At 63.7% G+C, this 169,770-nt stretch carries 170 protein-coding genes, 2 tRNA genes and 1 pseudogene (1 of these 173 cut by a window edge); 87 read left to right on the top strand and 86 right to left on the bottom strand.

The window, feature by feature from the left end; translation table 11 throughout:
• A partial coding sequence (locus AB2N08_RS08220; protein WP_367610142.1) for a DUF4372 domain-containing protein occupies positions 1-317 on the bottom strand: 317 nt, incomplete at its 3' end.
• Positions 318-625: 308 nt separating this feature from the next.
• Here AB2N08_RS08220 and AB2N08_RS08215 point away from each other — a divergent pair.
• Complete coding sequence (locus AB2N08_RS08215; protein ID WP_367610141.1) at positions 626-1,132, top strand: REP-associated tyrosine transposase; 507 nt, start codon at positions 626-628, stop codon at positions 1,130-1,132.
• A gap of 73 nt (positions 1,133-1,205) precedes the next feature.
• On the opposite strand, the gene AB2N08_RS08210 is transcribed toward AB2N08_RS08215, so the two are convergent.
• The 8 genes from AB2N08_RS08210 to AB2N08_RS08175 all read right to left on the bottom strand — a co-directional run bounded on the left by AB2N08_RS08210 (position 1,206) and on the right by AB2N08_RS08175 (position 7,123).
• Positions 1,206-1,778, bottom strand: coding sequence for a porin family protein (locus tag AB2N08_RS08210; RefSeq protein WP_367610140.1), 573 nt, complete (start codon positions 1,776-1,778; stop codon positions 1,206-1,208).
• Between the two features lie 178 nt (positions 1,779-1,956).
• On the bottom strand, positions 1,957-2,553 hold the full coding sequence (locus AB2N08_RS08205; RefSeq protein WP_367610139.1) for an alpha-ketoglutarate-dependent dioxygenase AlkB family protein: 597 nt from the start codon (positions 2,551-2,553) through the stop codon (positions 1,957-1,959).
• A gap of 68 nt (positions 2,554-2,621) precedes the next feature.
• On the bottom strand, positions 2,622-2,984 hold the full coding sequence (locus AB2N08_RS08200; RefSeq protein WP_367610138.1) for a hypothetical protein: 363 nt from the start codon (positions 2,982-2,984) through the stop codon (positions 2,622-2,624).
• Positions 2,985-3,107: 123 nt separating this feature from the next.
• A complete protein-coding gene (locus AB2N08_RS08195) occupies positions 3,108-3,485 on the bottom strand; it encodes an MAPEG family protein (RefSeq protein WP_367610137.1) in 378 nt (125 codons plus the stop codon).
• Positions 3,486-3,527: 42 nt separating this feature from the next.
• A complete protein-coding gene (locus AB2N08_RS08190) occupies positions 3,528-4,367 on the bottom strand; it encodes a Rossmann-like and DUF2520 domain-containing protein (protein WP_367610136.1) in 840 nt (279 codons plus the stop codon).
• A 16-nt stretch (positions 4,368-4,383) separates the two neighbouring features.
• Entirely contained in the window at positions 4,384-4,962 is a 579-nt protein-coding gene (locus tag AB2N08_RS08185) for a DUF924 family protein (RefSeq protein ID WP_367610135.1), read from the bottom strand.
• Positions 4,963-5,013: 51 nt separating this feature from the next.
• Positions 5,014-5,280, bottom strand: coding sequence for a hypothetical protein (locus tag AB2N08_RS08180; protein WP_367610134.1), 267 nt, complete (start codon positions 5,278-5,280; stop codon positions 5,014-5,016).
• Position 5,281: 1 nt separating this feature from the next.
• On the bottom strand, positions 5,282-7,123 hold the full coding sequence (locus AB2N08_RS08175) for an aminopeptidase P family protein (RefSeq protein ID WP_367610133.1): 1,842 nt from the start codon (positions 7,121-7,123) through the stop codon (positions 5,282-5,284).
• A gap of 145 nt (positions 7,124-7,268) precedes the next feature.
• On the opposite strand from AB2N08_RS08175, the gene AB2N08_RS08170 reads away from it, so the two are divergent.
• Positions 7,269-7,868, top strand: coding sequence for a hypoxanthine-guanine phosphoribosyltransferase (locus AB2N08_RS08170; protein ID WP_367610132.1), 600 nt, complete (start codon positions 7,269-7,271; stop codon positions 7,866-7,868).
• Positions 7,869-7,875: 7 nt separating this feature from the next.
• On the opposite strand, the gene AB2N08_RS08165 is transcribed toward AB2N08_RS08170, so the two are convergent.
• On the bottom strand, positions 7,876-8,829 hold the full coding sequence (locus AB2N08_RS08165; protein WP_367610131.1) for an NAD(P)H-dependent flavin oxidoreductase: 954 nt from the start codon (positions 8,827-8,829) through the stop codon (positions 7,876-7,878).
• A 78-nt stretch (positions 8,830-8,907) separates the two neighbouring features.
• Positions 8,908-9,102, bottom strand: a complete 195-nt coding sequence (locus AB2N08_RS08160) for a DUF1289 domain-containing protein (protein WP_367610130.1) — start codon at positions 9,100-9,102, stop codon at positions 8,908-8,910.
• Positions 9,103-9,225: 123 nt separating this feature from the next.
• Here AB2N08_RS08160 and AB2N08_RS08155 point away from each other — a divergent pair, with 123 nt between their 5' ends.
• Together AB2N08_RS08155 and AB2N08_RS08150 are read left to right on the top strand one after the other, a co-directional pair.
• Positions 9,226-9,705, top strand: coding sequence for a hypothetical protein (locus tag AB2N08_RS08155; RefSeq protein ID WP_367610129.1), 480 nt, complete (start codon positions 9,226-9,228; stop codon positions 9,703-9,705).
• Between the two features lie 144 nt (positions 9,706-9,849).
• Complete coding sequence (locus tag AB2N08_RS08150) at positions 9,850-10,950, top strand: extracellular catalytic domain type 1 short-chain-length polyhydroxyalkanoate depolymerase (protein WP_367610128.1); 1,101 nt, start codon at positions 9,850-9,852, stop codon at positions 10,948-10,950.
• 4 nt (positions 10,951-10,954) lie between these two features.
• Here the strand turns inward: AB2N08_RS08150 and AB2N08_RS08145 are convergent, their stop codons facing one another.
• Positions 10,955-11,146: a cysteine-rich CWC family protein gene (locus AB2N08_RS08145; protein WP_367610127.1), complete on the bottom strand. Its 192-nt coding sequence runs from the start codon at positions 11,144-11,146 to the stop codon at positions 10,955-10,957.
• Between the two features lie 170 nt (positions 11,147-11,316).
• On the opposite strand from AB2N08_RS08145, the gene argB reads away from it, so the two are divergent.
• From argB to pabB, 5 genes are all read left to right on the top strand, one after another.
• Positions 11,317-12,246, top strand: a complete 930-nt coding sequence (argB, locus tag AB2N08_RS08140) for an acetylglutamate kinase (protein WP_183554827.1) — start codon at positions 11,317-11,319, stop codon at positions 12,244-12,246.
• A gap of 40 nt (positions 12,247-12,286) precedes the next feature.
• A tRNA-Thr gene (locus tag AB2N08_RS08135) sits at positions 12,287-12,361 on the top strand.
• Between the two features lie 27 nt (positions 12,362-12,388).
• On the top strand, positions 12,389-13,147 hold the full coding sequence (locus AB2N08_RS08130) for a pyrimidine 5'-nucleotidase (protein ID WP_367610126.1): 759 nt from the start codon (positions 12,389-12,391) through the stop codon (positions 13,145-13,147).
• Between the two features lie 7 nt (positions 13,148-13,154).
• Positions 13,155-13,733, top strand: a complete 579-nt coding sequence (slmA, locus tag AB2N08_RS08125) for a nucleoid occlusion factor SlmA (RefSeq protein WP_367610125.1) — start codon at positions 13,155-13,157, stop codon at positions 13,731-13,733.
• A gap of 9 nt (positions 13,734-13,742) precedes the next feature.
• Positions 13,743-15,578 (top strand): aminodeoxychorismate synthase component I, encoded by a 1,836-nt coding sequence (gene pabB, locus AB2N08_RS08120; RefSeq protein WP_367610124.1) that lies wholly within the window; start codon positions 13,743-13,745, stop codon positions 15,576-15,578.
• Here the strand turns inward: pabB and AB2N08_RS08115 are convergent.
• From AB2N08_RS08115 to AB2N08_RS07995, 25 genes are all read right to left on the bottom strand, one after another.
• Positions 15,566-16,168, bottom strand: a complete 603-nt coding sequence (locus tag AB2N08_RS08115; RefSeq protein ID WP_370662404.1) for an OmpW/AlkL family protein — start codon at positions 16,166-16,168, stop codon at positions 15,566-15,568. The two genes, pabB and AB2N08_RS08115, sit on opposite strands and share 13 nt — an antisense overlap.
• Positions 16,169-16,280: 112 nt before the next feature.
• The gene (locus tag AB2N08_RS08110) at positions 16,281-16,865 is read right to left on the bottom strand and encodes a glutathione peroxidase (RefSeq protein ID WP_367610122.1); all 585 of its coding nucleotides are present in this window, start codon (positions 16,863-16,865) and stop codon (positions 16,281-16,283) included.
• Positions 16,866-16,932: 67 nt separating this feature from the next.
• Positions 16,933-17,358, bottom strand: coding sequence for a CoA-binding protein (locus AB2N08_RS08105; RefSeq protein ID WP_367610121.1), 426 nt, complete (start codon positions 17,356-17,358; stop codon positions 16,933-16,935).
• A 43-nt stretch (positions 17,359-17,401) separates the two neighbouring features.
• Positions 17,402-18,526: a serine hydrolase domain-containing protein gene (locus tag AB2N08_RS08100; RefSeq protein WP_367610120.1), complete on the bottom strand. Its 1,125-nt coding sequence runs from the start codon at positions 18,524-18,526 to the stop codon at positions 17,402-17,404.
• An 87-nt stretch (positions 18,527-18,613) separates the two neighbouring features.
• The gene (locus tag AB2N08_RS08095; protein ID WP_367610119.1) at positions 18,614-19,030 is read right to left on the bottom strand and encodes a DUF6916 family protein; all 417 of its coding nucleotides are present in this window, start codon (positions 19,028-19,030) and stop codon (positions 18,614-18,616) included.
• Positions 19,027-19,518, bottom strand: coding sequence for a GNAT family N-acetyltransferase (locus AB2N08_RS08090; RefSeq protein WP_367610118.1), 492 nt, complete (start codon positions 19,516-19,518; stop codon positions 19,027-19,029). The genes AB2N08_RS08095 and AB2N08_RS08090 overlap by 4 nt, the downstream gene beginning before the upstream one ends.
• An 11-nt stretch (positions 19,519-19,529) precedes the next feature.
• A complete protein-coding gene (locus AB2N08_RS08085; RefSeq protein ID WP_367610117.1) occupies positions 19,530-20,045 on the bottom strand; it encodes a phage tail protein in 516 nt (171 codons plus the stop codon).
• Positions 20,046-20,057: 12 nt separating this feature from the next.
• Complete coding sequence (locus AB2N08_RS08080; protein ID WP_367610116.1) at positions 20,058-20,579, bottom strand: phage tail protein; 522 nt, start codon at positions 20,577-20,579, stop codon at positions 20,058-20,060.
• A gap of 15 nt (positions 20,580-20,594) precedes the next feature.
• Positions 20,595-21,104, bottom strand: a complete 510-nt coding sequence (locus AB2N08_RS08075; RefSeq protein ID WP_367610115.1) for a phage tail protein — start codon at positions 21,102-21,104, stop codon at positions 20,595-20,597.
• A gap of 45 nt (positions 21,105-21,149) precedes the next feature.
• Complete coding sequence (locus AB2N08_RS08070) at positions 21,150-21,440, bottom strand: DUF6916 family protein (RefSeq protein WP_367610114.1); 291 nt, start codon at positions 21,438-21,440, stop codon at positions 21,150-21,152.
• Between the two features lie 154 nt (positions 21,441-21,594).
• Positions 21,595-22,017, bottom strand: a complete 423-nt coding sequence (locus AB2N08_RS08065) for a F0F1 ATP synthase subunit epsilon (RefSeq protein WP_367610113.1) — start codon at positions 22,015-22,017, stop codon at positions 21,595-21,597.
• A gap of 27 nt (positions 22,018-22,044) precedes the next feature.
• Positions 22,045-23,451 carry a F0F1 ATP synthase subunit beta gene (gene atpD, locus AB2N08_RS08060; protein ID WP_367610112.1) on the bottom strand — a complete coding sequence of 469 codons (1,407 nt, stop codon included), beginning with the start codon at positions 23,449-23,451 and terminating at the stop codon, positions 22,045-22,047.
• A gap of 134 nt (positions 23,452-23,585) precedes the next feature.
• Entirely contained in the window at positions 23,586-24,461 is an 876-nt protein-coding gene (gene atpG, locus AB2N08_RS08055; protein WP_367610111.1) for a F0F1 ATP synthase subunit gamma, read from the bottom strand.
• Between the two features lie 55 nt (positions 24,462-24,516).
• Positions 24,517-26,058, bottom strand: coding sequence for a F0F1 ATP synthase subunit alpha (gene atpA / locus AB2N08_RS08050; RefSeq protein ID WP_367610110.1), 1,542 nt, complete (start codon positions 26,056-26,058; stop codon positions 24,517-24,519).
• Positions 26,059-26,126: 68 nt separating this feature from the next.
• Entirely contained in the window at positions 26,127-26,660 is a 534-nt protein-coding gene (locus AB2N08_RS08045; protein WP_367610109.1) for a F0F1 ATP synthase subunit delta, read from the bottom strand.
• Between the two features lie 2 nt (positions 26,661-26,662).
• Complete coding sequence (locus tag AB2N08_RS08040) at positions 26,663-27,133, bottom strand: F0F1 ATP synthase subunit B (RefSeq protein WP_367610108.1); 471 nt, start codon at positions 27,131-27,133, stop codon at positions 26,663-26,665.
• A gap of 76 nt (positions 27,134-27,209) precedes the next feature.
• Positions 27,210-27,455, bottom strand: a complete 246-nt coding sequence (atpE, locus tag AB2N08_RS08035) for a F0F1 ATP synthase subunit C (protein WP_183554857.1) — start codon at positions 27,453-27,455, stop codon at positions 27,210-27,212.
• A gap of 87 nt (positions 27,456-27,542) precedes the next feature.
• Complete coding sequence (atpB, locus tag AB2N08_RS08030) at positions 27,543-28,379, bottom strand: F0F1 ATP synthase subunit A (protein ID WP_367610107.1); 837 nt, start codon at positions 28,377-28,379, stop codon at positions 27,543-27,545.
• Position 28,380: 1 nt separating this feature from the next.
• Positions 28,381-28,716, bottom strand: coding sequence for an ATP synthase subunit I (locus tag AB2N08_RS08025; RefSeq protein ID WP_367610106.1), 336 nt, complete (start codon positions 28,714-28,716; stop codon positions 28,381-28,383).
• 294 nt (positions 28,717-29,010) lie between these two features.
• Positions 29,011-29,889 (bottom strand): ParB/RepB/Spo0J family partition protein, encoded by an 879-nt coding sequence (locus AB2N08_RS08020; protein WP_367610105.1) that lies wholly within the window; start codon positions 29,887-29,889, stop codon positions 29,011-29,013.
• Between the two features lie 37 nt (positions 29,890-29,926).
• A complete protein-coding gene (locus AB2N08_RS08015; protein ID WP_367610104.1) occupies positions 29,927-30,697 on the bottom strand; it encodes a ParA family protein in 771 nt (256 codons plus the stop codon).
• 138 nt (positions 30,698-30,835) lie between these two features.
• Positions 30,836-31,486 carry a 16S rRNA (guanine(527)-N(7))-methyltransferase RsmG gene (gene rsmG, locus AB2N08_RS08010; RefSeq protein ID WP_367610103.1) on the bottom strand — a complete coding sequence of 217 codons (651 nt, stop codon included), beginning with the start codon at positions 31,484-31,486 and terminating at the stop codon, positions 30,836-30,838.
• Positions 31,483-33,414 (bottom strand): tRNA uridine-5-carboxymethylaminomethyl(34) synthesis enzyme MnmG, encoded by a 1,932-nt coding sequence (gene mnmG, locus AB2N08_RS08005; protein WP_367610102.1) that lies wholly within the window; start codon positions 33,412-33,414, stop codon positions 31,483-31,485. The genes rsmG and mnmG overlap by 4 nt, the downstream gene beginning before the upstream one ends.
• 201 nt (positions 33,415-33,615) lie before the next feature.
• Positions 33,616-34,386: a sulfite exporter TauE/SafE family protein gene (locus tag AB2N08_RS08000; RefSeq protein ID WP_367610101.1), complete on the bottom strand. Its 771-nt coding sequence runs from the start codon at positions 34,384-34,386 to the stop codon at positions 33,616-33,618.
• 65 nt (positions 34,387-34,451) lie between these two features.
• A complete protein-coding gene (locus AB2N08_RS07995; protein ID WP_367610100.1) occupies positions 34,452-35,279 on the bottom strand; it encodes an alpha/beta fold hydrolase in 828 nt (275 codons plus the stop codon).
• A gap of 1,110 nt (positions 35,280-36,389) precedes the next feature.
• Here AB2N08_RS07995 and AB2N08_RS07990 point away from each other — a divergent pair.
• Entirely contained in the window at positions 36,390-37,157 is a 768-nt protein-coding gene (locus AB2N08_RS07990; RefSeq protein ID WP_367610099.1) for a 5'-methylthioadenosine/adenosylhomocysteine nucleosidase, read from the top strand.
• Here the strand turns inward: AB2N08_RS07990 and ald are convergent.
• Both ald and putA read right to left on the bottom strand, forming a co-directional pair.
• Positions 37,154-38,269, bottom strand: a complete 1,116-nt coding sequence (gene ald, locus AB2N08_RS07985; protein WP_367610098.1) for an alanine dehydrogenase — start codon at positions 38,267-38,269, stop codon at positions 37,154-37,156. The two genes, AB2N08_RS07990 and ald, sit on opposite strands and share 4 nt — an antisense overlap.
• A 104-nt stretch (positions 38,270-38,373) precedes the next feature.
• Complete coding sequence (gene putA, locus AB2N08_RS07980; RefSeq protein WP_367610097.1) at positions 38,374-42,021, bottom strand: trifunctional transcriptional regulator/proline dehydrogenase/L-glutamate gamma-semialdehyde dehydrogenase; 3,648 nt, start codon at positions 42,019-42,021, stop codon at positions 38,374-38,376.
• A gap of 212 nt (positions 42,022-42,233) precedes the next feature.
• Between putA and AB2N08_RS07975 the strand changes: the two genes are divergently transcribed.
• Positions 42,234-42,689, top strand: a complete 456-nt coding sequence (locus tag AB2N08_RS07975; RefSeq protein WP_367610096.1) for an Lrp/AsnC ligand binding domain-containing protein — start codon at positions 42,234-42,236, stop codon at positions 42,687-42,689.
• 32 nt (positions 42,690-42,721) lie between these two features.
• Here AB2N08_RS07975 and AB2N08_RS07970 read toward each other — a convergent pair whose 3' ends face one another.
• Positions 42,722-43,675, bottom strand: coding sequence for a LysR family transcriptional regulator (locus AB2N08_RS07970; RefSeq protein WP_183554886.1), 954 nt, complete (start codon positions 43,673-43,675; stop codon positions 42,722-42,724).
• Positions 43,676-43,814: 139 nt separating this feature from the next.
• Between AB2N08_RS07970 and AB2N08_RS07965 the strand changes: the two genes are divergently transcribed.
• The gene (locus AB2N08_RS07965) at positions 43,815-44,084 is read left to right on the top strand and encodes a hypothetical protein (protein WP_367610095.1); all 270 of its coding nucleotides are present in this window, start codon (positions 43,815-43,817) and stop codon (positions 44,082-44,084) included.
• A gap of 524 nt (positions 44,085-44,608) precedes the next feature.
• Here the strand turns inward: AB2N08_RS07965 and AB2N08_RS07960 are convergent.
• The 4 genes from AB2N08_RS07960 to AB2N08_RS07945 form a co-directional block, all read right to left on the bottom strand.
• Positions 44,609-44,869 carry a YfhL family 4Fe-4S dicluster ferredoxin gene (locus tag AB2N08_RS07960; protein WP_183554890.1) on the bottom strand — a complete coding sequence of 87 codons (261 nt, stop codon included), beginning with the start codon at positions 44,867-44,869 and terminating at the stop codon, positions 44,609-44,611.
• Positions 44,870-44,885: 16 nt separating this feature from the next.
• Positions 44,886-45,386: a pantetheine-phosphate adenylyltransferase gene (gene coaD, locus AB2N08_RS07955; RefSeq protein WP_367610094.1), complete on the bottom strand. Its 501-nt coding sequence runs from the start codon at positions 45,384-45,386 to the stop codon at positions 44,886-44,888.
• Positions 45,387-45,509: 123 nt separating this feature from the next.
• The gene (gene rsmD / locus AB2N08_RS07950) at positions 45,510-46,166 is read right to left on the bottom strand and encodes a 16S rRNA (guanine(966)-N(2))-methyltransferase RsmD (protein WP_370662403.1); all 657 of its coding nucleotides are present in this window, start codon (positions 46,164-46,166) and stop codon (positions 45,510-45,512) included.
• 88 nt (positions 46,167-46,254) lie between these two features.
• On the bottom strand, positions 46,255-47,148 hold the full coding sequence (locus tag AB2N08_RS07945; RefSeq protein ID WP_367610093.1) for a DUF6279 family lipoprotein: 894 nt from the start codon (positions 47,146-47,148) through the stop codon (positions 46,255-46,257).
• Positions 47,149-47,173: 25 nt separating this feature from the next.
• Here AB2N08_RS07945 and glmU point away from each other — a divergent pair, with 25 nt between their 5' ends.
• Positions 47,174-48,550 carry a bifunctional UDP-N-acetylglucosamine diphosphorylase/glucosamine-1-phosphate N-acetyltransferase GlmU gene (glmU, locus tag AB2N08_RS07940; RefSeq protein ID WP_367610092.1) on the top strand — a complete coding sequence of 459 codons (1,377 nt, stop codon included), beginning with the start codon at positions 47,174-47,176 and terminating at the stop codon, positions 48,548-48,550.
• 157 nt (positions 48,551-48,707) lie between these two features.
• Here the strand turns inward: glmU and AB2N08_RS07935 are convergent, their stop codons facing one another.
• A complete protein-coding gene (locus tag AB2N08_RS07935) occupies positions 48,708-49,184 on the bottom strand; it encodes an Lrp/AsnC family transcriptional regulator (RefSeq protein ID WP_367610091.1) in 477 nt (158 codons plus the stop codon).
• 155 nt (positions 49,185-49,339) lie between these two features.
• Here AB2N08_RS07935 and glmS point away from each other — a divergent pair, with 155 nt between their 5' ends.
• The gene (gene glmS, locus AB2N08_RS07930) at positions 49,340-51,169 is read left to right on the top strand and encodes a glutamine--fructose-6-phosphate transaminase (isomerizing) (RefSeq protein WP_367610090.1); all 1,830 of its coding nucleotides are present in this window, start codon (positions 49,340-49,342) and stop codon (positions 51,167-51,169) included.
• A 71-nt stretch (positions 51,170-51,240) separates the two neighbouring features.
• Here the strand turns inward: glmS and AB2N08_RS07925 are convergent, their stop codons facing one another.
• Positions 51,241-51,429: a hypothetical protein gene (locus tag AB2N08_RS07925; RefSeq protein WP_370662402.1), complete on the bottom strand. Its 189-nt coding sequence runs from the start codon at positions 51,427-51,429 to the stop codon at positions 51,241-51,243.
• A 240-nt stretch (positions 51,430-51,669) separates the two neighbouring features.
• Here AB2N08_RS07925 and AB2N08_RS07920 point away from each other — a divergent pair, with 240 nt between their 5' ends.
• Both AB2N08_RS07920 and mqo read left to right on the top strand, forming a co-directional pair.
• Positions 51,670-54,150: a sensor domain-containing protein gene (locus AB2N08_RS07920; RefSeq protein WP_367610089.1), complete on the top strand. Its 2,481-nt coding sequence runs from the start codon at positions 51,670-51,672 to the stop codon at positions 54,148-54,150.
• A 433-nt stretch (positions 54,151-54,583) separates the two neighbouring features.
• A complete protein-coding gene (gene mqo / locus AB2N08_RS07915) occupies positions 54,584-56,173 on the top strand; it encodes a malate dehydrogenase (quinone) (RefSeq protein ID WP_367610088.1) in 1,590 nt (529 codons plus the stop codon).
• Positions 56,174-56,349: 176 nt separating this feature from the next.
• Here mqo and tssK read toward each other — a convergent pair whose 3' ends face one another.
• Positions 56,350-57,702: a type VI secretion system baseplate subunit TssK gene (gene tssK, locus AB2N08_RS07910; protein WP_367610087.1), complete on the bottom strand. Its 1,353-nt coding sequence runs from the start codon at positions 57,700-57,702 to the stop codon at positions 56,350-56,352.
• 180 nt (positions 57,703-57,882) lie between these two features.
• Between tssK and tssE the strand changes: the two genes are divergently transcribed.
• The 4 genes from tssE to AB2N08_RS07890 all read left to right on the top strand — a co-directional run bounded on the left by tssE (position 57,883) and on the right by AB2N08_RS07890 (position 61,857).
• Positions 57,883-58,398, top strand: a complete 516-nt coding sequence (tssE, locus tag AB2N08_RS07905) for a type VI secretion system baseplate subunit TssE (RefSeq protein WP_367610086.1) — start codon at positions 57,883-57,885, stop codon at positions 58,396-58,398.
• Between the two features lies 1 nt (position 58,399).
• The gene (gene tssF / locus AB2N08_RS07900) at positions 58,400-60,241 is read left to right on the top strand and encodes a type VI secretion system baseplate subunit TssF (RefSeq protein WP_367610085.1); all 1,842 of its coding nucleotides are present in this window, start codon (positions 58,400-58,402) and stop codon (positions 60,239-60,241) included.
• A complete protein-coding gene (gene tssG / locus AB2N08_RS07895) occupies positions 60,205-61,374 on the top strand; it encodes a type VI secretion system baseplate subunit TssG (RefSeq protein ID WP_367610084.1) in 1,170 nt (389 codons plus the stop codon). The genes tssF and tssG overlap by 37 nt, the downstream gene beginning before the upstream one ends.
• 75 nt (positions 61,375-61,449) lie before the next feature.
• A complete protein-coding gene (locus tag AB2N08_RS07890) occupies positions 61,450-61,857 on the top strand; it encodes a DUF2750 domain-containing protein (protein ID WP_367610083.1) in 408 nt (135 codons plus the stop codon).
• 9 nt (positions 61,858-61,866) lie between these two features.
• Here the strand turns inward: AB2N08_RS07890 and AB2N08_RS07885 are convergent, their stop codons facing one another.
• Positions 61,867-63,852 carry a PAS domain-containing hybrid sensor histidine kinase/response regulator gene (locus AB2N08_RS07885; RefSeq protein WP_367610082.1) on the bottom strand — a complete coding sequence of 662 codons (1,986 nt, stop codon included), beginning with the start codon at positions 63,850-63,852 and terminating at the stop codon, positions 61,867-61,869.
• 265 nt (positions 63,853-64,117) lie between these two features.
• On the opposite strand from AB2N08_RS07885, the gene AB2N08_RS07880 reads away from it, so the two are divergent.
• Positions 64,118-66,382 carry a PhoX family protein gene (locus tag AB2N08_RS07880; protein ID WP_367610081.1) on the top strand — a complete coding sequence of 755 codons (2,265 nt, stop codon included), beginning with the start codon at positions 64,118-64,120 and terminating at the stop codon, positions 66,380-66,382.
• A gap of 212 nt (positions 66,383-66,594) precedes the next feature.
• Here AB2N08_RS07880 and AB2N08_RS07875 read toward each other — a convergent pair whose 3' ends face one another.
• Positions 66,595-67,488, bottom strand: a complete 894-nt coding sequence (locus AB2N08_RS07875; RefSeq protein WP_367610080.1) for a LysR family transcriptional regulator ArgP — start codon at positions 67,486-67,488, stop codon at positions 66,595-66,597.
• A 94-nt stretch (positions 67,489-67,582) separates the two neighbouring features.
• Between AB2N08_RS07875 and AB2N08_RS07870 the strand changes: the two genes are divergently transcribed.
• The 4 genes from AB2N08_RS07870 (at position 67,583) to nfsB (ending at position 71,774) form a co-directional block, all read left to right on the top strand.
• Complete coding sequence (locus AB2N08_RS07870; protein ID WP_367610079.1) at positions 67,583-68,200, top strand: LysE/ArgO family amino acid transporter; 618 nt, start codon at positions 67,583-67,585, stop codon at positions 68,198-68,200.
• Positions 68,201-68,280: 80 nt separating this feature from the next.
• On the top strand, positions 68,281-69,600 hold the full coding sequence (locus AB2N08_RS07865) for a Xaa-Pro dipeptidase (RefSeq protein ID WP_367610078.1): 1,320 nt from the start codon (positions 68,281-68,283) through the stop codon (positions 69,598-69,600).
• A gap of 461 nt (positions 69,601-70,061) precedes the next feature.
• Positions 70,062-71,069: a zinc-binding alcohol dehydrogenase family protein gene (locus AB2N08_RS07860; protein ID WP_367610077.1), complete on the top strand. Its 1,008-nt coding sequence runs from the start codon at positions 70,062-70,064 to the stop codon at positions 71,067-71,069.
• 51 nt (positions 71,070-71,120) lie between these two features.
• Positions 71,121-71,774, top strand: coding sequence for an oxygen-insensitive NAD(P)H nitroreductase (gene nfsB, locus AB2N08_RS07855; protein ID WP_367610076.1), 654 nt, complete (start codon positions 71,121-71,123; stop codon positions 71,772-71,774).
• On the opposite strand, the gene AB2N08_RS07850 is transcribed toward nfsB, so the two are convergent.
• Positions 71,767-72,267, bottom strand: a complete 501-nt coding sequence (locus AB2N08_RS07850; RefSeq protein WP_367610075.1) for a GNAT family N-acetyltransferase — start codon at positions 72,265-72,267, stop codon at positions 71,767-71,769. The genes nfsB and AB2N08_RS07850 overlap by 8 nt on opposite strands.
• 147 nt (positions 72,268-72,414) lie before the next feature.
• Here AB2N08_RS07850 and AB2N08_RS07845 point away from each other — a divergent pair, with 147 nt between their 5' ends.
• Positions 72,415-73,200 (top strand): glutaminyl-peptide cyclotransferase, encoded by a 786-nt coding sequence (locus AB2N08_RS07845; protein ID WP_367610074.1) that lies wholly within the window; start codon positions 72,415-72,417, stop codon positions 73,198-73,200.
• Here AB2N08_RS07845 and AB2N08_RS07840 read toward each other — a convergent pair whose 3' ends face one another.
• Together AB2N08_RS07840 and AB2N08_RS07835 are read right to left on the bottom strand one after the other, a co-directional pair.
• Positions 73,201-74,226 (bottom strand): zinc-dependent alcohol dehydrogenase family protein, encoded by a 1,026-nt coding sequence (locus AB2N08_RS07840; protein ID WP_367610073.1) that lies wholly within the window; start codon positions 74,224-74,226, stop codon positions 73,201-73,203.
• 26 nt (positions 74,227-74,252) lie between these two features.
• Positions 74,253-75,539 (bottom strand): SDR family oxidoreductase, encoded by a 1,287-nt coding sequence (locus AB2N08_RS07835; protein WP_367610072.1) that lies wholly within the window; start codon positions 75,537-75,539, stop codon positions 74,253-74,255.
• Positions 75,540-75,575: 36 nt separating this feature from the next.
• On the opposite strand from AB2N08_RS07835, the gene AB2N08_RS07830 reads away from it, so the two are divergent.
• Positions 75,576-76,049 carry a hypothetical protein gene (locus AB2N08_RS07830; protein WP_367610071.1) on the top strand — a complete coding sequence of 158 codons (474 nt, stop codon included), beginning with the start codon at positions 75,576-75,578 and terminating at the stop codon, positions 76,047-76,049.
• A 6-nt stretch (positions 76,050-76,055) separates the two neighbouring features.
• On the opposite strand, the gene AB2N08_RS07825 is transcribed toward AB2N08_RS07830, so the two are convergent.
• Positions 76,056-76,913, bottom strand: a complete 858-nt coding sequence (locus AB2N08_RS07825; protein WP_367610070.1) for an oxygenase MpaB family protein — start codon at positions 76,911-76,913, stop codon at positions 76,056-76,058.
• A gap of 1 nt (position 76,914) precedes the next feature.
• The gene (locus AB2N08_RS07820) at positions 76,915-77,847 is read right to left on the bottom strand and encodes a DUF808 domain-containing protein (protein ID WP_367610069.1); all 933 of its coding nucleotides are present in this window, start codon (positions 77,845-77,847) and stop codon (positions 76,915-76,917) included.
• A gap of 205 nt (positions 77,848-78,052) precedes the next feature.
• On the opposite strand from AB2N08_RS07820, the gene AB2N08_RS07815 reads away from it, so the two are divergent.
• The 9 genes from AB2N08_RS07815 (at position 78,053) to AB2N08_RS07775 (ending at position 86,349) form a co-directional block, all read left to right on the top strand.
• Positions 78,053-78,262 carry a BrnA antitoxin family protein gene (locus AB2N08_RS07815; protein WP_367610068.1) on the top strand — a complete coding sequence of 70 codons (210 nt, stop codon included), beginning with the start codon at positions 78,053-78,055 and terminating at the stop codon, positions 78,260-78,262.
• 89 nt (positions 78,263-78,351) lie between these two features.
• Positions 78,352-78,639, top strand: a complete 288-nt coding sequence (locus tag AB2N08_RS07810; protein ID WP_183554962.1) for an HU family DNA-binding protein — start codon at positions 78,352-78,354, stop codon at positions 78,637-78,639.
• Positions 78,640-78,762: 123 nt separating this feature from the next.
• Complete coding sequence (locus AB2N08_RS07805) at positions 78,763-79,401, top strand: LysE family transporter (RefSeq protein WP_367610067.1); 639 nt, start codon at positions 78,763-78,765, stop codon at positions 79,399-79,401.
• A gap of 115 nt (positions 79,402-79,516) precedes the next feature.
• Positions 79,517-81,424: a DUF6600 domain-containing protein gene (locus tag AB2N08_RS07800; RefSeq protein WP_367610066.1), complete on the top strand. Its 1,908-nt coding sequence runs from the start codon at positions 79,517-79,519 to the stop codon at positions 81,422-81,424.
• Positions 81,425-81,506: 82 nt separating this feature from the next.
• Complete coding sequence (locus AB2N08_RS07795; protein ID WP_367610065.1) at positions 81,507-81,773, top strand: DUF493 family protein; 267 nt, start codon at positions 81,507-81,509, stop codon at positions 81,771-81,773.
• Positions 81,774-81,788: 15 nt separating this feature from the next.
• Positions 81,789-82,478, top strand: a complete 690-nt coding sequence (lipB, locus tag AB2N08_RS07790) for a lipoyl(octanoyl) transferase LipB (RefSeq protein WP_367610064.1) — start codon at positions 81,789-81,791, stop codon at positions 82,476-82,478.
• Between the two features lie 13 nt (positions 82,479-82,491).
• Entirely contained in the window at positions 82,492-83,484 is a 993-nt protein-coding gene (gene lipA, locus AB2N08_RS07785; protein ID WP_367610063.1) for a lipoyl synthase, read from the top strand.
• Positions 83,485-83,718: 234 nt separating this feature from the next.
• Positions 83,719-85,716: a helicase-related protein gene (locus tag AB2N08_RS07780; RefSeq protein WP_367610062.1), complete on the top strand. Its 1,998-nt coding sequence runs from the start codon at positions 83,719-83,721 to the stop codon at positions 85,714-85,716.
• 210 nt (positions 85,717-85,926) lie between these two features.
• Positions 85,927-86,349 carry a PaaI family thioesterase gene (locus AB2N08_RS07775; RefSeq protein WP_367610061.1) on the top strand — a complete coding sequence of 141 codons (423 nt, stop codon included), beginning with the start codon at positions 85,927-85,929 and terminating at the stop codon, positions 86,347-86,349.
• 5 nt (positions 86,350-86,354) lie between these two features.
• Here AB2N08_RS07775 and AB2N08_RS07770 read toward each other — a convergent pair whose 3' ends face one another.
• From AB2N08_RS07770 to AB2N08_RS07750, 5 genes are all read right to left on the bottom strand, one after another.
• Positions 86,355-86,873, bottom strand: a complete 519-nt coding sequence (locus tag AB2N08_RS07770) for a TlpA disulfide reductase family protein (RefSeq protein WP_367610060.1) — start codon at positions 86,871-86,873, stop codon at positions 86,355-86,357.
• A gap of 80 nt (positions 86,874-86,953) precedes the next feature.
• Positions 86,954-87,601 carry a BON domain-containing protein gene (locus AB2N08_RS07765; RefSeq protein WP_367610059.1) on the bottom strand — a complete coding sequence of 216 codons (648 nt, stop codon included), beginning with the start codon at positions 87,599-87,601 and terminating at the stop codon, positions 86,954-86,956.
• Positions 87,594-88,190, bottom strand: a complete 597-nt coding sequence (locus AB2N08_RS07760; protein ID WP_183555000.1) for a phosphoheptose isomerase — start codon at positions 88,188-88,190, stop codon at positions 87,594-87,596. Before AB2N08_RS07760 ends, AB2N08_RS07765 begins: the two co-directional genes overlap by 8 nt.
• A 56-nt stretch (positions 88,191-88,246) precedes the next feature.
• On the bottom strand, positions 88,247-88,606 hold the full coding sequence (locus tag AB2N08_RS07755; RefSeq protein WP_367610058.1) for a YraN family protein: 360 nt from the start codon (positions 88,604-88,606) through the stop codon (positions 88,247-88,249).
• Position 88,607: 1 nt separating this feature from the next.
• Positions 88,608-89,915, bottom strand: a complete 1,308-nt coding sequence (locus tag AB2N08_RS07750) for a penicillin-binding protein activator (RefSeq protein ID WP_367610057.1) — start codon at positions 89,913-89,915, stop codon at positions 88,608-88,610.
• Between the two features lie 11 nt (positions 89,916-89,926).
• Here AB2N08_RS07750 and rsmI point away from each other — a divergent pair, with 11 nt between their 5' ends.
• A complete protein-coding gene (gene rsmI / locus AB2N08_RS07745) occupies positions 89,927-90,832 on the top strand; it encodes a 16S rRNA (cytidine(1402)-2'-O)-methyltransferase (protein ID WP_367610056.1) in 906 nt (301 codons plus the stop codon).
• Here the strand turns inward: rsmI and AB2N08_RS07740 are convergent, their stop codons facing one another.
• A complete protein-coding gene (locus tag AB2N08_RS07740) occupies positions 90,833-91,423 on the bottom strand; it encodes a hypothetical protein (RefSeq protein ID WP_367610055.1) in 591 nt (196 codons plus the stop codon).
• Positions 91,424-91,521: 98 nt separating this feature from the next.
• On the opposite strand from AB2N08_RS07740, the gene AB2N08_RS07735 reads away from it, so the two are divergent.
• Positions 91,522-91,598 (top strand) — tRNA-Pro (locus AB2N08_RS07735).
• Positions 91,599-91,660: 62 nt separating this feature from the next.
• Here the strand turns inward: AB2N08_RS07735 and AB2N08_RS07730 are convergent.
• The 10 genes from AB2N08_RS07730 to AB2N08_RS07685 all read right to left on the bottom strand — a co-directional run bounded on the left by AB2N08_RS07730 (position 91,661) and on the right by AB2N08_RS07685 (position 103,037).
• A complete protein-coding gene (locus AB2N08_RS07730) occupies positions 91,661-92,572 on the bottom strand; it encodes a hydroxymethylglutaryl-CoA lyase (protein WP_367610054.1) in 912 nt (303 codons plus the stop codon).
• A 3-nt stretch (positions 92,573-92,575) separates the two neighbouring features.
• Complete coding sequence (locus tag AB2N08_RS07725; RefSeq protein WP_367610053.1) at positions 92,576-93,505, bottom strand: 2-hydroxyacid dehydrogenase; 930 nt, start codon at positions 93,503-93,505, stop codon at positions 92,576-92,578.
• A gap of 41 nt (positions 93,506-93,546) precedes the next feature.
• Positions 93,547-95,574 (bottom strand): acetyl/propionyl/methylcrotonyl-CoA carboxylase subunit alpha, encoded by a 2,028-nt coding sequence (locus tag AB2N08_RS07720; RefSeq protein ID WP_367610052.1) that lies wholly within the window; start codon positions 95,572-95,574, stop codon positions 93,547-93,549.
• A 118-nt stretch (positions 95,575-95,692) separates the two neighbouring features.
• Positions 95,693-96,718 carry a biotin synthase BioB gene (gene bioB, locus AB2N08_RS07715; RefSeq protein WP_367610146.1) on the bottom strand — a complete coding sequence of 342 codons (1,026 nt, stop codon included), beginning with the start codon at positions 96,716-96,718 and terminating at the stop codon, positions 95,693-95,695.
• A gap of 26 nt (positions 96,719-96,744) precedes the next feature.
• Positions 96,745-97,572, bottom strand: a complete 828-nt coding sequence (gene bioD / locus AB2N08_RS07710) for a dethiobiotin synthase (RefSeq protein WP_367610051.1) — start codon at positions 97,570-97,572, stop codon at positions 96,745-96,747.
• On the bottom strand, positions 97,569-98,756 hold the full coding sequence (gene bioF, locus AB2N08_RS07705; protein WP_367610050.1) for an 8-amino-7-oxononanoate synthase: 1,188 nt from the start codon (positions 98,754-98,756) through the stop codon (positions 97,569-97,571). The genes bioD and bioF overlap by 4 nt, the downstream gene beginning before the upstream one ends.
• 4 nt (positions 98,757-98,760) lie before the next feature.
• A complete protein-coding gene (gene bioA, locus AB2N08_RS07700; RefSeq protein WP_367610049.1) occupies positions 98,761-100,104 on the bottom strand; it encodes an adenosylmethionine--8-amino-7-oxononanoate transaminase in 1,344 nt (447 codons plus the stop codon).
• 15 nt (positions 100,105-100,119) lie between these two features.
• Entirely contained in the window at positions 100,120-100,905 is a 786-nt protein-coding gene (locus AB2N08_RS07695) for an enoyl-CoA hydratase/isomerase family protein (RefSeq protein ID WP_367610048.1), read from the bottom strand.
• A 10-nt stretch (positions 100,906-100,915) separates the two neighbouring features.
• On the bottom strand, positions 100,916-102,523 hold the full coding sequence (locus AB2N08_RS07690; RefSeq protein WP_367610047.1) for a carboxyl transferase domain-containing protein: 1,608 nt from the start codon (positions 102,521-102,523) through the stop codon (positions 100,916-100,918).
• 43 nt (positions 102,524-102,566) lie between these two features.
• Complete coding sequence (locus tag AB2N08_RS07685) at positions 102,567-103,037, bottom strand: YchJ family protein (protein ID WP_367610046.1); 471 nt, start codon at positions 103,035-103,037, stop codon at positions 102,567-102,569.
• A 129-nt stretch (positions 103,038-103,166) separates the two neighbouring features.
• Here AB2N08_RS07685 and AB2N08_RS07680 point away from each other — a divergent pair, with 129 nt between their 5' ends.
• A complete protein-coding gene (locus AB2N08_RS07680) occupies positions 103,167-103,466 on the top strand; it encodes a HigA family addiction module antitoxin (protein ID WP_367610045.1) in 300 nt (99 codons plus the stop codon).
• A gap of 13 nt (positions 103,467-103,479) precedes the next feature.
• On the opposite strand, the gene AB2N08_RS07675 is transcribed toward AB2N08_RS07680, so the two are convergent.
• Both AB2N08_RS07675 and AB2N08_RS07670 read right to left on the bottom strand, forming a co-directional pair.
• Positions 103,480-104,766, bottom strand: coding sequence for a D-amino acid dehydrogenase (locus tag AB2N08_RS07675; protein WP_367610044.1), 1,287 nt, complete (start codon positions 104,764-104,766; stop codon positions 103,480-103,482).
• 65 nt (positions 104,767-104,831) lie between these two features.
• Positions 104,832-106,154 carry a serine hydrolase domain-containing protein gene (locus tag AB2N08_RS07670; protein ID WP_367610043.1) on the bottom strand — a complete coding sequence of 441 codons (1,323 nt, stop codon included), beginning with the start codon at positions 106,152-106,154 and terminating at the stop codon, positions 104,832-104,834.
• 156 nt (positions 106,155-106,310) lie between these two features.
• Here AB2N08_RS07670 and AB2N08_RS07665 point away from each other — a divergent pair, with 156 nt between their 5' ends.
• The 8 genes and pseudogenes from AB2N08_RS07665 to AB2N08_RS07630 all read left to right on the top strand — a co-directional run bounded on the left by AB2N08_RS07665 (position 106,311) and on the right by AB2N08_RS07630 (position 114,587).
• Positions 106,311-107,054: a GntR family transcriptional regulator gene (locus tag AB2N08_RS07665; RefSeq protein WP_367610042.1), complete on the top strand. Its 744-nt coding sequence runs from the start codon at positions 106,311-106,313 to the stop codon at positions 107,052-107,054.
• An 88-nt stretch (positions 107,055-107,142) separates the two neighbouring features.
• The gene (locus AB2N08_RS07660) at positions 107,143-108,027 is read left to right on the top strand and encodes an N-acetylmuramic acid 6-phosphate etherase (RefSeq protein ID WP_367610041.1); all 885 of its coding nucleotides are present in this window, start codon (positions 107,143-107,145) and stop codon (positions 108,025-108,027) included.
• 50 nt (positions 108,028-108,077) lie between these two features.
• Positions 108,078-109,343, top strand: a complete 1,266-nt coding sequence (locus AB2N08_RS07655; protein WP_367610040.1) for an MFS transporter — start codon at positions 108,078-108,080, stop codon at positions 109,341-109,343.
• A 90-nt stretch (positions 109,344-109,433) separates the two neighbouring features.
• Positions 109,434-111,035: a glycoside hydrolase family 10 protein gene (locus AB2N08_RS07650; RefSeq protein WP_367610039.1), complete on the top strand. Its 1,602-nt coding sequence runs from the start codon at positions 109,434-109,436 to the stop codon at positions 111,033-111,035.
• A gap of 57 nt (positions 111,036-111,092) precedes the next feature.
• Positions 111,093-112,040, top strand: coding sequence for an N-acetylglucosamine kinase (locus tag AB2N08_RS07645; RefSeq protein WP_367610038.1), 948 nt, complete (start codon positions 111,093-111,095; stop codon positions 112,038-112,040).
• Positions 112,037-112,816 (top strand): annotated as a pseudogene (locus AB2N08_RS07640) (N-acetylmuramoyl-L-alanine amidase); the annotation flags it as partial. The gene AB2N08_RS07645 and the pseudogene AB2N08_RS07640, both read left to right, overlap by 4 nt.
• A gap of 248 nt (positions 112,817-113,064) precedes the next feature.
• Entirely contained in the window at positions 113,065-113,964 is a 900-nt protein-coding gene (locus AB2N08_RS07635; protein ID WP_367610036.1) for a LysR family transcriptional regulator, read from the top strand.
• An 11-nt stretch (positions 113,965-113,975) separates the two neighbouring features.
• Positions 113,976-114,587 carry a M15 family metallopeptidase gene (locus tag AB2N08_RS07630; protein ID WP_367610035.1) on the top strand — a complete coding sequence of 204 codons (612 nt, stop codon included), beginning with the start codon at positions 113,976-113,978 and terminating at the stop codon, positions 114,585-114,587.
• Positions 114,588-114,590: 3 nt separating this feature from the next.
• Here AB2N08_RS07630 and AB2N08_RS07625 read toward each other — a convergent pair whose 3' ends face one another.
• Positions 114,591-115,730 (bottom strand): GGDEF domain-containing protein, encoded by a 1,140-nt coding sequence (locus AB2N08_RS07625; protein ID WP_367610034.1) that lies wholly within the window; start codon positions 115,728-115,730, stop codon positions 114,591-114,593.
• A 355-nt stretch (positions 115,731-116,085) separates the two neighbouring features.
• Here AB2N08_RS07625 and AB2N08_RS07620 point away from each other — a divergent pair, with 355 nt between their 5' ends.
• Positions 116,086-116,691: a PEP-CTERM sorting domain-containing protein gene (locus tag AB2N08_RS07620; protein ID WP_367610033.1), complete on the top strand. Its 606-nt coding sequence runs from the start codon at positions 116,086-116,088 to the stop codon at positions 116,689-116,691.
• A 24-nt stretch (positions 116,692-116,715) separates the two neighbouring features.
• Here the strand turns inward: AB2N08_RS07620 and dacB are convergent, their stop codons facing one another.
• Together dacB and AB2N08_RS07610 are read right to left on the bottom strand one after the other, a co-directional pair.
• Positions 116,716-118,185: a D-alanyl-D-alanine carboxypeptidase/D-alanyl-D-alanine endopeptidase gene (gene dacB / locus AB2N08_RS07615; RefSeq protein WP_367610032.1), complete on the bottom strand. Its 1,470-nt coding sequence runs from the start codon at positions 118,183-118,185 to the stop codon at positions 116,716-116,718.
• 10 nt (positions 118,186-118,195) lie between these two features.
• Positions 118,196-119,434 (bottom strand): nucleoside recognition domain-containing protein, encoded by a 1,239-nt coding sequence (locus AB2N08_RS07610; protein WP_367610031.1) that lies wholly within the window; start codon positions 119,432-119,434, stop codon positions 118,196-118,198.
• 210 nt (positions 119,435-119,644) lie between these two features.
• Between AB2N08_RS07610 and AB2N08_RS07605 the strand changes: the two genes are divergently transcribed.
• From AB2N08_RS07605 to AB2N08_RS07595, 3 genes are all read left to right on the top strand, one after another.
• The gene (locus tag AB2N08_RS07605; protein ID WP_367610030.1) at positions 119,645-121,423 is read left to right on the top strand and encodes an ABC transporter substrate-binding protein; all 1,779 of its coding nucleotides are present in this window, start codon (positions 119,645-119,647) and stop codon (positions 121,421-121,423) included.
• 207 nt (positions 121,424-121,630) lie between these two features.
• On the top strand, positions 121,631-124,474 hold the full coding sequence (locus tag AB2N08_RS07600; RefSeq protein WP_367610029.1) for a TonB-dependent receptor domain-containing protein: 2,844 nt from the start codon (positions 121,631-121,633) through the stop codon (positions 124,472-124,474).
• 300 nt (positions 124,475-124,774) lie between these two features.
• Entirely contained in the window at positions 124,775-125,725 is a 951-nt protein-coding gene (locus AB2N08_RS07595) for a S66 peptidase family protein (RefSeq protein WP_367610028.1), read from the top strand.
• A 4-nt stretch (positions 125,726-125,729) separates the two neighbouring features.
• Here AB2N08_RS07595 and AB2N08_RS07590 read toward each other — a convergent pair whose 3' ends face one another.
• The 6 genes from AB2N08_RS07590 to AB2N08_RS07565 all read right to left on the bottom strand — a co-directional run bounded on the left by AB2N08_RS07590 (position 125,730) and on the right by AB2N08_RS07565 (position 131,260).
• Entirely contained in the window at positions 125,730-126,278 is a 549-nt protein-coding gene (locus tag AB2N08_RS07590; RefSeq protein ID WP_367610027.1) for a GNAT family N-acetyltransferase, read from the bottom strand.
• Entirely contained in the window at positions 126,275-127,402 is a 1,128-nt protein-coding gene (locus AB2N08_RS07585) for an acyl-CoA dehydrogenase family protein (RefSeq protein WP_367610026.1), read from the bottom strand. The genes AB2N08_RS07590 and AB2N08_RS07585 overlap by 4 nt, the downstream gene beginning before the upstream one ends.
• A 19-nt stretch (positions 127,403-127,421) precedes the next feature.
• Positions 127,422-128,090 (bottom strand): SDR family oxidoreductase, encoded by a 669-nt coding sequence (locus AB2N08_RS07580; protein ID WP_367610025.1) that lies wholly within the window; start codon positions 128,088-128,090, stop codon positions 127,422-127,424.
• Between the two features lie 96 nt (positions 128,091-128,186).
• Positions 128,187-129,386 carry an acetyl-CoA C-acyltransferase gene (locus AB2N08_RS07575; RefSeq protein WP_367610024.1) on the bottom strand — a complete coding sequence of 400 codons (1,200 nt, stop codon included), beginning with the start codon at positions 129,384-129,386 and terminating at the stop codon, positions 128,187-128,189.
• Between the two features lie 118 nt (positions 129,387-129,504).
• Positions 129,505-130,689 (bottom strand): isovaleryl-CoA dehydrogenase, encoded by a 1,185-nt coding sequence (locus AB2N08_RS07570; RefSeq protein ID WP_367610023.1) that lies wholly within the window; start codon positions 130,687-130,689, stop codon positions 129,505-129,507.
• A 148-nt stretch (positions 130,690-130,837) separates the two neighbouring features.
• A complete protein-coding gene (locus tag AB2N08_RS07565; protein ID WP_367610022.1) occupies positions 130,838-131,260 on the bottom strand; it encodes a MerR family transcriptional regulator in 423 nt (140 codons plus the stop codon).
• A 133-nt stretch (positions 131,261-131,393) separates the two neighbouring features.
• Here AB2N08_RS07565 and AB2N08_RS07560 point away from each other — a divergent pair, with 133 nt between their 5' ends.
• The 3 genes from AB2N08_RS07560 (at position 131,394) to AB2N08_RS07550 (ending at position 133,450) form a co-directional block, all read left to right on the top strand.
• Positions 131,394-132,458, top strand: a complete 1,065-nt coding sequence (locus AB2N08_RS07560; RefSeq protein WP_367610021.1) for an MBL fold metallo-hydrolase — start codon at positions 131,394-131,396, stop codon at positions 132,456-132,458.
• Positions 132,459-132,723: 265 nt separating this feature from the next.
• The gene (locus AB2N08_RS07555; RefSeq protein ID WP_367610020.1) at positions 132,724-133,137 is read left to right on the top strand and encodes a hypothetical protein; all 414 of its coding nucleotides are present in this window, start codon (positions 132,724-132,726) and stop codon (positions 133,135-133,137) included.
• A gap of 139 nt (positions 133,138-133,276) precedes the next feature.
• Positions 133,277-133,450, top strand: a complete 174-nt coding sequence (locus tag AB2N08_RS07550; protein WP_367610019.1) for a hypothetical protein — start codon at positions 133,277-133,279, stop codon at positions 133,448-133,450.
• Positions 133,451-133,483: 33 nt separating this feature from the next.
• Here AB2N08_RS07550 and AB2N08_RS07545 read toward each other — a convergent pair whose 3' ends face one another.
• Positions 133,484-134,086: a UbiX family flavin prenyltransferase gene (locus AB2N08_RS07545; protein WP_367610018.1), complete on the bottom strand. Its 603-nt coding sequence runs from the start codon at positions 134,084-134,086 to the stop codon at positions 133,484-133,486.
• Positions 134,087-134,090: 4 nt separating this feature from the next.
• Positions 134,091-134,405, bottom strand: a complete 315-nt coding sequence (grxD, locus tag AB2N08_RS07540) for a Grx4 family monothiol glutaredoxin (RefSeq protein ID WP_367610017.1) — start codon at positions 134,403-134,405, stop codon at positions 134,091-134,093.
• 182 nt (positions 134,406-134,587) lie between these two features.
• On the opposite strand from grxD, the gene AB2N08_RS07535 reads away from it, so the two are divergent.
• Together AB2N08_RS07535 and AB2N08_RS07530 are read left to right on the top strand one after the other, a co-directional pair.
• Entirely contained in the window at positions 134,588-134,893 is a 306-nt protein-coding gene (locus tag AB2N08_RS07535; RefSeq protein WP_367610016.1) for a hypothetical protein, read from the top strand.
• A gap of 81 nt (positions 134,894-134,974) precedes the next feature.
• Positions 134,975-135,259, top strand: a complete 285-nt coding sequence (locus AB2N08_RS07530) for a hypothetical protein (RefSeq protein WP_367610015.1) — start codon at positions 134,975-134,977, stop codon at positions 135,257-135,259.
• Positions 135,260-135,271: 12 nt separating this feature from the next.
• Here the strand turns inward: AB2N08_RS07530 and AB2N08_RS07525 are convergent, their stop codons facing one another.
• A complete protein-coding gene (locus AB2N08_RS07525) occupies positions 135,272-137,623 on the bottom strand; it encodes a Tex family protein (RefSeq protein WP_367610014.1) in 2,352 nt (783 codons plus the stop codon).
• Between the two features lie 234 nt (positions 137,624-137,857).
• On the opposite strand from AB2N08_RS07525, the gene AB2N08_RS07520 reads away from it, so the two are divergent.
• Positions 137,858-140,971 (top strand): DEAD/DEAH box helicase, encoded by a 3,114-nt coding sequence (locus AB2N08_RS07520; protein ID WP_367610013.1) that lies wholly within the window; start codon positions 137,858-137,860, stop codon positions 140,969-140,971.
• An 88-nt stretch (positions 140,972-141,059) separates the two neighbouring features.
• Here the strand turns inward: AB2N08_RS07520 and AB2N08_RS07515 are convergent, their stop codons facing one another.
• Positions 141,060-141,308: a DUF3297 family protein gene (locus AB2N08_RS07515; protein WP_183555080.1), complete on the bottom strand. Its 249-nt coding sequence runs from the start codon at positions 141,306-141,308 to the stop codon at positions 141,060-141,062.
• 204 nt (positions 141,309-141,512) lie between these two features.
• Between AB2N08_RS07515 and AB2N08_RS07510 the strand changes: the two genes are divergently transcribed.
• The 29 genes from AB2N08_RS07510 to tatC all read left to right on the top strand — a co-directional run bounded on the left by AB2N08_RS07510 (position 141,513) and on the right by tatC (position 168,402).
• The gene (locus tag AB2N08_RS07510; RefSeq protein ID WP_367610012.1) at positions 141,513-142,610 is read left to right on the top strand and encodes a sensor histidine kinase; all 1,098 of its coding nucleotides are present in this window, start codon (positions 141,513-141,515) and stop codon (positions 142,608-142,610) included.
• 124 nt (positions 142,611-142,734) lie between these two features.
• On the top strand, positions 142,735-143,415 hold the full coding sequence (locus AB2N08_RS07505) for a response regulator transcription factor (RefSeq protein WP_343025885.1): 681 nt from the start codon (positions 142,735-142,737) through the stop codon (positions 143,413-143,415).
• A 275-nt stretch (positions 143,416-143,690) separates the two neighbouring features.
• Complete coding sequence (locus AB2N08_RS07500) at positions 143,691-144,401, top strand: transposase (RefSeq protein ID WP_367610011.1); 711 nt, start codon at positions 143,691-143,693, stop codon at positions 144,399-144,401.
• A 251-nt stretch (positions 144,402-144,652) separates the two neighbouring features.
• Positions 144,653-149,374: a glutamate synthase-related protein gene (locus AB2N08_RS07495; protein ID WP_367610010.1), complete on the top strand. Its 4,722-nt coding sequence runs from the start codon at positions 144,653-144,655 to the stop codon at positions 149,372-149,374.
• A gap of 156 nt (positions 149,375-149,530) precedes the next feature.
• Complete coding sequence (locus tag AB2N08_RS07490; RefSeq protein ID WP_367610009.1) at positions 149,531-150,994, top strand: glutamate synthase subunit beta; 1,464 nt, start codon at positions 149,531-149,533, stop codon at positions 150,992-150,994.
• Between the two features lie 413 nt (positions 150,995-151,407).
• Positions 151,408-152,211 carry an ABC transporter ATP-binding protein gene (locus AB2N08_RS07485; protein ID WP_367610008.1) on the top strand — a complete coding sequence of 268 codons (804 nt, stop codon included), beginning with the start codon at positions 151,408-151,410 and terminating at the stop codon, positions 152,209-152,211.
• On the top strand, positions 152,208-152,990 hold the full coding sequence (gene mlaE, locus AB2N08_RS07480; RefSeq protein WP_367610007.1) for a lipid asymmetry maintenance ABC transporter permease subunit MlaE: 783 nt from the start codon (positions 152,208-152,210) through the stop codon (positions 152,988-152,990). Before AB2N08_RS07485 ends, mlaE begins: the two co-directional genes overlap by 4 nt.
• Before the next feature lie 24 nt (positions 152,991-153,014).
• Positions 153,015-153,488 (top strand): outer membrane lipid asymmetry maintenance protein MlaD, encoded by a 474-nt coding sequence (mlaD, locus tag AB2N08_RS07475; protein WP_367610006.1) that lies wholly within the window; start codon positions 153,015-153,017, stop codon positions 153,486-153,488.
• Entirely contained in the window at positions 153,485-154,234 is a 750-nt protein-coding gene (locus AB2N08_RS07470; RefSeq protein ID WP_367610005.1) for an MlaA family lipoprotein, read from the top strand. Before mlaD ends, AB2N08_RS07470 begins: the two co-directional genes overlap by 4 nt.
• A 15-nt stretch (positions 154,235-154,249) precedes the next feature.
• The gene (locus tag AB2N08_RS07465) at positions 154,250-154,900 is read left to right on the top strand and encodes an MlaC/ttg2D family ABC transporter substrate-binding protein (RefSeq protein ID WP_367610004.1); all 651 of its coding nucleotides are present in this window, start codon (positions 154,250-154,252) and stop codon (positions 154,898-154,900) included.
• 17 nt (positions 154,901-154,917) lie between these two features.
• Positions 154,918-155,175, top strand: coding sequence for an STAS domain-containing protein (locus tag AB2N08_RS07460; protein ID WP_367610003.1), 258 nt, complete (start codon positions 154,918-154,920; stop codon positions 155,173-155,175).
• 190 nt (positions 155,176-155,365) lie between these two features.
• The gene (locus AB2N08_RS07455) at positions 155,366-156,280 is read left to right on the top strand and encodes an ABC transporter ATP-binding protein (RefSeq protein ID WP_367610002.1); all 915 of its coding nucleotides are present in this window, start codon (positions 155,366-155,368) and stop codon (positions 156,278-156,280) included.
• Positions 156,277-157,044, top strand: a complete 768-nt coding sequence (locus tag AB2N08_RS07450) for an ABC transporter permease (protein WP_367610001.1) — start codon at positions 156,277-156,279, stop codon at positions 157,042-157,044. Before AB2N08_RS07455 ends, AB2N08_RS07450 begins: the two co-directional genes overlap by 4 nt.
• A gap of 17 nt (positions 157,045-157,061) precedes the next feature.
• Positions 157,062-157,298 (top strand): BolA family protein, encoded by a 237-nt coding sequence (locus AB2N08_RS07445; protein WP_367610000.1) that lies wholly within the window; start codon positions 157,062-157,064, stop codon positions 157,296-157,298.
• A gap of 2 nt (positions 157,299-157,300) precedes the next feature.
• Positions 157,301-158,551, top strand: a complete 1,251-nt coding sequence (gene murA, locus AB2N08_RS07440; protein WP_367609999.1) for a UDP-N-acetylglucosamine 1-carboxyvinyltransferase — start codon at positions 157,301-157,303, stop codon at positions 158,549-158,551.
• 12 nt (positions 158,552-158,563) lie between these two features.
• Complete coding sequence (hisG, locus tag AB2N08_RS07435; protein ID WP_367609998.1) at positions 158,564-159,238, top strand: ATP phosphoribosyltransferase; 675 nt, start codon at positions 158,564-158,566, stop codon at positions 159,236-159,238.
• Between the two features lie 6 nt (positions 159,239-159,244).
• Positions 159,245-160,582, top strand: a complete 1,338-nt coding sequence (hisD, locus tag AB2N08_RS07430) for a histidinol dehydrogenase (RefSeq protein ID WP_367609997.1) — start codon at positions 159,245-159,247, stop codon at positions 160,580-160,582.
• Positions 160,579-161,409, top strand: a complete 831-nt coding sequence (locus tag AB2N08_RS07425) for a DNA-methyltransferase (RefSeq protein ID WP_367609996.1) — start codon at positions 160,579-160,581, stop codon at positions 161,407-161,409. The genes hisD and AB2N08_RS07425 overlap by 4 nt, the downstream gene beginning before the upstream one ends.
• Positions 161,406-162,506: a histidinol-phosphate transaminase gene (gene hisC, locus AB2N08_RS07420; protein WP_367609995.1), complete on the top strand. Its 1,101-nt coding sequence runs from the start codon at positions 161,406-161,408 to the stop codon at positions 162,504-162,506. Before AB2N08_RS07425 ends, hisC begins: the two co-directional genes overlap by 4 nt.
• A gap of 40 nt (positions 162,507-162,546) precedes the next feature.
• Positions 162,547-163,137 (top strand): imidazoleglycerol-phosphate dehydratase HisB, encoded by a 591-nt coding sequence (hisB, locus tag AB2N08_RS07415; protein WP_343025900.1) that lies wholly within the window; start codon positions 162,547-162,549, stop codon positions 163,135-163,137.
• A 13-nt stretch (positions 163,138-163,150) separates the two neighbouring features.
• Positions 163,151-163,792, top strand: coding sequence for an imidazole glycerol phosphate synthase subunit HisH (hisH, locus tag AB2N08_RS07410; RefSeq protein ID WP_367609994.1), 642 nt, complete (start codon positions 163,151-163,153; stop codon positions 163,790-163,792).
• Positions 163,793-163,837: 45 nt separating this feature from the next.
• The gene (hisA, locus tag AB2N08_RS07405) at positions 163,838-164,614 is read left to right on the top strand and encodes a 1-(5-phosphoribosyl)-5-[(5-phosphoribosylamino)methylideneamino]imidazole-4-carboxamide isomerase (protein ID WP_367609993.1); all 777 of its coding nucleotides are present in this window, start codon (positions 163,838-163,840) and stop codon (positions 164,612-164,614) included.
• Between the two features lie 137 nt (positions 164,615-164,751).
• Entirely contained in the window at positions 164,752-165,513 is a 762-nt protein-coding gene (gene hisF / locus AB2N08_RS07400) for an imidazole glycerol phosphate synthase subunit HisF (RefSeq protein ID WP_367609992.1), read from the top strand.
• Positions 165,514-165,516: 3 nt separating this feature from the next.
• A complete protein-coding gene (gene hisI / locus AB2N08_RS07395; RefSeq protein ID WP_367609991.1) occupies positions 165,517-165,927 on the top strand; it encodes a phosphoribosyl-AMP cyclohydrolase in 411 nt (136 codons plus the stop codon).
• Complete coding sequence (locus AB2N08_RS07390) at positions 165,924-166,265, top strand: phosphoribosyl-ATP diphosphatase (RefSeq protein WP_367609990.1); 342 nt, start codon at positions 165,924-165,926, stop codon at positions 166,263-166,265. Before hisI ends, AB2N08_RS07390 begins: the two co-directional genes overlap by 4 nt.
• Positions 166,266-166,356: 91 nt before the next feature.
• On the top strand, positions 166,357-166,731 hold the full coding sequence (locus AB2N08_RS07385) for a histidine triad nucleotide-binding protein (RefSeq protein WP_367609989.1): 375 nt from the start codon (positions 166,357-166,359) through the stop codon (positions 166,729-166,731).
• 128 nt (positions 166,732-166,859) lie between these two features.
• Positions 166,860-167,102, top strand: coding sequence for a Sec-independent protein translocase subunit TatA (gene tatA / locus AB2N08_RS07380; protein WP_367609988.1), 243 nt, complete (start codon positions 166,860-166,862; stop codon positions 167,100-167,102).
• A gap of 12 nt (positions 167,103-167,114) precedes the next feature.
• Positions 167,115-167,636, top strand: a complete 522-nt coding sequence (gene tatB / locus AB2N08_RS07375) for a Sec-independent protein translocase protein TatB (protein WP_367609987.1) — start codon at positions 167,115-167,117, stop codon at positions 167,634-167,636.
• 10 nt (positions 167,637-167,646) lie between these two features.
• The gene (tatC, locus tag AB2N08_RS07370) at positions 167,647-168,402 is read left to right on the top strand and encodes a twin-arginine translocase subunit TatC (protein ID WP_367609986.1); all 756 of its coding nucleotides are present in this window, start codon (positions 167,647-167,649) and stop codon (positions 168,400-168,402) included.
• Between the two features lie 80 nt (positions 168,403-168,482).
• Here tatC and AB2N08_RS07365 read toward each other — a convergent pair whose 3' ends face one another.
• Entirely contained in the window at positions 168,483-169,046 is a 564-nt protein-coding gene (locus AB2N08_RS07365; protein WP_367609985.1) for a TetR/AcrR family transcriptional regulator, read from the bottom strand.
• Between the two features lie 86 nt (positions 169,047-169,132).
• Here AB2N08_RS07365 and AB2N08_RS07360 point away from each other — a divergent pair, with 86 nt between their 5' ends.
• Positions 169,133-169,770, top strand: the 5' portion of a protein-coding gene (locus AB2N08_RS07360; RefSeq protein WP_367609984.1) for an SDR family NAD(P)-dependent oxidoreductase. 106 nt of this gene lie beyond the right edge of the window; 638 of the gene's 744 nt are visible here — the first part of the coding sequence; it begins with the start codon at positions 169,133-169,135; its stop codon lies beyond the right edge, outside the window.

Below are 169,770 nucleotides of genomic sequence, written 5' to 3'. Positions count from 1 at the left end.
GATGCCTGTGTCATCAACCATTTGGCAATATCGCTGAAAACAGCATCGGAGCGAATTTCGTTGGCGTCAGCCAGCGTCGATCGTTTGAGTAACGCTGTACCCAGATGGTAATGGTGTGATGCATGAGCGTTAAAGCTCGTTTCCAAAGCGCGCAAGCTTGGCGTTGCACTGAGCTGCGCGTAGATCATGGTGATCAGGTGATGCCAGCTCTTGAAGTGCTTGCGGTATTTGTCAGCGCCATGCTGTTTGACGGCTTTGTCGAAGGCGGAGCGTGGAAGCCCCTTCATTAATTGCTGGAATGTCGCTATGCTGTACATGTTGCAGGTTTGGTTTTTAAGTCGGCAAACCGAGGTTAACCCTCGTAAACCAATGCCTGCAACCCCTACTTCCTAAGTCAAGCAAATTATTCCGGACAGCAGTGCGCCTTCGCGGGGATGACGGCTTTTGAGCTAGCGAAAGAAGAATTGCGCTTAACTGAACGGCATTAGCCGCTCGGCGGGCTTTTTATTTGCGGAAACGGAACGCGGTGCACGCACGATGATGTGTAAGCTCGGCGGGAACGATCACCACCAACGCGTCGTCAGCCGCAGTCCACGGTCGCGCTTGCCGGCACTATGTCCGTACCATGTCCATCTACCGCGCTAACCGCGTCCCGGGCGGGACCTTTTTTTTCACGGTACGCCTGCTCGATCGCGGCAGCACCCTGCTGACCGACCACATCGCCGCATTCGGCAGCGCCATGCGGCTGGCGCGTTCGCGCCGTCCTTTCCACGTCGATGCCTGGGCCGTGCTGCCCGACCACGCGCATGCAATCTGGACCTTGCCACCGAACGACCACGATTTCGCCAGCCGCTGGCGCGCCGTGAAGATCGCGTTTTCCAAGGCCTTGCGCAAGACCGGCAGGCCGGCGGCGACGGCCTGCGCCATCTGGGAGCGCCACTACCGGCACTACCGCGTGGGTGACGATGCAGACTATGCGTTGCTGATCGACTACCTCCACAACGACGCCATGCGTCACGGCCATTGCATGCAAGCGCATGAATGGCCGTGGTCGTCCCTGCACCGGTTTATCTCAGCCGGGCATGCAGCGCCGGCGCCCGGATTGATCGTGCCGCCGTGGTTGGCGAGATAGAGCCTGCGCCCGTGATGCCTACGCCCATGAAAAAAGGCCCCGAAGGGCCTTTTTCAGTGCATACCGCGTTCGATCAGAACGAGTATTTCGCGCCGATGGTCAGTGCGTTTGGACGCACGCCGAAGTCACGGGTGCCGCCGAAACGCTCGTATTCGGCGATCACGGCCACGTCCTGGTTGATGTTGTACTGCACACCCAAGGCGCCGTAGGCGTTGTTGTCGCTGTCGCGACGGCTCAGCGACGCATTGATTGCCGACAGTTCGTTCACGTCATGCGACACGCCCAGCTTGGCGTAACCGACCAGTTTCTCGGTCAGCGGCGAGCTGAACTTGGCTGCGACGTAGGTCGAACGGCCATCGACCTGGCCGCTGGCGTCCACTGCGCCCAGGCTGTAATAGATGTCGGCGCTGCGGTAGTCGGTGTGACCGACTTCAACTGCCCAGTTCGGGGTGAACTCGTAGCCGCCGAACAGTTTAGCCGATGCCTTGATGGTGTCGATATCGGCGCGGCTTGCGCCTGGTACGCGCGATTCATAATCGGTAGCAACAGCACCGGCGCCAACGTAGGCACGCGGGGTGAATTCTTGGGCCTGGACAGCCGACACGGCGGCGGTGGTGGCGAGCAGGGCAACGATCAGCTTTTTCATCTCTAAATTCCTCTTCTTGTTCATCTGGTTCGTGATTCACAACGAATCGCGATAGGGTCAAGATAGCACTGTCGAAAGATCAAGTCCGTCGCGATTCCGTAAGAACTGTAAGCAGTTGTAACTTACTGACCCGTCAGTAAGTAATATTTATGGGTGGATAGAGGATATTGACTAGTGATTAAGCGATGTTCCTGAAAGTTAGATTGATACGCGCATGTAACGATTTTGTCATCTTATTGATGCCATGCAACCAGTATTCCTGGGTGTCACCTGCCATCAAGAGAAGACTGCCGTCGGTCAGTTCCACCCGAACAGTCTGTCTGTTGTGTTTATGCTTCAGGATAAAGGTGCGGGGGGCGCCGAAACTGAGCGATGCAATTGCCGGGCGCGGGCCCAGTTCAGGCTCGTCATCGCTGTGCATGCCCATGCTGTCGCGTTCGTTGCGGTAATAATTCAGCAGGACGCTGTTGTAAGTGTGCCCGGTCGCCATTTGTACCGCGTCGCGCAGGGTGTCGAGAAGCGGTGTGAACGGCGCCGGCTGCAGGCGCAGGCCGGAATAGGTATAGCCCTTGTCGCCGTACCAGGCGCTCAGCCGGGGTTGGAGATGGCGTTTGCCGTATACCACCACGGTTTCTTCGCGCCAGTCGGTCTGGGCCAAAAGGCGCGCCATGACTTCGGCATTGGTCCAGGGCAGTGGCAGCTGGGCCATCCAGGCCAGTTCGCCGTCCTGAAACGGCAGCGGGAGCAGACCCGTTTGCGGTGCAAATAAATCCATCGAAAACACGTACGCCGAAAGTGGTAAAGGCTACCCTGGCGCGGATTCTCGCATGCTGGGGCGCATGCTCATGCGTAGGCTTCCGCCAGACTCATGATGCGTGGTTCGATCTTGATGCCAACATTGCCGAACAAGGCGTCGACCGCTGCCAGGTTGGTGCTGCATTCGTCCGATTTCCAGCCCTTGAACAAGTCGGTGCCATCCTTCTGGAAGTGCAGGTCCAGCACCTTGCCCTTGTCGCGGTGGGTATAGTTTTGCTGCTGGACGTTCTGGAAGCCCAGCTCGGCCAGGCCGGCCAGCACGGTGTGCGGCGGATTGTCCGGATCGGTGGCCAGGAACACCCCGAAGGTCTTGCCCGGTGGCTTGGCCGCGACGTCCACTTCGTAAATCCCAGGCGCCTTGGTGACGTTTGTACTCTTCAAAAACAGCATCGCGGTTCTCCTGGAACGCTTGGTGACCCGCGAGCCAGCTCGCGGATCGTTTTTCAGTTAATCAGCCTGCAAGCATATTTCCATATGGGAACTTTGTCGACCGGAGTCTGCATTTTGTTCGGTTTATCGCATGACCAGACCGAAAACTGTGGCGGCAATCAACGCGGCGCACGCGAGCATGCCCACGATAAAGCCGATTTCGCGCCTGGCCGGATCGCGATAGTAACCGAGCGCATACAGGATCCGGCCCATGCACCACAGCAGGCCACCGGCAGCGGCCCACACGTCACCGAGGAACATGGCGCACAGCCACAGGGGCACGAGCACCAGCGGCAGCATTTCCAGTGTGTTCATCTGCACCCGGTGGGCGCGCAGGAAGCCTTCGGGCCCATCCATCGACGGGGCAGGCACCTTGAACTGGATACGGGCGCGCGCCGCATTGCCCCAGGTCCAGAAATAGACCCCAAGGACGGCCAGCGTGGTCCAGGCGGTGAAGAACATGGTGATCCTTTGTGATTGGATTGCGTGACAGGCGGTCGCGGCTCAGGCGCCGCCGTGCTTGCGCCGCGCCAGGTCGGCCGTCAATGGCACCAGCGCGCCGTACAGGCGGCCCGTGGCGTCGTCCCAGTCCAGCAAGGCCTGCTCTTGCCGCGCCACGGTGGCAACGTCGCCGCGCGCGACCGGGCCGCTGAGCGCCGCGGCCGGGCCCAGACGAAACACATTGGCCAGCGTTTCGCTGGCCAGCGGCTGCGCCAGTTCGCGCGCCACCGCTTCGGGAATGCCGGCAGCCTGATAGGCGCGCAGCGCGGCATCGAGCAACGTGGTCAGGTAGTTCGACGCGAACACGGCGGCCGCGTGATAGACCGTCTTGGCCGCGCCGTCGATCGGCACAAGGCGCGCACCGATCGCCTCGAACGCAGAATTCAAGACCGCCAGCGCCGCCGCATCGCCCTCGACGCCGCAGAAGGTGCCGGCGAACTCACGCGCGACGCGCTCGGGATCGGCGAAGCTGCGGATCGGATGCACGCTGGCGACCAGCGCGCCGCCTGCACGCACGGCCTGCAAGGCAGCCGACGCTTTCGCGCCGCTGCAGTGAAACACCACCGCGCCAGTCAGGTCGTGCGTCTGCGCCAGCAATGCGCTGACGCTCTCGATCTGGTCGTCGCTCACCGCCAGCAGCCAGACTGGCGCGGGGCGCATCAACGCGACATCCGTGCAGGCGTGGCCAGCGCCGATGACATCGACCGCCGCCTGCGCGCTGGCTTGCGAGCGCGTGAGCACGTCCTGCAGCGCGAAGGCGCCGCTCGATGCAAACAGGCGCCCCAGCACGCGGCCGACGTGGCCCGCGCCCACCAGATTCAGGGTGAGCGTTCGCGTGGACATTAGCGTGGGCGACACGTCAGAATCCGGCGCCCGGTTGGCTCAGATATTCGAGCTCTTCGGGGGTCGAAGCGCGGCCCAGGATTGGATTGCGGTGCGGGAAGCGGCCGAAGCGCGCTATTACGCCACGGTGGCGGTGCGCGTAGTCGAGCGTTTCGCCGAAGCCCGGATGGTCGGCGGCCAGCGCCGTGAACTGGTCGACCGCGAGCTGCTGCATGCCCGCGTCTTCGGCGTGCTCGAACGGCATGTAGATGAACTGGCGTTCGATCGGCGCGAGTGCCATGTGTTCGCCGGCGTCGACCATCTGGCGCGCCGCGCTCAGTGCCAGCACGTCGCCGGCGAACGATTCCGGCGTGCCGCGATGGACGTTGCGTGTGAACTGGTCAAGCACCAGGATGCGCGCCAGCACGCCGCGCGCGCCCTGCTCGTCCCACTCGCGCAGGCCGCCCGCAATCGCCTGCGCGATCGTGGCGCCGAAGCGTTCGCGGATGGCGGCGTCAAAGGCCGGGTCCTTGCGGTACCACTCGGCGCGTGCCTTGCCATGGTCAGGATGGGAAGCTGGCAGGAACCAGAAATCGAGAACTTCTTGTGCGTCCATGAATAAATCTCGTTGATATTTTGTGAAGGTATGACCGACGGCACGCCGCGCTCAGGCCGGCGGCTTCTTGCGCACCAGCTGCTTTTCAAACGCAATGTCGTTCTTGCTCACGCGTGGCTGCTCCTGCGGCCCAAGGCCCTTGACGAACGTGACAAAATCGTCGAGCTCCATCGGTGCGCACAGCGGCGGGCTGCCGGGCGCTTCGGACAAATAAAAATGGCCGTCACCTGTGCGCGCCATCGAGTACAGCGGGTTGCCGGTGCGCTGCTTGAGACGGTCGACTGCGCTGCTGGCGCGCGTGGAGCGGGAGCTGGCCATTTTAGATTGCCTCAGTGCGCAGCATGAGCCACTCGAACGCGGCGCCTTCGACGTGTGGCGTCAGGCGCGCGCGCACGGTGGCGTGGTAGTCGTTGAGCCAGGCGATTTCATCTGGCCGCAGCAGGGAAAGATCAAGGCAACGGGTGTCGATCGGGCACAGGGTCAGCGTCTCGAAAGCCAGGTACTCGCCGAATTCAGTTTTGTCAGCAGCGACGTTGAGCACCAGGTTCTCGATGCGGATGCCCCAGCGGCCAGGGCGATAGATGCCCGGCTCGATCGATGTGATCATGCCCGGCTCCATCGCGGTGTGCGGCTCCGGCGGCACGGCCGGCGAAATCGTCTGCGGGCCTTCGTGCACGTTCAGGAAGTAACCGACGCCGTGCCCGGTGCCGTGGCCGTAGTCGATGCCGGCGGCCCAGATCGGGGCGCGCGCGATCGCGTCGAGCATCGGCGCGCGGGTGCCGCGCGGGAAGTGGACGCTCGACAGGGCCATCAAGCCTTTGAGTACCAGCGTGTAGTCGCGCATCTGGTCCGCGCTCGGCGTACCGACCGGGATCACGCGCGTGATGTCGGTGGTACCGCCCAGGTACTGGCCGCCCGAGTCGATCAGCAGCAAGCCATCGCCTTCGATGGTCGCGCAGCTGGCGCCTTCAGCACGATAGTGCATGATCGCGCCATTGCTGTTGAAACCGGCGATGGTCGAGAAACTCGCGCTCACAAAATTCGGCCGGCGCGCACGTGCAGCGGTGATGCGCGTGTCGATATCGACTTCGTTGAGAGGGGCACGATTCGCGTCCGCCAGCAGCGGTTCGAGCGCGGCGAAGAATTCGCACAGCGCCGCGCCATCCTGCTCCATCGCGGCGCGCACATTGACCGCTTCGCTGTCCAACTTGCGCGACTTGGCGAAGGTGGTCGGATTGATCGCCTCGACCACGTTCACGCCGGCGGCCACGCTCGCGCGCATGCCGGCCGTGACACGGCGCGGATCGAGCAGCAGCGTCGCGCCTTCCGGCAACGCTTCAAGCGCATGCACGGCGTTGGCGTACGGCGCCAGGTGCACGTCGTCGGCTTCCAGGCGCGCCCGGACCTCAGGCGGCACCTTGCCTTCGCCGACGAACAGCGTGGCGTCGCCGCGGCCGATCAGCGCGTGGGCCAGGAACACGGGATTGAAACTGACGTCCGCGCCGCGCAGGTTGAACAGGTAGGCGATATCGTCGAGCGTCGACAAAAAGTGGAAACCGGCGCCGTGCGCTTCCATCGCGGCGCGCGTGGCGTGCAGCTTGTCGGCGCGGGTGGCGGTGGCAAATGGCGGCAGGTGCTCGAACACGGCGTCGGTCGGCAGCGCCGGGCGCCCGGTCCACACATCGTCGAGCAGGTCGATATCGGTGCGCAGCACAACACCCTTGGCGCCGAGAGCATCAGCCAACAGGCGCGCCCCGGCCAGGCCCAGGACGCGCGCATCGACGGCAGCGCTCTGGCCGGCGGCCAGGTTGGCGGCCAGCCAGTCCACGTGCAGCTGGCTGGCCGCGCCCGGGATCTTCATCAGGGCGATCCCGGTGCCGGCCAGTTCGGTTTCAGCCTGCGTGAAGTAGCGGCCATCGGTCCAGACGCCGGCGAAGTTCGCGGTGGCGATGAACGTGCCGACCGAGCCGGTGAAGCCGGACAGCCATTCGCGGCCCTTCCAGTGCCCGGGCAGGTATTCCGACAGGTGCGGGTCGCTCGACGGCACGATGACGGCGTCGATGCCGTGGCGCGCCATGGCAGCGCGCAGTTGCGCGAGCCGGCCGGCGCGGATGGTGTGGGAGTCGTTGATGGAGCGGGCTTGTTCGGTGGCTGCGGACATGGGCGAATGCGTCGGTTTGTTTTCCAAGCTGCGTATGATACGCCCCATTTCCACCGGTGGCATATGCGGCGGCGACGCCAACCGGAACGCCCCCCTGCCCCGGGATCACGCATAATGTTCCGGCATCCACCAGACATAGAAAACCATGCTCGATTTCCATCATGAGCGCGCCCGCGCGCTGCTGGCGAACGCCACACAGATCGTCAACCCGCTCGAAGTGCAGGCCGCAGTCACCAGCGTCGCCGACCAGCTCAATGCGCGCTTTGCGGCGCCGGGCGCCACCGAATTTCCGCTCGTGCTGGGCGTGATGGGCGGCGCGGTCGTGTTCACCGGCACCCTGCTGCCGCAGCTGGCCTTCCCGCTCGACTTCGACTACATCCACGTGAGCCGCTACGGCGACGACGACCGTGGCGGCGAGATTGTCTGGAAGGTGATCCCGCGCCAGAACGTGGCCGGGCGCACGATCCTGCTGGTCGACGATATCCTCGACGAAGGCGAGACGCTGGCCCATGTGAAGCAACGCCTGCTCGACATGGGCGCGGCCGAAGTGATGGTGGTGGTGTTCGCCGACAAGGACCTGGGCCGCGCCAAGCCGATCACGGCCGACCTGGTCGGATTGAGCTTGCCGAACAAGTTTGTCGTCGGCTTCGGCATGGACGTATATGGCTACTGGCGCAACCTGCCGGGCCTGTGGACCATCCGGCCAGAAGACTTGAAGCAGCAGCCCGAGGCGGCGACGCCCTGAGCGCTGATTAGAGCGCCAGCCGCGCCCGCGCCGCCATGTACTCTTGCGTGAGGCGCTCGACCAGCTCGGCCACCGTCGGCACGTCGTCCATCAGGCCGACGCCCTGCCCTGCGCCCCAGATATCGCGCCAGGCCTTGGCGCTGCCCGAACCAAAGCTCATCTTGCTCTTGTCCGACTCGGGCAGGTTGTCCGGGTCGAGGCCCGCCGCGACGATCGATTTTTTCAGGTAGTTGCCGTGCACGCCCGTAAACAGGTTCGTGTAGACCACGTCGGCCGCCGTCGATTCGACGATCGCGTCGCGGTAGGCGTCGCTGACGTTCGATTCTTTGGTCGCCAGCCAGCGCGAGCCGATGTAGGCGAAGTCGGCGCCCATCGCCTGCGCCGCCAGGATCGCGTCGCCGGTGGCGATCGAACCCGATAGCGCGATCGGCCCCTTGAACATCTTGCGGATTTCGCCCACCAGCGCGAACGGCGAGAGTGCGCCCGCATGGCCGCCAGCGCCAGCGGCCACCAGGATCAGGCCATCGACGCCCGCTTCAAGCGCTTTTTCGGCATGGCGGATCGAGACGATATCGTGCAGCACGATGCCGCCATACGAATGCACGGCGTCCATCATCTCGCGCGGCGGCGCGCGCAGCGACGAAATGATGATCGGCACCTGATGCCTGACGCAGACTTCGACGTCATGCGCCAGCCGGTCATTGGATTGGTGAACGATCTGGTTGACGGCGATCGGGCCGACCTTCTTGCCCGGGTTGGCGGCGGCGTAATCGGCCAGTTCGCGCTGCAGGTCGGTCAGCCAGGTGTCGAGCAATTCGGCCGGGCGGGCATTCAGGGCCGGGAACGAGCCGACGATGCCGGCCTTGCACTGGGCCGCCACCAGCGCGGGGCCGCTGGCGATGAACATCGGCGAAGCGATGACGGGAAGGGACAGGTTTTGCAGCGCGGCGGGCATCGTCATGGGAACTCTCGGTGATGGATAGGCTGCGGGCATTATGCCCCTAAAAAAGTACGACCGTGCTAGATTCAGGCCTCTAAATTACTTCCACGCGATCTCACCCTCGCGGCGCCGGATCTCGGCCCAGATCGCGCGTTTGTCGTCGTCCGAGGCCGTGCCCCAGGCGCAGATTTCATCGATCGTGCGCAGGCAGCCCTGGCACAGGCCTGTTTCCGGGACCATCTGGCAAATATTGATACAGGGCGACGGTATGGGGGTCAGCAGTTCGGGATCCATTGTTCGGCAGTGGTGAGAAAATTAGTGAGCAGTAAAGCGGCATTATCGCGCGGCCGGCAGTCCAGCGCCGCTTCTTGCCCGTCTTTACTATACTGGGCCAATGCAACTATGGACGAGGTGCCCATGAATCTGCGATTTATTCTCCTGGCCGGCTTGTTCGGCCTGTCCACCACGGCATCGAGCCAGATGCTCTCGCCCGACGGCTACGGCAAGATCCAGTTTGGCCAGCGGCTCGATGCCGTCGAACGCCAGCTGGGTCAGCGCGCCACGCCGCGTCCGGCCGACCCGGCCTGCTCGATGGTGGCCTTCAAACGGTATCCGCAGGTACGCTTCATGGTCGAGAACGGCGTGATCACCCGCGCGGACGCTAAAACGATCGTGCGCAACAGCGCCGGGATCACGGCACGCATGTCGGTCAAGGACGCGCTGCGCCACCGCCCGGCGCTGCAAGCCGGGCCGCACAAGTACGACAAGAACGGGCAGTACCTGACGCTGGCCAAGGGCAACGACAAGGCGCTGATCTTCGAAGCCAGCAAGGGCAAGCTGCAGCGCATGCGCGCGGGCGTGAAACCGGCGGTGGAGTATGTTGAAACTTGCGGTTAAGCGTTTGTTACAGATCAATATGATCACAAACATCAATGTTCCGTATCTAACGCTGCGAGACAGATAAGGGCCGTTCGGCAACGCGTGCAAGGTTCGTGTAAGCTCATGGGCTGAAATTGGTGCGGTGCACAAAAAAGGAAAGCCATGAAACTCAACCGACTCATGCTCGCGCAGATGCGCAGCGCTACACGAACGCTCTGGCGCTCGGGTCCGGTTACCCCTGGCGCAGCAGTACGGCAAGCCATGAGCAACGCCAACGCGTTGCACCGGGTTGCCCGACAACAGATGCGTGACTTTACGAAAACCATGGCGATGCCGGCACCGGCGCCCGCAGCCGTCGTCACCGGGGCAGGCACCGGGGCAGGCACTGAGGCAGTCACCGCCACCGCCACAACCGCCGCCGCGTCGCTGACCGGCACCTTCATCACGGGCAGCCACACGAACGGCGCCGGCACGCGCGACTATAAATTGTATGTACCAGGCAGCTACACGGGCGGCCCCGCGCCGCTGGTGGTGATGCTGCACGGCTGCGCCCAGGATCCGGACGATTTTGCCACCGGCACCGGCATGAACTTGCTGGCCGAAGAGGTCGGCTGCCTGGTCCTGTATCCGGCCCAAAGCGCGAGCGCCAATCCGTCGCGCTGCTGGAACTGGTTCAACGCCGTCGACCAGCGCCGCGACGAGGGCGAGCCGTCGCTCATCGCCGGCATGACGCAGGCGGTCATGGCCACCTACGCCGTCGATGCGAGCCAGGTGTACGTGGCCGGCCTGTCCGCCGGCGGCGCGATGGCCACCATCATGGGTACGCTGTATCCCGACCTGTATGCGGCCGTGGGCGTGCACTCCGGCCTGCCGTTTGCTTCGGCCAACGACCTGTCGTCGGCCCTGGCGGCGATGAAAGGCGATTTTCGCCGCAGCCAGCTTGAAAACAGGCCGCTGCCGATCATCGTGTTCCATGGCGACCGCGATACCACGGTGCACCCGGCCAATGGCGAAGAAGTGGTCGCGCAAGGGGCGCGCCACCTGCCGCAGCCGGGCACGACCGAACCGGGCAGCGTGCCGGACGGCTACGATTACACGCGCACGCTGTATCCGGCCACCGATGGCACGGTGCAGGCCGAACACTGGCTGGTGCATGGCGCCGGCCATGCCTGGTCGGGCGGCAATGCGCGCGGCAGCTATACCGATGGCAAGGGGCCCGACGCCAGCCGCGAAATGATGCGCTTTTTCCGTACCCGGCGCTGATTGTTCAGGGCGGCGGCGCCGGTGCCGGCTGGCCGTGCGCGGCAATGTATGCGCGCAGGCAGGCCGGACACCAGCAGCCGACGGCTTCCTGCGGCACCTCGACCGCCGGCGGCAGCGCCGTACACCAGCACGGTGCGCTGTCGCCATCGGCCATGGCGCATGTGAATCGGGCGCCGCAGCGCGTGCAGATGCTCATGGTTTCAATGGCAGGTACGATGGTTGGCGAACGGCGGGAATGGCATGGCAGGAGTAGAGTGGTGAGTGCTGCTATAAAATACAACAGAACGCCGCCCAATCCCCACAAGGTTTACGCTGTTTTTACGGCATTTGGCTGTAAAATCTCGCGACAATTATTTCGGACTCTCCATGAACGCTCAAGTGACCAGCCTGACTACCGACGACCAACCAAACGACCTCGCGGGCGTCTCCCCGGCGATCAAGGCGCAGATCCTGGCCGAAGCGCTTCCGTACATCCGTAATTTCCACGGCAAGACCATCGTCATCAAATACGGTGGCAACGCCATGACCGACGAGCGCCTCAAACACGGCTTCGCGCGCGACGTCATCCTGCTCAAGCTGGTGGGCATGAACCCGGTCGTGGTGCACGGCGGCGGGCCGCAGATCGACAATGCCCTGAAAAAAATCGGCAAGCAAGGCACGTTCGTGCAGGGCATGCGCATCACCGACGAAGAAACCATGGAAGTGGTCGAGTGGGTGCTGGGCGGCGAAGTCCAGCAAGACATCGTCATGCTGATCAACCACTACGGTGGCCAGGCCGTGGGCCTGACCGGCAAAGATGGCGGCCTGATCCGCGCACGCCGCATGGCCATGCCTGACAAGGAAAAACCAGGCGAGTTCCTCGACATCGGCTTCGTCGGCGAGATCGACGCCATCAACCCGGCCGTCGTCAAGGCCCTGCAAGACGATGCGTTCATCCCGATCATCTCGCCGATCGGCTTCGGCCAGGACGGCCAGGCCTACAACATCAACGCCGACGTCGTGGCCGGCAAGATCGCGGAAATCCTGAAGGCCGAAAAGCTGATCATGATGACCAACATCGCCGGCGTGCAAGATAAATCGGGCAATCTGGTGACCGACCTGTCAGCGCGCGAGATCGACGAGATGTTCGCCGACGGCACGATTTCGGGCGGCATGCTGCCAAAGATTTCATCAGCGCTCGACGCCGCCAAATCGGGCGTGAACACCGTCCACATCATCGATGGCCGTATCGAACACTCATTGCTGCTCGAAGTCTTGACCGAACAGGCGTTTGGCACTATGATCCGGTCTCACTAAATTTTTTGTAGCGGCAACAGTCGCTACAGAAAAAAAGAATGCCCTTTTAGCTCAGTGGTAGAGCACTCCCTTGGTAAGGGAGAGGCCACGTGTTCAATCCACGTAAAGGGCACCATCGCTTCACCCTCCCCCTGCTGTACCAATGCCTCGCACCGTGGCCACTCCCCTTCCTCGCGCACCTGTCTGGTTATTCGACCTCGACAACACCCTGCACGACGCTTCGCACGCGATTTTTCCGGCGATCAGCGCCAACATGAATACCTATATCGCGCGCGTGCTCAGCCAGAACGGCGAGGCCGCCACGCAAGCGATGATCGACGCCGCGCGCGTCGGGTACTGGAAGCGCTATGGCGCCACTTTGCTCGGCATGATGCGTCATCACCAGGTGTGCCCCACCGACTTCCTGCGCGAGACGCACGACATCGGCCCGCTGGCCGCCCTGCTGCGCTTTGAACGCGGCCTGGGCCGCCTGCTGCGCCGCCTGCCCGGCCGCAAGATCTTGCTGACCAATGCGCCCAATTCATATTCGACCGAGATCGTGCGCCGCCTGAAGCTGCACAATCACTTTTCGCACCACGTGGCGATCGAGCACATGCACGTGCACCGCCAGTTGCGCCCCAAACCATCGAAGCTGATGCTGCGCCGCCTGCTGCGCAAGCACGGCGTGGCCGCGCAGCGCTGCATCCTGGTCGAAGACACGCTGGCCAATCTGCGCACCGCGCGCCAGCTGGGCGTGCGCACCGTCTGGGTCACGCAATACCTGCGCATGAGCGATCCGATCGGCACGGCCCCCCTGCCAAGGACATTGAAATGCCCCGGCTACGTCAATGTCAAAGTAAAATCCGTGCGGCAACTTCCTGCGCGGCTATCGAGGCTGCGTCAATCGATCAATCACTCCTAGGGATCCCATGGCAAGCACGAAGCCCGGCCAGCGCAAGCTGCAAATCCTCCAGGCCCTGGCCGCAATGCTCGAGCAGCCCAAGGGCGAGAAAATCACCACTGCCGCCCTGGCGGCGCGCCTGACGGTGTCAGAAGCGGCGCTGTACCGCCACTTCGCCAGCAAGGCGCAAATGTACGAAGGACTGATCGAGTTCATCGAGACGTCGGTGTTCGGCGTGATCAACCAGATCACCGAAAAAGAAGAAGGCGGCCTGGATCAGGCGCAGGCGATTGTGGGCATGCTGCTCGGTTTCGCGGCCAATAATCCGGGCATGACGCGCGTGTTGATCGGCGACGCACTGGTGAACGAAGACGAGCGCCTGCAGCACCGCATGAACGCGTTCTACGACAAGGTCGAGCTGGCGTTCAAGGGCGCGCTGCGCGTGGCCGTCACGCAGGGCCACGGCCAGGAAGCCGACGTCGCCGCGCGCGCGAGCCTCCTGGTCAACTACGTCACCGGCCGCTGGCACCGCTTCGCCAAGACCGGCTTCAAGGCCCATCCCGTGGAAGGCACGGCGCTGCACTTGTCATTGCTCTTGGCAGCGTAAAATCGGGGGATGGATACCGGTGAAGTCTTCGCACTGCTCGACGATGCGCGCGCCACGCACGCGGCGCGTTCGCGCCTGTACAGCGGGCATGCCGGCACGCTGACGTGCACCGACGCTGACGGGTGGTTGTCGCTCCTGGCAGCCTTGCAGGACGCGCTGCGGCAAGGCTTGTATGCGGTGCCGCTGCTGGCGTATGAACTGGGCGCGCTCCTGCAGAAGCTGCCGGCGCGGCCCGTGAATGGTCCGCTGGCGCAGGTGCTGCTGTTCTCGCACTGCGACCACCTGACGGGCGAGCAGGTCGCGTCATGGCTTGCCACGCGCAGCGCGGGCGACGATATCGCCGGCGTGGCTGATATTCAAGCCAACGTCGACGAGGCGCAGTTCGTCGACGCCATCGACCGCATCCGCGCGCTGATCGAAGCGGGCGACACCTACCAGGTCAACTACACGTATCGCCTGCACTTCGACGCCTTCGGCTCGCTCTTCGCCCTGTACGCGCGCCTGCGCGCGCGCCAGCCGGTGCCGTATGGCGCGCTGGTGTCGCTGCCCGGTGGCGGCGCGCTGCTGTCGTTCTCGCCCGAGCTGTTCGTGCGTCACGACGACGGCGTGCTGCTGGCGCGGCCGATGAAGGGCACGGCGCGCGCCAGCGGCGACCCTGAACGCGATGCCGCGCTTGCGCGCGAGCTGGCGCTCGACACCAAGAACCGCGCCGAAAACCTGATGATCGTCGACCTGCTGCGCAATGACCTGGGCCGCGTGGCTGTCACGGGCAGCGTCCAGACGCCGGTGCTGTTCGACGTGCAGCGCTACGGCGCCGTGCTGCAGATGACGTCCACCGTGCAGGCGACGTTGAAGGCCGATACGACGCTGGCCGATATCTTTGACGCGCTCTACCCGTGCGGCTCGATCACGGGCGCACCGAAACGCCGCGCGATGGAAATCATCCACGAGCTCGAGCCGGCTGCGCGCGGCATCTACACCGGCGCCATTGGCTGGTTCGATCCGGCGCCGGCGGGCCGCGCATTCGGCGACTTTTGCCTGTCAGTGCCGATCCGTACACTGGCGCTGGATGCCCCGGCAAGCGGATCGATGCGCGGCGTGCGGCGTGGCGAACTGGGTGTGGGCGCAGGCATCGTCCATGATAGCGAAGCGCATGACGAATTCGCGGAGTGCCAGTTGAAAGCTGGCTTCCTGACCGGCCTGCCAAACGACTTCACGCTCTTCGAGACGCTGCGCGCATCGCGCGACCATGGCTGCCGGCACCTGGAACAGCATCTCGATCGCTTGCGCGCCTCGTGCGCCTGGTTCGGTTTTCCGTTCGAGTACGGCGCCGCGCATGCGGCGTTGAATGAAGCGTGCGTGGCGCTGCCGTCAGAACAGCTGTACCGCATGCGCCTGGCCGTGGATGCAACTGGGGCAGTGACGATCACGTCAGGCGTGCTCGCGCCGCTGCAAGAACCGGTGATGGTGGTGTTGCGCGACGAACCGATGGACAGCGGCGACGTATTCTTGCGCCACAAGACGAGCCGGCGCAGCCGCTACGACGCGGCCTGGCAAGCGGCCGAGGCGCGCGGGGCGTTCGATGCGCTGTTCTTCAACGAGCGCGGCGAATTGACGGAAGGTGGGCGCAGCAATGTGTTCGTGCGCGTGGGCGACGCCTGGGTCACGCCGCCGCTGGCCTGCGGCGTGCTGCCGGGCGTGATGCGGGGCGTGCTGCTCGCCGCTCCCGCATGGCATGCGCGCGAAGGCGTGATCACGCGCGCGATGCTCGAAGCGGCCGACGACATCGTCGTCTGCAACGCCCTGCGCGGGCCGCTGCGCGCCGTGCTGCTTCAGAAGCGGTAACCGACGCCCAGGCCAAACAGCACCGGGTCCACCTTCACGTGGCTGACATTCGCGCCGCCGACGATCACGTCGCTGCGGATGTTCACGCGCTTGATGTCGGCATTGATCGACCAGTGCTCGTCCAGGCGAAAGTCGACGCCGGCCTGCAGCGACAGGCCGACGCTGTCGTTCTCGAGGTCACCCGCGCCATTCAACAACTTCACACTCGAGATGCGCGTGTAGTTCAGGCCCACGCCAACATACGGATTGATGGTCGCGCCAGGTGCGAAATGGTACTGCGCATTCAAGGTCGGCGGCAGGTGCTTGAAGCTGCCGATGTCGGCGCCGTCCAGGGTCACCCTGTGCTTTTGCGGATAGGTCAGGATCAGTTCCGCCGCGAAGTGCGGCGTGAAGAAATAAGTGATGTCCAGCTCGGGGATGGTCTTGTTGCTGACCTTGATCGTGTCCGCCGCGCCCACACCGCCGACCGGGCTCGATTGATTGTCCGGCTCGATGTGGACGACGCGTGCGCGCAACAGCCACGGCGATTCCTGGGCCAGTGCCTGCGAGGATGCCACGGCAATCAGGGCCACCACTAAGGATTTCAACATCGTTGTCATTTTTTTCTTGCCTTTCGTTATGTCACTGCGACGAAAGTAAGCTTATTGATGTGGAACAAAAAAAACGTTGATCCACATCAAAATGACCATGTTATCCGTGTGGTTACAGCGCTTTCTCGATCTGGCCGACCAGTTGCGGGTCTTCCGGCGTGACCTTGCTCGGGAAGTACTCGAGCACCTTGCCGTCGCGCCCGATCAGGTACTTGGTGAAGTTCCACTTCGGTTCCTTGCCGGTGGCCTTGATCAGCTGGGCGTGCAGCGGGTTGGCGTCCGGGCCTTTCACCGACGTTTTCGCGAACATCGGGAACTTCACGCCGTAGGTGTTGTAGCAGAGGTCCGCGATCTCTTTCGCGTTGCCCGGCTCCTGCTGCCCGAAGTCGTTCGACGGGAAGCCCAGGATCACCAGCCCGCGGCTGCCGTATTTGGCGTAGATCTTTTCCAGGCCTTCGTACTGCTTGGTAAAGCCGCAGTAGCTGGCCGTGTTTACCACCAGGACCACCTTGCCGCTGTACTGGCAGAGGTCTTGCGGCGCTTCATCCTGCAGGCGCTTGAAGCTGTGCTTGAGCACTGCCGGGCAGGCGGCCGGGCTTTTGGTCAGGGCAGCCACAGGAGCGGCCTGCGCGCTCGCGGGCGGGATGACGCTGATGGCGGCGGTAGCGGCGAGCAGCAGGGCAAAGGACTTGATCATGGCGTGGTATTGACGAGGTGAAGGTGGCGACGATTGTAGCGCGGGCCGCATCGGCCCGCGCGACATTTCAGGCGGCATGCAGGCTGCGGTGCTCGATTTTCAGGCAGTGGTTCATCACCACATCGAGCCCGGCGGCGCGCGCCAGATCGGCCGCGGCCTGGTTTTCGATCTCGAGCTGCATCCACAGGCAACCGGCGCGCACGGCAATCGCATCGCGCGCGATCGGTCCGATATCTTCCGACTTGCGGAAACAGTCGACGATGTCGATGCGCTGACCGTCAGGCGCGAGCGAGGCTGCCGCATCCTGCAGCGTGGCGAATACCGGCTCGCCGAGGATGGTTTCGCCGACGTAGCTCGGGTTGACTGGCAGGATACGGTAGCCGTGCTGCTGCAAGTAGGCGCCCACTTCGTGGCTGACCCGCTCGGGCTTGTTCGACATGCCGACGATGGCAATGATTTTGCTGTCTTCGAGGATCTGGGCAATGGTGCGCATGGTGGCAATGGGTTCGTTGATCGTGGTGCTCAGCTTACCATCCTCAGTGGACCATCGCCGTGGATGCTTTTGGCGTCGAGTACGGCTTGCCCATGGCCAGCCCTGCCGCACGCTTGGCCAGCTCTTCGACCTCGATCCCACCGCTGTCCCGGTTGGCCAGCACCGCCACGAAGATCTTTTGCCGTGGCAGGCGCAGGGCGTAACTACTGAAACCATTGATGCCGCCGTCATGGTCGATGGCCGGCGCGCCCTGGAAGGTTCTCAAGCCCCAGCCATAGCCATAGCCGGTCGATTTTTCGGGGTTCAGTTTGTACGGAGTAAATGCCAACTTCCAGCTCGCGGGCCTGATCAGCTTGCCCGCGCCGATCGCCGCATCCCACTTGGCAAGGTCGCCAACCGTCGACACCAGCGACCCGGCCGCGTACGGCTGGCTCATGCTCAGTGGTGCGGCCGGCGCGAACGACTCACCGTGCGCGGTATAGCCTTTGGCACGCGGCGCGCCAGAGCGCTCGAAGCCTTCATAGGCCGTGTCCTTCATGCCCAGCGGCGTGAAAATGCGCTGCTCCATGAAGCGCGGGTAGGTCAAGCCCGACACATTCTCGATGATCGCCCCGAGCAGGAAGTAGCCGCTATTGCTGTAGTGAAACTTGGTGCCTGGCTCGAACTCGAGCGGTTCGTTCTTGAAGCCGTCGATCATCTGGGCCACTGTGAGGTTCTGGGTCATCCTTGCCTCATAGTCCGGCTTGCCGGTGTAGCTGACGACGCCGGACGTGTGGGTCAGCAGATGCTCGATCGTGATGACCTTGCCGCCGGTCGGATAATCGGGGAAGAAACGCGTGATCGGATCGTTCAGGGCCAGCTTGCCTTCGTCGGCCAGCATCAGGATCGCCACCGCCGTGAACTGCTTGGTGATCGAACCCAGGCGCAGCACGGTGCCGGGCGTGAGGGGTGTCTTGGCAGCGATATCGGCGGCGCCGTACGCCTTGCGCAACAGCGTCTTGCCGTTCTTGACCACGATGACCGTGACGCCGGGTTCGGTCGGCTTGAAGTGCGGCTTGAACAGCGCATCGAGTCTGGCGGTTAGCGGCTGCGCCTGGGCGGGCGCCGCCAGCGACAGCATGGAAACGGCGGTAATGATGGCGATACCGACGGTGGACAATTTCAGCATGGTCGACCAGCCTTTCTCAAGACGTTGCAATCATGCCAATGTAACCGGTCGTGTCTATTTCGACAATCAAATGCTTGAAAGTAAGGCTTACATCACCAGGCTGAAGTCCGACCGGCATACGGCATGGCCGCCGTCGCGACCGGCCGGGCTCAGGTGTAGCGCAAAGCGGCCCAGCGCAGCATGGTCGAGGTCGAAGCTGCCTTCGGTGAGCGTCAGGTTCAACGGGCCATGGAACACGAGCGAGAACTGATCCAGGCGCGGATCCGGCGTCTTCAACTTCATCACGTCCACCCGCTTGAGGGTGATCGTCACGGCGCCGGTGTCGGGATGGTTGAGCCAGAAACCCTGGCCAACCAGCGCCTCGGCGCGCGCGCGGCTCCAGCGCAGGGTATCGGGCGGCAGTTCGACCGGCACTGGCTGGTCGGTAACAGTGGCCGTGGCCATACCGGCACCGGCGAGGGCCAGCGAGCCGCCGGCCAGTTGCAACAAATGACGTCGTTTCATATTGGTTCCAGGAGAGTTGAAGCCGCCGCCGGTGCGCGCCACGCCATCAGCCGGTACAGGCCTTGGGTGTCGACCTGGCGAAAGCCGAGACGGTGGTACAGGGACAGTGCCGGGTTGGTTTCTTCGACGTGGACCGAGACGCTGCTGCCGGCCGCAGCGGCCTCATCGAGCAATGCGCGCAGCAGCGCGGTGCCGATGCCCTGCCCGCGAAACGCATCGAGCAGCGCGATATCGATCACCCGAACGTCGGCTGGCGAGCGCGCCACGTACAGGCGCCCGACCGGCACGCCGCCCTGCTCGACGATGTCGAAGCGCGCCGCGCCGTAGTGCTGCTGGTAATGGCGGTGCTGGGCGTCGAACTGCATGCGCAGGAATGCCTCGGCGGCCTGAGCATCCCAGCCGGTCATGGCGATTTCGCTGGCGCGGGTCGAGGCATACACCTGGCGCAGGAAGGCTTCGTCGCCGGCATGCATGGGGCGCAGGTGCACGGACCGGTCCATCACGAGCGCGGCGGGAACACGCCCTGCAGGGCAATACAGAAATTGAGCGTCAGGAACGGCTGCCGGTTATTGTGCGCAGCGCCTTTACCGCTCGGGGCCAGTGCCGATGTCGCGCTCGTTGCACCGCCGGCGGCATACATCGGGGCCGAGGCAGTGCTGCCAAAGCCGGACGACAGACCCGGCGCCGCGCTGCTGGCGGCCGTGCCCGAATGCATGAGCCGGTGATCGTGGCGTGGCATCTCGGACTGGCTCAGGGCCACGTTGGCCACGCCGCCTGCTTCGGCCAGGTCGCGCTGCGACAGACCCGGGCCCTGGCCCGGGTGCATCGGCATGCGCTCGCGCAGGTCGGGTAGTGCAAAGGTGGTTCGACCATCGCCGCCATATTGGGTACCCAGCAGCGAAAACAGCGCCGTGTTCTGGGAAATCGGCAGCACTTGGCCATCGCACTTGGCCCAGCCTTTGGGAGCGAATTCGGTTGTCATGATGCGGATTTCCGCAAGAAATGGGTCACTCATCGGATCGGCTCCTCAATATTGGCTCGGGAAAATGCCATACAGCGAGATAATGAAATTGACGCACAGGTAGGGCGCCATATTCTCGTGCGCGTCCGCGCCGCCGGCCTGGGCGATGGCACCGGTGGCCATTGGCCCGGGTACGCCCATCAGGCCGTAGACGTTCATGCCGCTGGTGTTGCCGGGCACGCTACCGGCGCCGGTCGCGTTGGTAGTAGCGCGATCGTGCGAGGCGGCGATGGCGTGGCTGTGCGCTGGCATCTGCGTCGTGGTCAGCGTCACGGTCTCCACCCCGCCCTGTGCGGCCAGCTCGCGGCTACTGAGGCCGGGGCCGCTGCCGAAATGGATTGGCACGCGGCCGCGCAGGTCGGGAACGGCAAACGTCTCCTGGCCGTCGCCGCCGTACGTCGTGCCGATCAGATTGAACAAGGTGTCATATTCAGCGATGGGCAACAACTGGCCCTCGCATTTTAACCAGCCTTCCGGGGCGAAGTTGCCCCCGAACATACGAATCTCACCAATATAGGGATCGGACATGATGGGTTCCGTCATTCAGGTTTGTGAAGGGAAGATGCCGCTCAGGGCAATCAAGAAATTGAGCGCCATGAAGGGCTGCATGTTCTGGTGCGGCTGGGAACCGCCGGCCTGCGTGACACTGGCACTATTCAGCGTGGTCAGGTTGCCCGGCGCCGCATACAGGTAGCGTCCCGGCGGCGCCTTCTTGCCCGGCAGGGCGTTCGCCGGCGAGGTGCTGCTTGCCACCGCCGCGCCGGTCACCATGGCATGCGCATGCGGCGGCAATTCATTCTGTGTCAGTACATGGGTTTCGCTGCCGCCGGCCAGGCCGCGCGGACTCGACGCGCCGGCGTGGACCGGCGCCCGGCCCCGCAGGTCGGGCAACGCGAACGTGGTTTGACCATTGCCGCCGTAGGTCGTGCCGAGCAAGGCGAACAAGGCCTGGTTCTGGTTGATAGGCAACAGCTGACCGTTGCAGAATGCCCAGCCCTTGGGCGGGAAGGTGAACGAGACCATGCGAATCTCGCCGATGTAGGGACTGCCCATCATGACTCCAGCGGTGAAAGTGAAAACGGTTGAACGGCAGGCGGCTCAGTTGAAGACGGCCTGGTACGACATGCCCGTCGCGTCACGGCCGATCGGGACGATGAACATTGTCAGCGCTGCCATCTGCGCGTGCGTGAAGGTGTATATGGCCTGCTCGAGCGCCGGTTGCAATGGGCCGTGCAGGATCAGCGAAAACTGGCTGTCGTGCGGGTGTTGCGCGTCGAGCGGCGTGGCTGCGGTCAGTTCGAGCGCCAGCGAGGGGCTGTCGGCCAGGGTGAAGCTGGTGCCGACCTGGGCAGAAAATGCTGCCAGTGAAAACGAAGCTGAAGAAGTCATTTGGTATGTCTCGTACGTTATGAAACATTGTAGCGAGAGTTGCCCAATCCAAATACCCAATTACTGGTTTTTCTGGTTTTGCGGTGTGCCGAAACAACAGTCGAAAAAAAGGCAGCCCGCAGGCTGCCTTTTTTACTGCCGAGCTTCTAGAAGCTCAACGGCCTTTCGACCGCAGACGCTGGATCGCCGCCAACTGCGCGATCGCCGCGGCCATTTCAGCCTGGGCTTTCGCGTAGTCGATGTTCGAGTCCTTGTTCAGCATCAGCTCTTCAGCCTGCTTCTTCGCGGACTGCGCCTTCGCTTCGTCCAGGTCGGCGCCGCGGATTGCGGTGTCGGCCAGCACGGTCACGCCGTTCGGCTGCACTTCCAGGATACCACCGGCGACGAAGACGAACTCTTCACCACCGCCGGCAACCTGGATGCGCACGGCGCCCGGGCGGATGCGCGTGATCAACGGGGTGTGCTTCGGGTAGATACCCAGCTCACCCGCTTCACCCGGCAACGCGACGAATTCGGCCTGGCCGGAGAAGATCTGCTCTTCGGCCGAGACGACGTCGACTTGAAATGTGTTTGCCATGTGTGTCTTTCAGTGGAAGAAAGCGACTTAACCAGCAGCCAGTTTCTTGGCTTTCTCGATAGCTTCTTCGATCGTGCCGACCATGTAGAACGCTTGCTCAGGCAGGTGATCCAGTTCGCCCGAATCGATCATCTTGAAGCCCTTGATCGTGTCTTTCAGCGAAACGTACTTGCCTGGCGCGCCGGTGAAGACTTCAGCGACGTGGAATGGCTGCGACAGGAAACGCTGCATTTTACGTGCGCGTGCCACGACCAGTTTGTCTTCCGGCGCCAGTTCGTCCATGCCCAGAATCGCGATGATGTCACGCAGTTCCTTGTAGCGCTGCAGGGTGTTCTGCACAGCGCGCGCGGTGGCGTAGTGTTCTTCGCCGACGACGAGCGGGTCCAGCTGGCGCGAGGTCGAATCGAGTGGGTCGACCGCAGGGTAGATACCCAGCGATGCGATGTCACGCGACAGAACGACGGTCGAATCCAGGTGAGCAAAGGTGGTTGCCGGCGACGGGTCGGTCAAGTCATCCGCAGGGACGTAGACGGCCTGGATCGACGTGATCGAACCGGTCTTGGTCGAGGTGATGCGCTCTTGCAGACGGCCCATCTCTTCGGCCAGCGTTGGCTGGTAGCCCACGGCCGATGGCATACGGCCCAGCAGTGCCGAGACTTCGGTACCGGCCAGGGTGTAGCGGTAAATGTTGTCGACGAAGAACAGAACGTCCTTGCCTTCGTCACGGAACGCTTCCGCCATGGTCAGGCCGGTCAGCGCGACGCGCAGACGGTTGCCTGGTGGTTCGTTCATCTGACCGTAGACCATTGCCACTTTCGAGTTGGCAGGGTTTTCCAGGTCGACGACCTTGGCATCGGCCATCTCGTGGTAGAAGTCGTTACCTTCACGGGTACGCTCACCCACGCCGGCGAACACGGACAAACCCGCGTGTGCCTTGGCGATGTTGTTGATCAGTTCCATCATGTTGACGGTCTTGCCGACACCGGCGCCGCCGAACAGGCCGACTTTACCGCCTTTGGCGAACGGGCACACCAGGTCGATGACCTTGATACCGGTTTCCAGCAGGTCGGTCGATGGCGACAGTTCGTCGTAGGCCGGCGCGTCACGGTGGATCGACGCCATGCGCTCGTGGCTGACCGGACCGCATTCGTCGATCGGGTTGCCCAGCACGTCCATGATACGGCCCAGGGTCGGAGTGCCGACCGGGACCATGATTGGCGCGCCGGTGTTCTGGATGATCATGCCGCGACGCATGCCGTCCGAGCTGCCCAGAGCAATGGTACGGACCACGCCGTCGCCCAGCTGTTGCTGGACTTCCAGGGTCAGATCCGAGCCTTCCATTTTCAGTGCGTCGTACACTTTCGGCATGGCGTTACGTGGAAATTCCACGTCAACCACTGCGCCGATACACTGAACGATTTTGCCATCAGCCATGTTCGTTCCTTCAGATATTTAGTTAAATTCTTTTAAGCGTAAATCGTGGAGAGCTAGTCAGTTAGAGTCAGTTGGGGACAGAGTACCGGGCGCTGTGCGCCCTAAAGCCTACGCGGCCCGCTCTGTCCCGCAATTTAGACTGCTGACGCGCCCGATACGATCTCGGAGAGTTCTTTGGTAATCGCTGCCTGGCGGGTCTTGTTGTAGACCAGCTTCAGGTCGCTGATGACACTGCCGGCGTTATCGCTCGCGGCCTTCATTGCGACCATGCGTGCCGATTGCTCGGACGCCAGGTTTTCTGCCACAGCCTGGTACACCAGCGCTTCCACGTAACGCACCAGCAGTTCGTCGATGACGACCTGTGCTTCCGGCTCGTAAATGTAGTCCCAGCTGGTGGCGCCTGCATCGGCTTGCAGCGATTTCGCCGACAGCGGAAGCAGTTGCTCGACCACGGTTTCCTGTTTCATCGTGTTGATGAACTTGGTGTAGCACAGGTAGACAGCATCGAGCTTGCCTTCCTGGTACGCGTCCAGCATCACTTTGACCGGTCCGATCAGCTTGTCCAGTTGCGGTGCATCGCCCAGCTGGGTCGCTTGCGAGACCAGCTTCATGCCGACGCGGTTCAAGAAGCTCAGGCCCTTGTTGCCAATGGCAACTGCCTCAACGCGGTTGCCCGCTTGCTCCTGTTCGCGCGCCTTGAGCGTTACCTGGCGCAGGATGTTGGTGTTCATGCCGCCGCACAGACCTTTATCGGTCGTGACGACGATGAAACCAACAGCCTTGGCCTGCACGTCCCTGGCCTGCGCCATGAATGCGTGCGTGTACTCCGGGTTTGCAGTGGCCAGATTGGCGGTGATGTTACGAACCTTGTCACTGTAGGGACGGGCGGCGCGCATACGTTCCTGCGCTTTGCGCATTTTCGATGCGGCGACCATTTCCATCGCCTTGGTGATCTTCTTCGTATTCTCTACGCTTTTGATCTTGCCACGAATCTCTTTGCCTGCTGCCATGAGTCCTTACTCCTTCCAGGCGCCGGCGTCGTGATTCACGACGCCGGCCCACAGATTAATATGCGCCGGATTTCTTGAAATCAGCAACGGCTGCGGCCAATGCTGCTTCGGCTTCTTTGTCCAGTTGCTTGGTTTCGTCGATCTTGGCCAGCAGCGCTGCATGGCCCGACTTCAGGAAGGCGTGCAGGCCGTGCTCGAATGGCAGCACTTTCTTGACTTCGATATCGTCCAGGTAACCCTTGTTGACGGCGAACAGCGATGCGGCCATCAGCGAGGTCGACAGTGGCGAGAACTGTGGCTGCTTGAGCAGTTCGGTCACGCGCGCGCCGCGGTCCAGCTGCTTGCGGGTCGATTCGTCCAGGTCCGATGCGAACTGCGCGAACGCAGCCAGTTCACGGTACTGGGCCAGGTCGGTACGGATACCGCCCGACAGGCCTTTGATGACCTTGGTCTGGGCAGCGCCACCGACGCGCGACACCGAGATACCGGCGTTGATCGCAGGACGGATACCGGCGTTGAACAGCGACGTTTCCAGGAAGATCTGGCCGTCAGTAATCGAGATCACGTTGGTCGGCACGAATGCCGAGACGTCGCCCGCTTGCGTTTCGATGATCGGCAGTGCGGTCAGCGAACCGGTCTTGCCGGTCACGGCGCCGTTGGTGAACTTCGACACGTAGTCGGCGTTCACGCGTGCTGCGCGCTCGAGCAGGCGGCTGTGCAGGTAGAACACGTCGCCTGGGTACGCTTCGCGACCTGGTGGACGGCGCAGCAGCAGCGAAATCTGGCGGTAGGCAACAGCCTGCTTCGACAGATCGTCATACACGATCAGCGCGTCTTCGCCGCGGTCGCGGAAGTATTCGCCCATCGCGCAGCCCGAGTAGGCCGAGATGTATTGCATGGCGGCCGATTCCGACGCCGATGCGGCCACGACGATGGTGTACTCCATCGCGCCGTGCGTTTCCAGCGAGCGCACGATGTTCTTGATGGTCGATGCTTTCTGGCCGATCGCGACGTACACGCAGGTCACGCCCTGACCTTTTTGGTTGATGATCGCGTCGACTGCGACAGCCGATTTACCGGTCTGGCGGTCACCGATGATCAGCTCGCGCTGGCCACGGCCGATTGGCACCATGGCGTCGATCGACTTGATGCCGGTCTGCATAGGCTGCGACACCGATTCACGGGCGATAACGCCTGGGGCGATCTTTTCGATCGGGGCGGTCAGCTGTGCATTGACAGGACCCTTGCCGTCGATCGGCTGGCCCAGCGCATTGACGACACGGCCGCGCAGTTCAGGACCGATCGGCACTTCGAGGATGCGGCCGGTGGTCTTGACGATGTCGCCTTCCGAGATGTGCTCGTAAGCACCCAGGATGACCGAGCCGACCGAGTCGCGCTCGAGGTTCATGGCCAGGCCGAAGGTGTTGCCTGGGAATTCCAGCATCTCGCCCTGCATCACGTCCGACAGACCATGGATGCGGCAGATACCGTCGGCGACCGAGATCACCGTGCCTTGATTGCGAACATCAGCCGAACTTTCGAGGCCCTGGATCCGGCTCTTGATCAGTTCGCTGATTTCAGATGGGTTAAGTTGCATGCTTGCTAACTCCAATTATAGTTTCTTGATGCGTAGGGCAAGGGCGAGTCGCCGGCGGTGCGATGAGGTTAGTTGGCCAGTGCAACGTGCATCCGTTGCAGCTTGGCGCGAACCGAGGTATCGAGCACTTCATCACCGACGACCACGCGCACACCACCGATCAGCGAAGGATCCACTGTTACCGTTGGGTTGAGCTTGCGGCCAAATTTCTTTTCCAGCGTGGCGACCAGCTGCGCCAGCTGGTCGGCCGAGATCTCGAACGCGCTATGGATCGTCGCATCGGCAGCGCCTTCGTTCGCGTTTTTCAGGAGCGCAAACTGGGTGCTGATCTCGGGCAGCAGGTTGATGCGGCCATTCTCGGCCAGCATCGCGATAAAGTTCTTCGCTTCAGCATTCAGCGGCGACTTGACCAGGGACGCAATCGTGTCCGCCAGTTGTGCGTGCGTGACGTTCGGGTTGCTGGCGAAGGTCTGCACGTCGGAAATGGCGCCGATCTGGCCCAGTTCCGACGCGATGGCCGAGTAGGCGTTCATGTCGCCGGTTTGGGCGACACGGAACAGCGCTTCGGCGTAGGGGCGGGCGACGGTTGCGAGTTCTGCCATGATCAGAGCTCGGTCGACAGTTGCGACAGCAGGTCGGCGTGGGCCGCTGCGTTCACTTCACGCTTGAGGATCTGCTCGGCGCCGGAAACCGCAAGGGCGGCGACCTGGCCACGCAGCGCTTCGCGCGCGCTGTTTACTTGCTGCTCGGCGTCAGCCTTGGCGGCAGCAACGATACGTGCGCCTTCTTCGGCAGCAGTACGCTTGGCTTCTTCGATGATCGCAGCAGCGCGCTTTTCAGCGTCGTTGATGCGCTTCTGGACTTCGTCACGGGCGCCAGCCAGTTCGGTCTGGACACGCTTTTCAGCAGCAGCCAGATCGGCCTTGCCACGGTCAGCAGCAGCCAGGCCACTTGCAATCTTCGCGGCGCGCTCATCGAGCGCCTTCATCAGTGGCGGCCACACGAATTTCATCGTGAACATCGCCAGGATAAAGAAGACCACGAACTGGACAAACAACGTTGAGTTGATGTTCACGGTATTTTCCTTCTTACAGAAACACGGATGCCGAACCAGAACTGGTTCGGCCCTTCAAGACAGCGAGAAGCGCGTCTTAGACTGGAACGAACGGGTTAGCGAACGCGAACAGCATGGCGATACCGACGCCGATCAGGAATGCCGCGTCGATCAGACCAGCCAGCAGGAACATCTTGGTCTGCAGGGTGTTCATCAGTTCTGGCTGACGTGCGCTAGCTTCCAGGTATTTACCGCCCATGATCGCGATACCGATACAAGCGCCGATAGCGCCCAGGCCGATGATCAAACCGCAAGCCAGTGCAACAAAAGAAAGGTCAGTCATGTGTAACTCCAAAAGTTAAATTGAAAACTAGATTAAAAACTACAACTTCTTTACAACCACTATCTGTTTCGATGCTTGCGGCGCCGATCAGTGGCCTTCGTGTGCCTGACCGAGGTAGACCAGCGTCAGCATCATGAAGATGAATGCCTGCAGGAATACGATCAGGATGTGGAAGATCGCCCAGATGGAACCAGCAATGATGTGGCCAACGACACCGAATGCGGTAGCCGATGCACCCAGCAGTGCGATCAAGAGGAACAGCAGCTCACCGGCAAACATGTTGCCGAACAGTCGCATACCGAGCGACACCATTTTTGCTGCGTATTCGATGATATTCAGGAGCAGGTTGAACGGCGCCATCCAGATGCCGAACGGTGCTGCCAGCAGTTCGTGGATCCAGCCGCCGAAGCCCTTGATCTTGATGCCGTAGTAGATCATCAGGACCAGCACGCCCAGCGAAATGCCGATGGTGCCGTTGATGTCAGCGGTCGGGACCACGCGGTGATACGGGAACAGGTGCTCGACGCCCAGGGCGGCAAACGCCGACGAGAACATATCGACTGGCAAAAAGTCGAGGCAGTTCATCAGGGCGACCCAGACGAACACGGTCAGTGCCGCTGGCGCGATGAAGCTGCGGTCACCGTGCACGATCGACTTGGCTTGGTCGTCGACCATTTCGAACAGCATCTCGACGGCAGCCTGGAAACGGCCCGGCACGCCGGCAGTCGCCTTGCGCGCGGCGCTCCACAGGATGAACGAACCGAGCAGGCCCATGGCGACCGACCAGAACACGGTGTCCAGGTTGATGACCGAAAAGTCGACCGGACCATTCTGATGGCCAGTCGACAGGTGGCCCAGGTGGTGCCGGATATATTCTGATGCGGTGGGCGCGTGGGCTGCGCCGTCTACGGTTGGAGTCGCCATGTCATTGCCTAAATAATAAGAATATGTAACTTTTCAGCGCCACGATGATTCCGGCGACCAATGCCAGCCAGTTCAGATCGCGGTACAGCCACGCCGTCGCGCCCAGGAGCGCCAGCGTCAATGCAATCTTTATAAATTCCCATATGAAAAATGTCGCAGGGTTCGCCGTGCCGCTTGCTGAAGCGGCAAACAGGCGTACTGCCATGATTCCGTTGGGCACGACGCAACTCAAACCGCCCAGTACCGCAGAAAACGCCGCAGGCCATCCCCCCAGTAATCCGGCGATGATGCCGACGAGTACTGTTGCAATCAACTGCAGGGATACGATGCGCAGCATATTTTTTAGGTCTTCGCGCTGGCGCAGTGGACGTGCTACGTGGTGGTAATTACATGAATCGCCGGAATTATAAGTGGTTATACGGACGTGAGTCAAACGATTCCCTACTTATAACTGCCCTGTAAAGATGACGAAAATGTGACACGTTGCTGGACGATAGCGCATTATTTTCAACAACTTAACGCCAGATGGTGTATGGGAGGGAAGTGACAGTTTCGCTCAAGTAGAAGCTGAGGTTGGACGCGTCAGCGGCAGAGCTGCCGACGCGTCCAAAGGACAAAGCCCCGCCTGTTTTTACCCCCGCAGCCGCGCCAGCACGCCTTCGAGGATATCCAGGTCGGCAAAGTCGATGATCATCTGCCCCCTGCCCTTCGGCCCCATCTTGAACACGACCGGCGTGGCCAGCTTGTCCGACAGCTCTTCTTCAAGGCGCACGATGTCGCCTGACTTGTCTTTCGCGCGGGCAGCTTGCGCCGGCGCGTTGTGCTCGTCGAGCGTGCGCGAGACCAGTTTTTCGGTTTCGCGCACCGACAGGCGCTTGGCGATGACCTGATTGGCCAGCGTGATCTGGTGCGCACTGTCCACGGCCAGCAAGGCGCGCGCGTGACCCATGTCGATGTCGCCCGCCATCAGCATCGTTTGCACCGGCTGCGCCAGGTTGATCAGGCGCAGCAGGTTCGACACTGCACTGCGCGAACGGCCCACGGCGCCGGCCGCCTGTTCGTGCGTGAAGTTGAAATCCGAAATCAGACGCTGGATGCCCTGCGCTTCTTCGAGCGGGTTCAGGTCTTCGCGCTGGATGTTCTCGATCAGCGCCATCGCGGCGGCGGCCTGGTCGTCGACATCGCGCACCAGCACCGGGATCTCGTCCAGGCCCGCCATCTGCGCCGCGCGGAAGCGGCGCTCGCCGGCAATGATCTCGTATGGCGTCGTGCTGCCTGGCGGCAACGGACGCACCAGCACCGGTTGCATGATGCCCTGCGTCTTGATCGACGCGGCCAGTTCGGACAGGCTCACTTCGTCCATGCGCGTGCGCGGCTGGTACTTGCCGGCCTGGATCTGGGTCACGGCGAGCACGGATGGCGTGTTCGGCATGGCGGGGGCGGCCTCGAGGTCGCCGCCGAGCAGGGCTTCCAGGCCGCGGCCCAGTCCCTTGAGTTTTTTGGTTGCCATATTCTTTGTCTACTTCGATGTCAGCTTGGGTAATGGGTCACATGGTCTTGATGCGCTGGACCATCTCGGCGCCGAACGCGATGTACGCCTGCGCGCCTTTCGACGACGGATCGAACGTCACGCCCGGGATGCCATACGACGGCGCCTCGGCCAGCCGCACGTTGCGCGGGATGATGGTCTTGAACACCTTGTCGCCGAAATGCTGCTCGAGCTGGCCCGAGACCTGCTGCGACAGCGTCATGCGCGGATCGAACATCACGCGCAGCAAACCGATGATCTTCAGGTCGGTGTTCAGGTTGGCGTGCACCTTCTTGATCGTGTTGACCAGGTCGGACAAGCCTTCGAGCGCGTAGTACTCGCACTGCATCGGGATGATCACGCCGTCGGCGGCGCACAGGCCGTTCAGTGTCAGCAGCGACAGCGCCGGCGGGCAGTCGATCAGGATGAAGTCGTAGTCGCCGGCCACCGCCGCCAGGGCTTCCTTCAGGCGCCGCTCGCGGTTTTCGAGTGCGACCATCTCGACTTCGGCGCCCGCCAGCTCGCGGTTCGCGGGCAGCACGTCAAAGCGCCCTGCTTCGGAGCGCACGCGCGCCGTGGCCACATCGGCCTCCCCCAGCAGCACCTGGTAGATCGACGCCTCGAGTTCGGCCTTGTTGATGCCCGCGCCCATCGTGGCGTTACCCTGCGGGTCAAGGTCGACCAGCAGCACGCGCTGGTTCAGTTTGGACAGGCCTGCCGACAGGTTGACGGTGGTGGTGGTCTTGCCTACCCCACCCTTCTGGTTCGCAACGCAAAAAATCTTCGCCATCTTTTCCTTTCCTGGATGCGACAACAAGGTGTCATACCGTTCATATCGTAAAAATCGTTTTAATGATTTTAATGGTATTAACGGTATAAATTGTTTATACGGTTAATATTATTTATTCCGTTTATATCGTATGTAATATTATTTAGAACGCTCGATAAAAACCAGGTGCCGTTCGGCCTGCAACCGTGGTACCCACAATGGCTGCAAATCGACTACTTTCCAGTCTTGCGGCAGCCGTTCTCGCTCGTCGCTTGGCGCCACCCCTTTCAAGGCGATGAATTTGCCGCCCTCGGCCAGCAGATGACCCGACCAGTTGACGAAATCCGACAGGTCGGCAAAAGCACGTGACGTGATCACGTCGAATTCGTCGCTCACCGCCAGGTCTTGCACCTTCATCGTGTGCACGCTGACGTTGGTCAGGCCCAGTTCGGCTTTGACTTGTGTAAGGAACGCGGTTTTTTTATGGACGGTGTCGATCATCGACACCTTCATGTCCGGTCGCGTGATGGCAAGCACGATGCCCGGCAAGCCGCCCCCTGCCCCGACGTCCAGCACATTGCGCGCGCCCGCGAACGCCGGCACGGCCGCCAGCGAATCGAGCAAGTGGTGCGTGACCATCTGCTGCGGGTCGCGCAGCGACGTCAGGTTGTAGACAGCATTCCACTTGTGCATCAGTTGCAGGTAGCCCATCAGCTTGGCCTGCTGCTCGGGCGTGACGTCCAGGGTCATGTCCTTGATACCCTGGTCCAGCACTGCGGCCAGGGCATCGTGATCGAACGAGTACTTCATTGCGCTGCCTCCGCAGGGGTCGTGGTAAAACCTTTGGCGCCGCGTTTTTTCAGCGTCACCAGCAGCAGCGAGATCGCCGCCGGCGTGACACCCGAAATGCGCGAAGCCTGGCCTAGCGTTTCGGGCCGCTGCTTGTCGAGTTTCTGACGCACTTCGAACGACAGCGCCTCGATATCGAGATAGCTCAGGTTCTCGGGCAGCTTGAGGTTTTCGTAGTGATCGTGACGCTCGACCTCGCGCGCCTGGCGGTCGATATAGCCCGAATACTTGAGCTGGATTTCGACCTGCTCTTTCACTGCCGGATCGTCGACGCCCGGCCCGGCCAGGCTCTGGCCTTCCAGTCCATTCATGGTCATCAGGGTGTCGTAGTTCACGCCCGGTCTGCGCAGCAGGTCGGCGAGGTTGTATTCGCGCTCGAGCGCCTGGCCCACCACGCGTTCCGATTCGGCGGCAGCGAGGATGCGCGGGTTTACCCACACCGAGCGCAGGCGCTCGAGTTCACGGGCGACGGATTCACGCTTGGTCTCGAACGCTTGCCAGCGTGCGTCATCGACCAGGCCCAGGCTGCGGCCGATTTCGGTCAGGCGCATGTCGGCATTGTCTTCACGCAGCGACAGGCGATATTCGGCGCGGCTGGTGAACATGCGATATGGCTCGGCCACGCCTTGGGTGGTCAGGTCATCGACCAGCACACCAAGGTAGGCTTCCGAGCGCCCCGGGGTCCAGGCATCCTTGCCCTGCGTTTGCAGTGCGGCGTTCAGGCCGGCCAGCAAACCCTGGGCCGCCGCTTCTTCGTAGCCGGTGGTGCCGTTGATCTGGCCGGCAAAGAACAGGCCCTTGATCGACTTGGTTTCAAGCGATGCCTTCAAGCCGCGCGGGTCGAAATAATCGTATTCGATGGCATAGCCCGGGCGCAGGATGAAGGCGTTTTCCATGCCGCGCATCGAGCGCACCAGGGCCAGTTGCACGTCGAACGGCAGGCTGGTCGAGATCCCGTTCGGATAGAACTCGTTGGTCGTCAGGCCTTCCGGCTCGAGGAAGATCTGGTGCGATTCCTTCGTTGCGAAGCGGTGGATCTTGTCTTCGATCGACGGGCAGTAGCGCGGGCCGACGCCTTCGATCACGCCCGTGTACATCGGGCTGCGATCCAGTCCGGCGCGGATGATGTCATGCGTGCGTTCATTGGTGTGCGTGACCCAGCATGGCACCTGCTTCGGGTGCATCGCCACATTGCCCATGTACGAAAATACGGGCACCGGATCGAGGTCGCCAGGCTGCTCGGTCAGCAGGGAAAAGTCGATGCTGCGACCGTCGATGCGCGGCGGCGTGCCGGTTTTCAGGCGGCCTTGTGGCAGCTTGAGTTCTTTCAGGCGGGCCGATAGCGATGACGCCGGCGGATCGCCAGCGCGGCCACCCGCATAGTTTTGCAAGCCAACGTGGATCTTCCCGTCCAGGAAGGTCCCGGCCGTGAGCACCACCGCGCGCGCGCGAAAACTCAGGCCCACCTGGGTGACGGCGCCAACGACGCGGTCGCCCTCGACGATCAGGTCTTCCACCGCTTGCTGGAACAACCACAGGTTCGGCTGGTTTTCCAGGCGCGCGCGGATTGCCGCCTTGTACAGGACGCGGTCAGCTTGCGCGCGGGTAGCACGCACGGCCGGACCCTTGGACGAGTTCAGGATCCGGAACTGGATCCCTGCCTCATCGGTGGCGATAGCCATTGCGCCGCCAAGGGCATCGACTTCCTTGACCAGGTGGCCTTTGCCGATGCCGCCAATCGACGGATTGCAGGACATGGCGCCCAGCGTTTCAATATTGTGGGTCAGCAACAAGGTCTTTTGACCAGTGCGGGCAGACGCGAGTGCAGCTTCGGTACCGGCATGGCCGCCGCCGACGACGATGACGTCGAATTCAGTAGGAAATAGCATGATGGGGGTGTGTGGCGAGGAGACGAATGCGCGATTATAGATTCTTTTTTCGTGTCGGATTCCCCTACGGTTAGAAAACGACAGATTTTTGTTTCACGTGGAACCTTGATCGGGTGTGCGGCCTGGATTGTTTCACGTGGAACGTAGAAAAAGAAGCCGGACGAATCCGGCTTCTTTATGTTTCACGTGGAACAGTCAGACTTACCAACCCAGTTTTGTGAACGAATCGTAGGCTGTCTTCACAATCAATGCGGTGACGACGAACAGGAAGACCTTGCGCACGAAGCCGCTGCCGTATTTGATCGCAAGTCGTGTCCCGAACAACGAGCCCACAATCTGACAACCGGCCATCATCAAACCGAGCTGCCAGAGAATATGGCCGCTGTAACCAAACCACATCAACGCGGAAAAATTGCAGGCGACATTGACGATCTTGGCCGCAGCTGACGCGCTCAGAAAATCGAAACCAAAAAAGCGGACGAACAAGAAGATCAGGAAGCTACCGGTGCCCGGACCGAAAAAGCCATCGTAGAAACCGATGGCCGCGCCAATGCCGATTGCCCAATACCGCTCCGCCATGCCACTGTGCTTCGGTGCATGGACCGAGCCCAGGTCTTTCTTCATGAAGGTGTAGACCGCGACCGCAATCAGGATAATTGGCAGCAAGGCACGCACGAAATCCGCAGGCACGCGCGTCACGGTCCAGGCGCCGACGAACGACAATGCAAAAGCGGCGACTGCCGCCGGTGCGGCGGTACTCCACGCCACCCTCACCCGACGCGCGTAATCCACGGCGGCCGTACTGGTGCCGAAGATCGATGCGAATTTATTGGTACCGAGGATGGTTGCCGGTGCTTCCTTCGGCAACAACGAGAACATGGCAGGAATCTGGATCAGGCCGCCGCCGCCAACAACGGCATCGACCAGGCCGGCGGCGAATGCAGCGGTACCGAGCCAAACAACATCAATCATGGGAGAGATCGCGAAGAATAACCGAAGCCGTGATTTTACGGCAAGCCGTACATACTCACACGCCGTCAGGCAATCGGGGACTTCACGAAGTCGAGCAGCAATGCATTGAGACGATCCGCACCGGAGAGCTGCATCCAGTGGCCAACACCATCGATGCGTTCGTAACGAAAACCTGCACGACATAGCTCGCGCGAATCGAGCATCTGCTGCTCGCCGAGCGCCGGATCATGTTCGCTCCAGACGCCCATCACCGGCACATTGACCGGCAGCCAGCGTTGGCCGGAAGCCGACTTGAAGTTGGCGCGGTAATAGTTCAGGGCAGCAGTCAGCCGACCTTGCGGGGCAAGCGCGGCGATCCAGATATCTTGCTGCTCACGGCTGCGGATCATTTTTCGCAGCGCGGCCCAGTCGCCTGCTTTCAACAAAGCCTCCGCCACGACGGGCGTCTTGAAAACAAGCATGTACCAGAAGCGCAGCTTCTGGCCGATCCCGGATCTGGCAATTGCTTTCGGGTGACCGACCGACAAGGCGGCGTATCGCGTGATGCGTTCAGGTGCATGCATGGCCAGGTGCCAGCCGATCAACGCGCCCCAGTCGTGACCGACGACGACAGCCTTTTGAATACCGAGCGCGTCCATTAGCCGCAAGACATCGTCGGCCAAGAACGACACCGCATACGCACCAACATCCTGTGGCATATCTGTCTGGCCATAGCCACGCAGATCGGGTGCAATCACACGCAAGCCAGCTGCAGCGAGAACGGGAATCTGCCGCCGCCAGATCTGGTGGGTGTCGGGGAAACCGTGAAGCAGGATCACAGGCGGCCCTTCGCCGGCTGTCACGTAGTGCATGTTCAGGCCATTGACCTTGGCGTACAACGACGTAAATGCCATGCGATTCCCCTTGCCGCTGACTCGATGAAACACAGCTTACCAGAACGAATGCGCCTGTCCAGACCCCACCTGTGGATAAGCAAATGGATATCCACAGGTACCGATTGTGCAAAACTGGGCTTTTGTTCACAAGCAAAAATCTTGTCCAGATTTGCCACCAGGAAGCCAGGCAACTAGTGCACTGCCTTATACGAACCCTAAGTCGATGATTTTGTTCTGGTTAACCGGGTTGTCCACAGAAGGAGGACACCCTTACTTATTACTATCAATTTTGTATACAGTTATTAGTTGTAAACCTGAGATGCCGATTTTAAAAAAAATTTTCGTTCGCGACGAAACGCAACAACACGGTCAGTGCAGACATGCTTCCAGGTCTGTGGAGAACCCGATGCATATCCACAGGATGGAATGTGCAAAAAGGCGTTTTGCACGATCGCCAGCATTTCTATTCACCTTCCCTGCACTGCGATAACAGTGGTTCTCCAGCCAGTTCAATGAACGGTAAGCCGTTGATGTTGTGGAAAAATCCCGGCTTATCCACAAAAAAATCCGCGTTTACTACTACTACTATTTTGTATACAAGCTTTTGAGTAAACAAACTGCATAACTTTCTGCGCTGGACCTCTGCGCTCAAGCCGCCATCTGCAGACCATTCTGAAAGCGCTCTTCAAAAAAAAGCGAGCCGGCGAAAAAAGCCAGGACAACGCAAGACACCAGCTGCAGAACACGGACCGGCAACCAGCCAAACAGGATCCGGGCTGTGGACAAGCTGATGTATATCCACAGCATCAGATGTGCAGAACCGGGACTTTTTCCGGAGACCGATTTTTTGTCCACGATTCATGCTTGACTCACACAAGCGTTGTCCCGCGCAAAAATGACTGCTTAACGCATTGATACTGTTAAGTAAACGAACCTTATCCACAGAAAAACGCACGTTTACTTACTACTACTAAATTTGTATACAGATCTCTTAATTAAATAAGCAAACGCAGCACGGACAAAAAAACCGCGTTTTCCAGAACGACGATCAACGTCGAAATATTTGTCTCCAACGGCTAAAAATGCTGTGTACAATCCGCCGCTTATACACAACCGTCCAACGAAAACATGCGTTTAGGCATCATCAGCGCGTTGCACGAAGAACAGGCAGGGCTCGTGGAAGCCATGAAAGGGCCCACCACGCTCATCCATGCCAAGCGTGAGTACTTTCTCGGACAACTGTGGGGAATCGACGCTGTGTGCGTCCTGTCGCGAATTGGCAAGGTTGCTGCCGCCATGACGGCGACGACGCTTGTGGAGAAGTTCGGAGTTACCCACATCCTGTTCACGGGCGTGGCTGGTGCTGGCGACAAGACCATCCAAGTTGGCGACATCGTCGTGGCCGAATCGCTGGTCCAGCACGATATGGATGCAAGCCCGTTGTTCCCGCGCTTCGAGGTGCCGTTGACGGGCCAGACGCATTTTCAGCCAGATGCCCAGCTGTCGTTGCGCGTCTCGAGCGCCGCCCACGCGTTCCTGGAAACCGATTTAACCCACGCGATCGCCCAGGTCGATCGCCAGCAGTTCGGCTTGACACAGCCGCGCATGCACCGGGGCCTGATCGCCAGCGGCGACCAGTTCGTGAACGACGCCGCGCGGATCGAGGCCATGAACAGCGCGCTGCCAGGCCTGGTGGCAGTGGAGATGGAAGGCGCTGCAGTGGCCCAGGTCTGTCACGAACTGAACGTGCCGTTTGCCGTCATGCGCGCGATCTCGGACAACGCCAATGAACATGCGGCGCACGACTTCATGGGCTTCGTGAAATCGGTGGCCGCGCAGTACGCCTTCCACATCACCCGGCGCCTGTGCCGGGACCTGGCCGCCGCGCCGCTCTAGTCCAGCAGCGATTCGGCCGGAACGTAGTCGTAGCCCAGCGCCCGGGCCACTGCCTCGAAGGTGACCTTGCCCTGGCCGACATTCAGGCCCTGGCGCAGGTGAATGTCGTCCGCCAGTGCGCGGCGCCAGCCCTTGTTCGCCAGCGCCAGCGCGTGACCGATCGTGGCGTTATTCAGCGCGAAGGTGGACGTGCGCGCCACGGCGCCAGGCATGTTCGCCACGCAGTAGTGGATCACGCCGTCGACGACGAAGGTGGGATCGGCATGGGTCGTCGGCTGCGATGTCTCGAAACAGCCGCCCTGGTCGATCGCCACATCGACGATGACCGCGCCCTTCTTCATGCGGGAGACCATGCTGCGCGTGACGAGCTTGGGCGCCGCAGCCCCCGGCACCAGCACGCCGCCGATGACCAGGTCGGCCGAGAGCACTGCTTCGTCGAGTGTCTGCGCATTGGAGTGCAGCGTGGCGATGCGGTTGCCATAGACCAGATCGAGCTGGCGCAGCCGATCGACGTTCTTGTCGAGCACCGTCACGCGCGCACCCGTGCCAACGGCCATTTGCAGGGCATTGGCGCCCACCACGCCGGCGCCGATGATGACGACGTGACCCGCCGCCACACCGGGCACACCGCCCAACAGCAGGCCCATGCCGCCCCTCGACTTTTCCAGGTGCGCAGCGCCCGCCTGGATCGACATCCGCCCTGCCACCTCGCTCATGGGCGCCAGCAGCGGCAAGCCGCCACCGGGGCCGGTAATCGTCTCGTACGCGATGCAGATGGCGCCTGATCGCACCAGGGCTGCGGTTTGCCCGGGATCGGGGGCCAGGTGCAGGTAAGTAAAGAGGATCTGTCCTTCGCGCAGCATCGCGCATTCGAGCGCCTGCGGCTCCTTGACCTTGACGATCATGTCGGCCTGCGCAAACACCTCTTGCGCGCTCGCCACGATGCTGGCGCCGGCCGCGAGGTACTGCGCGTCGGGCAAGCCGATCTCGCTGCCGGCGCCCTGCTGGACGATTACCTGGTGGCCTTGCGCCACCAGTTCATGCACCGACGCCGGCGTGAGGCCGACGCGGTACTCGTTGTTCTTGATTTCTGTTGGAACGCCTACAAGCATGGTTGTCTCCTTGTTGTTGGTGTGGTTCCTGCAAAGTGCCGTGTTACTCCTGTCTGACTGCCATAAAAAACATCGGCGACCGAAGTCGCCGATGTGATGTTGATTTACAGGCCCAGCGTCATCAGGCTGGCGTTACCCCCCGCTGCCGTCGTATTGACGCAGACGGCGCGTTCGGCCACCAGGCGCCACAGGTCGACCGCGGCCAGTGGCTCGGTATCGACCACGCCGATGATGGCGCCGCTGCGCGCTGCCAGCTGCGTGCGCAGCGAGCCGGCCAGGCCCGATTCGACCAGCGCGATCGCGAACTCGCCCGCATCCACTTCATCCTTGCCGATGAAGCGCACGCGATCCTTGACCGCCTGCGGCAGGTTGGCGGGAATCGCATCAGGCGACGTGGTCAGCACCAGTGCGCGGTTGCCGGTGGCCAGCGTAGCTGCCAGTTGATTGAGCAGGCCTGCCGGCGTGCCCGGTGCGCACAGCACGACGCCGCGCGGCGTGAACGACAGGCGATTGCGCTCGCCGGTCGGTCCCGGCAAATCCATCGACACATCATTGAGCGACGTGCGCGCATAGCCTTCGGCCAATGCCACCACCGGTTGCTGGCCGTTCGTGCGCAGCCAGCCAATCAGGGCCTCGAGCGCTGCCTCTGGCTGGCGCACGTGGTCCATCAACGGCGCGGCGCCGCGCTGCAGGCGCTTGATGTACAGCGGACCGCCGGCTTTCGGGCCGGTGCCCGATTTGCCTTCGCCGCCGAACGGCTGCACGCCGACGACCGCGCCGACGATATTGCGGTTCACGTAGATATTGCCGACGTGCGCATTGTTGACGATGTAGTCGATCGTTTCATCGATGCGCGAGTGCACGCCCAGCGTCAGGCCGAAGCCCGTCGCATTGATCGACGCGATCACCTTCGGCAGATCGGCGCGGCGGTAGCGTACGATGTGCAGCACCGGGCCGAATACCTCTTGCTTGAGTTCCGCGAGCGAGGCGATTTCAAGCACCGTCGGCGGCACGAACGTGCCGCTGCTGGTGATCGCAGGCGACAACTCGAGCGCGAAGTGGCTGCGCGCCGTGGCCTTGGTGCGCTCAATGTGGGCCAGCAGATTCTGCTGGGCTTCGGCGTCGATGACCGGGCCGATATCGGTTGCCAGGCGATCCGGGCTACCCACGCGCAGTTCGGCCATCGCGCCCTTGAGCATCTTGATGGTCTTGTCGGCGATGTCTTCTTGCAGGAACAGCACGCGCAGCGCCGAGCAGCGCTGGCCGGCCGAATCGAAGGCCGAACTCACTACGTCGCCCACCACTTGTTCGGGCAGCGCCGACGAGTCGACGATCAGCGCATTCTGCCCGCCCGTTTCGGCCACCAGCGGAATATCGATGCCTTCCTGTTCGGCGCGTTTGGCCAGCGTGCGGTTGATCAGCTGCGCGACTTCGGTCGACCCGGTGAAGATCACGCCCTTGATGCGGCTGTCGGCCGTCAGCGCGGCGCCGACGACTTCACCGCGGCCCGGCAGCAACTGCAGCGCGGCGCGCGGCGTACCCGCCTCGAGGAAAAGCTCCACCGCGCGGTAGGCGATCAGCGGCGTTTGCTCGGCCGGCTTGGCCAGCACCACGTTGCCGGCGGCCAGAGCGGCCGCAACCTGGCCCGTGAAGATCGCCAGCGGGAAGTTCCATGGGCTGATGCAGCTGACCGGCCCCAGTGTCTGGGCGCTCGACGCGGCGCGGATCTGCACCGCGTAGTAGCGCAGGAAGTCGACCGCTTCGCGCAGTTCGGCAATCGCGTTCGGCAGCGATTTGCCGGCTTCGCGCACGGCCAGGGCCATCAGCTCGACGCCATTCTGTTCGAACAGGTCGGCGGTGCGTTCCAGGATCGCCGCGCGTTCGTGGGTACCCGTGGCGGCCCATTCGCCGGCAAAGGCGCTGGCTGCTTCCAGCGCGGCGTCGACGTCGGCGCGCGAGGCTTCCTGCACCAGGCCGACGATGTCGCCCGACTGGGCCGGATTGACCACGTTGGCGACCGGGCCGGCGTCGACCGTCGCCGCAGTCAGGGGCGCGGCGAGATGCCGGCGCTGCTGCGACAGGCCGTCGGCGACCAGGCACAGGATGTCTTCATTGACCAGGTCCATGCCGGCGGAATTCTTGCGCTCGTTACCGAACATGTCCACCGGCAGCGCGATCGCCGGATGCGGCTTGCCACCGCTGGCGCGGGCGACGTCGAACGGATCCGTGATCAAGGTCTCGATGGCGACGTTCTCGTCGACGATCTGGTTCACGAACGACGAGTTGGCGCCGTTTTCCAGCAGGCGCCGTACCAGATACGCCAGCAGCGTTTCGTGCGAACCGACCGGCGCGTAAATACGACACGGCTTGTCGAGGTTCTTGCCACCCACGACCTGGTCGTACAGCGTCTCGCCCATGCCGTGCAGGCACTGGAATTCGTAGTTGCTGATGTTGCCGATGCGCGCCCAGGTATAGATCACCGACAGCGTGTGCGCGTTGTGGGTGGCGAACTGCGGGTACAGGATATCGGCCGCGCCGAGCAGCTTGCGCGCGCAGACCAGGTAAGACACGTCGGTATGGACCTTGCGCGTGTAGACCGGATAGCCGGGCATGCCATCGACTTGTGCGCGCTTGATCTCGGCGTCCCAATAGGCGCCCTTCACCAGGCGCACCATGAATTTGCGGCCGCTGCGCTTGGCCAGGTCGACCAGGTAGTCGATCACGTACGGGCAGCGCTTTTGATACGCCTGCACCACCAGGCCGATGCCTTCGAAGCCCGCGAGCTCGGGGTCGAACGCCAGCACTTCGAGCATGTCGAGCGAGATTTCGAGGCGGTCGGCTTCTTCGGCGTCGATATTGATGCCGATGTCGTAGCGCTTGGCCAGCAAGACCAGGCTGCGCACGCGCGGCAGCAGTTCGCCCATCACGCGCGCCGATTGCGCGCGGCTGTAGCGCGGGTGCAGCGCCGAGAGCTTGATCGAGATGCCCGGCCCATCCTTGATGCCGCGGCCATTCGAGGCCTTGCCGATCGCGTGGATCGCCTGTTCGTACGACGCATAGTAATTTTGCGCATCGAGTTCGGTCAGCGCCGCTTCGCCCAGCATGTCGTACGAATAGCGGTAGCCGCGCGTTTCGTTCTCGCGGCTGTTTTTCAATGCTTCGTCGATGGTCTGGCCGGTGACGAACTGGTTGCCCAGCATGCGCATCGCCATGTCGACGCCCTTGCGGATCAGCGGTTCGCCGCCCTTGGCGATCATGCGCGTGAGGGCCGAGCCCAGACCGTGCTCGCTATTGGTCGAGACCAGCTTGCCGGTGATGAGCAGGCCCCAGGTAGCGGCGTTGACGAACAGCGACGGCGACTCGCCCAGGTGCTTGCGCCAGTCACCACGGCTGATCTTGTCGGCGATGAGGCGGTCGGCCGTTTCGCTGTCCGGGATGCGCAGCAGCGCTTCGGCCAGGCACATCAATGCGACACCTTCTTCCGACGACAGCGAGAATTCGTGCATCAGCGCGTCCACGCCGGACGAGCGGGTGCGTTTTTCGCGCACGGCGGCGACCAGGCGGTGCGCCAGCGCCTGGGCGTCATGGCTGGCGCCCGAGCCCTGGGCCAGCAGCCACTGCACGGCCTCGGTTTCATCGCGGCGGTAGGCGGCCGTGATGGCGGCGCGCAAGGGAGTTTGGTCGCGCTTGAGTTCAGCGTGAAGGGCGTCGAACGGCACGAAGGTGGAGGCCGGGGAAGCAGCGATCTGCATGGCTATCTAGTCAAAAGAAAAATACACAACGAGGGCCACCGCACAGCAAAAGCGCCGTGCTGTTCGTAACAGCCGGCGCAGATTGGAACTTGGTGGAAATGATTCGATTGTAGAAGGATTTCTTCTGGATTTATTCTGGATTTATCCGATACTGGCAATAGATAGTTTTTGATGCGACAATCTGACCAAATAAAATTTATAAGGAGATGGGCATGTTGGACAAGATCAGCAAGAAGATCCTCAGCGAACTGCAGAATGACGGCCGCATCAGCAATGTCGAGCTGGCGGCGCGCGTGAACCTGTCGCCAGCCGCCTGCCTCGAGCGCGTGCGCAAGCTGCACGAATCGGGCTATATCATGGGCTACACCGCCCAGCTCAATCCACAGTTGCTGGACGTGTCGCTGCTGGTGTTCATCGAAGTCGTGCTCGACCGCACCACGCCCGAAGTGTTCGATGCCTTCAAGCAGAGCGTGCAGATGATCCCTGAAGTACTGGAATGCCACATGGTGGCGGGCGGCTTCGATTACCTGGTCAAGGCGCGCGTGAAAGACATGGCGGCCTACCGCGAATTCCTGGGCAAGACGCTGCTGCAAAAAGGCGTGCGCGAGACGCACACCTATGCGGTCATGGAAGAAGTGAAAAACTCGACCAAGCTGCCGATCCGCTGAGCGGCGCGTCGCCCGACAGGTTCAAATTCGGGTCAGACGACCTTGCGTACGCCACCCTTGGACGCGCTCTCGGCCATGCCTTCGAGGTTCTTGCGCAGCCAGCGGTGCGCCGGGCTGCGCCCGTCCCGTTCGTGCCACAGCATGTCCAAGTGGACGGCGGGCAGTTGCAGCGGCAATTCTTTCCAGATCAAGACGTCGGCCATGCCGGTCGACACCAGCAAGTGTTTCGGCAAGACCGTGATCAGGTCCGAATTGGCCACCACCCGGCCAGCGGTGAAGAACTGGTTCACCGTCAGCAGGATGCGGCGTTCACGGCCCATCTGGCCCAGTGCTTCGTCCACCAGGCCGTGGGCCCGGCCCGAGAAGCTCACCAGCAGGTGGTTCGCCTTGCAATAGGTGTCGAGATCGAGCTTTTCTTTGGCCAGCGGGTGATCCTTGCGCATCACGCACACGTACACGCCCGAATACAGCCGTTCGTGCCGGATCGGCGAGCCGGTTTCGTATGACAGCTGGGCCGCCACGCCCGGGAAGAAGCCCACCGCCAGATCGATATCTCCGCGCAGCAGCATCGGCCGCGGTTCACGCGTGGTCAACGGCACCATGCGAATGTTCACACCCGGCGCCTCGCCTTCGATCGAGCGCATCAGCGAAGGCAACCACAGCGCGGCGGTGGCGTCGGCCATCGCCATGCGGAAGGTGGCCTGCGCCTTGGAGACGTCAAACGTTTCCGGCATCACGGCCGCTTCGAGCGCCGCCAGCGCCTGGCGCACGGCCGGCCACAGCGCTTCTGCGCGCGGCGTCGGCTTGACGCCGTAGGCGGTGCGGATCAGGAGTTCATCGCCCAGGCTTTCGCGCAGTCGCTTGATGGCATTCGAGACAGCAGGCTGGGTCATGGCCAGGTGGCCGGCAGCGCGGGTCAGGTTTTGCTCGGTCATTACGGCGTCGAATACGCGCAGCAAATTCAGGTCAAGCGTCAGAAAGCTCATGGGAATTCAGGATAAAACTGTCGTGAATACAAGTGTACCTCAACTCATTCACAAACAGTATAAGAGCCATCAGGGATGGGAATTAGATTTATATGTTGCGACGCACTATAGTTATCCACAATTCCAGAACGAGTACATCATGTCTTCCACCGCTTCCCTAGTCCAAGTCGCCAGCGCAGTGCCCTACAGCCTGGTCTTCAGCATGACCATCTACCTTGCCCTGATTGGCGGTATCGCATTGTTCTTCCGACCACTGCTCGTCGGCATCGGCCGCGCGTTGTACCTCACCGTCCGTCCACGTCGCAGCAAGTCGCCAGTGGCGGCCAGCGCAACGGCGCTCGAGCGCAAGCCTGCCGGCATCAATACGGTTGAGGCCGCGGAAATGAGCCTGATGAATATTCGTCACTGATCTGCTCTCTCGCATTCTCGCCAACGCGGCGCCGGACACGGCGGCCGCGTTTTTTTTCGCCTGTCGCTTTGCAACGCCACCGCGATACCAGCCCAAGTATGACGTCACCGATAACGACTTTGCGTTACCGGGATTTTCTCGCTCGAATTGTTTAACAATGTTCACATAGAATTACAAATGACTGTGATTTAGCGATAAAACCCGTTCAATGGCAGAAATATTTATACGAAGTTAAGACTATTTAGTCGATTAATTATACAAATATTGAAAAAAACAATGTGTTTGACGTAGTTCACATTATGGATATAAAAACACATAACCAAAAGTATTTTAGAGCGCGCAGGAAAATAATCTACCGAGAGTAGACCATAAGACTAACCATATGAAGATATCAGCCGACCTGTGAATTGGGTGAGCCAAACGCACGAGCGAACGCCGCACGCCAGATCAACTGGCCTGCGGTCGGCATTACATTCAGGGGGAGGTGATACGAGCCAGCACGGTAGCGCCGGCCAGGGAGGCGATCAGGCTGCGGCTTTGTCGGCCGTCAGGCGTTCGTACTTGATGAGGAGTTCTTCGCGCGATTCGCGCCAGGCCGGGTCGAGCGGGATGCAGGCGACCGGGCACAGCAATTGGCACTGCGGTTCTTCAAAGTGACCGACACACTCGGTGCACTTGTTCGGATTGATCTGGTAATACTCGTCGCCCATCGAAATGGCATCGTTGGGGCATTCGGGTTCGCAGACGTCGCAGTTGATGCAGTCGTCGGTAATCAGGAGGGCCATGGTACTTCCAGGTGGATCAGACGACCGGCGCTGGGGGCAGGCTGGCGATCTTGTTTTGCAGCCAGCGGTCGACCGATGGGAACACGAATTTGGACACGTCGCCGCCCAGCATGGCGATCTCGCGCACGATGGTGCCCGAAATGAACTGGTACTGGTCGGACGGGGTCAGGAACAGGGTTTCGACATCGGGCAGCAGATAGCGGTTCATGCCTGCCATCTGGAACTCGTATTCGAAGTCAGATACCGCGCGCAGGCCGCGCACGATGACACGGGCATCGTGCTTGCGCACGAAGTCTTTCAGCAGGCCCGAAAAACTCTCGACCTGCACGTTCGGATAATGGCCAAGCACTTCATTGGCGATTTCGAGGCGCTCTTCGAGGGTGAAGAAAGGACGCTTGTTCCGGCTGTCTGCAACGCCGACCACCAGACGGTCGAACAGGCCGGATGCGCGGCGTACCAAATCCTCGTGGCCGCGGGTGAGCGGATCGAAAGTACCTGGATAAACAGCTACAACCATTGCGGCTCCTGTGAAAAATACACCGTGATAGAACGCGCATTATGCCTTAAATACCCGGCATTCGCCCCAGTCTGGGGCACGGTTTGCCCGATGACTGTGCAGTTTTCACAGCCTTCGAAAAACTCACGCCGCCTTTTCTTGCGGCTTGAGCAAATGATAGTAGACCATGCCAGCCTTGTCCGCACGCACCGCCTCCCATCCCGCCAGCCACTCGGGCACGTCATCCCCTTCGGCCAGCAGCGGCGCCTCGGCTTCCGCATACACCATGCCGCCCTCCGTCAAGAGCGCCGCGCACAGCGGCAACGTCTTGGCCAGCAAGTCTTGCTGGTAGGGCGGATCCAGGAAGATCACGTCGAAGCGCTGGCCGCGGGTGGCCAGATCGCGCACGAGGGTGAGCGCATCGGCGCGCAGGATGGTGACGTTGGTTGCCTTGAGCTTGTCGCGGTTCGCTTCCAGCTGGCGTACCGCCGGGCTATGGTTGTCCACCATCAGCACCGACGCCGCGCCGCGGCTGGCCGCCTCGAAGCCGAGTGCCCCCGAACCCGCGTACAGGTCGAGCACGGCGGCAGCGTCCCAGTCGTTGCCGAGCTGGTGATTGATCCAGTTGAACACGGTCTCGCGCACGCGGTCGGGCGTGGGTCGCAGGCCCAGGGCGTCGACCACCGGAAGAAGGGTACGTTTGAAGGCGCCGCCGATGATGCGGACCTGGTGCTGCGCCATGCGCGGCGCGCCGTGCGGCTTGGCGCCGGCAGGCTTGGATTGGATGGACTTTCTTTGCATGGGCGGCACTATAGCATGGGGTATACATGCGATTGCGCGCCGCCCTTTGCGGGCTTCCTTGCGTGCTTATTGCGTGCTGATTGCGTGCTTACTTACCGGCGGCGAGCGCCTGGAAATCACCGATCCAACCCTGGATGCGCTGCTGTGCATGGGCTTTTTGCTGGGGCGTCGCGATCCGGATCGCCGTCAGGATGAACTTGGTAGTCTGGTCCAGGCTGGCGTCATAGAAACCTTTGCGTTCTGGTGAGTCCATGCGGCTGGACATTTCGCGCAGCAAGCCCGCCACCCGCGCAGACGTTTGCTCGCGGTTCAGCTTTTTTTGCTGGATCTCGTGCAGCACCGCCAGCACGCGGCGCTGGCGGTACTGGCGTTCTTCCAGCCACAGGTTGTTGTCCAGCGGACGCAGGTCGGACGCGCGGCGCAAGGTCGCTTCCTGCTCGCTGCTGAAGTTGCCGAACCAGAGTTCCATCTGCTCCATCGATTTTTTAAAGCGGGCGCGCTGGCGCTTGTCGGCGCTGCCATCGATGAACTTGCGGCGGTATTCGTCGTTCTTGTCATTGAACTTTTCCTCGATGTGACGAATCTGCTCGGGCGTGACCGACATGGCCAGCGTCGTCAGTTCCGGCACGGCGCGCTGCGCCAGGCGATCGGCGCGCACCCGGATCTCGCGGTAGGCGCCGAGCAGGTCGGCCTGGGTCGGGTTGCCGGCCAGTTGCCGCTGGAATGTGCCCAGCAAAGCAGCATAGTCACGCAACTCCGTCTTGCGGTGCCACTGGAAAACGGCATTGATGTCACGTTTGGCCACATCCGCCTGTTGACCTTCAAAGTCGACATACGAATCCATCCACCAGTACAGTAAAGTGTCGCCCTGGTTGTACGAGAAGCGAATCGAGCTGCAGCCAGCCGCCATGACCGTCATGGCAAGCAGCAGGAGTGCAAGGGTGCGTCGGAACGCGCCATCGCGCATGCTAAAATTTTTCATATATTCAACTTTTTGAGAACGGCTTATGAACGTTGTGATCCTCGCCGCCGGCATGGGCAAACGCATGCAATCTGCCTTGCCGAAAGTACTGCATCCACTGGCTGGTAAGCCCCTTTTGCGCCACGTCATCGATACTGCCCGTGGCCTGAGTCCGAAGAAATTATGCGTGATTTACGGACATGGAGGCGCAGCGGTGCCGCAGATGGTCGCAACACTGGCAGAATCCACCGGCAGCACGATCGATACCGCGCTGCAGGAACCGCAGCTGGGCACCGGTCACGCCGTCATGCAAGCGGTGCCGCAACTGGATGACGACCAACCCACGCTGGTGCTGTACGGTGACGTGCCGCTGACCACGGTCGAGACGCTGCGCCGCCTGGTCGAGGCTGCCGGCAGCGACAAGCTGGGTATTCTCACCGTCGAGCAGGCCAATCCATTCGGACTGGGCCGCATCGTGCGCGAGGACGGCAAGATCGTGCGCATCGTCGAAGAAAAAGATGCGACCGAAACCGAGCGCGCCATCCGCGAAATCAATAGCGGCATCATGGCGATCCCCACCCGTCACCTCAAGAAGTGGCTGGCCGCCCTGTCGAACCACAATGCCCAGGGCGAGTATTACCTCACCGACATCGTGGCCCAGGCCGTGGCCGATGGCGTGCCGGTCGTCTCGAGCCAGCCGTCCGGCGAATGGGAAGTGGCGGGCGTGAACAGCAAGGTGCAGTTGGCCGAGCTGGAGCGTCGTCACCAGTTGAACATTGCCCACGCGCTGCTGGAACGCGGTGTGACCTTGATGGATCCGGCGCGCATCGATGTCCGCGGCGAACTCATTTGCGGTCGCGATGTCACAATCGATGTCGGTTGCGTGTTCGAGGGCCGCGTCGAGCTGGCGGACGGCGTGACGGTCGGCGCGCACTGCGTGCTGGTCGGTGCCACAGTCGGCGCCGGCGCCAATATCAAGCCGTTCTGCCATATCGACGACGCCACGGTCGGCGCCGCCTCGCAGATCGGGCCGTACGCCCGCCTGCGACCGGGCACGACGCTCGGCGAAGACGTCCACATCGGCAACTTCGTCGAGGTCAAGAACAGCACCGTCGCCGCGCACAGCAAGGCCAATCACCTGGCGTACGTGGGCGACGCCACGGTCGGCTCGCGCGTCAACATCGGCGCCGGTGTCATCACCTGCAACTATGACGGCGCCAACAAGTTCCGCACCGTGATCGAAGATGACGTGTTCGTTGGCAGCGACAGCCAGCTGGTCGCCCCGGTCACAATCGGCAAGGGCGCGACCCTGGGCGCCGGCACGACGCTGACCAAGAATGCGCCGGCGGGCAAGCTGACCATCTCGCGGGCGAAGCAGGTCACCATCGACGGCTGGAGCCGTCCGGTGAAAATCAAGAAGTAATCCACCGGCTGCGCACAGGCTAATCACAGGAAACAAACAAGATAAACACAGGGTAATACCGCGGTTATCAAGCGTTCGTCCCTGTGCTCATCCACATTGTTATCCACAGGCAGTGGCCTGCCTGTTTTTGGCCTGTTTTTGGCGTGTTTTGACCCGATTACACCGCGATGCGCGTCTCGAACTTGCTGCGGTGGGTCGCAAAATAGGCTTTTACGTTGCGCACATTGGCGTGCGCTGTGAACAGCCGGTGCGCCAGCTCGTGGTAGGCCGGCATGTCGGCCACTTGCGCGATCAAAACGAAGTCCGGGCCGGGCGAGACCCGGTAGCACTGCAGCACCGCAGCTTCCGTTTCCGCCAAGCGCTCGAACTCGGCCATCCGCTCGGCCGCTTGCACGTCGAGCGTGATTTCGACGATGGCGCTCAGGCTCGGCCCCACCTTCTCGGGCGCAACGATTGCCACCTGGCGCTGGATAACGCCGCTATCGGTCATGTGCTTTACGCGGCGCAGGCAGGTCGGCGGCGACACGTGCACCTGGGCCGCCAGTTCTGCGTTCGTCTGCGATGCGTCAGTCTGCAGAATGGTCAGAATGCGACGATCGACGTCGTCGAGGACAGCGGGAACAGTGATCGACATGAAATTTTAAGTTATGTGGTTGAGTTCTATGGAATATTATTTCATTACTGGATGGTTATGAAATAATATGTCAAATATAGCTACACACTGTACGCTTATTTCATCGTACTTGCTCTACGATAAGACTCATTGAATATTCTGAAGTGAGGTTAGCCATGTGCGGTATCGTCGGAGCAGTCGCAAAACGCAACATTACCCCCGTCCTGATCGAGGGCCTCAAGCGCCTCGAGTATCGGGGATATGACTCTTGCGGCGTCGCCGTGCACCTCGACGGCCGCCTGACCCGCTCGCGCTCGACCTCGCGCGTGGCCGAACTCGAAGCGCAGATCAAGGAAGCGCACCTGGACGGCTTCACCGGCATCGCCCACACCCGCTGGGCCACCCACGGCGCCCCGGCCTCGCACAATGCCCACCCGCACTTCTCGCCGACCGAAGACAATGCGCGCATCGCGCTGGTTCACAACGGCATCATCGAGAACCACGACGAACTGCGCGCCGAGCTGACCGGCCTGGGTTACGTGTTCATGAGCCAGACCGACACCGAGGTCATCGCCCACCTGGTTGACCACATGTACAACGGCGACCTGTTCGACACTGTCCAGCAAGCCGTCAAACGCCTGCACGGCGCCTACGCCATCGCCGTGTTCTGCCGCGAGGAACCGCACCGCGTGATCGCCGCGCGCCAGGGCTCGCCGCTGATCGTCGGCGTGGGCAAGGACGAAAACTTCGTCGCCTCCGACGCCATGGCGCTGGCCGGCACGACCGACCAGATCATCTACCTGGAAGAAGGCGACGTGGTCGACCTGCAACTGGCGCGTTACTGGATCGTCGATGTCGACGGCCGCCCGGTCGAGCGCGAAGTCAAAACGGTCCACGCCCACACCGGCGCCGCCGAACTCGGCCCATACCGCCACTACATGCAGAAGGAAATCTTCGAGCAGCCGCGCGTGATCGGCGACACACTCGAAGGCGTCACCGGCATCATGCCGGAACTGTTCGGCGACGGCGCCTTCACGGTCTTCAAGAAGATCGACCGCGTGCTGATCCTGGCCTGCGGCACCAGCTACTACGCGGGCCTTACGGCCAAGTACTGGATCGAATCGGTGGCCAAGGTGCCAGTGAGCGTCGAGATCGCCAGCGAGTACCGCTACCGCGACAGTGTGCCGCATCCCGATACGCTGGTCGTGACCATCACGCAAAGCGGCGAAACGGCCGACACGCTCGCCGCGCTCAAGCACGCGCGCAGCCTGGGCATGGAACACACGCTGACCATCTGCAACGTCTCGACGAGCGCCATGGTGCGCGAATGCAAGCTGGCCTACATCACCCGCGCCGGCGTCGAAGTCGGCGTGGCCTCGACCAAGGCGTTCACCACCCAGCTCGCCGCCCTGTTCCTGCTGACGCTGACACTGGCCCAGGTCAATGGCCGCCTGAGCGATGCCGAAGAAGCCGAGCACCTCAAGCAGATGCGCCACCTGCCGGTCGCGCTGGCCGCAGTGCTGGCGCTCGAGCCGCAGATCATCGCCTGGGCCGACGACTTCGCCCGCAAAGAAAACGCGTTGTTCCTGGGCCGCGGCATTCACTATCCGATCGCACTGGAAGGCGCGCTGAAGCTGAAAGAAATTTCGTACATCCACGCCGAAGCGTATCCAGCAGGCGAGCTCAAGCACGGCCCGCTGGCGCTGGTGACCGAAGAAATGCCGGTGGTTACGATTGCTCCGAACGATGCGCTGCTGGAAAAGCTGAAGTCGAACATGCAAGAGGTGCGTGCGCGCGGCGGTCAGCTGTATGTGTTTGCCGACGTCGATTCACGCATCACGTCGGGCGATGGCTTGCATGTGATTCGCTTGCCTGAGCACTATGGTTTGCTGTCGCCGATCCTGCACGTGGCGGCGCTGCAGTTGCTGGCGTATCACACGGCGCTGGCGCGCGGGACGGATGTGGACAAGCCGCGCAATCTGGCGAAGTCGGTGACGGTGGAATAAATAGCGTTGAAGAGGTCGCCGACATCGTTCTTCGATGGCAAGCGCGACCTCTACCTTGGCCCACCCCTGACTCACGGCGTTACATGTGAACGTATCGATTGGTCGGCATTGTCCTTCTCCAGCACTGCTGCCTGCACCATCCCAATCCCGATCCTCCCCGGCAATCCAACGTCCCGACTTTCCAGCCGGGCATGAGTCAGCGCCATGTCGGCCAGCGCATACACGGCGTCGACATGCGGCCGCAATTGACCGCGCTCCACCAATGCACGTAACTCATCAATCTAGTCAATGAATGCCGGGCTCCGCGATCGATGACGATACGTCCGGTTTTCTTGTCCATAGTACCTCACACAATGTAATTTAGTTTCCATAGAGAACCAACTATTGTATAGTCGGTTTCGACTGGCGGAAACGCCCGGTCATTGCTGATCCGGTGCGCCTGTTACCCGGGTTCTCGCCGCGCCGCGATGTCCCGGCGCCTCTCTTTTACGACCCGCTCCATGAATCCCGAAAACTCCGATCTGATGTATCGCCTGCTGGTCCAAAGCGTCGTCGATTATGCAATCTACATGCTCACCCCCGATGGCGTCGTCTCGAGCTGGAACGCCGGCGCCCAGCGTGCCAAGGGTTATGAACCCGGTGAAATCGTCGGCCAGCACTATTCCCGCTTCTACCGCGAAGAAGATCTTGCTGCCGGCCTGCCGGCCCTGAACCTCCGGATCGCCACCGACACCGGCCGCTTCGAAGACCAGGGCTGGCGCGTGCGCAAGGATGGCAGTGCGTTCTGGGCCCACGTCGTCATCGATGCCATCCGCGACGATCAAGGCGCCCTCCTCGGCTTTGCCAAAATCACGCGCGATTGCACCGAACAGCGCCAGGCCGAGCTGGCCCAGCGCGAGCAGGAGCGGCGCTTCCGCTATCTGGTGCAGGGCGTCACCGATTACGCCATCTATATGCTCGATATCGATGGGCATGTAGTGAACTGGAACGCCGGCGCCGAACGCGCCAAGGGCTACAAGGCGAGCGAGATCGTCGGCCAGCATTTCTCGGTGTTCTACACCGAACCCGACCGCCTCGCCGGCCTGCCGCAACTGGCTTTGACGACGGCGCGTACCACGTCGCGTTTCGAGGCCGAAGGCTGGCGCTTGCGCAAGGACGGCACGCAGTTCTGGACCAGCGTCGTGATCGATGCGATCCATGACGACGATGGTGCGTTGATCGGCTTTGCCAAAATCACGCGCGACATCACCGAGCGCCATCGGCAAGAACAGCGCCTGATCGCGGCCAAGGAACTGGCCGAAGACGCCAGCCGCCAGATGGCGTCGCTAAGCGACTTTCTCGACTCGGTGATCGCCAACATTCCGGCCAGCGTGCTGGTGCTCGATGTCGCCACGCGCTCGATCCTGCTGGCCAACCAGCAGGCGCAGCGCCTGTTCGCGCGGGCCGGCGTCTGTCTGAAGGGGGCGCTCGCGGGCGATTGCCTAAGCCCGGAAGTGGCCGATTACATCGAACTTCACAGTAACGATATCTCGGCCGCCAGCGGCAGCCTCGACGACGCAATGCTGGTGCAGACGTCGATCGGACCGCGCAACGTGCGTAGCCGGACGGTCGCGGGCACGCGGCCCGAAGGCGACTACGTCTTGATCATCACCGAAGACGTCACCGACGAGCTGGCCGCCTACGCCCAGATCCACCACATGGCGCAGCACGACGGCTTGACCAATCTGCCGAACCGTACGTTCTTCAACCAGCGCCTCGAGACGGCGCTCGCGCAGTCGCGCGCGGATCAGTCCGGCGTGGCCGTGCTCTGTATCGACCTGGACAACTTCAAGAACATCAACGATGCGTTCGGTCACGGCTTTGGCGACAAGATCTTGCTCACACTAGCAGGCCGCTTGCGCAAGTGCCTGCGTGAACATGACACGCTGGCCCGTCTGGGCGGCGACGAATTTGCCGTCGTGCTGTCACATGCCACGCGCATCGAAGAAGCGCAGCAGGCGGCGCAGCGCCTGATCGAGGCGGTCGCGCCCGCCTTTTCGATCGATGGCCACAATTTCTCGGTGGGCATCAGCGTCGGCATCGCGCTGGCCGCGCCCGAGGGCAATACGGCCGAGCAAATGCTGCAGTTCGCCGACATGGCCCTGTATGAAGCCAAGCGCAACGGACGCGGCCGCTATGATGTGTTCCGGCCCGAACTGGATGCATTGGCGCGCGCACGGCGCCAGATGGAAATCGACCTGCGCCGGGCACTGCACCGGGGCGAGCTGAAAATGCATTACCAGCCGATCATCGAGCGCGCCGGCAACCGCATCTCGGGCTACGAGGCATTGATCCGCTGGCAGCATCCGGAACGCGGGGCGATCCCGCCGATCGACTTCATCCCGCTGGCCGAAGAAACCGGCTTGATCCACGAGCTGGGCGTGCGCGCGCTGAACCTGGCGTGCCAGGAAGCGGCAACCTGGACCAAAGGCGAAACGATCGCCGTCAACCTTTCGCCGATCCAGTTCAAGAGCACGGAGCTGGTGGCCACGGTGGCGCTGGCGCTGGCCGACTCGGGACTGGATGCGGCGCGGCTGGAACTGGAAATCACCGAGTCGGTGTTGCTCGACAATAGTGATGGCAATATCCGCGTCTTGAAGGCGCTGAAAAAGCTGGGGGTGCGTATTTCGCTCGACGATTTCGGCACCGGATATTCGTCGCTCAGTTATCTGCGCTCGTTCCCGTTCGATAAGATCAAGATCGACAAATCGTTCGTGCAAGAGATGGGCCAGAGCCGCGAGGCGATGGCAATCATCCGCGCCATCACAGGGCTGAGCAGCAGCCTGCTGATTGAAACAACGGCCGAAGGGGTGGAGACGGAGGAACAATTTCAGCGCCTGAAGGAAGAGGGCTGTTCGCATTTCCAGGGCTATCTGTTTGGTCGTCCGGAAGCAGCCGAAAATCGCATCGTTACGCTCGAGGAACGCCCGGCCAACGTGTAGCGCTGCTGCCTCGGTAGTAATACGTAGATCGCTACCGGTTGAATACTGAGTGGGTAAGTTAACGCCGGAAGGCCCAAGCAAGGCTGATTTGTTTGGGCTATACTTGCCCAACTCCTATACAAGAGTAACCCCCCGTTTCGATGGACGCCAGGGATATTGACTGGCCCGCCTGACACTCCTGTCAACGCGTTATATCCTTGTTCGCCAGCCTGCGATGCCGGTACGATCGAGACCCGATCGCACCAATGCATCGCTCTTGCTATTGCGTCGGTTGCCGAGGCTTGTTGCTGTGTTTTCACCGCGACAGGTCCCGACAACCCGTTCTCTATCGGCGTTTCCGGTGGTTCAGGAATGCACCGATACCGAGCCGTTGAATTTTTAAATCAGATGTTGCATGCCAGGCCATCGCAAACATTTTTCAGGTGATACTCGTATGCGCAACTCGCTATTAGTCGTCCTCTCTTGCTTTATCGTCGCTTCGTGCTCGAAAGCTCCCGCCCCATCGAATGACAAGCCGGTCGATGTCGTTCTGATCGGCGCCGGCGTCATGAGCGCCACGCTCGGTACCATGCTCAAGGAACTCGATCCGAATCTGACGATCCAGATGTACGAACGCATGGATTCAGTGTCGGCCGAAAGCTCGGACGCAATGAACAACGCCGGCACCGGTCACTCCGGTTTCGCCGAACTGAACTACACCCCCGAAATGCCGGACGGTACCATCGACACCAAGAAGGCTGTCGACATCAACGAACAGTTCGAAATCTCGAAGCAGTTCTACGCTTACCAGGTGCAGAAGAAATACCTGGGCGATCCGCATACCTTCATCAACAATGTGCCGCACATGGCCTTTGTCTGGGGCGACGACAACATCAACTTCCTGCGCAAGCGCTACGCCGCCCTGCAAAAGGAAAACCTGTTCAAGGGCATGCTCTACAGCGAAGACCAGGCAGAGATCCGCAAGTGGGCGCCGCTGGTCATGAACGGCCGCGATGCATCGCAAAAAGTGGCTGCCACCCGCATGGAAATCGGTACCGACGTCAACTTCGGCGCCCTGACCCGCAGCATGGTCACGCACCTGACCGGCACCCACGGCATGAAGCTGAACCTGCGTACCCAGGTCGAAGACATCAAGCGCGGTGAAAACGGCCTGTGGAACGTCACCGTCAAGAACCTGGCGGACAACAAGGTCTCGACCGTGAGCACGAAGTTCGTGTTCATCGGCGCCGGCGGCGGCGCACTGCCACTGCTGGAAAAGACCGGCATTCCTGAAGCCAAGGGCTTCGGCGGCGTGCCAGTCGGCGGCCAGTGGCTGGTCACGACCAACCCGGCGCTGATCGAGGCGCACCACGCCAAGGTGTACGGCAAGGCATCGGTCGGTTCGCCGCCAATGTCGGTCCCTCACCTGGATACCCGTATCATCGACGGCAAGAAAGCCCTGCTGTTCGGCCCGTTCGCTACGTTCTCGACCAAATTCCTGAAAAATGGTTCGTGGATCGACATGCCAGCCTCGATCGGCACCGGCAACGTGCGTCCAATGATGCAAGCCGGTATCGATAACATCCCGCTGACCAAGTACCTGGTGCAGCAAGTGATGCAATCGCAGGAAGACCGCGTGGCTACCCTGCGTGAATACCTGCCGGAAGCCAAGCTGGAAGACTGGAAACTGGTCAACGCAGGTCAGCGCGTACAGATCGTCAAGGATGATCCGGCCAAGGGCGGGCTGCTGCAGTTCGGTACCGAAGTCGTGGCATCGAACGACGGCACCATTACCGCGCTGCTGGGTGCCTCGCCAGGCGCCTCGACCGCTGCGCCAATCATGCTCAAAGTGCTCGCTGCGTCGTCGTTCAAGGACGAACTGGCTACGCCTGAGTGGCAAGCCAAGATGAAGGAAATCATCCCTTCGTACGGCCGCAAGCTCAACGGCGATCCAGCGTTCGCCAACCAGATCCGCCAGCAGAGCAGCGCTGTGCTGGGCCTGAAAGCCTTCACGCTCGACGTGCCGGCGGCAACGCAAGAGTAAGCTGCACAGTCGTTAGATAAAAAGGCCCCGGCGCTTCATCGTGCCGGGGCCTTTCTCGTTGTGAAGACCGGTTATGGCGTTCTTCAAGGGATGTACAAGCGCAACAACAACCGTGCGTACTTACAGGGTTGCTGAGTAATCAAACTTATCCACAGGTTTATCCCCATTGACCTCGATCACGCCATCACGGCCAGCAGCTCGAGCTTGAGTTCCTTCATCCCGGCCGGCGCATAGATCGAGATCGACTGCGCCTTGAGCATGCGCTCGAACATCGGCCCTTTCGATTCGAGGCTGAAGTAGCAGGTCTCGGGCCGTATGGGGATCGCCGCCGGTGGCTGCGGCGAATACTGCAGGCGCACGCCGGGCATTGCCGACAGCACGAACTTCTCGACGTCGTCCGGCGCGCCGACCTTGAAGCGCAGCGGTACGATGTCGATCAGTTCCACCGCCGCGATGTCGGCCGACACCGCGATATAGAACGTGGTGTTGTCGTCGATCTTGCCCGAGTCGAGCATTCCGATATGGTATGACGGGCGCACCTCGCTCAGCGCGATGCCGAAGTACTTGGCCGAGATGACCGTGTCGAGCAGCTCGCGGATGATCGCGTGCAGCGTGGCGAAGGCGGGGCCGGGATTGGCGTGCTGGTAGGTCGGCAGGTCGGCCAGCGTCCAGTTTTTCGAGAACGTCATCAGGCCGCCGGCCACGTCCAGCAGCGACTGGTACAGGCGCTCCGGGTGCAGCGCCGGATGGTGAAAGTGGTGCGTCAGCGCTGCGTAAGCCGAACTGGCCGTGTGCAGCAGCCAGAACGACGACATGTCGCCCGAGCGGAATTCGATCACGTTGCGGGTGGGTTCGCGGTGGTGGCCGTACAGCGCCCCGACCTTGGCCTGCAGCGCGTCGAGCAGGCGCCGCAACGCCTCGAACAGCACGGGCGAGGCGCCCACCGACAGGGCCGGCGGCACCAGGTCCGGATCGAGTTCAAAGCCGCCGGTGGACGCGCGCCGCACGCGCAGCAGCGGAAAGTTGACGTAGGCGTCGCGCGGGTCGAACTCCGACGCCAGACGCAGGCTGCGCCGCAGGTAGGCCAGCTGCACCGGCGCAGCCTGCGTGAACAGGTCGGGCGCCTCCAGGTTCACCTGCATGAAGCGCGCCGCATTGCCGTTCGGCGCGGCGGCCTGCCCCGGCTGCACGAAGTTGGCGTTGAAGGGCTTCAGGCCCGGCAGCGCGGCGTAATACGTCACCGCTTGCACAGACTGCGGCAGGGTGCCGAGGTCGATCGTGGCGGGCAACTCGTCGCTGCCGGGCGCCTCGTACAGTTCGCCATCCTGGAAGCGCAGCGCCAACCCCTTTACGCGCAGCATGTTGCTGGCCAGCGCTTCGCGGTCGATCTCGCAGTATTCCACGCCCCAGGCGTAGGGATGAACCGCCTTGACGCTCTTGTGCAGGCAATACTCGTGGTACGCATCCTGGCGCTGGAAGTGCTGCGGGCGCAACAGCAAGCCTTCGCCCCAGAGAACTTTGCTCGTCATGGTGCTGTCTTCCCTCAGTTGTTATGTCCGAAAAGAAACAATAACGACGACATGGAGTTGCCCATGTGAAGTTCATCAACGTTTGGCGACGAACCCCATGGCAACATGCGATTGGTTTTCATCACGCAACACTCCCGCCCGTTTTCCCCATCTCCCCTGCTCTACCGCGAAGGAATCTCCATGAAGGGATACACGCCGGATCTGTTCGACCGTCTGCTCGGCCAGCCGGTACGCAATGGCGCGATCGTTGCGCGCCTGAATGCCGACGACCTGAAGGACGCGGTGGCGCGCGACCTCGAGTCGCTCCTGAACACGCGCTCGATCATCCAGGAGGGCGCGTTGGTCGGCTACACCGAGTGCAAGACGTCGATGGTCGACTATGGCCTGTGCGATTTCGCCGACCGCTCGCTGTCGAGCCCCACGGACCGGACCCATATCTGCGCCTGCATCGAATCGGCCATCACGCGCCATGAGCCGCGCCTGACCAACGTGAAGGCGCAGCTGGAGTTGCGCGATGACGCGGCCCACCCGTCGATCAATCGCCTGAGCTTTTCGATCACGGCGGAGCTGGCGGGCAGCGTGTCGCAAGAGCCGGTAAACTTTGACGCCGTACTGCAGCCCTCGACGCTCCAGTACAGCATCCGCAAGGCCGGCCGCTCGGCGGCAACCAGGGCGGCAACTTCGAAAGAGGCCTGAAATGGACCAGCTCCTGCCCTATTACGAAAGCGAACTGGCCTACCTGCGCCACAACCTGCGCGAATTCGCCGAACGCTATCCGCGCATCGCCGGGCGCCTGTTGATCAGCGGCGAAGTGTGCGAGGACCCGCACACCGAACGCATGATCCAGTCGTTCGCCTTTTTGAATGCGCGCATCGCCAGGCGCCTCGACGACGACTATCCCGAGTTCACCGAAGCGCTGTTCGAGGTGCTGTACCCGCACTACCTACGGCCTTTTCCATCGTGCTCGATCGCGCAGCTCGACTTCGCCACCGCCGCCAGCCAGAAAACGGACGTGACGACAATCGAGCGCGGCGCCGCGTTCAAGACGCGGCCGGTGCGCAATCTGGAATGCACGTTTCGCACCGTGTATCCGATCGCCGTAGCGCCGCTGGCGCTGACGCGCGCGACGTTCTCGCCGATCATCAGCGCGCCCGACACGGTGCGCTTGCCGGCCGGCGCCACGGCCTGCATCAGCATGCGCGTGGCCATCACCTGCGACGGGCGCGGGCTCGATGCGCTCGGGCTGCCGGCGCTGCGCCTGTTCATCGATGGCGAGCCGTCCTTGTGCGCCGCCCTGCGCGATGCGCTGCTGGTGCGCACGGTGGCCGCGTACGTGCAGCCCGACGGCGGTCACTGGGTCGCGCTGCCCACGCTGCCGGTGCGCAGCGCCGGTTTCGGCGACGACGAGGCGCTGATCGATTTTCCGGCGCGCTCGCATGCGGCCTACCGCCTGCTCACCGAGTACTTCTGCTTTCCCGAAAAGTTCAATTTCGTCGACCTCGACCTGGCGCAGCTCACCGCCGCCCTGCCGCGCGGCACGCGCGCGCTGACCGTGCACCTGGCGTTGTCCGGCATTCGCAGCGACTCGAACCTGGCGCGCATGCTGGGCGCGCTCTCGACCAACAACCTGCTCACCGGCTGCACGCCGGTGATCAACCTGTTTGCCCATTGTGGCGAGCCGATCCAGCTGACCCACGCCAAGGCCAATTACCCGGTGCTGGCCGACGCGCGCCGCTCGTATGGCTACGAGGTCAACGCCATCAACGAGGTCAATATGGTGCGCCAGACGGCGCAGGGCGAGACGATCGTCAAGTTCCAGCCCTTCTATTCGCTCAAGCATGCGCAGACGCCGCAGCACAATGGCCACTACTGGGCCATGGCGCGCGATGAAGCGCTGGCCGAGCGCAGTCCGGGCTTCGAGACCCAGATCACGATCGTCGACATCGACTTCGACCCGGCCAGGGTCGAGAAAACCACGCTCAATCTCGAACTGACCTGCACCAACCGCGACCTGCCGTCGCTGATGCCATACGGGCAGCCGGGGGGCGACCTGTTCACCCAGGGCGGCTCGGGCACGCGCGCCATGACCTTCCTGCGCAAGCCAACCCGCACCTGGCGCTTTGCGCGCGGACGCAGCGCGCAGTGGCGCCTGATCTCGCTGCTGTCGCTGAACCACCTGTCGCTGGCCGATGGCGGCGTCGACGCGTTTCGTGAAATGCTGGCGCTGCACGACGTGCCCCGCTCGGCTGCCTCGACGCGCCAGATCGGCGGCATTCTCGCCATCGCCTACACGCCCACCAGCGCCTGGCTGTCCGGGAACCCCTTCAACTGCCTGGTGCGCGGGATCGAGGTGCGCCTCTGTATCGACGAAGAAGCGTTCGTCGGCAGCGGCATCCACCTCTTCGCCCACATAGTCGAGCGCTTCCTGGCGCTCTACGTGCACGCCAACAGCTTTACCCAGCTGGTGATCGTGTCCCATCAATCGTCAGAGGAGCTGCTGCGATGCGCACCCCGAAGCGGCGATCTGAGTCTGCTGTAATCGAGCAGCTGTTCAACGAGCCCTGGCGCTTCGAGTTCTTCCAGGCGGTGCGGGTGCTCGAACTGTGGCTCAAACGCCGCGGCAAGCCGCCGCGCAAGCTGGCGGCCGACATGCTGCGCTTCCAGAATTCGATCTCGCTGGGCTTCCCGGCCAGCCAGCTGGAAAGCATCCACGCCGACGTGCGCGACCTGTCGATCGGCATGCCGTTCGACCTGCCGATCGACGCCGCCGCGCTGGCCGACGCGGTGCAGGAAGGCACGCTGCGCCACGTATGCCTCACGCCCGCCTTCATGGGCCTGTTGGGCTGCAATGGCGTGCTGCCGGCGCACTACACCGAGCGCATCGCCGAGCACCAGGCGCAGCACAAGAACGAAGAAGAAGACGACGGCCCGCGCGCGTTCCTGGACGCGTTCTCGAACCGCTCGCTGGCCCTGTTCTACGAAGCCTGGCGCAAGTACCGCCTGCCGCTCAAGTACCAGCTCGATGGCCATGATGCTTTCTTGCCATTGTTGATGAGCCTTGCCGGCCTTGGCGACGAGGCATTGCGGCGGCGCCTGGCCGACGTCGGCGATGGCGCCGTGCTGGACGAATCGATCGGTTACTTTGCCGCGTCGATCCGGCACCGGCCGGTGTCGGCGGTGCAGATGGCGCGCGTGCTGTCGGCGTATTTCGGCCAGCCGATCGTGGCCGAACAATTCGTCGGCGCCTGGTACGACATCCCGGCCGCGCAGCAATCGATGCTGGGCCAGGACAGCGCGGTGCTCGGCGCGCGCGCACTGGCCGGCGCGCGCGTCTGGCAGCGCACCCTGCGCCTGCGCCTGATCGTCGGGCCGCTGGCGCATGCGGGCTTCCAGGCTTTCCTGCCGGGCGGGATGGCGGCACGGGCACTCAAAAGCATGCTGGCGCTGTTTACCGGCCTCGCCCTCGAGTACGAAGTCGAATTGGTGCTGCGCGCGGCCGACGTCCACAACACCACGCTGGACGCCGTCAGCCCGGGCCGGCTCGGTTGGGACGCCTTTCTGGTACTCGATGCGCCGCCCGGCGACCGGCACGACGTGCGCTACGACCTGCACGCCACGCCGCCCCCGGTCATCCAGACACCGCCCACCTCGCCGCAGGCATTCGTTTTGTGACAAACGCACCCCGCGCACCCCGATGGCGTATCCTGACGGTTGTGGGGCATCACGCCTCGATGGACGGGAGTGGTGATGAGCGAACAGATCATCTCGGCGATCAAGCTGGGCGGCCAGCAACTGGCGGCGGTCGTGACGCTGGCGGGGCCGCAACGCTACGAGTATTTCATCCGGCGCGCGGCCGAGGCGCGCGAAGTGTGGGGCCTGTACCAGGATGGCTGGGCGCTGGCCAGGACCGACGACGGCACCCTCGTGTTTCCGATGTGGCCGGCCAACGAGTACGCCACCCTGTGCGCCGAATTCGAATGGGACGGCTACGACGCGCAGGCATTCTCGCTTGAAGAACTGATCGAAGAATTGCTGCCGCAGCTCGAAGAAGACAGCGTCTTGCCGGGCGTGTTCTATACGCCGGGCGACAAGGGCATCACGCCCACCGTGGCGCAGCTGATCGGCGACCTCGAGGACGAACTGCGCCGTAATTAAGCATCAAGGCTACAGACCCGCCAGCAGCGCCTCGACCACGTCGAGCTGCACCGGCTTGGTCAGGTGGTGATCGAATCCGGCCTCGTTCGAGCGCAGGCGGTCGCTCTCGGCGCCCCAGCCCGTCAGCGCCACCAGCACGATGTCTTCCAGCCCCGCCGTGGCACGCATCGCGCGCGCGGTCTCGTAGCCGCTCATGCCCGGCATGCCGATGTCCAGGAACGCCACGCGCGGCTGGAACGCCTGCGCCATGGCCAGCGCCTCGTAGCCGTCGTGCGCCACCCTGGCCGTGTGACCTGACATATCCAGGATCATCGACAGCGTCACGGCGGCATCGACGTTGTCGTCCACCACCAGCACCTTCAGGCCACCGGCTGCGCCGTCGAGCGCCGGCGGATGCTCGCCCGGCGCCGCGCTGGCCTGCGCTTCTTCTGCCGCCAGTGGCAGGCGCACCGTGAAGATGCTGCCGGCGTTGGCGCCAGCGCTGGTGGCGGCGACCGAGCCGCCATGCATCTCGACCAGGCGCCGCACCAGCGACAGCCCGATTCCCAGTCCGCCCTGCGAGCGGTCGACCGTGCGCCCGATCTGGCTGAACATCTCGAACACGCCGGCCAGTGCATCCCCGGCGATGCCCACGCCGGTATCGCGCACCGCGATCACGGCCTGGCCGCCGTCGCGTCGCAGCGATAACGTGATCTGCCCGCGCGCCGGCGTGTACTTGGCTGCGTTATTGAGCAGGTTGGCCACCACCTGCGCGATGCGGGTCGCATCGGCGTCCACCAGCAGGGCTGCATCGGGCACGTCGATGGTCAATTCGTGCTGGCCCGCTTCGATCAGCGGCATGCTCGTTTCGACCGCGCTGGCCAGGATGCTTTGCAGGTCGGTGCGCTGGCGCTTGAGTTCCAGCTTGCCGCCGCTGATGCGGGCGATGTCGAGCAGGTCGTCGATCAGGTGCACCATGTGGCCGACCTGGCGCTCCATCATGTCGCGCACCTTTGCCATGGCAGCCGGATTGTCGCCGCTCAGGCGCATCACCGACAGGCCGTTCCTGATCGGCGCCAGCGGGTTGCGCAGCTCGTGCGCCAGCGTGGCCAGAAATTCGGTCTTGCGGCGGTCGGCCTCGGCCAGGTCGTCGGCCAGCTGGCGCAGCGTCGATTCCGACAGCTTGCGCGCCGAGATGTCGTTGAACAGCAGCGCCACCTTGCGGCTGTCCGGGCCGCCGATGCGGGTCGCATACACGTCGAACCAGCGATTCATCGCCGGGGCCTCGTTCTCGAAGCGCACCGGCTCGCCCGTGAGCGCCACGCGCCCGTAGGTCTCGAACCAGAAGTCGTCCAGCCCTGGCAGCATGTCGCGCGCCGTGCGGCCCACGGCGTCCTTCAGGCCGGTGTGACCCTCGAAGGTTGGATTCATCTCCAGGAAGCGGTAGTCGATGGGCCGGTCGGCTTCGTCGAACAGCATCTCGAAGATGCAGAAGCCTTCGTCGACCGAATCGAACAGGGTGCGGTAGCGCTCTTCGCTGGCGCGCAGCTGCTCGACCACCCGTTTGCTGTCGATGTTCGCGGCCTGCACCTGGCGCAGCAGCTGTTCGCGTTCTTCGCTGGCCTTGCGCTCCTGCGTGATGTCGCGCGAGATCACGAGCAGGTGGGCGCCCTGGCCATCGTGGCTGGCGGTGCGGGTGATCATCACGTCCCACCACTTGGGCGTGCCCTTGGCGGTGGGGCAGGCTGCCACGACATGCCCGGTACCGCCGGCACGCGCCGCATCCAGGGCCGCCTTCACCGCCTCGTGGGCCTCGGCCGGCCAGAATGTCATCCATGGCTCGCCGCGCAGGTGTGCGATGTCGTCGATTTCCATCATGCTGCGGCCATTGCAGTTCATTGCGAGGATCGCGCCATCCGGGTCAAGCAGTTTCACGCAGTCGGGGATGGCCTCGAACAGCGCCCAGCCGAAGGTGATCGAGTCCTGATCCGGCATGGTGTCGCGGGTTTCCTGCATGGGTGACCTTCGGGCTAATGCCTCCGCGCTCGGAGGTCGTTGGAACAATATCAACAGGAAATTTTACCTAGATCGCGACAACCTTGCAGTTATTACTTATGCGCCGTGCATCTGGTATGGGTATTCCGGTAACAGATCAGGAAAAGCACGTCCGTTCCTCATTCATGTCATCAAACTGTGACCAAACTGTCACGCCGCCGTCATGTTGCCTTACTACTATTTGCGGGCTTTCCCTTATCCACACAACAAATACAGGATCCATCCCGTGAACAAGCCGACCGATCTCGCCCGCCTGACAGCCGCCCATGATGATATCGACCTGAATACGTCGCCGAACGAGCAATTCAGCACGGTCATGAACGCCCGCCTGAGCCGCCGCAACATGCTGCGCGGCGGCGCCGCCACCGCTGCCACCGCACTGCTGAGCACCTTCGGCCTGACCGCCTGCGGCGGTTCGGATGACGATCCTGTCGCCACCACCCCGCCGCCAACCGGCAACACGCCGCCACCGGCGCCGGTCGAAAAACTGCTGGGCTTTACCGCCGTCGGCAAGAGCCTGGCCGATACCGTCATCGTCCCTGCCGGTTACACCGCCAGCGTGCTGTACGCGCTGGGCGACCCGCTCGCCGCCGGTACCGCCGCCTACAAGAACGACGGCACCGATACCGATTTCGAAAACCGCGCGGGCGACCACCACGACGGCATGGAATTCTTCTCGCTGTCGGCCGACGGCGCTGTCTCGACCACGGGCGTCGAACGCGGCCTGCTGGCCATGAACCACGAAGCGACCACCAACGAAGGCCTGGCCTCGTTCTTCGTGCACGCCAACGGCGGCACCAATACGCTGCCGCGTCCTGCGCTGGAAGTCGACAAGGAGATGGCACTGCACGGCCTGTCGGTCGTCGAAGTCCGCAAGAACAACGGCAAGTGGGAATACCTGCAGAATTCGAGCTTCAACCGCCGCGTGCACCAGCAAACCGACGTCCTCATCTCGGGCCCGGTGCGCGGCAGCGGCATGGTCAAGACCAAGTACTCGCCGGACGGCACCAAGTTCCGCGGCACGATCAACAACTGCGGCACCGGCCGCACCCCGTGGAACACCTATCTGTCGGGCGAAGAAAACTGGGCTGGCTACTTCACCCGCTCGGCCACCGACAACGCTGCGCGCGGCGACAAGAGCGTCGCCTCGCTCAACCGCTACGGCGTAGCGCAGGGCGCGGCCTCGCGTCACGGCTGGGAAACCGGCGGCGCGGACGACAAGTACGCGCGCTGGAACCTCAGCAAAACCGGCACGTCGATGGACGGCACCGACGACTACCGCAATGAACTCAATGGCGAAGGTTACATCATCGAGATGGACGCCTACGACAAGACCCGTCCGCTGAAAAAGCGTACCGCGCTGGGCCGCTTCGCCCACGAAAGCGCCGCCTTCGGCCGCCTGCTTGCCGGCGCGCCGCTGGCCGTCTACATGGGTGACGATTCGCGCGGCGAATACATCTACAAGTTTGTCTCGAGCGCACCGTGGAACCCGGCCGACGCCATCGCCGCCGACCGCATCGCCACCGGCGACAAATACCTCGACAGCGGCAAGCTGTATGTGGCCAAGTTCAACGCCGACGGCAAGGGCGCCTGGATCGAACTGAATATCGCCAACGCGGCCATCGCCGCCTACGCCACCTACAAGTTCGCCGACCAGGCCGACGTGCTGGTGAACGCCCGCCTGGCAGCCGACGCCGTCGGCGCGACCAAGATGGACCGCCCTGAATGGTGCTCGGTCAACCCGGCCAACGGCGAGATCTACTACACGCTGACCAACAACAGCAATCGCCGCGCCGAGCCGACCGGTTCGAGCCAGGTCGGCGTGGACGCGGCCAACCCGCGCGCTTACACCGACATGAAGGGCACCACCGCCCAGTCGGGCAACCCGAACGGCCACATCATCCGCATGAAGGAAGATGCCGCCGGTTCGACCGCCACCACCTTCAGCTGGGACGTGTACCTGTTCGGCGCCGAAGCGGCGGCTGCCGCCAGCACGATCAACCTGTCAGGCCTCACCGCCGACCAGGACTTCTCGAGCCCGGACGGCATGGCCTTCAGCCTCTCGACCGGCATCTGCTGGTTCCAGACCGATGATGGCGCCTACACGGATGTGACCAACTGCATGATGGTGGCCGGCCTGGCCGGTTCGGTCGGCGACGGGAAGAAGGTCACCGTGCCGCACACGAAGGCCGACGGCTCGATCCTGAACGTCGACACCTACGTCGGCAAGGCCGCCACCCCGGACACGCTCAAGCGCTTCCTGGTCGGCCCGAAAGGCTGCGAACTGACCGGCATCACCGAAACCCCGGACGGCAAGGCGCTGTTCGTCAACATCCAGCACCCGGGCGAAACCACCGCGGCGGCCAATGTCGGCGATCCGACCAAGTACACGAGCCAGTGGCCAGCGAATGCTGGTTATGGTGCGGGCAAGCGGCCACGTTCGGCGACGCTGGTCATTACCAAGAATGACGGTGGGCGCATCGGTTCGTAAGCACGCTAGTTAGCCAAAGCACGTCGTTCCCGCGCTTCGCGGGGAAGCACGTTAGCCAAAACACGTCGTTCCCGCGCAGGCGGGAACCCAAGTTGTTCGCGTCCACGGTACGCTTGCAAACTCAGGTTCCCGCCTTCGCGGGAACGACGTTTTTACGCTTGTGGGCTGGTCCCGGCGCTGCTGTTGGGCGCTGCGCAGTGCTGGCCTGTTATTCACGCAAGCGGCAGCAGCACGCCGCGCGCGGCCTTGAGCAGCGCCGCGCCCATGCGCTCGAGCCGCGGCGGCTGAATGCGCCACGCATGCCAGTACAGCGGCACGTCGTGCGCGATGGCGGGCGCCAGGTCGACCAGTTCGCCGGTCTTCAACAGCGCGGCGCACTGCTCGTCGGGCAGCATGCCGTAACCCATCCCCAGGCGCACCGCCGCCACGAACGGATCGCTGGCCGGCACGTAGTGAAACGGATACGCGCCATCCGGCAGGCCAAACTGCTTGAGTAAAAATGACGACTGCATCGCGTCCTTGCGGTCGAAGACCATCAGGGGTGCCAGTTGCGCGGTGGCGCGCGTGATCCCGTCCGGGAACCAGCGCCGCGCAAACGCGGGCGAGGCCACCAGCCGGTAGCGCATCACGCCCAGCAGGCTCGCGCTGCAGCCGCGCATCGGCGCCGGCTCGCCCGAGATGCAGGCCACCGCATGGCCGCCTTCAAGCAGCGAGAACGTGTGGCCCTGGTTATCGAGGATGAATTCGACCAGCAGCTGTTCGTCGATCAGGATGGGCGCCAGCACCGGTAGCAGCCAGGTGGCCAGCGTGTCGTTGTTGACGGCCAGCGTCACGCGCGCCGGGCCCGGGTCGCCGGCCATCTCGGCCAAGAATTCCGATTCAAGGAGCGTGGAGCGGCGCAGGTATTGCAGCAGCCGCGTGCCGGGGGCCGTGGGGCGGCACGGGCGGCTGCGCACCAGCAGCGGCGTGCCCATGTCCTGTTCCAGCGCCGAGATACGCTGCGAGACGGCCGATGGCGTGATCTTGAGCTGCGCGGCGGCCGCTTCCAGGCTGCCGGCGTCGATGGCGGCCAGAAAAGCGGCGCTGCGGCGTGGGTCGAGTTTCATGATTAGCGCTTCTTACGTGTCCTGAGAAATCATGAATATAATTGAAGTCGAGCGGGCGGGCTGGAATAGTGGCTGCTTTCGCACGGAGGCTGCCATGTTCTCGCAACAAATCTATCTTCAGGGGCTGGGCCTGGGCGCTGGCCTCATCATGGGCATCGGCGCGCAGAACGCACATGTGCTGCGAACCGCGGTGCGGGGCCGCCATGTGCTGCCGACGGTGGTGACCTGCATCGTCGTCGATGCGATCCTGATTGCAGCGGGCACCAGCGGGCTGGGCGCGCTGATCGAATCATCGCCCTTCCTGATGCCGCTGGCGCGCTACGGCGGCGCAGCGTTCCTGGTCTGGTATGGCGTGCGCTGCTGGTCGAGCAGCCTGCGTGGCGGCGCGACGCTGGCGGGCGATCCGGCTGCGCAGACGCAGACGCTGGGCGCGGCGCTGGCGACGGTGCTGGCGTTGTCGCTGCTCAATCCACACGTGTATTTGGACACCGTTGTGCTGCTGGGCGCCGTGGGCAGCAGCCTGGCCGCGAGCGAGCGCAGTTCGTTTGCGCTGGGGGCGATCACGGCGTCGGTGCTGTGGTTCTCGGCGATCGGGTTGGGGGCGCGGCGCTTCGCGTCGACACTGGCGCGGCCGACGGTGTGGCGCGTGATCGAGGCGTTCACGGGCGCGATGATGCTGGTGCTGGCCGTGCTGCTCGTGGTCGATGGGTGACGCCGTAAAAAAAGTGAATGGACACCGTGCTCGCCGGTGTAAAGTTGCATTTTGTCCATTCAATTTTTCGAGGAGCTGGCTTGAACCGCAAGAACCGTTTGGCACTGAATCTGATGGCCCTGTGCATGGCCACCCTGGGCTGGTCCGGCGCACACGCCGCCGACGTCATCATCAGCGCCGAGCGGCTGCTGGACGTGAAAACCGGGCGCATGATCGACAAGCCCGAGATCCTGGTGCGCGACGGTAAAGTCGTGAGCATCGGGCGTGCTGGCGCGGTCTCATCGGCCAGTGCATCGGCATCTGCGCCGGCGAGTGCAGAGGCGACGCGTGTCGACCTGCCCGGCATGACGCTGCTGCCTGGGCTGATCGACATGCATGTCCACCTCGATTCCGACCCCACTTACGGCGGCTACAGCGGCCTCGAATACAACGACCGCTTCTGGTCCGCGCTGGCCGTGGCGCACGCCGGTAAAACGCTCGACGCGGGCTTTACCACCGTGCGCAACCTGGGCGCCGCCGACTGGAACGACGTCGGCCTGGGCCAGGCGATCGCCGCCGGCAAGGTGCGCGGTCCGCGCATCATTCCTGCCGCCTGGTCGTTCGGCCCGACCGGCAGCCACTGCGACAGCACCTATTTCCCGCCATCGATGGACGAGAAAAACCCGTACAACGCCGACGGCCCGGACGAAGTGCGCAAGTCGGTGCGTGCGCTGCGAAAGTACGGCGCCCAGGTCATCAAGGTCTGCGCCACGGGCGGCGTCTTCTCGCGCAACACCGAACCGGGCCAGCAGCAGATGAACCTCGCCGAATTGCGCGCCGCGGTGGAAGAAGCGCACCAGTGGGGCCTGCAGGTGGCCGCGCATGCGCATGGCGCGGCCGGCATCAAGGACGCGATCCGCGCCGGCGTGAACACGATCGAACACGCCAGCCTGATCGACGACGAAGGTATTGCGCTGGCCAAGAAGCACGGCGCGTGGCTGTCGATGGACATCTACAACGGCAGCTACACGGCGGCCGAGGGCAAGAAGAACGGTGTGTTGGAAGACAATCTGCGCAAGGACCGCGAAGTGACGGAGCTGCAGCGCCAGAACTTCAAGCGCGCGCATGCGGCCGGCGTGAAAATGGTGTTCGGCACCGACGCCGGCGTGCACCCGCACGGCGGCAACGGCAAGCAGTTCGCCGTCATGGTCCAGTACGGCATGACACCGCTGCAAGCAATCCAGGCTGCGACAGTCAACGCCGCCGAAGCCTTGGCACGCAAGGATGTCGGCGTCATCGAACCCGGCCGCTACGCCGACCTGGTGGCCGTCCTGGGCGACCCAACGGTAGACGTCCGCCTGCTGGAAGCTCCCGCCGTCGTCATCCAAAGCGGCATCATCGTCAAACGCACCACCCCCTAACAATTAGGGTCAGTGTAGAATTAATGAGCAATATCTTTGTATCAAGCGGGAAAATGTTGCATCGTCAGTAGAATTGGATCACTTGAAAATGATCGCGTTTTAATTGGGGTCGGAGTCGAATTAATTTTCAATTTATTTTCAAAAATTGACAAACAATTCGACTCCGACCCTATTTATTTTTCTGGCAGATTGACGTTGTTGAGGTTGAGTCAATTTAGCGGTGATAACTAGTTTTTAATTGGCATGAACTGAAGACCGATTTTCTCGAAAAATAATCAGGGTCAGAGTCAAATTAAAAAGAAATTGATCATGTTTTCAAATAATCAGACGCCGACCATAAGCTCAGCAGTGCATCTTGCAAATTAATTAGGGTCAGAGTCGAATTAATAAGATATTGATTAACTGAAGTTGTCAAACAATTCGACACTGACCCCATTGTAGGTTTATCTTCAGGAGAAGAAATGAAAGCGATTGTTTATACTCAGAATGGCTTGCCGATCGATAATCCGCAGGCCCTCGTCGAGACTGACATGCCGATGCCGCAAGCCGGGCCGCATGACCTGGTGGTTGAAGTGCGCGCCGTGTCGGTCAATCCGGTCGACACCAAGATCCGCCGTGGCGTTGCCGTGACCGAGCCGCGCGTGCTCGGGTGGGATGCCAGCGGTGTCGTGCATACGGTCGGTGATGAAGTTACCCTGTTCGCGCCGGGTGACGAGGTCTTTTATGCAGGGTCGCTCATCCGCCCTGGTTCGAACAGCCAGTTCCAGGCGGTCGATGAGCGCATCGTCGGCAAGAAGCCGCGCACGCTGGGCTTTGCCGAAGCGGCCGCCCTGCCCCTGACGTCGATCACGGCCTGGGAGCTGCTGTTCGACCGCCTGCGCGTGCCCGAAGGCGGCGGGGCCGGCAAGTCGCTGCTGGTGATTGGCGCGGCCGGTGGCGTTGGCTCGATCCTGATTCAGCTCGCGCGCCAGCTTACCGGGCTGACCGTCATCGGCAGCGCCTCGCGCGATGCCACGCGCGAATGGGTGACCAAGCTGGGTGCGCACCATACTGTCGACCACACGCGCCCGATGCAGCCGCAACTGGCCGAACTGGGCTTCGCGCAGGTAGACATCGTCATCAGCCTGACCCACACCGACCACCATTACGAAGACATCATCGAGGCGCTTGCGCCGCAGGGCCAGCTGGCGCTGATCGATGATCCGGCCACGCTCGACGCGGTGCCGCTCAAGCGCAAGTCGATCTCGCTGCACTGGGAGCTGATGTTTACCCGTTCGATGTTCGGCACGCCAGACATGGTGCGCCAGCACGAGCTGCTCGATCGCATGGCCGACATGGTCGACGCCGGCCGATTGACGACGACCCTGGGCGAGCACTTCGGTCCGATCACCGCCGACAATCTGCGCCGCGCGCATGCGCTGATCGAAAGCGGCAAGGCCATTGGAAAAATCGTCCTCGAAAACTTCTGATGCCGGAATCGCTTACCATCGTGGCATTCAACAACCTGCGAAAGAGACACCATGGACATTCTGTCGGCCGCCAAAAAGCGCCATACCGCCAAAGCCTACGATAGCGAACGCCGCATCCCCGAAGAGGTGATGCAGCAGGTGTATGGCCTGCTGCGCAACAGCGCATCGTCGGTCAACTCGCAGCCATGGCACTTCATCGTCGCCAACACGCCCGAAGGCCGCGCGCGCATCGCCAAGGCGACGCAGGGCGGCTACGTCTACAACGCGGCGAAGGTCAACGATGCATCGCACGTGATCGTGCTGTGCGCCCGCGTCGACATGGATGATGCGCACCTGAACGCAGTGCTCGAGCAAGAGCAGCTTGACGGGCGCTTCCGCGATGCGCAGGCGCGCGCCGGCCAGGACGCGTCGCGCCGCGGCTACGTCAACCAGCACCGCTACGGCACCAAGGACGTGGCCCAGTGGCTCGAGAAGCAGGTGTACCTGGCGCTGGGCACCGCGCTGGTCGGCGCGGCCACGCTGGAGATCAATGCGACGCCGATGGAAGGCTTCGACCAGAAAATCCTCGACGCCGAATTCGGCCTGCACGAGAAAGGCTTGACCAGCCTGGTGCTGGTGAGCTTTGGCTATTCGTCGCCAGCCGATTTCAATGCCGGCCTGCCGAAATCGCGCCTGACGCAGGAAGCGACGTTCACCTTCATCTGATCGACGCCCCGCCGTCGCACGCGGGTGGCAGCATCTTTTCCATGAACACGGAGTCGATGCCGATCCCGCTGCGATGCGCGTACACCTCGTCGCGCACCCGCACGAAGCCGGCGCGCTCGTAGAATGCCACCGCATTGAGCGACGCCGACAAAAACAGCCGTTGCAAGCCGCGCCCCCGCGCCAGCGCCTCCAGCCGGCGCAGCAAGTCCAGCGCAATGCCGCGACCCTGATACGCGGGATCGACAAATGCGGCATCGACCTCGCCGCGATCCAGGTCGAGCACCGCGAAACCCGCCACGCGCCCGTCATCGATCGCCACCATGGCGCTTCCATGCTCGACCAGCCGCGGCAATGATGCGGGCGGCGCACTGGCGCACCAGGTCTCGATCACGGCCGCCGGATAGTGTGCGGCGCAACGGGCCTGCACGGCCCGCGTGCGCAGTGCCCACATGGCGGCGATGTCGGCTGCGCTGGCCGCACGGTAGATCAGCATGGTCCTGCTCCTGACGTGTTGGTAACACCACATCGTACACGCGCCGTCGTCGCCTGCGGGTCGCTGCTGGCCTGTATGCAACAGGGCCCAAGGACGGTCGCCCGAGCTTCGTGCTACAGTCTTCTGCCGCCCAATCTATCGACCCCCATGCTGAAACAGCTCACCACCTTCGTCGTCGCCGTCGCCGTCAGCTGCACGTTCGCCGCCGGCGCCCAAGCCGCCCCGCCGGTCTACGGCTTCGTTGTCAAGAACACGTACCCGCACGATCCGCAAGCCTTCACCCAGGGCCTGTTCTACCGCGACGGCTACCTCTACGAGAGCACCGGCCAGATCGGCCAGTCGACGATCCGCAAGGTCGACCTCAAGACGGGCAAGGTGGTGCAGAAGGCGGATTTGCCGGCCGACGTCTTCGGCGAAGGCTCGGCCGCCGTCGGCAACACGCTAATTGGCCTGACCTGGCAATCGCAGGTGGGCTATGTGTTCGACCTCAAGACGTTCAAGCTCAAGCAGCAATTCAAGTACGAGGGCGAAGGCTGGGGCCTGGCCGGCGACGCCAAACAGCTCTACATGAGCGATGGCAGCGCCTTCATCCGCATCCTCGATCCCAAGACGATGAAGGAACTGCGGCGCGTGCAGGTCACAGCCGAGGGCCAGCCGGTGCCACGCCTGAACGAGCTCGAACTGGTCGATGGCGAGCTGTATTCGAATATCTGGGGCACCGACTACATCATCCGCATCGATCCCGACAGCGGCAAGGTGCTCGGCCTGATCGACCTGACCGGCCTGCTCCCGGCCGACGCACGCGGCACGAAAGCAATCGACGCCGTATTGAACGGCATCGCCTGGGACGAAAAAGGCAAGCGCCTGTTCGTCACTGGCAAGCTGTGGCCCAAGCTCTTTGAAATCGAGCTGGTGCCACGCCTGCGCCGCTGATCACGCGGGTCTGGTCACGTCGATGACGACTTTGCCGAAGTGCGCGCCGGACGCCAGATAGCGATACGCCTCCTGCGCCTGGCCGAATGAAAACACGCGATCGATCACCGGCTTGATGCCGCTGGCGTCGACAAACCGCATCACGTCTTCGAGCATCGCGCGGCTGCCCACGTGCACGCCCACCAGGCGCTTGGCGCTGGCCAGCAGCGCCGCCGGATTGACTTCGCCGCCAAAGCCGCTCACGCCGCCGATGACGGCCACCGTGCCGCCCATCGCCACCGCCGCCACCGAGCGGTTCACCGTCCCCTGCCCGCCCACTTCCAGCACCACCTGCGCGCCGACGCCATGGGTCAGGTGCATCACTTCGTCCTGCCACTCGGGAATGGTGCGGTAGTTGATCGTGTGATGCGCACCGAGTTCGCGTGCGCGCGCCAGCTTCTCGTCGCTCGACGACGTCACGATCGTGCGCAGGCCCGCCGCGCGCGCCAGTTGCAGGCCCAGGATCGAGACGCCGCCAGTCCCCAGCAGCAGCACTGTGTCGCCGGGCTTGACCTGGTTGCCAGATACAAAAATCGCATTCCAGGCGGTGACCGCCGCGCAGGGCATCGTGGATGCCTCGACGAAGCTCAGGCCCGCCGGGATGATCGCCAGCGCATCTTCGTGCAGCACGACTTCTTCGGCCAGCATGCCGTCGATGTCGCCGCCCAGGCCATTCCTGATCTTGGCGGCAGTCGGCGCACCTTCGTGCCAGTACGGGAAGAACGAACCGGCCACGCGGTCGCCCACCTGTACGCGCTTGACGCCCGGCCCGACAGCGAGCACTTCGCCGGCACCGTCCGAGCACGGGATGATCGGGTCGTCGACCGAGACCAGGTAGTTCCCGGCGGCGACCATCAGGTCGCGGTAATTGAGCGCGACGGCGTGCACGCGGATGCGCACTTCGCCCTGGCCAAGGCCGCGAATGGGGTAGTCGATGGCTTGCAGGGCGTCGATGGTGGCGCCGTGAAGAATTTGGTATGCCCGCATGGGTGCTCCTGTGTCAGTTGAAAGCGTTATTTGTCGTCGAGGTGGTACAGCAGCCAGAGCGCCGCCAGCAGCGGCAGGTTCTTGACCACCGGCCCGAATGGGTGCAGCAGATACTCGGGCAGCAGTAGCGCGATCGCGACGCTGCAGACTGCCACCACGCCCAGTTGGCCGAGCCACAGCCAGCGCCGCCGCGCCAGTAGCAGCGTGCCGACGCCCAGCAGCAGATCCAGGCCCGCCGCGCCATACAGCGCCGGCAGCTGCAGCTCGGGCGGCACGCCGGCCCGCGCCAGCAGCGCCAGGCTGTTCTCGATCGGCGCCAGCCCGGCCGCGACGATCGCCGTGGCGATCCAGAAGGCGGCGATGGCGTAGCGCAGGACAGGCAGCAGCCAGCCAAGCTTGGCGCGCGCCCGCTCGCACTCGGCATCCTGGATGAATTCACTGACGGGCCTTGGGGGATGGCCGATCAGGTTGGCGGTGAGCGTGACGTCGGCGCTGTTGTCATGATCGAGCATCGTCAAGGCATTGCGATCCAGGAGCGAGCCTGGAAGCAGCCCCGCAAAGCTGGCCGCCAGCCGCGCCACCGGCGCGGGCAGGTGCAGCACCGGTTGGCGGCCCATCGCCATCGCGCGGCGCAGGCTGGCCAGGTACGCGGTAAACGACATCGCCTGCGGTCCCACCAGCGGCACGCGCATCGTCGCGCCGCCGTCCGGCGCCATCGGCAGCCGATGCTTGAACAGGCCGAGGATGGCGGCGACCAGGTCGTCCACGTGGATTGGTTGTACCCGCTGTTCGCTGCCAAATTGCAGCGTGAACGGCATGCTGGCCAGCGTGCGCATGGCGCGCGCGCTGGTGCCGTCGCGGCCATACACGAGCGATGGCTGGACGATGTAGGAGCGCAGCGGGAGCGAGGCCAGGTAGTCGTCGGCTTCGCGCCTGGACAGGTGATACGGCGTGACGGCCTCGCCGTCGGCGCCCAGCGCAGATAACTGGATCACCATCTGCACGTCGTGCGATTCGGCGCAGGCGGCGAACAGGGCGCGCGGCGTTTCCTTGTGCAGACGGGCGAACGTCTGGCGCCCGCTCTCGCGAACAATGCCGACCGTATTGATCACGGCGTCGATTCCAGAGAGGCGCGACAGCCAGGTTGATTTATTGTTATCGTTGGTGAAATCAGCGTGGATGTAGCTCAGGCGCGGGTCATCGCTCTGTTCAGGGTGGCGTCCCGCACACACGACGTGGTGGCCTTCGGTCAGCAACGCTTGCAACAAGTGTTGCCCAACAAAACCGCTTGCACCCGTCAGCAAAATCCGCATCCGTTATTCCCTTTACGCGATCGAAAAGAGGATTGTATGAAATATACGGTATTACAGCGCGCACTGGTCTCCGGTGCGGCCTCGAGTATCGTCTCGACGGTCGCCATGGCGGTGGTCGCAAAGAAGGAAACCGGCAGTCCGTATGCCGCCACCAACGCCGTCAGCCACTACGTGCACGGTCCCAAGGCCAGCTTTCGCGACCGCTTCTCGCTGCGTTACACGGTGCCGGGCCTGTTGATCCACCATGCCAGTGCAACCGTCTGGGCACTCGTGTTCGAGCGCGTGATGGGCGGTGTGCTCGATCAGAAAAACCCGGCAGGCATCCTGGCGTCGGCGGCGGCGACATCGGCGTTTGCGGCCTTCACCGACCACAAGCTCACACCGCGGCCATTGCAACCGGGGTATCAGAAGCGCTTGTCGAACAAGTCGCTGGGGGTGGTCTATACGTCGATCGCCGTCGGCATGGCCCTTGGCGCGATGGTGTTGCGGCGTAATCAGCCGCCGAAGTGACGATGGTCAGGTGTGCGGTGCGGCCGCAAGCCGCCGCGCCGCTTGCGCCGGTGGCGTGTCGCCCAGCGGCAGCAGGCCGGCGCCACGCGCCAGTGCGCGCACCAGCGTGGCCTCGCCCAGGCGCAGGCCACGGCCGCGCAGTTGCGGCAGCGAGCGCACCGGCTCCGGTGTGATCTCGATGGCGGCGCGCACCAGCAGGCGCTGGAGCGGCCGCATGGGCGCCGGCAAAATCGGCGCCTCACCCATGATGCGGATAAAGTCGGCCAGGATGGCCGAGCCTTCCAGGCCAGGCGCAATGCCGGCCAGCGTGGCGTCCCACCCAGCCCACGAACGCGGCGCGCCCGTCGCGCCATACAAGCGCGCGGCATCCTCGGCTTCGGCAAACGCCGCATCCTTCTCACGCGCCGACAACGTGCGTGCATAGCGGTGATAGGCCTCGGTAAAGCCGAAGGTGGCCGTGGCCTGCACCCAGTCGAGCAGGCGCGGATCGTTCGCGTGGTACGGCACGCCACCGGGCGTGGTGCCGTGCACATGGCCGTGGATGCGCACCACGTTCGCGATCAGCTTCTCGGCCGCCGTGCGGGGGCCATACACGGTCATCATCGCGGCAAAGCCGGTGCGGCGCAGGCGCAGGCCAGGGTCGCGCTGGAAGCTGCTGTGGTCCCAGACGCCGGTGCGTACCGACGGCTCGGCCAGTTCGAGCAGCACCGCCGTCACGCCGCCGATGAACAGCGAGACCGGATTGGCGAACACCTGCCAGGCGATGCCGCCGGCAGGGGCCAGCGACGGTTCTCCCGCCGGCTGGCTGAAGTCGAATTCCATGCCGGCCGGTGGCTTCATCAACGCCTGGATCTGCGCCCTCACCTTACGCCTTCTTGCCGCGCATGCGCTGCACCAGCGTCACCACGCCGACGATGACGGCGCCCACGGCCACGCCAACGAGCGCGTCGATCAGGGTCGGGACCAGGAACGCCAGCACGCCGCCGATGGCCGGCACGTCGGCCACGCCGGCGGCCATGCTCTGCGCGAAGTGATGCACGGCAGGGATGGCGTGCGCGATGATGCCGCCGCCGACCATGAACATGGCGGCGGTGCCGACCACCGACAGCACCTTCATCAGGCGCGGCGCGAACGCCAGCAAGCCCTTGCCCAGGCCGCGCGCGGCGCCGTTCTGGCTTTTGCTCAGGTGCAGGCCGGCGTCGTCCATCTTGACGATGGCGGCCACCAGGCCATACACGCCGATCGTCATCACGATGGCGATGGTCACCAGCACGGCAACCTGCTGGCCGAACGCGACGCCGGCAATCGTGCCCAGCGAGATCACGATGATCTCGGCCGACAGGATGAAGTCGGTGCGCACGGCGCCCTTGATCTTTTCTTTTTCCAGCGCGACCAGGTCGACTTCGGGATTGGCGACCGCGGCCACGTGCGCGGCCTTGTGCTGCGCATCTTCTTCGGCGCTGTGCAGGAATTTGTGCGCGAGCTTTTCGGCGCCCTCGAAGCACAGGAAGGCGCCGCCGATCATCAACAGCGGCGTGATGAGCCACGGCAGGAACACCGAGATTGCCAGCGCGGCCGGCACCAGGATGGCCTTGTTGACGAGCGAGCCCTTGGCCACGGCCCACACCACCGGGATTTCGCGCTCGGCGCGCACGCCCGTGACTTGCTGCGCATTGAGCGCCAGGTCGTCGCCCAGCACGCCGGCGGTTTTCTTGGCGGCGACCTTGCTCATGACGGCAACGTCGTCGAGGACGGCGGCGATGTCGTCCAGTAATGTCAGCAAACTTGCTCCAGCCATGGGTGATGCTCCTTCAAAATTTAAGTTGCAATGATAGTAACCGAGGCTACGTAAAGGGCCTACACGCTTCAGCGCGGGTTTTTGCGTTTCAACCCCGCCAATCTGCATCTCGTCGCTTTTGCCGCGCTTTCCGGCCGGGCTGTACGTATCTTCCACATTGAAGGTTGCGGTGCTGCAGCCTCGTCCCCACCACGAAGGAGATCCCATGAACACCGATTCCATGCAAGCTGCCGCTCCCGTTCGCCGTGTCCGTCCTCCCAAGCGCAAGACCCGCATCACGATCTATCTCGACGACGAAGTGCTGAACGAATTTCGCACCTTGTCCGAGCGTTGCGGCACCGGCTACCAGACCCTGATCAACGCCGCGCTGCGCAACCGTTTGAACGGCCCGATCGTCGAAACCGGCGTGGCATAAGGCTTCCTTTCGAATTTCCCTCCCGGCGCGGCATTACACTTAGCAATATTTATGCTAATCTTCCCGCTCTTTTAACCCCGGAGGGATTTATGAAAAAAGGCGAACTGATCGCAGAATTCGCGAAGCGTACCGAGATGTCCGGTGCTGCCGCTGGCGTTGCCGTGAACACGATCATCGAGATCATCACCGAGCGCCTCAAAAAAGGCGACACGGTCGGCATCACCGGCTTCGGCACCTTCTCGGTGACCAAGCGCGCTGCACGCAAGGGCCGCAATCCTGCAACCGGCGAAGTGATCAAGATCGCGGCGTCGAAGAGCCCGCGTTTCTCGGCTGGCGCGACCCTGAAGGCATCGGTCAACCCGACCAAGAAGAAGTAAGCACCATCCACGGCCTTGCGCCGCGGCCCCCGTGCGGGCCGCGTGCGCGAGGCTGATGCCGTTGTTGTCGTTGTCCGCACCCTTCCCGCCCTCCCCGCTGTTCCCCATTTTCTGCCCGCTACCATGAGCTTCGCCACCTGGATCGCCTTTGTCATCGCCGGTTCCCTGATCGCCATTTCGCCCGGTTCCGGCGCGGTGCTGTCGATGTCGCATGGCCTGGCCTATGGTCTCAAGAAAGCCAGCGCCACGGTGCTCGGCCTGCAACTGGGCCTGGTGCTGGTGCTGGTCATTGCCGGCGCCGGTGTCGGCTCGCTCCTGCTGGCGTCGTCGGTGGCGTTCACGATCGTCAAGGTGGTCGGCGCGCTGTACCTGATCTACCTGGGCGTGAGCCAGTGGCGCGCCGCGCCCGCGCCCGGCCCCACCGCGTCGACGGTCGGCCTCGAAGCGCACCCGCCATTCGGCCGCCGCGTGCTGACGGGCTTCTTGACCAACACCACCAACCCGAAGGGCATCATCTTCATGGTCGCGGTGCTGCCGCAGTTCATTTCGAAAGACGCGCCGCTGCTCACGCAACTGGCGATCCTGGGCGTGACGATGGTGGTCATCGATTCGGTCGTGATGCATTGCTACGCCGCGCTGGCAGCTTCGATGCAGCGCTATATGCGCGACCCGCGCCACATGAAGCTGCAGAACCGCGTGTTCGGCGCGGTGCTGGTGGTGATCGGCTCGATGCTGTTCTTCGTGAAGCGCCAGCCGGGCTAACGGACGTGCATCTGCCAGCAGATGCAACTTTTTGTAAGCCGCATTGCCCCACTCATCATCGCGCGTTGTAATGCGCTTGTAGTTTTCCGTCCGCGTTCCCCTCCGGAGCACCACCATGACCCATCGTTTCGCCCCGACCGCAGCGCTGCTCGTACTGGCGGCGTTTTCCTCGTCCGTATCCGCGCAAACGGTGCTGCAGACTGACTCGCTCGAACAGGGCCAGGTGCAGTTGCAGGACGATGCGCAAGTGGCCGAAGCCCCGGGCCGGGTCGGGCGCATCTCGCTGGTGCAGGGCAAGGTCGACATCGGCGGCGATGTCGGGCTCGAAACCGCGCCCGCGCAAGTGAACTGGCCGATCACGTCACGCAACCTGCTCTCCACGGCGCCCGGCGCGCGCACCGAATTGCGGATCGGCTCCACCGCCATCCGGCTCGACGGCGACAGCTCGCTCGAGGTCACGGAGCTGGACGACGACAGCCTGCGCCTGCGCCTGCATTACGGCAGCGTGAGCGTGCGCGTGATGAACGTCGACGTCGTCCCGGAATTTGAACTGCGCACGGCGCAGGCCACCGTGCGCCTGACGCAGCCGGGGCGCCTGCGCGTGGACGCCGAGCGTGAACGCGATACGAGCCTGGTCAGCGTGCTCGATGGCGAAGCGCAGGTCGATGGCGCCGGCGCCAGCCTGACGGTGCGCGCCGGGCGCGCGGCCCAGGTGCGTATTGAGGACGTGCGCACGCTGCAGGCGCAGCGCGACAACTTCGACGACTGGTCGCTCACCCGCGACCAGGCCCTGGTGGCGGCGCAATCGTCGCGCCACGTCGGCACCGAGATGACCGGCTACGAAGAACTCGACCGCTACGGCAGCTGGAGCACCAGTTCGGATTACGGCAGCCTGTGGACGCCGCAGGTTGCAGCCGACTGGACGCCCTACCGCGACGGCAGCTGGACCTTCATCGCCCCGTGGGGCTGGACCTGGGTCGACAATGCGCCGTGGGGTTATGCGCCGTTCCATTACGGGCGCTGGGTGCAGGTGCGGGATCGCTGGGCCTGGGCGCCGGGCCGCATCGAGCGGCGGCCGGTGTGGTCGCCGGCGCTGGTCGGCTGGGTCGGCGGCAGCAACTGGAATGTCGGTTTCCAGTCGCATAACCTGGCGGCGCATGGCTGGTATCCACTGAGCCCTTATGACCGCTACGTGCCCGGCTACCGTCTGTCGAGCGAGCGCCTGCGCCGCCTGAATGACTGGCGCCACGCCACGCGCCGCGCGCAGAATCAGCCGGGCCGCCACAATGGCCTGACCGTCGTGCCGCGCGACCAGTTCGGCGGGCGTGGTCCGGTGATCGTACCGCGTGCGCCGCGTCCGAATCGTCCGCCGCAGGTGGCGCCGGGCACGCCGGGCAGCGCACCGCCGCCGCCACTGGTGGCGCGCGCCGGCTGGAATCGGGACCAGCGCGACCGGCGCGACCTGCTTGAGCGCGCGAACGTCGAGCGCACCGGCGTCGAGCGCATGCAGTTCGAGCAGCAGGCGCGCGAACGGGGTGAACAAGAACGGCTGGCGCGCGAACGCAATAACGGCGAGCGCCTGGCGCGCGAGCGCATGGACGGGCAGGAGCGGGCGCTGCGCGAGCAGGGCGAGCGCGAACGGATGGGCCGCGAGTTCGAGAACCGCAACCAGATGGACCGCATGCGCTTCCAGGTCGAGCGCAACGACCGCGAGCGCATGGGACGCGAGCGTATGCGCGAGCAGTCGGAGCGCAATCAGCGGCAGCCGGTCATGTCGACGGGGGCGCCGGTGTTTGCGCGGCCCGATCCACGACCGCAGTCGCGGCCTGAGTCGCGGCCTGAATCTCGTCCCGAATCGCGACCGACCTTGAATGCCCCGCCACGCCCGGCTGCGCCGCCGCAGATGGTGGCCCCGCCAGCGCCGCGGCCGCAGCCATCGGCGCCGGCGTTCACGCCTCCGCCGCGCAACAATGACCAGCGCGCCCATACCGACGCACGCGGGGTGTCGCGCGTGGAGCGCTGAGCAATACCGGCGGTTTTCAGCCCACCCTTGGGGCGAAACCGCCGGTATTGGCTACAATGCGCTTTTGCACAGGATTTCAGCCATGGACCCAAAAGATTCCCTCATCGAATACCCGAGCGACTTCCCGATCAAGGTGATGGGCGCGAGCCACATCGACTTCGCCCCGACCATCGTGGCGCTGGTGACCCAGCTCGATCCGACCTTCGACGACAGCAAGCTGGAAACCCGGCCGTCGGCGCAGGGCAACTACACCGGCCTGACCGTGACGATCCGCGCCACCAGCCGCGAGATGCTCGACGAGGTGTACCGCACGCTGTCGACCCATCCGATGGTCAAGATGGTCCTGTAACGACGTTCGCCGCAGATGTCATCGACCGCTCCCCTGATTCGTGAACTCGGCCAGGCCGACTACGAGCCCACCTTCGCCGCGATGCGCGCCTTTACCGACGCGCGCACGCCCGAAACGCGCGACGAGTTGTGGATCGTCGAGCATCCTCCTGTGTTCACCCTGGGGCTGGGCGCCGACCGCGAGCACGTGCTGGCGCCGCACGACGTCCCGGTGATCCAGACCGACCGTGGCGGCGAAGTGACCTTTCATGGGCCGGGCCAGGTCGTGATCTATCTGTTAATGGACCTGCGCCGCAACAAGCCGGGCGGCAAGCTGTACGCGCGCCAGTTTGTGGAAAAAATCGAACAGGCGGTGATCGATGTGTTAGGGGCGTATAATCTTGGCGGTGAGCGCGTTGCCGGCGCACCGGGCATCTATATCGCAGACGGTCCGCGCAAGGGCGCCAAGATCGCCGCGCTGGGCCTCAAAGTGCGCGGCAATGGTTGCACCTACCATGGCGTATCGCTGAACGTGGCGATGGACCTGGCCCCGTTCACCTGGATCAATCCGTGCGGTTACTCCGGACTGGTCACAGTCGATATGCGCACGATGGGCGTCGACGCGCCGCTGCACGATGTACAGCGGGCGCTGGCCCAGGCCCTGGTCGACCAGCTGGCGCCCGAAGGCGTCCAGCCAGACCCGAACAAACCAACTGACAGCCCGTGAGGGCAACGAGCCTATGACTTCCGAAATCGACACCGGCGTCGCCGCCGCAGCCGCCTACAACGCCAGCGAAAAGCAAAAAGGCGCCAGCAAGACGTCGCGCATCCCGATCAAGATCGTGCCGATCGCCGAGATGGAGCGCCTGAAAAAGCCGGACTGGATCCGCGTCAAGGCGGCTACCGCCTCGTCGCGCTTCTACGAAATCAAGGACATCCTGCGCGCCAACAACCTGGTGACGGTGTGCGAAGAAGCAAGCTGCCCGAACATCGGCGAATGCTTCGGCAAGGGCACCGCGACGTTCATGATCATGGGCGACAAGTGCACCCGCCGCTGCCCGTTCTGCGACGTCGGCCACGGCCGCCCGGATCCGCTCGACATCAACGAGCCGGCCAACCTGGCCAAGACCATCGCAGCACTGCGCCTGTCGTACGTCGTGATCACCTCGGTCGACCGCGACGACCTGCGTGACGGCGGCGCCGGCCACTTCGTCGAGTGCATCCAGAAAACGCGCGCCTCGAGCCCGAACACCAAGATCGAAGTGCTGGTGCCCGACTTCCGCGGCCGCCTCGACAAAGCACTGAACATCTTCGCCGACGGCTTGCCCGACGTGATGAACCACAACCTGGAAACCGTGCCGCGCCTGTACAAGGAAGCCCGTCCGGGCGCCGACTACACGCACTCGCTGGTGCTGCTGCGCGACTTCAAGAAGATGTACCCGAGCGCGGTGACCAAGTCGGGCATCATGGTTGGCCTGGGCGAGACCGATGAAGAAATTCTGCAGGTCATGCAGGACATGCGCGACCACGACATCGACATGCTCACCATCGGCCAGTATCTGGCCCCGACCAATTCGCACCTGCCGGTACGCCGCTACGTGCACCCTGACGTCTTCAAGATGTTCGAAGAAAAGGCGTACGAGATGGGCTTCGTGCACGCGGCTGTCGGCGCGATGGTGCGCTCGTCGTATCACGCCGACCAGCAGGCGCACAACGCGGGCGTGGCGGCGTAAAGCCGAGCGCAGTAAAGAGCGGCGCGCCACAAGGCATCTGCTCCAGTTACACCCAGCACGTCGTCCCCGCACAGGCGGGGACCCAAGTTTGCCAGCGTTTCGATAGCGCATGCAGTACTTGGGTCCCCGCCTCCGCGGGGATGACGTTTTTGCGCTGGTAGCAAGTGGCACCCGCGCGGTGCGATCGCCGCCGCCGCGATATAGTGACGCCATCAAGATTTTCAGCACCGAGCCATGACCGATCACCAAGACCTGTCCCCATCCGACCAAACCGATGACGCCGCCCTCGAGCGCGAACTGAACCTGGCCGCGCGTGGCATCGAACTGGTCAAGATGGAGGGGCGCGTGTTCCTGCGCTTCTCGGGCGAAGTGCATTACGAAGGCTTGCACGTGCCGTATCGGCTGGTGCCGGCGCGCGGCGTGCTGGCCAAGCCGAGCAAGTGGCGCAAGATGGATTTGCTGGCCCGGCGCGTACTGATCGAAGAGCGCACCGGTGACGCCGACCTGGCGCGCCTGCACCAGGAGGCCGAGGAATTCGTGCGCGACCTGGCGGGCGACGCCGACGATGCCGGCTACGACCCGATGCTGTTTCTCGATGTGCTCGACGAACTGCAGACGTCCGAGCCGGCCGAGTACGTGTTCCAGCGGATATCGCAGCGCCTGACCCACGCGATCGAGCGCGACTCGGAAGAGCGCCACGCGGCGCGCACCAAAGAGAGCATCAACCTGGCCGAGTACCCGCGCTCGTTCGAGGTCGCCAGCCGCATGGGCCGCAAGTTCATTGCGCTCCTGGGCCCCACCAACTCGGGCAAGACGCACCGCGCGATGGAAGCGCTGGCCAAGGCCCCGAGCGGCGTGTACCTGGCGCCGCTGCGCCTTTTGGCGCTGGAGAACTACGAGCGCCTGCAGGCTGCGCGCCCGCATGGCAATGCGATCAAGGTCAGCCTGATCACCGGCGAAGAACGGCGCCTGGTGGAGGGCGCCACGCACGTGGCCAGCACGGTCGAGATGCTCGACACCAAAACGTCCATCGACGTGGCCGTAATCGACGAGATCCAGATGCTGGGCGACCGCGACCGCGGCGCCGCCTGGACCGCCGCCGTGTGCGGCGCGCCGGCGTCGGTCGTGTACCTGGTGGGCGCGCCGGAAGCGCGGCGCGCGATCGAGGCGCTAGCCGAGCGGCTCGACGTGCCCCTTGAAGTGCATGTGCTCAAGCGGATGGGGCCACTGGAGATGGAACCGATGGCCGTGCGCAAGCTGTCGAACCTGCGCCGGGGCGACGCCGTGATCGCGTTCTCGCGGCGCGAGGTGCTCAAGTGGCGCGATATGATCACCGACAAGGGGCTGTCGGTGGCCACCGTCTACGGCAACCTGTCGCCCGAGGTGCGCCGCGCGCAGGCCGAGCGCTTCCGCGACGGGCAGGCCGACATCGTGGTGGGCACCGATGCATTGGCAATGGGCCTGAACATGCCGATCGCCCGCATCGTGATGACCACCACGGTCAAGTACAACGGCGTCGACGAAGAAGAAATCCCGGCCGCGCTGGCCAAGCAGATCGCGGGCCGGGCAGGGCGCTATGGCGTGCACGAAGAAGGGTTTGTCGTCGGTTTCGACGACGAGACGCACCAGGTCATGCGCGCGCTGATGAAAGAAAAAATTCCGCCGGTGGCAGCGACCGGTTTCGCGGTGGCGCCGTCGCTCGAGCAGTTGCACCGCATCTCGGCGGTGACGGGCGAAACGTCCCTGGTCAAGCTGCTCAAGCGGTTCGTTCACAATATCGACGTGCCGGACGGCTTCTTCTACCCGCGCATCACCGAGGATCAGAACGAGCGCGCCGAATGGCTCGACACGCTGCCGCTGTCGGTGGCCGAGAAGTTCATGCTGTCGCTGGTGCCGATTTCAAGCCGCGTGCCGGCGCTGCAAAAGGCGTGGGAACACTGGTGCTTGTCGCTGGCGAAGAAGCACGTCGTCAAGCTGCATGGGCACAGCAATCCGCAGCAGCTGTTCTTCATGAACCTGCAAGAGGTGGAAGACCAGTGCCGCGTGTATTCGGCGTATGCGTGGCTGGGGTATCGGGCGCCAGAATACTTCCCGAGCATCGCACTGGCGCAAGAGCTGGCGCGCGAGGCGTCCGAGCGTGTCGATGCGCTGCTGCAGCAGCAGAATGCGGCGGCAAGGCAGCGTGGTGGTGGGAAGCAGGGGGGCAAGCGGCAGGAGGGGCGGCGGCGGTGAGTACTTGGGTTCCCGCCTGCGCGGGAACGACGGTTTTGAGGTCGCGGACCATAGAAGACCGCTCTCTACGATAGCGCCAACACGTCGTTCCCGCGAAGGCCTCGGCGGCCCCGCGGCAACCCAAGCCCGCCGAGTAGAGCACAACCTCAAACGCAGCCACGCCTCTCAGTGTACGATTGCCGCTTTCATAAAAACACCGAGACACACACCATGAGCATCCCCCACACCCCCGACGCCTTCAACACCTTCGGCGCAACGTACCTGCCCGGCCACCTCGGCATCCGCATCACCGAAGTCAGCCCTGGCAAGCTCGCCGCCGAAATGCCCGTCGCGCCGCACCTGCTGGCCCCCAACGGCTACCTTCACGCCGGCAGCGTCGTCACGCTGGCCGATACCTGTGCCGGTTATGGCTGCATCAGCAACCTGCCGGAAGGCGCGCAGAACTTCACGACGATCGAGTTGAAATCGAACCACCTGGGCACCGCGCGGGAAGGCACCATCGCCTGCGTCGCCACCGCCGTGCACCTGGGCCGCACCACGCAGATCTGGGATGCGACCGTCACGGACAAAGCCAGCGGCAAGACCATCGCGCTGTTCCGTTGCACGCAGATGATCCTGTATCCGAAAGCGTAAGCGCCTTACCCGGCCAGCTCTTTTTCAATCAGTTTGTGCACCGCGCCGAAGTCCGGCGCGCCGACATAGGTCTTGATGATGCGGCCCTGCTTGTCGATCAGGAAGGTGGTGGGCGTGAGCGTGACGTCGCCGAACTGGCGCGCGATATCGCCCGCCGAATCAAGCGCCACGGTAAATGGCAGCTTGCGCTGCTCGGCGAAATTGAGCACGTAGTCGGGTCGGTCGTACTGCATCGCGACGGCGACGAATTCGAGGCCCTGGTCCTTGTACTTGTTGTAGGTCGCGACCATGTCTGGCATCTCCTTGACGCAGGTGACACATGACGTGGCCCAGAAGTTGACCATCACGACTTTGCCGCGCATCGACTGCGTTGACACCTTGTCGCCGGCGATGCTGATGAAGGTGACGTCGGGCGCCGGCGTGCTGCTGGCCAGCGACGCGTAGCCGATGCCGGCCAGCGCCAGCACGACGGCGCCGATGGCGGCAGGCTTGATCCAGGAACGGGAAGGGTTGGATGCGGTCATGGTCGTCGATCGGATAAAAAAAAGCGGCAGGGCCATTATAGCCCTGCCGCTTTTTTGCATGGTTCGGATGAACCGCTATATCAGGAACCCTGCGGTGCGTTCTGCGCGTTGACCTGCTTCGAGCGCGCGTCTTCTTCGCTGATGTACTCGAAGATCTTCACCACGCGCGTCACGCCCGAGACGCCCTTGGCGACATCGGCGGCGATATTGCCTTCGCGCGGGGTGACGAGGCCCATCAGGTAGACCACGCCGCGTTCGGTCGTGACCTTGAACGAGATCGCCGACACGGTCTTCATGTCGACCAGGCTGGCCTTGACCTTGGTGGTAATGAGCGCATCGTTCGAGCGCGACGTGTAGCTCGACGATCCCGAAATCTCGAGCTCGTTGATGACCGACACCACGTTCTCGATCTTGCGCACTTCGCGCTCGGCCGCAGCCTTCATCGCCGCATCGCGCACTTCGCCGGTGAGCAGCACCTTGCGGTTGAAGCTCGTGACGTTGATGTTACCGCTGCCGCCGGTGACGTCGCGCATTTTCAGCTCGGCCTTGACCGTGACCGACTTGTCTTCGGTCTGGGCGCCCAGCGTGCGGCGGTCGACGGCCGATACGGCGCTGCCGATGCCGGCGCCGACGATCAGGCCGAAGCAGCCCGACAGCGATGCGAGCAGGGCCGAGCCCAGAACGACTTTGGTCAACAGCACGGCCATGGGCCGGCGGGTATTACGCATTCTCGTCTCCTCCGAACAGCGCGACGTCGATGCCGTCGCAGATGCAGTGAATGGCGCACAGGTGAACTTCCTGGATCCGCGCGGTGCGCGAATGCGGGACGTTGACGTGGACGTCGGCGTCGGTCAGCAGCTTGGCCAACTGGCCGCCATCCTTGCCTGTGAACGCCACGATGCGCATTTCGCGCTCGAGCGCCGCTTCGACCGCAGCGAGCACATTGCCCGAGTTGCCCGAAGTGGAAATGGCCAGCAGGATGTCGCCGGCCTGGCCGAAGGCCTGCACCTGCTTGGAATAGATTTCGCGGAAGCTGTAGTCGTTGCCGACGGCAGTCAGGATCGAGGTGTCGGTGGTCAGCGCGATCGCCGGGAGCGGGAAGCGCTCGCGTTCGAAGCGGCCGACCAGCTCGGCGGCGAAGTGCTGGCAGTCGGCGGCCGAGCCGCCGTTACCGCAGGCCAGGATCTTGTTGCCATTGGACAGGGCGCCGAACATCAGTTCGACCGCCTGCGAAATGTGGGGAGCGAGGGTTGCAGCCGACCTCATCTTCAGGTCGGCGCTCTCCTGGAAGTGAGCGAGGATGCGTTGTGTATTCATAGCCGAGGATTATAGTGTAGTAGCAAGGGGCGCTGGGCAAGGACGGTAAAAATTGCTTACACTTCAATGACGTTCTGCAACCACTCGAGGTGCTCGCCATCGATGGCGACCACGTCGAAGCGGCAGGGCGGGGTGACGGGAAAGCGCAGCAGATACACCTGGGCCGCGCAGATCAGGCGCCGGATCTTGGCCGGCGTGATGCTGGCCGCAGCGCCGCCCTGTTTGCTGCTGGCGCGCTGGCGCACCTCGACGAAGACGAGGGTGGCGCCGTCGCGCATGATCAGGTCGATTTCGCCGCCCTTGCAGCGAAAATTTTCTTCGACCGGCGCCAGCTTGTGGCGGCGCAGGTGGGCCGCAGCAACGCGTTCATATTGCTGGCCCTGGGCCTGCCTTTGGGACAGGCGCCCGGGCCACATGTCATTGGCCGGTAGCGACCGCTTCGAACACGCGGCCGGTGATGGCGACGCCGTCTGGGCCCGGCATGGCGTCACGCACGACGACACCGGTTTCAACGCGGCGGAACGCGCGCGCGCCTTGCCCCATGTCGATCGACAGGCGGCCGGTGGCGCCGTCGAGCTCGAACGAGCCGGACGGGCGCAGCGACAGTTCGCGCGCGATGCGGTAGGCGTCGATGCCCAGCGCGTACAGGCGCTGCAGGTCGAGGCCCTGGCCGCCGCTGCTCCAGCTCGGGTAGCTTGCCATTGACGGATGATCGGCCTGCACGGTCCAGGGCAGGTCGAGGATGCGCACGCCGACCAGTTCGGCCGGGATGCTGGCGGGATCGCGGCCCGGATTGACCGAGGCCGTGCCGTAGGTGGGCGTCGAGGTGCCGAGCGCGCTGCGCACCTGGCGCAGGCTGTTGGCGTCGAGCGCCGCGTAGACCAGTTGCGGCGGCTGCGACTGCAGGCGCGCGCGCAAGTCGGCCAGCGCGTTGCCGTCGACATAGCCGTCGGCATTGGGCAGCTCGACCGTGTTCTGGGTGCGGCCCAGCTCGGACCAACGCGCGCTGAACGCGCCCGACAGGCGCTGCTGCCAGGTGGCGCGGCCGGTCAGCACCAGCGCCTGGCCGGCTGGCTGCTCGCTCGCGGCCCAGTCGGCTACCTGGCGCGCTTCGTCTTCGAGCGAAAAGCCGATGACGAGCATTTTGGACGGCAGCGCGGACGCCACTTGCGGGTGATTCAGGGCGATGGTGGGCTTGGTGATGGCGCCGCTGGTGGCCAGGGCCGCCACGGCAGGGCGCGCGAGCGGGCCGACCACGATATCGTTGTCGGCTGCCGCCGCGCGGTAGGCCTCGAGCGCGGCTTGCGACGAGTCGCCAGTGGGCACCAGGTTGACGGTGATGCCGCCGCGCTGCTGGTCGTGGGCCGCCATGAAGCCGGCGCGCACCGCTTCGGCCGGCTGGGCCAGCGCCTGCGATTGCAGCGGCAACAGCAGGGCGACGCGCACGGTGGGGCCAGCCGGCATGGCCGCTGCACTCGGCATACTGCCGTCGGCGTTCGGCGGCGCTTCGACCGGGCTGGTCTGGACACCGCTATCGGAACGCGGCGCAGGTGGTGTATAAGCAGGCGTGACAGGTGCAGCACTTGTCACTGGCGCGCCTGGGCCGCACAATCCGCCTGGCATGCCACAGCCGGTATCGGGTGGCAGCGGCGTACTGCCGCACGCGGTGAGCAGTGTCGTTACGGAGACGGCAATCAAGCCCGTGAGATTATTTTTCTTCAGCATCGGAACCCTATATGACAGAACAGCAGACCATCGACATCGCCCGACTTCCCGTCATGGGCGAGGCGGCCCAGCAGTCCTATCCTACCGCAACGCTGTATGTCGTGGCTACTCCGATTGGCAACGTCACCGACATCACGCTGCGTGCTTTGCACCTGCTGGCCCTGGCCGACGTCGTCGCCTGCGAAGACACGCGCAAGACTGGCGCGTTATTGCAACGCTTTGGCCTGGCCAAGAGCACGATCGCCGCGCACCAGCACAACGAGCGCGAAGTGGCCGATAAAATCGTCGAGCGCCTGCGCGCCGGCCAGCGCGTGGCGCTGGTGTCCGATGCCGGCACGCCGGGCGTGTCCGATCCGGGCGCGCGCATCGTCGATGCGGTACGTACTGCCGGCCTGAATGTGGTGCCGCTGCCCGGCCCGTCGGCGGCGATCACGGCGCTGTCGGCCAGCGGCCTGGTCAATGACCGTTTTCATTTCGTCGGCTTCCTGCCGGCCAAGGCCAAGGGCCGCGAGTCGGCGCTGGCGCCGCTCACGCGCGAAACATCCACGCTCGTGTTCTATGAGGCGCCGCACCGGATCGTCGATTGCGTGGAGGCCCTGGTGGCGGCGTTCGAGCCAACCCGCCAGGTGGTGTTTGCGCGCGAACTGAGCAAGATGTTCGAAGAGGTCCACCGCTGCACGCTGGGCGAGGCGCTGGCCTGGGTCAAGGCCGACGCGCACCGCGAGAAGGGGGAATTCGTCGTGCTGGTCGAAGGCGCGGTGGCAGCGAGCGACGCCGAAGACATCGAGGCCGAGCGCGTGTTGCAGATCCTGTTGACCGAATGCAGCGTAAAGCAGGCAGCCAATCTGGCCGCGCAGATCACGGGGCGCAAGAAAAATGCGCTGTATGAGCGGGCCTTGCAGATCAAGGGTGAATGATCACCATTTGCAGCCAGAATCTTTCTTATCCATTAACAGGAAAATCGGCGCCAGTAGTCCGCCCGGCACGCCATCCTTGCAATCGCGGCGCTTGGCGCCGGCAATACTGCGCGCCAGCGGCGTCTCGGTCTGCAACGCCGGTTCCGGGAATTGCGCCAGCGCCGTGCCTGCCTTGGCCGGATCGCGCAGGTTGGCGTTGGCACGGGCGACCTGGCGCGCTGCATCCATATCGAACGCCGGCGCCGCCGGCGTCTCTGACTGTTGCACGACGAATGCCTCCGGCGCCGCCGCTGGCGTGTCGGGCACGGCGATCACCGCTGTCGGCGGCGCACGCCGTGCCGTGCGCGACGCCGCAGGCGCACGCGGCGTGACGGGCTCGACGCGCTGCTCGGGGGGAGGCGCGGGCGGCGCGATGGTGACCAGGATCGACATCGGTTCCGTCAACGCTGCCTCGAGCGTGTTCGTGTTGCTGTTCCGGTACGCCAGCAACAACAGCGCATGCACCGCAAGCGATACCACCACGCCGACGATGACGCGTCGATTGCTGCGCTGCCGGCTGGCCGGATCGTCATAGCTCACTGCTATCTGCATAAGGTTCCTGTCTCACAAGCGCATGAACGCGACAACAGGCCTATTTTGACGCGAAAACCTTGACCGAGTCACGTCGAACCGGTATTATCTTGCTTCTTCGGAGTGTAGCGCAGCCCGGTAGCGCACCTGGTTTGGGACCAGGGGGTCCAAGGTTCGAATCCTTGTACTCCGACCAGCATTAAGAAAAAAGCCGACAACGTGAGTTGTCGGCTTTTTTCGTTGTCGGGCCGTTTTTTGTCAGCCGGCGCGCCTGGCTGCGATTGCATTGCCAGCGCGGCTGATGCTTTTGCGGCCCAGCTGCGCCGAGATGAACAGCCCGGCATCGACCACCTGGTCCAGGTCCACGCCCGTCTCGATCCCCAGCCCCTGCATCAGGTACAGCACGTCTTCGGTCGCCACATTGCCGGTTGCACCCTTTGCATACGGGCAGCCGCCCAGGCCTGCCACCGACGAGTGGAAAATCGCCACGCCCACTTCCAGCGCCGCATAGATGTTCGCCAGCGCCTGGCCATACGTGTCGTGGAAGTGGCCGGCCAGCTGATGCATGGGAAACTCCTGCGCCGCGCGCAGCATCACCGCCTGCGTCTGGCGCGCGGTTCCCACGCCAATCGTGTCGGCGATGTCGATCTCGTCGCAACCCAGGTCGCGCATGCGCGCCACCACGTCGGCGACGGCGTCCAGGGAGACCTCGCCCTGGTACGGGCAGCCGAACGCCGTGCTGATTGAGCCCCGCAGGCGCAGGCCATGCTGTTTGGCCGCCTGCGCAACCGGCGCGAAACGCGCGATCGATTCGGCAATCGAACAGTTGATGTTTTTTTGCGAGAACGCCTCGGACGCCGCGCCGAACACCACGACCTCGTCGGCCTTGCCAGCCAGCGCGGCGTCGAAGCCCTGCATATTCGGCACCAGCGCCGAGTAGATCGTGCCGGGGCGGCGTTCAATGCGGGCCAGTACCTCGGCGGACGTCGCCATCTGCGGCACCCACTTGGGCGAGACGAATGCCGCCGCCTCGACATTGACGAACCCGGCGCGCGCCAGGCGCTCGACCAGTTCGACTTTCACGTCGGCGCCCAGTGCTTCTTTTTCGTTCTGCAAACCGTCGCGCGGGCCGACTTCGACAATCTTGACCTTCGTTGGCAGGGGCGTCATTTTTCAGTATCCACGTTGGCGGTCGACCAGGTCGGCGACCGGTTGGCCATGTTCAAAAGCGTCGATCTTGGCGACGATCTGGCGCACGGCGTCCTGGCGCATGGTGAGCGCCGAAATATGCGGGGTGAGGGCGATGCGCGGCTCGTTCCAGAACGGGTGCTGGGCCGGCAGCGGCTCGTTGCGGAACACGTCGAGCGTGGCGCCGGCAATGTGCCCGGAGCGGATCAGCGTCATCACGTCCGGCTCGGCCACGATCGCGCCGCGCGACACGTTGATGAGATACGCGCCCGGCGCCAGCTTGCCCAGGTTGTGACGGTCGAGCAGGTTGGAGGTCTCTGGCGTCAGCGGCAGCAGGCAGACCAGCACGCGCGTGCCGTGCAAGAAGTCACCCAGTTGCTCCATGCCCGCGTAGGTTGGCACGCCCGGGATGTCTTTCGGGCTGCGGCTCCAGCCGCGCACGGGAAAGCCGAAGTGGCGCATCGCCTCGACCACCGGCATGCCCAGCCGGCCCAGGCCCATGACGCCAATGGTGAACGATTCTTTCGGATGCTGCGGCAGCGGGTTCCAGGCGCCGTGCCTGGCCTGTTGTTCGTATTCGTCGAAGCGCCGGAAGTAGCGCAGCACGGCATGCGCCACATACTCGGCCATCTGCACGCCCATGCCGGCGTCGCCCAGCCGTACCAGGGGCGCGCGGGGCAAGGCGTCGCCAAACTTGAGCACCGCGTCGACGCCGGCGCCCATCAAAAAAATCGCCTTGACGTCGCCCAGCTGCGCCAGGAGGCCCGGCGCCGGGTTCCACAGCACCGCGTAATCGCAGTGCTCCAAATGCTCGCCTTCTTTCCAGATGACGGTCTGGGCGCCCGGCATCACGCTGGCAAACGCGTGTTCCCATGGCTCGCTGACGCCATCGCCCCGGTACAGGACAATACGCATGTCTCCCCCTCATTGTGTAGGGTGTTTTTTTTGGGTGTTGCTTACGCTGCCTTGAAGGCCAGCAGCGGCGCGCCATCGGCGACCTGGTCGCCGACTTCGTACAGTACTTCTTCCACCACGCCGTCGCCCGGCGCGGCAATCGTGTGTTCCATCTTCATGGCTTCCATGATGACGAGCGGCTCGCCCTTCGCCACGGCCTTGCCGGCACTGACGAGCACCGCCACCACCTTGCCCGGCATCGGCGCCGTCAGGCGGCCGCCGAGCGTTTCGACCTCGCCCGCATGCGCCATCGGATCATTGTACGTCAGCGTGTAATGCTGACCGCCCGTGAACACGTGGAACACGTCGCCGTCGCGGCGCACGACGCCATGCACGGCTTGATCGCCCAGCCGCAGCGCCAGTTCGGCGCCATTGCGGCCGACACGTTCCACGCGCTGCGCCTGGCCATCGAGGTCGATGTCGAGCGCGTCGCGCAAGTAGGTCAGGCCGACGCGGTACGCGCCGCCGACTTGCGCCGCGCTGTACTCGTCCGACCATGACAGCGTGCGGCGGTAGTCGGCATTCATGCGCCAGCCGCGCGCCTGGCGCCATGGGTCACTGTCATTCGCACCATCGTTGGCAGCGGTATCGAGCAGCGCCAGCGTGGCCAATGCCAGCGCGCCCAGCGGCGCCGGCGCGGCAGGCGGGAACAGCGTCGCGCCATGGCGCTCGATCAGGCCCGTATCCAGGTCGGCCGTGGCAAATGCCTCGCCCTCGACCAGGCGCTTGAGGAACGCGATATTGGTTGCCAGCCCGACGATGCGGAACTCGCCCAGCGCCTGCGACATGCGCGCCAGCGCCTGGGTGCGGTCCGCGCCCCAGACGATCAATTTCGCGATCATCGGGTCGTAGAACGGTGAAATCGCATCGCCTTCGCGCACGCCCGAGTCGACGCGCACGGCGGCCGGGTTGGCGCCATCGCGACCGAGCTCGAACGCCACCGCACGCGGTACGTCCATATGGCGCAAGGTGCCGATCGACGGCAAGAAACCCTTCTCGGGATTTTCGGCATACACGCGCGCTTCGATCGCGTGGCCGTGGATGCTCAAATCGTGCTGCTGTTGCGGCAGCGCTTCACCGAAGGCGACCCGCAACTGCCACTCTACCAGGTCGGTCCCGGTGATCATTTCCGTCACCGGATGCTCGACCTGCAGGCGCGTGTTCATCTCCATGAAGTAGAACGAGCCGTCCTGGTTGGCGATGAATTCGACGGTGCCGGCGCCGACGTAGCCGACCGCGCGCGCGGCGTTCACCGCCGCTTCGCCCATCGCCGCGCGCCGCTCTGGCGGCATGCCGGGCGCCGGCGCTTCTTCCAGCACCTTCTGGTGGCGGCGCTGCACCGAGCAATCGCGCTCGTGCAGGTAGACGCAGTTGCCGAGCGTGTCGGCAAAGACCTGGATTTCAATGTGGCGCGGGCGAATCAGGTATTTTTCGACGAGCACCTTGTCGTCGCCGAAGCTGGAGATCGCCTCGCGCTTGCACGAGGCCAGGGCGGCCTCGAAGTCGTCGGAGCGCTCGACCACGCGCATGCCCTTGCCGCCACCGCCGGCGCTGGCCTTGAGCAGCACCGGGTAGCCGATGGCGTCGGCCTGCTGATGCAGGAATACTGGATCCTGCTCGTCGCCGTGGTAGCCCGGCACGAGCGGCACGCCGGCAGCCTCCATCAGCTGCTTGGCGGCGGATTTGGAACCCATCGCGCGCATCGACGACGCAGGCGGGCCGACGAACACCAGGCCGGCGGCGTGGACGGCGTCGGCGAAGTCGGCGTTTTCAGACAGGAAGCCGTAGCCAGGATGGATCGCTTGCGCGCCAGTGGCCCGGGCGACCTCGATGATTTTCTGGCCGCGCAGGTAACTGTCGCGGGCGGCGGCGGGGCCGATCAGGACTGCCTCATCGCACACCGCGACGTGCTTGGCGCCGGCGTCGGCCTCGGAATAGACGGCGACAGTACGAATACCCATGCGGCGCGCGGTAGCGGCGACACGGCAGGCGATCTCGCCACGGTTGGCGATGAGGAGTTTGGTGAACATGCGCGTTATCTTTCGCTTATGGTTGTTCGGGGTATTACCTGCGCAGCCGTGTCTCTCCAGCTGCCCACTTCACTTCACCACCACGTCGTTCCCGCCTCCGCGGGAACGACGGGGATTTTCAGCAGCCGCAGGCCTCCTTCGGCGCCGAGTCCAGCGTGGCGGCGCGCGTTTTCAGGCCCAGCTTTTCCAGCAGCACGCGGTCGTCGTCGGCTTCCGGGTTCTCGGTGGTCAGCAGCTTGTCGCCGTAGAAGATCGAGTTGGCGCCGGCCATGAAGCACATCGCCTGCACCGCTTCGCCCATTTCGCGGCGGCCTGCCGACAGGCGCACGCGCGCTTGCGGCATCGTGATGCGCGCCACGGCGATGGTGCGCACGAATTCGATCGGGTCGAGCTTGTCCATGCCGTGCAGCGGCGTGCCTTCCACCTGCACCAGGTGGTTGACCGGCACCGATTCAGGGTACGGGTTCAGGTTCGCCAGTTGCGCGATCAGGCCGGCGCGCTGCTCGCGCGTCTCGCCCATGCCGACGATGCCGCCGCAGCAGACCTTCAGGCCCGCTTCGCGCACACGGCCCAGCGTGTCCAGGCGGTCCTGGTATTCGCGGGTCGAGATGACGTTGTTGTAGAAGTCCGGCGCGGTGTCGATATTGTGGTTGTAGTAGTCAAGGCCAGCGCGCTTGAGCTGCTCGGCCTGGCCGGCCTCGAGCATGCCCAGCGTGGCGCAGGTTTCCATGCCCAGTGCCTTCACTTCACGCACCATCGTCTCGACTTTTTCCATATCGCGCTCTTTCGGGCTGCGCCAGGCGGCGCCCATGCAGAAGCGCGTGGCGCCGCTGGCCTTGGCCGCGCGCGCCGCATCGAGCACGGTCTCGATGTCGAGCAGCTTCTTGGCTTCGACGCCGGTGTCGTAGCGCGCCGCCTGCGGGCAGTAGCCGCAGTCTTCTTCGCAGCCGCCGGTCTTGATCGACAGCAGGGTCGCCAGTTCGACGTCGCCGTCCGGGAAATTCAGGCGGTGCGCGGTCGAGGCGCGGTGCATCAACTCGGTGAACGGCAGCGCGAACAGCGCGAGCACGTCGGCCAGCGGCCAGGTCGCATCGATTGGCGGCTTGATGGCTGCCGTTGGGCGGTGCAGGGCGACGGTGTTCATATTGGTCATTTCGATTCCTTCAAAAACTAGACCCGCGTGGACGGCCAGTTCGGCAGTCCGGCGAGGTCGATAAATTCGGCTGCAGCAGCAGCCGTCGGTTCGTTCAGGCGCGGCACGTGGCCCAGCAGCGGCGCCGGGATCCGTTGGGCCAGCGCCTCGATGTTCTCTTGCGCAAAGCGCATCTCGGGGTCGGCCGTGTTGGCGACCCAGCCGGCCAGCACCAGGCCGCGCGCCACGATCGCTTCGACCGTCAGCAGTGCGTGGCTGATGCAGCCCAGGCGCACGCCGACGACCAGGATCACGGGTAAATTCAGTTGCGCGGCCAGGTCGGCGCTATCGAAAGCATCGTTGAACGGCACCCGGAAGCCCCCCACGCCTTCGACCACGACCGCGTCGGACGCGGCCTGGATCTCGGCAAAGGCGGCCAGGATCGGCACCAGTTCGATCGTCACGCCCTCCATGGCCGCAGCGATGTGCGGCGCGGCCGGTTCGCGCAGCATGTAGGGTGTGGTCAGCGCTGCCGGCAGGTGTACATTGCCTGCGGCGACCAGCATGTCGGCGTCGTCGTTGTGCAGCGCGCCGTCGCGCATGGTGGCGCCGGCCGCGACCGGCTTCATGCCGCAGGCGCGCTGGCCGGTGGCCGCCAGCTTGTGCAGGATGGCGGCCGAGATCAGCGTCTTGCCAATTTCGGTGTCGGTGCCGGTGACAAAACACGCAAAGCGCATCGGCAGGTCGTCGGCGCGCAGTTCAAGCTCCGGCTCCAGCACGGGTTCGTCCAGATCGGTCAGATCCACGTCCGGCTCCACTGTGGCCGGTGCGGCGATCGGATTGTCGGTCTCGTTCAGGTTATTCATGGTGCAGCCTTTTCCAGTTCATTGAGCGCCTGCGCCAGCTGCGCCACGTCGGCAAGCGCGTGGGCGGCGGACAAGGTCACGCGCAGGCGCGCGGTTCCCGGCGCCACGGTCGGCGGACGAATCGCCGGCACCCACAGGCCCTGCGCATGCAGGGCGCTTGCGGCGCGCAGCGCAGCGTCGTTGCTGCCGATGATGACGGGCTGGATCGGGGTGGTCGATGCCGCCAGGTTCCAGCGATCCAGGCGCAAGGAACCGCGTAGCTGCTCTACCAATGCCGCCAGGTGAGCACGCCGTTCGGCGCCCTCGTCACCGCCCATGATAGCAAGGCTGGCGAGCAAGACGTGTGCGAGCGCCGGCGGGCAGGCCGTGGTGTAGATGTAGGGGCGGGCGCGCTGCACCAGCAAGTCGATCACGCTGGCATGCGCGGCAATGAAGGCGCCGCCGACGCCGGCGGCCTTGCCGAGCGTGCCCATATAGATCAGGTTTGCCGAACGCAGGCCGAAATGCTCGAGCGCGCCGCGCCCCTGTGCGCCCAGTACGCCGAAGCCGTGGGCGTCGTCGACCACCAGCCAGGCGCCGTGGCGCTCGCACGCGGCCAGCAGCGCCGGCAGCGGCGCCAGGTCGCCATCCATGCTGAAGACGCTGTCGGTAACGACGATCTTGGTGCTGGCGCTGCTGGCTTCGAGGAGTTTTGTGAGCGCTTCGACGTCTCCGTGCGGATAAACCGTGACCCCCGCTTTCGCAAGGCGGGCGCCGTCGATCAGCGACGCGTGGTTCAGCGCCTCGGAAAAGATCATCGCCTCGGCATCCGCGCCGAGGGCGCTGAGGATCGCCAGGTTGGCCATATAGCCGGTGCACATCGTGAGCGCGCGCGCCTGCTCGAGGTGCGGCGCCATCCACTCGGCCAGCGTTTCTTCGAGCAGGTGATGTGCGCGGCTGTGGCCTGACACCAGGTGCGAGGCGCCGCTGCCGGCGCCGTACAGCTGCGCCCCTTCGCGCAGCGCCTCGATCACGCGCGGATGCGCGGCCAGCCCCAGGTAATCGTTGCTGCAAAAGGCGAGCAGCTCGCGCCCGTCGACGACCTGGCGCGGCGCGCATGCGCTATCGGTCACGCGGCGACGGCGTGTGAGGCTGCGCGCGGCAAGGTCGTCGAGCTGGCGGTCGATGGTAGCGATCAAGTCCATCGCATCAACCCGCGATGACCGATTCGAACGTCTTGATCGTGCGCGCGGCCAGGCCGGCGACTTCCTCGTCGTCCAGCACGTACGGCGGCATCAGGTACACGGTGCGGCCGATGGGGCGCAGCAGCAGTTCGTTCTCGGCGGCGGTAGAAAAGAAGCGGCGCGAGAAGGTCGAGGCGCGGTCGGTATCGGGCTCGATGGCATCGAACGCGAAGATCATGCCGCGCTGGCGGAAGTGGCGCGTGCGTTCGTGCTCGGCCAGCGGCGCCAGTGCGATCGTCATCTTGGTTGCCAGCTCGCGGTTGCGGTTCAACACGTCGTCTTGCTCGAAGATTTCGAGTGTTGCCAGCGCCGCGCGGCACGCCAGCGGATTGCCGGTGTACGAGTGCGAGTGCAGGAAGCCGCGCGTGAGGTCGGTGCTGTAGAAGGCCTGGTAGATGTCGTCGCGCGTGAGCACGAGCGAGAGCGGCAGGTAGCCACCGCTGATGCCTTTCGACAGGCACAAAAAGTCGGGCCAGATGCCGGCCTGCTCGCAGGCGAAGAAGGTGCCGGTGCGCCCGCAGCCGACCGCGATTTCGTCGGCGATCAGGTGCACGCGGTGCTGGTCGCACAGGTCGCGCAGCAGTTTGAGATACAGCGGGTCGTACATCGCCATGCCGGTGGCGCACTGCACCAGCGGCTCGACGATGATGGCGGCGATCTTGTCTCCGCGCTGTTCGAACAGCGCCTTGACTTCGCCGATCGCGCGCTGCGCGACGTCCTGCGCGGTTTCGCCTTCAGCCGCGCCGCGCGCATCGGGCGCGCTCACGACGTGCGAGGCGCGCAGCAGCGGGCCGTAGGCGTCCTTGAACAGCGGCACGTCGGTGACCGACAGCGCGCCGATCGTCTCGCCGTGGTAGCTGCCCTGCAGGCAGACGAATTCCTGCTTGGCCGATTGCCCCGCATTGCGCCACGCGTGAAAACTCATCTTCATCGCGATTTCGACGGCCGAGGCGCCGTCGGAGGCGAACGTGGCGTGGCCGAGCGCGTGACCGGTGAGCGCGGCCAGGCGCTCGGCGAGTTCGACCACCGGCGCGTGCGTGAACCCGGCCAGCATCGCGTGTTCGAGCTGGTCCAGCTGGTCCTTCAGCGCGGCATTGATGCGCGGGTTTGCATGGCCGAACAGGTTGACCCACCACGAGCTGATGCCGTCGAGGTAACGCTTGCCGTCATAGTCGTACAACCACGGCCCCTTGCCATGGCTGACCGCGATCAGCGGCACCTCTTCGTGATGCTGCATCTGGGTGCAGGGATGCCATACGCTGCGCAGGCTGCGCGCGATCCAGTCGGAGGAGGTGGTTTGCTGCTTCACTATAAAATTCCAATACTAGTTAATCCATGTCGGCTTGCGCTTTTCAAGGAACGAGGCCACGCCTTCGCGGCCTTCGAGCGATGCGCGGATCGCGGCGATGCGCCCGGCAGTATCCGCCAGCAGCGCGTCGTCGACCGGCTGGCCGACGACCTCGCGCACCAGCGTCTTGGCCTGCTTGACCGCGTGCGGGCTGTTGTTCACTAGCGCCTTGACAATGCCTGCCACCGTGGCATCCAGTGCTTCATGCGCCACCACCTCATGCGCGAAACCGATGCGATGCGCCTCTTTTGCGTCGAAGCGCTCGGCCGTCGTGAAGTAGCGCCGCGCGGCCTGTTCGCCCATCGCCTTGATCACGTAAGGCGAGATGGTAGCCGGAATCAGGCCAAGCTTCACTTCGGACAGGCAAAAACCGACCTGTTCGGCCGCGACGACGATGTCGCAGGCGGCCACCAGCCCCATGCCGCCGGCGTAGCAATCGCCCTGCACGCGTGCGACAACCGGCTTCGGGCACAGGTAGATCGTGCGCAGCATGTCGGCCAGGCGCATGGCGTCGGCCAGGTTCTCGTCATGCGAGTAGCCGGCCATCTTCTTCATCCAGTTCAGGTCCGCGCCGGCGCAGAACGACGGGCCGTTGGCGGCCAGGACGATCGCGCGCACGGTGTCGCTGCGGCCCAATTCATCGAACACGAGCGCCAGTTCGGCAATCGCCTGTTCGTTGAAGGCATTGCGCAAATCCGGGCGGTTCAGCGTGACGGTGGCGACCTTGTCGGCGATCGTCACGAGCAGGGTTTCGTAGTCCATGATCACTCCCTTACATGCGGAACACGCCGAACGTCGTGTCCGCGATTGGCTGGTTCATCGCGGCCGACAGGCCCAGACCCAGCACGGTGCGGGTGTCAGCCGGGTCGATCACGCCATCGTCCCACAGGCGCGCCGACGCGTAATACGGGTGGCCCTGGTGCTCGTACTGGTCGCGGATCGGCTGCTTGAACGCCGCTTCTTCGTCCGGCGACCATTGGCCGCCACGGCCTTCGATGCCGTCACGCTTGACGGTGGCCAGCACCGACGCGGCCTGGTCGCCGCCCATCACCGAGATGCGCGCATTGGGCCACATCCACAGGAAGCGCGGCGAAAAGGCGCGCCCGCACATGCCGTAATTGCCGGCCCCGAACGAGCCGCCAATGATGACGGTAAACTTCGGCACCGCCGCCGTGGCCACCGCCGTGACCATCTTGGCCCCGTTGCGCGCGATGCCTTCGTTTTCGTACTTGCGGCCGACCATGAAGCCGGTGATGTTTTGCAAAAAGACGAGGGGAATCTTGCGCTGGCAGCACAACTCGATGAAATGCGCGCCTTTGAGCGCCGACTCGGAAAACAGGATGCCGTTGTTGGCGATGATGCCCACCTTCATGCCGAAGATATGGGCGAAGCCGCACACCAGCGTCGTGCCGTAGCGCGCCTTGAATTCGTCGAACATGCTGCCATCGACCACGCGTGCGATCACTTCGCGCACATCGAATGGCTTGCGGGTATCGACCGGGATGACGCCGTACAGTTCCGACGCCGGATAGTGCGGCTCGACGCTCGCACGCCGCTCTCCCTGCTGCGGTTTGACGCGGTTCAGGTTCGACACGATCGTGCGCGCCAGCGACAGCGCATGCGGATCGTTCTGCGCCAGATGGTCGGCCACGCCGGACAAGCGCGTGTGCACGTCGCCGCCGCCCAGGTCTTCGGCGCTGACGACTTCACCGGTGGCCGCTTTCACCAACGGTGGGCCGCCGAGGAAGATCGTGCCCTGGTCCTTGACGATGATCGATTCGTCGCTCATGGCCGGCACATAGGCGCCGCCGGCGGTGCACGACCCCATCACCACCGCGATCTGCGGGATGCCTTTGGCCGACAGGTTGGCCTGGTTGTAGAAGATGCGGCCAAAGTGGTCGCGGTCGGGGAACACATCGTCCTGGTTCGGCAGGTTGGCGCCGCCCGAGTCGACCAGGTAGATGCAGGGCAGGTTGTTCTGCTCGGCGATCTCTTGCGCGCGCAGGTGCTTCTTGACCGTCATCGGGTAATAGGTGCCACCCTTGACGGTGGCGTCGTTACAGACGATCACGCATTCCTGGCCCGATACGCGGCCGATGCCGGTGATGATGCCGGCGCTGGGCGCGGCGCCGTCATACATGTCGTAGGCGGCCAGTTGCGAGAATTCGAGGAACGGCGTGCCTGGATCGAGCAGGTGTTCGACGCGCTCGCGCGGCAGCAGCTTGCCGCGCGCGAGGTGCTTGGCGCACGCCGCCTCGCCGCCGCCCTGCGCCAGTTGCGCGACCCGTGCGCGCAGGTCGTCGACCACTTGCTGCATGGCGGCCGCATTGGCCTTGAAATCCTCACCGCGCGGGTTCAGTTTGCTGTCGATCTGGGGCATGTGCCGTCCTCTGGTCGTCGCCGCCTTGCCTGCGTGGCAGCGCTTACTGCTTGTCGGGGAAACTGCCGTCCAGGTAAAACCAGCGTGGCGCGCCGTCGGGTCCGGGTTCGCGCACGAAGCGGCTGAGCTCATGGAGACGATGCGCGCGGCCGCCCACCTTGAAGCGGGCGACGAATTCGACCGTGTCGCGATCGGGGCCGTGGTCCTGGCCACCACCCTGGTCTTCTGGAACGTCCGGCAATTTTGCTTTACGTTTACGTAAACGTAAAGAGGTTTTTATCTCCAGGCCAAGCCAGCGGATCGGCTCGTTGTCGATGATCGGTTCTTGCGGGAGGGTGCTCGGGTGCCAGGTGGCGCGCAGGTACGCCTCATCCTTGAGCGTGAACGCGGTATAGCGCGAGCGCATCAGGTGTTCGGCAGTGGGCGGCAGGGCTGCGCCGGCCAGGAATGGGCCGCAGCAGTTGTCGAGCGAGGGGCCGCCACAGGGGCAGGGGGAAGTGGGACGGGGGGACATGGCGGCAATTATCCGCGATTTTGACGATGGCGGTCACGGCGTCTCCTGCTGGAGTGCAACTGTGAGAACCAATGCTCGACGGAGTTGTCCATCCAATTCATTTAGGGAGCGAAGATGCCAAGAAATAGGATGCGGATGATTCACCCGGGCGAGGTATTGCGTGAGGAGTATCTGGATGCCCTAGGCATATCTGCTCGCGAGTTGGGCAAAGCCCTAGGGGTGAGCGCTCGTCAGATTGCGCGGCTCACCAGCGAGCAGAGTAACGTTACGTCGGGCATGGCATTGCGCTTATCGCGTTACTTTGGAACGACCCCTGAATTCTGGCTGAATTTGCAAATGACGTATGCGCTGAAAAAAGCGGCACTTGCCGCTGGTGATCGGATCACCGAAACAATTGAACCCCTGAAAGTGACGCTGAATCAGCAATGAGCCGACGCCGTCTTCATTCCCGCAACGTCAACCCATCCAGCGCGAACGGCGGTGCCTTCCCCCGCACCAGATCCGCCAGCACCGTCGCACTGCCACACGCAAACGTAAACCCCAGCGGCCCGTGCCCGACGTTGAGCCACAGATTGTCATAGCGCGTGGCCCCGATGATCGGCGCGCTGCTAGGGGTCGCCGGCCGCAAGCCGGCCCAGGCCGACACCTGCGAGTAATCCGCGGCGCGCGGCATCGTCTCGCGCACCAGGCGCGTCAGGCCAGCGACCCGTTTGGCGTCGAGCGAGACATCCTCACCCACCATGTCGACCATCGCCGCCACCCGCAACCGCTCGCCGATGCGCGCATACAGCACCTTGCGCTCGAAGTCGGTCACGCTGATCTCGGGCGCGATGTCATCCTGGCGGATCGGGGCGCTCAGGCTGTAACCCTTCAGTGGATACAGCGGCAGGTAGATGCCCACCGTGTCGGCCAGCGTGCGGCTCTGTATGCCGGCCGCCAGCACGTAGGCGTCTGCCGTCACGGGGCCGCCGGCCGTGTCGATCCCGGTGATGCGGCCCCCCTGCGCGCGCAGTCCGGTCGCCTCGCTGTTGACGACCCCGCGAAAGCGCGGATGCTCGCCAAGGCGTTCGGCCAGCGCCACGCAAAACGCATGGCAGTCAGCCACTGCTTCGCCCGGGTTGTAGATGCCGCCGGCCAGCAGGTGCTGGGCTGCGGCCAGGCTTGGCTCGCGCGCGGTGCATTCCTCTGGCGACCAGATCTGGCCGGCGCCGGGCTTGGCCGCAGCGGCATTGAATGCGTCGCGCGTGCGAAATACCACCAGCTTGCCGGCATCGCGCCAGCCGAAGCGCTCGGGCGGTACGACCAGTTCAAGTGAACTCATCGCCTGGCGCGACAGTTCGCCCAGCTCGAGCAGCTTGGCCGTCGTGCGGCGATTGACGTCGGCGCGGCAGTGGGCCAGGAAGCTGGCCAGCCAGCGGTACTGGCGTAGGTCGGCTTCCGGCTTGAAGCGCAGCGGGCCGTCGGCCTGGAACAGCCATTTGAAGGCCTTGAGCGGAATGCCTTCGTCGGCCAGAGGCGACACGTACCGGTAGCTCAGTTGCCCGCCATTGCCGTAACTGGCGCCGCTGCCCACGTCCGGCGCGCGCTCGAGCAGCGTGACGCTGTGGCCGGCCTCCAGCAGCCACCAGGCCGATGCCAGGCCGACGACGCCGCCGCCGATGACGATTATGTGCTGCATGCCGGACTCTTTTTTTCGGATGTGGACAGGGAGCTTAGGCGCAGCCGGCACGTGCTGCCAATGAATCTAGCGCGCGCGCTCATAACCGGGATATATGCACACATGCGTCGTGCCGTTCAATCGGCCAGGCCGAGTATGGCGCGGCGGTGCAACGCCGCCACGATGCGCTCTTCATAGCGCGCCAGCGCCGTCTCGCGGCCGGGCGTGGCGGCCACGTCGAACCCTGTGCCGCCGGCCAGCACCACCACGCCATGGCCGCGTGCACGGTCCATGGCGAACACGGAGCGCAGGCCGTAAGCGTCGCCCAGGTGGCCCACTGCGTCGAAACCGGGCGCCAGCCGCAGGCCGGGGCGGTCGGGATAATGGGCGTTGCCCAGCCCGCGCGGACTGAGGATGCTGCCCAGCGGGTTGCCATTGCCGCCCACGCCGTCGTAGGCCCAGTGGCGCGCGAACATGCGCTCGAGCGTCGCGCCCTGCAGCAGGCGTTGGCCGCCATGCACCCCGCCGGCCATCAGCATGCGCATGATCACGCCCAGGTCGCGCGCGGCGATGCGCAGGCCGCCGGTGGGGCTGAAAGGGGTCGCGTTGGTACCCGGGGCGTAGCCATCGAGCCCGGGCGGGGGCGTCGGTGGGTGCGTGCCGACATCGTCCACTTGGGCGATCCACGGTCCGGCTGGCGCCCAGGCCTCACTGTCGACGGCGCGCTTGCGGTAGATGGTGGCGATGTTCGCTTGCGCCGCCTTCGGCAATTCGGCCGGGTTGTAGCCGGCCTGCAGCCCGAGCGGCTGCAGCACCAGGCGCGCCATCAGGCGGTCGAACCGTTCGCCGGTGACGCGCTCCATGATCGTGCCGACGATGCCGAACCCCAGGTTGCAATAGGTGTAATAGGCGCCCGGCCCGGCCAGCGTCGACCACGTGGGCAGCGCAGCGAGCGTGACGACATCCTTCAATGCGGTGGCAGCCGGCCAGAAGTAGCCGCCGTCGTCGCGCAGGGACGAGGTGTGCACGAGCAGGTGCCGCAAGGTGATCGCCTGCGCCGGAAAATGCGGATTGCGCAGCGTGAAGCCGAGGTAGCCCGAGACGTCCGCGTCCAGGTCGACGCGGCCGTCGTCCACCAGCCGCATCAGCCCGAGCGTCGTGACGAGTTTCGAGATCGAGGCGATCCGGTACAGCGTCGCCGGCGTGGCCGGGCGGTCAGGCAGCGCGCCATTGCCGATGAATCGCCGGCCGAACGCGCCTTCGTAGACAGGCTGCCCGCCGCGCATGGCCACGACCGACAGGCTGGCCAGCGGGTACGCCGGATCGTCGACGATGGCCGCCAGCTCGGTGTCGAGCTGGCGCTGGACGGCGCCGCCGCCGCCCGCCGGCATCGCTGCCAATAATGGTTCCATCGCCCCCAGCATGACCATGCCGAGCAGGGATCGCCTGCCGTGATTCATGTTCGTCCCCACCTTGTGTTGTATAGACTGTCGGGCCAGCATACGGACAGCCCGCTACCGTCGGCCAATGAATACCCGTGCGCCGGGCATAACCGTTTTGCATTGGTCGCAAGTGGTATGCTTCCATCGTATGCCAGCCCTCTTCGCCACGCCGCCATGAACAGCCCCAGCCCCGGATTCCAGCTCGACCTGGACGACAATTCGCCGCTCTACAAGCAGCTTGCGCGCAAGCTGGCGCAGGACGTGCGCGATGGCCGTTACCAGGCTGACCAGGCGCTGCCGTCCGAGCGCATGCTGTCCGAGCAGCTCGACGTGTCGCGCGTCACGGCGCGCAAGGCGATCGACCAGCTGGTCGACCAGGGCCTGGTGGTGCGCCGGCGCGGTTCGGGCAATTACATCGCGCCGCGCATCGAGCAGCCGCTGTCGACGCTGTCGAGCTTTTCCGAGCAACTGCAGCAGCGCGGCTATACCCCGCGCTCGCAATGGCTGCGGCGCGACACGATGCTGGCCGACGCCGATGAACAGCTCGCGCTTGGCCTGTCGCCCGGTGCGCGCGTGGCGCGCCTCGAGCGCCTGCGCTTTGCCGACGACATCGTGATGGCCTACGAAGTGAGCGTGATCCCGGCCGCCGTGCTGCCGCGCCCCGAGCTGGTGGCCGCGTCGCTGTACGCGCACTTGTCCAAGAGCGGCCACCTGCCGGTGCGGGCGCTGCAGCACATCCGCGCGATGAACGCCGACCTTGAGCTGGCCACGCGGCTCGAGGTGCCGGAAGGGCGCGCCGTGCTGTTCATCACGCGCGTGGGTTACCTCGAATCGGGCCAGCCGGTCGAGCTGACCCACTCGTACTGCCGCAGCGACCATTACGATTTCGTGGCCGAGCTGCGCCGGCAGGTTGCATAACCTGGCGGCATGACGGCGCCCGATCCTTTCATGGAAGCGCTTGTCAAACTGGTATTACACTGGTTTTAACCAAACTGGCATATTGACTATGGCGATGCTCAATACCGAAACCCCCTCACTGGCGCACACCGCGCTCGACCAGTACCCGACGACGGAACTGGTGAATGTCTTGATCGATGACCAGTTCAATGCCGTCGAAGCCGTGCGCAAGGCGGGCCCGCGCATCGGCGCTGCCGTCGCTGCGGCACTGCCGCGCATGGAGGCGGGCGGGCGCCTGATCTATGTCGGCGCCGGCACGTCGGGCCGCCTCGGTGTGCTCGACAGCGTGGAACTGTACCCAACCTTCTCGTGGCCCAGCGAGCGCGCGGTGGCGCTGCTGGCCGGCGGCGCTGGCGCGATGTTCGTGGCGGTCGAAGGCGCCGAAGACGACGCCGTGCAGGGCGCGGCCGACGTGCAGGGCGTGCAGGTTGGCCCGAACGACGTGGTGCTGGCGCTGGCGGCGTCGGGCGGCACGCCGTATGTGCTGGGCGCGATTGGCGCCGCGCGCGCAGCCGGTGCGCTGACGGTGGGCTTTGCGAACAATCCGGATGCGCCAGTGGCGACGCAGTCCGAGATCGGCATCACGCTCGACACCGGCGCCGAAGTCATTTCGGGCAGCACGCGCCTGAAAGCGGGCACCTCGCAAAAGATCGCGCTGAACACCTTTTCCAGCGCCCTGATGGTGCGTTTGAACAAGGTTTACGGCAACCTGATGGTAGACTTGAAGGCCACCAATGCCAAACTGGTACGACGTGCGATCCGCCTGACCAGCTTTGCCACCGGCGCCGACGAGGCGACCGCGCAGGCGGTGCTGGAGCAATGCGGCTATCACGTCAAGACCGCGATCGTGGCCTTGTCCAAACAAACCAGTGTCGAGCAGGCGCAAGCGCTGCTGGAAACGGCGCGCGGCAGCGTGCGCCAGGCGCTCGCGTAATCCGCGCGCGCGTTCCCGCATCCCTGGCCTGCATGGCGCGCGAAAGAGTCATGCAAAAACCGCAAGCGAACAGCCCATGGCAGTGGGTGCCGTCCCTGTACTTCGCCCAGGCGATTCCGTATGTCGTCGTGATGCACCTGTCGGTCATCATGTACAAGGACATGGGCATCTCGAACTCGGATATCGCCTTTTATACCAGCCTGCTCTACCTGCCGTGGGTGATCAAGCCGCTGTGGTCGCCCATTGTCGACATGTTCGGTACCAAGCGGCGCTGGACCGTGCTGCTGCAACTGGTCGTCGGCGCCTCGCTGATCGCGGTGGGCACCGTGCTGCACCTGCCCACCTTCTTCGCCGTCAGCCTGGCCGTGATGTGGGTGATGGCGTTCAGCTCGGCCACGCACGACATCTCGGCCGACGGCTTCTACATGCTCGGCCTGCGCCAGAAGCAGCAGGCGGCGTTCGTCGGCGTGCGCAGCACCTTCTATCGCCTGGCCAGCCTGTTCGGGCAAGGCCCGCTGGTGGTGCTGGCCGGTTACCTGGCCGTGAGCCTGGGCGATGTGCGCCAGGCCTGGTCGATCGTTTTCTATGTGATGGCCGGGCTGTTCTTCGCCGCGTTTGCCTGGCACCAGTACGCGCTGCCCGTGCCGGATGACGACCGCGCCGTCGCCAAGAGCGACAATCCGCTGCGCGACTTCTTTGGCACCTTCATCGCCTTTTTCAAGAAGCGCGACATCTGGATGATCGTCGCCTTCATCCTCACGTTCCGGCTCGGTGAAGCGCAGCTGTTGAAGCTCGTGGCGCCATTTTTGAAAGACCCCGTCAGCGCCGGCGGGCTGGGCTTGACGACCGCCGAATACGGTATCGCCTACGGCACGGTCGGCATCATCGCCCTGACGCTCGGCGGCCTGGCCGGCGGCTGGCTGATTTCGCGCGTGGGCCTGAAACGCTGCCTGTGGATCATGGTGTTCGCGATCCACGTGCCCGACCTGGTATTCGTCTACCTGTCACAAACCCAGCCGACCGACCTTGCAATCGTGTCCGCCTTCCTCGCGCTCGAGCAGTTCGGCTATGGCTTCGGCTTTACCGCGCTGATGATGTACATGATCATGGTGGCCGATGGCCCGAACAAGACCGCGCATTACGCGATCTGCACCGGCCTGATGGCGCTCGGGATGATGGTGCCGGGCATGTGGAGCGGCGACCTGCAGGAATACCTCGGCTATCAGCACTTCTTTATCTGGACCTGCCTGGCCACCATCCCCGCCTTTATCGTGGCGGCGCTGGTGAAGATCGATCCGGAATTCGGAAAAAAATAATCGGATGGCGACGAACGCGCTGCCTGCGCCCATCATTGCGCTGCGCCCGTTCGCCGCCGTCTTGTACAGCATAATCAAGGAGCCTCTTTTTTGCGTCCCAACCTGAATAAACGCGCGTTCACCCTCGGCATGGCCAGCGCCGTCGCCCTGGGCCTGGCCGCCTGCGGCACCAAGCCGACCAAGCCCGGTACGACCAGCGGTGTGTATCCGGCCGCCGGCGGCAACGAGCCGCCCGCCGCGCCGCGCGAATTTCGCGCCGCCTGGGTCTCCACCGTCGCCAATATCGACTGGCCCAGCAAACCGAACCTGAGCGCCGCGAAGCAGCAGCAGGAAGCCATCGCCATCCTCGATCGCGCCAAGGGCATGAACCTGAACGCGATCGTGCTGCAGGTGCGTCCGGCCGCCGACACCATCTATCCGTCGAACCTCGAGCCGTGGACCGAGTACCTCAGTGGCGTCCAGGGCAAGGCGCCGCAGCCGTTCTACGATCCGCTGGCGTACTGGATCACCGAGGCGCATGCGCGCGGGCTCGAGCTGCACGCCTGGTTCAATCCCTACCGCGCGCGCATGGACGCCTCGCGCGGCCAGTCGGCGCCGAACCACATCACCAACACCAACCCGGCCATCGTCAAGCGCTACGGCAAATTCATGTGGATGGACCCGGGCGAGCCGGCCGCCGTCAAGCAGACGATGGACGTGATCCTCGACGTGGTGCGCCGCTACGACATCGACGGCGTGCACATCGACGATTATTTTTATCCGTACCCGATCGAGGCGTCGCCCCAGATGGCGGGCAACGCCGCCGCGCTGGACGGCCGCGCCGGCAAGGGCGAGCTCGATTTCCCCGACGATCCGGCCTGGCACCGCTACCTGGCCGGCGGAGGCGAGCTCGATCGCGCCGACTGGCGCCGCGACAACGTCAACCGCCTGATCGAGGCGATGCACAAGGGGATCCACGCCGAAAAGAGCTGGGTGCGCTTCGGCATCAGCCCCTTCGGCATCGGCCGCCCCGACCGCCGCCCGCCCGGCATCAATGGCTTTTCACAGTACGACAAGCTGTATGCCGACGCCGAATTGTGGCTCGAGAAAGGCTGGCTCGATTATTTCGTGCCCCAGCTGTACTGGCCGATCAAGCCGTCGGGCCAGGCGTATGACGTGCTGCTTGACTACTGGATCAGGCAGAATCCGCAGGGCCGCCATATCTGGCCGGGCCTGTTTACGAGCCGCATCGGCGCCGCAACCAGGGCCTATGAGCCGCAAGAGGTGCTCGAGCAGGTCGATGTGACCCGCACGCGGCCGCTGGCCACGGGCCATGTCCACTTCAGCATGGTCGCGCTGATGCAGAACCGCAAAGGCATCGCCGACCAGTTGCGCGCCACACGCTACGCCGGCCAGGCGCTGGTGCCGGCCACGCCGTGGCTGGGCAACGAGCGCCCCGGCACGCCGCTGGTGGCGGCCGCGCGCCGCGCGCGCTCGGTCGAGCTCACGCTCAAGGCGGGCAAGGCCAACGCGCTGTATGCGATCTGGTCCCGCCACGGCGGGCAGTGGCGCTTCGCGGTAGCGCCGGCCGTGCGCGTGGCCTGGTCGGTGCCGGACGACGCCGCGCTGGGCGCCGCCGAGATCGTGGTGGTCAGCGCCATCGATCGTCTCGGTAATGAAGGCGCGCGGGTACGTGTGTGGTCCAAGTCGTAATGCGGGTAGCATCGAACTTTGTGAGCGGATTTTCTTATGCCATCTGATCGGGATACCATGAGCGGCCCTGGCCTGGGCATCGACGCCGGCGGCACCGAAACGCGCTGGGCGCTTGCGGCCCCTGGCGGTACCATCCTGGCCGATGGCGTGGTCGCGGGCTTGTCGGCGCTGCAAATGGCCACGCCCGAGGGCCGCGCGGCGGTACGCGCCAGCCTCGAAGAGCTGGCGGCGGCGGTGCTGGCGCATGCCAGCCCCCTGCGCATCCAGGCCGGCCTGACGGGCTTTGGCGGCGATGGCGAATTGCTGCAAGGCTGGCTGGCCGAACTGCTGGGCGTGGCGCCCAGCGCCGTCACGCTGTCGAACGATATCGAACTGGCCTACCGCGCCAACTTCGCGCCCGGCGCGGGCTACCTGGTGTACGCCGGCACCGGCTCGATCGGCGCCTACATCGACGCCGACCACGTGTTCCACCGCGCCGGCGGGCGTGGTGTGGTGCTCGACGATGGCGGCGGAGGCTTCTGGATCGCGCGCGAAGCGCTGCGCCACATCTGGCGCAACGAGGACGAAATGCCCGGCTGCTGGCGCGATTCGCCAATGGCGCAAGAGGTCTTTGCCCACATTGGCGCGGCCGATTGGGATGCGTCGCGCCAGTTCATCTACCACGGCGAGCGCGGCACGATCGGCAAGCTGGCGCTGGCCGTTGCCGCCAGCGCCGGGCGCGACCCGGCCGCCGCCACCATCCTGAGCGAGGCCGGGCTGGAACTGGCGCGCCTGGCGCTGGCGCTCACGCGCCGCTTCGGTCCGCGCCCGGTAGTGCTGGCCGGCCGCGCCAGCACGCTGCATCCCCTGATCGTCGAGACGATGCGCGCCGCGCTGCCGGTCGGGATGGACCTGACACAGACCGGCCTGCGCGCCCACCACGGCGCCGCGCGGCTGGCATTGCAACCGACCGCCGCGCGGCCCGCGCGCGCAACCAACAAGAACATCAACGAGGAATCCCCATGAAATCGATCTTGACCGCCCTGGCCCTGGCCGTGCTGGCAGGTTGCACCACCACCGCGCCGACCGTCCCGAAGTACGACACCACCTACGACGCCGTCGGCCAGTCGAGCCGCGCGCGCTTCCTGGTGCTGCACTACACGGTGGCCGACACGCCCGCCTCGATCAAGATCCTGACCCAGCAGCAGGTCAGCGCGCACTACCTCCTGACCGACGAGGCGCAGCCGAAGATCTACCGCCTGGTCGACGAGAACCGCGCCGCCTGGCATGCCGGTAACTCGAGCTGGAAGAACTTCACGCAACTGAACAACAGCTCGATCGGCATCGAAATTGTGAACGCCGGCTGGAAAGACACGCCGCAGGGCCGCGTCTATGCGCCGTTCCCGCAGGCGCAGATGGACGCGCTGCTGCCGCTGGTGAAAGACATCGTGGCGCGCCACGGCATCGCGCCCGAGAACGTGCTCGGTCACAGCGATATCGCGCCGCTGCGCAAGCAGGATCCGGGACCGCAGTTCCCGTGGCAGCGGCTGGCGCAGGAGGGCCTGGTAGTGTGGCCGGACGCGAGTCGCGTTGCCGCCGTGCGCCCGGCGTTCGAGGCCTTGCTGCCGGACGTTGGCTGGTTCCAGCGCAAGCTGGCCGCGCACGGCTACGGCCTGGTGCAAAGCGGCGTGTACGACGAAGCGACCCGCACCACGCTGGCGGCGTTCCAGATGAAGTACCGCCCGCGCGATATCTCGGGCGTGGCGGACGCCGAGACGGCGTCGCTGCTGGAAGTGTTGACCACGCCGGCGAACACGCCGCCGCCGGTGGTGCCGGCGGCGCTGGCGCCAGTCGCGCCGGCCGCGCCGCAGATGCCTGCGCCTTTGCCAGCACCTGTGCCAGCACCAGTACCCGCACCGACGCCGACCCTGCCGGAACCGACGCCGGTCCTGCCGGTCGAACCGACGCCGGAACCTGCGCCAGTGACGACCACGGCGCCGGCGGCGCCAGTCATCACCACCCCATGATGGTCTCTACCGAGGGCTAAGCGATGCGTCTGCGTCATATCGAAGTATTCCACGCCATCATGCAGGTCGGTACCATCAGCGGCGCCGCCCAGGTGCTGCATATCTCGCAGCCGGCAGTGACCAAGGTGCTGCAGCACGCCGAACTGCAACTGGGCATGCCGCTGTTCGAGCGCGTGCGCGGCAAGCTCTATCCCAAGCCCGAAGCGCACCGCCTGTTCGTGGAAACCGAAAAGCTCAACCGCGACCTGCAGGGCATCCGGCGCCTGGCCGCGAGCCTGAAGGGCCGGGCGGTGGAAACCGTGCGCCTGGTGTCGACGCCGACGATTGCCGTGAGCGTGCTGCCGGCCGGGATGACCGCCTGGCGCCGCGCCTTTCCTGAAACGCGGTGCGAGCTGGCCACGCACCACACGAGCGAGATCGTCAACGTGCTGCGCCTGGGCGAAGCCGACGTGGGCCTGTCACTGCAAGACCCGCGCCATCCCGGCATCGTGGCCGAGCCGATCGCGCACGGCTTGCTGACGGTGATGGCGCCGCGCGGCACCTGGACCGAGGCCGAATGCCGCACGCCGATCGCGGCCGATGGCCTCAGCGGTGAACTGATCGGCATGGCCGACCGCGACCCGCTGGGCGAGATGGTGCTGGCGGCCTGCGAGGCGCAGGGCGTGCAGCCGGTGTTCCGTACCGTCGTGCAAACGTACCAGATCGCCCGTTCGCTGGTTGAAGCCGGCGCCGGCACCGCGGTGCTCGACCCGTTCACGGCCGCATCGGCCGCAGCGAACCAAGTGCAGTGCCGCCAGTGGTCGCCGTCGATTCCCGTGCACCTGTACTTGCTCACGGCCAGCCACTCGCCGCTGTCGCACGGCGCGCGCGAGCTGGCCAACTGCATCGGCGCGACCGCGCGCGCCTGTCTCGAACCTGCCTAGAATCTGGAATCATGGACGCGTTTTTCGCCAGCGAAGACATCGCCGACAGCCCGGCGTTTCGCCACCTGGACAGCATCGCCGGCATCCGGGTCGACCTGCGCTACGCCAGCGTCAACAACTTTGTCGGACGCGATCTGTATTCGCCGTTCGACTGCGCCTGGCTGCATGTGCAGGCGGCCGAAGCGCTCGAGCGCGTGGTGGCCTGGCTGGCCGCGCGCCGGCCCGACCTGACGGTGCTGGTGCTCGATGCCCTGCGCCCGCAACGCGTCCAGCAGCAATTGTGGGATGCGCTCGAAGGCACCGGGCTGCGCCTGTACCTGGCCGATCCGGCACGCGGCTCGATCCACTCGTACGGCATGGCGCTGGATCTCACGCTGCTCGACGCGGCCGGCCATGAACTGGACATGGGCACTGGCTTTGACGACATGACGGAACTGTCGCATCCGGCGCTGGAAGAAGGTTTCTTGCTGGCCGGCCGTTTGACCGAAGCGCAGGTAGCCAACCGACGCCTGCTGCGCGAGGCCATGCTGGCGGCGGGCTTTCTGGCCATCAGGACCGAGTGGTGGCACTTCGATTGCGGCGACCGCGACCTGGTGCGCAAGACCTTCCGCCGCGTGCTGTAGCGCTTACTGCATCTCGATCGCTTCGACCCGGTTGCGGCCATTGCGCTTGGCCGCGTACAGCAGCTTGTCGGCGGTCAGGATCAGGTCGGGCAGTGTGACGCGGCCGTTGTCGTGTGCAAAATCGAATGTGGCCAGGCCGAAGCTGGCGGTGCTCTGCAATTGCGGGACATCGTCGACCGGCCCCACCAGATTGGCCGCGAACGCGGCGCGCAATTTCTCGGCCAGGCGGGCGCCATCGGCCAGGCCCACGCCGGGCAAGACCAGCAAAAATTCTTCGCCGCCATAGCGCACCACGGCATCGACGCCGTCGCGCACCATCCCATGCAAGAGACCAGCGAAGGTGCGGATCACTACATCGCCTTCGTGGTGGCCAAAGCTGTCGTTGATGCGCTTGAAGTGATCGATATCGCACAGGATGACCGATACCGGATGCCCGATACTGCGGGCGCGTGCCAGTTCGTGTTCCAGCAGATGGTCGTGCAGGTAGTGGCGGTTGTAGCAGCCGGTCAGCTGGTCACGTTCGGCCAGCAGCTTGAGTTTCATCTGCAGCCGGAACTGTTCGCGCGAGACCCGGTTGTAGCGGCGCGCCGCCAGGATGCCGAAGGTGTTGATCATCGTGAGCAGCATGCCCATCGTGAGCAGGTCGGATACCGGCCGTGGCGGCAGCACGAACGTGGCCAGTGCCAGAAAGACGATCGTGGCGCCGGTGCCGAGCGCGGTCGCATACGCCAGGCGGTTCGGGATATACAGGTAGATCACCACCAGGATGATCAGCATCGACATCGCATGCCAGTGCACTTCGTTCGGCCGCGCCAGCGCCACCACCATGAAGCAGCACAGCGCAATGCCTTCGGCGATGGACGCCGCCAGGCGGGTAGCCCGGATCGACAGCGGCCGGCGGTAGGCCAGCCAGGCGCAGGTGCCGGCGCTCGCGGCGACCACCAGGCGCGCCGGCAGCGTTTGCCGGAGTGCGGCGTCCAGGCCCAGCACCGCGATATCCGTCACAAAGAACACCAGGAAAAACACGATGCAGAACACGATCGTGAAGCCCAGCATGGCGCGGGTGCGTTCGATGTGGTGGGTGAGGAAGGCGGTTTCGTCGGTGCCGATCGCGAATTCGCCGGTCAGGAAATGAATGTGCATGATTTGGTCAGCGCTGCAGATGAAGAAGGCTCTGCGACGCACATATCGGGAGCTTGGAGGTGGTCAGGCAGAACTGATGGATGTCCACGTCAATGCCGGTTGATCAGCTGTCTCGACAGGGTAGGTAACAAGTCGGATATTGTGTCAGTTTTCATTTGCAGGAAACTAACAGAATATATCAGGAGGGTAAATTTTTGTTTAAATTGCAAGATGACTCGGGTCAATAGCGTGACAATCCCGGGTGTCGGGAATTTTTACATATGGAACCGGATATTTCTTTAAGTCATTGATTTATTTACTTGGCATAAGATTTGCTTGATATAAATCAATAGAAATTAGATTCAGGAAATAAAAAATGAAAGTCGTCTTGAAAGCCATCGCCCTCGCCGCCGTGTTCGCCACCAGCACCGCATCGGCTACCGTCCTCAACTCGGTCATCCACGTCGACAACCGATTTGCGGCGTATATCTCGACCAGCGACACGGTCCAGGGTACCCAGTTCGCCTGGGGCACCGATTGGGGTTGGGGTTTTCCGGCGACCACGTCGCTGCTGAAGGGCCAGGACTACTTCCTGCATATCCTGGCATACGACGACAGCGGCGTGGCCGGATTGATGGGCCAGTTCACGCTGGTCGGCACCGATCACACCTTCGTCAATGGCACCCAGTCGCTGCTGACCAACACGGTTGACTTCAAGGGCAACAACACCGGCTTCAACGGTGTCTACAGCGCCCTGGGCGAATACGGCACGAATGGCGCCAACCCATGGGGCCTGCAGCAGGACACGGCGGCCAACGCCAAGTGGATCTGGGCCGGTAACCAGACCACCGCCGATGTCGCCTACTTCAGCACCAGGATCAGCGCCGTCCAGCCAGCCGCCGTGCCGGAACCAGGTTCGCTGGCGCTGCTGGGCCTGGGCCTGGCCTGTGTTGCAGCAGCGAGCCGCCGCCGCAAGGTGTAAGCCTGCTGCGGCGCTGCCCCGGCATCAGGGCGGCGCCGCACCCGAACGGGCAACCCAGTCGACCAGCGCATCGAGCACCGCGCGGCCACGCCCGTCGCCGGCCCGTTCGCTGTTGACCATCGCCACGAACACGCATGGCTGGCCGTTCGCATCGGGCACGTAGCCGGCCAGCGCGATGACATTGCGCAGCGAGCCGGTTTTCAGGCGCGCGCGCCCCGCGGCCGGCGTGCCGGCCAAGCGACGACGCATGGTGCCGTCGACTGCGCCGATCGGCAGGCTGGCCTGGAATTCCGGCGCCCATGGGCTCTTCAAGCCCGCCTGCAACACACTCCCCATCTGCTGCGCACTGATGCGCTCCACGCGCGACAGGCCCGAACCGTTCTCGATCACGAAGCCGGCATCGTCGATGCGCTGCGCGCGCAGCCAGTCGCGCACGGCGCCATCGGCGCGCGCGAAGGTCGAGACTTCGCCGGCCGGCAGCGCCAGGCTGCCTTCCACCGCATCGGCCTGGAGGCTGCCCAGACTCAGGAACAGCAGGCGCGCCAGCGCATTGTCGGACGTCTTGTTGATGTCGCGGACCAGCTCCGGCAAGGCGCGCGCGGCGTGCGCCGCCAGCACGCGCGCCTCTGGCGGCGTGGCGCCTGCGATCGTGCGGCCGCTCAGTGTGCCACCGAGATCGGTCCAGGCGCGGCGCACGAAGCGGCCCACGTAATCGTCGCGGTCGAGCACATTGATGCTGTAGCTGCGGTTGCAGTTTTTTGGAAAGGTGCCGCGCAAGACCACCTCGATGCGGCCATCGGGCGCGCGCCGTGTTTCTGGCAGCTGCCAGCCGTCTTCCCACTTCGCGCAATCGCGCTCGACCAGCGTCATCGCCGACGTGACCGACACGCGTTCAAGCTCCGGATGCATGCGCAGCTGCAGGGCCGAGCCAGTCGCGCGCATGTCGAGCTGCAGCATGTTCTTGTTGACCAGGAGGGCATCGGGGATCACGTTGTAGTACGCGTCCGGCGACTCGTCGAACGGCGGCAAGCCGACATCTGGCCGCGCCGGCTGGAACAGACTACGATCGAGCACCAGGTCGCCCTCGATGCGTTCAATGCCCTGGTAGCGCAGCGCGCGCAGCATGTCCTCGAGGTGTTCGCCGGCCAGGTCGGCGTCGGCGCCGCCCTTGACGTACAGGCTGCCGCGCAGCACGCCGTCCTTCACGTCGCCGAGGGTGCGCAGTTCAGTGCGGCCGCGGAACGTGGGGCCCAGGCGCTCCAGCCCAACCAGCGTCGTCACCAGCTTGATCGTCGATGCCGGCTGCATCGGCAGCGCCGCCTGGTGCGACAGCAAGGCCGCGTCACCGCGCAGCACGAGCAGGCCCACTTCGTTCTGGGCGATGCCGCTGTGCTGCATCAGTTGCGCCACCGGCGCCGGCAGCTGGGCGTGGGCCAGCGGCAGGGCGCACAGCAGCGACAGTAGTGACGAAGCGAGGGCGGCGCGTTTGAGCATGCGTGAATCCTTAACCGAAGAAGAGATAGGCGACGAAGATCGCGACGATGATGCCCACCAGGTCGGCCAGCAGGCCGTAGCTGACCGCATAGCGCGTCTTGCGGATGCCGACCGAGCCGAAATACAGCGCGATGATGTAGAACGTGGTGTCGGAGGCGCCCTGCATGATGCTGGCCAGGCGCCCGACGAACGAATCGACGCCATAGGTCTTGATCGCGTCGATCATCATGGCGCGCGCGCCGCTGCCCGAGAGCGACTTCATGAGCGCCGTTGGCAGCGCGCCGACGAAATCGGTCTGCATGCCCAGCGCCGCAAATACCCACGCGAAGCCGCTCGTGATCATGCCCAGGATGCCCGAATTGCGCACCACGCTGATCGCCACGATCATGCCGACCAGGTAAGGGATGATCTTGATCGACGTCTCGACGCCGCCCTTGGCGCCTTCGATGAAGGCCTCGAACACATTGACCTTCTTGCGCAGCGCCCCCGCCATGAACGCGGCAATCACGCCGAACAGCACCAGGTTGGCCACCACCGACGACACCATCTGGATCTGCGCCTTGTCGAGGAAGTACGTGAAACTGAACACCATCGAGGCGATCAGCGCGGCGGTACCGCCGATCCAGGCGAAGATCACCGGGTCGAACAGGTTGATGCGCTGGCGCAGGCCGACCATGATGATGCTGAAGATGGTGGCGGTGTAGGTCGCGATCAGGGTCGGGATGAAGATGTCGGCCGGATTGGCCGCGCCCAGCACCGCGCGCTGGGCCATGACGGCCAGCGGGATGATCGTCAGGCCCGAGGTCTGGATCACCAAGAACATCAGCTGGGCATCGGTCGCTTCATCCTTGTTCGGATTGAGCGACTGCAGGCTTTCCATGGCCTTCAGGCCGAACGGCGTGGCGGCATTGTCCAGGCCCAGCATATTGGCCGAGAAGTTCATCACCATGTGGCCGTTGGCCGGGTGCTCGCGCGGCACGCCGGGGAAGATGCGTGAAAAGAACGGGCCGATCACGCGCGCGAACAGGCTGATGGCGCCGGCCTTTTCGCCGACATTCATGACCCCGAGCCAGAACGTCATCACGCCGGCCAGCGGCAGGGCGATGTCCATCACGGCCATCTTGGCCGAGTCGAAGGTGCCGTCGATGATGCGCTTGAAGATTTCGGTGTCGCCGAGGAACAGCCACTGCGCCATTGCTGCGAGGAAGCCGACAAGGAAGAAGCCTGTCCAGATGTAATTGAGTGCCATCGATAACCAGTGAGTGCCAATGAGCCGGTGAGCCAATGCGCGCATTGCCGCCGGGATCGCACGATTGTGCAGTGGACAGGGGCCTACGGCAAGCCGCGTGGATGAAAGATTGCAGCCGCGCCATGTGCAAAAGTTATGCGCGTTGCGTTCGACGGCGCGGCGCGCCTATGATACGGCACCTGTATGGGATGCCCCAAAGGATCTGCCATCATGAAATTTCGCTCCGCCGCCGCCGCGCTGTTGTCGCTGGCCTTGTGCCTGCCCTGTGCCGTCGTGCAGGCCGAGGAAAAGGTCTTGCACATGTTTTTGTCGACCAGCGAGACCGGACTCGACCCGGCGGTGGCGTCCGACAACGCCACGCTGTCGCTGCTGGAAAACCTGTTCGACCCGCTGCTGCGCTACGATTACCTGGCGCGCCCGGCCACGCTGCGCCCCAACACGGCCACGGCCATGCCGACTGTCAGCAGCGACGGTCTGACGTATACCTTCCAGATCCGCCCCGGCATCCATTTCACGCCCGACCCGGCGTTCAGGGGGCGCAAGCGCGAAGTCACGGCCGCCGACTACGTCTATAGCCTCAAGCGTCTGTACGACCCCGCGCTCAAGTCGCCGTGGGCGTATATGTTCGAAGGAAAAATCGCGGGTGACACCGCGCTGCGCGCGCGCTTCGACCCCGACGTGCCGGTGGCCGGCCTGCAGGCGCTCGACCGCTACACGCTGCGCATCCGCCTGGCCGCGCCTGACAACAATTTCCTGTTCTATCTGGCGACGGCGGCCAGCAGTGTGGTGGCGCGCGAAGTGATCGAGGCCTATCCAGGCCAGGCCGGCAACCACCCGATCGGCACTGGCCCGTTCATGCTGGGGCAATGGAAGCGCAGCGACCGCATCGTGCTGCTGGCCAATCCGGATTCCACGGCCGTGTTTGCCGCCACACCGGGCGACAACGCCGAAGACCGGGCGCTTGCCGCCGCACTGGATGGCAAGCGCCTGCCGCGCGTGGACCGGGTGGAGGTGCGCATCGCCGAAGAATTCCAGGGCAGGATGCTCGGCTTTCTGAACGCCGAATACGATTACCTTGAGCAGATCCCCGAATCGATGACCGAGATGGTCGTGCAGGACGGCGCCTTGACGCCCAAGCTGGCCGCGCGCGGCATCGTGCTGTCGCGCTTCCCCGTGCTGCAAACCTACTATATGTGGATGAACATGACCGACCCGGTCGTGGGCGGCTATGGCAAGGATCGGGTGGCGCTGCGGCGCGCGATTTCGCTGGCGTATAACAGTGCCGAAGACATTGCGCTGCTAAAGAAAGGATTCGCGATCAAGGCCGAGTCGCCGCTGCCGCCGAATGTGCGTGGCTATGATCCGAACTATCGCAGCCCGGTGCCGTACAACCCGGCGCTGGCCAATGCCTTGCTCGACCGCCATGGCTACGGCAAGCGCGACCCGGACGGTTTTCGGCGCGCGCCCGATGGCAAGCCGTTGACGTTGACGATGCACAGCGAAGCGACCGTTGGCGGGCGCTTGCGCGACGAACTGTGGCGAAAATGCCTGAATGCGATCGGTTTGCGGGTGCTGTTCAAGTCCGACAAGAAAACCGAGATCATCAAGGCCTCGCGCCTCGGAACGGTGCAAATGTTCGAGAGTAACTGGATCGCCGATTTTCCTGACGGTGACAACTTTTATCAGTTGCTGTATGGGCCAAACGCGGGCCGCGCCAACTACGCGCGCTTCAACCTGCCCGAATACAACGTGCGCTATGAAAAAGCACGCGCGCTGCAGGATGGTGCAGAGCGAAACACACTCTATTTTGAGATGAACCAGTTGCTCCACGCGTACAACCCGTGGGTGCCTTTGACCCATGTTTTATCGGGTGATTTGCGGCATCCGTGGTTGAAAAACTACAAACGTCACCCCGTTGAATTCACCAATTGGCGCTACCTCGATGTCGATGTTGCGCAAAGAGCACGCGCGCTCAGGGGCAAGCACTAGATGTCGTTAGTTTTTCCTTAAGAAAATATTCCCGCTGGTTATACTCTCCTCCGGATAATTCATTGGCTTGTCACAAAATTGTGAGCGTACTCTGAATTTAGAACATAACGTAATGCCAAGAATCAACTTGGCAACGCGACACGCACAGGCTGGCCGCACACAGCGCGCCGTCCGAAGACCGCCCCCGGAAACGCAAGGAGAAACACCGTGAAATTGAAGAAACTGGCTCACCTGATTGCCTTGACGGGCGTCGTGGCGCCGCTGGTCGCCCAAGCCCAAACCGACACGTCGATGCAGCGCGTGGAAATCACCGGCTCGAGCATCAAGCGTATTGCCAAGGAAGGCGCGCTGCCGGTGGAAATCATTTCGCGCAAGCAGATCGAAGACCAGGGCATCGTCACGGCCGAGCAGCTGATCGCCACCCTGAACATCAACGGTAATGGCTCGGACAACCTGGCGTCGAACGCCGACGTGACCTCGGGCGCCCAGCGCGGCAACAACGGCGCCTCGAGCGCCAACCTGCGCGGCCAGGGTTCCGATTCAACGCTGGTGCTGCTCAACGGCCGGCGCGTGGCGACGCACGGCATGAAGGGTTCGGCGGTCGACCTCAATTCGATCCCGATGGCGGCGGTCGAGCGCGTCGAAGTGCTCAAGGATGGCGCCTCGGCCGTGTACGGCACCGACGCCATCGGCGGCGTGATCAACTTCATCCTGCGCAAGAACTACAAGGGCCTGGAAGCCCAGGCCTTCACCGACGTGGCTGAAGCGAGCGGCGGCGAAATCGGCCGCTCCACCCTCACCGGCGGCTGGGGCGACCTCGACACGCAAGGCTGGAACGTGCTGGTGACGGCCGCGCACAGCGAGAACAAGGCGCTGCGCGGCGACCAGCGCGATTTCGTCAACACCTTCCAGCCGAATCGTGGCCTGTCGGTCGATACGCGCGGCACGCCGAGTGCGAACATCTTCGCCACGACCCTGGCCCCGACGCTGCTCTCGCGCACCGGCACTGGCCCCACTGTCCCGGGCGGCAGCGTCGGCTACAACGGCATCAGCCTGCTCGACCTGCCGGGCGGCGCCGGATGCGACAGCATCGACGGCATGGGTGCGTATGACGAGCGCCTGTGGGACACGCCCAGCGCGGCCTACGGCTGCGCCTGGGATACGGGCCGCGCCGCCGTGCTGCAGCAGCCGGTGAAGAACACCAATGCCCTGGCGCGCGCCACCTTCCGCATCGGCGAACATGAATTGTTCGCCGAAGGGGTGGCATCGAACGTCGAAGTGTCCAAGCGCTTCTCGCCGAACCAGATTTCGCCATCGGCATCGACCTTCGGCGCGACCTCGTTCTACCCGAGCACGGGCGCGGCCTACAACGACGTCTACAACGCACTGGTCAAGACGTTCCCGGGCATCTCGGCCAACTATGGCTTGCCAATCGCTTACCGCTGGCGCTGCATGGAGTGCGGCAACCGCGAGATCACCACCGAAACCAAGGCCGGCCGCGTGCTGCTGGGCGCCGATGGCCCGCTCACCCTGTTCGGCAACCGCTACGACTACCGCGTCGGCCTGTCGCGCGCCTACAGCGAATCGGAGTCGCTGCTGGGCACCGGCTACAACTACACGGCGGCGCTGGCCAGCGTGCTCGGCTCGGGCATCGTCAATCCATTCCTGCTGCCGGGCCAGAGCCAGAGCCAGGCCGCGATCGACGCGATCCGCGCCACCTCGGCGGCGGGCGTGGTGATGTACGGCGGTAAAACGACGCTGACCCAGTTCGATGCCGCGCTGTCGGGCGAGATCTTCAAGCTGCCGGCCGGCGCCGTGATGATGGCGCTGGGCACCGACCTGCGCCGCGAAGAGTACAAGTTCAACGGCGACCTGCGCGCCGCCAGCGCGCGCCCGGCGATCCTGAACGCGCCGTTCGACGATGTGAATGCGCTGGCCAAGGTCAGCCGCGACATCAAGGCGGTGTATGCCGAACTGCTGGTGCCGGTCACGCAGGCGCTGGAACTGACCTTCGCCGTGCGCCGCGACGATTACACCGGCTTTGGCGCGACCACCAATCCGAAGGTCTCGTTCCGCTACCAGCCGATTCCGCAACTGATGTTCCGCGGTTCGTACAACGAGGGCTTTCGCGCGCCGTCGTTCAACCAGCTGTTCAACGGCGTGACCGAGACCGCGTATGCCGGCAAGGACCTGGCCGATCCGGCCACCTGCCCGAGCGGTCGGGTCGACACCACGGTGGCCGGTTGCCAGGCCGTCAATCCGGTCACGCTCACCGGTGGCAAGAACACGCTGGGGCCAGAAACCGCCAAGCAGGCCAGCCTGGGCGTGGTGTTCGAGCCGGCCGGCGGCTTCTCGGCCAATGCCGACCTGTGGGAAATCCGCAAGGAAAACACGATCGACTCGTTCAACCTGGCGACCATGGTGGCGAACTACAACCTGTTCCAGGACCAGTTCATTCGCGACGCCGCCGGCAACCTGGCCTTTGTCGACCAGCGCTGGCTCAACGCCGGCGAGCGCATCACGCGCGGCCTGGAAGTGGGCGCGCGCATGACGGGCAAGTTCAGCACCGGTTCGATCTGGGGCATCGGCATCGACGGTTCGCGCCTGCTCGAGAAAAAATCGCGCGCCACGAAAAATGCCGAATTCGGCGAGAGCGAAATCGGCCGCTTCCTGTACACCGGCGACCTGGGCCTGAAGTGGAAGCACAGCGCCTACGTGACCTACAAATACGGCAACTGGAGCGGCATGCTGCAGAATATCTTCCGCTCGGGGTATGACGACCAGGTGCTGCCGGGCGTGGCCAGCGGCCGCGTGACGCCGTCCGAGTACAACAGCAAGGTGGACGATTATTCGATCTTCCACCTGACCGCGAACTACACGGGCTTCAAGAACCTGACGCTCACCGCCGGCATCAAGAACATCCTGGATGAAGATCCACCGTTCGCGATCACCTACGACAGCAACACGGGCGCCGGCAGCAGCTGGGAGCCGCGCGTGGCCGATCCGCGTGGCCGTTCGTTCACCATGATGGCGACCTACAAGTTCTTCTGATCGCTCTACAATGAAGGCCCGTGCCGGGGAGGGTTTTGCCTCGCCGGTACGGGCCTTTTTTATTCGGAGTCGCCGAACCATGCTTGAGCATCCTTCCCACGCCCCCCTCGCACGTCATTCCTGCGCAGGCGGGAATCCAGGTACTGCATGCGCAGACGATGTGCGTGCAAACTTGGGTTCCCGCCTGCGCGGGAATGACGTGGGATGGGGCGCATGAAAATCAGCCGCCGCAGCTTTGGCGCCATCGCCGCTGCCATGTCCGTTACCGCGCCCGCAGTTGCGCGCCCTTCCTCGCGACCCATGCTCATCAAACCCCCACGCCTGCGCCAGGGCGACGTCGTCGGCCTGATCGCGCCAAGCGGCTACACGAACGATGCGGCCATCGAGAAGGCGGTGCGCAATATCGAGTCGCTGGGTTTCAAGGTCAAATTCGGCACGTATCTGCGCGAGGTGTTCGGCAATTACGCGGGCTCGAGCCAGCAGCGCCTGGCCGACCTGCATGCGATGTTCGCCGATCCCGAGGTCAAGGCGATCTGGCCGATTCGCGGCGGCTCGGGCGCCATCTCGCTGCTCGCTGGCCTCGATTACGCGCTGATCCGCCGTCATCCCAAGGTGCTGATCGGGTACTCCGACATCACGACGCTGCACCTGGCGATCTTCAGGCACACCGGCCTGGTGACCTTCCATGGGCCGGTCGCCTCGTCGACGCTGACGCCCTATGCGACGCAGCACCTGATGGCGGTGCTCACCGACCCGCAGGCGAGCTACACGATCCCGATGTCGCCTGAAAACGCCGAGCGGGCCGCGCTCGAGCCGCACTTTGGCGTGCACACGTATACGCACGGCGTGGCCACCGGCCCGCTCATGGGCGGCAACCTGTCGATGGTGGCGGCGCTGGCAGGCACGCCGTATGCGGCCGATATTCGCGGCAGCATCCTGTTCCTGGAAGACGTCAATGAGGCGCCGTACCGGATCGACCGCTGGATGACGCAGCTCGACCTGGCCGGCGGCTTTGCCAATGCGGCGGCGCTGGTCGTGGGTATTTGCCAGCACTGCGGGCCGGAACATGAAGACGTGTCGCTGACGCTGGCGCGCACGCTGGCGCTGCACCTGCACCCATTGGTCATCCCGGCAGTGAGCGGCTATTCGATCGGGCATATCCGCAACCAGTGCACGTTGCCGATAGGCGTACGCGCGACCATCGATACCCGGGCGCAGACGATCACGCTGCTGGAAGCCGCCGTGTCGTAGGTGGTCAGCGCAGCCGGCGGCTCATCGTCACCGAGCCGTGCGACTCGCCGTCGATCCGGTACAGGTCGGGCACCTCGCCCGTGACGACGAACCCGGCTCGCTCATACAGTCGGCGCGCCGCCAGGTTCGCCGACAGCACATCGAGGTCGACCCATTCGAGCGGCGGCGTATCGCTGGCCCACGCCAGCGCGTGCTCGACCAGCTGACGCCCGAGCCCTATGCGGCGGTAGTCGCGGTGCACGCCCATGCCAAGCAGCGCGCGATGGGCCGCTGCGACTTCAGGGCGCGCGCGCAGGTCGACGTGGCCCACGATCGCGCCCAGCCTGTCGAACGCGAGCCACATGCGACGCCAGCCCGGCTGGCCGAACGGCACGGTAAAACTGGATGCAAACGACGCCGCCTTGTCGGGCGGAAGCCGCGACTGCAGGCGCGAGACCGGCTGGAACAGCGGCACGGCGCCGCGGCCGTTTTCTTGCAACTGGTCGTCCAGGTACATGAACAGCTGCGGCAGTTGTTCGGGCGCGAGCGCCTGCAGCGACAGGGGCCCGTTCACAATGCGCGTGCAATCAGGAGTTTCTGGATGTCGCTGGTGCCTTCGTAGATCTGGCACACGCGCACATCGCGGTAGATGCGCTCGACGGGGAAGTCGGCCACGTAGCCGTAGCCACCAAAGACCTGCATCGCATCGGACACCACGCGCTCGGCCATCTCGGATGCGAACAGCTTGGCCATCGCCGCCTCTTTCAGGCAGGGCAGGCCAGCATCCTTCATCGCCGCCGCGTGCCAGATCAGCTGGCGCGCCGCCTCGATCTTCATCGCCATCCCGGCCAGCCGGAACTGCACCGCCTGGTGCTCGAAGATCGGCTTGCCGAAGCTCTCGCGCTCTTTCGCATACGCCAGCGCCGCCTCGTACGCGGCGCGCGCCATGCCCACCGCCTGCGAGGCGATGCCGATGCGGCCGCCTTCCAGGCCCGACAACGCGATCTTGTAGCCCATGCCTTCTGCGCCGATCAGGTTCGCCAGCGGAATGCGGCAATTGTCGAACACGATCTGCGCCGTGTCGGACGAATGCTGGCCCATTTTATGTTCGATGCCGGCCACGATGTAGCCGGGCGTGTTCGTGGGAATCCAGAACGCGCTGATCCCCTTCTTGCCCGCCGCCTTGTCGGTGACCGCCATGACGATCGCCACGTCGCCATGCTTGCCGCTGGTGATGAACTGCTTGGTGCCATTGATGACGTAGGCGTCGCCATCGCGCGTGGCGGTCGTGCGCAGCGCCGCGGCATCGCTGCCGGTGTGCGGCTCGGTCAGCGCGAACGCCCCGAGCAGCGCACCCTGCGCCAGGGGCCGCAACCACTGCTGTTTCTGCGCTTCGCTGGCATACATCATCGCGATGCTGCACACCGGGCAGTTGTTGACGGAGATGATGGTGGACGTGCCACCGTCGCCGGCGGCGATTTCTTCGAGCACCAGCGCGAGCGCCACATAATCCAGGCCGGCGCCACCATATTCTTCTGGAACGGCCACGCCAAAGGCGCCCAGCGCGGCCAGTTCCTTGAGCTCTTCTTGCGGGAAGTGGTGCTCGCGGTCCCAGCGCGCGGCGTTGGGCGCCAGGCGTTCCTGCGCAAAGCTGCGCAGCGCGTCGCGGATCATCTGGTGTTCGTCGGACAGGATCATGGGGTCTCGTTATGGTGTGTTACCAGGCGATCGACTCGCCGTCGTGGTTGAGGAAACTGCCGTTGGCGCTGGCGTCTGCTTTGGCCAGCGTGGCGCGCAGGTCGCGCACGCTTTGCTGTGGTGTGAGGCTCGCTTCGCTGCCGCCCATATCGGTCTGGACCCAGCCCGGATGGAACGCGATGCAGGTCACGCCTTGTGCGCCGTAGGTAATCGACGCATCCTTGAGCACCGAATTGAGCGCGGCCTTGCTGGCACGGTACAGCGAGCCGTCGGTGGACGAACGCTCGGTGATCGACGCCATGCGCGACGAGAGCACCGCCAGCTTGCCCTTCGAATCGGCCAGCAGCGGCGCGACCACGGGAATCAGGCGCATCGCCGAGAGCACGTTGGTGTGCATCACCGCGTCGAACTCGGGGCCGGTCGGGAAGCTCCCGTGGCTCGGGCCGTACACGCCGGCCACGAGCCAGGCGCTGTCGATCTTTTCGTCGTCCAGGCGCCAGGCCAGCGCGGCGATCGATTCGGCGTCGAGCACATCGACCTGGTGCGCTTCGGCGCCAATGGCGACGAGGCCATCGCAGTCTTCCTGCTTGCGCGCGGTGGCGATGACGCGCCAGCCATCCTGGCGATATTGGGTGACCATTTCATGGCCAATGCCGCGCGAGGCGCCGACGATCAATACGGTGGGCATGCTGAACTCCTTGTGAAGGGTTGTGAAAAGAATACCTTCAATAGTCGCATGCTTTGTTCATCGTTGCAGCGCAGCGTGCGCACCTTGCGACCAGTGTTACACCAGCTCGATCGCCATCGCCGTCGCTTCGCCGCCGCCGATGCACAGCGCCGCTACACCGCGCTTGCCGCCCGTGCGTTTCAGCGCGCCGAGCAGCGTGACGACGATGCGCGCGCCCGAGGCGCCGATCGGGTGGCCCAGTGCGCAGGCGCCGCCGTGCACATTGACCTTCTCGTGCGGGATCGCCAGGTCGCGCATCGCCGCCATCGGCACTGCGGCAAACGCTTCGTTGATCTCGTACAGGTCGACGTCGCCCGCAGTCCAGCCGGTTTTCTTGAACAGTTTTTGCATCGCGCCGATCGGGGCGGTGGTAAACAGGTTCGGCTCTTGCGCATGCGTGGCGTGACCGAGCACGCGCGCGATCGGGCTCAAGCCCAGTTCCTTCGCGGTCGACTCGCGCATCATCACGAGGGCGGCGGCGCCGTCGTTGATCGACGACGACGAGGCAGCAGTCACGGTGCCATCCTTCTTGAAGGCGGGCCTCAGGGACGGGATCTTGTCGACCTTCGCCTTGAGCGGGCCTTCGTCCTTGTCGACGACTGTCTCGCCGGCGCGGCTGGTCACGGTGACGGGCGCGATTTCCCAATCGAAGCCGCCATCGGTGGCGGCGGCCTGCGCGCGCTTGACCGACGCAATGGCGAACGCATCCTGCTCTTCGCGCGTGAAGCCGTAGCTGGCCACGCATTCTTCGGCGAAGGTGCCCATCGAGCGGCCTTCGCCCGTTTTCTCGTTGCGCGAGTAGGCGTCTTCCAGGCCGTCGAGCATCATGTGGTCGAACATCGGTGCGTGGCCGATGCGGTAGCCGCCGCGCGCCTTCGGGATCAGGTAGGGCGCGCCGGTCATCGATTCCATGCCGCCGGCGATGACGATGTCGGCGCTGCCGGCCACCAGCTGGTCATGCGCGAAGATCGCGGCCTGCATCGCCGAGCCGCACATTTTAGATAGCGTGACGGCGCCGGTGGACATCGGCAGGCCGGCCTTGATCAGCGCCTGGCGCGCCGGGGCCTGGCCCTGGCCGGCCATCAGGCAGTTGCCAAAGTAGACGTGTTCGACGGCGGCAGGATCCACGCCGGCGCGCTGCACGGCAGCCTGGATCGCAACCGCGCCCAGGTCGCTCGCGGTCTTGCTGGAAAAATCGCCCTGGAAGGCGCCCATCGGGGTGCGCGCGGCGCCGACGATAACGACTGGATCGTTCATGGTGTGAGTCTCCAAAGAATATGAATGTTCGATTCCACCGCTAACCTTTGTGCCGTCGTTCCCGCCTCCGCGGGAACGACGGATCGGCGGATCGAAGGGTTGCGGTGAAGGCTGACCGTTATGCCGTCTCGCCAAACAGCTCGCGCCCGATCAGCATGCGGCGGATCTCGCTGGTGCCGGCGCCGATTTCATACAGCTTGGCGTCGCGCCACAGGCGGCCCACCGGGTATTCGTTGATGTAGCCGTTGCCGCCCAGCGCCTGGATGGCTTCGCCGGCCATCCACGTGGCCTTTTCGGCGCTGTACAGGATGGCGCCAGCGGCGTCCTTGCGCAGGGCGCGGATCTGTTCTGGGCCGCTGGCGCGGTCGCAGGCCTGGCCGACGGCGTACACATACGCGCGGCACGCCATCATGGTCGAGTACATGTCGGCGATCTTCCCCTGCATCAGCTGGAACTCGCCGATGGCCTGGCCGAACTGCTTGCGGTCGTGGATGTAGGGCACGACCACGTCCATGCAGGCCGCCATGATGCCCAGTGGCCCGCCCGAGAGCACGGTGCGCTCGAAGTCCAGCCCCGACATCAACACATTGACGCCCTTGCCCACGCCGCCCAGCACGTTCTCGAGCGGCACCTCGCAATCCTGGAACACCAGCTCGCCCGTGTGCGAACCGCGCATGCCGAGCTTGTCGAGCTTTTGCGCGATCGAGAAACCCTTGAAACCTTTTTCGATCAGGAAGGCGGTCATGCCGCGCGCACCAAGCTCGAGGTCGGTCTTGGCGTAGACCACCAGCGTGTCGGCGTCGGGGCCATTGGTGATCCACATCTTGGTGCCGTTCAACACATAGCGGTCGCCCTTGAGCTCGGCGCGCAGGCGCATGCTGACCACGTCCGACCCGGCGTTCGGCTCGGACATCGCCAGTGCGCCAATGTGCTCGCCCGAAATGAGCTTGGGCAGGTAGCGCTGCTTCTGCGCTTCGGTGCCGTTGCGCTTGATCTGGTTGACGCACAGGTTCGAGTGGGCGCCGTACGACAGCCCCACCGAGGCCGAGGCGCGCGAGATTTCTTCCATCGCCACGATGTGGGCCAGGTAGCCCATGTTCGCGCCGCCGTATTCCTCGCTGACGGTGATGCCGAGCAAACCGAGCTCGCCCATCTTTTTCCACAGGTCCATCGGGAACTGGTCGCTGCGGTCGATCTCGGCGGCGCGCGGTGCGATCTCGCTGGCGGCGAATTGCTGGACGGCTTCGCGCAGCGCGGCGATGTCGTCGCCATGGTCAAAGGTCAAGCCTGGAAGGTGCAGCATGTCGTCCTCGCGATGAACAGTGGTGAAAATGGAGAAAGGGTGCGCGTCAATCATACTCGCGTGTTACGTTAACGTAAACGTCAATCAGCAGGCAAAAAAATGGCGCGGATGGGATCGCCGCGCCATTGCCGTCTGCGTGTTCGGTGACTCAGGCAGCGTCGCGGCCGGGTTCGTCATCGATATCGCCGGCATTGCCGCTGAGCAGGCGACGGCATTCTTCTTCGTGGGCGACAATTTCTTCCAGTGCCATCTCGATATCGGCACGCTGCTGTTCGAGCGTCACGCGTTGTTGGCCCAGCACGGCGAGGAAACGGTCGATTTGCGCCTGCGTGTCTTTTGGCGACTCGTACATGTCGACGATGCTCTTGATCTCGGACAGCGTCAGGCCCAGCCGCTTGCCGCGCAGTGTCAGTTTCAGACGGGTACGATCGCGCGGCGTGTAGACGCGGTTACGCCCACCCACGCCTTCGCGTTTCGGGCTGAGCAGGCCCTGATCTTCATAGAAACGGATGGCCCGTGCGGTGATGTCAAATTCGCGCGCCAGTTCGGCGATGGTGTAAGTGGTCGGCATGAGGAGTTAAGGCGGTTGGGAAATAACCAAAAATCGCGTAAAATCGAAACAAGCAGTAATTTCCGTAAACGTAAATTGACATTGCGTCGTATTGTAGCGCGCCACCCGGCGTGTCAGAAAAGGAAAGATGTTGATGAATGCGCTCGAAGCCCAGCTGTCGTATGCGTTCGGCGAGACGATCCCTGCACCGGGCACGGTGCACGACATCGTACCGGGCTTGCGTTGGGCGCGTATGCCGTTGCCATTCGCACTCGATCACGTCAACCTGTGGCTGCTACAGGACGCGGTCGATCAGTCAGGCACGATGCGCGCCGGCTGGAGCCTGATCGACACCGGCGCCGGAACCGATGCCACGCGCGCCGCCTGGGATCAGCTGGTTGCCGGGGGCCTGGATGAGCAGCCGCTGGTACGCGTGATCGCCACCCACTGCCATCCCGATCACGTCGGGCTCTCGGGTTGGTTGTGCGAGCGGTTCGATGCGCCGTTCTGGACCACCACGGGCGAGTTCGGCTTCATGCGCATGATGGCGGCGGCGCTGCCGGGCGTGGACGGGCCGTCGGCGATCCCGCATTTCGAGCGCCATGGCTTGCGCGACGCGGCGATGCTGGACCAGATGCGCAGCCGCCGTAATTACTATCCGTCACTGGTGCCGGCCGTGCCGCCAGCCTATACCCGGCTGCAGGACGGACAAAATGTCACAATTGGGGGGCAATTGTGGCGCGTGATCACTGGTTTCGGACACTCGCCGGAACATGCATCGCTGTACTGTGCCGAATTGAACATACTGGTGTCGGGCGACATGGTCTTGCCGCGCATTTCGACGAACGTGTCGGTGTTTGCAGTTGAACCTGATGGTAACCCGCTACAACTGTATCTGGACTCGCTCGGCAAGTTCGCCGACCTGCCTGACGACGTGCTGGTGCTGCCATCCCACGGCAAGCCGTTTCGCGGGCTGCACACGCGCATCCGTCAGTTGCGCGAGCACCATGTAGCGCGGCTGGCCGAAGTGCATGACGCCTGCGCCGTGCCCAGGTCGGCAGCCGATATCGTGCCAATCATGTTCCGCCGTCCACTCGATGCGCACCAGCTCAGTTTTGCGCTCGGGGAGGCACTCGCGCACCTTCACCTGCTTTGGTATGACGGTCGGTTGGCGAGGGTAACCGATAGCGAGGGTTTGTTACTTTTCACGCAGAAATAGCGCTGGACTTGTAACCTTTGGATACAAATTAATAAGTACGTGCATTCCCTTAATGGTGTCTAAGTAGTGGTGCGTAGAGGTTTTTATTTCGTGGAATCCCCAATTCGATAGCAAGCATTCTTGTAAGAATTGCTGTTGGGAATTGGAGAAATTGGATGTAAAAACTCTTAAAAAACCACATCTTTGTTACTTTTTAGTTGTATAGTCTGGCCATGAGGTTTCTTGACTTTAAGAACCTTTCCTCTGTCTAACAACAAGTATTACGATGAATTCAACCAACGAACGTGAGAGCTTCAGCGAGCGCCTCCAGCATGCCCTGAAGAACGCCCATTACTCCCCGGACAGTCCAACCCGTCTGGCGCGAGAATTTAATATCCGCTTCGAAGGTCGTCCGATCACGGTCCACGCCGCCCGCAAATGGCTGGTTGGCGAAGCCATTCCAACCCAGGAAAAGCTGCGCATGATCGCCCAGTGGCTGGGCGTGCCTGCCGACTGGCTGCGTTTCGGCGGCGCCGAGCAGGCTGCCGGTGACGCCGGTGCCGGCGGCGCGCGTTTTGAATCGGCCGACGTCAAGTTGATTGCCGACCTGCAGCGCCTCGATGAACATCACCGCCAGCTGGCGCGCGAGTTCATCCGCATGCTGGTACGTGTGAATCACACGAAGCCGGACGCAAAGTAAACGTCGGCTGCAGTAGCGTTATTGCTGATTTGCACTTTTATTGTGCAGAACGGTACAAACGGTCTTCTCTGGTCCATAATCTGATCAGGTGGCAGCGGTCCCCGCCACCGGTCCAGGTTCACCCAGGAGCAGCTGACGCATGCGAAACAACTACGCCAATACCGCCCAGCTCAAGGATTTGATGACGGTGCCGCCGATGACGGCAGCGCGTCATGCTGAACTGATGCGAGAACGCAACGCCCGGCGGCGAATGCTCGAAGAAGCGCGTGACTTGAAAAAGTCAGAAGACTACCGTTACGACGACAAGCGCTGATGTAACCCATGCCGGCGCGAGCCGGCATGCCGGTCACTCTGCGCCGTCGCTCTGTTCACCCTTCATGCCGCCCCAGCGCGCGGCCTGGGTATTCTCTAACCCCAGCAAATCCACGACACGGTCCACCGTATGCTCGACCATGTCCGCGATCGTCGCGGGCCGGTGGTAGAAGCTAGGCAATGGCGGGAAGATGATGCCGCCCATTTCGGTCACGGACGTCATATTGCGCAGGTGCGCCAGGTTGAACGGGGTTTCGCGCACCATCAGCACCAGGCGGCGGCGTTCCTTCAGGATCACGTCAGCGGCGCGCGTGACGAGATTGTCCGAAAAACCATGGGCCACGGCGGCCAGTGTCTTCATCGAGCAGGGCGCGATGACCATGCCATCGACCTGATACGAACCGCTGGCGATTGACGCACCGATGTCGCGGTTGCGGTGCACCACGTGCGCCAGCGCTTCGACGTCGCGCCGCTGCAAACCCAGTTCCTGGTGCAGGGTGAGGGTGGCGGCGTCGGAAATGACCAGGTGGCTTTCGATGCCAGCCGTCGCGTGCAGCCGCCTGAGCAGTTGCACGCCATAGGTTGCGCCGGTCGCGCCGGTGAGGGCGACAACAATACGGCGCGGGCGCTCAGCCATGCAATCAGCCGTTTTTCAGCAGGGTCTGCAGTTCGCCGGATTCGTACATCTCGTTCATGATGTCGGTGCCGCCGATGAACTCGCCGTTCACGTACAGCTGCGGCACGGTTGGCCAGTTCGAGAAGTCCTTGATGCCCTGACGCACTTCAGCATCGTCCAGCACATTCACGGTGGCAACGTTGTCGACGCCGCACGCTTTCAGCAGCTGGATGGCACGGCCGGAAAAGCCGCACTGCGGGAACTGGGCAGTGCCCTTCATGAACAGCACGACTGGCGTGGAGGTCACGGTTTCTTTGATCCAGGTTTGAACGTCGCTCATTTGATTTGTGCCTTTTGGAGATGAATAGGTAGATGGCGACATTCTATAAGAATTCGACGTTGACGGCATCGCCGACAACGTCGCCCCCGCGGAGGCGGGGGCCCAAGTTCGCGTGATAAGCCAGCGTCACGGCCATGACGCCCTGCGGTATGATGCCCGGTCCAATAAAACCAACAAACCCAATGAAGAATACGTTCGCTACCTTGCCCATCGCCGCCCTGTGGGTCTTTGCCGCATTACTGGGCTTGCCGGCGCTGTACGACGGCGCCGTGGCGCTCAAGAGCGGCCGTGCGATCGACGCCTTTGTCCAGATCGGCCCGCTCATGATGGCGCTGTTCCTGGCGTGGTGCGCGCTGCAGCGCCGCGCCGGCAGGCTGGCGCTGCTGACCACGCCGCGCGTCACCTTGATCGGTTTCATCTGCTTCGGCGCCTTCGCCGGCTGCTTCCTGATCAAGCTCCTGTTGCGCCATACGTCCCTGCTCGCCTGAGATCCAGGGGCGACGCACCTGCATGCAGGGCTTGTTGCGGTATGATCGCGCCGTTGATGACCTGACCACCGGAGAACCCTGATGCAGCAACCCCGCCGCCGCGTACCATCGCCGAACGCGAACCTCGTGATCGCCGCCCTGCTGGGCGTGCCCGGCATCCTCAATATCTATGCGGGTCTCACGCGCCAGAGTCCGGGCGACATCCTGTCGGGCATCGCGGCCCTGGTCTACGCCATCCTGCTGGTGCGCGACGCGCTGCACATCAAGAAGACCGGCGCGCCGGCGATCCCGCAGCACAAGATGCTGCTGATCGGCTTCGGCTGCCTGGGTGTGTACCTGATCGGCATCCTGATCAAGCACGCCTGACGCCCTCGCTGCCTACTTGCGCAGCTTGGCGAAGGCGTCGGCCATCGCGCCACCGGCTGGTGGCGCCGAGCGTTCCTGGCGCTGATGCTGCTGCACGCGTTTGGCGTCGCTGCGGTCCGGCCGCTGCGCAGGCTGCGCGCCTGGCTGCGGCGCGCTGTCCGTCAGGCGCATGCTCAAAGCGATGCGCTTGCGCTTCGGGTCTACTTCCAGCACCTTGACCTTGACCACCTGGCCGGCCTTGACGACCGTGTGCGGGTCCTTCACGAACGTATTCGACAGTGCCGAAATATGCACCAGGCCGTCCTGGTGCACGCCGATATCGACAAACGCGCCAAAGGCCGCGACGTTGGTGACCACGCCCTCGAGGATCATGTCCGGGCGCAGGTCGGAGATCTGTTCCACGCCATCCTTGAAGGTCGCCGTGGTGAACTCGGGCCGTGGATCGCGGCCCGGTTTTTCCAGCTCTTTCAGGATGTCGGTGATGGTTGGCACGCCGAATTTGTCGTCCGCATACTTCGCTGGATTCAGGCTCTTGATCAGGGTCCCATCGCCGATCACCGCCTTCATCTCGCGCTGCACGTCGCGCAGGATTTTCTCGACGAGCGGATACGATTCCGGGTGCACCGCAGATGCGTCCAGCGGATTGGCGCCGTTCATTACGCGCAAAAAGCCCGCCGCCTGTTCGAACGTCTTGTCGCCCAGACGCGGCACTTTTTTCAGCGCCGCGCGCGAGGCGAATGCGCCATGCGTGTCGCGGTACGCCACGATGCCTTGCGCGACGGTGGACGACAGGCCCGACACGCGCGCCAGCAGCGGCGCCGACGCGGTGTTGACGTCCACGCCGACGGCATTCACGCAATCCTCCACCACCGCGTCGAGCGAACGTGCGAGCTGGCTCTGCGACACGTCGTGCTGGTACTGGCCCACGCCGATCGACTTCGGATCGATCTTGACCAGTTCGGCCAGCGGGTCTTGCAGGCGGCGCGCAATCGAGACCGCACCGCGCAGCGACACGTCCATGTCGGGTAGCTCGCGCGACGCAAATTCGGATGCCGAATACACCGACGCGCCGGCTTCCGAGACAACGATCTTGGTCAGCTTGAGCTCTTGATTCTGCTTGATCAGGTCTTGCGCCAGCTTGTCGGTCTCGCGCGAGCCGGTGCCATTGCCGATCGAGACCAGCGACACATTGTGCTGCGCCGCTAGTCGACCCAATGTGTGCAGCGCGCCGTCCCAGTCGTTGCGCGGCTGGTGCGGGTACACGGTAGCGGTATCGACCACCTTGCCGGTGGCATCGACCACCGCGACCTTCACGCCGGTGCGCAGGCCAGGGTCAAGCCCCATCGTCGCGCGCGGGCCGGCCGGCGCCGCCAGCAGCAGGGCCTTCAGGTTGCGCGCAAAGACGCCGATCGCATCGAGTTCGGCCTTGTCGCGCAGGGCGCCCATCAACTCGGTATCGAGGTGCATGAAGCTCTTCACGCGCCAGGTCCAGCGCGCCGTATCGAGCAGCCACTTGTCGGCCGGGCGGCCCTGCGCCTTGATGCCGAAGCGCGCCGCGATGCGGCCTTCGCACGGATTGAGTGGCGCATCCCACTTCGGTTTTTCGGGCTCTGAATCCAGCCGCAGCGACACGTCCAGCATGCCTTCGCGACGACCGCGGAGCAGCGCCAGCGCGCGGTGCGACGGCACGGCGGCGAGGGGTTCGTTGTAGTCGAAATAGTCGGCGAACTTTTCGCCTTCGTCCTCTTTGCCGGCGACGACCTTCGATTCGACGACGCCGTGTTCCTGCACATATTCGCGCAGCGACTGCAGCAGCGCGGCGTCTTCGGCAAAGCGCTCCATCAGGATCTGGCGCGCGCCATCGAGCGCCGCTTTGGTGTCCGGTACGCCGGGGTTGGCGCCGCCGTCGGCATTGCTAAACGCTTCGCGCAGATAGCCGCTCGCGACATCCTCGGGCCCCTGCATCGGGTCGGCCAGCAGGCTGTCGGCCAGCGGCGCCAGGCCCGCCTCGATCGCGATCTGCGCCTTCGTGCGGCGCTTCTGCTTGTATGGCAGGTACAGGTCTTCAAGACGGGTCTTGTCTTCGGCCAGTGCGATAGCTTGCATCAGCTCGGGCGTCATCTTGTTCTGCTCCGTGATCGACGCGATGATCGACGCACGCCGGTCTTCCAGTTCGCGCAGATAGCGCAGGCGTTCTTCGAGAAGGCGCAGCTGGATGTCGTCCAGGCCACCGGTGGCTTCCTTGCGATAGCGGGCGATGAAGGGCACGGTGGCGCCTTCATCGAGCAGGGCGATGGCGGCAGCTACCTGGGCTGGCCTGGCGGCGAGTTCTTTGGCGAGGCGTTGTTCGATGGATGGCAGCATAGGGAGGCGTGGGGCATGGATCGTGGACCGAGCGGTCAATGATACGCAAACAGCGCCGATACGCCAGTCTTGACAGCATCACACGAACATGAGAGAACAGTCGGTTGGCAGACGAGGTGCGCGTTGCGCGCAGGCGCGATTTGTCTGCTAGGTGCGATTACGAACAAATCGGAAGCGTTCGTATGCGAGATAATAGTTTTTATTGCCGTTTTTAATACCCTGCCACGAGACCCAATGACAACAGTCGATTATCTTCGCGAGAAAGCCGGCGACGCACCCGCAGCACGCACGCCAGCACGTTCCCCGGCCCTGCCGGCGCCGGTGGTGAGCTGGCTGCAGCGGGTCGAAGCGGCGGCGCACCCGCAACCGAAGCTGTCCGATGAAGTACTCGACCCGAAGGCCGCGCAGTACAAGTTCGTCTACGTGATGGCGCCCACCAGCGGCGGGCGTCACGTGGCGCTGTGCCTGTGCAAGGCGCGCCTGCGGCCGAACGGCGACGTGGCGGCGGCCAGTCCGGTAAGCGAAGTGTTCTCGTTGTTGTCGGCACCGCCGGCCTATCTCGAAGGCGACGACATCGACCTGGTGCGCTTTTTCATTGCGATGCGCAGCGGCTCGGCGCAAGGCACCAGCGCCACCGAACCGAAAGGTAAAGTAGGCGCGATCCTGCTGCAGATGCTGCTCGAACAGGGCAAGCTGCTGTGGGCGAACTCGTGGTCCGACATGGCCGGTGGCCTGGTCTATCCGCTGCAGGTCGGCCCGACCCGCCTGGCCAGCCTGGCCTGGCGCGACGAAGGCCGCGTCGCAAAACTCGGCTGGTCGGTCGAACCTGTGGGCGGCACGGCCGCGCACAGCGCCGCCGACCAGATCGACTACATGCTGCCGACCGATCCGCCGTGGTACATCGACAATCTGTCGTGCGGCCCGCTCGACCTCAATCGTGGCGGCATCGACATCTCGCTGGCCGAATTGCAGGCGCTGGTGGCGCAAGCGCCAACGCTGACCGGCACCGATAAAAAACGTGTCTCGCAACTGCTGCTCGCGCATGGCCTGCAGCAACTGATGCCGCTGCCGCAGCCGCTCACGCAGCGTCTGCGGAATGATGTCAAACCAATTCCGCACCTGATGCTCGACGCGGTGCAGCTGCTCGATACCGGCGCCGCGCGCTGGCAAGACTTCGCCGTGCTGGCGTTCGATTACGACGGCCAGCGCGTCTCGTTCGATCCGTCACAGCGCGTCGTACGCCAGGTGGGCGATCTCACCGAGATCATCGAGCGCGACCCGAAACTCGAGAGCGACGCGCTCGACAAACTGGGCGAGATCGGTTTCCGCAAGCCGGCCACGGCGCCGCTCAACGCGATGGCTGGCGCGCTGCAGCTCGAGAGCCAGGCGCACTGGCTGCGCTTCGCCGAGCACTCGGTCGACGCGCTGTCCGACGCTGGCTGGCACCTGCAAAAGTCCACTAAATACCGCTACGACGTGGTACCGGTCGAAGACTGGTATGCCGACATCGATGAACCGCTCGAAGCAGGTAACGCCTGGTTCGAGCTCGAATTGGGCATCGTGGTGGCGAAGAAGCGCGTGCCGCTGCTGCCGGTGCTGGTGCAGCTGATTCGCAGCGCGCCCCTTGAATTCGATCCGAGCGTGCTGGCCGCGCACGCCGAGTCCGACCAGATGCTCGCGGTGCTGCCCGATGGCGAGCGCGTGGCGCTGCCGTGGGGGCGCCTGAAACCCATCCTCGCCACGCTCGGCGAGCTGTATTTCAACGACAAGATCAAGGCGCGCCTGCGGTTGTCGACGCTCGACGCGGCGCGCCTTGAAGAATTGGCGCGCGGGTTGGAACTGCGCTGGACCGGCGGCGAGCGCCTGCGCGAGACCGGCCGCAAACTGAGCCAGTTCGGCGCCGTGAAAAAAGTCGATGCGCCGGCCGGCCTGCAGGCCACCTTGCGCGACTACCAGCTCGACGGCCTGTCGTGGATGCAGTTCCTGCGCGAGTACGATCTGGGCGGCATCCTGGCCGATGATATGGGCCTGGGTAAAACCGTACAGACGCTGGCCCACATCCTGGTCGAAAAAGAAGCGGGCCGCTTGACCAGTCCCGCGCTGGTGATTGCGCCAACGAGCCTGATGGCCAACTGGTTCGACGAAGCGGCGCGCTTCGCACCGAGCCTGAAAGTGTTGCTGTTGCAGGGTAAAGAGCGCATGGAGTCGTTCGACCAGATCGACGGCGCCGACATCGTGCTGACCACCTACGCGCTGCTGCCGCGCGACGAAGAAGAACTGCGCAAGCACCACTATCACCTGGTGATCCTGGACGAATCGCACTACATCAAGAACACCCGCTCGAAGGCGGCGCAGACGGCCGGCTCGCTCGATGCCAGCCATCGCCTGTGCCTGTCGGGCACCCCGCTCGAGAACCACCTGGGCGAACTCTGGTCGCAGTTCCACTTCCTGATCCCGGGCCTGCTGGGCGACGAGAAAACGTTCAACACCCAGTTCCGTCATCCGATCGAACGGCAGGACGATCCTGTGCGCCGCACGCTGTTGAATCGCCGCATCCGCCCGTTCCTGCTGCGCCGCACGAAGGACAATGTGGCCAAGGAGCTGCCGCAAAAGACCGAGATGGTGCGCCGCATCGAGCTGTCCGGCCCGCAGCGCGACCTGTACGAGACGGTGCGCCTGGCGATGGACAAGAAAGTGCGCGACGAGATCGACCGCAAGGGCGTGGCGCGCAGCCAGATCGTGATCCTCGAGGCGCTGCTCAAGCTGCGCCAGGTGTGCTGCGATCCGCGCCTGGTCAAGTCGATGCCATCGAAGAAAAACACGGCGGCGGTGTCGGCCAAGCTGACTGACCTGATGCAGATGGTCGAAGACTTGCTGGGCGAGGGCCGCAAGATCCTTGTGTTCTCGCAGTTCACCAGCATGCTGGCGCTGATCGAAGAAGAACTCGCGCTGCGCAAGATCCCGTATGCGCTGCTCACCGGCGAGACGCGCGACCGCTCGGCGCAGGTGGCGGCGTTCCAGCAGGGTGCCGTGCCGATCTTTCTGATCAGCCTGAAAGCGGGCGGCGTTGGCCTGAACCTGACAGCGGCCGACACCGTGATCCACTACGATCCGTGGTGGAATCCGGCGGCCGAGAATCAAGCGACCGATCGCGCCTGGCGTATCGGGCAAGATAAACCGGTGTTCGTGTATAAACTGATCGCCAAGGGCACGCTGGAAGAAAAGATCCAGCTGCTGCAGCAGAAGAAGTCGGAACTGGCGCACTCGATCCTGTCTGAAGGCGAGTCGCAGAAGATGGCGCTGACGCAAGAAGACCTGCAGGCGATCTTCGCGCCGCTGGCGGAGTAAGCGCGGCGCAAGTTAGTACTGCTATATAGAGAGATGGCGGGCTCGCGAGCCCGCCATTATTGTATTAACTGAGGTATTGACCGAAGGATTACGCGTAATACGCTTCGACTTTGCCTTTCAGCTTGATCAGCATCGGCCGGCCTTTGCGATCGAGCGTCTTGCCGGCGGCGACCTTGATCCAGCCTTCGCTGATGCAATACTCTTCGACGTCGGTGCGATCCTTGTCGTTGAAGCGGATGCCGACGTCGTGCTGGAAGACGTCACGGTTATGGAATGGGCTGCTCGGATCGATCGAGAGCCGGTCTGGGAGCGGGGGGCGGGTAGCGGTATCGTTCATAGTGGTGAAATTATCGCCCAAACCCTGCCGACGTGGCGTATTTGTTTCGCATGCCAGCGCATTGCGGGTCGCATCACCCCCTCGCATTCCCCGGCAAAATACGGTTCTGCCTTTTACACAGCAATATGTCACATCCATGTTACGGTAGCGATATACTAGCTGGTCAATACACTACCCGTAACTATTGGTGAAGAAAGAGCCTCAATGAAGTCCAGTCCGATTGCCGCCACTGCGTCCGCCACCCCGGTTCATGCCGGCGTTGACGAGGTGCTCTCTGGCCGGCAGCTGCGCACGATCGCTGAACTGGGAGACGACGTGGCCTTCGCCATTGCGCTGCCTGCGGGGAACTTGCGCTATCTGAGTCCGGCTTTTGCCGCGCTTAGTGGCTATGACGCCGGGACACTGCAGCGTGCGCTCGATGGCGACAGCGGCTCGCCCCTGGCGCCGCTGGCGACGTGGCTGCGCGCGACGGCAACCGGCAAGCCGGGTGTGCGCCACCGGCGCGAGTTCGACCTGTTCGACACCGAGCGCCGCCCACTGGCGCTGGAAGCGATGACCATCGTGCCGGTCGATGACGCATCGACGCTGGTCGGCTTGCTGCGCGACCTGGCGGCGCGGCGCGGTCACGACAGTGAATACAAACGCTTTGCCAGCATGCTCAATCACGAATTTCGCACCCCGCTGGCGACGATCGATGGCGCCATCCAGCGCCTGGAAGCGACCTCTAGCCACGCCGAAGAATCGGTGCGTGCCCGCTACCGGAAGATCGGCGCCGCGGTTGACCGCCTGATCGGAATGCTCGACGAATACCTGTCGCCGGACCGCATGGCCACGCTCGGGCGCACGCGCCAGCCCAATACGATCACGGTCGGCGATCTGGTTGAGACCGGGGCAGCCCAGATCCGCGCCGCCGGGCGCGAGGCTGTGCTGCAGCTCGAAGACGTGGCGTCGATCCTGCGCGGCGAACCGGAAGGCTTGCGGCTGGCACTGAAGGTCATGATCGACAATGCGCTGGCCTTTTCGCCGCCATCAGCCGACGTGACGGTGCGCGTGCGGCGCAGTGGCGGCGGTGTCGAGATCGCGGTGCTCGACGGCGGAGCGGGCGTGCCGCCGGACGAAGCATCCCGGGTCTTCGACAAGGGCTACCGCGGCCGCAACGCCGCCGGTCTGCCGGGCAGTGGGCTGGGCCTGTACATGGCGCGCTCGATCCTCGAAGTCCACGGCGGCGTGCTGAGCCTTGCTCCGGGGCGGCAGGGGGCCGGCGCCGAGTTCCGGCTGTGGATGCCGGCACTGGTGCTATAAGAGGTTATAGAGGAATATCTCCTTGCTTCGGGTAGCCTCAGCAGTGATAATCGGGACCGCGCTCCGGTGTGGATAACGCTAACAATGGTATCAACGACGGGCAAAGAAGGAATATGGCGAAGGCATGACGCAGATACTGATTGTTGAAGACAATGGCGAATACGCCGACGACATGGCCGAGTTCCTGAAGGAGCTGGACCATGACGTAACGATCGCCAGGACCGCCAGTGAAATGTGGGCTGCGCTGACGCGCACCCCGGCGGCGGTGGTGGTGCTCGACCTGGGGCTGCCTGACGAAGATGGCTTCAATGTCATCCCCCGCATGCGCCAGCTGTATCCCGAAATCGGGCTGCTGGTGTTGACGGGCCGCGTCGCGTTCGACCACCGCATCCTGGGCCTGCGCCTGGGCGCCGACCATTATTTGACCAAGCCGATCAAGTTCCCGGAACTGGCCGCCCATATCGAAGCACTGGACCGCCGGGTACGCCCGCAGGATCCGGCGCCGGCGCCAAGCAAATGGATGCTGCGCGTAAGCGCGCGCCAACTCGAGCTGATGGGTAAAGTGGTCGACCTGACCGAAAAGGAATGCAATTTCCTGCATTTATTGACGATCAACACGCGCCCTGTACCGCGTCACGTGATCGTCGCCGGCATGGGCGGCGACGACCCGGACGCCAGCCGCCGGGTCGACATGCTGGTCTACCGCTTGCGCAAGAAAGCCCGCACCGGCCTCGGCCAGGACCTCCCCCTGCGCAGCGCCTACGGCGAAGGCTATAGCCTGTCTGCCGGCTTCACCCTCTCCTGACCGTCCCTCCCCCTTTTCAATTGGGGTCAGAGTCGACTTATTGGCCAATTTCCACTCAGACAATTAGGGTCAGAGTAGAATTATTGGCCAATTTTCTTTGAGAACTTGGTTTAATTATCCGGTTTTTCTCAAAAATTATTTGCAGAAATTGCGCCTTGGCTTATGCGCAAATAATTAGGGACAGAGTCAGGCGATTTTTGTGGAAACTTGCGTTTAATTAGGGACAGAGTCATTTTTCATTGTAGAATTCTGGCTCCTTACGCCTATCCGACGCCATGGCACGCCAACCTCGACTCATCGTTCCCGAGCAACCGCACCACGTGATCCAGCGTGGCAACAACCGCCAGATCATTTATCGCGACGAGGTGGATTACCAGCGATTTCTCGTCTGGCTCAAGGAAGCGGCGCGGTTTTATGACGTGGCGATCCATGCGTATGTCTTGATGCCGAACCATGTTCATCTGCTGGCAACGCCGAGTGACGCCACCGGCCTGGCATTGATGATGCAAAAAGTTGGCCGACTTTATGTGCCATGGTTTAACCATAAGTACGAGCGTAGCGGCGGCTTGTTCGAGGGACGTTTCCGTACGTCGCTGATCGACTCGGACCGGTATTTCATGACTTGTAGCCGGTATATCGAGCTCAACCCGGTGCGTGCGCAGCTGTCGGTGGGGCCGGGCGACTATCCATGGTCGAGCTACGCACACCACGCCGGGGCGCGTCTCGATACGCTCGTCAGCGACCACAGCCTGTTCTGGGCCCTGGGCAACACGCCATTCCAGCGCGAGGCGGCGTATATGGACATGGTCCAGCAAGGCTTGTCATCGGAAGAGGTCGATTTCATCACCTCGTCGATCCTGCGAAACAAGCCTCTGGGTTCGGATACCTTCAAAAGCCAGCTCGAGCAAAAAACACAACGCCAGATCTTGCCGGCGAAGCGTGGCAGGCCATTTAATCCACCGCTACCACCGCTCTCGCAGGCTTGAAACGTCAGCAATTCCCGACACAACGGCACGGTTATTCGTGCCGTTTTTATTGCTGAATTCCTTTCAAATACAAACACTTACCCCGTGATAAAGAAACTATCCATACATCATAACGACTCTGTCCCCAATTATTCAGCTTCTCAAAAAGTTGTCAAACAATTCGACTCTGACCCTAATTATTGTGGTTGACGGCGGATTTTGCATTGCACTATTCTCGGCATTCGATCCCGTAAAGTTGTGGAGAATGTCGCATGATTGCCCAAGGTTTGTATGATCCCGCCAATGAACACGATGCCTGCGGTGTTGGCTTCATCGCCCACATCAAGGGCAACAAGAGTCATTCGATTGTTGAACAGGGTCTGCTGATTCTGAAGAACCTCGACCACCGGGGGGCGGTCGGTGCCGATGCGCTGATGGGCGACGGGGCGGGGATTCTGATTCAGATTCCGGATCAGTATTACCGCGACGAGATGGCGCGCCAGGGCGTCGAGTTGCCGCCACCGGGCGAGTACGGCGTTGGTATGGTCTTTTTGCCCAAGGAGCATGCCTCGCGCATCGCTTGCGAGCAGGAGATCGAGCGCGCCGTGCGCATCGAAGGCCAGGTCGTTCTTGGCTGGCGCAACGTGCCGGTCGACGCGACCATGCCGATGTCGCCGTTCGTGCGCGCCAAGGAACCGGTGATTCGCCAGATCTTCATCGGCCGCGGCCCGGACATCATGGTGACCGATGCACTGGAACGTAAGCTCTACGTGATCCGCAAATCGTCCGGCCACGCGATCCAGGCCCTCAAACTTTTGCATGGCAAGGAATTCTTCGTGCCGTCGATGTCGGCGCGCACCGTCGTCTACAAAGGCCTGCTGCTGGCCGACCAGGTGGGCGTGTTCTACAAAGACCTGCAAGACCCGCGCTGCATCTCGGCCCTGGCCCTGGTCCACCAGCGCTTCTCGACCAATACCTTCCCCGAGTGGCCGCTGGCCCACCCGTACCGCCTGATCGCCCACAACGGCGAGATCAATACCGTCAAGGGCAACTTCAACTGGACCCGCGCGCGCGAAGGCATCCTCAAGTCGGCCGTGCTGGGCGACGACCTGAACAAGCTGTTCCCGCTGATCTACGAAGGCCAGTCCGACACCGCCTGCTTCGACAACGCGCTTGAACTGTTGATCATGGCCGGCTACCCGATCGCCCAGGCGATGATGATGATGATCCCGGAGGCCTGGGAAAACCACGCGTCGATGGACGACAACCGCCGCGCCTTCTACGAATACCACGCGGCGATGATGGAGCCGTGGGACGGCCCGGCCGCGATGGCGTTTACCGACGGCCGCCACATCGGCGGCACGCTCGACCGCAATGGCCTGCGCCCGGCGCGCTACGTCATCACCGAGGACGATCTGGTCGTCATGGCGTCCGAGTCGGGCGTGCTGCCGATTCCCGAGTCGCGCATCGTCAAGAAATGGCGCCTCCAGCCGGGCAAGATGTTCCTGATCGACCTCGAAGCCGGCCGCATCATCGACGATAAAGAGTTGAAAGACACCTACGCCAACGCCAAGCCCTATAAGGCGTGGATCAAGTCGGTGCGCATCAAGCTCAACGCAATCAAGCTGACCGAAGCGCAACAGGCGGCCGGCCGCGCGATGGACACTGCAGCGCAGGGCGAGAAGCCTGCGCTGACGCTGCTCGACCGCCAGCAAGCGTTCGGCTACACGCAAGAAGACCTGAAATTCCTGATGGCGCCGATGGCCCTGCTGGGCGAAGAAGCCACCGGCTCGATGGGCAACGACTCGCCGCTGGCCGTCACGTCCAACAAACTCAAGCCGCTGTATAACTACTTCAAGCAGCTGTTCGCGCAGGTGACCAATCCGCCGATCGACCCGATCCGCGAAAGCATGGTCATGTCGCTGGTCTCGTTCATCGGCCCGAAGCCGAACATCCTCGACACCAACAACGTCAACCCGCCGATGCGCCTCGAAGTCGCGCAGCCGATCCTGAACTTCGACGACATGGCGCGCCTGCGCAATATCGGCCAGCACACCGGCGGCAAGTTCAAGGCCTATGAGCTGAACATCTGCTACCCGGTCGCCTGGGGCAAGGAGGGCATCGAAGCGTCGCTGGCCTCGCTGTGCGCCGAAGCGGTCGACGCGGTCAAGTCGGGCCATAACATCCTGATCGTGTCGGATCGCCGCCTGTCGCCCGACCTGGTCGCAATCCCTGCGCTGCTGGCCACGTCGAGCGTGCACCAGCACCTGGTCGCGCGCGGCCTGCGCGCTTCCACGGGCCTGGTGATCGAAACCGGTTCGGCGCGCGAGACGCACCACTTCGCGCTGTTGGCCGGCTACGGCGCCGAAGCCGTGCACCCGTACCTGGCCCTCGAAACGCTGGCCGACCTGGCACATGGTTTGCCACAGGAGCTGTCGGCGGAAACCGTCAGCTACAACTACATCAAGGCTGTCGGCAAGGGCCTGATGAAGGTGATGTCGAAGATGGGCATCTCCACCTATATGTCGTACTGCGGCGCGCAGATCTTCGAGGCCGTGGGCCTGAACAAATCGCTGGTCGACAAATACTTCAAGGGCACCTCGTCGAATATCGAAGGCATTGGCCTGTTTGAAGTGGCAGAAGAAGCGCTGCGCCTGCACGCGCTGGCCTTCGGCGCCGATCCGGTGCTGGCCAATGCGCTTGACGTCGGCGGCGAGTACGCGTTCCGCGTGCGCGGCGAAGATCACCTGTGGACGCCGGACACGATCGCCAAGCTGCAGCATGCGACGCGCGCCAACAACTTCTCGACCTATAAAGAGTACGCGCAGCTGATCAACGACCAGACGCGCCGTCACCTGACGCTGCGCGGCCTGTTCGAATTCAAGATCGACCGCGACAAGGCGATCCCGATCGAAGAAGTCGAAGCGGCCAAGGACATCGTCAAGCGCTTCGCTACCGGCGCGATGTCGCTCGGCTCGATCAGCACCGAAGCCCACGCCACGCTGGCGATTGCGATGAACCGCATCGGCGGCAAGAGCAATACGGGCGAAGGCGGCGAAGATCCGGCGCGCTACATGAATGAGTTCAAGGGCATCGCGATCAAGAAGGGCGAGTCGCTGGCCTCGCGCCTGGGCGATGACCGCGTCGTGGTCGACATCCCGCTCGAAGACGGCGACTCGCTGCGCTCGAAGATCAAGCAGGTGGCATCGGGCCGCTTTGGCGTCACCGCCGAATACCTGAACTCGGCCGATCAAATCCAGATCAAGATGGCGCAGGGCGCCAAGCCGGGCGAAGGCGGCCAGCTGCCGGGCCACAAGGTGTCGGAGTACATCGCGTCCTTGCGCTTCTCGGTGCCGGGTGTCGGCCTGATTTCGCCGCCGCCGCACCACGACATCTACTCGATCGAAGATCTGGCCCAGCTGATCCACGACCTGAAAAACGTGAACCCGCGCGCCTCGATCTCGGTCAAGCTGGTGTCCGAAGTGGGTATCGGCACGGTCGCCGCGGGCGTGTCGAAAGCGAAGGCCGATCACATCGTGGTCGCCGGTCACGATGGCGGCACGGGCGCGTCGCCCCTGTCGTCGGTCAAGCACGCCGGCACGCCGTGGGAATTGGGCCTCGCAGAGACACAACAAACCCTGGTGCTCAATGGCTTGCGCAGCCGTATCAGGCTTCAGGCGGACGGCCAGATGCGCACCGGCCGCGACGTCGTGATTGCCGCGATGCTGGGCGCCGACGAAATCGGCTTTGCCACCGCGCCGCTGGTGGTCGAAGGTTGCATCATGATGCGCAAGTGCCACCTCAATACCTGCCCGGTGGGCGTGGCCACGCAAGACCCGGTACTGCGCGCAAAATTCCAGGGCAAGCCCGAACACGTGGTGAACTACTTCTTCTTCGTGGCCGAAGAAGCGCGCCAGATCATGGCGCAGCTGGGCATCCGCACCTATGACGAACTGATTGGCCGCGCCGACCTGCTCGATAAATCGAAGGCGATCGGGCACTGGAAGGCGCAGGGCCTGGACTTCTCGAACATCTTCTACCAGCCGCAGGTAGAGAGCCAGCGCGCCCTGTTCCACACCGAAGGCCAGGACCATGGCCTGGATAAAGCGCTCGATCACAAGCTGATCGCGCAGGCCAAGGCCGCGCTGGAAAAAGGCGAGCGGGTCTCGTTCATCTCGCCGGTCAAGAACCTGAACCGCACCGTCGGCGCCATGCTGTCGGGCGAAGTCGCCACGCGCTACGGTCACGCCGGCCTGCCGGACGACACGATCCACATCCAGCTGCAAGGCACGGCGGGCCAGTCGGCAGCGGCGTTCCTGGCCGGCGGCATCACGATGGACCTGGTCGGCGAAGGCAACGACTACGTCGGCAAGGGCCTGTCGGGCGGGCGCATCATCGTGCGGCCGAATACCGAATTCCGTGGCTGGGCCGTGGACAACATCATCGTCGGGAACACCGTGCTGTATGGCGCGATCTCGGGCGAAGCGTTCTTCAACGGCGTGGCCGGCGAACGTTTCGCGGTGCGTAATTCGGGCGCCACGGCGGTGGTCGAAGGTTGCGGCGACCACGGTTGCGAATACATGACCGGCGGGACGGTGGCGGTGCTGGGCGACACGGGCCGTAATTTCGCGGCCGGCATGTCGGGCGGCGTCGCCTTTGTGTACGACCCGAAGGGCGAATTCGAAGCGCGCTGCAATACGACGATGGTCAACCTGGAACGCGTGCTGGCGTCGAAAGACCAGGCGGATCCGGCGGCCTGGCACAGCCAGTCGCGCACCAGCGAGCGCGAGTCGGACGAAGCGATCCTGCGCCGCCTGATCGAGCGTCACTTCAAGTACACCGGCAGCACGCGCGCGCGCAACCTGCTGGACGACTGGGCCAACAGCCGCACCAAGTTCGTCAAGGTGTTCCCGACCGATTACAAGCGTGCACTCGAAGAGATGCATTTTTCGAGCATGGAAGAAGCGAACGACAAGATCGAAGTGGTGGCGTAACAGCGGTCTCAATCAACGTCGTCCCCGCGCAGGCGGGGACCCAAGTAATCAGCGTCGCCCATAACCCATGCGTTATCGGTTAGCACGCAACTTGGGTTCCCGCTTGCGCGGGAAAGACAGATCTACGGCCGCAGGCCAAATGACAAGGAAAACAACGTGGGCAAAATCACCGGCTTCATGGAATTCGAACGGCAGGAAGAGGGCTACCTCGAACCGGCCTCGCGTCTGAAGAACTACAAGGAATTCGTCATCACCCTCACCGACGCGCAGGCCAAGGTGCAAGGCGCGCGCTGCATGGATTGCGGCATCCCGTTCTGTAACACGGGCTGCCCGGTCAACAACGTCATCCCTGACTGGAATGACCTGGTCTTCCATGGCAACTACCGCCACGCGCTGGAGAACCTGCACTCGACGAATAACTTCCCCGAGTTCACCGGCCGTATCTGCCCGGCGCCGTGCGAGTCGGCCTGTACGCTCGGGATCAACGACGAGCCGGTCGGCATCAAGTCGATCGAGCGCAAGATCATCGACACCGGCTGGGAGCACGGCTGGGTGGTGCCGCAACCACCGAACCAGCGCACCGGTCGCAAGGTCGCCGTCGTCGGCTCCGGTCCTGCCGGCCTGGCCGCGGCCCAGCAACTGGCGCGCGTCGGCCACGATGTGACGGTGTTCGAAAAGAGCGACCGCCTGGGCGGCCTGCTGCGCTACGGGATCCCCGACTTCAAGATGGAAAAGGACCTGATCGACCGTCGCGTTGAACAAATGCAGGCCGAAGGCGTCACCTTCCGCACCGGCGTGTTGATCGGCAAGGACTTCCCGGCCAGCGTCAGCAATATGGCGCGCGACACCATCTTCCCGGAAGACCTGGAAAAAGAATTCGACGCCGTGATCATGGCAGGTGGCGCCGAGCAGCCGCGCGACCTGCCGGTGCCGGGCCGCCAGCTCAAGGGCGTGCACTTCGCGATGGATTTCCTGCCGCAGCAAAACCGCGTCAATGCTGGCGACAAGCTGAAAGACCAGCTGAAAGCCACCGGCAAGCACGTGATCGTCATCGGCGGTGGCGATACCGGGTCCGACTGCGTCGGCACCTCGAACCGCCATGGCGCGGCGTCGGTCACGCAATTCGAACTGCTGCCGCAGCCGCCGGAGCACGAAAACAAGCCGCTGGTGTGGCCGTACTGGCCGACCCGCCTGCGCACCTCGTCGTCGCACGAAGAAGGCTGCGAGCGCGACTGGGCAGTAGCGACCAAGCGCCTGGAAGGCAAGGGCGGCAAGGTGGACAAACTGATCGCCTGCCGCGTCGAATGGAAAGACGGCAAGATGACGGAAGTGCCGGATTCGGAATTCGAACTGAAAGCCGACCTGGTGCTGCTGGCGATGGGCTTTGTTTCGCCAGTGCAGCAAGTGCTCGACGCGTTCGGCGTGCAGAAAGACCCGCGCGGTAATGTACGTGCGGCCACCGAAGGCGAGGCCGCCTACCAGACCTCGAACCCGAAAGTATTCACGGCCGGCGACATGCGCCGGGGCCAGTCGCTGGTGGTGTGGGCGATTCGCGAAGGCCGTCAGTGCGCACGCGCGGTCGACGAATTCCTGATGGGATCGTCGGACCTGCCGCGTTAAGACCTGGCATCAATGGCGGTCGTGCAACGCGACCGCCAATATCTCTGGCGCACGAACAGGCCGGCGACAAATTAACGACACTCTGTATATAGACTGTCACTTGCTAATTCGCAAAGCTATCCCCAACTGATGCTGCATTGCAAAATGGCTTCGCGCGCCGTCACTTAATGACACGCATGTATCATGCGTTTTATGCAATTCTGTTTGACACTTATTGATTCAACACAATGAATTGCAATATTGTCATATATGCATAATTCAATGAAAACAATTGCTTACAACGTTAAATAGCTGACCAAGAAGTTATTAGTGTTGTAATACTACGTCGCCTGCCGTGGGTAAAATCGGGTCCCTCGAGCGGGTAAATAGCTTTCTGCACTACAATACCGGATTCTCTAATCTCAAATGATGCTGTGTCGAACCTAGTCGAAATCCGCGATCTGCATTTTGCTTACGGTGAGCGTTCCATTCTGTCGAATCTGCGCATGGATTTCCCACGTGGCAAGCTTATTGCCGTCATGGGCGGTTCCGGTTGCGGCAAGACGACGGTATTGCGCTTGATCGGTGGCCAGATCCGCCCCCAGCGCGGCGAAGTCCGCATTGGCGGCGAAGTCGTGCACAGTCTCGATACGCAGGGGCTGTATCGCCTGCGCCGTCGGATGGGCATGCTGTTCCAGTTTGGCGCGCTGTTCACCGACCTGTCGGTGTTCGATAACGTGGCGTTTCCGCTGCGCGAACACACCGACCTGCCCGAAGAACTCATCCGTGACCTCGTGCTCATGAAGCTCAACGCCGTCGGCCTGCGCAACGCGCACCGCCTGAAGCCCGCCGAGATCTCGGGCGGCATGGCGCGCCGGGTGGCCGTGGCGCGCGCCGTTGCGCTTGACCCCGAACTGATCATGTATGACGAGCCGTTCGCCGGCCTCGACCCGATCTCGATGGGCGTGACCGCCAACCTGATCCGCAACCTGAACGACGCCCTCGGCTCGACCTCGATCCTCGTCTCGCACGACGTGAAAGAGTGCTTCGCGATTGCCGACTACGTCTATTTCATGTCCGCCGGCAAGATCGTTGCAGAAGGTACGCCGACCGAATTGCAAGTGTCGACCGACCCGTACGTGCGCCAGTTCGTCAATGCCGAGCCGGACGGCCCGGTGCCGTTCCACTATCCCGGCAAGACGCTGGCCGACGACCTGGGCCTGGGAGCGCGCACATGATCGCCCGCTTCCTCGGCTTCTTAGGTTGCACCGTGCGCGAAGGCCTGGCCGGCCTGGGCTTTGCCATCCGCTCGTTCTTCAGCATCCTGCGCGTTTCGCCAGGCGCATTCCGCCGCCCGGGCTTGATTTCCGAACAGATCCACTTCATCGGTAATTACTCGCTGGTGATCATCGCCGTGTCCGGCCTGTTCGTCGGCATGGTGCTGGGCCTGCAGGGCTACTACACGCTGAACCAGTACGGCGCCGAGCAGATGCTGGGCCAGGTCGTCGCACTGTCGCTCGTGCGCGAACTCGGTCCGGTCGTCACCGCGCTGCTGTTCGCCGGCCGTGCCGGCACCTCGCTGACGGCGCAGATCGGCCTCATGAAGGCGGGCGAGCAATTGTCGGCCATGGAAATGATGGCGATTAATCCGGTACAACGGGTGTTGGCGCCCCGTTTCTGGGCGGGCGTGATCGCCATGCCGGTGCTGGCCACCGTATTTTCGGCCGTGGGCGTGATGGGTGGCTATCTCGTCGGCGTGAAATTGATCGGTGTGGATGAAGGTTCTTTCTGGGCGCAGATGCAATCTGGCGTCGATGTGCGCGCTGACGTACTGAACGGTGTGATTAAAAGCTTTATCTTTGGCATCGCAGTGACCTTTACCGCCCTGTTCCAGGGGTACCAGGCCCAGCCGACGCCAGAAGACGTGTCGCGCGCTACCACGCGCACGGTCGTGATCGCATCGCTGCTGGTCTGGGGGCTGAATTTCGTCATGACCGCCCTGATGTTCAATAAATAACTAACACGGTTTTAGGGTAATAAAATGCATCGCAAAACTATCGACGTCTGGGTTGGCCTGTTCGTGCTGCTGGGCTTGGCTGCACTGCTGTTTCTGGCTTTCCAGGCCGGCAATATGAAGTCCATGTCGTTCGGACAAACGTATTCGGTCAGTGGCCGTTTTGACAATATCGGTGGCCTCAAGCCCCAGGCGCCAGTCAAGAGCGCCGGTGTGGTGGTCGGTCGCGTGGGCGACATCGCCTTCGATGACAAGAGCTTCCAAGCATCTGTGCGCCTCGATCTGGACACTGACTATAAATTCCCAAAAGATAGTTCGTTGAAGATCTTGACCGCTGGTTTGCTTGGCGAGCAGTACATCGGCATCGAAGCCGGTGGCGAGACGAATAATCTGGCCGAGGGCGATCGCATCGTTCGCACCCAGTCGGCGACAGTCCTGGAAGACTTAATTAATCAATTTATCTACAGCAAGGCTGCTGATGGAAAGGAAGGTAGTCAATGAACTACACCAACACGCTTTCGCACCTGCGTCTCTGCACTGCCGCCGCCGCTGTCCTGGTCTTGACTGGTTGCGCCACCACCGCGAACAACCCGCAAGATCCCCTGGAAGGTTATAACCGCGCCGTCTACTCGTTCAACGATGCAGTCGACCGCACCGTGCTCAAGCCAACCGCCACCGTCTATAAGAACGTGCTGCCGGGCTTTGCCCAGACGGGCGTGAGCAATTTCTTCGGCAACCTGTCGGATGCCTGGAGTTCGGTCAACAATCTGCTGCAAGGCAAGGGCGAAGCCGGCGCAACCGATTTTGGCCGCGTGGCCATCAACTCGACCTTCGGTATTTTCGGCTTGCTGGACATCGCGTCCGAAGCCGGCATGCCAAAGCACAACGAAGACTTCGGCCAGACCCTGGGCAAATGGGGCGTGCCGAGCGGTCCGTACTTGATCTTGCCGCTGCTGGGCCCATCTACTGTGCGTGACACCGCAGCACTGCCGGCCGATTTTGCAGGCGACATCTGGACCTACAAAACGCCGGTCAACTGGCGCAATGTCGGCACCGGTGTGCGCATCATCGACAAGCGCGCCTCGCTGCTGGACGCATCGGGCCTGATGGAAGACGCCGCACTGGACCGCTACGAGTTCCTGCGCGACGGCTACCTGCAGCGCCGCCAGAGCCAGGTCTATGACGGCAACGTGCCGCGCCAGGCCGACGACGACGTCGACGCGCCAGCACCTTCCGAAACGAAGTAAGTTGAAAGGAATACGATGAAACCATTCATGCACCTGATCGCCGCCGCCGCCGTTACCGCTGCCTTTTCCACGAGCGTGATCGCCCAGCCTGCCGCCAGCGCCGAAGCGCCGGACGTGCTGGTCAAGCGCATCAGCGCCGAAGTGATCGACAGCGTCAAGGGCGACAAAGACATCCAGTCGGGCGACCGCAGCAAGATCATGGGTCTGGTCAATAGCAAGATCCTGCCGTACGTCGATGCCGAAAAAATGACGCAGCAAGCGGCCGGCCGCCACTGGCGCACCGCCACGCCGGATCAGCAAAAACGCCTGACCACCGAGTTCCGCAACCTGCTGGTCTACACGTACTCCGGTGCGCTCTCGACCATCAAGAACGAAACCGTCGAGTTCAAGCCGATGCGCGGCGCCGCCACCGACACCGACGTCGAAGTGCGCTCGCAGGTGAACGTCTCGCGCGGCGAGCCAATCACCCTGAACTATCGCCTGGCCAAGGGCAGCAACGGCTGGAAGATCTATGACGTGAACATCCTGGGCGCCTGGCTGGTCGAGACCTACAAGAGCACCTTCAATAGCGAGATCAGCAAGAGCGGCGTCGATGGCCTGATCAAGCGCCTGGCCGATCGCAATGCGCAACTGGCCTCCAAGCCACTGGCAGCGCCGAGCAAGTAATGGCTGAGGCAAATCCCATGCTGACGATCGACGCCATGACCTTCGGCAGTGCCCGCGAAGCGCTGGCCCAGGGTCAGGCGGCCATCAGCGCTGGCGAGACCGTGTTCGACCTGGCCGGCGTCAAGGCGGCCGATTCGTCGGGCGTGGCCTTGTTGCTGGCCTGGCAGCGCCGTGCCCTCGATGCTGGGCACCGTCTCACGTTCATCAACGTGCCGGACAATGTGCGCAAGCTGGCGTCCCTGTACGGGGTCGATACGCTGGTCGCACCAGCATGAATACGGGCAGCTTCGGCTGCCCGTTTTTTTCTCCCGTTTCTCCAGCAAGCGCCCTGCCGGGTTTCTCTGCCTTGGCCGCTTGACGTGGCGATTTCACCTATAATGGACTGTTTTCCTGCACGGTCCTGGTGCGTTCTCCCGCCGGCCTCCGTTTTGTTTCGACTACCGCGCGCCGCGCCTCCCATTTCGCATGACTGCTATCCAGATTGACCGTGTCGAGAAGAGCTACAAAGGCTTCAAGGCGCTCAAGGGCGTCTCGCTCTCCATCGAAGAAGGCGAGTTCTTTGGCCTGCTGGGCCCGAACGGCGCCGGCAAGACCACCCTCATTTCCACCATCGCGGGCCTGATCCGCCCGGATGCCGGCAGCGTGAAAATCCATGGCCACGACGTGGTCACCGATTTCCGCGAAGCGCGCAAGCGCCTGGGCGTCGTGCCGCAAGAGCTGGTGTTCGATCCGTTCTTCACGGTGCGCGAAACGCTACGCCTGCAGTCGGGCTACTTCGACATCCGCAACAACGATGGCTGGATCGATGAAGTGATGCACAACCTCGACCTGACCGACAAGGCCGACGTGAACATGCGCGCGCTGTCGGGCGGCATGAAGCGGCGCGTGCTGGTGGCGCAAGCGCTCGTGCACCGCCCGCCGGTGATCGTGCTCGACGAGCCCACCGCCGGCGTCGACGTCGAACTGCGCCAGACGCTGTGGAAGTTCATCGCGCGCCTGAACCGCGAAGGCGGCCACACGGTTGTCCTGACCACCCACTATCTCGAAGAAGCGCAGGCCATGTGCCAGCGCGTGGCCATGCTCAAGCAGGGCAATGTGGTGGCGCTCGACACGATGAGCACCTTGCTGCGCCGCGTATCGGGCTCGCAACTGGTGGTGCACCTGAAATCCGGCGCGCTGCCGGCCGAACTGCGCCCGCTCGTGTCGCACGATGAAAACGCCAATGGAAACAAATACACGCTGCGCGTGAACGACTACGCCGACGTCGAACCGATCCTGGCGCGCCTGCGTGAAGCGGGCGCCGTGATCGACGAAATGCAGCTCGAGCAGGCCGACCTGGAAGACATCTTCATCCAGATCATGGAAGAGGGTAAGCAATGAATCTGTTCTCCATCGGGTTCCGTACCCTGTTCTACAAAGAGTCGCTGCGCTTCTGGAAGGTGGCCACGCAAACCGTCGCCGCGCCGGTCGTCACCGCCATGCTGTACCTCGTCATCTTCGGCCACGTGCTCGACGGCCGGGTCGAGATGCTCGAGGGCGTGGCGTACACGTCGTTCCTGATTCCCGGCCTGGTGATGATGAGCGTGCTGCAAAATGCGTTCGCCAATTCGTCGTCGTCGCTGATCCAGTCGAAAATCAGCGGCAACCTGGTGTTCATCCTGCTCGCGCCCCTGTCGCATGCCGAAATCCTGGCGGCCTACGTCGGCGCGGCGGTGCTGCGCGGGATCGCGGTCGGCGCCGGCGTGTTCGCCATTACCGCCTGGTTCGCGCACCTGACCTTCGTCGCGCCGGTGTGGATCGTCGTGTTCGCGATTCTTGGCGCCGCCATTCTCGGTACCATGGGCGTCATCGCCGGCATCTGGGCCGAGAAGTTCGACCAGCTGGCCGCGTTCCAGAACTTCTTGATCATGCCGGCCACGTTCCTGGCCGGGGTGTTCTATTCGGTACAAAAACTGCCGCCATTCTGGCTGGCTGTCTCGCATTTCAACCCGTTCTTTTATATGATTGACGGGTTCCGTTACGGGTTCTTCGGCCAGTCCGACGTTTCGCCCTGGACCAGCCTGGCCATCGTGTCCGTGTTCTTCGCGGTGCTGACGGCCGTGGCGATCAACCTGCTCAAGCGCGGCTACAAGCTGCGCCACTAAATATTTTTGGAGTTATCGTGGCCACCACACCCGAACTGATTCACGGCTACCTCAGCGCCGGCCTCGAATGCACCCACCTGACCGTCGAAGGCGACGGCCAGCACTTCCAGGCGGTGATCGTCTCACCGGCGTTTGCCGGCAAGCGCCCGATCCAGCGCCACCAGATCGTGTACGCCGCACTGGGCGACCGCATGCGCGAGGAAATCCACGCGCTGTCGATGAAAACGCTCACCCCTGAAGAATTCAAAGGCTAATCATGGACAAGCTCCAGATCGTCGGCGGCAAACGCCTGCAAGGTGACATCGCGATTTCCGGCGCCAAGAATGCGGCGCTGCCCATCCTGTGCGCGGGCCTGCTCACCGCGGGCGACCTGCACCTGTCCAACGTGCCGCGCCTGCATGACGTGCGCACGATGCTCAAGCTGCTGGAAACCACGGGCCTGAAAATCGATCTGGACGATGAAAAAGTCACCATGAACGGCGGCGCGATCGACAACCTGGTCGCGCCGTACGAACTGGTGAAAACCATGCGCGCCTCGATCCTGGTGCTGGGCCCCCTGCTGGCGCGCTTCGGCGAAGCCAAGGTCTCGCTGCCGGGCGGCTGCGCCATCGGTTCGCGCCCGGTCGACCAGCACATCCAGGGCCTGCGCGCGATGGGCGCCGAGATCACGATCGAAGGCGGCTACATCCACGCGAAAGCCACGAAGCTCAAGGGCGCACGCATCCGCACCGACATGATCACCGTGACCGGCACCGAGAACCTGCTGATGGCCGCCACGCTGGCCGAGGGCGAGACGGTGCTGGAAAACGCCGCGCGCGAACCCGAAGTGACCGATCTGGCCAATCTGCTGGTGGCGATGGGCGCGAAGATCGAGGGCATCGGCACCGACCGCCTGGTGATCCAGGGCGTGCCCGAACTGCATGGCGCCAGCCACGCCGTGATCTCGGACCGCATCGAAGCGGCTACTTTTCTCTGCGCCGTTGCGGCCACCGGCGGCGATATCCAGCTGACCAATACCCGCACCGATATTTTTGATGTCGCGCTCGATAAACTGCGCGAGGTAGGATTACAGCTCGAGGTCGGCACGGACACCATCCGCGCGAAGATGGACGGTCGCCCGCAGCCGGTGTCGTTCCGCACGACCGAATACCCGGGCTTCCCGACCGATATGCAGGCGCAGTTCATGGCGGTCAACACCATTGCCGGCGGCGCCTCGCGCGTGACCGAGACGATTTTCGAGAACCGCTTCATGCACGTGCAAGAGATGAACCGCCTGGGCGCGCAGATCTCCACCGACGGCAACACCGCGTTCATCGACGGCGTGGCGCGCCTGATCGGCGCACCGGTGATGGCGACCGACCTGCGGGCCTCGGCCTCGCTCGTGATCGCCGGCATGGCCGCCGAAGGCACGACGCTGATCGACCGCATCTACCACCTCGATCGCGGCTACGACCGCATGGAAGTGAAGCTGTCGGCGGTGGGCGCTGACATCGTACGTATCAAATAACACCTGAACTCCATGACCTTTACCAGCAACACGGGCGAGACCCAGCTGATCCTGGCGCTGTCCAAGGGCCGCATCTTCGAAGACACCCTGCCGCTCTTGTCAGCGGCCGGGATCGAGGTGCTGGAAAACCCCGAGACGTCGCGCAAGCTGATCCTGCCAACCAATGACCCGGGCGTGCGCGTGCTGATCGTGCGCGCATCCGACGTGCCGACCTATGTGCAATATGGCGCGGCCGATTTCGGCGTGGCCGGCAAGGACGTGCTGCTCGAGCATGGCGGCGAAGGGCTGTACCAGCCGATCGACCTGCGCATCGCCGAATGCCGCATGTCGGTGGCCGTCAACGCCGGCTTCGACTACGAGAGCGCCGTGCGCCAGGGCGCGCGCCTGCGCGTGGCGACCAAGTTCGTCAACACGGCGCGCGAGCACTTCGCGCGCAAGGGCGTGCACGTCGACCTGATCAAGCTGTATGGTTCGATGGAGCTGGCCCCGCTGGTGGGCCTGTCCGACGCCATCGTCGACGTGGTGTCCACCGGCGGCACGCTGCGCGCCAACAACCTGGTCGAAGTCGAAAAGATCATGGACATTTCCTCGCGCCTGGTGGTCAACCAGGCCGCGCTCAAGCTCAAGCGCGAGCGCCTGCAACCGATCCTGGACGCGTTCGAACGCGCATCCAAAGCAAAAGGCTAGAACGCAATGGCAGTACAGATCCGCAAGCTCGATTCGACCGCGCCTGATTTTTCCACCACCCTGAGCGCGCTGCTGGCTTTTGAAGCCGAGACCGACGACGCCATCGAACTGGCCGTCGCCGGCATCCTGCGCGACGTGAAAGCGCGCGGCGACGCCGCTGTGCTCGAGTACACAAACAAGTTCGACCGCATCCCGAACGGCGGCGCCACCTCGATGGCGCAGTTCGACATTGGCCAGGCCGAACTGGAAGCGGCATTGGCCGCGCTGCCCGACGACCAGAGCGCCGCGCTGCAAGTAGCGGCCGACCGCGTGCGCGTGTACCACGAGCGCCAGAAGGAATCGTCCACCGGCTTTACCTTCACCGAACCAGACGGCACCGTGCTGGGTCAGCGTGTCACGCCGCTGGACCGCGTCGGCATCTATGTCCCGGGCGGCAAGGCCGCGTATCCATCGTCGGTCCTGATGAACGCGATCCCGGCGCACGTGGCCGGCGTAAAAGAAATCATCATGGTCGTCCCGACACCCGACGGCGTAAAAAACCAGATGGTGCTGGCTGCGGCGGCGATCGCGGGCGTCACGCGCGTGATCACCATCGGCGGCGCACAGGCAGTCGGCGCGCTGGCGTATGGCACCGTGACCATCCAGGCAGTGGACAAGATCGTCGGCCCCGGCAACGCGTATGTCGCCGCCGCCAAGCGCCGCGTGTTCGGCACGGTCGGCATCGACATGATCGCGGGCCCGTCGGAAATCCTGGTGCTGTGCGACGGCACCACCGACCCGGACTGGGTCGCGATGGACCTGTTTTCGCAGGCCGAGCACGACGAGCTGGCGCAAGCGATTCTGCTGTGCCCCGATGCCGACTACATCGCGCAGGTCGAAGCGAGTATCCACAAGCTGCTGCCGACGATGCCGCGCGCGGCGACCATCACCACGTCGCTGGGCGACCGTGGCGCGCTGGTGAAAGTCCGCGACATGAACGAGGCGTGCGAGATCGCCAGCAGCATCGCCGCCGAACACCTCGAGATCTCGGCCGAGAACCCGCAACAGTGGGCGGACAAGATTCGCCACGCCGGCGCCATGTTCCTGGGCCGCTACTCGTCCGAGTCGCTCGGCGACTATTGCTGCGGCCCGAACCATGTGCTGCCGACCTCGCGCACGGCGCGTTTCTCGTCGCCGCTGGGCGTGTACGATTTCCAGAAACGCTCGTCGATCATCCAGGTCAGCGAAGCAGGCGCGCAAACGCTGGGCAAGGTCGCGGCCACGCTGGCGTATGGCGAAGGCCTGCAGGCGCACGCGCGCAGCGCTGAACTCAGGCTCAATCCCGTGCCGCCGCAAGCGTCATGACCGACTGGGTCAACCAGGTATTCTGCGAAGATGCGCTGCTTGGCCTGGCGCGCATCCCGGACGGGTCCATCGACCTGATCCTGACTGACCCACCGTACAACCTGGGCAAGGACTACGGCAACGCCTCGGACCAGCAAAGCGTCGAGGCCTACCTGGCCTGGACCGAGCAGTGGATCGATGCGGCCGTGCCGAAGCTCAAACCCAACGGCAGCCTGTACATCTTTCTCACGTGGCGCTTCACGCCCGAGATCTTCGTGATGCTGAAAAAGCGCATGACGATGATGAACGAGATCATCTGGGACCGGCGCGTGCCGTCGATGGGCGGCAGCGTGCGCAGCTTCTCGTCGGTGCACGACACCATCGGCTTTTTTGCCAACCGCAAGGACTATTATTTCGACCTGGACGCGGTGCGCATCCCGTATGACGCCGCGACCAAGAAGGCGCGCTCGCGCTCGATCTTCATCGGCGCCAAGTGGCTCGAAGTGGGCTACAACCCGAAGGACGTCTGGAGCGTATCGCGCCTGCACCGCGAACATCCCGAGCGCGCCGACCACCCGACCCAGAAGCCCCTCGAGATCATCGAGCGCATGGTCAAGGCCTCGTGCCCGCCGGGCGGGATCGTGCTCGACCCGTTCATGGGCAGCGGCACGACGGCGATTGCCGCCAAGCGCCTGGGCCGCCAGTACACCGGCTTTGAACTGAATCCCGACTATTGCGCCATCATCCACGAGCGCCTGGCCGCGCCCGAGGTGCCGATGACCGGGGCCAGGAAACGCAAGGCGGCCAAGGCCGCCACGGCCACTCTCTCCATAGAAGAAACCTCATGACCGACATCGCCAAACTGATCGAGAACACCATCCGCGCCGACGTGCGCGCCGTGGGCAGCTACCACGTGCCGGATTCAAGCGGCTACGTGAAGCTCGACGCGATGGAAAACCCGTACCAGCTGCCGGACGACCTGCGCACTGAACTCGGTGCGCGCCTTGCCGACGCCGCGCTGAACCGCTATCCGGTGCCGTCATACCGCACGCTGAAGGACGCCATCTGCGCCAAGCTGGGCATCCCGGCCGGCTACGATGTCTTGCTGGGGAATGGCTCGGATGAGCTGATCACGATCCTGGCCACGACCATCGCACGCCAGGAACGCGATGGCGCCAAGCGCGCGGTGGTGATGGCGCCGGTGCCTGCCTTCGTCATGTTTTCGCGCTCGGCGCAGTTCGCCGGCGCCGATTTCGTCGGTGTGCCGATCAAGCCCGACTTTTCGCTGGACTTGCCGGCGATGCTGGCGGCCATCGACGAGCACAAGCCGTCGCTGATCTTCCTCGCGTATCCGAATAACCCGACCGGCAACCTGTACGACGCGGCGGACATGGAAGCGATCATCACCGCGCTCGGCGAGCATGGCGTGGTCGTGGTCGACGAAGCGTACCAGCCGTTCGCCAAGGTCAGCTTCATGGATCGTCTGCCACAACACCCGAACCTGATCGTGATGCGCACGCTGTCGAAACTCGGCCTGGCCGGTATCCGCCTTGGGTACATGGCGGCGGCCGAACCGCTGCTGGCCGAATTCGAGAAAGTGCGCCCGCCGTACAACGTGAATATCCTGACCCAGGTGGCGGCCGAATTCGCACTCGAGCATCTGGACGTGCTGGATCGCCAGGCCGAGCTTCTCAATGTCGAGCGCACGCGCCTGGCCGCCGCGCTGGCCGCGCTGCCGGGGGTGGACGTGTTTCCGTCGGCCGCCAATTTCATCGCGCTGCGCGTGCCGGACGCCGAGCGCGCCTGCAAGCTTCTCCACGGCGAGAAGGTGCTGATCAAAAATTTGAGTAAAATGCACACATTGCTGGCCAACTGCATCCGCGTCACGGTCAGCACGCCGCAAGAGAACGACCAGTTCCTGACAGCCCTGAAGGCTTCCCTGTAGCAGCGCCCCGTCGTAACGTACCTTGAAAAGCACCCGAGCAATGACCCGCACCGCCGACATTACCCGCAACACCAACGAAACGCAAATCCGCGTCTCGATCAATCTCGACGGCACCGGCCGCCAGAAGCTCAACACGGGCGTGCCTTTCCTCGACCACATGCTCGACCAGATCGCGCGCCACGGCATGTTCGATCTCGAGGTCGAGGCCGTGGGCGACCTGCACATCGACGCGCACCACACGGTCGAAGACACCGGCATCACGCTCGGCATGGCCGTGGCCAAGGCCATCGGCGACAAGAAGGGCATCCGCCGCTATGGTCACGCCTACGTGCCGCTGGACGAAGCGCTGTCGCGCGTGGTGATCGACTTCTCGGGCCGTCCGGGCCTGGAAATGCACATCCCGTTCACGCGCGCGATGATCGGCACCTTCGACGTCGACCTGACCGGCGAATTCTTCCGCGGCTTCGTCAACCACGCGGGCGTCACGCTGCACATCGACAACCTGCGCGGTGTGAATGCCCACCACCAGTGCGAGACCGTGTTCAAGGCCTTTGGCCGCGCGCTGCGCATGGCCAGCGAGCTCGATGAGCGCGCCGCCGGCATCATCCCATCGACCAAGGGCAGCCTGTAAGGCGAGACGCGACATGGCAAATAAAATTGTTGTGGTCGACGGACTTGGCAACCTGCGCTCCGTGGTCCAGGCGCTGCGCGCCGCCGCGCCCGAGGCCGACGTGCTCGTTTCCAGTTCGGCGGCTGACATCGACGCGGCCGACCGCATCGTGCTGCCCGGGCAGGGCGCGATGCGCGACTGCATGAGCAGCCTGCGCGAATCGGGCCTGGAGGATGCGCTGCTGCGCGCCGCGAAGACGCGCCCGGTCATGGGCGTGTGCGTGGGCGAGCAGATGCTGTTCGACGCCAGCGAAGAAAACGGCGGCACGCCGGGCCTGGGCCTGTTGCCGGGCAAGGTGGTGCGCTTCCAGCTCGACGGCAAATTGCAGGCCGACGGCTCGCGCTTCAAGGTGCCGCAGATGGGCTGGAACCGCGTGCGCCAGTCGCGCGCGCACCCGCTGTGGGACGGCGTCGACGACAATGCCTACTTCTATTTCGTGCACAGTTATTACGCAGCGCCCGAAAACGCGCATGATGTGATTGGCGAAGCCGATTACGGCGGGCCGTTCTGCTGCGCCGTCGGCCGCGATAATATCGTCGCCACCCAGTTCCACCCGGAGAAAAGCGCGGCAGCCGGCTTGCGCCTGTACCGCAATTTCACCCACTGGAATCCCTGATTCACCTTTTTGTCCTCCAACCCGTTTAACTTACCGACAACGACCATGCTGCTGATCCCCGCCATCGACCTGAAAGACGGTCACTGCGTTCGCCTTCAACAAGGCGATATGGAACTCGCCACCGTGTTTTCCGAAGATCCTGCCGAAATGGCGCTGCATTGGCTCAAGCAGGGCGCGCGGCGCCTGCACCTGGTCGACCTGAACGGCGCGTTCGCGGGCAAGCCGAAGAATGAATCGGCCATCAAGTCGATCCTGCAGATCGTGCAGGAGTACGCCGAAGACAACGGCATCGACGAGATCCCGGTCCAGCTGGGCGGCGGCATCCGCGACCTCGACACCATCGAACGCTACCTCGATGACGGCATCAGCTATATCATCGTCGGCACCGCCGCCGTGAAGAACCCGGGCTTCCTGCACGACGCCTGCGGCGCCTTCCCGGGCCACATCATCGTTGGCCTCGATGCACGCGACGGCAAGGTCGCCACCGACGGCTGGAGCAAGATGTCGGGCCACGAAGTGATCGACCTGGCCAAGAAATTCGAAGGCTATGGTGTCGAATCGATCGTCTACACCGACATCGGCCGCGACGGCATGATGGGCGGCGTGAACATCGACGCGACCGTCAAGCTGGCGCGCGCGGTGAAGATCCCCGTGATCGCCTCGGGCGGCGTGCACGTGCTGGCCGACGTGGAAGCGCTGTGCGCGGTGCAGGACGAAGGCATCGAGGGCGTGATCTGCGGCCGCTCGATCTATGAAGGCACGCTCGACCTGGCCTCGGCCCAGGAGCGCGCCGATGAACTGACTGAAGGGACGCAGGCGTAAAGCCATTTGGCCACGTACCCATGCACGTCGTTCCCGCGGAGGCGGGAACCCAAGCGTGCATGCGTTTCGACTGCTCAAGCAACTTGGGTTCCCGCCTTCGCGGGAACGACGGTCTTGAGGCCAACGCAAAGAATTCTATGCTCGCAAAACGCATCATCCCCTGCCTGGACGTCACCGGCGGCCGGGTCGTCAAGGGCGTCAACTTCAACGAGTTGCGCGACGCCGGCGATCCGGTCGAGATCGCGCGCCGCTATGACGCGCAAGGCGCCGACGAAATCACCTTTCTCGACATCACCGCCTCGAGCGACGGCCGCGACCTGATCCTGCCGATCATCGAAGCCGTGGCCTCGACCGTGTTCATCCCGCTCACCGTCGGTGGCGGCGTGCGCAAGGTGGAAGACGTGCGCCGCCTGCTCAATGCAGGCGCCGACAAGGTCAGCATGAATACGTCGGCCGTCACCAATCCGCAACTGGTGTTCGACTGCGCCCACAAGCACGGCTCGCAGTGCATCGTGGTGGCGATCGACGCCAAGCAGATCGCACCGGGCCGCTGGGAAGTCTTTACCCACGGCGGTCGCAACGCGACCGGGCTGGACGCCGTCGAGTGGGCGCGCAAGATGGAAAGCCTCGGCGCCGGTGAGTTGCTGCTCACTTCGATGGACCGCGACGGCACCAAATCCGGCTTCGACCTGGGCCTGACCCGCGCCGTGTCGGACGCCGTCGGCATTCCCGTGATCGCCTCGGGCGGCGTTGGCGGCCTGGAAGACCTGGCCGACGGCATCCTGCAGGGCCACGCCGATGCGGTGCTGGCGGCCAGCATTTTCCACTACGGGCAGCACACGGTCGGCGAAGCCAAGCGCTTCATGGCCGAGCGTGGCATCCCGATGCGGCTGGAGTAAGCGATGCCGACCAATGCCAAATGGCTCAACAAGGTGCGCTGGGACGAACACGGCCTGGTGCCGGTGATTGCGCAAGAAGCGTCGAGCGGCGACGTCCTGATGTTCGCCTGGATGAACCGCGAAGCGCTCACCCGCACCGTCGAATCGGGCGAAGCGGTGTACTGGAGCCGCTCACGTAAAAAACTGTGGCACAAGGGCGAAGAGTCCGGCCACATCCAGAAGGTGAGCGAGATTCGCCTGGACTGCGACGAAGACGTGGTGCTGCTCAAGATCGAACAGGTCGGCTCGATTGCCTGCCACACCGGGCGTCATTCGTGCTTTTTCCAGAAATACGACGGCGGCGACTGGCACAGCGTCGAGCCGGTGCTGCAAGACCCCGCCACAATTTACTCAGCAGACAAGAAGACCCCATGAGCGTTACCCTGGCCCGTGTCGCGGCCGTCATTGAATCGCGCAAGCCCGCCAATGGCGGCGACCCGGCGGCATCGTATGTCGCCAAGCTGTTTGCCAAGGGCGACGACGCCATCCTCAAGAAGATCGGCGAGGAAGCCACCGAACTGGTGATGGCCGCCAAGGACGCGCGCGTCGATGGCGACGCCGCCAAGGTGCTGTACGAATGCGCCGACCTGTGGTTCCACTCGATGGTGCTGCTGGCCAAGTTCGACCTGACGCCGCAGCAGGTGCTCGACGAGCTGGCCCGGCGCGAGGGCGTGTCGGGACTCGACGAGAAAGCGGCGCGCAAGGACGCGTAACGCTGTCATAATCATCCTCTCGTCGTCATGCAGATGTCATGGGGCGTTGGTAGGATGCCCGTGCCTCGTCATGTAATAATCTGGAGACCGAATGGAACACTGCATCTTTTGCAAGATCGTCGCCAAGCAAATTCCGGCTGCCATCGTCTATGAAGACGACGACGTGCTGGCGTTCAAGGACATCAATCCGGCGGCGCCCGTGCACTTGCTGGTGATCCCGAAGGTGCACGTCGCCACGCTGTCCGATTGCACCGGGGAACACACGGCGCTGCTGGGCAAGATGCTGGCGCTGGCGCCGACACTGGCAGAGCAGAATGGCATCGCGGTCACGACGGACGCCGATGGCAAGCCAGGCGGCGGTTTCAAGACGCTGATCAACGCCGGTCCCGATGGCGGGCAAGAAGTCTATCACCTGCATTTGCACATGTACGGCGGTCCGCGTCCATGGCGCGGGTTGGCGCAGTGATACAGCGTCTAAGCTGTCCCTAAGTCTGATTGGGGGCAGTGTGCTCCCGCATCGCATATACTCGTGGTAGTTGCGGCTCTGCGCAACGACCAAATTTTTCAGGCGCCAAGCGCCATCAGGAGAGCAACATGGGTGGATTGAGTATTTGGCACTGGGTCATCGTGCTGGTGGTCGTGATGCTGATTTTCGGCACCAAGAAGATCAGCAATATGGGTTCCGATCTGGGCAAGGCCGTCAAGGGCTTCAAGGATGGCGTCAAGGGCGACGAAGAAAAGGCTGCCGAAGCCGAAGCCGCCCGTGTCCAGGCAACGCAGCAGGTGGCCGACAAGTCGACCATCGACGTGGAAGCCCGCGACAAGACCCGCCTGTAAGCCGGCGTCCTCATGATCGATCTTGGACTGTCGAAAATCGCGATCATCGGCGTGGTCGCGCTGATCGTGATCGGGCCGCAAAAGCTGCCCAAGGTGGCGCGCATGGCCGGTACGCTCTATGGGCGTGCCCAGCGTTACCTGCATGACATCAAGTCCGAGGTCAGCCGTGAGATCGAACTTGACGAGCTGCGCAACCTGCACAAAGAAGTGCAGGACCGCGCGCAGTCGTTCAAGAATGACGTCGAGTCGGCGACGAGCGAATTCGGCTCGTCCGTTACCAGCCACGTCGATGAAGTCGAGGCGCTGTGGGACGAGCGCGGCTCGGATGTGTCCGACCATGCGCTCACGCCCACCGTGGCCGACATCGACCGCAAGGCCAAGGATTTTCGCCGCAAGAAGCTGGTGCGCACCTCGAGCGTGCCGGCCTGGTACAAGAACCGCCATGGCACCAAGCGCCATGTGATGTCGGGCGCGGCCCGCGTGCGCAAGTACCGTCCTGGCGCCAGCGCCACATCCAACACCTCTTTTTTCTGATCGCTAGCTGATGACTGAACAAGCCGCCGGCGAAGACACCTTCATTTCGCACCTCGTCGAGCTGCGTGACCGCCTGGTCAAGGCCTCGATCGGCATTGCCATCGTGTGCGCCGCGCTGATGGCGTGGCCCGGGCCGTCCGAGATCTATGACCTGATTGCCGCGCCGATGATCGCCTCGCTCCCGCCGGGCTCGACCATGATCGCCACCGGCGTGATTTCGCCGTTCCTGGTGCCGATGAAGGTCACCCTGCTGCTCTCCTTCATACTGGCGCTGCCCTGGGTGTTCTACCAGGCCTGGGCTTTTGTGGCGCCGGGCCTGTACGCCCACGAAAAACGCCTCGTGCTGCCGCTCGTGATTTCGTCGTCGCTGCTGTTCATCGGCGGCGTGGCGTTCTGTTACTTCTTCGTGTTCGGGCGCGTGTTCCACTTCATCAGCGCCTTCGCGCCGAACTCGATCGCCGTCACGCCCGATATCGAGAATTACCTCGATTTCGTGATGTCGATGTGTCTGGCCTTTGGCGCCTCGTTCGAGGTGCCGGTGGTGGTCGTGATCCTGGTGCGCATGGGGATCGTGCCAATCGAGAAGCTGCGCGAAGTGCGTTCGTACGTGATCGTCGGCGCGTTCGTCATCGCGGCCATCGTGACGCCGCCGGACGTGGTCAGCCAGCTGGCGCTGGCCATCCCGATGTGCCTGCTCTACGAGCTGGGCCTGCTGGTGGCGCCGATGTTTGCGCGCGCCACGCGGGCGCCCGAAGAAACGGCGTAACACAAACCCGCAGCCGGGGATCCGTCCGCGTGTGCGGCAAGGGTGCGGTGGCGACCGATATCGCCCGAATCGACCGGTGGCTAATCCGGCGCCGTTATGCTGATCCCATTCAGGAACAAGTCGACCAGATGCCCGATACGCGATTTCGGTGAGCCGTCATGTTCGATGGCGATCGAAATGGCAGTCACCACGTAAATGAAATCCTCATAAGTCACATCGCGGCGGATGGCGCCTGCCGCTTGTCCGCGCTGAAGCAGCCGATGCCCTTCTGCGGTGATCGCATTGCATCCCGGCGTTCCGCATTGGATCACAGTCCCGATCGACGCAGCGAGGCGCTGGTAAGTGCTCGTGTTCCTGGCAAGTTCTTCAAGATAAGCACGTACCGCTTCGCCCGGTGCGAGATCCGGATCGCGCGCCCGACTGGTCTCGGCCAGCGTCAGGAAACGCTCATTGCTGGTGGCCGCCAATAGTGCCTCACGGGTGGGAAAGCGACGATACAGCGTGGCGATGCCGATGCCCGCGCGCTTGGCAACCTCTTCCAGCGGAACATCCGCCCCTTTTTCCATGAAAAGCGCCTCGGCGGCGGACAGGATCAGCTCGCGGTTTTTCTGCGCGTCAGCCCGCAGGACAGGTTCATCAATCAAATTTTTTCCTCTTTCGCTTGTCAAATGGAGGTTACCTCCATATTATAAGTGGAGCAATCCTCCATTTATTGAAAAGGACTCAGGAAATGACGAAACGTTTCGACAACAAAGTCGTGGTGATAACAGGCGGTAGCGACGGCATCGGCCTCGCAACAGCGAAGCTATTCGCCTTGGAAGGCGCGCACGTCTACATCACTGGACGCCGGCAAGAACTGCTTGCAGAGGCCGTAAAAGAGATCGGCCACGGCGCGGTCGGCGTGCAAGGTGACGTCGTCAACGCTGCCGACGTCGCCCGGCTGTATGAACGGATCGGACGCGACCACCAGAGAGTCGATGTGGTGTTCGCCAATGCGGGCATGCACGAAGTGGTGCCGCTCGATGCGATCGACGACACGCATTTCGACGCAATCTTCAACGTCAATGTGAAAGGCATGGTGTTCACCGTGCAGAAAGCACTACCGTTGATGACAGCGGGAAGTGCTGTCGTCCTCAACGGCTCCATCGCTGGCAGCAAGGGCTTTCCAGGCCAGTCTGTGTATAACGCCAGCAAGGCAGCGGTGCGCTCGTTCGCCCGAAGCTGGACGAACGACCTGAAGGAACGAGGCATCCGCGTGAATGTGGTCTCGCCTGGTGGAACGGAAACACGCCTGATACGCAGCTATCTCGACTCGCAACCGGAAGTCGAAGAAGCGCTGAATAAAAGCGTCCCGCTCGGGCGGTTGGG

This window comes from Massilia aurea (assembly GCF_040790145.1).
GTDB lineage: Bacteria > Pseudomonadota > Gammaproteobacteria > Burkholderiales > Burkholderiaceae_D > Telluria > Telluria aurea_C.
This window is presented reverse-complemented; position numbering and strand designations above follow the sequence as displayed.

Bases quoted from the DNA above. Each gene is read 5' to 3' on its own strand.
- argB (WP_183554827.1), top strand. From the start codon at position 11,317: ATGAACGCTCAAGTGACCAGCCTGACTACCGACGACCAACCAAACGAC.
- mlaE (WP_367610007.1), top strand. From the start codon at position 152,208: ATGATCGCCCGCTTCCTCGGCTTCTTAGGTTGCACCGTGCGCGAAGGC.
- AB2N08_RS08025 (WP_367610106.1), bottom strand. From the start codon at position 28,716: ATGCTGCGCATCGTATCCCTGCAGTTGATTGCAACAGTACTCGTCGGC.
- AB2N08_RS08070 (WP_367610114.1), bottom strand. From the start codon at position 21,440: ATGACTTCTTCAGCTTCGTTTTCACTGGCAGCATTTTCTGCCCAGGTC.
- AB2N08_RS08190 (WP_367610136.1), bottom strand. From the start codon at position 4,367: ATGTCCACGCGAACGCTCACCCTGAATCTGGTGGGCGCGGGCCACGTC.
- AB2N08_RS07875 (WP_367610080.1), bottom strand. From the start codon at position 67,488: ATGAAACTCGACCCACGCCGCAGCGCCGCTTTTCTGGCCGCCATCGAC.
- AB2N08_RS07555 (WP_367610020.1), top strand. From the start codon at position 132,724: ATGAATTCAACCAACGAACGTGAGAGCTTCAGCGAGCGCCTCCAGCAT.
- AB2N08_RS07645 (WP_367610038.1), top strand. From the start codon at position 111,093: ATGAGCGGCCCTGGCCTGGGCATCGACGCCGGCGGCACCGAAACGCGC.
- glmU (WP_367610092.1), top strand. From the start codon at position 47,174: ATGAACGTTGTGATCCTCGCCGCCGGCATGGGCAAACGCATGCAATCT.
- hisD (WP_367609997.1), top strand. From the start codon at position 159,245: ATGGCAGTACAGATCCGCAAGCTCGATTCGACCGCGCCTGATTTTTCC.
- AB2N08_RS08080 (WP_367610116.1), bottom strand. From the start codon at position 20,579: ATGTCCGATCCCTATATTGGTGAGATTCGTATGTTCGGGGGCAACTTC.
- AB2N08_RS07795 (WP_367610065.1), top strand. From the start codon at position 81,507: ATGGACCCAAAAGATTCCCTCATCGAATACCCGAGCGACTTCCCGATC.
- AB2N08_RS07660 (WP_367610041.1), top strand. From the start codon at position 107,143: ATGGCGATGCTCAATACCGAAACCCCCTCACTGGCGCACACCGCGCTC.
- AB2N08_RS07820 (WP_367610069.1), bottom strand. From the start codon at position 77,847: ATGGCTGGAGCAAGTTTGCTGACATTACTGGACGACATCGCCGCCGTC.
- AB2N08_RS07525 (WP_367610014.1), bottom strand. From the start codon at position 137,623: ATGCTGCCATCCATCGAACAACGCCTCGCCAAAGAACTCGCCGCCAGG.
- AB2N08_RS08065 (WP_367610113.1), bottom strand. From the start codon at position 22,017: ATGGCAAACACATTTCAAGTCGACGTCGTCTCGGCCGAAGAGCAGATC.
- AB2N08_RS07390 (WP_367609990.1), top strand. From the start codon at position 165,924: ATGAGCGTTACCCTGGCCCGTGTCGCGGCCGTCATTGAATCGCGCAAG.
- AB2N08_RS08145 (WP_367610127.1), bottom strand. From the start codon at position 11,146: ATGAGCATCTGCACGCGCTGCGGCGCCCGATTCACATGCGCCATGGCC.
- AB2N08_RS07740 (WP_367610055.1), bottom strand. From the start codon at position 91,423: ATGCAGATAGCAGTGAGCTATGACGATCCGGCCAGCCGGCAGCGCAGC.
- lipA (WP_367610063.1), top strand. From the start codon at position 82,492: ATGACTTCCGAAATCGACACCGGCGTCGCCGCCGCAGCCGCCTACAAC.
- AB2N08_RS08015 (WP_367610104.1), bottom strand. From the start codon at position 30,697: ATGGCGAAGATTTTTTGCGTTGCGAACCAGAAGGGTGGGGTAGGCAAG.
- AB2N08_RS07425 (WP_367609996.1), top strand. From the start codon at position 160,579: ATGACCGACTGGGTCAACCAGGTATTCTGCGAAGATGCGCTGCTTGGC.
- AB2N08_RS07520 (WP_367610013.1), top strand. From the start codon at position 137,858: ATGACAACAGTCGATTATCTTCGCGAGAAAGCCGGCGACGCACCCGCA.
- AB2N08_RS08195 (WP_367610137.1), bottom strand. From the start codon at position 3,485: ATGTTCTTCACCGCCTGGACCACGCTGGCCGTCCTTGGGGTCTATTTC.
- AB2N08_RS07670 (WP_367610043.1), bottom strand. From the start codon at position 106,154: ATGAATCACGGCAGGCGATCCCTGCTCGGCATGGTCATGCTGGGGGCG.
- mlaD (WP_367610006.1), top strand. From the start codon at position 153,015: ATGCATCGCAAAACTATCGACGTCTGGGTTGGCCTGTTCGTGCTGCTG.
- AB2N08_RS07975 (WP_367610096.1), top strand. From the start codon at position 42,234: ATGTTGGACAAGATCAGCAAGAAGATCCTCAGCGAACTGCAGAATGAC.
- hisA (WP_367609993.1), top strand. From the start codon at position 163,838: ATGCTGCTGATCCCCGCCATCGACCTGAAAGACGGTCACTGCGTTCGC.
- AB2N08_RS07760 (WP_183555000.1), bottom strand. From the start codon at position 88,190: ATGAATACACAACGCATCCTCGCTCACTTCCAGGAGAGCGCCGACCTG.
- AB2N08_RS07465 (WP_367610004.1), top strand. From the start codon at position 154,250: ATGAAACCATTCATGCACCTGATCGCCGCCGCCGCCGTTACCGCTGCC.
- bioD (WP_367610051.1), bottom strand. From the start codon at position 97,572: ATGAATAACCTGAACGAGACCGACAATCCGATCGCCGCACCGGCCACA.
- AB2N08_RS07840 (WP_367610073.1), bottom strand. From the start codon at position 74,226: ATGCGGGCATACCAAATTCTTCACGGCGCCACCATCGACGCCCTGCAA.
- lipB (WP_367610064.1), top strand. From the start codon at position 81,789: ATGTCATCGACCGCTCCCCTGATTCGTGAACTCGGCCAGGCCGACTAC.
- AB2N08_RS07770 (WP_367610060.1), bottom strand. From the start codon at position 86,873: ATGACCGCATCCAACCCTTCCCGTTCCTGGATCAAGCCTGCCGCCATC.
- AB2N08_RS08155 (WP_367610129.1), top strand. From the start codon at position 9,226: ATGAATCTGCGATTTATTCTCCTGGCCGGCTTGTTCGGCCTGTCCACC.
- mnmG (WP_367610102.1), bottom strand. From the start codon at position 33,414: ATGCTATTTCCTACTGAATTCGACGTCATCGTCGTCGGCGGCGGCCAT.
- dacB (WP_367610032.1), bottom strand. From the start codon at position 118,185: ATGCTCAAACGCGCCGCCCTCGCTTCGTCACTACTGTCGCTGCTGTGC.
- AB2N08_RS07805 (WP_367610067.1), top strand. From the start codon at position 78,763: ATGAGCTTCGCCACCTGGATCGCCTTTGTCATCGCCGGTTCCCTGATC.
- AB2N08_RS07515 (WP_183555080.1), bottom strand. From the start codon at position 141,308: ATGAACGATACCGCTACCCGCCCCCCGCTCCCAGACCGGCTCTCGATC.
- AB2N08_RS07965 (WP_367610095.1), top strand. From the start codon at position 43,815: ATGTCTTCCACCGCTTCCCTAGTCCAAGTCGCCAGCGCAGTGCCCTAC.
- atpD (WP_367610112.1), bottom strand. From the start codon at position 23,451: ATGGCTGATGGCAAAATCGTTCAGTGTATCGGCGCAGTGGTTGACGTG.
- AB2N08_RS07830 (WP_367610071.1), top strand. From the start codon at position 75,576: ATGAAATATACGGTATTACAGCGCGCACTGGTCTCCGGTGCGGCCTCG.
- AB2N08_RS08165 (WP_367610131.1), bottom strand. From the start codon at position 8,829: ATGACGATGCCCGCCGCGCTGCAAAACCTGTCCCTTCCCGTCATCGCT.
- tatC (WP_367609986.1), top strand. From the start codon at position 167,647: ATGACTGAACAAGCCGCCGGCGAAGACACCTTCATTTCGCACCTCGTC.
- AB2N08_RS07580 (WP_367610025.1), bottom strand. From the start codon at position 128,090: ATGCCCACCGTATTGATCGTCGGCGCCTCGCGCGGCATTGGCCATGAA.
- AB2N08_RS08000 (WP_367610101.1), bottom strand. From the start codon at position 34,386: ATGATTGATGTTGTTTGGCTCGGTACCGCTGCATTCGCCGCCGGCCTG.
- AB2N08_RS08115 (WP_370662404.1), bottom strand. From the start codon at position 16,168: ATGTTGAAATCCTTAGTGGTGGCCCTGATTGCCGTGGCATCCTCGCAG.
- hisF (WP_367609992.1), top strand. From the start codon at position 164,752: ATGCTCGCAAAACGCATCATCCCCTGCCTGGACGTCACCGGCGGCCGG.
- AB2N08_RS07755 (WP_367610058.1), bottom strand. From the start codon at position 88,606: ATGTGGCCCGGGCGCCTGTCCCAAAGGCAGGCCCAGGGCCAGCAATAT.
- AB2N08_RS07450 (WP_367610001.1), top strand. From the start codon at position 156,277: ATGAATCTGTTCTCCATCGGGTTCCGTACCCTGTTCTACAAAGAGTCG.
- AB2N08_RS07495 (WP_367610010.1), top strand. From the start codon at position 144,653: ATGATTGCCCAAGGTTTGTATGATCCCGCCAATGAACACGATGCCTGC.
- AB2N08_RS07665 (WP_367610042.1), top strand. From the start codon at position 106,311: ATGAACAGCCCCAGCCCCGGATTCCAGCTCGACCTGGACGACAATTCG.
- AB2N08_RS07845 (WP_367610074.1), top strand. From the start codon at position 72,415: ATGCTGAAACAGCTCACCACCTTCGTCGTCGCCGTCGCCGTCAGCTGC.
- AB2N08_RS07545 (WP_367610018.1), bottom strand. From the start codon at position 134,086: ATGGCTGAGCGCCCGCGCCGTATTGTTGTCGCCCTCACCGGCGCGACC.
- hisH (WP_367609994.1), top strand. From the start codon at position 163,151: ATGGCAAATAAAATTGTTGTGGTCGACGGACTTGGCAACCTGCGCTCC.
- rsmI (WP_367610056.1), top strand. From the start codon at position 89,927: ATGACAGAACAGCAGACCATCGACATCGCCCGACTTCCCGTCATGGGC.
- AB2N08_RS07815 (WP_367610068.1), top strand. From the start codon at position 78,053: ATGAACACCGATTCCATGCAAGCTGCCGCTCCCGTTCGCCGTGTCCGT.
- AB2N08_RS08175 (WP_367610133.1), bottom strand. From the start codon at position 7,123: ATGTCCGCAGCCACCGAACAAGCCCGCTCCATCAACGACTCCCACACC.
- AB2N08_RS07530 (WP_367610015.1), top strand. From the start codon at position 134,975: ATGCAGCAACCCCGCCGCCGCGTACCATCGCCGAACGCGAACCTCGTG.
- AB2N08_RS08160 (WP_367610130.1), bottom strand. From the start codon at position 9,102: ATGGATCCCGAACTGCTGACCCCCATACCGTCGCCCTGTATCAATATT.
- tatB (WP_367609987.1), top strand. From the start codon at position 167,115: ATGATCGATCTTGGACTGTCGAAAATCGCGATCATCGGCGTGGTCGCG.
- AB2N08_RS07685 (WP_367610046.1), bottom strand. From the start codon at position 103,037: ATGTCCCCCCGTCCCACTTCCCCCTGCCCCTGTGGCGGCCCCTCGCTC.
- AB2N08_RS07780 (WP_367610062.1), top strand. From the start codon at position 83,719: ATGACCGATCACCAAGACCTGTCCCCATCCGACCAAACCGATGACGCC.
- AB2N08_RS08215 (WP_367610141.1), top strand. From the start codon at position 626: ATGTCCATCTACCGCGCTAACCGCGTCCCGGGCGGGACCTTTTTTTTC.
- AB2N08_RS07455 (WP_367610002.1), top strand. From the start codon at position 155,366: ATGACTGCTATCCAGATTGACCGTGTCGAGAAGAGCTACAAAGGCTTC.
- AB2N08_RS07630 (WP_367610035.1), top strand. From the start codon at position 113,976: ATGGACGCGTTTTTCGCCAGCGAAGACATCGCCGACAGCCCGGCGTTT.
- AB2N08_RS07655 (WP_367610040.1), top strand. From the start codon at position 108,078: ATGCAAAAACCGCAAGCGAACAGCCCATGGCAGTGGGTGCCGTCCCTG.
- AB2N08_RS07595 (WP_367610028.1), top strand. From the start codon at position 124,775: ATGCTCATCAAACCCCCACGCCTGCGCCAGGGCGACGTCGTCGGCCTG.
- AB2N08_RS08075 (WP_367610115.1), bottom strand. From the start codon at position 21,104: ATGGGCAGTCCCTACATCGGCGAGATTCGCATGGTCTCGTTCACCTTC.
- AB2N08_RS07945 (WP_367610093.1), bottom strand. From the start codon at position 47,148: ATGAAAAATTTTAGCATGCGCGATGGCGCGTTCCGACGCACCCTTGCA.
- AB2N08_RS07510 (WP_367610012.1), top strand. From the start codon at position 141,513: ATGAAGTCCAGTCCGATTGCCGCCACTGCGTCCGCCACCCCGGTTCAT.
- AB2N08_RS07695 (WP_367610048.1), bottom strand. From the start codon at position 100,905: ATGGACTACGAAACCCTGCTCGTGACGATCGCCGACAAGGTCGCCACC.
- AB2N08_RS07935 (WP_367610091.1), bottom strand. From the start codon at position 49,184: ATGTCGATCACTGTTCCCGCTGTCCTCGACGACGTCGATCGTCGCATT.
- nfsB (WP_367610076.1), top strand. From the start codon at position 71,121: ATGGACATTCTGTCGGCCGCCAAAAAGCGCCATACCGCCAAAGCCTAC.
- AB2N08_RS08170 (WP_367610132.1), top strand. From the start codon at position 7,269: ATGCTCGATTTCCATCATGAGCGCGCCCGCGCGCTGCTGGCGAACGCC.
- rsmD (WP_370662403.1), bottom strand. From the start codon at position 46,166: ATGCAAAGAAAGTCCATCCAATCCAAGCCTGCCGGCGCCAAGCCGCAC.
- AB2N08_RS07585 (WP_367610026.1), bottom strand. From the start codon at position 127,402: ATGATCCTGTCCGACGAACACCAGATGATCCGCGACGCGCTGCGCAGC.
- AB2N08_RS07620 (WP_367610033.1), top strand. From the start codon at position 116,086: ATGAAAGTCGTCTTGAAAGCCATCGCCCTCGCCGCCGTGTTCGCCACC.
- AB2N08_RS07625 (WP_367610034.1), bottom strand. From the start codon at position 115,730: ATGCACATTCATTTCCTGACCGGCGAATTCGCGATCGGCACCGACGAA.
- AB2N08_RS08105 (WP_367610121.1), bottom strand. From the start codon at position 17,358: ATGCGCACCATTGCCCAGATCCTCGAAGACAGCAAAATCATTGCCATC.
- AB2N08_RS08200 (WP_367610138.1), bottom strand. From the start codon at position 2,984: ATGCTGTTTTTGAAGAGTACAAACGTCACCAAGGCGCCTGGGATTTAC.
- rsmG (WP_367610103.1), bottom strand. From the start codon at position 31,486: ATGAAGTACTCGTTCGATCACGATGCCCTGGCCGCAGTGCTGGACCAG.
- AB2N08_RS07560 (WP_367610021.1), top strand. From the start codon at position 131,394: ATGAATGCGCTCGAAGCCCAGCTGTCGTATGCGTTCGGCGAGACGATC.
- AB2N08_RS07995 (WP_367610100.1), bottom strand. From the start codon at position 35,279: ATGGCATTTACGTCGTTGTACGCCAAGGTCAATGGCCTGAACATGCAC.
- AB2N08_RS07990 (WP_367610099.1), top strand. From the start codon at position 36,390: ATGCGTTTAGGCATCATCAGCGCGTTGCACGAAGAACAGGCAGGGCTC.
- AB2N08_RS07870 (WP_367610079.1), top strand. From the start codon at position 67,583: ATGTTCTCGCAACAAATCTATCTTCAGGGGCTGGGCCTGGGCGCTGGC.
- ald (WP_367610098.1), bottom strand. From the start codon at position 38,269: ATGCTTGTAGGCGTTCCAACAGAAATCAAGAACAACGAGTACCGCGTC.
- AB2N08_RS07605 (WP_367610030.1), top strand. From the start codon at position 119,645: ATGAAATTTCGCTCCGCCGCCGCCGCGCTGTTGTCGCTGGCCTTGTGC.
- AB2N08_RS08100 (WP_367610120.1), bottom strand. From the start codon at position 18,526: ATGCTGAAATTGTCCACCGTCGGTATCGCCATCATTACCGCCGTTTCC.
- AB2N08_RS07800 (WP_367610066.1), top strand. From the start codon at position 79,517: ATGACCCATCGTTTCGCCCCGACCGCAGCGCTGCTCGTACTGGCGGCG.
- AB2N08_RS07960 (WP_183554890.1), bottom strand. From the start codon at position 44,869: ATGGCCCTCCTGATTACCGACGACTGCATCAACTGCGACGTCTGCGAA.
- grxD (WP_367610017.1), bottom strand. From the start codon at position 134,405: ATGAGCGACGTTCAAACCTGGATCAAAGAAACCGTGACCTCCACGCCA.
- AB2N08_RS07730 (WP_367610054.1), bottom strand. From the start codon at position 92,572: ATGACGCCCCTGCCAACGAAGGTCAAGATTGTCGAAGTCGGCCCGCGC.
- AB2N08_RS08130 (WP_367610126.1), top strand. From the start codon at position 12,389: ATGCCTCGCACCGTGGCCACTCCCCTTCCTCGCGCACCTGTCTGGTTA.
- AB2N08_RS08020 (WP_367610105.1), bottom strand. From the start codon at position 29,889: ATGGCAACCAAAAAACTCAAGGGACTGGGCCGCGGCCTGGAAGCCCTG.
- AB2N08_RS07850 (WP_367610075.1), bottom strand. From the start codon at position 72,267: ATGCTGATCTACCGTGCGGCCAGCGCAGCCGACATCGCCGCCATGTGG.
- AB2N08_RS08180 (WP_367610134.1), bottom strand. From the start codon at position 5,280: ATGGCCAGCTCCCGCTCCACGCGCGCCAGCAGCGCAGTCGACCGTCTC.
- AB2N08_RS08110 (WP_367610122.1), bottom strand. From the start codon at position 16,865: ATGATCAAGTCCTTTGCCCTGCTGCTCGCCGCTACCGCCGCCATCAGC.
- AB2N08_RS07570 (WP_367610023.1), bottom strand. From the start codon at position 130,689: ATGCTGCACCTTCCAGGCTTGACCTTTGACCATGGCGACGACATCGCC.
- bioB (WP_367610146.1), bottom strand. From the start codon at position 96,718: ATGAACACCGTCGCCCTGCACCGCCCAACGGCAGCCATCAAGCCGCCA.
- hisI (WP_367609991.1), top strand. From the start codon at position 165,517: ATGCCGACCAATGCCAAATGGCTCAACAAGGTGCGCTGGGACGAACAC.
- AB2N08_RS08045 (WP_367610109.1), bottom strand. From the start codon at position 26,660: ATGGCAGAACTCGCAACCGTCGCCCGCCCCTACGCCGAAGCGCTGTTC.
- AB2N08_RS07680 (WP_367610045.1), top strand. From the start codon at position 103,167: ATGCGGATGATTCACCCGGGCGAGGTATTGCGTGAGGAGTATCTGGAT.
- AB2N08_RS07610 (WP_367610031.1), bottom strand. From the start codon at position 119,434: ATGGCACTCAATTACATCTGGACAGGCTTCTTCCTTGTCGGCTTCCTC.
- AB2N08_RS07860 (WP_367610077.1), top strand. From the start codon at position 70,062: ATGAAAGCGATTGTTTATACTCAGAATGGCTTGCCGATCGATAATCCG.
- AB2N08_RS07550 (WP_367610019.1), top strand. From the start codon at position 133,277: ATGCGAAACAACTACGCCAATACCGCCCAGCTCAAGGATTTGATGACG.
- atpG (WP_367610111.1), bottom strand. From the start codon at position 24,461: ATGGCAGCAGGCAAAGAGATTCGTGGCAAGATCAAAAGCGTAGAGAAT.
- hisG (WP_367609998.1), top strand. From the start codon at position 158,564: ATGACCTTTACCAGCAACACGGGCGAGACCCAGCTGATCCTGGCGCTG.
- pabB (WP_367610124.1), top strand. From the start codon at position 13,743: ATGGATACCGGTGAAGTCTTCGCACTGCTCGACGATGCGCGCGCCACG.
- putA (WP_367610097.1), bottom strand. From the start codon at position 42,021: ATGCAGATCGCTGCTTCCCCGGCCTCCACCTTCGTGCCGTTCGACGCC.
- AB2N08_RS08205 (WP_367610139.1), bottom strand. From the start codon at position 2,553: ATGGATTTATTTGCACCGCAAACGGGTCTGCTCCCGCTGCCGTTTCAG.
- tssE (WP_367610086.1), top strand. From the start codon at position 57,883: ATGAAGGGATACACGCCGGATCTGTTCGACCGTCTGCTCGGCCAGCCG.
- AB2N08_RS07535 (WP_367610016.1), top strand. From the start codon at position 134,588: ATGAAGAATACGTTCGCTACCTTGCCCATCGCCGCCCTGTGGGTCTTT.
- AB2N08_RS07635 (WP_367610036.1), top strand. From the start codon at position 113,065: ATGCGTCTGCGTCATATCGAAGTATTCCACGCCATCATGCAGGTCGGT.
- AB2N08_RS08210 (WP_367610140.1), bottom strand. From the start codon at position 1,778: ATGAAAAAGCTGATCGTTGCCCTGCTCGCCACCACCGCCGCCGTGTCG.
- atpE (WP_183554857.1), bottom strand. From the start codon at position 27,455: ATGACTGACCTTTCTTTTGTTGCACTGGCTTGCGGTTTGATCATCGGC.
- AB2N08_RS08095 (WP_367610119.1), bottom strand. From the start codon at position 19,030: ATGAAACGACGTCATTTGTTGCAACTGGCCGGCGGCTCGCTGGCCCTC.
- bioF (WP_367610050.1), bottom strand. From the start codon at position 98,756: ATGGACTTGATCGCTACCATCGACCGCCAGCTCGACGACCTTGCCGCG.
- AB2N08_RS07500 (WP_367610011.1), top strand. From the start codon at position 143,691: ATGGCACGCCAACCTCGACTCATCGTTCCCGAGCAACCGCACCACGTG.
- AB2N08_RS07720 (WP_367610052.1), bottom strand. From the start codon at position 95,574: ATGTTCACCAAACTCCTCATCGCCAACCGTGGCGAGATCGCCTGCCGT.
- hisC (WP_367609995.1), top strand. From the start codon at position 161,406: ATGACCGACATCGCCAAACTGATCGAGAACACCATCCGCGCCGACGTG.
- AB2N08_RS07970 (WP_183554886.1), bottom strand. From the start codon at position 43,675: ATGAGCTTTCTGACGCTTGACCTGAATTTGCTGCGCGTATTCGACGCC.
- AB2N08_RS08185 (WP_367610135.1), bottom strand. From the start codon at position 4,962: ATGGACGCACAAGAAGTTCTCGATTTCTGGTTCCTGCCAGCTTCCCAT.
- murA (WP_367609999.1), top strand. From the start codon at position 157,301: ATGGACAAGCTCCAGATCGTCGGCGGCAAACGCCTGCAAGGTGACATC.
- slmA (WP_367610125.1), top strand. From the start codon at position 13,155: ATGGCAAGCACGAAGCCCGGCCAGCGCAAGCTGCAAATCCTCCAGGCC.
- AB2N08_RS07470 (WP_367610005.1), top strand. From the start codon at position 153,485: ATGAACTACACCAACACGCTTTCGCACCTGCGTCTCTGCACTGCCGCC.
- atpA (WP_367610110.1), bottom strand. From the start codon at position 26,058: ATGCAACTTAACCCATCTGAAATCAGCGAACTGATCAAGAGCCGGATC.
- AB2N08_RS07460 (WP_367610003.1), top strand. From the start codon at position 154,918: ATGCTGACGATCGACGCCATGACCTTCGGCAGTGCCCGCGAAGCGCTG.
- tssF (WP_367610085.1), top strand. From the start codon at position 58,400: ATGGACCAGCTCCTGCCCTATTACGAAAGCGAACTGGCCTACCTGCGC.
- AB2N08_RS07890 (WP_367610083.1), top strand. From the start codon at position 61,450: ATGAGCGAACAGATCATCTCGGCGATCAAGCTGGGCGGCCAGCAACTG.
- AB2N08_RS07575 (WP_367610024.1), bottom strand. From the start codon at position 129,386: ATGAACGATCCAGTCGTTATCGTCGGCGCCGCGCGCACCCCGATGGGC.
- AB2N08_RS07750 (WP_367610057.1), bottom strand. From the start codon at position 89,915: ATGCTGAAGAAAAATAATCTCACGGGCTTGATTGCCGTCTCCGTAACG.
- AB2N08_RS07565 (WP_367610022.1), bottom strand. From the start codon at position 131,260: ATGCCGACCACTTACACCATCGCCGAACTGGCGCGCGAATTTGACATC.
- AB2N08_RS07835 (WP_367610072.1), bottom strand. From the start codon at position 75,539: ATGCGGATTTTGCTGACGGGTGCAAGCGGTTTTGTTGGGCAACACTTG.
- tssG (WP_367610084.1), top strand. From the start codon at position 60,205: ATGCGCACCCCGAAGCGGCGATCTGAGTCTGCTGTAATCGAGCAGCTG.
- mqo (WP_367610088.1), top strand. From the start codon at position 54,584: ATGCGCAACTCGCTATTAGTCGTCCTCTCTTGCTTTATCGTCGCTTCG.
- atpB (WP_367610107.1), bottom strand. From the start codon at position 28,379: ATGGCGACTCCAACCGTAGACGGCGCAGCCCACGCGCCCACCGCATCA.
- AB2N08_RS08150 (WP_367610128.1), top strand. From the start codon at position 9,850: ATGAAACTCAACCGACTCATGCTCGCGCAGATGCGCAGCGCTACACGA.
- AB2N08_RS07920 (WP_367610089.1), top strand. From the start codon at position 51,670: ATGAATCCCGAAAACTCCGATCTGATGTATCGCCTGCTGGTCCAAAGC.
- AB2N08_RS07505 (WP_343025885.1), top strand. From the start codon at position 142,735: ATGACGCAGATACTGATTGTTGAAGACAATGGCGAATACGCCGACGAC.
- tatA (WP_367609988.1), top strand. From the start codon at position 166,860: ATGGGTGGATTGAGTATTTGGCACTGGGTCATCGTGCTGGTGGTCGTG.
- AB2N08_RS07775 (WP_367610061.1), top strand. From the start codon at position 85,927: ATGAGCATCCCCCACACCCCCGACGCCTTCAACACCTTCGGCGCAACG.
- tssK (WP_367610087.1), bottom strand. From the start codon at position 57,702: ATGACGAGCAAAGTTCTCTGGGGCGAAGGCTTGCTGTTGCGCCCGCAG.
- AB2N08_RS08085 (WP_367610117.1), bottom strand. From the start codon at position 20,045: ATGAGTGACCCATTTCTTGCGGAAATCCGCATCATGACAACCGAATTC.
- hisB (WP_343025900.1), top strand. From the start codon at position 162,547: ATGACCCGCACCGCCGACATTACCCGCAACACCAACGAAACGCAAATC.
- AB2N08_RS07885 (WP_367610082.1), bottom strand. From the start codon at position 63,852: ATGCAGGAAACCCGCGACACCATGCCGGATCAGGACTCGATCACCTTC.
- AB2N08_RS07725 (WP_367610053.1), bottom strand. From the start codon at position 93,505: ATGCGTATTGTCCTGTACCGGGGCGATGGCGTCAGCGAGCCATGGGAA.
- AB2N08_RS07810 (WP_183554962.1), top strand. From the start codon at position 78,352: ATGAAAAAAGGCGAACTGATCGCAGAATTCGCGAAGCGTACCGAGATG.
- AB2N08_RS07385 (WP_367609989.1), top strand. From the start codon at position 166,357: ATGGAACACTGCATCTTTTGCAAGATCGTCGCCAAGCAAATTCCGGCT.
- coaD (WP_367610094.1), bottom strand. From the start codon at position 45,386: ATGGTTGTAGCTGTTTATCCAGGTACTTTCGATCCGCTCACCCGCGGC.
- AB2N08_RS07765 (WP_367610059.1), bottom strand. From the start codon at position 87,601: ATGCGTAATACCCGCCGGCCCATGGCCGTGCTGTTGACCAAAGTCGTT.
- glmS (WP_367610090.1), top strand. From the start codon at position 49,340: ATGTGCGGTATCGTCGGAGCAGTCGCAAAACGCAACATTACCCCCGTC.
- AB2N08_RS07690 (WP_367610047.1), bottom strand. From the start codon at position 102,523: ATGCCCCAGATCGACAGCAAACTGAACCCGCGCGGTGAGGATTTCAAG.